This is a genomic window from Paenibacillus tengchongensis (assembly GCF_008973665.1).
Taxonomy (GTDB): Bacteria; Bacillota; Bacilli; order Paenibacillales; family Paenibacillaceae; genus Paenibacillus_AQ; species Paenibacillus_AQ tengchongensis.
Genome location: NZ_WACP01000001.1, coordinates 115,344 through 346,029 on the forward strand (window position 1 = coordinate 115,344; position 230,686 = coordinate 346,029).

A 230,686-nucleotide genomic window follows, 5' to 3' on the forward strand; every position below is an offset into this window, starting at 1 on the left:
AACCAGCGGCAACAGGCCATATACGCCGAGGCGGCTGCTCTCGGTGAGCCCCATACGCCCGGAAGCTGCCGGCTCATAACCTGCCAGATATACGATGTGGCTGGCTCTCCAGCCGATTCCGGCCAGATGGGCAAACAGCTCGCCGCAGCCCCCGCCATTCGAATAGTCGCATACGATATGACCCGGGCCGGCCACTGTAAAGCTGTCGCCGCGGCTTACCGTAACCAGCCGGCCTGCCGCATCCGGTCCGAGCAGACCGGCGAACGCAGCCGCCAGCCCCGCATCGTCGGCGAACACCAGGAACGCAGCCGCAGACAAGTCCTGCGGTTCCTGCCGGAAGCCGAGCGGCTGCCAGACCCGGCCGAAGGTCCAGGGCTTCACGGTGTTGATATCTCTCAGCAGTTCAACCTGGCGCAATACGGCGTCATATTTGCCGTCCAGCAGCGAATCGCGGAGCAGGATGCGCTGGATTTTGCCGATGGCGGTTTTGGGAATATCCTTTTTGGGGAGCGGCACCAGGTATTCAATGACTACGCCGATCTTGGCCGTAATGCTCCGCTGCATCTCCTTCATCACGTTCCGCAGCTGCGGGCCATCCATCGAGGACGGGTGAAAGAAGACGGCCAGCTGTTCCGCCCCCGCTCCCGCCGGCTTCACGGTCACTGCGGCCGTATAGGAAACCTCCACGCCGTCGATTTCCTCCAGCACCGCTTCAATATCGGAGTTGTTGTAATTGACCCCGTTGATGATGATGATATCCTTGGCTCTGCCGGTGATCGTTAGGCCACGGTCCGAGATCATTCCAAGATCCCCCGTGTCGAACCAGCCGTCACGCGTAAATGCCTCGGCATTGGCTTTCGGATTATTATAATAGCCCGGAGTTACGGCCAGCCCCTTAATCTGGAAGCGCCCTTCCGTATATAGCGGCAGCAGCTCGTCCTGTGCGTCCACGACCCGGACCATATGTCCGCCCAGCGGATATCCGACGGACACCCGGGTGTCCTCCGGCTGTACTATTCCATCTGCAAAATCGCGCGAATAAATGATGCCCGAGCAGGTCTCCGACATCCCGAAGCAGGGCTTCATCGCCGCTTTGTCCAGGCCGTAAGGCTGCATTAAATCGATGAATTTCAGCGCGGTTCTGGCCACAACCACTTCACCGCCGTTGGTGATGACGCGCAGCCGGGAGAGGTCGAGCTCCAGCGTCTTCAGTTCGTGTTCGTGGCTGTTGATCAGGTTATAAGCGAAGTTCGGCGCCCAGGTGTTGGTCACCTTGTAATCGCTCATGATGCTCAGCCAGCGCAGCGGCGCTTCGAGAATGTAATTGACCGGCGCAAGAATCTCATTGCAGTGCAGATAAACGTCCCGGACATTGCACATGACCGTGCCGCCCACATGATCCATCGGCATCCAGTTGAAGGTGACTTCTTCCGGGCCGAAGCCGTTGCCGCTGACCCCGGCGATCGTCCGGCAGATCAGGTTGCGGTGCGACTGCATCACCGCCTTGGGCATGCCTGTGCTGCCAGAAGTCAGCAGCAGCAGCGCCAGGTCGTCCGGCTTCACTTCATAGGCTGCAGTTCCCGGCTCCCATGCCGGACTGCTGCGCAGCGCTTCTGCAGTATACACGTCCAGTTCATCGCCTTCGCCCAGTACGGCGGGTACGCCGCGTACGCCGGATGCCAGCACGGCATCGGTTACGATAACAGGTCGGTCAAGCATCTTCCAGGCATTGTACAGCTTGCGGACAGCCGCATTGTCCTCGCGGTAGGAAGACGCTACGGTGACGGGAACACCGATAAGTCCGCCCAGCATACAGGCCCAGAAGACGGTGACATAGTTCCGGTTGTCATCCATCTGATAGATGACCTTGTCGCCGGGCTTCAGCCCGTGCAAGGCCAGCCCGGCAAGGATCGCCCGGGCCTCTTCGTAAATCTGGCGGTAACCCGCGAACGTAATGCTCCCGTCATACCCGATAAAGCGGATGCCTTGTTCCTCCGGTGCGCGCTCCGCTGCCCGCTTAATGTAGTAGCCCAGATCAAAGACGGTATCTTCAGGGATTGACAGCTCTTCGCCCGAAATGAGCGACAGCGCCGCCGTACCGCCCCTCTCCGGCTGGGCATCCACAGCGTTCCCCAGCCCGTCCTTGGCCTGGCCGCTGCCCTTGCCGATAAAGGAGTACTGTTCTACAAGCTCCGAGATATGCACTTTGTCCCGGTGCGGCTTAACGGCCCGACGGAAGAACGGGCCCGTTGAAGTCCCTGCCGCTGCAGCCGCTGTGCCGCCCCCCGTCTCTCCGCTCAGCATGCTGCTCCACCGCCCGAGCAGATTGCCGTTGATCACCTCCAGCTTCAGCAGCTCACCGAGCTTGACCTCACCGCTGGCGTAGTAGGGGATGGCCGACACATGGACGAAATCGGTCAGCGCAGCACAGGTGTCTGCGCTGATACCCAGCTGCACCGCAAGCAGGTTCAGCAGAGCCTGTCTCACCGCACCGGTACGCGCCTCGTAATCGGACTGCACATCTCCCAGCCCCTCAGCCACCGGCTCTGCATAATACACCACCAGCTTGGATTCACCCTCCAGATTGCAGCGGTGGACCAGCTTCACATCGTCCGCCAGTCCTTCCGCCAGCAGCTTCCGCTCCAGCGTGGCAAGGTCACGGCGGACGCCGCCAATCTTCATGACTGTGCTCAGCGTCTCATTGATTTGCAGCGTGCCGTCCGGGCAGAAGCGTCCGGTATAACCAGTGTCCTGCGGTCCGTCCGCGCCCGCTTGCATAACCCGGCCGTAAAAACCGTCCGGAAGGGCATGCCCCTCCTTGTCGGCAATCCGGACGCCGGCGAAATCCGCCGGATCTAAGCCAGAGCACGGCTCCTGGCGGAGATTGACCACTACGGCAGACGTCCTGTAAGCAGCCGCCTCCTCTCCGGTCAGCGTTACGGCATGGACGGGCTCCTGCATCTTATGAATCATATCCTGCAGCACCTGCACATAGCTCTGCTGGAACTGCCCGATGAGCTCGTCGCTGAAGCAGGCCGAGTCATACACGGTCTCTACGCATATGCCGTCGTCCGGCTTAACGACCCAGGCGAGCGGGTAATTGATCTCTTCCCGCAGCTCCAGATCCGTGATGCTGAACTCTGCGATTGTTTTATAGGCTTCCGCATTGGCATAGTTCTCGTATACAAAAATACTCTGGAACAACTGCGGGAGATTGACCGCGCTGCCGATCTCGGCCAGCGAGATATATTCATGGCGGCTGCGGGCGGCCTGGGCTTGACTCAGTTGTTCCAGGACGTCCAGTACCGTAAGCCCGCGCTCCAGCCGGACGCGCACAGGGACGGTATTGATGAACAACCCCACCGCCTGCTCAATTCCCGGAAGGTCCATGGGTCTGCCCGATACCGTGGTACCGTAGACCACATCATCGGTTCCGCTATATTTGCCAAGCAGCAGCGCATAGGCTGCATTGTAAATCTGGTAGGAGGTCAGGCCATGCCGCTTGGCTGCCGCTTCGATATCGGTATACAGTGCGGTACTAAGCCGCAGCGATTGCTTCCGGTTCTCTCCGCGCAGCTCGCCGTTGGGCTCCCCGGTCAGCTGGAGCATCTCTTCGAAGCCCTCCAGCTGCTGCCTCCAATACGCAAGCGTAGCTTGGGCATCCTGCTTCTGCACCCATTGAATATAGGCTTTGAAGGAGTTGCGATGGTCAAGAGCCGGGGTCCGGCCCTCCCGCAGGCTCTTGTAATGCTCCAGCATTTGGCCCAGCACGAGCGGCAGCGACCAGCCGTCCATCACCAGATGGTGAAAGCTCCAGACGAAATAACTGCTGCTGTCTGTAAGCTGAATCAGGGCAAACCGCATGAGCGGCGCTTCCCCGAGCTCAAAGCCCAGCTCCCGGTCATTCTCCAGAAAGCTCCGGTAGGACCGCTCCCGTTCCTCCGGCGGCAGATGCCGCCAGTCATACTGGATGTACCGGCAGCCGCACTCCTTCAGCACCACCTGCACCGGCTTCTTCAGTCCTTCCCACATAAAGGCGGTACGCAGTGCCGGGTTGCCGTCAATCACGCTTTGCCAGGCCTGCCAGAAGTACCCGGGCTGCAGCCGCCCGTTCAGCAGGCAGGAAAACTGCTCTAGATACATGCTGGTGCTGGCGCTTTTCAGGCTGTGGTAGAGCATCCCTTCCTGCATCGTCGTTAATCCGTATATATCTGAAACATTCCCCTTATTCATCCCGTTCCCTCCGGCCCTCAGTTGAACTTCGCCAAAATCAAATCCAGGTCTTCCATATCGACATCGACGGCGGAGAAATCGGCGGCGGAAAGGCCGTCGTCCCCTGATTTCAGGCAATAATCAATGGCTTCAAGCAATATCCGCCCATAATCGCCGGTCTCCCGGACAGCTTCAGCTGCGGATTGCAGCTCCCGGTTATACGCCCATTCCAGGGTCAGCTTGTTCTCCAGCACATAAGCATTGATCTCCAGAAGACCGACTCTTGCATTGCCCGCTCCCCGGGGCTGCAGCTCTTCCCCGCTGAGCATCCGGAAGCCGGCGCCGCTCATCCGGTCATTGTCAAGCACGCCCATATAATTGAAGATTACCGGAACCGTACCTGCGGGATAATCGCCGAGCAAATATTCGAACTTGCGCTTCCGGGCGTCCGCCAGAGCATCCTTGACCCGTTTGAGCGCTGACCCCAAATCCGGCGGCAACCTCTCCGGTACAACAGCCGGGTACCATTCAGTGAACCATCCGACAGTCCGCGACAGATCGACCTGTTCACTTAGCAGATCCCGTCCATGGCTTTCCGTAAAAATAACCTCTCCCCCGCCGCTCCGCCTGCGGAGATGCACAGCCAGTACGGCGGTCATCAGCTCATCGGGCTTAATGCTAAAGGCCTTCGGCACCTCCTGAAGCAGCCTGGAGGTATCTTCAGCGGACAGACTGAATACCGCTGCCGCCGCCTGCGCCTCGAAGTTAGACTGTCCGGAGGCACTCAGCACCGCCCGGGCCACAGCCGGGTAGTCCCGGCCCCATTCCTTCGTCTTCGCCGCCGCTGCATAGCTTCCGCCATAGGCTGCGGCTGCGGTGCTCCAGGCGGCGAAGGAAGTGGTTTTGCGCGGCGGCTTCACCGCTTCCCCCGCCAGCAGCGCCCGGTAAAAGTTAAATACATCCTCAATGATTAGGCGGAAGGATACCGCATCGCACACGAGATGATGTGCGCTCAGCACCAGCCGTCCGTCCCGTCCCGGGGCCTGCACAAGCAGGCCCTTGAATACCTCCCCCGTTTCGAGGCTCAGCGACTGCTGCAGGCTGGTAACCGCCTGCCGGAACCGCTCCCCTGCCGGGTCTTCCGGCAACACCGCTGTCATAAGCCGCCGCGTGGCGGCAAACGGCAGCATTTCGGCTTCCGGTTCGCCGTTCCCGCCGGTATGCACCCGGGTCCGCAGCACATCATGCTGCCGGCAGACTTCGTTTAACGCGGCGTCCAATACCGCCGGATCGCAAGGCTCCTGAAGCTCCAGACAGACGGACTGGTTCCAGTGGTTCTGCTCCGCGAAGCCGTTGCCGAAGAACCACCGCTGAATCGGCGTAAGTGCATATACGCCCGTAATCTCTCCCTGCTCGGATTCCTGAACCCCGGTTTCGGTGGCATGCAAGGCCATCCGCGCAATGCTTTTATCCTCATAGAAGGATTTAAGCTCAATCTTGAGCCCTTCCTCTGCGGCTCTGGCTATAACCTGCATACTGATGATCGAGTCCCCGCCAATTTCGAAAAAGGGTGCCGTCACGCTGACCTTCTCCACTCCCAGCAGTTCGCTCCAGATCCGCGCCAGCTTGATTTCCTTGCCGGTCGACGGCGCAACATACCCGCTGCCCGGCGCAAGCTTCCGGGCACAGGCCGTCAGCCTGGCAGCATCGGTCTTCCCGCTCAGATTAAGCGGAATGGCATCAACGGAATAATAGCTTGCCGGAATCATATAGGCCGGCAGCGTTTCGCTTAGATAAGCCCTGAGCTCCTGGAGGGTCACTTCTCCGTCCGTCACCAGGTAGGCCGCCAGCGCTGCATTGCCGCTGGAGTCCGTATGTGCCAGAACAACCGCCTGATTTACTTTGTTATAGGAAACCAGCATACTTTCAATCTCACCAAGCTCAATCCGATGTCCCCGGATTTTGACCTGGCTGTCGATTCTGCCGATATAAGCAATGCTTCCATCCTCCTGCCAGCAGGCATAATCGCCTGTGCGATACAGCTTGCCCGGTCCGAACGGGTTCGCGGTAAATTTCTCTGCCGACAGCTCCGGCCGGTTCCTGTATCCCCGCGCCAGGCCTACGCCGGCCACACACAATTCGCCGATCATTCCTTTGCCGCATAAGGTGCCGTCATGCATAATGTAAATCTGTGTGCCCGGAATCGGTCTGCCGATCGGAATTTTGTCCGGAATGGCTGCACTCCGGTCATAGAACCAGTCGGTTGCACAGACCGTAGTCTCCGATGGACCGTAGGCATTATAGTAAGTCAGGGATTCCTCCAGTCGCTCCACCATAGCGGTGCCTGCTTCCGATCCCGCCGTAATCAGCAGCCTGAGCCCCAGCTTCCGGCCCGCAACCTCATTCCAGTACGGCGGAGGCAGTGTGGCCACTGTTACCCCATGCTTCCGCAATTCGCGCTCGAACAGGTCCGGATCAAGCACCGTCTCCTTGGTTACGATACAGAGCCGGGCTCCTGTCAGCAGTCCCATGACCAGTTCCCATACCGAGGCGTCAAATACCAGATTGGCGAACTGGAGCACCACATCCCCGGTTGTAATCCCATATTGCTGTACAAAATAATCCCGCAGATTCACGATGCCGGTATGCTCTACCATGACCCCCTTCGGCTGACCCGTCGTCCCCGATGTATAGATCAGGTAGGCCAGGTTGTCCGGCATGGCGCTGTCCTCCGGATCGGCGTCTGACTCCGCCGAGAGTGCCGGGTCGTTAATGTCCACGGACCGGACCGGGTCCAGCGCCGGGTTTTGCCCCGACGTTACCGCAAGCACAGCGCCGCTGTCGGAGAACATGTACTGGATGCGTTCCCGCGGATAGCTTGTATCCACCGGCATAAATGCGCCCCCCGCTTTGCTGACGCCGAGTATCGCGATCAGTGCCTCGATGGATTTATCCAGTACAACGCCGACCACGGTCTCGGGTCCGACCCCGAGCCTGCTTAAATGGTGGGCCAGCCGGTTGCTTCTGCGGTTTAGCTCCCCATAGGTAATACCCTCTTCCCCGCATACAGCAGCAAGCTCTTCGCTGCGGCTTGACGCCTGGGCTTCGAACAGGCGCTTGATCGTCTCCGGCCGGTAATTCTGCACAGGAGAGTTGAACCGGTGCAGAATTTGCTCCTTCTCGGCGGGCGTAATCATTTCCACCGCCCCGACCGGCAGATCAGCATCCTCTGCGATCACCCCAAGAATCTGCAGATAGTAGTCCCTGAGTGCTTCGATCCGGCTGCGCGAGTACTTGCCGGATTTATATTCCAGCCAAGCGCTCAGCCCTGCAGCCGTATCGTTGACCTCCAGCGCCAGATCCACCTTGGCGGTCTTCAGGTCCAGCTCAGCAAACTCAATCGCAAAGCCCGGCAGCGCAATATCCTTCAGCGCATCGTTCTCATAGCTGAACACCACCTGGTAGACCGGCGTCGAATGAAGATCCCGTTCTACCGCCAGCTCCTCGACGATCCGGTCGAACGGAATATTCTGGTGTTCCAGCGCCGCCAGTACATGGGACTGCTCCGATTGTATGTACTGAAACAAAGTGTCTTCACCGCCCAAGCGGCTGCGCACCGGCAGCATATTCAAAAAGCAGCCTACAATCCGCTCCCACTGCGCTTCGTTTCTTCCGGCTACAGGCACCCCGACGATGATATCGTCCTGGCGTACATATTTGTGCAGCATGATTTTGAGCGCGCTCAGGTACAGAACGAAGGGTGTAACACCGCGCTTCTTCGCCACGTCCTCCAGCCTGCGCTTCATCTTCCGGTCCACGCCGAACTCCACACGGTCGCCGCGGTACTCCGTCCCTGTTCCTGAAGGGTGATCGGCAGGAATCGTACAGTTCAATGTGCTGCCTTCCAGATGCTTAGTCCAGAATTGCAGCTCATGGTCGAAGCCGCCGCCCGCAATCCGCTGCTCCATATGCACCGCATAATCGTAATACTGCAATTCCGGTTCCGCCGCCGTCCCGGTACGCCCTGCCGCCAGATTGCCATAGGCCTCCAGCAGCTCCTTGATCAGAATGCCGCTGGAATACCCGTCCGACACCATATGATGCCAGACGATCTGTCCGATCCACTCGCCGTCTCCGAGTCTGTACACAATCAGCCGGATCAGCCGTCCCTCGGAGAGCCGGAACGGGCGAAGCCCTTCTTCGGCCATGAACGCTTTGAGACCTCCTGCGGACCGGGGCAAGCCGGCAGTCTCACAATCATAGAGAGTGAAGGTATCCTCGCCAAAGCCGCCGGTCAATTCCGCCTGCAGCGCTCCCTGTACCTCCGTGAATCTGGATTGGAGTGCTTCATGGCGGAGAATCAGCTCCTTAAAGGCGGTCTTCAGCAGCTCCGGTTGCAGCCTGCCGTGAAAATGCACATAACCTGAAAGGTTGTAGGCGGTAGACTGGTCGTAGAGCTGCTCCACGTACCAGAATTTCTTCTGCATGAACGTGCAGGGCAGGGCAGTTAATTCTGCAGCTCTTTTCCGGACACCGGCCAGCCCCTTTTCCTGCATAATCACCGTTCTTTTCTGCTCCTGCCGCGCCTTCAGCAGATTGTCCAGCAGCAGCCTCTTGGATTCCGACAGGGCATTGACCCGGGTGGTCAGCTCCTTCTCTTGGTCACGCATGACAGCACACCTCGATATGCATACATTTTGGTAATCCTTCCATAAATCATTCCGCAATCATGCTCAGGTCCAGACTGGCCGACAACGCTTCGAGCACGAGCTCGGACACATCCTTCACGGTCGGCGCTTCCATAAACTGCTGCAGCTGCAGTTCCGTGCCGTACAGCTCCTTGATTCTAAGAATGACCTGGGTAATCAGCAGCGAATGCCCGCCGAGCTCGAAGAAATTGTCGTTGATGCCGATCGGCGCAATCCCCATTATTTCCTGCAGCAGCTCCGCAATGCTCTCTTCAATGGCATGGGTAGGCGGTGCGTAGCTTACCGATAATTCCGGGCGGTTGTTAAGCGGCTCCATTACATCCCCGTCCTCTGTCACGAAGCCGCTGTCCAGCCGGATCTCCTCTTCCACCGCCCGCTTCTTGCCCGGCATAATCCAGTGGCGCTGCTTCTCAAAGGGATACGTCGGCAGCGGCACTCTGAACAGAACCTCATCGCCGTAATAATTCGGCCAGTTGACCGTAAGCCCGTTCACCCAGGCTTTCTGTACGAACTCCAGCAGAAACCTGTTGTCGTCGGCCGGATGATTCACATCGCGCAGGACCTGATACAGAGCGTAATCCCCGAAGCCCTGCAGGTTATCCTGCATAAATACCGATAGGGTCTTGCCGGGGCCTACCTCGATATAGTGCTTGTACTCCTGCCGGGCCAACTGGACGGCGGCATCCTTGAACCGGACCGTACCGGTCATATGGCGTATCCAGTAATTCACATCGGTCGCTTCCTCCGGCCGGAGCCAGTCTCCGGTCACATTCGACATGACCGGCAGCGCAGCCGGCTGGAGGCGTACCGTCCGCAGCACGGCAGCCAACGCTTCTACGGCATCCCGCATCATATAGGAATGAAAAGCGTGCGAGGTATGCAGAATCCGGCAATCCGTGTGCTCCTGCATCTGCTCCATCACGCTCTGCAGCGCTTCACGCTCCCCGGCCAGAACGACCCGCCGCTCCGCATTGACCAGGGCAAGCGAAACCTTACCGCTGACATAGGCCATTGCCTCTTGCTCCGTCATATTCACATAGAGCATATCGCCCTTTGGCAAGGACTGGATGATCCGGCCGCGCTGCAGCACAACCTTGAGCGCATCCTCCAGCGTGAAGACGCCGGCCAGACAAGCTGCCGTATATTCCCCTATGCTGTGTCCAAGCATAGCCTTGGGGGTAATCCCCCAGTGCATGAGCTGTTTCCCCAGGCAATATTCCACTACAAACACAGCAATTTGGGTATGCTGCGTCTCCTCCAGACGCTCTCTGCTGGCGGCAATTTCCGGATCGGCGAACAGAATCTCCCGCAAGTCATAACCGAACCGCTGCTTGAGTATAGCGAAGCAGGCGTCCATCTCCCGGCGGAACACGGATTTTGTCCGGTAAAGCTGCTTGGCCATGCCCGGATATTGACTCCCTTGGCCGGGGAACAGGAAGACCGTGTCCTTCACATTCTCTTTATCGCACCGGATGCCGGCCAGTCCCTGCTCCAGCTTTGCAATCAGCTCTTCCCTGCTGGCGCAGATCAGCCCTCCGCGGTAAGAGAAGCGTTTGCGGCCGCTGTTCAGCGTGTACAGCACATTGCGGAAATCCTCTGCTTCATGGTTGCGCAGATGCTGCAGCAACTCGCTTGCCTTCTGTCCGTAAGCCGCCCGGCTCCGGGCCGACAGCACCAGCAGATGGTAATCCTCCCCGCTTTCCGGCTCCCGGGTTTCAATCGCTTCCTCCAGAACCGCATGCACATTGGTACCGCCGATGCCGAAGGAGCTGACGCCCGCCCGTCTTACCCCGCAGTCCGGCTCCCAGTCGGCCAGTTCGGTATTCATATAAAAGGGCGAGGTTCCAAGCTCAATATTGGGATTGATCTCATTGAAATTAACCGATGGCACAAGCTTCTTGTGCTTCAGCATCAGCGCCGTCTTAATCAGGCCGGCGGCTCCGGCGGCGGCGTCAAGATGCCCGATGTTGGCTTTCACTGCGCCCAGTGCGCAGAATCCGGTCTTATCGGTTGCTTCGCGGAATGCTTCACTGAGCGCCTGCACCTCTATCGGGTCGCCCATCGGCGTCGCTGTTCCATGAGCCTCGATATAGGTGATCGTCTCTTCATCGATTTCGCTGAGCACCTGTGCGCTTTTGATTGCGTTGCGCTCACCCTTTACGCTCGGTGCAGAATAGCCGACCTTATCCGCCCCGTCGTTATTAAAGGCCGTGCCCTTGATTACGGCGACAATGTGGTCTCTGTCGGCCACGGCATCCTCCAGCCTTTTCAGCAGAACCAGGCCTGCTCCGCTACCTGCAAGCGTGCCGGTGCCGTTCTTGTCGAACGGGCGGCAATGCCCGTCCTGCGACAGCACCTCGCCCGGCAGATATAAATATCCGGCTTCCTGCGGGACTTCCAGCGTGCAGCCGCCGGCAATTGCCATATCGCACTGGTAATTCAGCAGCGCCTGACAGGCCAGGGTCACCGCCGTCAGCGAGGTCGAGCAGGCCGTCTGGACGTTCATGCTCGGCCCCTTCAGATTCAGCTTGTAGGAAATAAGCGTTGAAGCGAAATTGACGTCGTTGCCCATCCAGATCTGCCGGATCTCCGGCGTCATATCCAGATCGATGGCCGCCATAATATTCTTCAGCAGATACTTGCTGGTGCCTGAGCCCACGTAAGTACCTATGCTGCCGCCGTAGCTCTCGGGGTTGTAGCCCGCACTTTCCAGCAGCCGCCAGGCACTCTCCAGCAGCAGCCGCTGCTGCGGGTCCATCAGCGCCGCTTCGCGAGGCGTCATTCCGAAGAATCCTGCATCAAACTGCTCAATATCCTTAAGGACAAAGCTCTGTTTGACATAATCGGGATGCATAATCAAGGATTCCGGCACACCGGCGGCCAGCAGCTCTTCGTCCGTGAAATAGGTCAGCGCCTCCACTCCGCCGCACAGATTGTTCCAGAATTCTGTTACATTATCCGCTCCGGGAAACCGGCAATCCATGCCGATGATCGCAATATCCAGGTCCCGCAGCTCACTGTCCGCTGAAATTCTCATCGCTTTGTTCCTTCCCCTCTATTCGGCGAGCAGCAGGGCCGCCTCTTCCTCCGACATATTCTCCAGCCGGAGCAGCAGCTCTTCCAGCTCTTCTGCGGAGTCTTCGACGATCAGCGCGGCGATGTCGCCCCAATACTTCCGGGCCAGGCCGGCAATGCTGGTACCGCCCAGAATATCCACGATCGATAGGTTGATGCCGGCGTTCTTGTTGATCAGGTTGCGGATTTCCGTCGCAATGATCGAATCGACGCCGATCGCGCTGACCGGATCGTTCAGGTCCAGGCTCTCCTTCTGTGCGTGCACCGTCTCGGCAATAATGCCGGCAAAGAAATCCTCGACGATGCTAATCTGCTCTTCCTCGCCCGCAGCTCCCGCCAGCATGGCGAACAGATCTGCGCCCTGGGCTTCGCTGGCGGTGTCCTTGCTCTCCAGCGCCAAATGGTTATACAGCGCCGGCTTGCCCGGATAATTCTGCAGCGCCAGCGGCCAGTCCGCCTCCCCGATGACCACATGGCACTGCTTCTGGCCGAATACCCGCTCCAGCGCCTGCATGCCGCCGATGGCATAAATCGGGTTCATGCCCCGTTGATACTTGTAATGGTCGATCAGATTATGCTCCTTCACCATACCGACGCCCCACGGTCCCCAGCCCAGGCTTATCGCGGGCATCCCCTTGCTGCGTCGGTAATAAGCAAGGGTATCCAGGAACGAATTGCCCGCCGCATAATTCACCTGCCCGACCGCAGTGACTACAGAGCCTGTAGAAGAATACATCAGGAAGAAATCCAGATTGGCTTCTTCGAATACCTTGCTGAGCGTCCATGCCCCTTTGGCCTTCGTATCGAAGACTTCATGGAACTCAGACTCCTCCATCTGCATCATCAGCCGGTCCCTGACAACGCCGGCGATATGGACGATCCCGCCAACCGGCATTGCCTCTTCCGCCTGCAGGTCTGCCGCCAACTGCCGGACGGCCGCTTCATCGGCCACATCAAGTGCGGCCATTCTCACTGTGCAGCCTTCCCGCTCCAGTTCTCGGACAAATTGCACACTGTCATACAGCCGGTGGCCCGGTTCAATCCGCCCCCTTCCGGCCTTATCCGGATACGGTGTGCGTCCGATCAGCACGAAATGCCGTGCGCCCTTCCCGGCCATCCATCTGACGGTAATCTGTCCCAGCGAGCCCATGGCCCCGGTCACGAGATAGATTTTGTTCCCGTGCAGCTGCACCGGAACACCGCCGTCCAGACCGTAGATATGCTCCAGCCTTGCCACATAACGGATGCCGCTGCGGTATGCGATCTGGTCCTCACGGCTGTAGTTCGACAGGTCCTGCACCAGTAAATCAAGTGTCTCCGGATAGTCATCCATGTCGATGCTTGCTCCCCAGCTTCCGACGCATTCGCTGTGGCTAATCACTCTGCACATCCCGATGGCCGCTCCCTGCAGCACATCCGCAGGCTCGTCCGCAAGGACGCTGACCGCTCCCCGGGTCACCATCCAGGCCCGGTATTTGCAGCCCTGCTCATTCAGCGCATTGAGCAGATAACGGATGCTGTTCACGGCCTTAGGCTTGGCGGCTTCAATATCTTCGCCTCCCATATCATCCGTGCTGCGGATATCGAGGCTCCATAAATGCAGCACTCCGTACTCCACGTTCTTGTCCATCCGGCTGATGATTTTCTGGTAATCCGCCTCGTTGTTGCTTTGAATCACACGGTCTGCATCGCGGCCTTCCGCAAGCTGGTAATCTCCGTAGAACAGCGTGCAGTTATGTCCCTCCGCCGTCAGCCTGGCGGCAATTTCCCTGCCTGTGCCGGCCTCATCGCACAGAATAATCCAATCCCGGTAATCGCTGCGGGCGGTAAGCAGTGGCTCGTCCTCCGCCGGCTCCTGCGCTTTCCAGCCGATGCCGTAGAACCATTCGTTCAAGGCACTCTCGCCGGGAACCGCCTGCTCCTCACTCCGTTCCATCGCCCTGGCTACAAAGTTGTCCACCTCAGCAACGGTATAACCCGACTCATCCAAGATCCGGATATCTCCGGCAATCAGTTCCCCGCTGAGCTGCTTGACCGACGAATGCACATACAGTCTGCCTTCAGCTCTGCCGAATACACGGACTGCATCAATCGTATCGGGCAGCTTGATATCCACCTTCCCGTGCTGTCTCAGCTCGTCGAACTGGTTGACGAGGAAGGACTGGAACGCTGCGTCCAGCAGCACCGGATGCAGAATGCAGTCCTCGTCCCGAACGCCCAGCTCTTCGGGCAGGCACAGCTCGGCCAGCACTTCCCCGTCGCCCAGCCATACTTCCTTTAACCCCTGGAACATCGGCCCGTAATTGAAATTCATCCGTGTGAGCAGTGAATAGCACTCCTCCTTCGGCAGATGCTCTCTGGCGCCAGCCTTTATTGCTTCGAGATCGGCCCGTCCGCTTATTCTCCGGCTTTGTCCGCGGACAAACCGGGCGCGGAAATTCTCCGCACCGCCGCCGTCGCCCTCGGCATTGCCGATCTTAACGGTCCCGTGCTCGGGATCGTAGCTGATCAGGACGCGGGCTGTCTGGTTCTCGTCCAGAAACAGGGCCTTCTTGAACTGGATATGATTTACTGCGTAAATATCGTTAATCGCTAATTTTGAAAAATGGCGTATCATTTGGAAAGAAGCCTCAATATAATGCGCTCCGGCCAGCAGCGCCTTGCCGTTGACGCAATGATCCTTGACGAACGGAAGAATATAATCGTTAATCTCCGCTTCCCATAAAGGGGCAAAGCTGTTCTTGCGGTACCCGAGGAAACGGTGCTCCTTCTGCCCGAGACGCCGCTGCCGATGCTCCGCCGACTCTTTCCAGAACCGTTCATGCTCCCAGGAATAGTGCGGCAGCTTAACATACTTGAAGCTTCCCCGGTAGACCTGCTGCCAGCCGATGTCCACTCCTGCACAGAGCAATTCGCTGAATGTCCGGCACATTCTTGCCGCTTCCGGCTCACTGCGGCGCAGCGACGGCGAGATCAAGATCTCCTTATCCAGCTCAAAGGCCAGCTCCTTCACGGAGTTTGCCAGTACAGGATGCGGCCCGACCTCCACGAAGTTGACGTATCCCGCAGCCAGAATCTGCTCCATCGCTTTGGCGAAATACACGGAGCCTGATACATTCTGCCACCAATATTCATTGTCCAGCTCCGGGCCTTCCGCAAGCTGTCCGTTCGCTGTTGTATAGAGCGTAATTGTACTTGCCTTCGGCTGAATATCGGCCAGAGCGGCCAGCAGCTCGTCCTTGATTTCGTTCATGAATACGCTGTGATACGGCACAGTGACCCGCAGGAATTTATTGAATATACCTTCCCGGTCAAGCTGCTCGTGAATGGCGTTCAAACAAGCCATATCGCCCGACAGCGTCACGCTTGTATTGCTGTTGATGGCGGCGATGGACACGCGGTCTTCATCTCCGGCAATCAGCTCCTCCGCTTCCCGCCGGGTCAACGATACCGCCAGCATTCCGCCCTTGCCGGTCAGCCTTTGCTGCAGCATACTGCGGTAGTACGAGATTCTTACAGCTTCCTCGAAGCTGTACACGTCCGCCGCATACAAAGCGGCCACTTCGCCGACACTGTGCCCGATAATAAGATCAGGGGTAATTCCCATGCTGCGCCACATCTCGAACAATGCAACCTGAACCGTAAAGTTCATCGGCTGGGAGACTTCGGTATACTGCATTCTGGAATTGTCCTCATCGATCAGAAACTCTTTAAGCAGCGACCAATCCAGATATTTGGCGAATTCAGCATGACAGCGCTCCACCGTGCTGCGGAACACGCTGTTGTCATGGTACAGCTCACGGCCCATGGCATACCATTGCGGCCCCATGCCGGTGAATATGAATGCGAGGCGCTTGTCCTTGCTCTCCTGGCCGCTGACCACATGATCTGAGGCAATGCCCTGATTATAGGCAGCCAGACCCTGCCGCAATTCTTCAATACTCCGGCCGGACACGGCAAGTGATTTCGCCAGCTTTTCCCGCCGGAACAATGCCGAATAACAAATATCAGAGAGCCGTTCACCGGTAGACGCCAAATAATCTTCATACCGCCGGGCCAATGCACCGAGCGATTGCTCCGACTTGGCCGATAAGGTCAGGATCTGCGGCAGCTCCCCGTTAACCTTGCCGTCGTACATTTTATCGTTCTTAGCGCCCTGCAGAATGACATGGGCATTCGTCCCGCCGAATCCGAAAGAATTGACCCCGATCAGCGCAGGCTTGTGCTCTTCCGGCCACGGCTCGCTTGCCAGCGGAATTCTCAGGTTCATTCTTGCCAGATCAATGGCCGGGTTCAGCGTCTTCATTCCGATATGCGGCACGATCTCCCGCCGGTCCAGCGTACAGGCTGCCTTGATTATCGAGGCCACCCCGGAAGCAGCCTCCAGATGTCCGATGTTCGGTTTCACCGAGGCGATAATGCAGCGGTTGTCCTCTGTCCGGCCTTCGCCGAAGAATCCCCCCACCGCTTCGACTTCGATCGGATCGCCAAGCGCCGTCCCTGTTCCGTGCAGTTCAACATATTGAACATCTTCAGCCGCTATCCCCGCTCTGGCATAGACCTCCTCCAGCAGCAAGCGCTGTGAATCGCCGTTCGGCACCGTAATTCCGTTCGTTTTGCCATCCTGGTTAACCAGGCTGTCCCGGATTACTGCGTAGATGTAATCCCCGTCCTCCAGTGCCTGCTCCAGCGGCTTAAGAACAAGAATTCCGCCGCCCTCTCCGCGTACGTACCCGTTAGCATCAGCATCAAAAGTTTTGCATTTCCCGTCAACTGACAGAAATCCGCCTTTGGATTCCGCAACGAAATACTCGGGAGCATAAATCAGCTCTATACCACCGGCCAGCGCCAGGCCGCATTCACCGCTCCGCAGGCTCTGGCAGGCTTCGTGAACCGATACGAGCGAAGACGAGCAGGCGGTGTCGATGGACATCGACGGTCCGGTGAAATTATATATGTATGAGATCCGGTTCGAGAGCATGGTCATCATACTGCCCACGGCGGCATGGGTGCCGATCTGATTGCTGTCGGCAAACTGCAGTATTTTGTAATCCAGTGTAAAACCGCCGATAAACACTCCCGTCTTCGAGCCGTTCAGACTGGCGGGCTTGATCCCCGCATCCTCCAGCGCCTCCCATACAATCTCCAGCATCTGCCGCTGCTGCGGGTCCATCTGGTCCGCTTCCCGGGCGTTGATTCCGAAGAATTTGGCGTCAAATTCGTCAAAACAGTCAATGAAGCCTCCAGCCTTGGAATGGCTCTTTCCCTTGACCTGCTTATTGGGGTGATAGTGTTCCTCTAGGCTCCACCGGTCAGCCGGCACTTCCGTCACGGCATCCTTCCCGGCCCTCAGGAGCTCCCAGAATTGATCGATGCTGTTCGAGCCGCCGGGAAACCTGCACCCCATCCCTATAATCGCCACATGCTTGTCTGAAGTATTATTCATTACACATACCTCTCCCTTATAGGACTATTATGGTTGTTATAAGAAATTAATTGAATCTTAACAAGGAAACCTCCACTGCAATTCCTGATTGTGTTAATTAAGCATTAAATATTCATCCAAGATGTGCAAATGGCAATTCATTTTGCACAAAAAGACATAGATTTACATAGGACTGAACATAGGACTGTTATAATGAGTTCCTTACTGAAAAAGGAGGCTGCTTCACCTGTGAACAGGCAAATAGGTGGTGGATTGAATGGGATTGTACGAGAAACGGAGATTATTCCAAAATATGACATATTACAGCTCCTGAAATAGGTTTATGGAAACAGAAAGCATGGTAAATATGAAGCATATTCTAGGTAAGCAGGTTAAAAATACCATAGGGTTCGAAAAAATCATGTACCAATTATCACAGAAAAATCTAGTTATATATGTTTTGTAACATACTTAACAATTCATGGGATATACATTAATTATGTAAAGAAAATGAGCTATTTGTAAATTTACTCTGAACCATGTCGAAAAGAACGGCCTCGAACTGTAAATTATGCAAAAAAGCACCAAAAAGAGACTCTGCAAAGAGTCTCTTTTCCGTGATATCCGGGATCAAATTAATTTCCGTGTCTACCAATTCATTTTTTAATAATCTCCACCAAATTGCCTCTACAGTTCAGTAATAGCCGCCAGAACCATATTATTGAAATAATCGGCATACATATTTTTGAAAGGCTTCTGATGATCGAGCTCCACGGACAGGTGAACGGTCACCGTCTCATACGCCGGATCCACACATAGGAACGGCCCCGCCGCTCCCCAATGGGAGTATGCCTCCGCCGAGAACAGATCTCCGCCGTCGCGTTTCGTGCCGTTTATAGCCCAGCCGTATCCCCAGTAAGCCTCCGGAAACACCTCATCCCGGTAGGAGGAAGATACCCCCGGAATCTGGTTGCGGGTCATTTCCTTTACGGACACTGGTGAAAGAATGCGTGTCCCGTTATGTATGCCGCCATTCAGGAACATCTGGCCGAACACGGCCAAGTCCTGCGCAGTGGAATAGGCGCCTCCGCCCGCCGATACCGAATTCAACTGATGCTCGCTTTCCACCCACTCTGCACAGGCCGCATCCGGGGAACGTCTGACCACACGGTGCCGCATCTCCGGGGGAACCCGGTAGCAGGTATCCTTCATATCAAGCGGTTTGAATAGGACTTCGTCTACAAACTGCTCATAGGCCTGTCCGCTGACCCGCCGGATGATCTCGCCGAGCAGCTCATAGCCGTATCCGCAATAAGACATTACCGTGCCCGGCGGAGAAGCCAGCGGCGCGTCGTACCCTCCCCAGAGATAATCGTGATTGCCAGGGTCCTGGTCCGGCGCACACGGCGGCCATTCCACACCGTTCTGCTGCTTCATTTGGCGGTGCTTATAGAGGACTTCCTGATCCAGTCCTGAAGTATGGGTAAGCAGATGATGGACGCGGACAGCCGTTTTGCCCTCTCCGGTAAATTCGGGAATATAATCGCAAACCGGCCGGTTCAGTCCCACCTTACCCGCCTCTACCAGCATCATCAATGCCGTAGCCGTAAACAGCTTTGTTATGGAGCAGAGCGGAAACAGCGCGTCCACGGTCAATGCAGCAGCATCCGGTTCTGGCCCCATCGTTCCGTCGGCCTGGTGGACCAGCACCGTTTCCCTTCTCGCTGCAAAAACTACCTGCGCAGGGGTTATTCCGTCACGGACCATTTGCGCCGCCGCATCTCCGATGCGCCGGACTCTTTCCGGCGAGACGCCTGCCTGTTCCAAATCAGTCAATAACAGTGTTTTCAAGAGTGATCACCTCTTCTTATTTTATTTATATCAGTATTAAATATTTCACACATATATGTAACATTCCTGCTTTTCACGCAAAAAAAAGAGAGCGTGCAACGCGCACCTCTCCTGGCAAATCTCTCATCTTATGCTTTACCGCTCAGCCGCCGGCTGCACTGGCCCAACTGACGGTCAAATGACCGACGGCGAATGCTGCCGCAACAAGTGCAAGCGGAAGCGAATGCCCCCAGGCCGCGGCACACAGCAAAGCGCAAACGGGGAAAACAGCAAGCGGAATCGGAATAAACAGGAACGGTCTTGTCAAATCCGCTGCATGCTGGCCGCCCGCGATATAGCGGACCCAGATGATGTAATACAGAAGCAGACAAGCCGCCATCAGCACCGCCCAGACATTGAACGGCCTGCCGGAGAAATGCTGCTTCGTGAAGAAAATCAGCACCAGCAGAATCGCCATTTGTCCGATCCGTTCAAGATAGATAAACACTGCGTGCACGGACGGCTCTGCCCCCAGGCCGCCTTTTGGCGGAAAAAGAGTAAAGAATACCATGCTGGGCAGCAAAATCAGAATGGAAATCATCAGTCCTATCGCGGAAAATTCCGGCTTCATCTTCATCCCTGCCTTATGGATATGTAATGTAGCTTTTTCTCAGATTCCATTATTTAACTGTAAGCCCGAAGCCATTATAGCACATGCTTTACTTCTCGGTTATGCGAAATAAATCACTGTGCATTACGCCGTGCCAACCGCGATCATGCAAAAAGCCCCTGAAAAGGGGCCTTTTGTTGTCCGCCACGTATAACATTCTCCAGTAAATCATGTTACTCCCGGAACTGCGCCGCCGAATCAAAGGTCGCCCCGCAGTTTGGACAGAAGCGGGCATCCGAATCGACGGTTGTGCCGCAGTTTCTGCATTGCTTGGCATCGCCCAGTTCGGCGATCTGCTGCAGATTGGCATCAATTTCGGATTGCAGCACCAGCACACGCTCCATGTGGACGGCATAATCCGCTTTTTCCAGCGGCACGCCCTGCAGTGTCGTCTCGAACAGCAGCCTGCCCATCGCCTGGTACTGCTTGTCGATTTCATTCTGCTTGCCGTTATTCTGCAATTTGAGACGGTTGATTTCGACGACGGATTTCGCTTTGTTCCCGGCCTCGGATACACCGGCTTTAAACTTGTCAAAAAAGCTCACGGGCAGCCCTCCATTTGTTGAGTGATCCTAACGTCTCTGCCTACCTGAGGTATATTCGACAATAATTGCTCTTTTCCTGCCAAACCTGCGCTGCGCTAAAGCATCGCTTGTTATATGTATATTATTCGGCGGACTTTATATAGACCACCTTATTGACAGGAATGCGGTAACTGGCCACCCGGCGCCCGTCTTCATCCCTGGTTTCTGCTGCCAGAACCCTGCTGCCGATTCGTTTAAGCCGCAGTCCTTCCAGCGTTTCACCGTTCATCAGATGAATATTTACGGCAGCATCAGCTTGCCCTTTGTCCCCGTGTAATTTCCATACCAGAGAGGCATACAGCCCGCCAAACACAAAGAACAGCACAGCCATTAGTCCCAGCAGGGTATAGGCGACACCCCGCTCCTGCTCAAAAACATAGAAAATAACGTCGTAGTTATCCGTCATATTCAGGTTGAAAGCAGTCAGCAGATGATTCATCAGCATCATTCCGAACATGAGGAAAAAGCCGGCCCCCAGCACAAAGTGAATGATCATCCAGCCAGGTCGGAAAGAGCTTCCCAGCCCCGGCACCCATACTCCGGCGGCAAAAGCAGCGAGGATCAGCACGAGATTTAGAGACAGCAACAGCGGGCTGTCCCAAGGCCGCAGGCCGTGCAGCAGGAGCAAGGTAAGCAGCAGAAACATCAGCAAGGATGCCAGAATCCCCTGTACCGTCATTCTCCAGGAAAGGACGGACAATCGTCTCCCGGCAGCGTGCTGAAGCTGGCCTGCAGCAATAAGCGCCAGCAGCAGCAGGCTGAGCCAGCTCACAATACTGGTGACGGGAAGCAGATGAAGAAAACGCATAAGCACCAATCCTTCAATTTTTTACCTCTAGTGTATCATGGCTTTACCGCTCCTGAATGTAACATTTCAGGCTTGCCCGTCTCCCGGTAACATACGAAGAGGCCCCAAGCTCTTACAGAGCCAGCGCCTCTTCGGTAATCATCCGGATATCCACCGGAGACAAGGTCTCCTCATTTACCATATCCGGCAAAATCTCGTTCAGGAAATATTCCACGCATTTCAAATCGATATGTTTAATCTTAACCAGCGCATTCCGGTACATCACCACGAATTCCCTCTCTGTGTTCCCTCTCTGCAGTTCGGCGAATGCTTCATATACCTGATCCAGCTTGTCGGCCACCTCAAGAATACGCCCTTCCACCGAATCATCCTTGCCTTCCCTCAGTTGGTGGTAAAAAATCTCCTTCATCTCATCCGGAATGTGGTCCTTGATGAAATTGTCGATCATGCCTTCCTCCACCTGCTGGATCAGCGAACGCAGCTGCAGCGAAGAATGCTTCACCGGGGTTTTGATATCGCCGATAAAAATCTCTCCATAGTCATGGCTGCTTGTAATCTCATAGAGCTTCTTCCAGTCGATGACGGCGCCGTGCCGCTCCTCGATATCGGCCAGTGTCTTGGCATATTGCACGACTTTCCAGGAATGCGCTGCAACGCTGTGCTCTTCAAATTTGAACCGCCCAGGACAACGGATAATGCGTTCCAGATCGCTGAGCGAGCGGAAATACTTATGGATCCCCATCTAATCATTCCCCCTTCATAGAATATTTTGCTCACAGTTGTCTTCGTAAGACAGGTCTGGCGGAAAGAGAGAGATGCTTTCAGTATAAATATCTTTTGTAAAATCCGAATGACCCCGGATAACATCCTGTGTAAAATCACCCCCGTGACCTCCCTGGTTAGCCGCTGCAGCCGCCATCCCCGTCTTTCTACGGAAGTCATCCCCGTCTCAGGTCGGGATGCAAGAACCGTCCGCAGGCCGTTTTGCCGCGCAGCTCACGGGGATACAATGTAACCATGAGATACGGAAACAACAAGGACACCTGAAGAAAGGATGCGAAATGCAAATGAAAAAATTGTACCGTTCGGAAAGAGACAAGAAGATTACAGGGTTATGCGGAGGACTGGCCCGCTGGCTGAACATCGACGCTTCGATCATCCGGCTTGTCGCCGTCGCCGCTGTACTCTTCAGCTTCGGCTCGGTGCTGCTGTTCTACATTATCGGCAGCCTCATTGTACCGAAAGAAACGTATGACGGCTTTAACGACCCTTACGGCATCTATTAATCCATCTAACTGAGTGATAAAGGAGAGAACTGACTATGAGTAATACAAGTATTTTTCAAAGAATTGCTACGCTGACCAAAGCGGCTATCCATGAAGGACTGAATAAGCTGGAGGATCCGGTTCTGCTGACCGGGCAATATTTGCGGGATTTGGAAGAGAAGATCGAGAACGCCGAGAATAAGCAGCGTCAGCTGCAGGCTTCCGCCAATGTGCTGGAGCGGCGCATCGCCGAATATCATGTGCAGGCACAGCACAGCGAGTCCGGCGCGGTCAAGGCGATGTCGGAAGGCAACGAAGCGGCGGCCAGAACGGCCGTGCTGGCTAAGCTGCAGTATACGGAGAGCGCCGAGGAGGCTGCAGCGAATCTGGAGCGCACCCGGCAGACACTCGCCGCTCTGGAAGTGGATCTTGCGGCCGCGAAAGAAGAGCATGTGCGCCTGAAGGCCAAACGGGCCGAGCTGGCGGAACGCGCCCGCAAAGCGGAGGAAGCCGTCAAGGCATCGTCCCGCAACGCTTCCGGCGCCGCATATCCGGGAACAAACACCCCGGTCATTCACGCAGGAGCAGCTTCGCGCGGCTTTGAGCGGATGGAGGATAAAATCAGTGAATGGGAGGCGCAGGCCGAACGTTCCGGCGCGGCCGTCTCCCCTGGTCTTGACCCGGCACTGCACAGCGCCGTCGACGCTGAACTGGAGCGGCTCCGCAAGAAAGCCGGCAACTAGGAATTCACAGCAAATAGTAGGCTATATATGAAAAAAGGATACTATCCCTTGAAAAAGGGTGGTATCCTTTTCTTATCCTAGCCTATTTTATTTTAGATCAAAAGGAGCTTTACGCCCGATGGATTTTACCGCTATTGACTTTGAAACCGCCAACGCCAGCCGCTCAAGCGCCTGCTCCCTGGGTCTTGTCCAGGTCAGAGACGGCATCATCACCCGGGAGCAGGTCTGGCTGATCGACCCGCGGCAGCATTTCTCCGGGATGAATATCGCCATTCACGGCATCACCCCGGCGATGGTTGAGGGCCAGCCCACCTTCCGGGAGCTGTGGCCTACACTGGAGCCGCTGCTTGCCGGCGAGGTCGTCATCGCCCATAATGCCGCCTTCGATATGAGCGTGCTGCGCTATTGTCTGGATGAAGCCGCCATCGGCTACCCTTCCTTTCAATATATGTGCACTTATCTGCTCGGCAAGAAAATGCTGGGCGAGCTGCCCTCCCATAAATTGAACGTGCTATCCGGGCATTTCGGCATTTCGCTCCGGCATCACGACGCTCTGGAGGATGCCCGCGCCGCCGCCTCTATTCTGCTGAAGCTGATCGAGAAGGAAGCACACGAAGGGCCGCTGCAGCTCGCCCAGAGCCAGGGATATCTTCCGGGAACGATATACTCCGGCGGCTACACACCCTTTAAAGCGGCTCCAAAGCCGAAGAAGCCCAAGGAGCCTAAGGCGAAACGTCCACCGGCTAAAGCTTCGTCCGGTAAACCGCCTTATTCTCAAGTCCGCGGATAAACGGCGTCCATTCCTCGGTTTCGGGCGTCGTATCGAGTGCGTCTTCGACCATCTGCAGCTTCGCGTCCATCGCATCGATATGATGCAGCGCTACGGCCTCGGCCGTCTGCGGCTGGACCGGGCTGCCCCATTCTCCCAAATTATGATGCGACAACACCAGGTGCTGCAGGTTCAGCACCTTTTCTGATTCCAGCGGAATGCCGCAGCGGATCGCCGCTTCCGTAATCCAATTCGCGGCCAGCGAGATATGGCCAATCAGCTTGCCCTGCACGCTGTAATCGGAGACCACGCCGAACTCGGAGATCATTTCTTCGGGTTTGGCAATGTCATGCAGAATAATGCCTGCCTTGATCAGGTCGGGATTCAGGAACGGGCGCTGCCGGCAGAGGAACTCACCGATCTCCAGCATCCGTACCATGTGGTATGCGAGGCCGGCAAAATAGGCATGATGGTGGGTCTTGGCCGCCGGATAATGCATCAGCTTATCCTCCACCTTGCCGATACAAAAGGCGACAATGGCGGAAACCTCGCTGTCAACGATGTCGGCAGCCGCTGCCTTTATGGTATGGACAAGGTCTACCGGACGGATCGGCGCCGAACGGATATAATCGGTCAGGGAGACGCCGTCCGAGTCGTTCACGAGCCGGATCTTGGTAATCTTAATCTGCAGCTTTTCACGATATAAATGGGCTATGCCCCGTACCTTGACCAGTGCCATCGGAAAGAAAGTCTCTTTGTCCGTCGTGCTGACATCCCAGAATTTCGCGCTAAGCTGTCCGCTGGAGTCACCCAGCACGATATCGAAATAATCCTTTGGAGGATTGCCGTTGGTCTGTTTGATTGCCAGCTCCCGCAATAGATAGTAGCCGGTAAATTCATCCTGCGGAGAAAGCTGTTTGATTAATGTCATGTAGGAGCCTCCTATTTACGGTCAGGTCTGTTGCCTGCGCTGTATATATTAAACTTTAGACATTCACCTCCGAAAACCCTTCTAATTAACTATACGATAGCTGTCGCAAGTTATGTCTGCGGACCGAACCGATATAATCCCCTTGTGTGGAGCAAATCCCGCAGATTCCGCCAGTAGATAAAAAAGGGATATCTTCCGGCAGAATAATCTGCCGGAGATACCCCTGCAAGAGGAGGAAACTTTATTTGCCTGCGGACTCCAGTGCAGCCTTAATGGCTTCCACTGCTTTGGCGGAAATAGCTTTCTCGTCCGCGTTGTTGCCGAATGCCGCCGGTTTGTAGCCGTACTTATGCAAACCGTAGCCGCTGGAAGTCGTTTCGAGTTCCGTCTTGACCGCCTTCTCGGCAGCCGTCAGCTGCGAGTAGGTCTTCACTTTGCCTTCTCTGTCCAGATAGTAAACGACCATGTTCACCGGCTCGCCGTATTTCACGTTAACCATCACGTTAACCGATTTATCGGTGCTGACGCCGATGAAAATCCCGTCGAAATAAGCATTCTTGTCGGTTTCAGTGATTTCGGCCTTACCGTAGGCTCTGTCCACTGCCGCCTTCAAGGCTTCGCTGCTGCTGGTAGCTCCGGACACGGCATCCACCTGCTGTACGCCTTCTCTGGTGCCTGCAGCCATAAAGCTTGCTGTCAGCTGCGGGATGGCTTTAACCACTTCGGCGTAGGCCAATTTGCCTCTGTCAACCATATCCATGCCGACGCGGAACAGCTCAACCTTAACAATCTTGCCATTGCGCAGTGTAACGTCTGCTCTGTTAGTGCCTTTGTCGTAGGCGTCGCCAAATGCGGTGAAGGTGCCGTCTTTATAGGCGCCCTGCACTTTGGAAGCATTGGTGAGCGCATCGGCCAGCGCGGCTTTGGCTGCGGCGGATACCGCTTCCTGGCCGGCAACGTCCGCTGCCTGCACCCCTTGAGCCAGCAGACCCTGGGTCAACTGCTCAACCAGTGTCTTCTGCTCTGCCGTCAGCTTGTCGTCGGCGATCAGCTTGCCGTCTTCCCCGAACAGGCTCAGCTTGATGCCGGTTACCTGATCGGCAGCGATATCCACGAGCAGCATAACTTTGGACTGATTATCCACGCCCATGAATTTGCCGTCAAAATACAGTCCGGCCGGTTTAACTTTCAGCGCCTTCTCATAAGCTCTCTCCACGGCCTGATTCCAGCCGTGGCTGCTTTCAGTCGCACCGGAAATACCGTCGACCTTCTCTTCATAATTTGCAATATAAGAACCGTTCGCCAGCAGCTTCGCCGTCATCGGCGCATTCGCCTTAACGACTTCGGCATACGCGGTGGCACCGCGGTCGAGCAGGTTGTTGCCCAGTCTGTACAGCTTCACATCCACCAGCTTGCCGTTGCGGATAATGATGTCTGCTCTCTCTACGCCAACGCTTCTGGCAGTGCCGTAGGAGGAATAGAAGCCGTCAATATAAGCGGAAGTATTGTTGATGCTGGCGTTCTGTTCAGCATCCCAGAATGCGTTGATCGCAGCTTTGGTTTCCAGCTCATAGCCTGTTACAGGCAGAGCTTCTGTACCATGGGCCAGCAGAGCCGGTGTAATGGCGGCGATAAATGCAGTTTGTTCGGCAGTATAAGTCTTCTCGTCGACGAAGTCCCCGTTTGCAGTTAAAGGATACACCTTCACAGCAGTCAGGCTGGTACCGTCGTAGCTGTTAAATACGGCGTACTTGCCTTGAGGGTCAACCCCCATATGATCGCCGGCAAAATAAACGGCGTCCGCCGGTTTCTCGGCCTGTGCTCTCTGGAACGCCCGGTCTACCGACAGCTTCCAGCCGTCGCTGGTGCGGGTTGCGCCCGAAACGGCATCCACGGCTGCGGCGCCTTCTCTGGTCTTGCCAAGCAGACGGTCCTTCATCAGCCCGTAGGCCTTCCATACGCCGCTGTAATTGTCGCGGGCATTTCTGTCGATCAGCTTCGGACTGGTTCTCATCAGCTCGATATCGGCGATCTTGCCGTCTTTAATCGTTACCTTGGCGCCTTCAGTGCCCTTGGAGTAGGCATTGCCGTAAGCCACATAAACACCGTCTTTATATACGCTCTCTTTAACGGTTACAGGCTTGGCGGTTGGCTTGGCCGTTGCTGCAGGCTTTGCAGTGGCAGCAGGCTTCGCAGTGGCAGCAGGCTTCGCAGTGGCGGATGGCTTCGCGGTCGCTTTCGGCGTGGCAGCTGGTTTTGCGGTTGCGGCCGGTTTTGCGGTTGCGGCCGGTTTGGCCGTAGGCTTCGGCGTGGCGGCCGGTTTGGCGGTCGCCTTCGGCGTCGGCTTCGCAGTCGGCTTGGCGGTTGCCTTCGGCGTCGCTGCCGGTTTGGCTGTCGCTGCCGGAGCTTCCTCCGAAGCAGCCGACACTGCATCAACCTTCAGGTGAAGCGACGGTGCGTTAATCGTGTACGCAAATGGCGCAAGCAGCAAGGCCGCGCTGACAGTCAAAGTGATTAATTTTTTCAATGCGTATTCTCCTTTACCATATCCCCAGTAATATGTAGCTCTTTAAACTGATCTTGCATGCAGTCGCTGCTAATTCTTATGAGGCTACCCCAGTTTCCTCACGAAGAAGTATTCATTCCCCCTTTCCGTTCCTGCGCGACCCTTTCCGTTCCCCAGCAGAGCTAATTCAAACTTATTTTGGATATTAGGTGAAAGAATTCACATAAAAAGGTGAATAAATTCACAAAAGAGGACGTTAGTCTATTCGCGGCAATTTCTGGATTGATGGTAACAAATTCGCAACAATTTAATCTGTGTATAAAATCACATGCCCTATAAAAAACATCACTTTCAGCCGGTTTACAGCAAAAAAACAGTCGGACATGCTTCTCTATCCGCCAGTTCCCGCCCGTAATCACTCCGTTTGTGATTCCAAACACTGTGAGGACAGGAAGAATCATGATAGTCTACAAAGATGTCATGTTAAGCAAAGGAGCCATTTTGCAGATGAAGCAACCGTCTGTCGGAGTCATACTTGCCCAAATCGGAACCCCTGCTGCCCCTGACGCCAAAGCTGTCCGTCCTTATCTGCGGAGATTCCTCTCGGACCGGCGGATCATCGATTATCCGCCTCTCTTATGGCAGCCGCTGCTGCGGGGCGTCATTCTGCGCGTCCGTCCCCGCCGCTCCGCCAGGCTGTATGAGCAAATCTGGCTCCCGGAAGGCTCTCCGCTGCTGCATCACTCCCGTGCCCAACAAGCGGGCCTGCAGAAGCTGCTCGGCGGTCAATTTCAGGTTGAGCTGGGCCTGGCCTACAGTGAACCCGATATGTCAGCGGCCATGAACCGGCTGGAAGCCGCAGGTGTCACCCGGATTGTTGTAGTTCCGCTGTTCCCGCAATATTCCTCCACTACGACAGCGTCGGTTTATGACGCCGCCAGCTTCGCGGCGCTGGGGCGCCGTTCGGCAAGGGGACCCGTCAGCAAGCGCTTTGTGCCGGCGCTGCGCTTCGTGGATGCTTATCACCGGGAGCAAGGCTATATTGCCGCCATGAAAGCCCATCTGCTCCGCTGTTTGGACGGACTGGACGCAGAGCCCGATCATATTGTGCTGAGCTACCACGGCATTCCGCGCCGTTATGCCGAGACGGGAGACCCTTATCCGGTCCAGTGCGAAGAGACCTCCCGCCTGCTGGCGGAGGCGATGGGCTGGGAGGAAGGCCGGTGGAGCATGGCTTATCAATCCAGGTTCGGACGTGAAGAATGGATCGGGCCCTCCACCGAGAACGTGCTGAAGGAGCTTGCCGGACGTGGTATCCGGCGGCCGCTGATCTTCTCGCCGGGCCTGGTGACCGACTGCCTGGAGACCCTTCATGAGCTTGCCGTCGAGGGTGGCGAGCATTTCGCCGCCGGCGGAGGCACGGCCGCAGCGCTGCATGCCGCCCCCTGCCTCAATGCGTGCGCCGAGTGGCTGGCATTTCTGGCCGGGCTTGTAAGGACGAACGCTCAAGGCTGGCTGGAGGAATAGACGGCCGCAGCGCCAGGCAAAGCGTCCCAGAGCATAAAAAACCGCCTGTCCCCGATAATCGGCGGACAGGCGGTTTTATGGCGTCAAGCCGGCTTGAATAGCCGATCTTACGCAGTCAATTGCTTGTATTTGGCAGTCAGTTCCTCAAACCACTGACGGTCCTGGATCGACAAAGCCAGGTCGATCAGCTCGGCAATTTCACCCGGCTGCAGATCCGGCGTATCGTTGAAATGCACCTCGGCCGTTGCGCTTGCTGCCCCGTTCGCACCTTCTGCGAAATCATAAGAGAAGGTCAGCTTGATATCACTTTCCAGAAATTCATTGCGGAGAAAATACAGCACCTCGCACATCAGCACCGGTCTGACATGGGTGTCGAACACGCAATCCATGACTTTGGCCCAGTATTGCTGGTTATTGAGATGCAGCTTGTCATTGGTCAGCAGATATTGCTCGCCCTGAAAATCGTTGACGAATCTCAGCTCCAGGGGCTCCATTTTGAAAATCCCTGCAATCTGCTTCATGGTAATGTCGACGATGGTCTGTGTGTCCAGTCTTATCATCTCACCCACCCCGTTCCTTATATTTGGTCTTTCTTTTATTTGTTGTAATTGACTTGATAGACGAGCACTAATGAATTTAACAGTATTATCGTCTATTTCTGAGCGTTTGTTAATGTTTTTTATTAAAATTTTATAAAATTACGATTCAAATTGTGATGAATTGGTTAATATTATGCCCCTTATGTCAAAACTGTAACCATTTAAACAAAATTCGGTAGGAAAATCGGCTGTTTTGTGTGGAAGGAGGATGAGATAAGCAGGCTTTATAAGGGGGATTCACGGAACATATGACGAAGGATCTGCGGTTGAAAGACTTTTTTTCCAATGTTCAATGAACTTACTCCGGGCATTGGCGTCCTAGCCAATCATAAAGGAAAAGTGGTTTACCAGGACATGCTTGGCCTTGCCAACTGTGAGCATGAAATACCGATCGGACCAGACACCGTCTTCAAACTAACTTCCGTCTCGAAACAGTTTACCGGTATGGCCATACTCCAGCTGATGGAACGGGGCGAGCTCCGTGCCGACGACCGGCTGACCAAATTTGTGCCGGAGCTGCGTCATTACGCGGATGAGGTGACCGTGTACCAGCTGGCGCATCATTCGGCAGGACTGACCGATTACAACGATCTGCTATGGCAAAAAGCGCGTCAGCATGCGCTTCATTCCGACAACGCCGAGGTGCTCGGCTTGTTAAGTAAGCAGGACCGGCTTCGTTTTACTCCCGGCAGCAGATTTGAATATTCCAATTCCAATTATGTCATGCTCGCCATCATTATTGAGAGAATCACATGGCTATCGCTGAGAGAGTATTTGAAGCAGCATATTTTTGGAGTAACCGGTATGGACGATTCTACGGTCTTCAATGAAGAGCAGCCTGTCGTGCCCCGCAGGGCCTACGGCTATGAACTGAGCGGCGGGCTATGGAAGTGCCATTATGCCGATACTTTGGCGACAGGAACAACGAATGTGCTGTCCTCCCTGCGGGATATGCAGAAATGGGACGATGCCTTGTACGGGGAACAACTGCTCGGACGTAAGACCAGCAGCACGCTGTTTGCACCCGGACTGGATTCAAGCGGCCATCCGCTCTCCGAGTTCTGGGGCGGCTACAGCTACGGCTGGATGCTTCAGGAGCGCTGCGATGCCCAAACCTTATGGCATACCGGCGGTGATGCAGGCTTCAGGAGCATTATCGTAAGGTTCTACGAACAGGAATTCAGCGTGATTCTGCTGTGCAACGCTTCCTGTCTGGAATGGCCACAGACCTATGCGTACATCGAGCAGTTGTACAAGGAGTTTCATTAGAATTACTGGCAGGCAGCAGGGCAAGCTGAGGAAAGGCGGCATGATTGCGAGTAGCGGATGGCGGACCTGCGGGGGCGGTAGCGGATGGTGGATGGCGGGCCTGCGGTGGCAGTAGCGGATGGTGGGTTGGCGGTGACAGTAGCGGGGCTCCCTTACGGACCGGAAAGACGTTACTTGGACTAAAATCGCGGTTTTGCCGGCTTAATGGACACAGCAGACGATATTCTCTTCGCAGAAGCAAATGTATGCGCTACCGTTTAAAAATAGCGTCCCTGATGTGCGTACCACTGCCCAAAGCAGAAGTAAATCGGAAATAGGCGCATCTGTGTCCTTAACGGCGGTGACGCAGCGGAGTACCGGTCCGGTGTCCTCAGCGGATCAATTTACTAAAAAAGTGCCCCAAACCCAAACGGTTCGAGGCACTTTTAAGTATAACGCTCACGCTTCTTAAACTAACCAGACTGCTCATCAGCCCCGTCAGCTACACAAACAAAGGCACAAGTTCAATGCCCCCGGCGGATATCCGCACCAGGCCCTTATCGGAGATGCGCAGGGCAGGAATGACCGCCAGCGCAAGCAGCGACAACGTCATAAATGCATAGTTAAGCGTACAGCCGGCGTCGTAGAGCGCCTTGCTGACCGCGGCGGACTGGGCGGCTGCTACCTCAAACGGCTCGGCGGACATCAGCCCGGCGATGGCAAGCGGGAACAGCACCGTGCCGGAGCCTGTTATAACAGCGACGCCGCCCTGAGCCTCCGCGACGGCACCGGCGGCCTGAGCCATCAGCTCGTCGTCGTTGCCGATGACCAGTACGTTGTGGCTGTCATGGGCCACCGTCATTGCAATCGCCGCCGGCTCACGGAACCCGATGCCATCCACTACGCCGACCGATTTGTTTCCGGTGGCCTTGTGGCGCTCAAAGACGGCGATTTTGCTCAGTGAGCCTTCCACCGCCAGCTTGCCCTCCCGGACAGGCAGCTGCAGGATGAGTTCCTCGGTATCCACATGATTCTCAATGACCTTGATCACCCGGGTGGCTACCGTACCGGAGTCCACCGGTGCCGGAATCACGAAATCTACAGCGGTCGGCAGCTCCCGCAGGTGGACAGAGGCCCGCACTTCCTGCGGATAGATATAGGCCGGAAGCTCCGCCGTCATCCTGCCGTTCTCGGCTACGACTACACCGGCGGCGATCGTAACAGCCACCCGCACATCGGCCAAGTTGCCGTCCAGCAGGATGATGTCAGCGCAGGAGCCCGGCGTGATGGAGCCGATGTCGCGGGCGACGCCAAAGCGCTCCGCCGTGTTGATCGTCGCCATCTGGAACGCCGTTACCGGCTTCACGCCCTGAGCGATGGCATGGCGCACCACAAAGTCCATGTGGCCTTCGTCGCGCAGCGATTCCGAGCTGCGGTCGTCGGTGACCAGCAGCATCCGGCGCGTATCCAGACCATGCTCGGTGTGGGCCGTAATCGTCTTGGCCACATCATGCCAGGCGGAGCCGCGGCGCATCTTGGCATACATGCCGAGCCGGACGCGCTCAATGACATCCTCCGCCGTCACACATTCGTGGTCGCCGGTAACACCGGCGGCGGCATAGACCGGCAGCCGCCAGTCGTCAGAAGGCCAGGTGAAATGGCCGTCGACATAACGTCCGGCCCGCAGTGTGGCCTGGATTTCGCCAATCATCTTTTCATCGCCGTACACGACGCCCGGGAAGTTCATCACCTCGCCCAACGCGATGACATCTCCGCCCCAGGTATAGGCTTCCGCCACTTCCTCCGGGCCGATCGAAGCGCCGGTCGTCTCGATATCCGGGCCGGCGGAAGGCACACAGGAGGCTACCTGCATGTAAGCCGCGAGCGGTGTGCCGCGCATCTCCTCCAGCATCAGCCGGATGCCCTCGAGGCCGAACACATTGGCAATCTCATGCGCATCGAAGAACCCGCCGGTCGTACCAAGCGGCAGTACGGCGCGTGCAAACTCACTGACCGTCAGCTGTGTACTTTCGATATGGCAGTGTCCGTCAAGCAAGCCCGGAGCGATATAACGCCCCGCCGCATCGATGACACGGGTGCCTTCTCCGATTGTGTGGGACACGTCCTTTCCGACATAGGCGATGCGTTCGCCTTGAACCGCAACCGACATTCCCTCCAGAATCTCGCCGGACACCACATTAACCAGTTTCCCCCCGGTGATGACCAGCGTGGCCGGCAGATCGCCGCGCGCGGTGGCGACCAGCGCCGGCACGCAGTCGGCCAGCGGTTTTCTTGCAAACTTCATGAATCCCACTCCCCTCGTAGTGTCGTGCATAGCTATTGCGGCAATATCGCCCGGAAGGCTCTCTACAGGGAGGCCCGTCGAGCGGTCCTGATCCGTCATACTGCTCCCGGATTCCATCCGGTCTCTAAATTCAAGAAAAACGGCTCCGCCCCGCAAGGCGCCAGCCGTCTCCTGATGAACACCACCGGATTCAGCTTCCGCCGTCCGGGCACACCGTTAATCCAGCCGCTTCCGCCGGCTGCCGCATTAACAGCGATTATCTTACGTTTTGCTCATATACGTCAAGTGCCGCCTGAACGCCGAGCCCGCAGGAGAGCTTAAAGCCCTGGCGCAGCAGCACTGCTTCCAGGGCGCCGAGCAGCCGCAGCACATTGTTCTCCCGGCAGCTGAAGCCCATCGTGCCGATGCGCCAGATCATCCCTTTGAGCGGACCGAAGGAGCTGGCGATTTCGATGCCGAAGTGCTGCAGCAGCATCGTCCGCACCGCTTCCCCGTCAATTCCCTCCGGAATCAGCACGCAGGTGACCACCGTCAGCTTGCTGTCCGGATCACCGTAAAGCTCAAGCCCCATAGCCGCAAGTCCGGCCGTCAGCGCCCGTTCGTGCAGCGCATGCCTGGCGTGGCGCTCCTCCAGCCCTTCCTCCAGCACGAGCCGCAGACCCTCACGCAGCGCATACAGCATGGAGGTCATCTCGGTATGGTGGTTAAGCCGCTGCGGACTCCAGTAGTCCTGGAGCATCCCGAGATCGAAATAGTTGCTGCGCACCGCAGGCAGCTCAAGCTCTGCGCCCGCCGCGGTCCGCAGCCCGCGCTCCACCTGCTTGCGCTTCAGCAGCTTGGCTTCAGCGCGGTCATTGTAAGTGACCGGTGCCATTCCGGACGGAATGGAGAGGCATTTCTGGGTGCCGCCAACCACCGCATCCAGCATCCAGGCATCCGTCTCTACCGGCACGCCGCCGATGGTCGCCACGGCATCGACAATCAGCAGGGCGCCTGCGTCGCGGCAAGCCGGGCCAATCTCCGCGAGCGGCTGAACCCGGCCTGTGGAGGTCTCGCCATGGACAATGGCCACCACATCGGGCTGTATGCTCCGGATTGCCGCAATCACCTCGGCAGGGTCAAAGACGCTGCCCCACGCCGTCTCGATAGTGAACACCTCTGCCCCGCAGCGTTCGGCAATCTCATGCAATAAATGGCCGAAGCGGCCAAAGACCGGAATCAGCACCCTGTCTCCGGGGGCGATCAGGCTGACCATCACCGCTTCGATGCCCGAGCGCGAGGTTCCATCAACCGGATACGCCCACTCATTGTCCGTCACGAACAGCTTGCGCAGCATCCCCATGGTTTCGTTCATAATATCGGTGAATTCGGGGTCAAACTGGCCCAGCACCGGAAACGACATCGCCCGCAGCACACGCGGATCAACCTCCACCGGCCCCGGGGTCATAATACACCGCAGTGACGGCGCCAAATCTTCGTACCGCTTCATGGAATCATCTCTCCCTACAGATTCAGTTCTACAGATAAGCCAGTTCGTATAATAGCGCAGTCAAAAGATTCAGCCCGGCCGCCAGCTCTTCGGGTGAGCTGTACTCCTCCGGAGCATGGCTGATGCCGCCCCGGCTCGGCACGAAGATCATCGCCGCCGGGCAGCGCGGCGCGAAGAGCTGGGCATCATGGCCCGCACCGCTGACCATGCGCCTGTGCGTAAGGCCCTGCTCCACGCAGAGCCGCTCCAGGCGGCCCGCAAGCTCAGGGTCCATCGGCGCCGGAGCCGTGGCCAGCGTCTCCTCCAGCGCAAGCGTCAGCCCTCGCCGCCGGGCTACAGCAGCGAAGGCGTCCGCCGCCGCGCGGCAGAACCCTTCCAGGATACCGGCCTCGCTGTGCCGGATATCCAGGGTGAAGTGCACTTCGCCCGGGATGACATTCGGCGTCCCCGGATAAGCCTCCAGCCGGCCGGCCGTGGCGACCAGCGGATCACCCGCATCCTGCGCGGCGCGCTCCAGCCACAGCAGCATTTCCGCCGCGCCGGCAAGCGCATCGCGCCGCAGGCCCATCGGCGTTGTACCGGCATGGCCCGCCGCCCCGCCGATGCGGGCGGTATACCGCCGCTGCCCGGCGATGGCCTGCACGACGCCGATCTGCAGTGCTGCCTGCTCCAGCACAAGGCCCTGCTCGATGTGCAGCTCCACATAGGCACCGATATCCCCGCGCAGGGCAGCGGCTCCGGATGCGGGATACCCGCAGGCGGCCATGGCCTCCCGCAGCGTAATCCCTTCAAGGTCGGTGCAGTCTGCCGCGCCGCCGCCGCTGTAAAGGCCGGTGACATGCCCCGAGCCCCAGAAGGTCACCGGGAAGCGGCTGCCCTCCTCCTCGCAGAAGGAGACGGCTTCAAGGGTACGACGCGGCGGGCCGAAGGTGTCCCGCAGATACCCCAGCGCAGTGACCGCAGCAGCCACCCCGTAGGCGCCGTCATATTTGCCGCCATGCACGACCGTATCGATATGCGAGCCGGTCAGGATTACTTTATCATGTCCGCCTGTGCCGGATAACCTGCCGAATACATTTCCGACTGCGTCCGTTCTCGTCTCGAGCCCGGCCCCCAGCATTTTCTCCTGCAGAAAATGCTGGGCCCCGCTCCACTCCGGCGTATACAGCAGCCGGGTAACCCCCGGCCCTGGGGCGCTGAAGGCCGCCAGTTCCTCCAGCAGCCGGAGCATTTCTCCCGCCGGGGCCTGCAGCTTCACCTGGCTCATAATGCCGGCTGCCCTTCCCGCAGCTTCAGCCATTGGCCGCCGCCGCCGTCGAGAATGCCGTCGTCTGCGGTATAGACCATTCTGCCGCGGCTGATTGTAGCCGTTACCTTGCAGGATAAGGTAAGGCCGGTATAAGGGCTATGCTTGTGGCGGTACAGCAGGTCCTCTGCCTGCAAGGTATAGGACAAATCCGGATGAAGCAGCACCAGATCGGCATCCAGTCCCGGTGCAATCGCGCCCTTGCGCTGATCCAGCCCGAAGCGCCGCGCAGGCTGCTCCGCGAGCAGCGCCGCGATCCGGGTAACCGGAAGCCCCCGCTTATGGACCCCCTCGTGGAACATCAGCTCCAGGCTGCTCTGCGCACCGGAGATACCTCCCCAGGCCTCCATGAAGCTGAGGCCGTCCGCCAGCTTCAGCTCGCCCGGGCACGGGGAGTGGTCGGAAGCGACGAAGTCGATTTTCCCTTCCGCCAGAACCTCCCACAGCTTCTCCTGCTCCTCCTGGCTGCGCAGCGGAGGGGCGCACTTGGCCACCGGCCCCAGCTCGGCCATGCTGTCCTCGGTCAGCAGCAGGTAATGCGGGCAGGTCTCGGCCGTCACATCCAGTCCGCGCTGCTTGGCGGCATGAATCCGCTCAATCGCCGCCGCCGTGCTGATATGCACGAAATGCAGCCGGCAGCCGGTCCGCTCGGCATAAAGCAGCGCCCGGTCTACCGCCTCAAGCTCAGCCTCCGGCGGACGGGCAGCGGCGAAATCCCGTGCAGCGTTCTTCCCGCTGCGCACCGCTTCAGCCGAAAGCGCGGCTGTCATCTCCTCGCTCTCCGCATGCAATGCAAGAATCCCGCCGAAGGAGGCAATCTTTTTCATCCCCTGATACAGGGTATCGTCATCCACTTCCCGGAAGCGCCCCTCTCCTTCCCCGCCCGGATTGGAGATGAAGGCTTTGAAGCCGATGACGCCGGAGGCCGCCAGGGCTTCCAGTTCGTCCAGATTGCCGGGGACAAGACCGCCCCACAGCGTATAATCCACGGCGGATTGGCCGGAGGCCGCAGCGAGCTTGCGTTCCAGCGCCGTACGGTTGACTGTCGGCGGATTCCCGTTCAGCGGCATATCCGCATAACAGGTGCACCCTCCGGCCGCAAGCGCGGCCGAGCCGCTGCGGAAGCCTTCCCAATGGCCGAATGCCGGTTCATTGAAGTGCACATGCATATCGATCATGCCCGGCAGCACATAATGTCCGGCCGCATCAATCACGCGGTCTGCCCCTTCTTCCGGAAGCGATGGCGCTAGTGCGGTAATAACGCCGTTGCGCACGCCGATGTCGAGTCTCCGCACCTCTCCGGGCAGGACGACGTCCCCATTTTTGACAATAAGCTCGAAGGATTCCTTCATGATCCGCCACCCCCGCTTTCCGAATAGGTTAAGTTCTCATTCCGTCATACAGCTCTTGATTTGCCGCCATGCACTAACTGCCGCGGTACGTGCTGTACCCTCCCGGAGCTACCAGCAGCGGCACATGATAATGGGCTCCGGGGTCTGTAATCCGGAAACGGATCGGAATGTCTTCGAGAAACGCCTCTCCGTCTGCTCCTGCTGCACCGCCGCCGCTTGTGCGGAAATAATTCCCCGCGTGAAACAGCAGCTCATATTTTCCGGTTGCGAACTCCGCACCCTCCAGCAGCGGGCGGTCCAGCCTGCCGTCACTGTTGGTGACAGCCTCACGGAGCAGCAGGCTTGCCGAGCCGCTCATTTTCCATAATTGAACCCTCATTCCCGCTGCGGGTACGCCCCGCGACAGGTCCAGCACATGGGTAGTCAGCTGTCCGCTCATAGCCGGCCCCCTCCTGTATGCCGTACATGAGTAACTCCGGTTCTCCGCACTGTCATCACCGGCACCTCCGTTCTTTTTAACAAGTTATAATGAAGTCAGCAGTGTTAAATGAAAATGCGCCGCTAGTGTTCTGTTATCAGGTCGAGCAACCGGAACCGGGTGATTCGGCCGATTTCGGCCAGCGCCTGCTCCCGCTCTTCTGCGTAAGAGTGTTTCACCCTGTCCCCGATGGCAGCGATAATATCGTCCTTGTTCTTGCCGCGGACGGCCAGGATGAAGGGAAAGCCGAATTTCTGCATATACTGCGCATTCATCTCCGTCAGATGGGCGAATTCCTCAGGAGTCAGCCGGTTCAGTCCGGCCCCCGTCTGCTCCGCCGCCGACAGCGGCGTTACCTGCATCCGTGTGGCCAGATCGGGATGCGCCCGCAGCAGCTCTGTGATCTTGCTCTCCTCCGCGCCGCGCGCCGTATCCAGCATCAGGCGGTGCAGTTCCTCCACCGAGCCTGCAGGCAGCAGTGCGTATGCGCCTCTGGCCACCCATGGCGAATGTTCAAAAATTCCGCCGAGCGCCTCCGTGAACTCTTCCTCGTCCATCGCGTTAATTTCGTTTAGCGCAATGGTGTGTGTCTGTGCCGTCATGGCGACACCCCGCTTTCAATGGCTTTGTGTACGGCACGCAGGATCCCTCCGTATCCGGTGCAGCGGCAGATATTTCCTGACATCGCTTCTTCAATGTCTGACTGGCTCGGCTGCGGATTCGACTGCAGCATGCCTACCACCGAGATGACCATCCCCGGTGTGCAGTAACCGCACTGGAAGCCGCCCTCCTCCAGAAAAGCGCGCTGGACCGGATGCAGCTCCGCTGCGCTTAGCCCTTCAATGGTTGTAATCTCTGCATCTTCACATTGGTAAGCCATGGTGAGGCAGGAGTTAACGGGCCGGCCGTCCAGCAGCACCATGCAGGCGCCGCAGCGGCCGATTTCGCAGGAGCGTTTGGTCCCCGTCAGCTCCAGATCGTCGCGCAGTATGCTGAGCAGGCGGCGTCCCGGAGGAATCTCCAGCGACAGCTCTTCGCCGTTTACGGTGCAGTTCAAGATATAAGCGGCCTCCGGATTGCCGGTGCCTGCCGTTTCGTCCGTTTCTTGCAGCCAGTAGTTATCCGGCATAGCTATTCACCGCCTTCTGTGTAGTAAAAAGCGTCTCCTGCAGCAGTTCCGGTTCGACCGGCAGCTTGTTGACCCGTTTACGCACCGCCTGGAAAATCGCGGCGGCCACGGCCGGCGCCAGGTGAACCGAGCCGATCTCCCCGATGCCGCGGGGGCCGTACGTATCATGCTCCGGCAGATCCTCAATCGCCTCCACCTGGATGCGGCCGTTCATATCAATGATCGTGGGCACCAGATAGGTGTCCATGTTCTTGGTAACATAGGCGCCCCCCGCCATTACGGCATCCTCTGACAGCGTAAATCCTACAGCCATGCTGCTGCCGCCTTCAATCTGCCCTAGGTAGCCTTGGGGATTGGCGACCGGTCCGGCGGCAACAACATGGTACTGGTCGGTGATGCGGACCCGCCCGGTAAGCAGATTCAGCTCCACCCGGACAGCGATGGCGGAATAGGTGTAGAGGAAATGCGCGCCCACTCTCGGCTGCGGCGTCGTCGGGTAATGAAACACCGTCTGGCACACCAGCGGCTCTTTCAGTCCGCGCGCCAGCTCCGTATAGGAAATGAGCAGGCCGCCTTCACGCCGCCATACGCCGCCGGGTCCGAGCTGCAAATTCCCGGCCGGCTCCCCTGCAGAAGAGGCAGCTTTCTCCAGCAGCTCCGCCGTGAACTCCGGCCGCAGCCGCTGCAGCGCCATCCACATCATGCTGGTCGAGCGCGATGCGGTGCTTGAGCCGCTGTCCGGCACGACATCGGTGTCGCCGATGATGATGCGCAGATCGTCTGCGGCGAAGCCGAACTGCTCGACCAGCATCTGCTCCATCGTGGCGATCAGCCCCTGGCCGAACTCTTCGTACCCGAAGACCGCTTCAATCTTGCCGTCCAGCGCCAGCACGAGCCGCCCGCCGGCCGGATCGGGAATGCCGTAGCCGAGCCCCGCGCCATGCATGGCCAATGCCGCGCCGGTGCCGGTGACAATCCACGGGGGCCGCTTCTCCTCCGCCCGTTTGCCGTTATCCTCTGCCGCTGTCTCAGGCACTTCGGCAGTCTCCGGCGCCCGCAGCAGCGCAGATGCTTTCAGCGCCTCCCAGACCTGGACCGCGCCATGAGTCTGGGCAATGGGCTGGCCCAGCGGACCGGGGTCGCCGTACTGCCGCAGATTGCGGCGGCGCAGCTCCCACGGGTCCAGGCCCAGCCGTTCGGCCAGGCGGTCGACCTGCCCTTCCAGGGCGAAGATCGCCTGGTTGCCGCCGAAGCCGCGGAACTCGCCGGATACGCCGTTGTTGGTGTAAACGGCGAAGCCCTCCACCTCCACATGGGGAATGCGGTAAGGGCCGACGACATGCTCGGTGGCGAAATTCAGCACCTCGGCCCCCAGTGTGGCGTAGGCGCCGGTATCGGAAATAATCCGCACCTTGTGGGCCACTAGATTCCCCTCACGATCGCAGCCCGTCTTCATCGTGATCTTCATCGGATGACGCTTCAGCCCGGCGCGCACCGATTCATAGCGGGAGTTGTGCAGCCGCACCGGCTTGCGCGTCCGCAGGGCCAGCAGCGCCCCGTAGGGCTGCACATTCAGCTCATCCTTGCCGCCGAAGGAACCGCCGATAGGACTGGAGACGACACGGATATCCTCCTCGGGCAGCGCCAGAATGCGCGAGAGCTGCCGGCGGTCCATCAGCCCGTGCTGGGTAGCCGAATAAACAGTGAGCCGGCCGTTGTCTTCCGGGATGAAGAGACCGCCTTCCGTTTCCATATAGGTATGCATCTGGCGGGGGGTGAAGTAAGTCTCCTCCACCACATGGGCGCATTCCCGGAAAGCCGGTTCCGGCTCCCCGCGCCGGTATTCGGTATGATGCAGCACGTTACCTTCCTCATGCAGCAGCACCGCTTCCGGCTTCATAGCCTCCTCCGCATCCTCCAGCAGCGGCAGTGTTTCATATTCCACCCTGATCAGCGACAAAGCATATTCGGCTTCGGCATCGCTCTCCGCAGCGATGGCGGCGATGGCATCCCCGGTATAACGCACACGGTCGCTGCAGAACACCGGCTGATGCGGCAGGGCGATGCCGAAGCCGTTCAGGCCCGGCACATCCTTATGGGTGATCACGGCATGCACGCCCGGCGCCGCCAGCGCCGCCGTGGTATCGATGGACAGAATGCGGGCATGGGCCTGCTGAGCGCGCAGCACCCGTCCGGTCAGCATTCCTTCGGCGGACATGTCGGTTAAATACTGCAGCCTGCCGGATACTTTATCCTGCCCGTCGGGCCGTACCCGCCAGCGGCTGCCGCTCGATTCCTTGTTCAGCAGCATGAACCCCCACCCCTATTCCGCTAAATTTTTTGATAATAAGAATTGAAGTAATTCCGGATAAAAAAATCCACTCCTTGTATTCACCCATCTCCTTCTCTCTGCGCTCCCCTGAATGCCTCTGCCGGTTGGATGTTCGAACTACTTGGAATGGACATTTGTACATCATGAACTTGGATGCGTAACCTAAATCTATGAATTACTCTGACTCCAGAAGCCTCCACAGCTCGGCAGCTATCAGGTTGCCTGCGGTTTTCTGCTTATATGCTTCCGAGGCGAACGGATCATCATAGCTGGCAAAACCGCTCTCCACCGCCTCATAGACGGCACCCAGCAGGCCGTGCGTCAGCTCCGCGTCCTCGAGGAGCGCTTCGGCGGCCGCAAGACGCTGCGGCCGGCCCGAGCCGCCGCCGGCGGCAAGCCGTACACCGCGCAGTGTCCGCGACCCGGCGTCCCAATCGGCCGCGAGCGCTGCAGTGACCAGCGATGCGGTGAAAGCTTCCCGCCGGCCCACCTTGCGGCAGATCGCCAGACGGGCGCCGCCCGTCTCACGCCGGGGCAGCCGGATGCCGGCTACAAGCTCCCCCGGCGGCACGGACCCGCTCCAGCGCCGCTCCAGCCACGCTTCCACAGGCTGCACGCTTAAGAACTCACCGTCATAGACGGCAATCTCGGCATCGTGCACCAGCAGCGCCGGCAGCATATCGCCGTACCCGGAGGCGATGTTCCCGCCGAGCGTAGCCAGATTGCGCACCGCCGGCGCGGCAATCTGGCGGGCAGCTTCTGCGGCCGCCGGGCCGGCGGAGGCGAGAGCGCTGCTGCTCCGGCATGCGGCAAGTGTAACAAGCGAGCCTGCGGTGAGATAACCCTCCGCCTCTATCATGTCACCCATACCGGCAATCTTCCGCAGGTCAATCAGCACCTGCGGCACGGCGGCCGTTCCGGCCTCCCACTGCGTCCGCAGCAGCGTTCCCCCCGAGACATAAACCGCCCGGTCTCCGAGTCCGGACTTCAGCTCCCAGGCTTCGCGGAGACTGCGGGGCTGGCGCAGCGCCGGCGTGAATAACGGCCCATCCTGTATAGCTCCCATCGTCTCCATCCCCTTTCCCGTCTTCGTGCGTTAGAACCGCTGCTCGCGGATATACGGCGTTCCCAGCGACTCCGGCGTGCCCGAAGGCTTGTTGCGGTTGCGGTATCCCAGATACATCAGGACCAGAATCGTTACAATATAAGGAATCATTTTGAGAAAATACGACGGAATGGCGCTGCCCAGCAGCTGAATCCGGAACCCGAGGGAATCCAGAGCGCCGAAGAAGTAAGCGCAGAACAAGGCGCGCAGCGGATTCCATCTGGCGAAGATCACCAGACCGACAGCAATCCAGCCGCGGCCAGCGGTCAGACCCTCGTTCCACGTTGGCGCATACGCAAGCACCATATCGGCGCCGGCCAGGCCGATCAGGGCGGCCCCCACCGTAACGTAGCTGTAGCGGATCGCCTGGACACGGATGCCCATAACGTCGGCGGTGGCGGGATTGTCGCCGACCGCCCGCAGGTGCAGCCCCCATGAAGTGTGGTGAATCAGCAGATGCAGTACCGCCACAAGCAGCAGGCTGAACCAGGTTAGATAATCCAGCCGTCCGAATATATCCCCGATCACCGGAATCGACTTCACCCAGCCGAGATCCAGCTTCGGAGAGGCGCCCGGGAGCGGCAAGCCGCTGATCGATTTGCCCAGATAAGCGCTCAGCCCGCTGCCGAACAGCGTCATCGCCAGTCCCGACATCGTCTGGTTGGCGCGCAGCGTAACGGTAAGAAAGGAGTGCACGATGCCGAGCAGCGCCGTAACGCCTATCGTCGCCAGCAGGGCCAGCACCAGGCTGCCGCTGCGGATGTATACGAGGCATGTAGTAACTGCGCCCATCAGCATGAGCCCTTCCGCTCCAAGCTGGATAATGCCTGCACGCTCATTCAGAATGCCGCCCAGCGTAGCAAGCAGGAGCGGTGTTCCGGCGGAGATGGCGGCAATCAGTAACTGTGTAGTGAAATCCATTAGTCATAAACCCCCTTCTGCAAGACGAGCTTGCTATGCGCTCCGCCGGATGCGGAAGCGGTGAATCATCTCGCCGGCAATCAGGAAGAACAGGATCGCCCCCTGCAGCAGCTCCGAGATGGACGAGGGCAGGCCGATCGTCTGCACGCTGTAGCCGCCGACAATGAGTCCGCCGAACAGCACGGAGGTAATAATCAGACCGAGCGGATTCAGCTTGGCAAGCCAGGCGACGATAATTGCGGTGTAGCCGTAGCCCGGAGAAATCCCTTGCATCAGCTTGTGCGTCACACCGGACACTTCTGCCATGCCGGCGATTCCGGCCAGTCCGCCGCTGATCAGCATGACGATGATGATATGCCGTTTGATATGGATGCCCGCGTATTGAGCAGCGTTCGGATTCGCGCCGATCAGGCGCAGCTCATAGCCCCAGCGGGTGAATTTGATCAGCAGGAAATAGATCAGTACGGCAACCAGGCCAAAGACAAGCCCCAGGTGCAGTCTTGTGGTGCCAAGCACCGGCAGTGACTGCGCCGCCGTAAACATCGGTGAGCCGGGGAAGTTGAAGCCCTGCGGGTCTTTCCATGGCCCGAATACGACGTAATCCAGCGCCAGCAGCCCCACGTAATTCAGCATCAGGGAGGTAATCAGCTCGTTCACCCCAAAATGGGTGCGCGGGATAGCCGTCATAAGTCCCCATAGCCCGCCGGCGGCGGCACCGAAGATCAGCATGAGTGTAATGGCCCAGAACGAAGGCAAGCCGGGAAAATAAATCGTCACCGCCGTAGCGGCCATGGCGCCTACCGTCAGCTGGCCTTCCGCGCCGATATTCCAGACGGAAATCCGGTACGCCACGGCGATGCCGAGTCCGCACAGGAGCAGCGGAATGGCCTTGACGAGCGTTTCCGTGAAGCCGTAGGAGCTGCCGAACGCGCCGCTGAACATTTTCTCGTAGACCGTCCACGGGTTCATGCCGTTGGCGGCGATAAAGATAGCGCACAGCAGCAGCGCCAGAATTACCGACAGAATCGGCGACCACCAAGGCGATCTGGTCCGGCTGGAATCATACTCCAGGCGGAGGGAGAACCGCTTGCCGGATTTCTCCGGCATTGCCTTAGGCTCCAGCACAGCAGTGGTGCTCATATTTTTCGGGCTCATACTGCACTTTCCTCCCTTTGCCGGATTCCGGCCATCATCAGCCCGATCTCTTCTCTGTCCGCCGCTTCATGATCGGTCTCTCCGATAATGGAGCCGCCGTAGATGACCAGAATCCGGTCAGACAGCTGCAGCAGCTCATCGAGATCCTCGGAGATCAGCAGCACCCCGCTGCCCGATGACCGCAGCTCCATCAGCAGCTCGTGAACCCCTGCGGTAGCTCCGACATCAAGCCCCTGCGTCGGATGCACGGCCACCATCAGCTTCGGCTTATGGCTGACCTCGCGGGCGAACAGCAGCTTCTGCTGATTGCCGCCGGACAACTGCTGCACCGGTGTATCCAGCTCCGGTGTCTTGACGTTGAAGCGCTGGACCAGCTCCTGCGACCATGCCCGGTTCCTGGCGGCTTTCAGAATGCCGAATTGGGAATGCTCGCTGCTGCGGTAGGACTTGAACAGCAGATTGTCTACCGAGCCGAGGCGTCCGGCCAGGCCGCTCTTCATGCGGTTCTCCGGCACATGGGAGATGCCGGCGTCAATTGCGCCGCGGACGGAAGCGGTCTTGACCGGCTTGCCGTCAAACACAATCTCGCCGCTCTTCCAGGCTCTCAGCCCGGTCAGCACCTCGGCCAGTTCCTTCTGCCCGTTGCCGGCCACGCCGGCAATGCCAACGATTTCGCCGGAGCGCACCGTCAGCGACAGCCCTTCCAGCGCCTTGCGGCCATGGTCCGCGGTCACCTCCAGCCGGTTGACCGTGAGCAGCGGCTTTCCCTGGACAGCCTCCCGTTCCTGCCGGGTGATGCTTACCTCCCGTCCGACCATCAGGCGGGCCAGCTCCAGCTCACTCGTCTGGGCCGTATGCAGCGTAGCGATCATTTTCCCTTTGCGCATGACGGAAATACGGTCGGAGGAAGCCATCACTTCCTTCATTTTGTGCGTGGTCATAATGACCGTCTTGCCCGCCTTCTTCATCACCCGCAGCGTTTCGAACAGCTGCTCCACCTCGCCCGGTGTCAGGACGGAGGTCGGCTCGTCGAGAATGATGATATCCGCGCCGCGGTACAGTGTCTTGACAATCTCTACGCGCTGCTGCTCGCCGACGGACAGCTGCCAGATCGGCCGGTCCACCGGGAACCGGAGCCCGAACCGCTCGCCGAGCGCCTCGATTTCGGCGTGTTTGTTTCTAATCCATTTGCTGCCCCGCCAGAAAGACGACTTTTCGCCAAGCACGATGTTCTCCGCCGCTGTGAGGGTCTGCACCAGCCGGAAGTTCTGAAAGACCATTCCGACGCCGAGCATGGCCGCATCCTTCGGGGAGCGGATTTTGGCCGTCTGGCCGTGAATGAGAATCTCCCCCTCATCCGCCCGGTATACCCCCGACAGCATGCTCATGACTGTGCTCTTCCCTGCTCCGTTCTCCCCAAGCAGCGCGTGAATCTCACCCGCATTTGCCGAAAAATCGACTTGATCGCTGGCCGTTACCGGACCGAATCTCTTCACAATCCCGCGCATTTCAACTGAATGGTTCTGCATGGTGGGACGCTCCTTTCCTTATACTTGTAGTACGGGTGGGGAAGGTTCCTTAGAACCCGCCCCACCCATAGACATCAGCTGTATGATTTGCCCGGTAACCGGTTAATTGGGAATGTTGCCTTCCACGCCCTCAGCCAGCCAGTTCATCGATAATACCTCTTCATGCGTCAGCGTCTGGCCTTCCGGCACCACGACATTGCCCTGGTTATCGGAGATCGGCCCAGTGAACACATTCAGCTCTCCGCTGATGATCTTCGCTTTGGCATCCTCCACGAGCTGCTTCACATCATCGGGAACCTTGTTGCCGAACGGCGCCAGCTCAACCATACCGTCCGCCATATCGCCGGAATACTGCTCGTTCGTCCACGTTCCGTCCATTACCGACTGCACAGCCTTCACGTAATACGGTCCCCAGTTCCAGACCGGGTTGGTCAAATAATTGTCCGGTGCGTATTTGCTCATATCGGAGTCATTGCCGCCCGCGAAAGCGCCGCGTTCCTTGGCCGCTTCCAGGGTAGCCGGAGAATCCTGGTAGGCCAGCAGCACGTCTGCGCCTTTGTCCAGCAGGCTGATTGCCGCCTGGCGTTCGGTCGCCGGATCATACCAGGTGTTCGTCCAGACGACATCGACCTTGATGTCCGGGTTGACGCTTTGCGCTCCCAGTGTAAATGCGTTCAGGTTATAAATGACTTCGCTGATCGGGAAGGCGCCGACATAACCCAGATGGTTCTTTGTGGTCATCTTGCCTGCCGCAATCCCGCTAAGATAGCTGGCCTGATAGTTCTTGCCGAAGTAGGTGCCCATATTATCGGCTGTTTTGTAGCCGGAAGCATGCATAAATTTCACATTCGGAAACTTTTCTGCCACACTGAGGGTGAAATCCATGTATCCGAAGCTGGTCGCAAACACGATATCATGCGACTGGGCAAGCTGGGTGATGACGCGTTCGGCATCGGCGCTTTCCGGTACGTTCTCCACGAAATCCGCTTTAATGCCCAGTTCTTTCTCCATGTACAGACGGCCCTGATCGTGCTGGTAGGTGTAACCGCCGTCGCCCGGAGGCCCGATGTACACAAAAGCAACCTTAGGCGCTTCCGCCGCCGGCTCGGCCGAAGCCGCCGGTTCCGTTCCAGCCGCTGCATTGCTGGCTGCGGGAGCTTCCGTTGCCGCATTGCCAGCGGAATTGTTAGCTACGTTGTTACCCCCGCAGCCTGTCATAACAACCGCCAGCAGGAACATCAGCACAAAGCTGGAAGTAAATACCTGACCCCTTTTTTTCATAATTTCTCCTCCTCCAGGAACTCTCTTATCATGGCTGAACCATGATTATCTATTACTATACTGAGACACAGCGCTGACGTAAATTTATATAACATAGCTTTGTGCCGGATGATAAGAAGGTTCGGCCTTTTTGTGCTTCATGCACTAGGACGCCTAAAATTAAGCCTAAAATAAGTGATAATTCCTAACATTGAAATGGAAATCAAGGCATTTCGGTGTCAATTTCCATTCTGTTGCAGGCTCCATTGCCGGCTGATTTCCCCGAAATCGGCGGGCGTATCGGCATCCAGAAAGCTGCGGCCCGACTCGGCTTCCAGGATCATCCCCCGGTAGTCTTCATTGCGTAGCAGCGCAGCCGCGCCTTTATCCCCGTCCAGGCCCTGCAGCGCCGTAAACATGGAGCGGGAAAAGAGCGCCGGCGGCATCGCCAGGCCATCGTTCGCGCTGGATACATAATCCAGCTCCGGATTGCGCTTATAGGTATCCGTCAGACGGTTCACCATAGACGCAGTAATAAACGGCTGATCGGCGAGCGCCACGACTACGGCATCCGGCTGCAGCGGCATGACGGCGTTGAGCCCGCAGCGCAGCGAAAAGGAGAGCCCGAGGTGGGCGGTCAGACAGGTCTCCGTGCGTCTAACGCTCCCTTCGGCCGCAGGCGGCAGCCAGGCCAGGTTATCGTCCGCACGGACTACAACGATCAGCGGGGCCAGGCCGCAGCCTTCCAGTTCACTGAGCGCGGCGCTCCCGAGTGAGACCTTCCCGGGCAGCTTCAGCGACACCTTGGGGACGCCCATGCGGCTGCTCTGTCCGGCGGCCAGATAAATACCGGCTATTCTCATCCGGTTCCACTCCTTTCGATAGTTCGGGCGCATTCGCCCGTTTGATCTGGATTAATTCAGCCACAATGCTGACGGCGATTTCCTCAGGACCTTCCGCCCGGATCGGCAGGCCAACGGGTGCATGCAGCGAAGCCGGAGGCTCCACGCCTTCGAGCACCTGTGCAATGCGCGCCTGCGAGCCGATAATCCCGATATACTGCGGCGATGATGGCAGCACGCCCAGCAGAAACTGGCGGTCCCGCTGCGACTGATGGCTGAGAATCAGCACATAATCTGCAGAGGTAACCCGCAGTTTCGCGGCCGCCTCCTGCGGCGGGCAGACGGCCCGCTCGGCATCCGGCAGATACGAAAGCAGCGGACTCCCCTCGCGCCAGTCGGCGACCGCGAGGCGGAAGCCGCTGCTTGCTGCCAGCTCTGCCACAGGCAGCGCGTCAAGCCCGCCGCCGAACAGAATCAGCCGCGGCTTCGGCACGAAGTGCGTACGGAATGCGGCAAGCGGCGCAGACGCAGCAGGCAGTCCGGGAGCCGCCGCTTCCACCGGCACGGGGCGGCACCCGGTTCTCCCGCCCGCTCCGCGCGGCAGCATCTCTTCCGCGTACGGTTCAAGCGTGTAGCGGTAACCTGATCGGGCTGCCGCTTCCCGCCGCAGCGTCAGGCTGCCCCCCTGCTCCAGCTCCCCGTGGATTTCCCGCAGCAACCGCCGCAGTTCGCCTTGCACCGGCTCAAGCACCACCGTAATGGTTCCTCCGCAGCCGACAGCCTCGCCCCAGGAGAAATCATCGGGCGAAGTCATGTCATACACCACCAGCTCCGGCAGGCCGCGCTCCCAGATCTCCTCCGTGCGCAGCTCCAGATCGCCCTCCAGACAACCCGGGCTGAGGCTCCCCAGTCTCCCTCCCGGATAGAAGAGCATCGCCGCCCCCGGCTTGCGGTATGAATGCCCTTCAGCAGCAATCAGCGTAGCCAGTACAGCGGGAGCCTCGTTCTCATAAACATGCCGTACGATATCCTGTGCGCTCATGAAGCTCCCTCCTTTATCATCGCGTTCCCCGTCCCGCAGCAGGCGCTGTTTACTCTCGCTCCAGCATGCCGCGGAAAATAAACAGCAGCTTCAGCCGCAGCAGATCGTCGATTTTTTTGAAATCGACCTCCAGCAGCTCACTGAGCTTCTCAATCCGGTATGTGGCCGTATTGCGGTGGATAAACAACCGTTTGGCCGTCTCGTTGACATGGCCGTCATTCTGCAGATACACCTCAAGCGTGTGCAGCATCTCCCGGACGTACTCCGGCTCCCGGCTCAGCAGTCCTCGCAGCATGCCGTTGCAGTATTTCTCCATCGTCTCCGGCAGAATCTGCTCCAGCATCAGAGTGAGCTCTAGCTGCCGGTAGTGCACCACCTGCCCGCAGCCCTTACGGCGCTGGGCCAACGCCATGCATTCCTTGACCTCGGCAAAAGCCTCCCTGAGCCCTTCCGGCTTGACCTTGACGGCACTGACTGCCGCTCTCGGGTAGCAGCCTTTGTCCGTCTGCAGCTGCTCGAAGCATTGACTGACGGATTCGCCGAGCCCCTCCGTGCCCTGTTTCCCCGACGGGTATAGCGACAGCAGCCCTTCGTCCATCAGAACATGTACAGCCTGCGTATCCTGCAAATCCGGATGTTCCAGCAGCGCCTCCTTGATCCACAGCAGCTCGGCCTGCCGCGCCTCTCCGCTTCCCGCCGTGTCGGTCAGCATCATCTGGAACGGATGGCGCAGCAGCGGAATCTCCAGCCGCTGCGCTGCCTGGGCCAGCTCACTGCAGGAGAACCCTCCCGCGAGACAGCGCCGCAGCAAGGTGCTGAATTCACGTTGGCCGGCATGCTCGAAATAATCTTCAAAGCCGGCATGAATATGATAAGAAATCAGTTCGGCTCCCTGGACGAACAGACTTTCCTCGACAGGGAGCAGTATTGGATCAATACAGCAATATAGCAGATAGCCTGAACACTTCCCGCCTTGAAGCAAGGGGAGGCGGTAGCCCGTCTTGCCGCCGGTGCGGAAGCGCTGGTTCCGGTTCTGCCAGGGCCAACCCTCCAGCAGCTCGCTGCCGGCATGCTCAGTATTGTTATAAATGACATCGCCGCGGGCGCTGATAACCGCCATCCTGCAGCCGATCACCTCGGAGACGGACTCAAACAGCGGGCGGCTGTGTCCGGAGCGGAGCGCAAACCGCATCAGCTTGCGCTGTTTCTCCATGATGCTCTGAAGCATGCTGGTGCTGCGCGTCAGCTCTGCGCGGAACAGGCCGTTCATCTGGTCGGAGAACGTAAACTCAAAGGGCAGCTCGATCAGCGGAAAATTCAGCAACTCCGCCTCGGCTACCAGCTGCTCCGGCACCGCATTCCAGAAGCGGCCCAGCTTGATGCCGAGCGCAGCGGACCCGCGACGCTCCAGCTTCCGGAGCAGGGCGGAGGCATCCTCCAGATTATCCTTGATCAGGTAAGCGGTCGTCAGCAGCATTTCCCCTTCTTTGATCCAATCCGAAATATCCGGCGCGTCCATCACATTGATCGACTTGATAATCCGGTGCTTCCCCTTGGAGCCGGCAATCAGCCTGGCTTCGGACAGCGGATAAATCGACAACGCTTCTTCCACGGTAAGATGCATGCGCCGCCCCCCCTTTTATATACATATTTATATAATCAGTTCGTTTCTTGTGTTACTTTATGTAACATTATAGTTAAAATGAACAGGATTGAGAAGGATAAAGTATTAAAAAATCGCCTTTGTGTAATAAAACTTTACACTAGTCACAAAATATTAATTTTATCGGCAGCCGCTGCAATCTGCGCAATCTTAACGGAGTCTGTCCCCAAGCAGCTTATCCACTGCTCAATCCAATGCACCGGGAAATCGCCTATGAAAATAAGCAGGGCAGCCCTTCTCCGGTTATCGGAGAATCGCCGCTCTGCTCTTTTATTCTGCAGCAGTGCAGTTTGACAGATGGCTGAAGAAGAAGGCCAAGCACCGCACCGCGTACTGAATTAGTAAAGTTTGAACATATGTACGGACCGTACAGTCTTTATTTCAGCGGAAGTAGCGCTGATGCGGACCTTACGGACTGAGATGAAGTTATTGGAGTTGCCGGGACATTTGGATGCGCTATCATTCTTAAATAAGGACACTGGAGTCCGTTAACGCCAGATAACCTATGCAAAAATAATAAATAGAGGCGCCTGAGTCCGTTCAAGTGGGAACGCTCCGCAGGTTGTCCCGCAGGACGCCGAAGGAACTGTGCCCCGCAGCCATTTCATGGCATAAGGGACAGTTCCTTCGAGTCCTGTGTCTATTTCCAGATGCGGCTGATCCAGGAGAGCAGCCGCAAGTCTTCACCGGGGCCGGCGATGACGGACAGGCCCAGCGGATAACCGGCGGGGCCTGTGACGGGCAGGGTAACCTGCGGCAGACCGGCCAGTCCGGCAATGCAGCTGAGCATCATGGCGCCGCTGCGGTTGCGTTCCAGCTGCTCCAGGTCCCCGCCCCGCCGCGGCGCGCACCCGGGGACGGTCGGAACGGCGAGACAGCCGCCTCCGTCCAGCAGCTCTGCCAGCCTCTTGGCAATATCCGACTGCAGCGCCTGCGCAGCGCTGTGATCCTGCCCGTCCAGCCCTTCCGCCCAGGCAAAGCGCGCGGCGATATCCGGAGCGAAGACCGGATTCCGCTCTTTAATCCATGCGCCATGAGTAGCCCAGATCTCCGCCCCCTGCAATTCGCGGAAGGTATCCATCCAAGCCCGCAGCCCTTCCGGAGCGATGGCCGTTCCCTCTGAGCGGTCCGCCCCGGCCATCAGCTTCCGCAGGCCGGACTCCAGGCAGCCGGCATTTTCCGGTTCAAGCAGTTGCCAGGCTTCCTCGGCAATATACAGCCTGTTGATTCCCGGAGGCCGGTCCTTGCCGGCCGTCTCAAGGGGCCGGCTGCGCTCAAGCAGCACACGCCCCACACGCAGCAGCAGCTCCGCGCTGCCGGCCATCCACCCCACCGTATCGAAACCCGGAGCAAGGGGAATCACGCCTTCCATGTCAACAACGCCGTGCGTCGGACGGAAGCCGTAGACACCGCAATAGGCCGACGGGACACGGACCGAGCCGCCCGTATCCGTGCCAAGCGCAAAGTCAGCGCTGCCGGCAGCCACAGCCACTGCCGAACCGCTGGAAGAGCCGCCCGGAATGTGGCCCTCTGCCCGTGGATTGACGGGGGTGCCGTAATGGATATTCTCCCCGCCCAGGCTGTACATCAGCTCGTCGGTATGGGTCGCCCCCGATAGAGCCGCCCCCGCCAGCAGCAGACGGCGTACCGCCGCCGCATGCTCGGGTGCCGGTTCATGGCTGCTGAGCCAATCGGGATTGCCGGCGGACGATCTGTGCCCGGCAACGGCGAACACATCCTTGACCGCAAAGGCCAGACCAGCCAGGTCGCCGCCCCCTTCAGGAGCGACATGCAGATCCGGTGCAATATACGCGCCGTATTTATTGTCTTCACTCATCTTGTTCTCCTCCGCTCCCGGACTTCCGTATTCGCACAGACTTTTCGCGTCTCCTGCGCAGTCTACCATCCGATTGCCGCTCCATCGCAGCGCGGATCGGTTCCGCCGCTGATGGTGCCATCCTCTCCGGCGGCAATGGCGTGGGCATGCCCCATAACGCCGTCGTATGCGCGGACCGGGCGGACCAGATGCCCCGCTTCCGCCAGCGCCGCCAGCACCCGCCGGCCGGCTCTGCGCTCCACCTTCAGTTCCTGCGTCGGCTCGCCCCAGGTCCTGCCCCACACAAAGCGCGGTTCACTAACCGCCGCCTGCGGGTCCATCCCGTAATGCAGCATCCGGGTCAGCAGCAGTGTCTGTGTCTGCGGCTGGCCTTCCCCTCCCTGGGTGCCGTACAGATAGACAGGCTTGCCGTCCCGGCAGGCCATCGCCGGCATTAAGGTATGGAACGAACGCTTATGGGGCTCCAGCGTATTGACATGTGCCGGGTCGAGCGAAAAGAACGAGCCCCTGTTCTGCAGCAGAATCCCCGTATCGCCCGCCACAATGCCCGAACCGAATTCAAAATACAGGCTCTGGATGAAGGAGACCGCATTGCCGTCCCTGTCGACCACTGCGGCGTAAGCCGTGTCCCGGCCGACCGGTTCACTTTCCAGCGCCGCTGCACGCTCCGGTGAAATATGCGCTGCGAGCGCAGCCGCGTAAGCTTTATCCAGCAGCTGCTGAACCGGAACCGGTGTGAAGGCGGGATCGCTCAGCACGCGGTCCCGGTCGCGGAAGCTCAGCTTCAGCGCCTCGGTGAGCAGGTGATAATATTCATAGGAGCCGTGCTTGATTGCGGCGAAATCAAAGCGCTCCAGTATATTCAGCGCCATCAGCGCCGTAAAGCCCTGCGAATTGGGCGGCGCCTGATAAACCCGCAGCCCGTGGTAATCGGTGCTCACCGGCTCTGTCCACTCGCCGCAGTGGTCCGCGAAATCCTCGCGGGCCAGATAGCCGCCCTCCGCCAGCATGAAGCGGCTGATCTCCGCCGCGACCGCCCCCTTGTAGAAGGCGTCGCGTCCGCCTTCCGCAAGCAGCCGCAGCGTCCCGGCCAGCTGCGGCTGCCGGAACTGCCGCCCGGCCGGCGGAACCGCGCCGCCGGGCAAATAAATCGCCGCCGCCGCAGGCGCCAGCGCCGCGCCGGCCAGCCGGCTGCCGGCGTGCTGGTCGGGCGACAGCGGGAACCCCCCGGAGGCGTAGCCGATCGCCGGCTCCAGCACCTCCGCGAGCGGCATGCGGCCGTACTCCGCCAGCACGGCCGCCCAGCTGTCCGCCATTCCCGGCACGGTAATGGCGCTGCGGACGCCCCGGTGGGGGATACGCCCCTCACCGGCGTAGCTGTCCCGGCGGACGGCGTAGGCCGAACGTCCGCTGCCGTTGTAGACCCGCACGCGCGCTTCGCCCGCGCTGTACGTCAGCCAGAACGCATCGCCGCCCAGTCCGGTCATATGCGGATATACCACTGCCAGCGTAGCGCTGACGGCTACGGCCGCATCGAAGGCGTTCCCGCCCCTGGCCAGAATCCGGGCCCCGGCTGCCGAGGCCAGGTAATGCGGGCTTACTACCATTGTCTGTGTGCCGATTACCGGTCCGTTTGTCATGACGCTGATGGCTCCCTTCGATTCAATCAGATTAACGCCATTTAACTGCACCGGGAAATCCGCTGTCAATTACGGGAAGAGGATTGAGCAAAATCAGGCCGTATTTTTGTGAACCATGCACAAAATTTGGCCGGCCCGCTTCCGCCCGTATAGTACCCCGGAATGGAAATGCATAAAATGGACTCAAAAACCGGGAACTGATTCATCCTATGGGGTAAAGAGAACTGTGCACAGCTGAAGGAGGTCCGTCTTGAAAAACAAAAATAATCCCTATGCAGAGCTTGCGGTGTCCATGATCCGTACCGGAATCCTCGGCTACGGCGGAGGTCCGTCCGTAATCCCCCTGATCCGGCACGATGCCGTCGCCCGTTACGGCTGGCTGACCGACGAAGAATTCGGGGAGACGCTGGCCATTGCCAACGCACTGCCCGGACCGATCGCCACCAAGATGGCAGCTTATTTAGGATACCGGCTCAAGGGCGTCAAAGGCGCGGTGTTGTCCGTGCTTGCGCACATCCTGCCCAGCTCTCTGGCCATGCTCCTGCTGCTCTCGGCCGTCCACTATCTGGCCGGCTCGAAAGCCGTCGCCGGCATGATCGCCGCCGTCTCGCCCGTCATCGCCGTAATGCTCGGCATAATGGCCTATGAATTTGCCCAGAAGGCCTTCAAGGGCCTCGGCGCCATTGCCGGAATCGTCAGCCTCGCATTGGCGCTGCTGCTGCTGGAAGTGCTGCATATCCATCCCGCCATTGTAATCGTGCTGTTTCTCGGTTACGGTACAGTGCATTACCGCATCCTGGCAAAACGGAACAAAGGAGGAACCGCCTGATGGAATGGCTCGAACTGCTTTACGGTTTCTTCATGGCGAATGTCCTGGGCTACGGAGGCGGCCCTTCCTCTATTCCGCTGATGTATGAAGAAATTGTGCCTCACTACGGCTGGCTGACAGATGAGGAGTTCTCCAATATGCTGGCGCTGGGCAACGCCCTGCCCGGACCGATCGCCACCAAAATCGCCGCCTATGTCGGCTATGATGTGCTCGGCTGGCTCGGGCTCACCCTGGCGCTGCTGGCGACCGTGCTCCCTTCCGCGGCTGCGCTGATCGTTCTGCTGAATGTGCTGCAGAAATACAAGCAATCCAAGGTAGTCAAAGGCATGACGCTGCTGGTGCAGCCGGTCATTGCTGTCATGATGGCCGTTCTTACCTTTCAAATGGCCGAGAGCCCGGCCGATTCCATCGGGCTATGGCAGACGCTGATCATCGCCGCAATCGCATTCGTGGCCATGCAGAAGTTCAAGCTTCATCCCGCCCTGGTGATTGTCGCTGCTTTCGTTTACGGCGGGCTGGTGCTGCGTTATACCGTGTAACGGTCCGGTCTGCTGCGGGTTCGCGTTTAAAGCCGGCCTTCCTCCAGCCGGCCGGGGCCTGCATTTTGAGTGTTGCTAAAATCCGGAATATTGGTTACACTAGCAATAACTTTGTACAGAGGAGGTGTGGGAGAAATGGATCGCAATGTGACCAACAGTATTGGAAGCCGGCTGGTAAATATCATGTCCGGCATCGTTCATGCAAATGCCAACAACGGGAGAAGTCTGTCCATTTACATGAACCCAATACGAACACAACATTGTGAAATGCCTTTTCTGCCTGCACCCGAACGGATGTAACTGACCGATCGAAGTGCATCAAGGCCGCGGGGAATTTCCCCCGCGGCCTTTTTGTATCCAATTCACGGTGCAGTAGGCGGAAAAGGGCATTCTTAAAGGAGAATCCCTATGATTATTTCATGCCAGCATATCCAGAAATACCACGGCGCCCAGCTGGTTCTGAGCGACGTTACCTTTGAAATCCGCCAGGGCGAAACCATCGGCCTGATCGGCCGCAACGGCTGCGGCAAGACCACGCTCCTGCGCCTGCTGAGCGGCGAAGAGCAGCCCGACCAGGGCCAAATCGCCATCCGCAGAGGCAGCACCCTCGGACTGCTGGCGCAGATCCAGGATGCGGACGCCGGCGAAAGCGTGTATGCCGTGCTGCAGCGCAGCTTCGCGGAGCCGCTGGAATGCCAGCGGCGGCTGCGGGAACTGGAGGCGGAGATGGCTGCGCTCGGCGCGGATCAGGACGAAGCGGCCTGGAACCGGCTGCTGCGTGAATACGGCATCCTGCAGGAGCAATTCGAACGGGCCGGCGGCTATGAGATCGAAGCCTCCATGGAGCGGGTCGCCATGGGTCTGGGCATTGCTGCAGCACAGTTCGGGCGTGAATTCGCTTCGCTCTCCGGCGGCGAGAAGACCAAGGTCGCCCTTGCCGCGCTGCTGCTGCGGGCCCCCGACATTCTCCTGCTCGACGAGCCGACCAATCATCTAGATATGGAAGCTATCGAGTGGCTGGAATCGTTCCTGCAGACCTATACCGGCACGGTGCTGGTGATTTCGCATGACCGTTATTTCCTCGACGCGGTAGTGAACAAGGTCATCGAAATCGAAGACGGCGAAGCCATCACCTACCACACCAATTACAGCGGCTACCAGACGGAGAAGGAAGCCCGGCTGCTGCGGCAGTACGCGGATTATCAGGAGCAGCAGAAGAAGATCAAGCAGATGCAGGAAAGCATCAAGCGCCTGATTGAATGGGGCAACCGTTCCAACCCGCCGAACCCGTCCTTCCACCGCCGTGCCGCCTCCATGCAGAAGGCGCTGGACCGGATGGTGAAGGTCAAACGGCCGGTGCTGGAGCGCAAAGCGATGGACCTGCAGTTGAAGCAGGACGACCGGTCCGGCAATCAGGCGCTCATCCTCGATGCCGTCGGCAAAGCCTACGGCGGGCGAGCACTCTTCTCCGGGGCCAGCGAGGTGCTGCGCTACGGGGAGACCGCCGCGCTGATCGGCGGCAACGGCGCCGGCAAGAGCACGCTGCTGCGGATCATCCTCGGCCTGGAGGAGCCGGACAGCGGCAGCTGCGCGCTCGGCTCACGCACCGTTCCCGGCTACCTCGGGCAGGAGGCCGTGCCGGAGGACGGCAGCCTTACGGTGCTGCGCTACTTCCGCGAGCAGGCCGGCCTGGAGGAAGGCGAGGCCCGCGGCCGGCTGGCCCGCTTCCTGTTCTACGGCGGCGATGTGTTCAAGAGCATCGCTGCGCTCTCCGGCGGCGAATGGACCCGGCTGCGGTTCGCGGTGCTGATGCACCGCCGGCCGAACCTGCTGATCCTCGATGAGCCGACCAATCACCTCGATATCGAATCCCGCGAGGCACTGGAAGAGGCGCTCGAGGAATATCCGGGTACGGTTCTGGCCGTATCCCATGACCGCTATTTCATCAACCGCTGCTTCGGCAAGCTGTGGACGATCGGAAACGGCCGCTTCACGGTATTCAGCGGCAACTATGAATACTACAAGGAGAAGCAGCGCGAGCTGGCTGCCCTCGCGGATACCGCTGCCGAAAGCACGGCCGGCTCTGCCCGGCCTGCAGGGGCGGCCGCTTCACGGCAAGCCCCTGCCACTGACGGCGGAGCAGCTCCGGGACGCGCAGGCACCGCTGCCCGCAAGGGAAGCTCGGCTGCCGGGTGGGAACAGCGTATCGCTGCGGCAGAAGCGGCACTGGCCGGCATCGACGATGCGATGCTGGACCCGGCCCTGGCCAGCGATGCGCCCCGCCTGGCCGGGCTGCAGCTGGAACGGGAGGCCGCCCAGGCGGAGCTGGACCGGCTGTACGCCGGCTGGCTGGAAGCAGCGGAAGCACTATAATTATTTTGCATGAGACTGGGAGAGATTAAGATGAACACACAAGCGGAGGTTACCGCTTATTGGAACAGCTATGTAAAGGCACACCCTGAAGCGGCGGACAAATACGACAGTGCCTGGGCCTTCGGGGACAGTCCCCGGCTGGCCGATGAACTGCTGGCACTCGTGCTTGCCGGCGTCAAGACGGGAACGGCATCGAACTATGAACTGTATGCTGTACGGGGGCTGGCTGTCCCCTTTGCGGGAGGCCATTCGGTCCTGCTCGACGGGGAAGGCGTTCCCCGGGCGATTATTGAGACGGTCCGGGTCGAGATTATTCCTTTTGACGAAGTGGGCGCCGAGTTCGCTTACAGCGAGGGCGAGGATGACCGTTCTCTCGAATCGTGGCGCTACAACCATGAGCTCTATTTTACAAGGGAAAATCAAGCTTATGGCCGGCCCTTCGATCCGCAAATGCCTGTCGTCTGCGAGAACTTCCGGGTGGTCCATGTACGCGGCAAATGAATGCAAGCCCGGCTAATGTGAGCGGTAAACATCAAAAAGGCTGCTTCTTCATCACGAAGAGGCAGCCTTTATTCATATTCCATATATTCCTCGGGTGCAGCAGTTCTGCTTACCGCCAAATGCCCATAATCCAGCCGATGAGCGAAATCCAAAGCGGGATGCTGATCAGGATACCCCAGACCAATCCGGCGGCAATGTTGCCTTCTGCGGGACGTTCGGCTTTCTCCTGCTGCAACGGAAGTCTCAATTCTTCTTGTTCCATGCGATCCCCTCCTAAATTTCTTATCGTCAGCGTAGAGGAAAAAATGTAGACCGCCTGACCCAAAAAAGTTGCGCGCTCCACTGTTTCTGGAAACAGAGGATCAGCGGCCAAGATTTGCAAATGCTTTCATAAATATTATTAACCAATTTTTGTCTAAAATAAAACGAAAGTGCCCGGTTCATATATATTATGCCGCAAGCTAGTCCAGAATTACCGGTTTTTCGGAATTCCGCAGAAATTCAAACATCGTCTGCAGCTGCTGCGGCGTGTTGCGCTCCAGGGACAGCTCAGGCAGCTCATTTTCGGCAAAAAAGGCTACTTCGCTCGTCTCCACGCCTTCCGCTGCGCTGCCGCCGACAATGCGGCACTCGATGAACATTTTGTAGACATGATACGGCTCAGGCGGATGCTGGTGGAATTTCTTGTCCAGTACAGCCAGCAGGCGCACGGCCTCCGCTTGAAAGCCCGATTCCTCGGCAATTTCCTTGACCGCCACCTCGCTCGGGGACAGGCCGATATCGGCCCAGCCGCCGGGCAGCGCCCATTTGCCGTCAAGCTTCTCGCGCACCAGCAGAATTTTCCCCTCCTGAAAGATCACGCCGCGGATATCCGTCTTGGGCGTGCAGTAGCCATCGTCGTCCGCAAACGCCAGCCGGATCTTCTCTTTGCCCTCAAAGGTGTAATTGGCCAGAATATCCACGCTCAGCTCACGCAGCGCCTCATAACGTTCAATATCGTAGACATCCTTGCCGTAAGCAAGCCCTGTCTGGGCGATCGCCTGAATCTGCTTGGCCCAGGTTAACCATTTCTCTTCCATCTGCCGGTCCTCCTCCTTGACTTCCGGGTTATATGCACAGCATCAGATGACGCGAGAAGGAGCCCTTCTTGGCCACACAGCGGTCCACGATTTCAAATCCCGCCCTGTGGATCATCTCATCCACCGCTTCAATCGCCACGATCAGCACCCGGTCGGCAATCCGGCGGGTATGATCGAGTATCGCAAACTGCTCCTCCGGCGTAATGCTGGAATACAAATTATAGGGCATGTCCACAATGGCCGCATCGTAGTGCTCCTCGATATCGGCGATATCGCCCAGCGTCACCTCGGCTGTAAAACCGAAATGCGCGATATTGGCCCGTGCTCCTGCTACAATTAACGGATTAATGTCCCGGCCGACCATATCGATGCCCATGGACAGTGCTTCGACCATCACGGTTCCGATGCCGCAGCACGGATCGATGGCCTTGACGCCGAGCGGGTCGGGTACGGCCATATTGACCGCCGCCCGGGCGACGCGCGTGCTGAGGGCGATCGAGTAACTGCGGGGCTTCTGCATCTGGCGCAGCCAGGTCGCATCATTCTTGTGGTATATGCCGAAGTACCATCGTCCGCCCAGTGCGGCTAAGCCGTACACGATGTCCGGACGCTTCACATCGGCCTCCCCATGGATGCGCAGTCCAATCTCGCGTTCAATGGCTCTGCGTCCATCATAATCGATTCTGGCTCCGGGCGGCAGATCGCTTATTTTGACACAAATTACCTTAAAGGTACTGTCGCCCACATCGATCTGTTCAGTCTGGGTGTAAATCTCCTCCAGCGTATTTCCGGTGTAGATTACATCAACCCGCTCCTTGAGAAACGGACTGCGGCTGACCTCCACACAGGTCGTGCTGGCAAAAATATCATCCGTTACCCGCTGCCCGAACAGGCAGCGCAACTCCATCGCACAAAGCGACGCTTCGTCTTCTGTATTCGCATAGGTGTATATGTATGCCGGCGGATTCTGCGGCTGCGGGCTTTGCGCCTGCGCCGATTCTTTATAGGGATCTGTTGACACGGTATAATCGCTCCAATTCATCCGCGTGCTTTAAGCGGTGTTTTCCTCTGTTAAGCATCAAGTCTATCATGACGCTCCATCCTCAATCAATAAGCGCATTATTTTGAACCCTGGGCCGTTCTCCAGTATAATGAAGAGCAGCAACACTCCAAGGAGGTACATATCAGATGTCTTACGAAACTTATTTCCAGTCTGAGCGCGAAGCTCAGCTTGCCGAATTGAAGGAATGGCTGTCCATTCCAAGCATTTCCGCTATTTCCGCACACAAGGAGGATGTCCGAAAGGCCGCAGGTTGGCTGATGGATGCACTGCAGCGCGCCGGCCTTGAGAATATCGAGCTCTTCCCCACTGCCGGCCATCCTGTTGTTTATGCCGATTACCTGCATGCTCCCGGCAAGCCGACTGTCCTTGTCTACGGTCACTATGATGTGCAGCCAGTGGACCCGCTGAACCTGTGGACGACACCTCCCTTCGAGCCGGAGATTCGTGACGAGAAGCTGTACGCGCGCGGCGCCACGGATGACAAAGGTCAGGTCTTCATGCATATCAAGGCGCTGGAAGCCATCCTGAAGCAGGAAGGCTCACTGCCGGTGAACGTCAAGCTCTGCATTGAAGGCGAAGAAGAGATCGGCAGTGTCCATCTGCCGGCATTCCTTGAGCAGTACAAGGACAAGCTGGCGGCAGATGCGGTGCTTGTCTCCGACACGGCTCTCCTTGAGCGCGGACGTCCGGCGCTCTGCACCGGACTGCGCGGACTGTGCTCGCTGGAGGTCAGCGTAACCGCCGCTTCCACCGACCTGCATTCCGGCTCCTACGGCGGAGCGGTGCCGAACGCACTGCACGCCTTGGTCTCCCTGCTCAGCTCTCTGCATGATGACAAGGGCCGCGTGTCCGTCGAAGGCTTCTACGAAGGCGTGCCGGAGCTGTCGCCGCTGCTGCGCGAGGAATTCGCGAAGCAGGGCATCGACGAAGAGAAGATCAAAGCGAAGCTAGGTCTTGATTCGCTGTACGGCGAAGAAGGCTACAGCTTTGTGGAACGTGTGGGCGCCCGTCCGACGCTGGAGCTGAACGGCGTCTACGGCGGCTTCCAGGGGGAAGGCAGCAAGACTGTCATTCCGAAGGAAGCCCATGCCAAGATTACCTGCCGCCTCGTCGGCGATCAGGATCCGCAGCATGTGCTGGATGCGATTGAGGCTCATCTCAAAGCCCACATTCAGACGGGGGCAAGAGTGCATGTGAAGCAGATGGAGAAGGCCCGCGCCTTCAATTGCGATCCAACCGATCCGATGCTGCAGAAGGCCGCCGATGCTTTCGGCAAGGTCTATGGTACCCGAGCCCTCTTCACGAAGGACGGCGGCTCCATTCCGATCATGGAAAGCTTCTCGCGCATTCTGCAGGCTCCGGTTGTGCTGATGGGCTTTGGCCTCGACGACGAGAACCTGCATGCGCCCGATGAGCATTTCAACCTGGAGAATTTCGACAAGGGCCTGCTGACGATCGTCGAGTTCCTGAAGACGGTATAAGTAATACACAGCGCACAATAACCAGGCGGAGCCCCCGTATCACCGGGAGCCCCGCCTCTTCCGCGTACTGAGCCTGCGCAGGGCCGGCGGAATGGGCATACACACTGACCATCCGCGAATTTACACATACATTAGTGTAGAAGCTTGCAAAGGAGGAATTGAAATGAGTGAATGTTACCCTTCGTTCGCTTTCACTTCTACTACCGTCATTCTCGTGCTCTACATTCTCCTGGTCATCGTCTTAAAAACATTCTAGAACAGGTGAATAACAAGCCGGAACAGCCTGCCGATTACGGCAGGCTGTTTTCCTGTCAGGTGTAGAGCAGCGTAATGACCAGCAGCTCATACAACACCAGGGTAAGGATTATCTCGTCCTGCCCCCAGGACGGGCTGCCGAACAATCTGCCGTCTCCGCCATGCGGCGGCCGTACGGCCAGCTTCAATAATCCTTTTTCACAGCCGACAATTCTTCCGAACACCACCTGGCTGTCCACCGTCTCGATTTTGACATATTGATTCTTGTACTTGCGGCAAATTTCCTGTACCTGATGCCGGATATTCCTGATATAATTCGCTGACTGCGCATCCGCCTGATACAGAACCTGCTCATGGTAGGTTGTCGGGTAGTAGCTCATCCTTGGCTCGCCTCCGTTTATTTGGTTCTGTTCAGCGTATGCACAAACGGCGGCCTGTGTGTTTGCCTAAGTCAAGAGATTAATAAAGACACAAAAAAAACCCTTGGAAACCAAGGATTTCATCGTCGAAGTATGGAGCGGGTGATGGGAATCGAACCCACGCTATCAGCTTGGAAGGCTGAAGTTCTACCATTGAACTACACCCGCAATGACATATAATAACTGAATGCAAGAGTTATCTTAACACTATCACCGTCAAAAATCAACCCTCTGCCGGCTGCGAGCCATCCTTCACAGCGGCAGTCCGAGCGCAGGCCTCAGGAAGGAATCCTCAAATTCCGCAGCCTGGAGCGGCTTCCCGAACAGATACCCTTGCGCTTCATGACACTGCTGCTCCCGCAGAAATTGCAGCTGATCCTTGTTCTCCACACCCTCGGCTGTAACCTTGAGCTTCAAGTGATGCGCCATGGAGGTGATAGTAGACACTATCGCCGCATTGTTGCTGTCCTCCATTACCTCGGATACAAAGGAGCGGTCTATCTTCAGCCGGTCGATCGGCATATTCTTGAGATAATGCAGCGAGCTGTAGCCTGTCCCGAAATCATCAATGCTGATAAATACCCCCAGACCCTTCAAGCGGTTCAGCTGCTCGAATGCGGTCTCTTTGTCCAGAGTCATGCTCTCGGTGATCTCCAGGTCGACATAGCCAGGGTCCAGTCCGATATCATGCAGCATCGCGGCAATCTTCCCGGCCAGGTTCGGCTGCAGGAACTGGCGCATCGACAGGTTGATCGAGACACAGATCGGCCGGTAGCCTGCCAGCTGCCACTGCTTGTTCTGCCGGCAGGCCGTCCGCAGCACCCATTCACCAATCGGCACGATCAGCCCGCTCTCCTCGGCCACCGGAATGAATTCCACTGGCGATACCATTCCCCGCTTGGGGTGGTTCCACCGGAGGAGCGCCTCCATCCCGACAATCTCTTCCGTTTCCAGCTGTACCTGCGGCTGATAGACGAGATAGAATTCGTCCCGTTCCAGTGCCCGGCGCAAGTCGTTCTCCAGCTTGAGCCGCTCCTTCGCTTTCATCTGCATGGCCGGAATATAGCGCCGGATTTCGACCCCCTGCTCTTTGGCGTTATGTACAGCCGCGTCCGCATTCTGAATGAGCTGCTCCGCGGTCTCTCCATCCCCCGGAAAGATGCTCACTCCCAGACTAAGCGAGATATGATATTCCCCGGATTCCAGACTGACCGGAGATTCGAACAGGCGCTGCAGCTCCGCAGCCCGGAGCAGACAGCTCTCCGTCCCGCTGCGGCCGGTCATCAGGAATGCGAATTCGTCCGCCCCCATGCTGAACAATTGCTCGCCGGCCTGCACTTCTTCAAGAATCCGCAGCGCTACCAGCTGCAGCAATTGGTCGCCGGCAAAGTGGCCCAGCGAATCATTGATATTCTTAAAATGGTTAATATTCATAATCGCCAGCGCCGAGAATCCGCCAGTCTTGTCTTTTCCGTCTTGCCGCAGAAGTTCCTCTACACGCTGCATCAGCCGGCGCCGGTTCGGCAGACCGGTCAAATCATCATGATAAGCCAAATAATTGATCCGTGCCTCGGCCTGACGGCTCTCATGAAAAGGCTCCTCAATCGTCAGGCGGTATACGCCGGTAAGCATCAGATAATAGGCAACCCCGCTGCAAAGCATTCCCAGGAGATAGTCCGTTTCGCCGACACTGAAGAGATTCATAAAGAAAACCTGGCCGAGCGCAAAAAAGATAAGGGCGCGGATAATGATCAGGAGGGAAGCCGATTTCTCAACCCGGCCGGGGTAGACGATCATGCCTACGCCAAGCAGGTAAATGAATAACACTGCCATGTCAGCGACATGCTTCAGGTTATCTGTCCATATGTAGTCCTTACCACCGGGTATCAGGGATTCGCCAAGGAAAAGCACGGTCAGAGTCAAGGCAATCACCAGCAGAGAGACGCCGAATACCCGCTTTTTACTTTTGACCGATACCGGTTCATCTTCTTTGCTGAAAATAATTAATATACCCAAGCTGCTGGCCAGGCGCGAGGCAGTCAGCACCCACAACGATTGCTCCGGAGTAATGAAGGATGCGACATACGAAATTCCGACAAAGCTTAACGTATGCAAAAAATCGAATATACATACTACCAGGAACAGCGCGGAGGTAAACAATCTGGCCTTTGATAATTTATCGGAGAAGAACAGCCAGCCCTGGGCAAAAATCGCAAAACTGAACGCTATGTTGCAGCAGCCGGCAATCAGATATAACGCAAGCAACAGATCCTCGTTCTGGATATTGCCCAGCGGCGTGCGGAAAATCTGAATCAGCAGGAACAGCGCCGCACCGATGATTGCCGCATGAATGGTCTTTCTCTCTTCTTGTCTCATAAGTCCCTCTCACACGAAAATGATATCTATATCAGTGATTGTATATATTTATGTCCTATGTATAAATATCGGCTTCCCCGCCCCTTAAAGTTACATTCATTTCATTATAAAAGAAAAGCACCTTACCCTGATGCGGGAAAGGTGCCTAATTGCGGTATATTACGCCTGTTATTGCTCTCCGAAGTTCACTTCGGGAGTGGTCAGCTTGTCGTAAAAGGCCACCGCCTCATCCTTATTGGCGGATGCGCGCAGCGCCATTGCCGACCGCGGATGCTCGTCCAGCGTTCCGGTGATCATGTAGGGGATGATGTAGCCCCATTCCTCTTTCTCCCGCAGCGGAATCATCAGCTGCTCCAGGATTTCAATTACCGGGCGCAGCGAATACTGTGTATTCTTCAGATGGGTGACCAGCAGCTCGGTCGGGCAGTTGCCGGCGGCACGCCCCATTCCGTAGCAGGAGGCATCCAGCAGCTCCACGCCCAGTTCCGAAGCGATCAAGGTATTGGAGAAGGCAAGCTGCAGATTGTTGTGCGTGTGCACACCAAGTCTTTTATTCGGCAAATGGGTTTTGAACTTGTCTACGAGATACTTGATATCATTATGGTCAAGGCTTCCGTAGGAATCGACGATATAGACCACATCCACTACGCTCTCGCGGATCAGATCGAACGCCTCCAGCAGTTCATTCTCCATTACATTGGAGAGGGCCATAATGTTGATGGTTGTCTCATACCCGCGGTCATGAAAAATCTGAACAAGCTGCAGCGCCTTGTCCACATCCTTACTGTAGCAGGCGACGCGAATCAGATCGAGCATGCTCTCGCTGCGGGGCAGAATGTCATTCTCATCGACGCGTCCGATGTCCACCAGCGCTGACAGCTTCGTATGGCCTTTCTCCGGAATGACCTTCCGCAGGAAATCATCATTCAGAAAACGCCATGGACCGGCCCCTTCCGCGCCCTTCAGCAGCTTAGGAGAATTTTTGTAGCCGATTTCCATATAATCAATACCGGCCTCATTCAGTCCGGCATACAGCTTCTGCACAAATTCAATACTGAAATCCCAGTTGTTGACGAGTCCCCCGTCACGAATGGTGCAGTCCACAATTTTGCTCTGGTTGCTCTTCACGTTACGTCTCCCTTCAGCGTTCTTGCTTGGTTCTTTGCCCGCATAGATTTACTATGCAGACATTATCGTACAATCATACTTTAGAGGCGAATATATTGTAAAGAAATCATCGCCAAAATCCTCACAAGCCCCTAATTCACTTGAAATCATTGGGACATTTGTATATTCACTATAATATTTGCGAAGTTCGGCCAAGTCATGACAAAGATCACGGAATTACCTTGTGAAAAATGATACATTACAAGAAATTAATCATTGAGATTGATTCTCAATCTCTTTCGGAGGGATATTAATATGGCTTCCACATCCTGCTCCTTGCTGCGTTTACAACCGGGCTCTACTTGCTCCATTCTCAAAATAGAAGGCATGAACCCTATCCTGCGGCGCCGTCTTGCCGATCTTGGGGTATCCGAAGGCGTGGTTGTCCGTTTGAAAGGGAGAGGCCCCTTCCTCGGTCCCGTAACCCTGGAATGTAACGGCCAGTTGTTCGCCATCCGCCGGAAGGAAGCTTCGCGGATTGAGGTGAATGTGTCATGAGCTCGGTCGCACTTGTCGGGAATCCCAATACCGGAAAGACCTCGCTGTTCAATACCTTGACCTCCTCCTACGAATATGTCGGCAACTGGGCGGGCGTAACGGTTGAGAAAAAGGTCGGCAGCCTGAAGAACGGCGCCGGCAAGCTGATTGACCTGCCAGGTATCTATTCGCTGCACCCCCTCTCCCGCGATGAAGGGGTTGCAGCCCAATACCTGGTTGAGGAGACGCCTGAGGCGCTGATCAATATCGTTGATGCTTCCCAGCTCGAACGGAATCTGCTGCTGACGCTGCAGCTCCTTGAATACGGCAAACCGACGCTGCTGGGCCTCAATATGATTGACGTGGCGAATGCCCGTGGCATTCATGTGAACCCGGAGGTGCTGGAGGCCCGGCTCGGCATTACGGTCTTGCCCCTGGTGGCCAGAACCGGCAAGGGAAGCGCCCAAGTGCTGAGTGTGCTGCAGCACACCTCGGCGATCCCGGCAGTAAATTTCAGGCTGGATTACGGGGAACTGGCCGAGGAAGCGATTGCCTCCATTGAGCAAGAACTAAGCGAGATCCAAGGCCTGCCCAATCACCGCTGGGTTGCGCTGCAGCTCATGGAGCAGAATCCGATTATACTAGAGCTGCTAAGCAAGCGGATGGACACCGGGCGCATGCTCGCTATCTGTGACAGCTGCCAGAGCAATCTGCAGAGCCGCAAGCTTGCCCTGACACTGCCGCAATGGATCCGGTCTGTCCGCATGGATTATATCCGCTCCCTGTGCCGGGAAGCCATGGATACGAGTTCAATTAAACCGCATAATTTGACGGAAAGACTGGACGCTGTCCTGACGCACCGGTATCTCGGGCTGCCGCTGTTCATCTTCTTTATGTACGTGATGTTTAAGGCCACCTTTGAATGGATTGGTGCACCTTTATCTGATTTGCTCGACGGTTTTATTGCCGGACCGCTCAGCGACGGTGCAGGAACGCTTCTTGAGAGCATTGGCGCCTCCGGCTTCACGCACGCCCTCATTGTCGACGGAATCATCGGTGGTGTCGGCGGTGTGCTGGTCTTTGTTCCGCAAATCTTTATTCTGTTCCTGATGATCTCCTTCCTGGAGGATTCCGGATATATGGCCCGCGTCTGTCTGCTGATGGACAGCACCATGGAACGGATGGGACTGAACGGCAAGGCATTTATTCCGTTTATCATCGGTTTCGGCTGCAATGTTCCGGCGATTATGGCCGCGCGCAGCATCGAGCAGCCCAAGGACCGGATGCTCACTACATTGCTGATGCCGCTCATGTCCTGCTCGGCCCGCTTGCCGGTGTATCTGCTGTTCGCCGCCGTATTCTTCCCGCAGCGTCAGGCTGCTGCCGTACTGTCCATGTATGTGCTTGGCGTTGTGTTCGCGCTGGTTTTGTGTAAGTTGTTCTCCAAGCATTTGTTCAAGAACGATTCTTCTGTCTTTATTGTAGAGCTGCCTCCGTACCGGATGCCGCAATTCAAGACGCTCGGCCGCAGTACCTGGGAGAAAGGCAAAGGCTTCCTGCGCAAAGCGGGAACTATTATCCTCGCCGGCTCAGTCATTATCTGGCTGATGACTTATGCCGGTCCCGGCGGTCTGGATGTGGCGATGGACGACAGCTTCCTGGCCAAGTTCGGCGGATTGATTGCACCACTGCTGGAACCGCTAGGCTTCGGCACCTGGCAAGCCGGCTCTACGCTGGTTCCCGGCTTCCTGGCTAAAGAGGTCGTTGTATCGACGATGAATATCATTTACCATGTACCGGATGCTCCCGGGCTTGAGAATCAGATTGCCCAAGTGTTTACTCCTTTAAGCTCAATCAGCTTTATGGCCTTTATCCTCCTCTATATTCCTTGTCTGGCCACAGTGGGAGTCATCAAGAAAGAGACGGCTTCCTGGAAATGGACACTCTTCTCCATGGGGTATTCCCTCGTGCTTGCCTACATCGTTTCACTGGTTATTTTCCAGGTCGGACGCTTGCTCGGCTGGTCGTAGAACCTCTGTTGCAGGACTTATATTAGGAAAGCGGTGATAAACAATGCTCGTGAATATTATTATTGCAGGCGCCGTGTTCGGGTATTCGGGCTGGATGATTTACCGCCATGTGCAGAAAGGTAAAGAAGGGGCCTGCGCCGGCTGCGATAAGGCCAAAAGCTGTGCTGCCGCAACGCTTGATTCGCCGCTTTCCTGCTGCGGCCCCGCGGCCTCCGACAAGAAGCTGCAGGCATAAAGAATAATTGGTAAATATTCACAAGATTTGAATCCCTCCGGAGCGGGTATGTTTGTTGTAAGCAACTACAGCAAGCAACTTTATCTGGGAGGGATTCGCATGAATACCAAGAAGACATTGTTTACCACTGTAGCGCTGGGAGCTGCCTATCTATTAAAGAATAAACAGACTCGCGATAAGATTATTGGCGGTGTACAGTCTTTCACCAATCAGGTCAAAGCCAAGAAATCCGGCGGTACCCTATAACACACCGTCCGCCGGTTAGTTTAGCGGCAGCCAAAAAAGCCTGAGGTTTCTGCAATTGCAGAAGCCTCAGGCTTTTGCCTGTAGTTCATCTATTGAATCAGCGGGAGCGTAATGGTAAACCGCGTCCCTTCGTTCAACCGGCTGCTCACCGAGATGCAGCCGCCGTGATTCTTAACAATCCGGTCGCTGACCGACAGCCCCAGTCCGGTCCCGTTCTCCTTCGTTGTAAAGAAGGGCTTAAACAACCTGTCCAAAGTGCAGATGTCCATTCCCTTGCCATTGTCCGAAATGAAGATGCGGACTTCCCCACCTTCGCGGCGTGCGCCAATTTCAATGCGGCCGGAGAAATCGTCCACACGCTCCGTGATCGCTTCCATAGCATTGCGGATCATATTTAGAACCACTTGCTTCATCTGTTTAATATCACCGGAGATAACCATATCTTCATGCAGCGGGTGAAGATTGATCTGAGTACCTTTCATCAGGGCTTCACTTTCCGCGAGCAATACAACCTCTTTAAGCAGAGCAGATACCGGAATCATAGTCACTTGGGGAACCGAGGGCTTGGAGGAAGACAAAAATTCATGAATAATATCGTTGGCCCGGTCAATTTCGGCAAGGATAATCTTGGCATACTCCTCCTTGCCAAGCTGGTGGAGGTAAGGGTGCAGTAATTGGATGAAGCCGCGGATCGCTGTAAGCGGATTCCGAATCTCGTGGGCAATGGAGGCGGACAGCTTGCCCAGCATGGCCAGACTATCGTTCTGGTATGCGGTCTGTTCAATCAGCTTGAAATCAGATATTTCTTTTACCGTAAACAAATAATAGCCCCGCATCTGTTCTCCGCAGAACAAGGATATGCGCCAGTAGCGGCCGTATTCGTCCATAAACTCATAGCACTGCTTCCCTTTGAGCACCATTTCACGATAACTCCGCAGCAGATGCTTCTTCTTGAAACGGCCCAGTTGAACGTTCGATAACAGATCGGACATAGTGCAGCCCACTAAGGAATGACGCGTTAATTCAAGCATTCCATACATCTGTCTGTTGACGAACGTAAGCATGCCCTCCTCATCAAAAAGCATAATTCCGCTGTCAATGTGCTCCAGTACATCTTCATATGTAGTGTCCATGGAACCAGATTGAAACATTCTTTCCGGCAGAAGCAGGCTTTCCTGATATTGGCTGATCACGATACGATGTTCCCCCTTTACCGCTTTTGGACGCAGATGCTAAAGCGACATCAAATTACTATGTATTTGATTATATGACGAAGCCGCCAGAACATTCGGAAATCGTAATATTAAATCCAACCGTTTCATCTATATTCCAATCATATCCAAGAGCAGAAGACAACGCAATCGGAGAAACTGTCGAATGGCAGATTTATTGATAAAAATGATTCTTAAGACACATTAAATCTCATGTCATGCACACGCCCTTGAAACAACTGCAAATATTGACTATCCAGTCACAAAAATACGGATAAAAACCCCGCCGTTTTGGGATTTGTTTCAAACCGCTGCACAGCAAAAAAATGCGCAACAAAAAAAGCCTCCGCAGCTGCGAGGGCTTCTTTTATGAGCATCTATCCACTTTTGGCGTCATTTATGCCTGTACCAACCGCTATGCTTTCTGTTGGAGACGAAGACGGCGCTGGCTCATTACGGCAAGCCGTTTCTTCAGTTCCCGTTCCCATTTGGTGTCGCCGATTCGCTTGGCTACAGCCAGCAAGTCCAGGGCCATGTCGATCTGGCTGCGCACAATCGCCAGCGGATCCTCGCTTTCCAGATTTACGACGTTCTCGAAGATGGCTTCGTCATCCTCCATGACGTAGTCCTGAAAATCCACATCCGTTACACCGTCGCCATGGGCGTATTCCGCGAGAATCTCATACTCGTTTTCGACCTTGTAATGTACCTCCACCCGGTGGCATACCGGACAAAACAGCAGGGGAACATTATGGACTTGCGTGCGATAATGCTTTAGGGTTCCCTTAGTTCCAACCATACTCGCTCCACAGCAAAAGCTCATTATTGTTCACCCTCCCCTGAGTATAGACACTTGTATTCTTATTATTGTATTACAATTACGCCGCAGAGATTCCATGTTCCGCAGGTTCAAAGCAGACCTTCTGCACCCAAATTCAGCCTGATTACTACTTCCGGCAGTCTGGTGCAAAAAACCCCCTCGCCTGGAATCTACCCGGAAGGAGGTTTCATTAGTCTATCAAAGAACAGGGACGAAGACAAATGGGGATTACAGGTTCTTATCACCCGGCTGCCAGTTCATGGCGCATAGTCCGCCGGACTGCAAAGCTTGCAGCACACGCAGTGTTTCGTCGACGCTTCGTCCGATATCATTATGGTTGACCACTTCATACTTCAGTTCACCGTCGGGATCAATAATGAACAGACCGCGCAGTGCCACACCTTCCTCTTCGATCAACACCCCGTAATCAGCCGCTACCTTCTTGGTAATGTCTGAGGCTAGCGGGTAATTTACAGGTCCGAGGCCGTTCTTATCCTTCGGCAGGCTGATCCAGGCTTTATGGCTGTGCACCGAATCGACGCTAACACCCAGTATTTCGGTATCCAAATCCGCAAAGTCAGCAGCAAACTCGCTTAGAGCGGTAATCTCCGTAGGACAAACATAGGTGAAATCGAGCGGATAAAAGAATAAGACCAGCCATTTGCCCCGATAGTCGGACAAGCTTCTGACGCCGAATTCCTGGCCGTCGCCGGTTACAACCTCCATGGTGAAATCAGGGGCTTGCCTGCCCACCAAACGTTCCGCCATCCAAACAATCCTCCTTATGAATATGTAAAGCAAAAAAACAATAACATGCACGTCAAGCAAGATAAATGCTATCCTTGTAACAAGGATTCTATCTAGCTTGTCTACCAGCTGTTGACCAAATGGTAGCACTGCAGAAATCCAAAGTCAATATTGCATTTATTACTTAATTATAATGATTATAAATTAAGTACCTTTTGTGAAGTTTTTTGATTTTCCGCTTCATTAAAGGAGAATCCGGTTTAATTTATGCCTTACGAATAGCGGCTACAATCAGGTCGCCCATAGCGGAAGTGCTGATCGCTTTGCTCTTATCGACGGCAATGTCCCCTGTGCGGTGTCCGGCATCCAGAACCTCGGCTACAGCAGCCTCAATGGCAGCCGCAGCATCTTCGTAGCCGAAGGTCAGGCGGAACATCAGCGCAAGCGACAGAATAGTAGCGATCGGGTTGGCCAACCCTTGACCGGCAATGTCGGGAGCGGAGCCGTGTACCGGTTCATACAGGCCGTAGCTGCCCTCACCCAGCGACGCGGAGGCCAGCATGCCGATGGATCCGGTCAGCATAGCTGCTTCATCGCTCAGAATGTCGCCGAACATATTCTCAGTTACAATGACGTCGAAGCTGGACGGACGGCGCAGCAGCTGCATGGCGCAGTTGTCGACCAGCACATGCTCCAGCTCCACCTGCGGATATTCCGGAGCGATCCGGTTAACGACCTCTCTCCAAAGACGGGAGGTTTCCAGCACGTTGGCTTTATCTACGCTGGCCAGCTTATTGCGGCGCTTGCCGGCAATCTCAAAAGCCTGGCGCACGATGCGCTCCACTTCCGTTACGTTGTATACGCAGGTATCCACTGCTTCTTCTCCGTGCTCACCCTGCCGGCGCAGCTTGTCGCCGAAGTAGATTCCGCCGGTCAGCTCCCGCACGACCATCAGATCCGTGCCTTCCAGCACTTCAGGCTTCAGCGTGGATGCATCCTTCAAACAGTCAAAGACAACGGCGGGACGCAGGTTGGAGAACAATCCCAGCGCTTTGCGGATACCGAGCAGTCCAGTCTCCGGGCGCAGTTCTTTCGGATTGTTGTCCCATTTCGGTCCGCCTACGGCACCCAGCAGCACCGCATCGGCATTGCGGCAAATGTCCAGAGTATCCTCCGGCAGCGGCGTTCCCCGTTCATCGATGGCGATACCGCCGAAGAGGGCATGCTCCGTTTCAAATTTGTAGCCGAACACTTCCTCTGCCTTTTTAAGCACTTTTTCCGCTTCGGCCACCACTTCAGGTCCGATTCCGTCTCCGGCAATAACGGCGATCTTTTTCACTTCGCTCATGTTTGTCACTCCCCAATGGATTTGCTGGCATAACCACCAGCTTAATTAGCAGGCATAGTTCTTCTGTATACTGTTGTAACATAAGCCCGGCCAAAGGACAAAGATATAGATTCTATGAACGTGATAGGTATTGCCTATAGGATAAATTTGCTCTTGATTTGCAGGTTGTTTACAATAAATAAGTAATGAGCTTGCTTAATTGTCATCATCCATCTGAAGCGAGGAGTGATTGCAGAGTGCAGTTTACGAAGCTTGGCAAATCCGGCATGAAGGTCAGCCGCCTGTGTTTGGGAACGATGAATTTCGGTCCGATTACCGATGAGAAGGAAGCTTTCCGCATTATGGACGCCGCGCTTGACGCGGGCATCAATTTTTTTGACACCGCAAACATTTACGGCTGGGGTGAGAATTCCGGTCTTACAGAGACGATCATCGGCCGTTGGTTCAAGCAGGGCGGCGGACGGCGCGAGAAGACCGTGCTTGCCACCAAGGTGTACGGCGCAATGAGCGATAAGCTGGACGGTCCCAACGATGAACGCGGTCTGTCCTCTTATATTATCCGCCGTCATCTGGAAGGTTCACTGCAGCGGTTGCAGACCGATCATATCGAGCTGTACCAGATGCATCACGTCGACCGCAATGTCACATGGGACGAGCTTTGGGGTGCCTTCGAACTGGCCGTCAGCCAAGGCAAGATCGGCTACGTCGGCTCCAGTAATTTCGCGGGCTGGGATATCGCTGTTGCCCAGATGGAAGCGAAGAACCGCGGCTTCCTGGGCCTGGTGTCGGAGCAGCACAAGTACAGCCTGACCTGCCGCCTGCCGGAGCTTGAGGTCCTTCCCGCCGCACAGAGCCTCGGCCTGGGCGTCATCCCGTGGAGCCCGCTGGACGGCGGATTGCTCGGCCGCAATGCCCTCAAGAAGATTGAAGGCTCGCGCAGCGGCGGCAACGCCGAGCGCATCGAGCAGCACAAGGCCCAGCTTGAAGCCTTCGCCGAGCTCAGCCGCGAGCTGGGCGAGCCGCAGGACAACATCGCGCTTGCCTGGCTGCTCGCCAATCCCGCAGTCACCGCGCCGATTATCGGACCACGCACCTTGGAGCAGTTCGAAAGCGCCCTGCGCAGTCTCGAAATCGTACTGGACGAGTCCGTACTGAAGCGCCTGGACGAGATCTTCCCCGGACCCGGCGGTGCCGCTCCGAACGCGTATGCCTGGTAATCGGTATTTACCATCCTGCAATATCGAAAGAGAGCCGCCTCACGCATTTTCTTCTGCGCAAGGCGGCTCTCTTTCTCTTATTCGGCGGTATCCACCGTTATAGAACCATTGCTGGTCGAAAGCTTCACCTCATGGGTGCCGCTGCCCAGCGTGGCCTTCCCGTTATCCTTGCCGTCACCGTCGTAATCCCAGCCGATATTCCCCTTCAGCGAGCCATTGCTGGTGTCCGCTTCAATTTGTGCATCAGCAACCGCCGGAAGGTTAACGGTAATTTTGCCGTTGCTTGACGAAAGCTTCCAGTTTCCGGTCACCGCTGAGTTGGCGGTGATCCGCCCGTTGCTGCTCTTGGCTTCAAGCGGGCCGTCGATGTTATCGAGCTCAATGGCACCGTTGGAGCTTTTGAGTTCAACCTCTCCCTGTACATTTTGCACTGTCATCGTTCCGTTGCTGGTATGCGCCTCTACACCGCCGGCAATGTCATGGATATCCAGCTTTCCATTGCTGGTGTCCGCCTTAAGACCGGCATCCAGATTCCATGCTTCAATGGTGCCGTCGCTGGTTTCGACTTCAACGGCCAGACTGCTCGGCAGCGTGATTTCCAGATACGGCGATTTCGTGTAAATCCCGAAGTGAATGTCCGACAACCAGCTATCGTCATGCTTCTGCTCCAGCGTCAGCGTGTCTCCTTCGGCAGTAACCTTCCACTCTTCAGCCAGCCTGCCGGCGGCCTCTACCTCTGAGTCACCGTCTATCTCTAGCTCACCCTTATAATCTAAAGTGTTGCTATCCACCCCGGTAACCTTAACCTTGCCGTTTGGCAAATCTACCTTTACAGTGGTAATGCCATTCAGATTATCCACCATTCCCTGCACAGGGACGAGATGCGACCTGCCGAGGATGCCTGCCAGCGAGCCTCCCGCAAGCATGGACTGGCCTCCGCTGGCCAGCACCAGCACAATGATCAGAATGATTGCCCATGCACTGACGCGAGTCTTCGTCTCCGATTTCAGCAGCAGCCGCAGCAGCATTTCAACTCCGAACAGGATCAGCAGCGCAGGCCAGAGATAGCCCAGCAGATCATAAGATACAATATCAAGCTGGGCCAGCACCACCAGCGCGCCCAGCGCAATACAGCCAAGCGCAGCGGTGAAGCTGCCAACCTTCCATCTTCCCATCCGTCCATACCCCATTTCCTAAACTTTTGTGTTCTTTCGCAGCAGTCTGAACCCGTATCCGATCAGTGCCAGCGCCAGCAGAATCGTTCCGATATTCATATCGACGAGGATCCGCCACAGCCACGGAAAAACATTGATGACCATCAGCAGGAAGCCGGCGATTACGCAGCCGATGCCGACCCATACAGGGCTGACTTCCTCCTGGGGATAGCTGGGCATCGGTGGTACTCCCATGCTCCAAGGTGCACTATAGGCGTCGGGATGAAACATCATCCGTTCATGCTCTTCCACAGACAGCTTCATCCAGGCAGCCTTCTGCAGCGCGTCGAACAGCTGATAGAACCAGAGCGCGGCCAGGGCAAACGGGAAAATCGACGGCATGGAAGGGATGAAAATAATGCATAGTATCGCACCAATCATGTACTCCAGGCCCAGCTTCTTGAAGCCCAGATACATGTGGCCCAAGCCTGGAATCCAGGCCAGGAAAAAAGTCAGCCAGCGTTTTTTCTTGATCATGTTTATCCTCCTAAAAGTTTTGCGAAAAATTCGCATCTTGTATTTACATTGCAGCAATTAAATTTATTTGTCAGCTGGTGTGTTGGACAGCCAAGCACCGACCGAGCTGGACATATGGCCATTGATTTCACTGATTCCATAGGCCAGATTCTCAAATATTCCGAGCTGCACCAGCACCAGGGTCAAACCGACCGCCAGGCAGTAATGCATCCAGGATGTGCGCGGAGCGGTACGCCGTCTGGCTGCAGTCGGCTGTATGCTGCGTTCTTTACGGCCATTCTCAAGCCGTTCAATCTCCGACATCACCGAATCCGTCAAATCCGGAAAGTCCGGCAGACCCGGCGCTGCCCAAGCACTGTCTTCTTCGTTCCAAATTGCCGCCAGCTCTCTGGCTTCTTCCAGCCACTGTGCGCATTCCGGGCAGGAGTCCGTGTGCAGCCGGAGCTGCAGCTCCATATCCGGAGATAACTGGCCGTCTATATAATGAGGCATCCACTCTTGTACTGTTGCACACTTCATCGCCATTCCTCCCCGAGTTTACGCATCATTTGTCTGGCCCTGTAGAGCTGGGATTCGACCGTTTTGACCGAAACCCCTTTCTGCTCGGCAATTTCCTGATAGGAATGGCGCTGGAAATAATACAACTGCACAACCGACCGGTACGGCTCTGCGAGATTGTTCAAATTCCGGTCCAATTCCTGTGTGGCCTCCTTGCGGAGCGCCTCCTGCTCTGGCGTCTGTGAAGAGATATAATCGTTCTCCGTGTAATCCGCCGCTGTCCGGTGCTGCCATTCCCGGTCATTCGCTCTTTTCCAGTCGAGACAGGTCCGATAGGCGATCCGGTACAGCCAGGTGGAGAACGATGACTGCCCTCTGAAGGAAGGGAGCGCCTTGTACGCTTTAATGAATACCTCCTGGGCCATATCCTTGGCCGACTCGGCTTCTCCCGTAATTTTGAAACATACTCTATAGACCATGCCCTGGTAACGGTTGACCAGATGTCCAAACGCCTGACGCTGGCCTTCCAGCACGGCAGCAATCCATTCTGCCTCTTCCAGTGTGCTCCCCTCCTTCAGTTACATAACGTTAGACGCCGAACCGCTCTGCACCCCTGCAGCTTTTTCAAAAAAATATTCATCCGGTTTAAACTCTACGTTTATGGTACTACAAGATTGCCGCCAAGTGCGGAAAACCGCCGGATTTGACAACATTTTACCTGGCGGGACCCAATGAACTTTATGAATGAGAATATACGGTTGTTGCTGGAGAAAGGAATAGCCGAAGAAATGAGGAATAGGTTTATTGCCGTAAAAAGGAGGAATTATTTTGACCCATCTGCAGAGAACCATTGAAGATCTTGTTAACAAGTATCAAGGAGAAAAGCCGTTAAGCGGAACCCTATTAATCGCAAGAAATTACGATGTAATATTTGAAAAAGCCTATGGGGAGGCGAGCATTCAACTGCGTGTGCCCAATACCCCTGAAACGAAGTTTCATATCGCTTCTTTGACCAAAATGTTTACCGCCGCCGCAGCCCTGAAGCTGCACGGGGAAGGCAGAGTCAGCCTGAATCACCATCCCGGCCTCTATTTACCGGAACTGGAGCGGCTGCACCCGGAAACAACCATCCATCACTTGCTTTCCAATACCTCCGGGCTGTCCGACATTTATGCCGTTCCTCATCTGCGGCATGAAATCAGCAAGCTGGCCTATGACAACAGGGATTTCTTGAGTTATTTAGGAGAGCAGAAGCAGCCTTATCCTCCGGGGAAACGCTGGAAATACAGCAGTACCGGTTTTTTAATGGTCGCCTACATCCTGGAGAAGGTGACGGGACAAACATTTGAGAGATTGCTGAAAGAGATGTTTCTGGAGCCGCTGGGCATGAAGGACACCGGACAGGATAATCCGCGGGTGATCAACAAAAATCGCGCCTATGGACACACCATTGTGGACGGAGAATACAGAAATGCCGACAACGACAAATTATCAGACCTTGATCAGATCCCGGGCGAACTGTATTCAACGGCAAGAGATCTGAATCAATGGTGCAATGCCATGCTTAAAGGAGATGTGCTGGCAGAGCATTTATCGGACAAAATGTTTACTCCATACGGCTTGGTGGATTTCGATCCCGCACTGACCTACGGATACGGCTGGTTTTTGGATATGGGAAGGAACCGCCGCTTAATCGGCGGAGGCACCCCCGGATTCAGATCGGAAATCTTTCAGTATCCGGAGCACAAGCTCCATATCATCATGCTGTGGAACAATGAAACGATAAATTTCCATGAATTATTCTGGCGAATTAACGAGGCCTTGTTACACTAGCGGAATAAGCAGCAAAAAGCTGCCGGAGCAGCGGTTCTTCCCGCAGTCCGGCAGCTTGCATCGGTTCAATTCAGGTTACATCTGGGCGTGTGCCCGCCGTGTAAAAGTCTTGCGCTTCTCCAGCAGCTTGTTGAGCGCATCCAGGTAAGCTCTGGCACTGGCCTCCAGAATGTCGGTGCTCAGACCCCGGCCCTGTGCGGCCACTTCGCCCTGGGTGAGGACGACGTGAACTTCGCCCTGGGCGTCTTTTCCGCGGCTGACCGCTTTGATAGAGTAATCGCCCAGCGTGACTTCCTCACCGGTAGCCCTGTCGATCGCATTGTAAATCGCGTCTACAGAGCCGTTCCCTTCGGCTTCCGCAACAATCGGCTCCGGCTGCGGTCCATTAAGGACCACCTTGGCCGTCGGCGTCGCCTCATTGCCGTAGGTTACATAAATCGTCTTCAGGCTGAAAATCTCCGGCGTATCGATCAGCTTAGCTTCGAGCAGCGCCAGAATATCCTCATCCGATACTTCCTTCTTCTTGTCCGCCAGCTCCTTGAAGCGGCTGAACGCTTCGTTCAGCTCCTCTTCGCTGAGCTCATAGCCGAGATCGCTGAGCTTGTCGCGGAAGGCATGACGGCCGGAATGCTTGCCGAGCACCAGCTTGCTTTCCTTAAGACCGATTGTCTCGGGAGTCATGATCTCATAGGTCGTCTTCTCTTTCAGCATGCCGTCCTGGTGGATACCCGACTCATGGGCAAAAGCGTTGGCTCCGACAATGGCCTTATTGCCCGGAACAACCATCCCGGTCAGCTTGCTGACCAGACGGCTGGTGCGGGAAATTTCGGAGAGCACCAGCGAGGTCTTCGCTCCGAAGAATTCATTGCGTGTCTCCAGCGCCATCGCCACCTCTTCAATCGCCGTGTTCCCGGCGCGTTCACCGATGCCGTTGATGGTGCCTTCAATCTGATCGGCGCCGTTCTGGATCGCGGCCAGCGTATTGGCGGTAGCCATCCCTAAGTCGTTGTGACAATGTGCGCTGAGCTGGACTCGTTCAATTCCCGGCACCGTATCTTTGAGGAATTTGAAGATCGCACCGTATTCCGCCGGATTCAGGTAGCCGACCGTATCGGGAATATTCACCACATTCGCGCCTTCGCGGATCGCCATCGCTACCATCTCGGCCATGAAATCGCGCTCTGTACGGCCCGCATCTTCCAGCGAGAATTCCAGTTTGGAGAAGTATTTCTTGGCGTAACGGATTGCCGCCTGGGCAGTTTCCAGCACCTGCTCCTTCTCCATCCGCAGCTTATGCTGGCGGTGAATCGGCGATGTTGCCAGAAACAAGTGAATACATGGATCTGCAGCTCCCTGCAGGGCTTCACGGACCGCATCAATATCACTTTCCCTGGAGCGGGACAAGCCGATTACCGTTACATCCTTAACCGCCCGCGCCACCGCATTGACTGCAGCCAGGTCGCCGGGCGAAGCCGCCGGAAAGCCGGCTTCCATCCGGTCAATCCCGAGCTTCTCCAGCTGATAGGCAATTTCCACTTTCTCGCGGGTGTTCAGATTAACGCCCGGCGATTGCTCCCCGTCACGCAGCGTCGTATCGAACACATAAATCTTCCGCATTCCCGAGCACCTCCTGAAGTTGTGCTTAAACCCCAAATGCGGCCCGCGTTGCCGCGGCCGCATCCAGGGTCTTCGATATTACAGATGTATAAGTTAAGTATATGACCTTACTTCTTGATCCAGTGCATCATTTCGCGCAGCTGTCCGCCGACCACTTCAATCGGATGAGCAGCTTCATTACGGCGCGTTGCTGTCAGGAAGGCGCGTCCGGACTGGTTCTCCAGGATGAAGTCACGGGCAAACTTACCCTGCTGGATATCGCTCAGTACAGCCTTCATCGCTTTCTTCGTTTCATCGGTTACTACACGCGGGCCGGTAACGTAGTCGCCGTATTCCGCAGTGTTACTGATGGAATCGCGCATGGTTGCCAGACCTCCTTCATAGATCAGGTCCACAATCAGCTTCAATTCATGCAGACATTCGAAGTAGGCCATCTCCGGAGCGTAGCCCGCTTCGGTCAGCGTTTCGAAGCCGGCTTTGATCAGTGCCGATACACCGCCGCACAATACAGCCTGCTCACCGAACAGGTCGGTTTCCGTTTCTTCACGGAAGGAAGTTTCGATAACCCCTGCACGGGTACAGCCGATTCCCTTCGCATAAGCGAGTCCAATGGCTTTGGCATTGCCGGTTGCGTCCTGCTCGATGGCGATCAGGCCGGGAACGCCGAATCCTTCCACATACGTGCGCCGTACCATGTGACCCGGAGATTTCGGTGCAACCAGCAGCACGTCAGCATCCTTAGGAGCGACGATTTGTCCGAAATGAACGTTGAAGCCGTGGGAGAACATCAGAGCGGCACCGCTCTTCAGGTTTGGTTCGATTTCATTCTTATATACGGAAGCCTGTGTTTCGTCCGGCATCAGAATTTGCACTACATCCGCCCGGGATACTGCTTCAGCGACAGGCAACACTTCAAAGCCGTCGTTCTTGGCAGTTTCAAAGGATTTGCCTTCACGCAGGCCGATAATGACCTGGAGACCGCTGTCGCGCAGGTTCTGCGCCTGGGCATGTCCCTGGCTGCCGTACCCGATTACCGCAATTGTCTTTCCTTTTAATACGCTGAGCTCTGCATCCTGTTCATAGTACGTTGTAACTGCCATTGTCAATATCCTCCTTTAAATTGGACCCATCGTAAAGAGCGGGTGCTTCAGGAGCGGATTGTCCGGTTCTGGCGGCTCCGCTGCTCAAGCCCCCGCCCTTTAGCGGGGTATTCAATGATCTTATATAGATTAAAGCAACCAAGCAGCAATCCGTTAAAGCTGTAAATTATAACAATCAGGCATTGCCGCGGATCATCGCGGTTACCCCGGTACGCGACAGCTCTTTGATGCCATAAGGCTTCAGCAGCTCAATCATTGCATCGATTTTGGTGGTATCGCCTACCACCTGCACCAGCAGGCTGGTCGATCCGATATCGACGACCGAAGCGCGGAAGGTCTCTACGACCCCCATAATTTCGGGGCGCTCGGCTGGCTCCGCTTTGACCTTGATCAAAGCCAGCTCCCGGGCTACCATCGGCTTGGCGCCAAGATCAACGACCTTGATTACATCGATCAGTTTATAAAGCTGTTTCTCAATCTGTTCGAGCGTGTGCTGGTCGCCCAGTGTCACGATAACCATCCGCGACAGTCCGGTTTCCTCGGACTGTCCGACAGTGATGCTCTCGATATTAAAGCCGCGGCGGCCGAACAGGCCGGCTACCCGCTGCAGCACGCCGGGTTGGTCATTTACTAGCACGGAAATCGTATGTCTCATCACGGTCATTCATCTCCCATAAGCATTTGATCAATGGTAGAGCCCTGAGTTACCATCGGGTAGACATTCTCATCCTTGGAGACGACGAATTCCACCAGAACAGGACCAGGAGTTTCCAGCGCTTCCTTCCACACGGCACCTGCCTCTTCCTTGCTGGTTGCCCGCAGTCCCTTGACGCCGTAGGCTTCAGCCAGCTTGACGAAATCAGGGCTGCCGGCCAGATCCGTGTAGCTGTAACGCTTTTCATAGATCAAATTCTGCCATTGCCGGACCATTCCGAGCACCTGGTTGTTAATGACCACGATCTTTACCGGAATATTGTTGATGGCGCAAATAGCCAGCTCCTGGGAGCACATCTGCATGCCGCCGTCACCGTTAATGGATACAACCAGCCGTTCAGGCTCAGCCATCTGCGCACCGATTGCCGACGGGAATCCAAAGCCCATGGTGCCAAGGCCGCCGGATGTAATCCAGGAACGCGGATGATTGAATTTGTAATACTGGGCCGCCCACATCTGATGCTGCCCGACATCCGTCGTCACAATAGCGTTGCCTTCGGTGGTATCGTTGATCATTTCGATAACCCATTGCGGCTTGAGCTCTTCCGTGGAGTCGTTGTACTTCAGCGGATAATCAAGCTTCCACTGGGCGATTTGTGTTCTCCAGGCATCGGCATTCGCTGCCCGGGTCAGATCCGGGAGAAGCATTTCCAGCACGGTCTTTACGTCTCCGACAATCGGAATATCCGGTGCAACATTCTTGCCGATCTCGGCAGGATCAATGTCGATATGCACGATCTTGGCATGCGGTGCAAAGCCGTCCAGCTTGCCCGTCACCCGGTCGTCGAAGCGTGCACCGATGTTGATGAGCAGGTCGCATTGCTGTATCGCGTTGTTGGCAGTGTAAGTACCGTGCATCCCAGGCATGCCCATCCACAGCTCATGGCCGCTAGGGAAACAACCAAGCCCCAGCAAAGTCGTCGTAATCGGGATTTCGGTACGTTTCACGAATTCAAACATTTCTTCATGAGCCCCGGAGTAAATAACGCCGCCGCCGGCGATGATGATCGGCCGCTCTGCAGCGCTGATGGCACGGACCAGCTTGTCGAGCTGCAGCTTGTTCGGAACGGTACGCGGGTTATAACCACGCAGATTCACTCCCTGATGCTGCGGCGGGGTGAACAGCGTTTTCGCTGCCGATACATCCTTCGGAATGTCAATCAGGACCGGTCCCTTACGGCCGGTATTGGCGATATGGAACGCCTCGTGAATAACCCGCGGCAGATCCTCCACATCGCGCACCAGATAGCTGTGTTTCGTAATCGGCATTGTAATACCGGTAATGTCCGCTTCCTGGAAAGCATCGGTGCCGATGAGACTGGAGAAGACATTGCCGGTGATGACTACGAGAGGCACGGAATCCATGAATGCAGTAGCGATTCCGGTGACCAGATTCGTAGCCCCCGGGCCGGAGGTGGCGATGCAGACACCCGGCTTGCCGCTTGCACGGGCGTAACCGTCGGCGGCATGAATCGCTCCTTGCTCGTGTCTTGTGAGAATATGCTGGAAATCGGTAAAGCCGTGGAGCGCGTCGTAAATATAAAGCACCGCTCCGCCCGGATAACCGAATACGGTGTCCACACCTTCCAGGACCAGACTGCGCAGCAGAATCTCCGAACCGGTAATCACCTCGGGATTCTTCCATTTCTCACGTAATTCTTCTGTAGACCGCACTTCTGAATTTGGCGCGCTCATCAGTATTCCTCCCTTCGATGGTTAACATCCATACAGATGACGGACCGTCTTTTCATTCAAAATTTCTATTCAAAGCACTCGGCGACATAACAACAAAAAAACCTTCCGCCTCCCACGCGCAGAAAAATGATAGCGCGTGAGGGACGAAAGGTTGATCTTCCGTGGTACCACCCATGTTTGCATTGTATCTCGCGATACAACGCCTTATCAGGTACAAAAATCCATCGATGTAGGCAGGGCCCAAATCTTCATACCTGAAGTCCGTAACGCGGACTATACGATTCCCCCTAATAATTCCGCCGTTCTTGCCGGTGGACCTTTCAGGGAAACAGCTCCGAGGTGAGCTCGTATATAAGGGATTATGGTGGAGGTTTCAGCATGCCCTCACACTCTCTGGTCAAAAGAGCCCTTAAAACTTCGTCCTCTTCATTGCCGTTGCATGTATGTTCGTTAAAATGTTTAGACACATTATATGATTCCTCACACGGTTAGTCAATACCCATATTTTCAGAAACGACACATATTGTTCTCAAGCAGTTGCCGGAACGCCCACACCAGCCCGGGCATATGATGTACGACAATGTGTGGAAAGGGGGCGCTCCATGATCCGCTACCGCAGACCCAAACAGGATGACAACGTCATTCTTGACCTGATCGAGAAGCAGCTCGTCCCGCTGTCTCATCTTCCCCAGACCGTGATCAATCAGGTCCGCAAAGATCTCCCCCGCCGCCTGGGGCATGGGGTCACTTTGGTAGCTTGCCCGGATTACGAAAGCGATCCACTCGGCTTTGTTCACTTTATGCTTCACGGCGATTTGCTCTACATCGACATGCTGGCCATCTCTCCTGCGGCAAGGCGCAAGCGCTGGGGAAACATGCTCATGGACCGGGCCGAGCGGTTTGCACTATCACGCGGCTGCCGGAGGGCCAAGGTTGCCGTGGACGTCGGCAATACGGCCGGCATTGCCTTTTATCAAAAATTGGGCTACAGCGTAGCCCGTTATCAGCCGCAAAATTATTGTTATGAGTACGAGAAGCAATTCGACCGTTAAGCAGTTTCTCTTTGTTTAGAAAAATCCGGGCGGCGGATATGGAGGAACGCCGGGGCCGTAGCCGCCGGGGCCATAAGGACCGTAAGGTACTGGACCTGGACCGGGGCCGTAGCCTCCGTAAGGGCCGTAAGCATAAGGAGCCGTGCCGACGGCCAGCAAGTCGAACAATACCAGGGGAATTAAGGCTTTGGTTTGCACTTTTTTACCGGATGTCTTCTGCAGAATCAGACGGTTGCCTGAGACACGGACCAGCTTGCCCGTCACTCTGGAGCCGTCTTTTTTCACGGCAACAATTTGTTTGCCTACCAGCTTCAGTACCTGTTTCTTTGTGACTTGGGTTGCCATGTTATCCCTCCTAATCAATGAAATATGTCTTGAATGCTGCATGCTTGCTCAGATTCCAGATCAGTCTATGCGCTAGAGCCACTGTCGGCCTGTTTACCCGCCCGGATACGCTGATATACAAAAAAACCGCTTCTCCGGAACTTGCCGGAAAAGCGGTTGAGAAGATGTAAACTCTGTATGTCAGTTGCCTGATTTAACGTTTGCCAGGATCGTACGGTTCCCCGAGCGCTTTTGGAGCCGAAGAGCGGCCGACTGCACTGACCAGCACAATAATGGTCAACACATAAGGAATCATGAAGATAAATTCCTGCGGAATACTGCTGGACCAGTCAAACAATTGCACATAATTCCGGATCGCCTGGGAGAAGCCGAAGAATACGGCTGCCCCAAACGCACCCAGCGGATTCCATTTTCCGAAGATCATCGCTGCAATTGCGATAAAGCCCTGACCGGAAATGGTGTTGTGCGCAAACGTACCAGTAGTGGTGAGAGTGATGGTTGCCCCACCTAGACCGGCAAGAAGACCGCTCAGCATAACGCCGATATATCTCATCCGTTTGACGTTGACACCGAGTGTATCGGCAGCGCTCGGATGCTCACCGACCGCGCGCAGACGCAGACCGAATGGTGTCTTAAACAGAATGAAATAGATAACAATAACCAGCACAATGACCAGGTAGGTTGTTGGATATGAATTGAAAATCCCTTCGCCGATGACCGGAATTTCCGACAGGCCGGGGATTTTAATCTTTTTGAAACCATCGATCAACGGAGTCTCGCCGGCTCCCTCGAACAGCAGCTTAACCATATAAAGCGTACTGCCTGCGGCCAGGAAGTTGATCACCGTACCACTGATCGTCTGGTCCGCCTTGAAGGTAATGGAAGCCACGGCATGAATCAGCGAGCCCAGCACACCCACCGCCATAGCGCAGAGCATACCTACCCAAGGCGCCCAAGCTCCCATACCGGCATCCTGGGCATAATAACCGCCAACAGCGGCTGCAAAAGCACCGAACATCATCAGACCTTCGAGTCCGATATTAACCACACCGGAACGTTCAGAGAAGATGCCGCCAAGTGCAGCGAATATAAGCGCTGTGGAAAAAACAAGCGTTGTGTTCAGCAACTGTCCTAACGTCTGCAGATCCATCTAAGACACCTTCTCTTTCTTGCGCTTGAAGTAAAACGGCTTCAGCACCCAGCGCACAATTCCTTGGGCAGCGATAAAGAATATGATCGAACCGATAACGATACGGATCAGTTCCGGCGGAACATCCGCACCAAAGCTCATACCTGCCGAACCGTAGGTCAGCATGCCGTACAGAATCGCGGCCAGGATGACGCCGAACGGATGGGTCAGGCCCAGCAGTGCGACGGCAATTCCGTCAAACCCGTAACCCGGGGAAGCAGCGAAGATTGATTGATAGTGGAACACGCCCAGAACCTCACCCGCCCCGGCCAGTCCGGCAAACACACCGCTGATGAACATTGCTTTGACCACGTTGCGGCCTACGTTCATACCGGCATACTCGGCCGCATGCGGGTTAAAGCCGACGGCCCGCATCTCATAGCCCTGTTTGGTCTTCCACAGATACAGATAGAAGAAAGTTGCAGCCGCAAGCGCAAGCACTGTCCCCCAATGGATACGGGCATTGTCAAAGGCCGAGGCCAGAAAGGTCATCGACATCGAAGCCGGGTTATCCACGGAACGGTTCTGCCCCTCAAGCAGCAGAAAATTCTTGACGATGTAATTGGATAAATAAAGCGCAATCCAGTTCAGCATAATGGTCGTGATAACTTCATTTATGCCGCGCTTGGCTTTCAGATATCCGGCAAAACCGGCCCATAGACCACCAGCCAGTCCGGCTGCAATAACCGCGAGCGGAACCAGCAGGTACGTCGGCATTCCCGACAGCTTAATGCCTACCAGAGAAGCGGCTGTCATACCGATCAGCACCTGGCCGTCCGCACCGATGTTGAACATCCCCGAGCGGAAGGCAAAGGCAACTGCCAGGCCCGTAAACATCAATGGTGTCATTTCCCGGATGGCTTCCCCGAAGTCGTAAGAGCTGCCGAAGACGCGCTGGAACAGCGAGGAATAGGCTGCAATCGGGTCGTAACCGCCAATCAGCATAACAATAGCCCCGACTATAAAGCCCATGATGACCGCCACAATCGGTACAATGTAGCTGTCCGTCGCAAAGATTTTTTTCAGTCTATGCACCCGCATTTCCTCCCCGTTTCAAGCTTCCCGCCATCATCAGCCCCAGCTCCTGGTCATTGGTATCCTGCGGGTATACTTCACCGACAATTTGCCCTTCGTAAATTACGGCAATTCTGTCGGAGACATTCATAATTTCATCCAGTTCAAAGGAAATCAGCAATACTGCTTTTCCCTGGTCACGCTGGGCAATCAGTTGCTTCTGCACAAATTCGATCGCGCCGACGTCCAGACCGCGGGTAGGCTGGGCAGCGATCAGCAGAACAGGATCTTTGTCTATTTCCCGCGCAATAATCGCTTTTTGCTGATTACCGCCGGATAATGAACGTGCTTTATTCTCAATAGACGGCGTGCGGACGTCGAATGCTGCAACCATTTTTTCGGCATAACGGTCTATAACCTCACGCTGCAAAAATCCGTTCTTCGTGTAAGGCTTCTTATAATACGTTTCAAGCACCATATTCTCGCTGACGCTGAAATCAAGCACCAGCCCATGTTTATGCCGGTCTTCAGGAATATGCGAGACATTCAGTTCGGAAATCTTACGTGGCGGCAAATTGGCGATTTCATGGCCGGAGACGGTGATGGAACCAGAGTCAATCTTGCGCAGCCCGGTGATGGCCTGAATCAGTTCACTTTGTCCATTGCCGTCGACTCCCGCGATGCCGAGAATTTCGCCGGCCTTCACTTCAAAGCTGAGACCGTTAAGCAGATTGACGCCTTCCTTGCTCTTACTGTTGACATTATTCAGCTTCAGTACGGTTTCACGCACCTGAGGCGCTTGCTTGTCCACCTTAAACGTAACACCGCGGCCAACCATTTTCTCCGCCAGCTCGTTTGGATTGGTTCCGGCTGTCTGTACCGTATCAATGACTTTACCGCGCCGGATAATTGTTACCCGGTCGGAAATTTCCATAATTTCCTTAAGCTTATGGGTAATCAGAATAATGGATTTGCCTTCAGCGACAAGCCGCTTCATGATCGCCATCAGTTCCGTAATCTCCTGCGGAGTCAGTACGGCGGTTGGCTCGTCAAATATAAGGATATCCGCACCGCGGTACAGCGTCTTCATAATTTCCACGCGTTGCTGCATGCCTACCGAAATATCATGAATGCGCGCATTCGGATTGACCTGCAGGCCATACTGCTCGGAAAGCTTACGGACCTGTTCCGCCGCGGATTTATAGTCGATTTTAACTCCTTTTTTCGGTTCCATGCCAAGAACAATATTTTCGGTAACCGTAAAAGGCTCCACAAGTTTAAAATGCTGGTGAACCATCCCGATACCCAGTTCAATAGCTTTGTTGGGGCTATCGATAATAACCGGTTTTCCGTTAATTTCGATGCTTCCTTCGTCAGGCTGGTACAGCCCGAACACAATATTCATCAAGGTTGATTTGCCCGCTCCGTTCTCGCCGAGCAGTGCCAGAATCTCCCCTTTGTTCAGCGTCAGACTGATGGAGTCGTTCGCAACAATACCGGGAAAGCGTTTTGTGATTTGCTTCAACTCTACGACAGGAGCCGCAGCACTCATGGAATCACCCTCATCACAGAATATAGATTATTGCCTAAAATAACCGCTGGGCCGTCCCGTATATCACGGCAGCGTTCAAATTCTTCATATATGCTTATAGACACGGATGTACCGCCCCAAACAGGGCGGCACCGCCGGCATTACCTTACAGATGTTGACAAGGAACAAGGCCGGCTCAGTAACCGGCCTTGTCTTTGCTGAGAGAAAGAACAAGCTATGTTGCGATATTATTCGGATGGAACAGTGATTTCACCGGAAATAATCTTTTGCTTGTATTCTTCGACCTTAGCCAGGATGTCTTCAGTAACATTGGCTTTGGATGTTTCAGGCAGGCCTACACCGTTGTCTTTCAGGCTCAGGACAGTAGTCTTGCCGCCTTCAAACGTTCCGTCCACCACTTGCTGGGATACCTTCTTCACCGCTTCATCAACACGCTTAATCATGGAAGTCAGTGTTACATCGTCGCCAAATTCCAGGGATTGGTCTTTGTCAACGCCGATTACCCAAACTTTAGTGCCGCCTGCATCATTGCGGGATTTAGCTTCATTGAATACGCCGTTGCCTGTAGCGCCTGCAGCAGGGAAGATGATATCGTTGCCTGCGTTATACAGAGTAGCTGCCATGGATTTACCAGTGTCAGGCTTATCGTAAGCGCCTGCGTACATGATTGTAACTTCAGCATTAGGGTTAACCGCTTCTACGCCGGCTTTGAAGCCAACTTCGAATCGCTTGATTACCGGGCTGTCCATACCGCCGATGAAGCCGACTTTGTTGGTCTTCGTAGTCAGACCTGCAACCACGCCCACCAGAAAGGAGCCTTCATTCTCGGCAAAAGTAACAGATTCTACGTTAGGAGCGTCAACAACGCTGTCGATGATGGCCAGTTTCGCATCCGGATTGGCCAGTGCAACTTCCTTCAGAGCGTCGCCAAGGTCAAAGCCGATACCCCAAGTCAGATCGTAGCCGCCTTTAACGAATTGGTTCAGGTTCGGCACATAGTCTGCATTGGATTTACTTTGCAGATATTTGATTTCCACTCCGGATTCAGTGTTCAGAGCTTCCAGAGCTTCCCAAGCGGATTGGTTAAACGATTTGTCGTTTACGCCGCCCACGTCGGTAACCAGGCCGACTTTGACATCGGATTTAGGAGCTTCCGCAGGAGTTTCAGTAGCTGGTGCATTGGTTGCCGTTCCGGCGTTGGAGCCCTCAGTGGCGTTGTTGCCGGAATTTGCCGTGTTATTGTTGTTTCCGCAGCCTGCCAGAATGACAGTGAAAACAAGCATCATCACGAGCGACAGCTTGTAAACTTTCTTCATCGATAGTGATCCCCCTTCAAAAATTGGTTGTCTTTGTTATCTTCTTGGACATACCATTAGTTCAGATTATAACTGTTCAAATCCTTAAAATCCAGACAGAAATAACCCTCGGTCAATAATTCTTTGCACTTTTTCGCAAGCAAACGCTTTCTCTGCCATAATGACGTTACTTACATGTTAAGTGCACGTTACAATTGTTCAAAAAAGCTGCTTTCAGCACTAGCTCCTGCCAATTAGTATTGCACCGGCGACGCATTTCTATTATCATGATTGTTTACATAATGTATGAAAGGTGAGTACCGAACCATGGATGAACTCAATCCCCCGCAACTAAAGCCCGACTCCAAATACTGCCGCGAATCGCGTGTATTTAAGACCGGCCGCGTGTTCCCCAACGATGTGAACAATCACAAAACGCTGTTTGGCGGCAAGCTGATGAGCATTATTGACGAGGTCGCTTCCATCTCAGCTATGCGCCATTGCCGTACGAATGTCGTTACCGCCTCGACCGATTCTGTTGATTTCCTGCTGCCGATCCGGCCGACGGACTCCGTCTGCTTCGAATCCTTCGTCTCCTGGACCGGGCGGACAAGTATTGAGGTCTTCGTTAAGGTTATCGCCGAGAATCTGTATACGGGAGTCCGCTCCGTCGCGGCCACTTCCTTCCTGACCTTCGTCGCCGTCCTCGAGGACGGAACACCGGCCCCGGTGCCTGCGGTCATCCCTGAAACCGAAGAAGAGAAGCTGATCAGCGAGCTGGCTGCCGAGCGCTCCGAGCTGCGCAAGGTCAGACGGGCAAGCAGCAAAAAACTGGCTGCGCAGCTCAGCACCACAAAATACTGGGAAGGTCTGTGACGCTTTAGCGGAGCAGAATCACCGCACAAAAAAGCACCGTCGCACGAATTTCCGTGGATGCGGTGCTTTTCGATTTAAACGGACGCTTAAGCGTTGATTTTTTCTTTGGCTACTCCAGCCAGAGAGTTGAACGCATTCAGGTCGTTAACGGCCAGATCGGCCAGCATTTTACGGTTCACTTCTACACCGGCCAGCTTCAGGCCGTGTACCAGTTTGCTGTAGGAAAGACCGTTTTGACGGGCAGCGGCGTTGATGCGCACGATCCACAGCTTGCGGAAGTTACGTTTGGTTTGACGACGGTCGCGGTATGCGTATACCATCGACTTCATAACTTGTTCGTTAGCAGTTTTGAAAATGCGGTGTTTCGAACCGAAATAACCTTTAGCCAGCTTCAATACTTTTTTATGTCTACGACGAACTACAAATCCGCCTTTAACTCTTGCCATATTAATAAACCTCCCAAAAATGTGTAATCAAACTATTTCAAGTTAGCAAGTCCTTGTTTCAAACGTCTTACGTCACCGGCAGCCATAACCGGGTTGCCGTTCAGTACACGCTTAGCGCGTTTGGACTTGTGGGACAGCAAGTGGTTTTTGTGGGCTTTGTAACGCAGAACTTTACCGGATCCGGTAATCTTGAAGCGGCCTTTCAGGCTGCTGTGGGTTTTCATTTTAGGCATGGTGTTTCCTCCTTGATTATTATGCGGCGTCCGTTCACCAAGAGGCGAGCGGCTCCGGAACTTATTGCGGCTTAGGAGCCAGGATCATAATCATGCTGCGGCCTTCCAGCTTAGGCTGGCGCTCGACGATCGAGATGTCGGCCACTTCATTCTTGACGCGTTCCAGAATCTTCTGGCCGATATTGGCGTGGGTAATTTCACGGCCGCGGAAACGCACGGAGCATTTCACCTTATCGCCTTCGTTCAGGAACTTGATGACATTGCGGAACTTGGTCTGATAGTCATGTTCCTCAATGTTGGCGCGGAACCAGACTTCCTTGATGTCAACGATCTTCTGATTCTTGCGCGCTTCCTTTTCTTTCTTCTGCATTTCGTAGCGGAACTTGCCGTAATCCATGATGCGGCACACTGGCGGTTTCGCCTGCGGCGCTACATTGACTAAATCCAGATTAAGATCGATCGCCATCTGCAACGCCTCGCGGATCGGCTTGATTCCGATTTGCTCGCCTTCCGCTCCAACCAACCGAACCTCTTTGGCACGAATTTCATCATTGATCATATGTTCCTTACTAATAACTCTCCACCTCCGGATCTTCTAGGGAAATAATGCGGTTCTCCATAAAAAAGGGGTGCCGGTACACACCCGACACCCCGTTTGATCAACGTTCATGAACTTTAAAGTCTCATAAAGCATTGAGATCAAAACCAGCCGGCGAAAATGCCGATCAGGTGAGAAGCCGGTGCTTCTGCTTGCAATCCCTATGTTTTGCATACTTGAATAATATACAACACACTGCAGGATGTGTCAACACCCAGGCTGTTATTTCTGTCAGAAGCTAAACCTGCTTACTCTGCACCTCTTCAAGCCGGACTACGCGCGTATGCTTGGTATGGCTCCATTGCTTGTTGTTTTGCGTGAAGAATGCATAGAACGTAATGGGATACCAGGAAAGCAGGTAGACCGGGAAGGCCAGCAGGTACAGATAAACCTTCTTGAATCTGACCTTCTCCAGCGCCATGGCGAGCAGGAAGGTCAGCACATTCGCCCCGATGGCAAAAAAACTGAGCCAGACCGGCAGGTGTCCATAAATGTTGGCGATGTTCGGTCCGTCGAAAAAGGCGCTGTCCACCCACATCACTGCAGTCATCAGGAAGGTCAGGAGCACAATGTACACATTGGCTCCGTACAGCGCCAAATCGAATTTGGTCAGGCTGCGCTCTTTGATACTCTGCCAGATCAGCGGAAAGAAATAACGGCGGGCTACTGTAAAATGGCCCTGCATCCAGCGCAGGCGCTGTCTCGAAGAAGCCTTGAAGGTCAGCGGCTTCTCGTCAAACACCTTCGCGTCATAGTTAAACCGCGGGTATACACCCTTGGAGGCGCTGCGCATCGTGAACTCCAGGTCCTCTACAAGGCTTGTGGCGCCCCAGCCCATTTCTTTGAGAAGCCGGGTTTCAAAGCACATCCCCGTTCCTCCGAGGAAATTGGCCATATTCAAGTTGTAGCGCGACAGCTGCCAGAGCCGGTTAATGTACCAATAGGACACCCCGTATGCAGCGGTAATCCAGGAATCTTCCGGGTTCTTGGTGTCGATATAGCCCTGGATGACACGGGCACCCGAACAAAGGTCGTTATTCATCTCCCGCAAAAATTCCGTATGCGCCAGATTGTCGGCATCGAACATGACAACCGCGTCATACTGCCGCGGCATGGCCCACAGCTCCTTCAGCATCCATTCAATGGCGTAACCTTTGCCGCGGAGATTCTTGTTCGTGCGCACACAGGCGTTCATACCGTGCTCGCGGACGATGTTTGCGGTATTGTCGGTACAATTGTCGCAGATCACAAATACATCATAAAGCTCTTTCGGATAGTTGAGCTGCTTTAAATTCTCCATCAGCGCGCCGACAACCTCTTCCTCATTGTGGGCGGCGACAAGCACGGCAAAAGATTTTTGCGGCGCAAAGTGCTCCTTACGCTTTTTCCTGTGCAGTCCAAACAACGAGAAGCAGAACTGATAGACCGCAATAGCAGCCAATATCACTTGCAGTGTTACGAATAAAGTGTCCGTCATGTTGTTTCCATGCCCCCTTTTTCACTCCTGGATGTGATTCATTTTTCTCTCTCTGGTTAAAAAACGTTCTCTGACCCTTTGCACTTCGTTCCTTACCATAGACCAAGAGTTCCCCTTTTATTGCAGACGAACAGTTTTTTATTTATGCCGCTCAAAAAGAAAGTATTCCGTTTTTTTGCAGATACCAGTATACTCTTTATCCTTTTTAAACGGGTTCCGTCTGCTTGAATCATTGTACGGCGAAGGGGCATCTTAAGTCAAAAAAGGCATTTCGGGGCTCAGCCTAGCTTTTCCTTGAAATGGACTGCCCTAAAAAAGTATGATAAAGACAGCTTTACGGTGCAGAATTACGGCCGCCACACGACTTTACACCAATAGCCGGACCAGCGGAGGGACAAGATATGATACGGATTTTCAGAAAACTGCATGCTTGGGAGCAGCATCTGTTCAAATGGATCAACGGACGGCTGCATAACCCTTTTTTGAACTTCTGGCTTTTCTATCTTACCCATTTGGGCGGTGCTACAAGCACCATCGCCATCAACGGCCTGATTTGGGCATTTTCGCCGCAGCCGCTTAAGACAGCGGGACTGCAGGCCCTTGTTGCCCTGGCGGTAAGCCACCTTCCGGTTGCCGTAGCCAAGAAGCTGTATCCGCGGATGCGGCCCTATCTGGCCCTGCCCGGAACCAATACCTTTCATAACCCGCTTAAGGATCATTCGTTTCCTTCAGGCCATACTACTGCCATCTTCGCCTCAACCGTTCCTTATATGGCGGCGTTTCCCGGCTTGACCGCTATTCTGCTGCCGCTGGCGGCCACCGTCGGCTTTTCGCGGATTTACCTCGGCCTGCATTACCCTTCCGACGTGCTTGCGGGGGCGGTTATCGGCACTGGTGTGGCAGCGGGCACAATCGCGTTTTGGAGTTAGACGGGCCCGGCGCAAGCTTTTTCCGGCGAATACCACTTTGGGAACAGGTGAATCATACATTGCGCAAAAAAAGAGTATTGTTGCTGTCCGAAGGATTCGGCGCAGGGCATACGCAGGCGGCATACGCCCTGTCGAGCAGCCTGCGCAAGCTGTCGCCTCATATTCAGACCAGGGTGCTTGAGCTCGGGAGCTTTCTGAATCCCAAGATGGCTCCCTTAATTGTGTCTGCTTACCGCAAGACTGTTACATCCCAGCCAAGGCTAATGGGATATGTGTACCGGCATCAGAAATCATTTAACCGTCTTACCACGCTTGCCTTGCATCGCATATTTTATACGCATACTCAAAACATTGTGAAGCAGCTAAAGCCCGATGTTATCGTCTGCACCCACTTCATTCCAAGCGCCGTGGTCTCCCGCCTGAAACGGCTGGACCCCGGGCTTAAAGTCCCGCTCGTTACGGTGATTACCGACTATGACGCCCATGCCAGCTGGATCAGCCCCCAAGTGGACCGCTATCTGGTCTCCACGCAGGAGGTCAAGACAAAGCTGCGCCAGCGCAGCGTTCCCGGCGGCAAAATCCAGGTCACCGGCATGCCCGTACACCCCAGCTTCTGGGAACATCCCGGCAGGGAGGAGATTCTGGAGCAATTCGCGCTCCGCGAACTGCCGACCGTCCTCGTTATGGGCGGGGGCTGGGGTCTCATGAATGACGAAGTCGTCAACGAGGCGCTGCTCAGCTGGCGCGACCGGGTGCAGCTGGTCTTTTGCCTCGGCCGCAACGACGAGCTGCTGGCCGAATTGCGCAGCGACGCCCGTTACGATCATCCGAATATCTCGCTGATCGGCTTTACCCGGGAGATCGACCGGCTCATGGAGATCTCCGATCTTCTGGTCACCAAGCCCGGAGGCATGACCTGCAGCGAAGGCCTGGCCAAGGGCGTCCCTATGCTGTTCTATCATCCGCTGCCGGGGCAGGAAGAAGAGAACTGCCGGTATTTCACGGCGGCGGGCTTCGGAGAGCCAATTACCTCGCTTGAGGTCGTCAACAGCTGGATGAAGCGCCTGCTGTACAACTACGACGATATCCGTGCCAAGCGCAAGAGCCATCTGGAAGCGATCGGCCGGTACCATCCGCTGCAGAGCGCCCAGAGCATTATAGATATGCTGGAGTAAGGCCGGATTATGTAAAGAAAAAGAAAAAGCCCCGGTTCCGGATGTCTGCACTATCAGGCAAACATCCGGAACCGGGGTTATTTTAAAATAAGCCGTACTCTAAGTGGTATTTCCTCTTTCGGTTCACATTCTACAGCCGGTATTTATCCAGGCGTACGGCCTGATAGTTCCGCAGCGCTTCCTCGCCGACAATCGCCTCGCAGCGGTGAATATTGACGCCCTGGTTAAAGAACTTCGTCTCGTATTCAGTCATTACATGATCCTCGTTCATCACCCCGTCCGGATGCAGGTCCAGGGAAATATTCTTCATCTGCAGCCCGAAGTCAGCGAACGAATTCAACGAAAATTCGAACAGGCTGCGCGAATCGGTCTTCAGATGAATTTCTCCCAGCGGACTGAGCAGGCCCCGGTACTTATCAAGAAAGCGCGGGTGGGTCAGTCGACGGCGCGCATGCTTGGCTTTGGGCCACGGATCGCTGAAGTTCAAATAGATGCGCTCCAGCTCCCCCGGCGCGAACACTTCCTCCGCATAATCGATATTGGCCAGCGCCACCTTAAGGTTGGGCGGAGTCAATTGGCCGGACGGCTCCCAGACCGTGCGCGCTTTCTCGGCCGCACGGCGGATCAGCTCGTCATACATATCGACGCCGATAAAATTAATCTCAGGATATTTATGGCTCATCCGGCTGATAAACTGTCCTTTGCCCATGCCGAACTCGACATGGATCGGATGGTCGTTGCCGAAGATCTCCGACCACCGGCCCTTCAGGCTGCGCGGGTCCAGCACAACCAGATCCGGTTGTTCTTCCAGGCTTTCACGTATTCCTTTTCTTCCGCGTAAACGCATAGGTATTCCTCCGCTTGTCTCTTTGTCCAAATCACACATTCACTTGCAATATTGTGCCGAACTTATCCCGAAAAGTAAAGCGGTTTACGGCAAAAAAACAAATTAAACCCGCTTAAACCGGCTGCAAATGATCCTAGGTACAAAAAAGGAATTCCCCGGCACAGCTGTGCCGGAGAATTCCTGATGTTGTATTTGGAATTGGGGTCCATAAATTCAACGTCTATAGTCTACCTTGCCGGGGTGTTAAAATCAAATTTCTTCTCGAAGGCATTTCTGATCTTGCGCTGTGCTTCGGTCTTGATCTTATGGTTGCCGTTAAACTCAACGCCCGTCAGTGCAAGCGCCTCATCTGGGGTAAGCTGGACATCGATAGAGCCTTTTTCCGGATATACGGTCTGAGAATTCATCGTGATCACCTCTTGGAAATTAGTATGGACGGGACGACACGAAAATATGAATTCAATATAGTTGGAGAATATCGGTTGCTGCAGTTGTTTTTTACAATTAAAATATAACACAACGTGTAAACAATTTCAAGTGAAAACGGCTAAATTTCCGCCTGTTTTTTTCCAGTTTTCTGCCCCTGCGGTTACGCTGTACGCCGTTTTTTGATACAATGGGTAAGTTAAAGGGAACAGGCGGACCGCCTTAGGGACGCAGCCGCCGTTTCATGCCAGAATATAAGGAATTATGCCGGGTGAAATTCAGCGACAGCCCCATAAAATATACGTTCTTATATCAGGAAAGGAGCTTGCAACCATGACTTTGCTTCAGAACTCCTCTCCGCTCTTGTGGGGGGATAAACGGTTTCATACCTGGAACTACGAAATGCGCGGGCAGATGGACACCAAGGTGTTCAAGGTGATGCTCGATGCCGGCTTTACCTGCCCGAACCGCGACGGCTCCATTGCAAAAGGGGGCTGCACGTTCTGCAGCGCCCGGGGCTCCGGCGATTTCGCGGGCAGCCGCCGCGACGACCTGGTCACCCAGTTCAACAAGGTCCGCGACCGCCAGCATCTGAAATGGCCGAACGCCAAGTATATCGGCTATTTCCAGGCGTACACCAATACTTATGCGCCGGTCGAAGAGCTGCGGGAATATTATGAAGTGATTTTGGAGCAGCCGGGTGTTGTAGGCCTGTCCATCGCTACCCGTCCCGACTGCCTGCCGGACGATGTGGTCGAGTATCTGGCCGAGCTGAACCAGCGCACCTACCTGTGGGTGGAAATGGGCCTGCAGACCATTCATGAATCCACCTCGCAGCTGATCAACCGGGCTCATGATACGCAGTGCTACCTCGATGCGGTTGCGAAGCTGCGCCGCCACGGGATCCGCGTCTGTACCCACATTATCCATGGCTTGCCGCAGGAGACGCATGAGATGATGCTGGAAACCGTGGCCGCCGTTGCCAACATGGATGTGCAGGGCATCAAAATCCATCTGCTGCATCTGATGCGCAAGACCCCGATGGTCAAGCAGTACGAAGCCGGGCTGCTGCGCTTCCTGGAGCAGGAGGAATATGTGAAGCTGATTGCCGATTCACTGGAAATTCTGCCGCCGGAGATGATCGTGCACCGCCTGACCGGTGATGCGCCGCGTGATCTGCTCATCGGGCCGATGTGGAGCCTGAAGAAATGGGAGGTGCTCAACGCCATCGACGACGAGCTCGTTGCGCGGGACACCTGGCAGGGTAAATATTGGAGGAAAGGCTGATGGGCTTCATCTCGGTCCTGAGCTTTGCCCATAAATTAACCGCCGAGCGCCTGAGCGCCGGCGGCCGCGCCATCGACGCCACCGTCGGCACCGGGGCTGATACGCTGGCGCTGGCCAGGGCGGCCGGACCGCGCGGCGCGGTCTGCGGCTTCGACATCCAGGCGGCTGCGCTCCGCCTGGCCGAAGAGCGCCTGCGCCTCGCACGCGATGAGGCGGGCGCGGCGCTCGCGCCGGTGACGCTGCTGCTGCGCAGCCACGCGGCGCTGCTGGAATCCGTTCCGGAGGATTGGCCCGGAACGGTGTCGGCGGTGATGTTCAACCTCGGCTATCTGCCCAGCGCAGAAGCCGACAAGAGCATCATCACCGAAACAGCAAGCACGCTGGCCGCGCTGGACGGCGCGCTGGCCGTGCTCCGCCCCGGCGGCATCATCACCGCGGTGCTGTATCCGGGCCACGGCGGCGGCGCGGATGAAGCCGCCGCCGTGGAAGCCTGGGCGGCAGCGCTGCCGCTGCACGCGGCCCAGAGCGTGATCTACCGCCAGTTGCAGCGGGCGGACGCTCCGTATGTAGTTGCAGTTGAGAAGAAAAAATAGACGTTTGGAGAGGAAGATGCTGTAATGACAAAACCGTATCCTTTAAAGTTTCAACCCGAATTTAAAGAGCGGGTCTGGGGCGGCCGGGCATTGGAGAAATTCGGCCTGGAGCTGCCCGAAGGCCACATCGGCGAGGGCTGGATGATCGCCGATCATCCAAACGGCACCTCCACCGTGGTCAACGGAGAGCTGGCGGGACAAGGCCTCGATCAGATCCGCGGGCAATTCGGGCGCGAATGGTTCGGCAGCAAAGGCATTTCCGAAGCCGGCAGCCGTTTTCCGCTCCTGATCAAGCTGCTGGACTGCAATGACAATCTCTCGGTGCAAGTGCATCCGACCGATGATTACGCCGGCCTGCCCCAGGGCGAGCTGGGCAAAACCGAGATGTGGTATGTGCTCGATGCCAAGCCGGGCGCCAAAATCATCTACGGTCTCAAGGAAGGCGTTACGCGCGAGACGCTGCGGGAAGCGCTGGAGAACGGCACGGTGATGGATTCCCTGCAGGAAGTAACCGTGCAAGCCGGAGATACGTTCTATATCCCGGCCGGTACCGTGCATGCGCTGTGTGCAGGCGTCGTCGTGGCGGAAATCCAGCAGAACTCGGATACTACATACCGGATTTACGACTATAACCGTCCGGGTCTTGACGGCAAGCCGCGCGAGCTGCATATCGAGGATTCGCTGAATGTTACAGCTTATGAAGGAGCCGGTGCCACTTCCATGAAGACGGACGGCGCGGTTCCCGGAGAATGGCTGCAAATCGCCTCCTCGCCTTATTTTATTGTGGAAAAAGGGCTCATAAACGGCGAATGGCAGCTCTCCACCACCCCGGACAGCTTTACCATTCTGGTCATCTGCGAGGGCAGCGGCCATCTGACCTGGGAAGGCGGCTCGCAGCCTTACGCGGCAGGCGAATGCTATCTGCTTCCGGCAACGCTCGGCGGTTATGCCATTGAAGGGCACTCCACCGTGCTCCGTTCTTATTTGCCGTAAGGCTTATTCCTTTTCGGCCCTGCGGGGTATGCGGGTAATTACGATTCCATATGCTGCTTTTGGCGGTAATATACTACAGCTTCAGGAGGACGGGCGATGCAGGAGACCAGCTTTGTGATGACCGATCCCGCTGGCGTGCGGATTCATGTCTATGAATGGCTTCCGGAGCCGGACGCGCCGGTGCGCGGCATTGTGCAAATCGCGCACGGCATGTGCGAGACGGCGGCGAGGTACGCCCGCTTTGCGGGCGCGCTCACTGCGGCCGGCTACGCCGTTTATGCCAACGACCACCGCGGCCACGGCAAGACGGCAGGTCAAGTCAGTCTGCTCGGCGACGCCGGAGAAGACGGCTTCTACTGGATGCGGCGGGACCTGCTGCAGCTCGCCGAGATTGCGCGTGCCCGGCATGAGGGGCTGCCGATCTTTCTGTTCGGTCACAGCATGAGCTCCTTCCTGGCTCAGAAGCTGCTGTGCGAGGAAGACGGCCGCGTGTACGCCGGCTACATTCTCAGCGGTACCAACGGTCCGCGCGGCATGCTGAAGACAGGCGAAGCCCTGGCTTCCCTGCAGCTGCGGCTGCGCGGCGAGCTGCACCGCAGCGTGTTATTAAATGCGCTTGTGTTCGGTGCATATAACCGCTCCGTCTCTCCAGTCCGCACCGCCTTCGATTGGCTCAGCAATGATCCCGTGGAGGTCGACCGTTTCATTGCCGATCCCTTCTGCGGCGCAATCTGCACTACCCGTTTCTTCCGGGATTTCTTCCGGCTGCTGCAGGATATCCACAGCGCGCAAACACTGCATGCGCTGTGCAAGGATAAGCCGGTGTACCTGTTCTCCGGCGCCAAAGATCCCGTAGGCATGAACGGCCAGGGCGTATTGCGACTGGCCGAAATCTACAGAAAGCACGGCGCAGGCGATGTCGAATACAGGCTGTACCCCGAAGGCAGGCACGAGATGCTCAACGAGGTCAACCGCGATGAGGTGACCGCCGATGTGCTTGACTGGCTCGTACGCCACCTGCCGGCCGAGTCACTGTTGTCCGGCGCGAATGAGAGCGGCCGGACCCATTAACCGGCCGGCTTGCACGTAGAGCAAAGGACCGGGTAAATGAAAGCCACAGCCGGCATCGTCCCTTAAGGGGCAATGCCGGCTGTGGCTTTTTTCGCGGTCTGCCTTGCCGGCAGGACGTCCTGCCGGGCAGCCGCATGGCAGGAGCCGGGTCACCGGGCGCAGTGCGCCAAAGGTCCCGGCCCAGTTGCGCCGGCGTCGCTGCGCATGGCGGTGCGAGCGGTGTGGCGGCACGGCCGCATGGAGGCATGGAGGCATGGAGGCTGGCGGTGTGGCTGCAACAGCGGCGTAAAGGCAAGGCCGCATGAATGCACGGCAGCATGGCCATGCGGCTTATCTTTGAGTGCGGCCGGGTTCCCCTTGCCACCCGCACAAGAGCCCGTAGCGGTCACTCTACGCCCACAACTCGCCTGCAAACTCGGTTTGCTCCGCCTATTCCGCTTCCGCCAGGCCTAACGGACCCCAGCGGCGTTATTTCGCGCCAGACACGCTTTTTCTCTCCGTTGCGGACCGGAGAGCCGCTATTTCCGGGAAAACCAGCCGAAATCCAGCGATTCTATGGCAATAGCGTCTCCTGAGTCTGTGACGGAGCGGATGATAGATTTATGCGGCAAATAAGGCCTCCTGGGTCCGCAAGGTTAACCCGTAACGATCATTAACCTGTTCGGACCCCTGGCTCCATTCTCAGCTTCGGCTAAGCCCAAGGCTCAACGTTCAGCTCCGGCCACAGCCGCTGCCATTTGCCGGCTTTGTTCCGGTATACCTCTTCGGTAACCAGCGCTTTGTTCGCCCGCAGCGTCAGAGCAAAGAGATCGCCCAACCCAAATGGTGCATAAATATGCCACTCATCCTCTCCCGACAACCGTGCCCCCAGCGAGGTGACCGTTGTCGGCCAGCTGTCGATGGCGGCTTCGAGGGACGTGTACGGCGCCAGATGGACCCCGAATTTTTGCTCGTACCAGAGATGGACCCGGGCCTGGTTCTTCAAATCGACCGGAAAGGGAATTCCGGCGAAAAGCTCGCGGCCCCTGGCGATCATCTTGTCCTCTGCTTCATAGCCTAAGTCTTCCCCATCATAGTAAATGATGTCGACGTCACCGATTCCGTAATCCAGCTCCCGCCCGGTCAGCCCGTTCCACACTGTCTGCACGAGGCAGCCCGCCCCGATGTAGTAAGGATAAGGCCCCAGCTTACGGGCTAGGCGGAACACCTCCATCAGCAGCGGACTCTGTGTGAAGCATCCAATCAGACGGCGGCGCAGGGCTTCTTCCCCGTCCATAGGTCCGGGGAGTCCCGGAAGCGGCTCTTCCCTAAGCGGATACTGCAAAATCCGCTGCTGTCCCTTCAGCGCGCTGCGCCGCAAGCCGTAATCCCGGAAGCCTGCGCGGATATACAGCGCAAGCGCAGCCTCATTCCGCTCGTTAACCGCCAGCACGATCTCGCGCACGGCCGGCAGCCGGTTGCGGATAAAGCCGGGGAGCAGCGCCAGCCCCGCCTTGGCGTACCCCTGGCCCTGGCTGTCCTGATCCACCAGGAAGGCCCGCAGCAGCGCCGCTTCCGGCCACTCAGCGTAGAAGGGTCCAATCCCCGCCCCCGTGTGCAGCACAAAAAAGCCCACCGGACGTTCTCCGCCCAGAATAACCACCGGAAGCTTATCCCTGTTCTCCAAAGCCTCGTCCAACGTCTCCTCCGGCATTCCCGTAAACTCTGCCTGCTCCGCAGGCAAGCGGAAGGCCAGCAGGCCTTCCCTGTATTTCTCCTCAAATGCTGCCAATCTAACCGGAAGCTTGCCGCCCATGCCCCTGTGACTCCCCTCTACTCTCTAAATCGGCAATGCAATATATTGTGCCTGCTGATTCTCCTCTTGCTGGTACAGCACGACGAGCAGTGTCCGTCCCTCTACGGAAGCCGGATTAAGCGTCGCATGCGCGGTGTCCATCTGAACAGCACCCGCCGCAGTCTGCAGAACGGCTGCACCGGTCTGTATGCCGGACGAAGCCCCGGCGCCAGCCGTTTGCGGCTCAAGCGCTTGATCACCTGCCGCTGCTGCTCCGGCTATGGCACCGCCAGCTTCAGCCCGCGCTTCTGCCTCGAACCCGGCAGCTCCAGCACCGGCGGTCAGCCCGCTGATGGACGCCAGCACCGGCTCCAGCCGGAAGGGCAGCACCTCCAGCATGACGAACTTCTGCAGCTCGCGTTCGCTGTAACCGGCTTCGGCCAGCTTGGCCGAGATCAGCTCCGGCCGGTCGGCAATGTGCTTCATATACTTGGACCAGTCACTCTTGTCCAGCACGTAGTCCCACCAGATTTTGCGCGGCTTGAATTTATGCTGCAGGAAATAATCCAGCTTCATCAGTCCGGTAACAACGTCCATGGATGGCGTCCCCCGGTCCGTGAGAAAAGCCAGCAGCCGCGTAAACAGGTCCTCCAGCTGGTGGCCGATCTTCTGCCAGCCCTGGGCTTCCCAATAATCGCCGAACTCCTGGAAGAAGTCGAACGGTGAAGTGAACACATGCCGGATCAAGTATTTGACGGTATGGTCCAGCCGGTGGCTGTTCCAGTATTTCTCCAGCACATCCTCCAGCCGCTTCAGCCGGATAATATCGGAGAACGGCATCACATGGCTGCTGAGAATTTCATAGGGCGCGTGCTCCATGTAGGTGTAATCGTATTTGGCCGCCTGGGCACGGAGGCCCGTGCCGCGCAGCATTTTTAGGAAGCCCAGCTGCAGCTCCTCCGGCTCCATCACGAACACATCGTTAAACGTCTTGCGGAAGGTGGCGTAATCCTCCATTGGTAGCCCGGCGATCAGATCGAGATGCTGGTCAATGTTGCCGCTCGCCTTGATCTTCATCACGGTGCGGGACAGCTTGGCGAAATTCTGGCGGCGTTTGACGAGCTCATTCGTCACATCGTTGGTCGACTGCACGCCGATCTCGAAGCGGAAGATACCGGGAGGGGCATTCTCCGCCAGGAAATCCAGCACCTCGGGACGCATGATATCCGCCGTAATCTCAAACTGAAAAATACAGCCCTGATGGTTGTCGATCAGGAACTGAAACATCTCCATCGCGTAATTACGGTTGATATTAAAGGTGCGGTCGAGAAATTTAATGACCTTTGCGCCGCCCTCAATCAGGTAGAGCAAGTCGGATTTCACCCGCTCAATATCGTAGTAGCGCACCCCTACTTCTATGCTGGAGAGGCAGAACTGGCAGTTGAACGGACAGCCCCGGCTGGTCTCGAAGTAGACGATCCGTTTGCCGAGATCGGGCAGGTCCTCGGGAAAACGGTGCGGTGTCGGCAGCGTGTTGAGATCGCTTTTGGGACGGGGCGGGTTGACGATCACTTCGCCGTCCTTACGGTAAGCGGCACCAAACACATAATGGAACCTGCGCTCATCCCGCAGCTCCTGGAGGAGATGATGAAACGTCTCCTCCCCGTCGCCGCAGACGATGAAATCAACGCCGGGCTCACGCTTCATGAAGGCCTGCGGCTCATACGAAACCTCAGGTCCGCCAAGCACGATTGTCACCTCCGGCAGCACCAGCTTCAGAATGCCGACCAGCTTGAGCGTCTCTTCAATATTCCATATATAACAGGAGAAACCGATGACATCCGGCCGCTTCTGGAACAGGTCCGACACGATATTCATCACGGGATCTTTGATGGTGTACTCCGCCAGCACGATGTCCGGAAATTCCTTCTCGCTGTAGGCTCTAAGCAGACGGATCGCCAGCGAGGTGTGGATGTACTTGGCGTTTAAGGTGGCCAGGATGATTTTCATGTATGGATTAACCCTCTTTACATTTCATTTTGAAATCTTCACAGTTCATTTTGAAAAAAATCGAGAAACGGCTTGCCGTATTTCCGGTATTTGACTTCCCCGACGCCCTTCACCCTCAGCATCTCCGCTTCGGTCTGCGGGCAAACCACGCTCATCTCGCGCAGCGTCGCATCGTTGAAAATAATATACGACGGCACATGCTCGCGTCCCGCCAGCTCGCGGCGGATCAGCCGCAGCTGCTCGAAGACCGTCTCGTTGACCGCCGACGGCGAATAATCGCGGCTGCGGCTGCGGTCCCGCCCGCCGGAAGCCCCGCCGCTGCGGGAAGGCCGCACGACGCGCTGATGCACCTCGCGCTGGCCGCGCAGAACCTCGGCGGCGAGCGGCTGCAGCCGCACGACCGGATACTGGCCTTCGGAGAGGGCCAGGTAGCCTTCCGAGATCAGCACGTTGATGACCTCGGTAATCTCCTTCTCGGTGCGGCCGGACATCGCGCCGTGCGTCGGCAGCGACTCAAAGCCGTACTGCAGCACCTTCTGGTTGCGCGAGCCCTTCAGCACCGAGGCCACCAGCGCGATGCCGAAGCGCTCGCGCATGCGGTGGATGCAGGAGAAGATCTTCTGCGCGTCCACCGTGATGTCGATCAGCTCCCGCTCATCGGTGCAGGAGCTGCAAATGCCGCAGGTCTCGTCCCCGTGCGCCTCGCCGAAATACTCCAGCTGCGCAATGCGCAGGCAGCGGGTCGTATAGCAGTAGTCGATCATCTGCTGCAGCTTGCGGTACTCATTCGCCTTGCGCTCCGTATCCTGCGGATTCTGCTCGATCAGGAACTTCTGGGTCATTATATCCTGCGCGCTGAACAGCAGGATGCATTCGCTCGGCTCGCCGTCGCGGCCGGCGCGGCCAGCCTCCTGGACATATGCCTCCATATTCTTTGGCATATTGTAATGGATGACATACCGGACGTTCGATTTGTCGATCCCCATGCCGAAGGCGTTGGTGGCGACCATAACGCGGATGTCGTCATACAGGAAGCCTTCCTGGCTGTCGGCCCGCTCCTGGTCGCTCATCCCGGCGTGGTAGCGCCCGGCGGCAACGCCGCTGGCCTGCAGCCGCTGGTACAGGTCGTCGACTTCCTTGCGGGTCGCCGCATAGATGATGCCCGGCTGGTGGGCATGCGAGGCCGTGTATTCGAGCACGTACTCGCGCTTGTTCTCGCCGCGCAGCACCGACATCGCCAGGTTGTCCCGGCCGAGTCCGGTCATGAAGACGCCCGGCTGCCGTAGGCGCAGCAGCCGGATCATGTCGTCCATGACCTCCGGCGTCGCCGTGGCGGTAAAGGCGGCGAGGATCGGCCGCTGCGGCAGCTCCTCGACGAACGGAGCCACCGCCAGATAGCTGGTGCGGAAGTCATGGCCCCACTGCGACACGCAGTGCGCCTCGTCCACCGCCACGCAGGAGATGGACAATCCGGCCATTTCCAGCCGGAACCAGTCCAGCTCCAGCCGCTCCGGCGCGACATAGAGCAGCTTCAGCTCCCCGCGGCGGGCCGCGCGGATCCGATCATTCACTTCTTTGCCGCTAAGTGTACTGTTTATATAGGCCGCGGGAATGCCGGCTGTTGTGAGCGCATCCACCTGATCCTTCATCAGGGAAATCAGCGGCGAGACGACCAGTGTCAGCCCCGGCAGCAGCAACGCCGGAACCTGGTAGCAGATCGACTTGCCGCCGCCGGTCGGCATAATGCCCAGCGTATCTTGGCCTTCCAGCAGGCTTTGCACGATCTTCTTCTGGCCTTCGCGGAAGTCCGGATAACCGTAATACCGCTGCAGCTCAGCCTGCGCCTGTTCCATGGTAGGTACTTGCATATTCATATCGATCATTACTCCTTAAGACTGTCTATCTTTAGTTTACCGGGCATCGGGAAGCTCGGCAACCGCCGGAGGATAAAATCCCCGCACAAATGTTTGCCATCGGCCATATGGGCTTCCGATAGTTTTTTTCGCGTGTGCATGGTATATTGAAGAGTACAATTCCACAGGACGGAGAATGCCTGCATGAATACGAACCGCAATTCGGGACAAGGCGCCAAACGGGGCGGAAAGCCCGGACAAGCCAGACCGAAGAAATTACCGAATAAACCGCCTTACAAAAGAACCGGAAAGCCGCAGGCCGGCTCCGGCCGCAAACCTGCCCCTGCTCCGGTCAGAACCTATCCGGTTACCGAACCAGCTGAACTGCTTCCTTTTCTGCTGAGTGTCCTGGGCAGCCGCGGACGCAACTCGGTTAAAGCCATCCTCGCCCGCGGCCAGGTCTCGGTGAACGGCCAAGCCGTGACCCGGCACAACTATCCGCTGCAGCCCGGCCAGACGGTTGCCATTAACCAGGAAAAGGCGGGACCGGTCAAAGAGCTGCATGGCTTGAGCATCATTCATGAAGATGATGATCTGATTGTCATTCAGAAGGAAGCCGGACTGCTCTCCATCTCCGCCGGAGATGACAGCGAGCCGACGGCGTACCGCCAGCTGATGGAGCATGTGCGTATCGGCAACCCGAAAGCCCGCATATTTGTCGTACACCGGCTGGACCGCGACACCTCAGGACTGATGATGTTTGCGAAGAGCGAACGGATTCAGCAGGCGCTGCAGACCACCTGGAAGGACAGCGTCAAGGAGCGCGTCTATGTCGCTCTCGTTGAAGGCGCAGTGAAGAAGCCTGAAGGGACGGTCAGCTCCTGGCTGAAGGAGACCTCCACCCTAAAGATGTACTCCAGCCCTCATGAAGGCGATGGACAGCATGCCATTACCCATTACAAGCTTTTGCAGGGCAACCGCCATTTCTCGCTGCTCGAAGTGCAGCTTGAGACCGGCCGCAAGAACCAGATCCGCGTTCACATGGCGGATATCGGCCATCCGATTGCCGGGGATAAGAAATACGGCGCAGAGACCAAGAGCGTTGGCCGCCTTGGGCTGCATGCACGCGTGTTGTCTTTTGTCCATCCGGTCAGCGGAGAGCTGCTGACGTTCACCAGTGAAATCCCCCGCACCTTCCTGAAATACACCGCACCCGCCAACGTTTAGGCGAAAGCGATTTTTCATCGCGGGCAAAGACCGTCACCAGCTCAGGTGACGGTCTTTTTTTATAAATAAACGGAGGTAAAACCGTTTCGCCTGATGCATATATAATAGAAGGAAAACGCTATCAATTTTGAATGCCTTTATTTTGAATTATCTTAAATTAGGTGAAACCAAGCCGCTGGTCCCGGCGTATCAGGATTATTATCCATAAGGAGGAGTTCACAGCAATGTCCATGTTCAAAAGAATGCTCGCGAGCGCCGGCATCGGCGCCGCAGAAGTCAATCTCATGCTTCACCAGGATACGGTGCAGGCGGGAGATACACTCAGCGGAATCGTCCGCATTCAAGGCGGCCGTGTTGACCAGAAGGTCGACGATGTCTATGCCTTCGTCAAGACCCGGTATGTCAGAGAACATAATGATTCCAAGTCTCATGTGGAAGCGACCATTGCCAAATTTCTGCTTGCTTCCGGATTTATCGTAGAAGCGGAGAAAGTGTACGAATTCCCTGTTTCCTTCCGTCTTCCGGAAGTTACGCCGGTGACCATGGGCCGCACCCCTGTATGGATTCATACCGGGCTTGACATCAAGGAAGCCGTTGATCCGAAGGATCAGGATTACCTTCAGGTACTGCCGCACCCGCACGCAGCGGTGGTGCTGGACGCAGCCACCCAGCTCGGCTTCCGGCTTCGCGAGGTTAGCTGTGAATATGCTCCCCACTATGGCCAGAGAAACGGACTCCAGTTCGTGCAGGAATTTGAATTCACCCCTTCCGGTGAGTTCCGCGGCCGCCTGGATGAACTGGAAATCATGTTTTACCCGGATGAGCAGGGCGTGGAGATCCTGCTGCAAATTGACCGCAGAGCACGCGGATTATCCGGCCTCTTCGCTGAAGCGCTGGATACCGACGAGAGCTTCGTGAGAATGCGCTTCGACCACAGCCAGCTTGCCAGCGGCACCGGATATATCGCCGACCAGCTCCTGGCTACCATCCGCAAATACGCATAACCGGGAGGCGGCTGTCTGTGCCCAGTCGTGATCTGCGCTCACAGCACACCGCTCTGCAGCAGCCACCAGATGCTATAATCCCTCCTCCTGAACTCATTACTGCTGCAGGTCCAAGAAGCCCCTTCGCAAGATTGCGAGGGGCTTCTGGCATTCTTTTCCGGAGCAGCCTGTGGGTCCTTAAAGATATAAGATACAGCATATTGCAGAAGTCCTGGCTTCTGTGGCAAGCGGTAAGTAAAGGTACATTTTCCCTCCTGCTTGGCGGCATGTTACAATAATGCTGAAGCTATTATAGACAAGAAGGTGCCGCTGTTGTTTCATCCGACTGTGTTTGAGAATCTGAAGGTTGCTCTGGAGAATCAGATCTACGATTACGACAATATCGACGGGATTCTGGAGGTTACCGGCCGGACCGATGTGCTGGATCTGGCGGTCCTCGCCCGCGAATTCACGCTGTCTTTTAAGCTGAAGGGACCGGGTAAAGTGACCAGTGAAATTGTGCTGCGCTCTTCGGTAAAGGACCTTGGCGATGAGATTCTGGAGGTGGATGGCAGCACTCCCGGCTGCACCCTGCTGCTGCGTTTCCATATGAGCATCAGCGACGCGCCGGCGCAGTGTCCGGCCATTGAGAGTATCCTGGCCGGCTACTGGGGGCCGGAGCTGAAGCCGGAGCAGACGTTAAGCTTCCGCTTCGGCAGTGAAGCAACCTACGACAATTGCGTTACGCTTCCTTTCGGAAGACAAATCAACGAGGCGCAGATGGAAGACCTGCCGGAGCTACTGGAGACTCTGCTGCAATGCGCCGGAGAACTGGAGAATGTATAACGATGAAAGCCACTGAATCCATATTAAGCTTCATGCCCCCCGCCAAGGATAACCGCTGGTTCCGCTGGTACCTGATTTATGCGCTGGTCATTACGGCTCTGCTGTCGGTGTACCGGTTTGCCGTGCTGGGGGCGGAGTTCGACGTTGCCCTGCTGGGACGCTTTGCGCTGCTTGCGCTGGCCTTCTCGGGAATCGTCCACATCTGCGGCTGGTTCGGCGGCAAATGGGTCTGGCTGATTACGACGGCCGGGCTGATTGTCGGCTTCTACACCATGTTCCGTTATTCAGGCCGCGATATGTCCGGCTGGGAAGACCTGGCCAGCTTTGTGGCGTTTATGATGTTTGCCGCCGGCAGCTTCGTTCTGGGCCTGATCATTGAAGGCATACGCTGGCTGATAAACCGTTCACGCGGAGTCTAAACCGGCAACAGTCGTTCTGCCGGATTCTTTCGCATACCACAAGCGAGGTGTTGACCCGTGTCCACGTCCCTCCTGACCAAAAAAGCGCTCGCCCACTCCCTGAAGCAGCTGATGGAGCATACTCCGCTGAACAAAATTACGGTTAGGCATCTGGTCGATCATTGCGGGCTGAACCGGCAGACGTTTTACTATCATTTTCAGGATATTTTTGAGCTGCTGGGATGGATTTACAAGACAGAGGCGGTGGAAAGCATCGCCGGGTACCGCAGCTACAGTACATGGCAGAGCGGCTTTTACCGGATTTTCCGGTATATCGAGGATAACAAAGCGTTCTGTTACAATACGCTGGATTCCCTTGGCCGCAACCATCTGGATACCTACCTGTATGAAGTCACCCATGAACTGATTATGGGCGTCATTCAGGAGCTGGCGGGAGACATGCAGGTCAGTATGGAGGATAAGCGGTTTATTGCCAATTTTTATACGCTGGCCTTCACCGGCCTCATTATTCAATGGATGCGGGACGGCATGAAGGCCGAGCCGGATCATATGATCGGTCAGCTCAGTGCGCTGATTGAGGGGAATTTCCTGAAGGCGCTGCATAAATACGAGAACAAGCTGCCGTCGACCTCATAAGATGCCGGCTTGTTCTATTTTATCGAGGAGGATGGTTATGAGCGAGGATTTCTATTGCGACGAAGTGCTGAACGGCAAGACCCAGGTGAACAAGGTGCTGGAAACAGACAATGTGCTGGCCTACCATCATACCCGCCCCTTTTACCCCGTACATATTGTAGCCATTCCCAAACGGCATATCTCCTCACTGCTCACGCTTGATGAAAGCGACAATGAGCTGCTGCTGGAGCTGCTCGGCGTCATCACTCAGGTGGCCGCACAGGTCACGGAGCAATACGGCGCCTGTCGTGTGCTGACGAATCTGGGGCAATATCAGGACTCCAAGCATCTGCACTGGCATATTGCTTATGGCGAGCCGCTCAGATAACCACGGATTGGATAGCTTTCTGTCGGAATGCTAGACATTCAGACCGGTCTGACCAAAATCCGGACACTTGCCCTTTATTGCTTATACCTTCCATGGCAGCCTTGGATTACATTAGGGACGAGAAGTGCATTAGAAACCCTAGGGAGGCGACCTTTGTGAACAAAGAGTACGGTAACCGGCAGGTTTATTTCGTCGGCGGAGGCATTGCAGCACTCGCAGGAGCAGCTTATCTCGTCCGGGATTGCGGTTTTCCGGGACAGCACATTCATATTATTGAAGAAATGAAGGTTCTCGGCGGCAGCAATGACGGTGCAGGCAGCGCCGAACACGGCTATGTAATCCGCGGCGGGCGGATGCTGAACGATGAAACCTATGAGAATCTGTGGGAGCTGCTCCGTACGATTCCTTCCCTTGACCAGCCGGGGAAATCGGTCCGCGAAGAGATCACCGGGTTCGACAACGCCAACCCAACCCATTCGAACGCCCGGCTTGTGGACAAGAACGGCGAAGTGGTGGATGTGCTGTCGATGGGCTTTGATATGGCCGACCGGCTGGCCTTGGGCAAGCTGATAATTACGCCGGAGGCTGCTATGGGCAAGGCGCGGATCAACGACTGGTTCGGGCCGCATTTTTTCACGACAAATTTCTGGTATATGTGGGCGACGACCTTCGCCTTCCAGCCTTGGCACAGCGCGGCCGAGCTCAAAAGATATATGCTCCGCTTCATGCACGAATTCCCGCGCATCCAGACGCTTGAAGGCGTCACGCGCACACCGTATAACCAATACGATTCCATCATTCTGCCGCTGCAGTCTTATTTAGAGCCGTTCGGGGTGGATTTCAGCCTGAAGTGTACGGTGACCGATCTGGAATTCAAGGAAGGCGACAGCATCACGGTAACCAAGCTGAAGGTGGTGCGGCAAGGTGTGGAAGGGATGATCGAACTGGGCGGGGACGATCTGGTGATCGTGACCAACGGTTCGATGACCGAAAGCTCCAGCCTGGGCTCCATGACAGCGGCGCCGCGCCTGAACGGCAAGGGCAGCTCCTGGAAGCTGTGGGAGAACATCGCCGCCAAGAAGCCGGGGCTGGGCAATCCGGAGCCTTTTGCCGATCACATCGACGGATCAAAGTGGGAATCATTCACGGTCACGTTCCAGGATTCCAGGTTCTTCGACCTAATGGAAAAGTTCACGCGCAACCGTGCCGGCACCGGAGCACTGGTCACCTTCAAGGATTCGGGCTGGCTGATGTCCGTCGTGCTGGCCTTCCAGCCGCATTTCCGCAATCAGCCGGAGCATGTGCGGGTGTTCTGGGGGTACGGCCTCTATCCGGACAACGTCGGGGATTATGTGCCTAAGAAGATGAGCGAGTGCACCGGAGCGGAGATTATGGAGGAATTGATCGGGCATCTGCATTTCGGAGAGCACCGCGATGAAATTATGGCCACAGCCAACTGTATTCCCTGCATGATGCCGTTCATCACCTCCCAGTTCATGCCGCGCCTAGCCAGCGACCGTCCGAAGGTCGTGCCGGACGGCTCGACCAATCTGGCGTTCATCAGCCAGTTCTGCGAGATTCCGGACGATGTCGTATTCACCGAGGAATACTCCGTCCGGGCGGCCCGGCTCGCTGTGTACACCCTGCTGGGAGTGAACCGGCCGGTCGAGCCGATTAGGCAGTACCAGTACGATGTGCGGACGCTGCTGTCCGGGCTGGTAACCTCGTTCCGCTGAGCTAGCGCGGGCAGTGAGAAGACAAAAGCCTCTCCATCCGGCCTGGGGCCGGGCGGAGAGGCTTTCTTTTGTATATGACGCTGCGCGCATAATAACTGCTTATTGCATCAGATGCTGCAAGATCCGTCATCGCAGCCCTCGGCTGCATCGGCACCGGCCTTCGGCTGGCCGACGACCTGCAGCGCCGGGGCCTTCTGTTCCTCCGCCCAGACGGTATCCAGCACCTCGGAGAAGACCGGGCCGGGCTGGGCGCCGGAGATCGCATATTTGTTGTTGAAGACGAAGAACGGCACACCTGTAACATTCAGGCTCTGCGCAGCGGCGATATCGCCGTTCACTTCGTCCGCATACGCGCCGCTGTCCAGCGCAGCCTTGGCTTCAGCCGTGTCCAGACCAACCTCTGCCGCCAGCGAGATAAGCACTTCGCGGTCTCCGATATTCACACCGTCAGTGAAATAGGCACGCAGCAGCCGTTCCGAAATTTCCGGCGCTTTGCCCACTGTCTTGGCATAGTGGCTCAGCCGGTGCGCATCGAAGGTGTTGGTAGGCACCACCTGGTCAAAGTTAAATTCCAGCCCCACGCTCTGGGCCTGCTCCGCAAGCTGGGCGTTCATCGCCTTCGCTTTGTCGCGGGTCATTCCGTATTTGCCGGCCAGCATTTCGTGGATATCGCGCGTCTCATCGGTGCGCGCCGACGGATCAAGCTGGAAGCTGCGGAATACGACCTCCACCTGCTCCCGTCCGGCAAACTGGCTCAGCGCGTGCTCCAGCCGTCTTTTGCCGATATAACAGAACGGACAGGCATAATCGGACCATACATCTATACGCATGAATTGTTCCTCCTCAATAGTAAATGAATTTCAGTCACTTACTATTATATAGTTATATACCGAAAATTACAATGATCTGCAGCAACTATCCCCGCAACTTGTGTCTCAGCGTAAACATCAGCTGACGGCGTCCAGTAAATCTATGGACAACAGTGCGCCGTCCGCCTTGGATTCTTTCACTATCATCGTCAGCGGGCCATTTGGGAAAGGTACCGCCATGCGGTAAACTCCGGTGTGCTCATCGCTCTGTTCCGGTACTTCCTCCGGTTGATAAGCCCCTTGAATGCCTGCCTTGCTCAGCAGCTCAAGGAAGCTTCCAAAGTCTGCGCCTTCATACCGGCGCTGCAGGTTCTCCGTCCACGCCTCTGCATCCCAACCGGGTGCGGCCACCTTTACTCCGCCTCCCTTAATGTTCTCCAAGAGCAGGGCCACCATCCGCCCGTCACCTTCCTGCAGCGCACAGGCAAGCGCCACATACGCCCGGTTAAGCGTGGCGATACTGTTAATCCTGTTCTTAGCTGCAAGCAATCCGAACATGTTCTCCCTGGTATGCTCTGCAGTGAACCAATACGCCCGGACATCAGCGGGATTTACCTGGCTGGTCTGCGGGATGAGATACTCGCCATTCTCCGAAGCATGGAATACCGGAGCCATTCCAAAGCGCGAAGGGTATTGCAGCACATAGATTTGGCTGCCGTCGCCGCTGACCGTCAACTCGGCGGACAGCGGCTCGTACGGCTCCACATTTCCCGGCAGGATCGAAACAGAGCCGCCCAGGCTGGAATAATAGAAGCTGCCGTCAGCACCTGTCTCCCGGACCAGCCGGTACATGACCCGGCTCTTATGCAGCGCTGTGGCTGCGTTTGGATCCTCAGCGCGGTAATCCTCTTTCCACTGCCACGTAATATCCGCGACCCCCCGCAATTCACGGGGCTTCCGCTCTCCGCTCAAATCCGGCAGCGAAAGGGCGATGCTGTACCCTTCATCCTTCCACTCATAAGCGGTATACCTCTGATCCGAGGAATAGAAGACATCCGAGAAATCCGCATGGTAGGAGATGCCGGGAAGCGGCTCCATCTCTCCGGATGTAAATATGCTTAAATGCCTGCCGGTAGCTCCCATAATCCCCGCCGCAATGAGCACCGGCACCAGCAGCAATATTATCGCATGCTCTATTTTGCGGGGACGGAATTCGGCAACCGGCAGCTTCGGCACCTTTTCGCCGTCCTGCCGCAGCTTGTGCGCCAGCTGCTTCAGCAGCTCACCGATCAGCCAGGTCCCGGAGCAGGAGTAAACCAGCAGCGGCACTGCATAGCCCCACGGCGCCGGCAGGGAGAGCAGGGAACTGGCCAGCAGCGTACAGAGCAGCGCCAGAATGGTCAGCGGCAGAATAGCGTTGAAGTAGCGTCTGAGCAGGCGGGAGGCTTTGGCGAACGCCTCGTTTAGCGAAATATTTTGCAGAACAACAAGATAAGGGGCCAGTGAATAGAACATAAGGACAATAACCAGAAGAAGACCCAGCGGAAAGAAAAAGGACGACAGGAGTACAATGATTAGGCCGAATACGTTCAGCAGGAACGTCCAGGCGATCATATCGGCGAAATACTTCCTGCCGCAAGCGATCAGCGGAACAGCCCTACGGTTCAGAACCCATTCTTTCAGGCCGCCGAGATACATCCCCCGCACAAAGCTTTGCAGCACGGCAACCGCAATGGAAACTGCAAGGGTTACAAGCATAGACTCTTCGCCGGGCTGGAGATAGGTATAGGGAATTTTCAAATCGGCCAGTGAAGGCATATACAGCGGAACGGTGAGATTAAAGAAGATTTGCTCCTCCCCCGCTCCTGCCACTGCCTGGGAATACGGGTAGATGGAGAAGCCGTAATAACCCCCCAGTCCGAGGATTACGGTAATCAACACTTCAAACACCAATAACAGAACGATTATCCGGCTATAACCCATTTGTACCTCCTGGCCCTTATATCCATCTCATAAAAGGCTTATATTGGTCTACCTTAATAGAAAGTTTAACGGTGTTCAATCTTACGCCCCCTTTCCTCCACCTTACCATATCCAACCAAACTATTCAGTCTTTAGGTTGTGAAAAAAGTAAACCAAAGTGGTATATACGCTTCAAGCCGGTAGCAGGTACACTTAGAATAATGAAGGAACTCCGGAATCATCAGGAACATGCGGCCTCTCGCGCCGCGTTTTAGAAAGGAGCCGAAATGGCATGCATGATGTGTCGATTGTGATCCCCACCCGCAACCGTGTACAAGACCTCACCCTGTGCATTGAATCCATCGCCCGCCAGACCGAGCTGGAGGATGTCTCCATCGAGCTGCTCATTGTGGATGACGGCGACATTGAAGCAAGTACACTGGACTATTTCCGTAAGGTGCTGGGAGAGATGCCCGATGCCGAGCTGAAGTATTACCGCAAAACAAGACCGGGCGTCTGGCTGTCGCGCTATGAGGCGCTGGGGCTAATCGACGGCGAAATTCTGCTCAGCTTCGACGACGACGCCGAGCTGGACGACCCGCTCTATATCCGGCGGATGCTGGACACGTATGCCTCCGATCCGCAGATCGTCGGCGTAGGCGGCATCGCCAAGGGGCTCTCCAGCAGCAGCTCCGGCAAGCTGCTCGGACGGCTGACCTGCCAGATGTCAGCCTCTCCCGGACGGCTGTCGGCCAGCACGCTGGCCGGATCGCTGCTGCTGTGGGGCGAGACGGAGGAACCGTTCGAGACGGATTTCTTCCACGGCTGCAACATGTCGTTCCGCGCTGCGGCGCTGCGGGATATGAAGCCTTATCCGTGGATGACCAGCTACGCGGTGGCCGACGACATTTATATGTGCCATCTGGCCGGCAGGTACGGCAAGCTGGTAATCAACCCCGGGATGAAGATCACCCATCACGAATCGCCGAGCTCGCGCGACAAGGCCGGCCGGGTCGCCCGGGCGACGGCGGTCAACCACTACTACCTGCTGAATCTGCGCAAGGCTTCCCTGAAGAACTATGCCGCGCTGCTGTGGACGCTCAGCTATCTGACCGTCAAGTCAACACTGAAGCGCAACTTCAACGCTGTCAGCGGCTATGTCGGCGGCATCGCGTTCGTGCTCAATCCCCGCAAAAACAAATACCGGGAATACATGCTGGATTAACCTCCGCCTGCCTGCGACTACATTGAACACTTTCCAGCCACTTCCCCGAAAACTGTCTCTTTCCCCGCAAATCAAATAAAGACGTCCGCTGCCTGCGGCCGTCTTCATTTATTTAAAATCCTGTATGCCCACCCATTCATATTCAGGACATTTTATGGATGATCCGGAACAAATCATCCAGCGCACGCTGCAGATTTGCAACCTCTTCCCTGTCCAGTCCCGCCAATTTGGATTTCATCGACTCAAACAGCGTCCCCTGCAGCTCCTGAAGCCTCGACACGCCAGTCTCTGTAATCCGGATATGGATGATTCTGCGGTCCCCGGCATCAACTTCCCGCTCTACATCACCGGCGTTACACAGTTTATCGATAATCGGCGTCAGCTGCGGTTTGGCAATTTGAATCTCCCGCGCCAGCTCAGTCATCGTCGCAGAGCCTTGTTCCTTCAATAGGGTCAGCACGTGGATGACCAGCGGACTTACAATATGCCTGGTCTTCTGCTCATGCGGCCGGATCAGCTTGCGGTCCATAACCGTCAGCAGGGTAGACAGCCCTTTTGCCGCCTCGTTTATTTCCTGATCGCCCATTGCTCCCCCACCTTTTTTCCTTAAAATAAGATCGTTGACAATCTGCTACCTGTTCATTATGCTATTATAGTTAATAAAAGTGAACTATTAAATAATTAAACAAAAAGGTTGGAGGCACGAAAGCTTTGAAAGAACAGGTAGCAGTTGAAACACAGCCGGCATCCAGGCAGAAATATCTCGGCTCGACAGGAACTATCGCCTTTATCGCGCTGATGAACATGTTCATCCCGCTCTCGACAGACTTATACCTGCCGGCACTGCCGAAGATGAGCCAGTATTTCCAGAGCAACCCGGCGGTTACGAATCTTACGCTTAGCGTATTCTTTATCTTCTACGCGGCCGGGATCCTGCTGTGGGGTCCGCTCAGCGACAAGTACGGCCGTAAGCCCATCCTGATGGCGGGAAATGTAATTTATATTCTCAGCACCATCGCTTGCGCACTGTCCGGCAACGTATATATGCTGATCATTACGCGGGCGGTTCAGGGAATCGGGGCAGGCGCGGTTACAACGGTATCGGTAGCCATGGTTAAGGACTGTTTTACAGGGAAAAAGCGCGAGAGCATCCTGGCCGTCATCCAGTCCATTTCCGGCATCGCCCCGATGATCGCTCCGATTATCGGCGCATTCATCCTGTCCTTCTCCTCCTGGAGAGGCTCGTTCTGGACGCTGGCGGCGATCGGCGTTATTAATCTGGTATTGACGCTCTTTTACCAGGAATCACTTACGGAGAATGAGCGTTACAAGGGAACGCTGCTCGGCTCTATGGGCCGGCTGCTCGTGGTAGCCCGCAACCGCAGCTTCATGTATCCGGCAATTATTTTTTCCCTGCTGGCCCTGCCGTTCATGGGCTACATCGCAGTCTCTTCGTACATTTATGTAGATTATTTCGGCCTCAGTGAGCAGGTGTACAGCTATTTCTTCGCCGCCAACGCCCTGGTCTCCATTCTGGGTCCGTTCCTGTATGTCCGCTTCTTCAGTAAGATGAACAAGAAGATTCTGGCCACCGCCTGCTTCGCCGTAGCCGCGATCAGCGGCCTAATGGTAATGACGATCGGCACGCACTCGCCGGCGCTCTTCCTGCTGTCGTTCGTCTGGATGTCCCTGGCCTTCACCGCGACACGCCCGTTCAGCATGAGCCTCCTGTTCCGCCAGCAAAAAGGCGACACCGGTTCGGTCTCTTCGATCATCAATACGATGACCACGGTTCTCGGCAGCGTCGGGATGGCGGTGGCTTCGGTAGCCTGGGGAAATATTGTTACCGGACTGGGCATCCTGATCGTTGCCATGGGGCTGATCTCGGTAATCGGCTGGCTGGCATTCCTCCGGTCGCGCATTCCATGCGAAGGCGTCAAGGACGCGGCATAACCTTCTATTCGTCGTTGTTAGAGCATGCACAGAAACCTGTTTACCCATCCTGTTGCTTTGGGGGATCATCCAGCCTCCCGAGACGGGATGATGCTAAACAGGTTTTTTGCTGCTGTCTTCACCGCATTGTTACTTCAGCAGTCCTCCGGAAATGAACAGCACCATATGCTCCTTAATCACCGCTTTGTCCAGCGGCTCATGAGTCCGGTTCCATTCCGTAGTGAGCGCCAGATACATCCGCAGCATCATAAACGCCGCCACGCTGGAATCGCAAGGCTTGACTTCCCCTCCGGCAATGGCCCGGTCGATCTGCTGCTGCAGATAATCGAGGGCATAGCTTTCAATCCGCTTCACCCCTTCCAGCGCTTGGGCGGTTCCGATATCCCGGACCTCCTGCGCCAGCTTGACGAACAGCTCGTGGTCGGAGCGGAAATCGAGAATGGAATCCAGCAGATTCAGCAGCTTCTCGGTGAAGGTATGCTCCTCCTGCCCCACCCGGTTCATAATGGCGAACTGCTCCCGTGAAGCCTGGTCGAGAATCTCGGCGAAGAGCTCTTCTTTGGTTTTGAAAAACGTATAAATCGTCCCTTTGCCCACATTGGCGATCTTGGACACCTGATCCATCGTTGTCGCCTTGTAGCCAAACTGGACAAAAGACTGTGTAGCCGCCTGTAAAATTAGCGACCTGCGGTCGATAGACATTGACGATTCTCCTTTCCTGGCTGACGTTTAAGGATGAATTGACTGATTTCTTAGTCCGGTCAGCCGGGTCTTCCCCAATTTATCATGTCCGCATAGGAAAGACAACTTTGCACAATGGAAGGAGCCTGTCGCTAAAAAGCGCCGTCAGATGCGCTTCTCGGGAAAAAGTCACCAAACCGGTATCCACCGCAGCTTCATCTGGGGTATTATAGTAAAGATGTGATCACGAAACTACTTTATGGATGGTGGAACATGTTTAAAAACAAAAAAATGGCGCTCATCCTGACGGCAGCGGTTGTTATCGTTGTGGCTGCCGTCATTGTTATTTGGCAGCTTACCGGCAATGACGACAGCAGCGGCAGCGGCACCGCACCAACGGAGGAGACCGCCGGCGGCGCTGAAGTTGGCGAAGAAAGCGGCGTCAAGACCCTGACGCAGACCTTCTATATTTATGATACCGTCGTTAACATCAAGATCATCGGCGACAGCGCCGAGCAGCGGAATATGGACGATATCGCAGCCATGCTGGAGCGGATGGACACCGAGTTCAGCCGTACGAAGCAAGACGGCGAAGTCTATGCCGTCAACCAGGCTGCAGGCAAAGAGGCCGTAGCCGTCTCGGACGAGACGCTGGATCTGATCAAGCAATCGATCAAATACGGCGAAGAGATGGACGGGCTGTTCGATGTGACGATCGGACCGCTGGTCGATCTGTGGAATATCGGCAGCGACGGGGCAAGTGTTCCCGCCCAGGCGGACATCGATCAAGCTGTAAGCTTGACCAACTACAAGGATATTATCATCGATGAAGCCGCGAAGACCGTAAAGCTGGCCAAGGAAGGCATGGTCATGGACCTCGGCGGGATCGGCAAAGGCTACGCCGCCGACCGGATCGCCGATTATCTGAAGGAAGAAGGTCTGAACAGCGCCATGATCAACCTTGGCGGCAGCAGCATCATTGCGCTGGGCACCAAGCCGGGCGAGGTGCCATGGAACATCGGCCTGCAGGACCCCGACAAGAGCCGCGGCACCCAGATGGGCACGATCAAAATCGCCGATGAAGTCATCGACGCTTCCGGCGTATACGAGCGCTACTTCATTCAGGATGGCGTGCGCTATCATCACATCCTGGACCCGCGCACAGGCTTCCCGGCCCAGAACGGCCTGAAGAGCATCACCATCATGAGCCCGAACGCTACGGACGCGGATGCCCTCTCCACCGGCGTGTTCCTGATGGGCCTGGAGGACGGCATCAAATACCTGGAGTCTCTGCCGGAGAAGGTCGACGCCTTCTTTATCACCGGCGACAACAAGATTTACGCCACCTCGGGCATCAAGGACCGCCTGGTGCTGACCGATCCGACGTACAGCTTTGCCGAGCTGCCTTAAGGCGCCCGGCCGATTCCAAAAAGACCTTACTTCCACGGCATGTGGAGGTAAGGTCTTTTTATGTTGAAGTGGGCTTGCCCTGGCGCCTGGCCCTGGCAAAAACTTTACTGCGATGTGCTGAATCGCCGCCTATGGAGCTTCATTGTATTTTGTACAACTAAATCCACCGTATCGCTTCCACCTTGAGCTTTAACTGTATTTCATACAACTAAAACTACGGATATCCGCTCTATTTGCTCAGAACCGAAAAAATAACTGCACAAAATACACTTATGATGAGTTTGCTGCAAATACGTGCGATTTAGTTGTACAAATTACATCTATTAGTATGCTTGGTCAAAGAATTGCAACCGATGAAACAGCCCGCTGAACTCGCGGTAATTCCCGAACACATGGCTTGGCGTATGGCCCGTGTTCCCCGGCTTGCGGCCGCGCGGATTATACCAGCATACCCGCCAGCCGGCTGAAAGCGCACCGACGACATCATTGGCCCAGGTATCGCCCACGTAAAGCGAATGCTCCGGCAGCGTGTCCGTCTCCCGGTTGACATGGGCGAAGATCGCCGGGTCCGGCTTTGCCAGTCCGACGGCATCGGAGATAAAGATCAGCTCCGGCGGAATCAGCTTGTCGACGCCCAGCCCGCGCAGCTTGTTCATCTGGTGATCCTTGGGGCCGTTCGTAATGATGCCGACCTTATGCCCACGGGAGATCAGATCCCTAATCAGTTCTTCCACCCCGTCGATAAACCTGATGTCATATTGCCGGCCGATGTACGCAGCCTGAATACGCTCGGCCTCGCTGCGGGTAAGCCCGATGCCGAATTCGGCAAAAGCCAGCTCCAGCCGCCGCACCCGCGTCTCCTCCAGCTCCAACTCCCCGCTTAGATATTTCGGCCAGAGCACATCGCTGTGATGTCTTACCCGGTAGAACAGCTCCGCGTCATCCAGATGCCCGGCCCTCCCGCCAAGCACCTCGGATACCGCCTCCCGGAACGGTACCAGATGGTCGTAGAGCGTATCATCCAAATCAAAAAACACCGCCAGCTTGCCGTCCTTGTTACCGATGTTGCTGATATTGCCTATGTCACCGATGTTGCCGATATTGCTCTTATCGCTACCCGTCACAGCCATGCTCCTTACTTGTTCTTTTCTAACCGAATCAATAAAACCGGTTGTACGTCCAAAACTCCTCGTCGCGGATATATCCGTGCGCTTCGTAGAGCCGCTGGGCACTGTGATTGTCCGTCATCGTCGTCAAGGTGAGTCCCTTCGAGCCTGTCTCTCTGGCGAATTCCTCCACCCGCCGCAGCAGCAGCGAGCCGATTCCCTGACCGCGCAGCTCCGCTGCCACGAACAGGTCATTGAGAATCCACAGCTTCTGCAGGGTTACAGAGGAGAATGAAGGATACAAGTGGGCGAGCCCCACCGCACGCTTGTCCGGCCCTTCACCGGTGACGGCCGCGAACAGGACCGATTCCTCCGCTTCCAGCCGCTGCCTTAGAAACCGCTCTGCACCCTGCAAATCCGCTTCCTGTTGATAATACCTGCGGTAAGCATCAAATAACGGAGCAGCCAGCTCCACCGCCTCCGTGCTTATTTCTTCTACCCGATAGGTCTGCATAACTCTTTCCCACACTTTCCGGCAACCGCCTTTTTACCCCTATTCTAGCGGCGTATCCGGTTCAGGGACATGGAGAATATGCCGTTTCTTTTACACCTATATGCTTGAATCTACTCCCTGGAGTCATAGAAGACATGGCGGGCGCTGATCTTGCCGTCCTCAATGTCCAGCAGCCCGATGGAGTAGCGTTTCTCGCGGCGCTTGTCTGTGGCCGAGCCCGGGTTAAACAGCAGGATGCCGTTCTCCTTGCGCATCAGCGGCTGGTGCGAATGGCCGAACAGAATGCAGTCCACCGCTTCCCCCTCAAAAGCCAGCAGCGCATTGCCGTCCGTACCTTTGCGCGAATACGGCGCATGGCCGTGAATCATTCCGATGCGGGCACCCTCCAGCGTCAGCAGCTTGCGCTCACCGAACCTGCGGATGATCTCCGCCCCGTCGTTATTGCCGGCAATCCCTTCAACCGGTGCCAGCTGTGCCAGCAGGTCGTACACCTCCAGCGATACCCAGTCTCCCAGGTGGAGAATCAGGTCCACACCGCTGAATTCGTCAAGCAGCACCTGTGGCAATCCTCTGGCGGCGCTTGACATATGCGTATCTGAGACTACTCCTATTTTCATTCTGCTTCAGCTCCTGTTCTGCGCACATGCGTATTATCAGATTATTGTACGATTGGCAGCAGGCCGAAGCAAGTAAATGCGCTGTCCCTCCATGTTGTAGACCGGCTTAGTCCCGCCAGTTCCACAGCCGTACCTCACCGATCCGGATATTCTTCACCCAGGGACTTGCCTGCAGCTTCAGCAGCTCCTTGACCGGGCCCGTAATGACTGCGCCGTACAAATGAACCCCGTGCTTCTCCAGGTAGCTTAACGATTCGTCTACCTTCAGGAAAGGCGCAGCATTCCGGGAAAGGGTTTTATATTCTTGCAGCAGCCGCAGCGTCTTGAGAAAATTCTCCTCACGAAGTTCACCACTGCCGTATGCCTCAACGGAGGGGGATGTGGAAGAACTTGAGGTTACTCTGGTGAACCAGCCGCTTTTTTCGGTCGTTCTCGCCTGGACCGTCATATCATCAGCGTGCCAGATCGGATGGTAAGGAAACCCCAGTGGAGTGGTTACTACACCATTTTGAGCGCTGGTACCATCATCCGCGGCAAACCATACGGGCAGCACATTCAGCGGCTCCAGCTTTTTCAGCAGCTCATCCGTGCCGTATAACTGGTCAAAGGACAGATAGGCTTCTGCTACTGTACCTTCCGGAAGCTTCTCCAGCCGCTCCCACTCCCCGCTGTCTTCCATACCCTGTGACTGATTGTTCTGAGGAAAGATAAACATATGGTTCTGTGAGGTTTGTTCATCCGTCCAGTTATAAGTGCCCACACCTCCAAGCCCAAACAGAAGCCGGGTGGAATAGCTGCCTGCATCTACCTGATCACTCCCGACCTGCTTCAGCAGTCTCCCTGAGTATTCCATTCGGAAATAAACCTTGGAATTTGCATTTAAATGCACTGTTGTATTCGGGTGAGAGACAGCTATCGCCGAAGACAATACATCCCGGTACTGCGCCATCCGTTCTCCCGTACTATAGTAAACGGCTGTTATGATCGAGCTTAGAACTGTAAAAGCCAGAAAGACGGATAGCACAGTCATCGTATTTGAAAAACGCGCCTTCCACTTCCCCCGGCGGACAATCCGCTTTTCCCTGGAATGGCTTTTCTTCTTTGTCAAAGTATAATCGCCGCCTTGGGGTGCCACTTGGCCCCGATTCCATTCCGCCTTACGTGCAGATTGCTCATCCTCCTGCTCCATCAGCTCATCCAGATAACCTTGATAAACCTCCAGCTTCTCCAGCTCCTGCTCCACTTCAGCCCGTTCTTCCTCCGGCAGGCTGCCCTCACTGTATTTGCGAAGCTTTTCCTTGAATGCATCACTCATGTCCGCTACTCCTCCGTTCTCCTTCCCTCAGCTGCTGCCTTGCCCGGAAGATCAGTATTTTATATTGCGGCAGGCTTACCTCCATAATGGCAGCAGCATCTTTATACGCTATCCCGTGAAAATCATGCAACAGCAATGCGTGACGCTGGGCTTCCGGAAGACCACCGACAGCGGCAGCCAGCTCCTCCATCCTGCTCCGTCTCATAAATACCTCCTCCGTTGTCTCAGGATGGGGGAGGGCGTTGAAGTAACCGGCTTCTGCCGGAATACTTCGGCGCGCTTTGCGCATGTAATCAATAAATGCGTTGTAGGCTACCCGGAACAGCCAAGGTTTAATTTTATCCTCCCGGCAATCCTCCAGATATAAGTAGGCGCGGTAAAAGGTCTCCTGTGTCAAATCCTCGGCAAGGTGGTACTGGCGGCAGAGGGCGTACAAATAACGGTAAATGTCGTTGACATAGCTCTGGTAGTAAACATCCAGCGATTCCGAATTCATGCCCTCCCCCCTCACCCAAACCACGTTTCAGCCGCTCAAAAGTTACAGCCATCTCAAATCTTTTGGAGCCCAATGCATTTGCCCTATATTCGGTTAGAAAGAGCGGAACTTCCTGCACACTCGCCATCGCCCTATTTGGTCCCTTTGATGGCTGCAAGCGCTGCAGATTATTCATATGGGTAATTCATTTCCTTTCGAATGTTAAATTCCGGGTACGCCAAAAAGAGCCGCGGATCATCCTCTGATCCACGGCTCCCTTAAGAGTTCCCTGATAGCCGGCCTCACGGCCAAGATAAAATACATGCTGCGCACCTATACCGCAGGTGCATTCAAATATACGCTCACGGTATAGCCGGTGGCATCATGTCTCCCGGACGGGGCCGGCAGGATCAGATGTTCCGTATGCGGTTGTAAGCTGTTTACGTTCAGTCATGACCTTCCAGCCTCCCTTCATCTTTTCTAGAACTCATCATAAACGGGGGGGTTCCAATTTTGGCAACCCTTTTTCTTCCATGCTTCCGTTATTTGAATTTATGCCAATTCGGGTCGCTGTTCGCCAGCAGATGGGCAAAATCATTGTCCAGCCGCTTCTGCTCCGCTTTGCGCTGCTCTTCGGCGGCTTGCCGCGCAGCCTCCTTCTTGGCGTTCTCCTCTGCTTTGAGCGCATCCGCCTGCGCTTTCAGCTTGCTTAGCACATCGCTGCTCAGCATGTCCTTAAGCGTGGCCGGAGCATCCGCAGCCGCCGGGCGCGGAGCGCTTGCGGTCTTCTTTTTCTTGGCCATGTCGATCTTCCTTTCGGGCCCCCGGCTCAGCGCAGGCTGTTTTAGGGGCAGGTCATTTCGTTTATAATGTACAATAAGAGGTGAGCCTGATGAAATCAATAGATTTGTGTCCAAGGTTACAAAAAAGCATGGATATCATCGGCAGACGTTGGACGGGCTTAATCATCTATCAGCTGCTTCAAGGACCGCAGCGTTTCAGCGAGATTGAGGCCGCCCTCCCCATCAGCGGCAGGCTCCTGTCCGAGCGTCTTAAGGAGCTGGAGCAGGAGGGGATTGTTCTGCGCGAAGTATTTCCCGAAACCCCTGTAAGAATCCAATATTCCTTGACGGATAAGGGCCGCGCGCTGGAAACGGTCATCCGTGACCTGCAGGCATGGTCCGATGAGTGGATCAAACCGGGCGAGTGCCAGCCGGAGGCGGGCAGCCAGAGACCACCGGAATGACAGCCCGGCAACGGCAGTGTCCGGCAGCTACAGCTTGCGGCCGATAATGATCAGATCGCGCTTCACGCCGTCCAGTTCGGCGACGCCGGGCAGCAGCCCCCACTGCGTGAATCCGTATTTCCGCAGCAGGCCGAGGCTCGGCTCGTTATGGCCGAAGACAAAGCCGACGAGATTCTCCAGGCCCAGGCGCGGTGCTTCCTCCAGCGCCCGGGTCATCAATATTCTTCCGGCGCCGGTGCCGCGGTACGCCTCACCCACATAGATACTGATCTCGGCGGTCGCATTGTACGCCGGCCTTCCGTAAAAGGACTGAAAGCTGAACCAGGCCGCGATTTCTCCGTCCTGTCTCAGCACCCACAGCGGCCGGTGATGGCTGTTATGCTCATGAAACCACGCCAGCCGTTCCTCCACCGTCACCGGTTCCAAATCTGCCGTAACCATTCTTCCGGCCACCGTCGAATTGTAAATCGCCACAATAGCCGGCAAATCAGCAAGCGTTGCATCTTCAATACGGTAATCTTCCCAAGCCATTTATTGTTCCCCCTAGTACATATACATCTCATGCTGTGCTTTATTATTATACGCCTGCATGACCTTCTTCCGTAAGCCGGTGTTCCGGCAGTCCGGTCTGTTCCAGGCTCCACGACCAGAGCTGGTTAGCCGCATTCCTGTCCTTTGCCCGGGGTGTCAGCTCCTTCACTTGGCGGCGGTAGAAATACTCCCCCGTCACTTGCCGTAATTCAGGCGCGGTAGCCAGATAGATAGCGGTATCCGCCCCTTGCTCCGGCGTAAGAAAGACATACGACAGCAGCTTCAGCAGCGACCGCCCAAAGCCGGTCTCGCGATTGACGCCGATGCTGGTGCCTACCGCACCGGGATGCAGGCAATTAACGGTGACCGGCGTGCCGCGCAGGCGGGAGGCCAGCTCCCGGGTGAACAGGATATTGGCCAGCTTGGATCTGGCATACGCCTTAGCCGGATTGAATCCGCGGGCCAGCGTATGGTCATCCAGATGCAGCTTACCGATCTTGTAGGCCCCCGAGGCCACCACGACAATTCTTCCCTGCTCCGCCGCCTCCAGCCGCTCAAGCAGCAGATGAGTCAGCAAAAAATGCCCCAGATGATTGACTCCGAGATCGAGCTCATAGCCGTCCCGGGTCAGCTCCCGCTTGAGTGTAACTACGCCGGCGTTATTGACCAGCACATCCAGCACAGGATAAGCGGCGCCAAACTTCTCAGCAAATGTGCGGATGCTGGCGAACGAAGCAAGGTCAAGCTGCATCAGCGCAATGCGGTCCGAGCCGCTGCGCTGCCGCGCTTCGGCCAGCGCAGCTTCACCGCGTTCCCGGCTGCGGCAGGCCATGATTACATTTGCTCCCCTGCGGGCCATTTCAATCGTCGTTGCCAGCCCCATCCCGGAATTCCCCCCGGTGACCAGCACAGTCTTTCCTCTCATGGGCAGTCCTCCCAGCACCCGCGCACTCCAGCCGCCAGACAAGCTGCAGCCACTTCCGGGCAGATGTTTTAAGCTTATGTTACATCATTTGCGGCCCGCTAGAAAGCTCTGATATACACGCAGCGGCGGCTGCAGGCAGTAATTCGCCTATGCAGCCGCCGCTGTTTCTAATCCCGATTATTCCCAGTCCGGCTTCAGCGCAATGAGCCGGTCGTCCTCCGGCCCGGCCTCACCCCGGCCATCACCGTTGTTCGTAAGGAGATAGAGCGTGCCGTCCGGGCCTTCGGCCACATTCCGGATCCGGCCCCATTCGCCGCGGAACAGCTCCTGCACCTCAGGCTCTGCGCCCTCTTCCTCCGGCGAAATCCGCAGAACCTGCTCTCCCGCCAGATTAGCCACGAGCAGTTCGCCTGCCCATGGTCCCTGAGTGATGAAGGCCATGCCCGAAGGCGCCCATGTGTCCTCCCCGCTGTGCAGCAGAGGCGGCTGCATCCCGTCACCGCTCTCGCTGCCCTGGATCAAGGGCCAGCCGTAATTGGCCCCCGGTTCAATGATATTGATCTCGTCATGGGCGGATTGGCCATGCTCCGAGCTGAAGAGCACGCCCGTTCCGGGCTGCCAGGCCAGACCCTGCGGATTGCGGTGGCCCCAGCTGTATACCGGCGATCCCGGCAACGGATTATCCTGCGGAATAGAGCCGTCTCTGGTGATACGCAGTATTTTGCCGCCCAGGCTATCCTGCTGCTGGGCCAGCTCCGGCTCGTAACGCTCTCCGGTAGTGATATATAAGTATCCGTCGGGACCGAATCGGATCCGTCCGCCGTTGTGGTTACGGTCGCCGGGGATGCCGTCCAGCAGCACCTTATCAATCTCGGCCTGACTGCTGCCGATCTTCAGCCGCAGCACCCGGTTCTGCACGGCTTCCCCTTCGCTGCGGTAGGAATGATACACATAGGCATATTTGTTGTCCGCAAAATCAGGATCAAGCGCCAGCCCGAGCAGTCCGCCTTCGCCTTCGCTTGCAAACGGCTCCATCAGCGTAAGCAGCGGAGTCTGCCGCAACCGGCCGTTCTCAATGACCCGCAGGCTGCCGGAGCGTTCCGTCAGCAGGATGCGCCCGTCAGGCGTAACCGCCGTCTCCCAGGGCACATCCAGACCCGTAACCAGCACCTCGGCGGTATAAGGGAGCTCCGATGAACCGGAGACTTCCGCCGGGGGTTGCGGAGCGGCGGTCTGCGCCGCTTCCGAAGGCAGCGCAGAAGGCGAAGCAGCGCCGGGCTGTCCCTCCAGCCGCGGGCCGTTTGTCTCCAGGCGTTCCTCTACGCCTGCCTGATCCGGTGAAGCCGAGCAAGCCGTCAGCCCTCCCAAGAACAGGAGCAAAGCGCCGCGCAGCACATGAAGCCGTGCACCTTTGCCGGTTCTGCTCATAGCTTCCACCTCCCATCAGCTATTTTGCCCCTATTTACCCGGACTACCGTTTCGCTAAACCTCTATGGCAAACAAACCGGTTCACATATTTATGCATTACGTGCAGCCCGCAGAGGAATGGTCTATAATGAGAGCATTGCAGTTTTTGCCGTGGTAATGAAAGGGGATTATGGACAATGAATGAAGCATTGATCGTTCTGGAACGCAACATGGCGGACGGTAAGCTGGATGCGCTGCTTGTAACCGATCCGAAGCATGTCTACTATTTGACGGGGTTTGCCAGCAACCCGCATGAGCGGTTTCTGGGGCTGCTGCTGATCCGGGGAGAGGAGCCTGTCCTGATCGTGCCGGCGCTGGATGCGGAAGCCGCCCAGGCCGCTTCTTCCGTGAAGAGAATCGTAACCCACAGCGATACCGATAACCCTTATGAGTTGCTGAAGGCCCAGTTTGGCGGTACAAGCCCGCAGGCGCTCGGCATCGAGAAGGAACACTTCTCGGTAAGCCGCTTTGAACAGCTCGCTGCGTCTGTACCCGCAGGCAGCTTCAGTGACATCGGGCCTTGGCTGCGTTCCTTGCGTGCCAAGAAGACCCCCGAGGAAGTCCGCCGGATGAAGCATGCCGCCGAACTGGTGGAGGAAGTGCTCCGCCAGGGCCTTGCCCATGTCAAAGCAGGGGTAAGTGAAATCGAACTGGTCGCCGAGCTGGAATACCTGATGAAGAAAGCAGGCGCCGCCGGGCCTTCCTTCGATACGATGGTGCTCTCCGGCCCCAACACCGCCCTGCCGCACGGGGTGCCGGGAAGCCGCCGCATCCAGCCGGGCGACTTCCTGATGTTCGATATGGGCGTATACGCAGGCGGGTACGCTTCTGACATCACGCGTACCTTCGCAGTGGAGCATGTGGACGCCAAGCTTGAGGAAATCTACAATACGGTGCTGGCGGCCAATGAGGCGGGCCTTGCAGCCAGCCGGGCCGGAGCCACCTTCGGCTCGGTGGACAAGGCTGCGCGCGCGGTGATCGAGGCGGCGGGCTACGGGGAGTACTTCATGCACCGCGTCGGCCACGGCCTCGGCATGGATACCCACGAGTATCCTTCGCTGCACGGACTGAACGGGGATTTCATCGAAGCCGGCAACGTCTTCACCGTAGAGCCGGGCATCTATGTGCCGGGCCTCGGCGGTGTGCGCATCGAAGACGATGTGTTTATCACTCCCGAAGGACCGCAGACGCTAACCAGCTTTCCGAAAGCACTGACTGTGCTTCATTTGTAAAAGCGGCGTTCCGAAAATCAAAAAAAAACGCACAGGTGACAGCCCGGCGGGGCAGAACCTGTGCGTTTTTTTATAGGTGCGAAGACGCTTTACCGGCTGTCTGCTTCCCGTCCTCGGCAAAGCTGAAGGAGCGGGCGATGTACAGGATCGGTGTCCCGGCACCGGTCAGCACGAATTTGATCAGATAGGTGGTCAGCAGAATCTCAGTCCAGACCTTCCAGTCATAAATCCCGGCAAAAGCAATGGTGCAGAAGATCAGCGTGTCAACGAACGAGCTGACCATTGTACTGCCGTTGGAACGGATCCACATCTGGCGCGGGGTACCGTAATAGCCGCGGATCCAGGAGTACAGGCGCACATCGAGCAGTTGGCTGACGAAGTAAGCCGACAGGCTGGCCAGCGCCAGGCGCGGCATCAGGCCGAAGATCTTTTCCAGCGGCTCCTGGGCGAAATCCGAGGACGCAGGCTCAAAGAATAATACCATCTGCATGAGCGCCGTCGTCATCAGCAGCGTGAAGAACCCGAACCACACCGCTCTGCGCGCTTCGGCGCGCCCATATTTCTCGTTCAGCAGATCACTGGTCATATAGAGGGTGACATACATCGTATTGCCCAGCGTCATGACAATATCAAAAGGCATGACGATCGTTTTGGCCACCTGGATATTGGCGATTACGGTCGCAATACCGACCCAGGCGTAAAGCCCTTTTTTGCCAAACAAACGATAGCACACCAGAAAAAAGGCAAAATTGACGACAACAAACAAAATTCCCCACAGCAAATTAAACATGAAACCTGTATTCCTCCTAGTTTTGGTTACGCGGGATGGTTACGAACCGCGGTATTGGCCACTCTATCACATTTTAGTGATAATATGGGGCATGTCAAATCTAATTTTTGTCACACTTATTACAGAATAAGTATTATTTCAGTAAAAGGAATTAATAATTCGATAATTATTCGCAATTTTCAGAAAAAATTAGCTGACATCACCCTTTTTTCACTATTCAACCGGAGGTTAATTTTATAAAATAGTTATCACTAGTTTGCGTTAACAGAATTTTTACATAGTTTTCTGAAAAGGAGAGAAGCATTATGCTAGGCTTTAAAAACTCAATCGGCCGTAAATTTACAATACTATTATTTGTTGTTCTGCTGTTTACCTCACTCGCGCTGGGCATCAGCTTCTATTACAGTTCGATGAGCACGATCAACCAGTATGTGATGCCTCAGATTGACAAGCTCCTGACTTCTTCGGCCCAGGATATTTACAAGAATATGAATGTTACCCATGCCCGGCAGGCGCAGAGCAAGGGGGAGCAGGCGATTACCAACCTCAAGTTTTATTTTAAAGACAAGCTGACCCAGCATAAGGCCGAGACGATCTTCCTTGCTGATTTGAAGGAAGGCCAGGCCACCGTTGTTGCAGCGGATCAGACCTCCGAACTGGCCCAGGGGGAAGTTATCGCCGTGAATTCCGCCATGGAGCAGGCCTCCAAGGGAAAGCCGGGCATCAGTGATATCTACAGTGACAGCCACGGTGTACATAAGACGGCGTATGTCGGAGTTTCCGGCAGCACGCTGGTGATCGGAGTCAGCTCCGACGTCGGTTTCGTGAAGGATAAAATCAGCAGCATTCTCTGGAACACCGCAGGCATTACCCTGCTGGCGCTGGTGATCGGGCTTGGCGCCTCCATCCTGATGAGCCGCAGAATCACCCGTCCGCTCTCCCAGCTTATCAGCTACAGCAACAAGCTCGCAGCCGGGGATTTCACGCAGACGCTGACGATTCGCAGCAAGGATGAGGTCGGCCAGCTCTCTGCAAGCTTCGGCAGGATGGCCGAGCAGCTCAAGCAAATGATCGGGCAGGTGCTGGGTACCTCCCATAGTGTCATCTCCGACGCCAATGATTTGAAGACGCGCGTAGATGTGCTGCGTGAGATGGCCGCTCAGTCCTCCCGGTCTGTGAAGGAGATCAGCAAGGGCAGCACGACAATTGCCAGCAGCGCGCTGGAAAATTCGCGGGCGATGGAAGAGATCAACATCGGCATCCAGCACATTGCTTCCGCTGCCGGTGAAGTTACTGAGCAGATCAGCGAAGCTTCGGCCGAAGCGGGCAGCGGCAATGAAATTGCCCAAACCGCCGCCCGGCAGATGCAGCAGGTCGCGCTGGCTTCCGGCAAATCGCTGGAGCAATTCCGCTTGATGAATGAACGTTCTCTGATGATCGGCGAAGTGGTTCAAGGGATCACTGAAATTACGAAGCAGATCCAGATGCTCTCGCTGAACGCTTCGATTGAAGCGGCCCGCGCAGGCGAGCACGGCCGCGGCTTCGCCGTCGTCGCAGGCGAGGTCCGCAAGCTCTCCGAACAGTCCAAGGAATCCAACGAGCAGATCCGCGAGTTTCTGCTTGGATTGCAGGAGGATATGAACCGTTCCGTCTCCGAAATGAACCATGTCAACCAGGAGATCGTCTCGGGCGCCGGCAAGGTCAGCGAAGCGGGCGATGCCTTCAGCCACCTGCTGATCCTGATTCAGAGCATTAATCACAGCGTGCAGTCCGTGTCGGCCGCCACGCAGGAAATCTCCGCCGGTACCGAGGAGGTCAGCGCCTCTGTCGAGGAGACGGCCCAGATTACCGAGAAGTCGCAGACCAGCGCCGATACGCTGGCCCGCAATTCGGCCCGGCAGGATGAGGAGCTGGAAGGACATACGCAGACGGTGGAGCATCTGCATGAGCAGGCCATCCGGCTGCAGGAAGCCATGAACCAGTTTAAGATTTAAGTCCGGGTGAGCTGGGCTGATCGGGCTTTACATACGCTGAATCTGCAGTGAATCTGCATGGTTCCTGCAACTCGTTCAGGCTTAACTGCATTCTGTACACTTATTTCTATCGCAACACACTGATAATCCGGTATAGCTGCATTCTCTGCAGCTATACTCCAGGCCAACCGCCGAAATGACTGAAGTAGCGGATTATAGTTGTATGAAACGCAGCTATTTCATGCATAGCCACTTTCAAAGGCAGATTTAGCTGTACATAATGCAACTAAGCGCAGTACCATTTGTTGCTGGGACTAGCACACAACAACGGCGCCGGGGAAATACAAATCCCGGCGCCGTTTTGTTGTGTTGTCAGATATTCCTCACCAATAATCAGATGCTGGCCCCTAATGCCGCGGCGCCCATAATATTACGGAAACGCCGACTACGCAAATCGCCGCGCCGATCCAGTCGTACAGATCCGGCGTCTTCTTGTCCACCAGCCAGCCCCACAGTACGGCCAGCACGATGAAGACCCCGCCGTAGGCGGCGTACACCCGGCCGAAAGAAGGGAACTTCTGCAGGGTCGGGATCACGCCGTAGGCGATGAGAACGACTGCACCGGCGAGCCCGTACCAGAGCGGGCGGCCTTCCCGCAGCCAGAGCCAGACCAGATAGCCGCCGCCAATCTCGGCGAGCCCGGCCACAATAAACAGCAGCACCGCAGCAGCCATGCTCAGCTTTCCTTCCGGGGCAAGCCCATGATTTCATAAACGGCACCCATATTCAAATTGGCGCTTACTGCATCGGCCAGCCGGTCAAATTCCCGCTCGCGCAGCGCAGCGGCTGAGAAGCTCGCCGATAACGGCGCCAGGCCCTTGCCCTGGCGTAATCCGTCCAGCCACGCCCGGCGCAGGCTATCATTATGAAACACGCCGTGCAGGTAGGTGCCCCATACGCTGCCGTCCGGCGTACCCCAGCCTTCGGGCCGGCTGCCGCCCTCCGGCTCCTCCAGCAGGAAGAGGCTGCGCAGAGCAGCGGGCTCCCGGTTCACCGTGGCTCCCATATGAATCTCATAGCCGCCGACCTGCCGCTGCCCCGCCTGCCCGCCGGCAACGCCGGTGCCGCTGGTGCCGCCTAGCCGCAGCGGATGCCCGTCCGCCAGTACGCCTTGGGCACGGACGGTGGTCTTCTGCGGCAGGAAGGTGGTCGACAGCGGCAGGTAGCCGAGTCCGGCGCTCTCCGCCGGACCGGAGCTTTCCACGCCGTCCGGGTCCAGCAGCTCTGTACCCAGCATCTGATAACCGCCGCAGATGCCAACCAGCTGCTGCGTTCCGCGGGCCAGCGCCTGCGCAATCGCTTCAGGGAAGCCCTGTTCGCGCAGAAACGCCAGGTCAGCGGCCGTATTCTTCGTTCCCGGCAGGATGACGGCATCCGGCGTTCCCAGCTCAGCAGCCGTCGACACGTAGCGCACCGCGGTATCCGGCTCCGCCTCCAGCGGATCGAAGTCGGTGAAATTGGAAATCCGGGGATAGCGGATGACGGCGATGTCCAGGTCCTTATCCTCATCCTGATCCCGCTTGCCGCTCAGGCTGTCGAGCACGACGGAATCCTCCGCCTCGATCCGCAGCTGCGGCAGATAAGGCAGCACGCCCAGTACCGGGATGCCCGTGCGTTCCTCCAGCCAATCAAGCCCCGGCTGCAGCAGCGATAGATCGCCGCGGAACTTATTGATAATGAATCCCTTGACGCGGGCCCGCTCATGCGGTTCCAGCAGCTCCAGGGTGCCGACCAGAAACGCGAACACGCCGCCCCGGTCGATGTCCGCAACCAGCAGCACCGGCGCATCGGCCCAGCCCGCCAGGTTCATATTTACGATATCCCGCGACTTCAGGTTAATCTCCGCCGGGCTTCCTGCGCCTTCGATCAGCACGGTGTCGTATTCCGCGCGCAGCCGGTCCAGGGCGGCCAGCACCGTCTCCTTGGCCTCCGGCAGAAACTCCTCGCGGTATTCCCGCGCGCTGAGCGCCGTGTGCGGCACACCGTGGACAACGATCTGCGCACTCATATCGCCGGATGGCTTCAGCAGAATCGGGTTCATATCGGTGGTCGCCGTAATTCCGAAGGCATCGGCCTGCATGCCCTGGGCACGGCCGATCTCCTTGCCGTCTGCGGTGACATAGGAATTGAGCGCCATATTCTGCGACTTGAACGGCGCCGCCCGGTAGCCGTCCCGCGTCATGATCCGCCCGATGGCAGCGGTGACGAGGCTCTTGCCGACATCGGAGGCCGTTCCCTGCAGCATCAGCACCGCCGCCGGTCTGCGGGGCGGCGCTTCCTTCATGCCTTGCTCCTTCAACATTTCCTTCTCCCCGCTCTCTTCCTGCTGCCGTTCTGATGGCCAAGCAGGGATATGTTATTCTCTGCGGCGGCTACAGCAGATTGTGCTGCAGCAGCACAAGCAGCAGCAGCAGCGCCGCTTCCAGCCCTTCGTTCAGCGCGCCGTATATGTCGCCGGTGAGCCCGCCTAGCCGCGCGCTTACCCGGCGCGCCGCTGCGGTGCCGCAGGCCCATGCAGCCAGCGGCGCCAGGCAGGCGGCCGCGAGAAGCAGCGGCCACCTGCCGTTGTTTGCGCCAAACGCGAGCGGCGCGGCGGCGGCGGCCAGCGAGAGCAGCGCGGCGCAAACCAGGGTGCGCCGCTCCTGGCGGGGCGGCAGCCCGGCGAAGCCGGCCGCCAGCCCTTCATTGCCGCGGGCATGTGGATAGCGGGCCATCGCCCGCACCATGAACCAGCGGCTCCACACCGGCGGCAGCAAGAGCAGCGGCAGCTCGGCTAGGCGGCCGCCGCCGATAATCGCTGACAGCAGCGACGCCTTGAGCAGCAGCAGCAGCACGCAGGCCAGCACGCCCATTGCCCCGACGCGGCTGTCCTTCATGATCTCCAGCATCCGCTCCCGCGTGCGGTAACTGAACAGGGCGTCGGCACTGTCCATCCAGCCGTCGAGGTGCAGCCCGCCGGTCAGGTACACCCAGACGATGAGCGTAATCACCGCAGCGGGCCAGTCCGGCAGCAGCCAGCCGCCCGCTGCTGCGCACAGCGCCGCGCTTGCCCCGATGGCTGCTCCAACCAGCGGGTAATAGGACACACTGCGCTGCAGCAGCTCCCGGGAGAAGTCGCCGCCCCCCTTCACCGGGAAGCGGGACAGGAACTGAAACGCGGCGGCGGCATCCCTTCGCGCGCTCACAGCTTGTACTCCCTGCTCTTCAGCTCAACCGGAATACCGGCGGTTACCAGAAAGACCTGCCCGCATACAGCCGCGAGCCGTGTATTCATCCGCCCGGCCAAATCGCGGTATAAGCGGCCCAGGGCATATTCCGGAACGATGCCGTCGCCTACTTCATTCGTAACCAGCACCAGCGTGCCCCGGAAGGCAGCGACGCTGCGCTCCAGCCTGGCGATCTCCGCTTCGGCATGCGCTGCGCCATCACGGCCTTCAGCAGCCAGCAGCACATTGGACAGCCAGAGGGTCAGGCAGTCTACCAGCACCGCCTTGCCTCCGGAGAGCCTGTCCAGCAGCTCCGGCAGGTTAAACGGCTCCTCCAGCGTCTGCCACCGCCCGCCGTCCGCGTCACGCCGCTCCCGGTGCAGGGCAATCCGCGCCGCCATTTCTTCATCAAAGGCCTGTCCTGTCGCCACATAAACGGCCTCAGCAGCCTGCGACAGCGTCAGCCGCTCGGCAAAGCCGCTCTTGCCGCTGCGCGCTCCCCCGGTAACCAGAATGCTCATAGGCTGTCCGCTCCGGATACGCCGGCGCTTTCAAATGTCGCCATCTCCCGCATAATCCGGCCGGCCGCTTCCACCAGGTGCAGGCACAGCGCCCCGCCGGTGCCTTCGCCGAGCCGCAGGCCCAGATCGAGCAGCGCCTCCAGGCCCAGATGCTCCAGCATGAGCTTATGGCCCTGCTCGCCGGAAACATGGGAAGCGATCATGTAGCCGCTGGCCTGCGGCGCGAGCGCTTTGGCAACCAGCGCCGCCGCGCCGGATATGAAGCCGTCCAGAATGACGGGGACGCGCGCTGCCGCCGCGCCGAGAATCAGGCCGGCCAGGCCGGCGATTTCGAGGCCGCCCACCTTGGACAGCACATCCAGCGGGTCAGCCGGGTCCGGGGCGTTGACGTCCAGCGCCCGCTGCACCACCCCGGTCTTATGGCGCAGCCTCTCGTCGCCGATGCCGGTTCCCCGGCCGACGGCCGCCTGCGGCGGAACGCCTTCCAGCGCGCAGAACACGGCAGCGCTGGCGGTTGTATTGCCGATGCCCATCTCGCCGGTGATAAAGATCTCTGTTCCGCCAGCTGCCGCTTCACGGGCAATCCGCGCCCCGGTCAGCACGGCCTCCAGCGCTTCCTCCCGGCTCATCGCCGGTCCTTCCGCCATGTTGGCTGTGCCGTAGCGCACTTTGGCCGCGATCAGGCCGGGATGGCTCAGATCGCCGGCGATGCCGATATCGACCAGCTTCACCTCCGCCTGTGCCTGCCGTGCCAGCACATTGACGGCGGCGCCGCCGTCCAGGAAGTTATAGGCCATCTGCAGCGTCACCTCCTGCGGAAAGGCACTGACGCCTTCGCTGCATACCCCATGGTCGGCGGCCATGACTACAACCGTCCGCTTGCCGTACAGAGGCTGCTCCGTTGACGATATGCCCGCCAGCCGGACGGCCAGCGCTTCCAGCCGCCCGAGGCTCCCCGGCGGCTTCGTCAGTATATTCAGGCGCTGCTCCGCACGCCGCATTGCCGTTTCATCCGGGGGAACAATGCTCCCGGTCAATTCTTTCAGTAACGCTTCCATAGTTTCTCCTCCCGGGCCCAGCCCATTAGCTCTATGTATTCCCCAAGCAAATAAGCCCCTTCACAGAAGGGGCACGACTAAGACCATCCACATGTTCGCCATTCCCCTGTTTCTTCCATAAGGATTATAGGGGATACGCCTGGATCTTACAATTACATTTTTCTTAGCACAAAACGTTCCATGCGCTCCAGCGCCTCGCTCAGCTTCGCCGGGGAGGCGGCGTAAGAGCAGCGGATATGGCCTTCCCCGCCGGGTCCGAACACATGGCCGGGAACTGCGGCCACTCCGGCCTCGCGCAGCAGCCGCAGGGCGAACTGCTCCGAGCCGAGCCCCGTATGCGCGATGGAAGGAAAGGCATAGAAGGCGCCTTCGGGCTGATGGCAGGACAGGCCGATCGCCTGCAGGCCGGTCACGAACATGGCCCGGCGCTGCCGGAAGTTCTCCTTCATCCAGTCCTTGTCAGGCAGGGCGGTGCGCAGCGATTCGATAGCGGCAATCTGCCCGAGTACCGGAGCGCACATCGCCGTGTACTGGTGAATCTTCAGCATGGCGGCTAGCAGCTCATAATTGCCGCAGGCGTACCCGACCCGCCACCCGGTCATGGCGAACGCCTTGGAGAAGCCGCTGATGACTACCGTCCGCTCCTTCATCCCCGGCAGTGAGGCGATACTGACATGCTTGCGGTCATAAGTCAGCTCGGCGTAGATCTCATCCGACAGCACAATAAGGTTATGCTCCCGGACGAGCTCCGCAATCGGCTCCCAATCCTCGTAGGTCATTACCGCTCCCGTCGGATTGTTCGGGAAATTAACCATCAGCAGCTTGGAGCGCGGCGTAATGGCCTGCTTCAGCGCCCCGGCGGTCAGCTTGAAGCCCTGCTCCGCCCCGGAGGGGACCTCCACCAGCGTACCGCCGTTCAGGTGGGCAATCGGCGAGTAGGCAATATAGCTCGGCGAAGGGATAATAATCTCATCCCCCGGTGCCGTAAAGGCACGGAGCGCCAGATCGACGGCTTCGCTGCTGCCGACCGTGACGATTACCTCATCGGCGGGATGATAGGCAAGACCGAAGCTCTCCTGCAGATACCGGGCAATCTCCTCGCGCAGCTCCGGCAGCCCGGCATTCGGAGTGTACATCGTTTCCCCGCGCTCCAGTGCACGGATGCAGGCAGCCCGTACCTGCTCCGGTGTGCTGAAGTCGGGCTCGCCCACACCGAGTGAAATAATTTCGTTGTTACCCGCAGCAAGATCGAAGAAGGCCCGGATGCCCGAGGGCTGAATCTCCCGGACACGGGGCGCAATCCTCTCCCGGACGGCAGCATCGGCGCGCCTAGACATGGCTGCTCACCTGCCGTTCGCGGTACGGTCCGCCAGGTACCGTCTCCAAAGCCGCAGCTCCTGCACCCTTCAAGCCGCCCGCTTCCGCCTCCAGAGCCGCTTTTCCCGCACCCTCTAAGCCGTCCGCTTCCGCCTCCAGAGCCGCATCTCCCGCTCCCTTCAAGCCACCCGCTTCCGCCTCCAGAGCCGCATTTCCCGCACTCATCAAGCCGCCCGTTCTCGCTTCCAGATTCCCCGTCCCCTCCAAGCCGCCCCGTTCCTTGAGCGATTCGGCGATGATACGGTCCAGCAATCCGCTGAAGGTATAACCGGCGGCGAGCGCGCTCTGCGGCAGCAGGCTGGTCTCCGTCATTCCCGGCAGCGTGTTGACCTCCAGCACATAAGGGACCCCGTCCTGAATCAGCATATCGATCCGCGCGTAAACGGAGCATTTCAGCAACTTATAACAAGCCATGGCCGCCGTCTCCACCTTATGCCTGAGCTCGCCCTCCAACTGTACGATACGTTCATCCGCGCCGCCCCGCTCATATTTGGCCCCATAATCGAACCAGCCTTCCGTGACCGGTGTAATCGCGATGACCGGCAGCAGCTCCCCGCCCACAATGGAGCAGGTGATTTCTTCCCCCGCAGTGAAGCGTTCGATCAGCACCGAAGCATCCTCGGCAAAAGCCTTCTCCACCGCGCTCCGCAGCTCCCCGTCCGCATAAACCTTCGTCATGCCGATACTTGAGCCGCCGGAATTCGGCTTCACCATCACCGGGTATCCCAGATGCCGGACGGCTTCGGGATGATATTCGTCCATGCTGTCCCAGCAGATCCAGTCTGGGGTCGGCACGCCGCCGGCGCGCAGAATGGTCTTGGAGAGATGCTTATTCATGCACAGGCTGCTCGCCAGCACGCCGCTGCCGGAGTAGGGGACGCCCAGTGTCTCAAGGGTTCCCTGCACCGTACCGTCCTCGCCATAGGCTCCGTGCAGCGCCAGCAGTGCGAAGTCCAGGCCCTGAACCCCTGCTGCCAGGTCCTGCCGCTCCTTGATGACCACCGGAACCGCCTCGTATTTGCTGCGGTCCAAATGCTTCAGCATCTCCTGTCCGGTATGCAGCGAAACCTCCGCTTCCGATGACACTCCGCCCATAATTACGCCTATTTTCATGATGTCCATCCTCCTCTTATTCTCCCATTAGCTGCCGCGCAGCTGCGCCGATTACGGCGATTCCTGTGCGGATATCTTCGTCGCTGACCCGGGAGAAGCCCAGGCGCAGCGTATTTTGACCTCTTCCGTCCGTAAAAAAGCGCTCCCCCGCCGTAAAAATAACGCCCCGCTCCCGGCACACCTCCAGCAGCTTCCCGGTATCAAAGCCCCCGGCAAAGGTAACGAACAAGTGCAGACCGCCGTCTCCCGACAAGGCCTTGTAAGGCAATTCGGCCTGGCAGCAGGCCAGCGTCAGCTCATATTTGCGTTTATATTCCGCCCGTGCCCGCTTGAGATATTTCTCCAGATTGCCGCCCAGCAGGTACTGGTACAGAATAGATTGGTCCAGCGTCGAAGTATGGATGCTGCGCGCCCGCTTCACGCTCTCAAGATAATAGATCAGCTCGCTATCGGCCAGCACCCAGCCTACACGCAGGCCGGGGAACAGCACCTTGGAGAAGCTGCCGAGATAGACGACGCCGTTTCCGCTTCCGGCTGCGGCAATCAGCGGGGCAACATGACCGCCGGAATACCGCAGCTCCTCGCTGAAGCCGTCCTCGATTACCGGCACCTGATAGGCCGACATGAGCTTCATCAGCTGCAGTCTTTTTTCAGGCGACATGACGATCCCGGTGGGATTATGGTAGGAAGGTACAAAGTACGCGCAGTCATATTGCCCGTCTTCCAGTGCGCTCTGCAGCTCCGCCAAATGAATGCCGTCCCGCTCCATCGGCACGCCGCGGATCTCAAAGCCATGCAGCCGCAGGTTCTTGAGCGCCGTATGGTGGGTCGGATTCTCACAGAGCACCGCGCCGTGCCGCTTGCCGAGCGCCGAGAGGACCAGGTCGAAGCCTTCCGTGAATCCGTTCGTGATCAGCATATCTTTGCCGCGCAGATCCACGCCTTTATGCTCCATATATTGCTTTAAATAGTCGATCAGGGGTTTATAGCCCTTGGCGTATCCATAGTTCAGCAGCACGTTGCCTTCGACGGCCATCCGCTCGAGAAAAGCTTTGCGGACCGCTCCGAGATCGAACAGGCTCTCATCCGGGGCAATGCTCGTAAACGAAATCGTCCCCTTACCGGCGCGGATACCGTGCTTCATTATGTCCAGCTCTTCCGCCAGCAGCGCCTGATCGTTCAGACGCTCCTTCCAGTCCAGGGTCCAGCGGAGGGAAGCCGCATGATCCTGAAAAGCGGCTTGTGACACATAGTTCCCCTGCCCCTGAACCGCGTAGATAAACCCTTCATCCTCAAGGCCCTCATAGGCCGAGATGACCGAATTGCGGCTGACCTGCAGCAGTGCGCTGAGCTCACGGGTGGAGGGAAGCTTCTGGTCGCTCTGCAGCGCGCCCCGCGCAATCAGCTGCTTCATATAATCTTTGACCTGAATATATACCGGTCTTCCGGCAATCCGCTGGAAATCGTTGTACATCCGTTTCACCGCCCCCACAGCTATCATGGCATAGTCACCGCACGAAAAAAAGAACCACAGCCCCGGGATTTTCTTCCGGGTGTGGTTCCTTGTGCGGGCAAGCCCGCTTGTATCGCCTGAAAAGCTGTTATTTCATCACCCTGCCCACTCTCCGGCACCGCTAACTCCGGGAACGTCCCCGGAACAGGTTGACTACGAAGAGGACTGCGGCCACTAACAGCAGAAGATGGATCAAGTTGCCGACAACGTTAAAGATAAAGCCGAACAGCCAGATGATAACAATGAGTCCGATTAATCCCCACAGCATAAATGTACCGCCTTTCTCCCTAGGGCTATTTGTCTCTATTTTACCCTTTAGGAGGAGGTTTCAAACGATGCGCTGCAGAGGGCGGCGTTTCATGCCGCACCGGATTCCCCCCTGATACGTCAGCGGACGGTCAAAGAGTCAAACCGGGCATAGCCGGCGTCCACTGCTGCCTCTCCGGAGCCGATAGACGCCGCGAACAGGCCGAACTTGGCCCCAACCCAGGCGCTTTGGGGCTCCTTCAGCCGGAAAGAGGAACCCAGCCCGGTATAGGCCTCGCCGTCAACACTGTATGCCAGCCTGCATTCCGCCTCTTCGCCGACTGTAAGCCGCAGGCGGACAGATTCAGCAGCCAGTTCCACAACGCTGTCCGTAAGCGTATCCTCCGTCTCTCCGGAGCTGGCCGGCCGGCTTTCGAACCGGCCCAGGCACAGGCCGCCCTCCCTGCCCGGGAACAGGCTTAAATAGACAGCCTTATGTCCCAGCACCACCAATCCGGCGCGTTCGGACTGAAAGCGGAACTGCGGCGTCACCTCCACCTCTGCAGTGAACGCCGGTGCGGCGAATTTCTGCATCAGCAGCTGCGGCGCATCATACAGCCGCTGATCCCTGGTTCCCGCCGGCACACAGTTGAGCCGCAGCCCATGACCGTGGTCGCCTTCGGCAAGCCAGGCATCCTGCGGATTGGCCTGCCACTGCCACTGCAACCCCGGCCGGCCGTTCCTGAAATCGTCCGAGGTTTGCGGAACAGCGGGCTCCGCCGCTTCCGCTGATTGCGGCTTATCCCACTTCGCCACCGGTTCTCCGGTCAGGCTTCCTGCCGCCGCCCGGCCCATCACCGGCCAGCCGTCCCGCCATTCTACCGGCTGCAAATGGACGATTCGGCCATAAGGACCCTTGTCCTGGAAATGCAGGAACCAGTGCTCCCCGCCCGGCGTGTCCACCCAGCCGCCCTGATGGGGACCGTTCACCGGGGTGCCGCCCTGCACCAGTACAATCTGGTCCTCATAGGGACCGTAAATATTGCGGGAGCGGAAGGCGGCCTGCCAGCCGGTCGGTACGCCGCCCGCCGGGGCAAGAATATAGTACCAGCCGTCCCTCTTATACATCTTCGGGCCTTCGAGGGTCGGATGATCGGTTGTTCCGTCAATAATCAGCCGTCCCTCATCCAGAAGCTCCCGGCCGTCGGCACTCATCTCGTTCACATGCAGAATATGCTTGATGCCGCTGCGGCTCTGCGCAAAGGCGTGAACCAGATACGCCCGCCCGTCCTCATCCCAGAATGGGCAAGGGTCGATCCAGCCTTTGGCCGCTTTGACCAGATGGGGGGCAGACCACTTGCCGAGCGGATCTTCCGCCGTGACCATGAAGATGCCTTCGTCCGGGGTGCCGAAATAAATCCAGAACTTGCCGTCATGATGGCGCAGACTGGGCGCCCAGACGCCCCGGCCGAACTGGACCTCATCATATCCGGGCAGATCGAGCCGTTCAACGGCATGATTGACAATCGTCCAGTTCACCAGATCGCGGGAATGCAGGATCGGCAGGCCCGGCATGTGATTGAAGCTCGACGCCGTCATGTAGTAGTCCTCCCCGACCCGGATCACATCCGGGTCGGAATAATCCGCGTACAGCACCGGGTTGCGGTACTTTCCATTCCCCAGGTCGGACACCCAGGGCGCATTCGTTGTCTTCATTAATTAGCTCCTTTCAGGCCGGGCGGCCTTCCGCCCGCCGGGTTATTGCGCCGCTTTCTCCTGCTCGAGCAGCGATGCCCATTTGTCCAGCCTTTCCTGCGCAGTCATCTGTTTGGCCATGACCTTCTGGATCAGCGGCTCCACCGATTTCTGCACATTGGCATAGCCGGGCAGATAATACGGCACATCGGAGAACTTCGTTTCCCCGCTGTTCAGCAGATCGGAGGCCGATTTCATATAAGGTACGCTCTGCACCCATTCATCGTCCGCCGCGTCCTTGTTCGCCGGAATTTCCCCGGCAGATTCAGCCCGGCTTCCTTGAACCAGTCCGGACGGACCCACAGTTTCACGTCTGAGAGCTGTATGGCAACGCATACAACTTTCCTTCTTTGGCATCCAGCTTGCGGTTACTGGCAATCAGCTCCGGGTTGATCAGATCTTTGTCCGCCCACTGCTCATAATAGGTGTCGAGCGGCTCCAGCACGCCTCGGGCCAGCAGATCGGATTTGAAGTCGTGCGTGATGTCCGGCGCCTGGTCGGCGGGGATGGCTACGTTGACCTTCTGTTCATAGGCTGCGAGGTCCCCGGGAACGCCGAGATAATCCACGTCGATATCCGGATTCTCCTGCTCGAACTGCTTGACAATTCCCTCGAAAAAGGCGTTGCGCTCCGTCGTCACGGCCGCCGCCCAGAAGCTGATTTTGGCCTTCTCACCGCTTGCGGCTTTAGCCGTGCCGCTGTTCGCCGCCGCATCGTTCCCCCGCCATCCGCACTGTTGTTCGCGCCGTTATTTCCGCCGCAGCCGGCTAATGGATTTTTGCACACTAATTTTGCTGTTGGTACGGTTTTCGGCAGTCTAATTCGATAATCGCTACTTAATTCGGCGGATATCAGTATAAACATCCATTTTCGCCCATATTAAGTGGCGGTTATCTAACTAATTCACTAACAATCTTCCCACAGGTAAAATTAGGTGGCGATTTTCCAATTATTTAAAGCTGGCTGTCACCGGATTCCTGCCACATAGCGGTAATGCTCACTCATGGACGGGTAGCAGACGCCGACGGATAACGTTATCCGGATTCTTCGCACTAGGCGGTAGCCGGCTTCTCCGCACGGGGCGGCATTGCCCTGCCCGGCATCCGGCTTATTTCGCGCCGGGCAGCCCCCATGCCCAGCTTCCCCTTTGGCGGGTCAGGGTAACGGTCACCGGAGTTCCCGGCGGAGGCGCAGGGACGGCTCGGAAGTCTCCCGCCTTCGCAGCAGCTGACAGGATGTGGCGGATCACTCCGCCGTGCGTCACCGCAAGCACCCTCAGGCGCAGCGGCTCGGGCGACAGCGCCTCGGGCGACAGCGCCTCGGACGGCTGCCCCTCGGACGGCTGCCCCTCGGGCGGCAGCGCCTCGGGCGGCAGCGCCTCGGACGGCTGCCCCTCGGACGGCAGCGCCTCGGGCGACTGCGCCTCGGGCGGCAGCGCCTCGGACGACAGCGCCTCGGGCGACAGCGCCCCGGGCGACAGCGCCCCGGGCGGCAGCGCCTCGGGCGGCAGCGGCGGGATGGCGTCCTCCCGCCACTGTGCCGCCCGACCACCTGCCGGCAACTCGGCTGCTTCCCGCCCGTCTGCTTCGGCTGCTGCCTCCCGCTTCAGCTCTTCCAGCAACTCCTCCACCCTTCCTGTAAAGCTTGTCCAGGACTCGCCGCCTGGCGGTGTGACTGCCTGCGGATCGTCGATCCATGCCCGGTACTGCATGCTATTCTGGAGCTGCTCATAGGTGCAGCCTTCCCATTTCCCAAAATCCATTTCGCGCAGCCGCTTGTCGTAACGGGCAGCCGCAGCAAAATCAGCGCCAAGAATACCAAGCGTCTCCCTGCAGCGGCGCAAATCACTGCAATATACCCGCCAGAAATCCCCTTGCAGGGCGCTGTACTCCCGCAAAGCAGCCAGCGCCGCAGCCGCTTCGGGCAGCAGCGGCAGATCAGTGCTGCCTAAATAGCGGTGCTCCGTATTCCAGAGGGTATGCCCATGACGGACGAGCCTAAGCTCTATTTGGATAGCAGAAGCTGCCTTTATCTCAAGCCTGTCCCCTGAGACAAATTTATCCGGCATTTCATTGATTTCGAACCGGTGCAGCTTTTCATTCATAGTCCCCACCACAGCCAGGCCGCCGCAGCACACAGGCAGGCAAAAATCGCTGACGAGAGCAGCATCAGCCGGGAGGTGATAATGATATCCTCCGGCTCGTGCATGCGCAGCGGGTCGCCCATGTAAGCCCGGAACGAAGCCACGCCGTGGTAAACGTTGTATCCGCCGAGACGGATACCGAGCGCCCCGGCCACAGCGGATTCCGGGTAGCCGCTGTTGGGGCTGGGGTGAAGCCTGCCGTCCCGGCGCACGGTGCGCCAGCATCTCCGCCAATCCAGCCGCAGCAGCTTGGCGCATACCGTCAGCAGCAGCGCGGTTATGCGCGCTGGGATGTAGTTGGCGACATCGTCAAGCCGGGCGGAAGCCCAGCCGAGGTCGCAGTATTTGTCGTTCTTGTAGCCGACCATGGAATCCAGCGTATTGACCGCGCGGTAAGCCATCGCCAGCGGCGCTCCGCCCAGCAGCGCGAAGAACAGCGGCGAGATAATGGCATCGACGATGTTCTCTGCCACTGTCTCTACGGTGCCCCGCACAATCTCCGGGGCATCCAGCCCAGCCGTGTCGCGGCCGACGATCATGCCGAGCGCCTGGCGGGCAGCCGGCAGATCACCCCGCCTCAGCTCGGCGTAGACGGCTAGCCCGGCCTCCTTGAGGCCTTTGGCGGCGATCGTCGTAGAGATCATCCATGCTGCGGCGGCCCAAGCCAGCCAGGGTGCAATAAGCGCAAGCAGCCACAGCAGCAGCGCCGTCAGCGCCCAGGAGCCGCCGGCGACCAGCAGCGGCAGCAGCAGCCCGGCCCGCTTAAGGGCTCGCGGGCCGGAACAGAAGCGGCGGATCAGCCGCTCCAGGGCGGAGATCGCCTTCCCCATGTAAACGACGGGATGGGGCAGGCTGCGGGGATCGCCGAAGATCAGGTCCAGGATATAGGCGCTTATCAGGATTACAGCTGCCATCGTCCGGCCTCCCCCCCTTCCCGCCGCCGTTGAGTATCGGTCAGACTGTGCATTAGGCAAGTATCGCTCATTGGCCCCGCGGCCCCCGCACCGGTCTGGCAACCTCGGATAAATGTTGTCCATCTTCAGCAGCTTCTGCGAATTCTGCAGATTCTACAGCTACTGTCTCCTCTGCCGCTTCTGCGGTTTCTGCCACTTCTACGGCTCCTGCCGTTTTATTGAATTCTGCGAATTCTGCAGATTCTACAACTACTGTCTCCTCTGCCGCTTCTGCGGTTTCTTTAGCTGTTAAAGCTTCTCCGAAATCCACGGTTTCTTCACTTTCTGTCCGCTTCTTCGGCTTCTGTCGCTCATTTCCCGTCTCCCCACGGCTAATGTATTGTAAACTTCCCGTCACTGCGCCATATACCAGACGGCCAATGGCTCCGCCCAGATCGGTGGCGGTGCCGGCGTAAGCATGCTCCGCATGATAGCGCCGGCTCTGGCTCACCGCCAGCACAAAGGCATCCGTCGTCGTGCCTGTAGCGGTTAGGCCGGTTTCGCTGTCACGGATACCGAGATCGGCCAGGGCTGCCGCCTTCGCCTCCGTCGCAGTCATCACGGCGTTCACCATGGCTGCCGGGGTGAGCCAACCGTCAATGCCGAGCATAATATTGATCGTGCCCGGCCGGTAAGCCGCCAGCACCGGCCGCTCCACGCCCGCGCGGGCGGCGTTCCCCGCTGCTGCGGTGACGCAGCAGAAAATCCCCGCTGATCCGGTGTCCTCCTCTGCGACCGCTGCATGAGATGGCGGAACCGCCGTCATCAATCCGGCGCAGCCTTCCGCTTCATAACCCCATTGATGCAGCTTATCCTCCAGATCGCGGACAGGATCGCTGCAGTCATAATCCTTATGAACAAACAGGTTCACCGCCCGTTTGAGCGGTCCCATTCCGCCGCCGTACACGGCACTGGAGATTCCGGCAGCCTCTGCCGGCATCTCGAGCAGCAGATGATCTTCTCTATATACCAACGTCAGTCCGGACCATACCGAGGAGCAGTATACGTCACCGCCCTTTGCACCGGTAAAAGGAAGCCTCACGTCTTCCATATGTTCTTCCCACCTTGAAATGTATAATTTTATGTAACTATGCCGTTCACGCTTATTGCCAAAATAACGGCTGTACGGTCCGTAAGCACTGGGCTATGTATCAAAAGTTAGCACAACGGACATGGACTAACAGACTCCTCAACCCGAGTTATTAGGTTTAAGCCATTCAGGATATTTCCCTGGCGGGAGCGGCTCCGCCCCCAACCAAAGTACCCGCCAGCCTGCCACTCTACAAGTCCGCCACTCTATCAGTCCCGCCATCCTACTATTTTCCAGTCACGTCAGACCCGTCACTCCACCAATCCGCACTCCCTCTGCCCAGCCAACCTGCCACTCCAGCAATCCGCTCCTCCGTCAGTCCCGCCAGCCTACTACTTGCCTGCCACTCTACTAGTCCTCTACTCTATTAGCCTGCCTGCTACTCCGCCGCAGCGCCCAGAACCTCACCCAGCTCCCGCAGCAGGCGCTCGTTGTCCTCGCGGCCTTTCACCGCGACGCGGATATGCCCCGGCGTAAGGCCGGGATACATCGCGCAGCTGCGCACCAGGATGCCGCGGGCGCCGAGCTGCGCCTGCACTCCGGCCGCGCTCCCCGGCGCCGGCAGCGCGGCCAGCAGGAAGTTGGCCTCCGCCGGCGGCACACTGCAGCCGAGCGCTGTCAGCCCCCGACGCAGCCGCTCGCGCTCCGCCGCAATCAGCGCCCGCGTGCGCTCCTCATAGCCGCGCCCGCTGCGCAGGCAGGCTTCCCCGGCCAGCAGCGCCAGGCCGTTGACGCTCCAGGTCACCTGCTTGCCGCTCATCGCTGCGGCCAGCTCCGGGTGCGCCAGCGTGAAGCCCAGGCGCAGCCCGGGAATCGCATAGAACTTCGTCATCGAGCGCACCAGCACCGTATGACGATACGCCGCAAGCGAAGGCAGCAGCGATATTCGCTCTGTCTCCGGGATGAAGTCGATGAACGCTTCATCGACCGCCAGCACCGTACCGCAGCGCTCCGCCTCGCGCGCCAGGAATAGCAGCTCGTCCAGCGGATACTGGACGCCGTTCGGGTTGTTCGGCTGTCCGAGGAACAGCAGCTCCACTTGCGGCAGCAGTCCGGCTATCGCCTCTACCGGCGCGCGGTAATGCCGCTCGCGGTCCCCCTGCACGGCGAGCACCTCTGCGCCGAACTGCCCGGACAGCGCACGGTATTCGGAGAAGCAGGGCTCGACAATGCCGACCTTGCGCGGCGACAGCGCCAGCAGCAGCAGCGCCATGGACTCCGCCGCCCCGTTCGCAGCCGTAATCCGGGCGGCGCCCAGGTCCAGGCTCTCCGCCAGCAGTGCCTTGAACCGGCGGTGGCCGGGATCGGGGTAGGCCGTAATGGTCGGCAGTGCCTCCGCCAGCAGCTCCAGCATTCCCGGCGGCGGCCCGAGCGGGTTAATGTTCGCGCTGAAGTCCAGGAACGCGCCGCCGCGGCCCCCGTATAGTTCCGCAGCCGTCAGCAAATCGCCGCCGTGGCCGTATTTTTCCAGCATAAAGACACACTCCTCTGAGACATTCGCAGCATCACTGCATTCCTCCAATTATTGCCTTTATGCCCGAAGCCCGTCAATGCCTGTCCTCATAAGCCCCCGCAAGAATCCGGTACGGCTCTGCCCGGGAAGCGCACCCTTCTGCTTAAAGACCCTGCTTCTGCCAGCCACCGCCTCTTATTCTTCTGTGCCTTCTGTCACTTTGCTCCTGCTCTCTTAAGGACCTTTAATTCGATTACCTGATGAAGCAGTCCGGCAGCTTTGTGCGATTTACGCTTTTCGTTTACAATAAATGCAGCAGTTTATCATGTTTAGGCGGAGGAATTCAATATGCTGTTCATTGATAACACCGGAATCACAGACGCATCCATCAATCTGGCCATCGAAGAATTTGCTCTTAAAAATCTGCCCATGGACGAGAGCTACCTGCTCTTTTATATCAACAGCCCGTCCATCATCATCGGCAAGCATCAGAACACCATTGAAGAAATCAACCAGGAATACGTCAAAGAGCACAACATCCAGGTCGTGCGCCGTCTCTCGGGAGGCGGGGCTGTCTACCATGATCTCGGCAATCTTAATTTCAGCTTCATTACCAGGGATGACGGACAGTCGTTTCATAATTTCCTGAAGTTCACCCAGCCGGTCATCGACTATCTGCGTTCCATGGGTGTAGAAGCCGAGCTGAGCGGACGCAACGACCTGCAGGTAGGCGAGAAAAAAATCTCAGGCAACGCCCAGTTCTCCACGCGCGGACGCATGTTCAGCCACGGCACCCTGATGTTTGACCTGAACCTGGACGATGTCAGCGCATCGCTGAACGTTAACCCGGAAAAGTTTAAATCCAAGAGCACCAAATCCGTGCGCAGCCGTGTCGCCAACATCAAGGAGCTGCTGGGTAATGACATGACGATCGAGGAATTCCGCGATGGCCTGCTGCGTTCGATCTTCGGCATGGAGCCGTCTGAGGTGCCGCAGTACAAGCTTACGATGGACGACTGGGTCCGCATCAATGAGATTTCCAAGGAGCACTACCAGAACTGGGACTGGAACTACGGCCTGTCGCCGAAAAGCAATGTGAAGCATTCGCGCAAATTCCCGGCGGGACTGGTCGACATCCGCATGGACATCGAGGATTCCCTGATCAAGGATATCAAAATCTACGGCGACTTCTTCGGCGTCGGCGATGTGGCCGATGTGGAGAACGCGCTGCGCGGCAAGCGTTACGAACAGACGGAGATCCGGCTGGCGCTGGCAGATCTTGACCTGCACCATTATTTCGGCCGGATCGAGCCGGAAGACTTCATCGGCCTGGTGTTCCTGGAGGAATAGCGGACAAGCTCCATCCGCGCCCTGCATTCTGTTCTCCGGCAATCCATGAAGGAGAGCCATTCTTGTCAGGCAAAAGAGCCTCATCCCGCTCCGGCGCATTCTTCGCGCCAAGCGGAGTGAGGCTCTTTCAGATGCCGTGCTTATCCCTGAAATGGGACAAGCACAAAGGTGTACACGACCAGGGCCAGCGCCAGGACGACGAATACCCTTTCCACCTTGTCGCCATGCTTCGTGCCGGTGCTCATCAGCTTCAGCCGCAGCTTCAGCGGCAGCGGCGGCAGCGGCGTAATCCCGCGGCGGGTCAGGGCGTCCGCCGCCAGATGCAGCGCATACGCCATTCCGCCGGCAATCCACAGGCTGCCGCCATTCTTCATGCCTTCTGCTGCGAAATAGAGCAGAGCGGTCCAGCCGCCGAGGGCATACAGGGTGTGCGTCAGTCCGCGGTGAGGCACCACGACGGCGATAATCAGGATGCAGGCGGCGATCGCATTCCACGGGTCGTATACTTGCGCGAACGCAAACAGCCCCACGGCGATCAGCACCATGACCAGATGGCGCAGCTTCCTGCCGGGCAGGAAGGAGACGCTGCCGACCAGCAGCGCCAGCACCAGGTTCCAGGGAGGAGCTGCAATCTGCGCCAGGTACAGATAGATCGCCCCGGCAATCAGGGCCACCTGCAGCAGACGGAGCAGCGGCTCGGGAAGCGCTTTGCGCACCAGCAGCGAATTCGGCTCGTCGATGTCGGGCAGCAGCGAGCTCAGCGCAGCTACCGCCGCCGCCGGGATTGTAATCGGGTAGCCCAGGAGGCTCATTGCGGACAGAGTAACCCCTGTGCCGATAATTAAATGGGATTTGCCCATCATGGCAGTATCGCCCCTTTCTGGCTGTAAACAGGTGCTTGCGGTTCGGCAATACTATAGAATAAGAGCAAATGTTCGGTTTTCGAAGTATACCAAGGCCTGGCGATTTTGTCCAGCCCTGGATGCGAAAGGGGCGGCATCGCCTTTGCCGCCGGGCTTTTTTACCGGTTTACGGCTTGTCGTCCCCCCTGTTTTAGGATACAATTTGGACAACCTAAGGCTGCACTTACAGCAAGAAAGGAGAGCCGCATTGAACCGCTCCCGAATCGCCGATCTCAGTCTGCTGCTGGTGGCGATGATGTGGGGCTGCACGTTTCTGATCGTCCAGAATGCCGTCCGCGTCCTGCCGCCGCTTGCCTTTAACAGCATCCGCTTCACCGGGGCTGCTCTGCTGCTGGCGCTGATTACCGCCGTATTTTACCGCCGCGAATGGCGGCAGCTCACCTGGCGCATGGCGGGCCACGCGCTGCTGCTGGGCCTCTTTCTGTTTATGGGCTACGGTCTGCAGACGATGGGACTGCTCTATACCACCACATCCAATACCGGCTTTATTACCGGCCTGTCGGTTGTGCTCGTCCCGTTCCTCTCGCTCGCGCTGCTGAAATTGCCCATCTCCCGCTACACCTGGTTCAGCGCCGGCCTCGCTGTGGCAGGGCTTTACCTGCTGACGTTCACCGGCTCCTCGCTGTCGCTGAACCTGGGCGACGGCCTGGTTCTGCTCTGTGCCGTCGCTTTTGCGCTGCAGGTTGCATATACCGGCGTGTATGCGCCGCGCTACCCGGCGCTGCCGCTGGCTACGCTGCAGCTTGCTTGTGTCGGGCTGCTGAGCACCGCCGCTTCGCTCGCGGTGGACGGCCCGGCGGTGCTGGCGGGCAGCGGAGAGCTGATGGCTAAGCCGGAGGTGCTCCTCGCGCTGCTGGTATCCATCGGGCCGACAAGCGCGCTGGCCTTCTGGATTCAGACCGCCTGCCAGAAATATACGACCCCTTCCCGGGTCGCCATTATTTATTCCATGGAGCCAGTATTCGCCGCCGTGACCGGTCTGCTCTTCGGCGGAGAGTCACTGGGCCTCTCGGCCGTCCTGGGCTGTCTATGTATACTGACCGCGATGCTCCTGGCAGAGCTTAGTCCCGAACCGGTACGGGACCGTCCCGGACGTGAAGCCACATGATTCCCACAGCTAATTATAGAGACAAAGAAGGAGAGAACACCCTATGTACAAATTGATTGCCATTGATATCGACGACACTCTTATTAACGACGAGAAAGAAGTCACCCCTGCCACCCAAGCCGCCTTGGAGCAGGCTGTGGCTGCAGGCGTGGTCGTTACGCTCGCCACCGGACGCGCCTATGCCTCCGCCCAGGCGATTGCCCGCCAGACCGGCCTCAACGTGCCAATCATTACGTACCAGGGCGCCCTGGTCAAGAACCTGATGGACGAGAAGGTGCTCTATGAGCGCTATGTTCCGCAGGATGCGGTGCGCAAGCTGTTCCAGTATTGCGTAGAGCATAACCTGCACCTGCAGACGTACATCGACGACAAGCTGTATGCCCGCGAAGAGAACCAGAAGCTGGTCGAATACTCCCAGCTCAACAAGACCCGTTACTACATTGAGCCTGTCTGGGAGAAGCTTGTGGAGCAGCCTACACCAAAAATGCTCATTATCGACGATCCTGCCTACCTCGATAAGCTGGCGCCAATTCTGCGCGAGCTGCTGGGCGATTCCGTACACATCACCAAATCGAAGCCGCACTTTCTGGAGATCATGCACCATGAAGGCACAAAGGGGCTCGCACTGGAATTCCTCGCCGGTCACTTCGGCTGCGACCTGTCCGAGACGATCGCTGTCGGCGACTCGTGGAACGACCATGAAATGCTGGAAGCCGCCGGTCTGGGCGTAGCCATGGCCAATGCCATTCCTGCACTCAAGGAAATTGCCGACTTCGTTACGCTCAGCAACAACGAAGATGGCGTAAAGTACGCCATCGACAAGTTCATCCTGAACACAGCGACACAATAAAATAGCCCCACAAAGTGAGGTTGTTACGTAGATGCTGATTCAGGTACTTTGCGGGGACCCCGTATATAGCCCCACAAAGTGAGGTTGTTACGTAGATGCTGATTCAGGTACTTTGCGGGGACCCCGTATATACCCCCACATAAGCTCATCATTTAATAAGGTGCCCCGCGAGGTTGCGGGGCACCTTTTGCCGGTTATATGCCAAACCAAGCCTGCCTGCAAAGAATCAGGCTCTGAACAGCTCTGTGCGCAGCGGAGCGGCAGACGGCACGGTTTCTGCTTCTTCCACGGCAGCATGACCTCCGCCATCCTGGTCCAGCTCCAGCTGCGAATAATACAGCTCGTAGTAGCGTCCCTCAAGGGCAAGCAGCTCCTCATGGCTGCCGCGTTCCGCGATTTCCCCGTCTTCCATGACCAGTATGAGGTCAGCGTTCTGGACAGTGGACAGCCGGTGGGCGATGACCAGTGTCGTTTTGTCCTTCATCAGCTTGCGGATAGCCTGCTGGACCATTTTCTCCGATTCATTGTCCAGCGCCGCCGTCGCTTCGTCCAGCAGCAGAATCGGCGCGTCCTTCAGCATCGCCCGGGCAATGGCCAGGCGCTGGCGCTGGCCGCCGGACAGCCGGGAGCCGTGTTCGCCGATCTCCGTATCGATCCCCTGCGGCAGCTCCATCACGAAATCATACGCATTCGCACCGCGCAGCGCCCCGATGATTTCCTCCTCCGTAGCGTCCGGCTTGCCGTTGCTGATATTGTCGCGGATGCTTCCCGTGTACAGCCCCGCTTCCTGAGGCACATAAGCGAAATAGCTGCGAAGCTGTTCCAGGCTCATGGCTCCGCTGTCCTGCCCGTTGATGGCAATCCTACCTGCATCCGGGCGGTAAAAGCCCAGCAGCAGCTTGAACAGCGTCGATTTCCCGCCCCCGCTTGGGCCGACCACCGCCAGCTGCATGCCTTTACCCAGCTCCGCGCTGACTCCGTTCAGGCTGGACTTCTCGGCACCGGGATAACGGAAGCCCAGCTCAGACAGGGACAGATGCCGAAACTCCGGCGTGCTGCTGCACGGCTCCGGCAATTGCTCCGTTTCCACCGGCGCGTCCATCACCTCAAAGATCCGTTCCGCAGCGCCCAGCGACTGCTGCATCGAAGCCACCAGCGAAGGCAGGACGGAAAAGGGACCGACCAGGAAATTCATCAGCTGGATGAAAGCCATCATGGCACCGACCTCCAGCTCTCCCCTGGCGACGAACAGCCCGGCTACAAGCAGCGCAATCAGGAAGGTACCATTGCCTAGTACCGAGGAAAGAGAGGCTGTCGCCCCTGCGATACTGCCCATCCGCTGTTCTACCGCATTGACCTGAGCGCTTTCGCTCTTATAGCGCTTCATGAGTCTGCCTTCAATGGAGAACGCTTTGAACACCGGGCTGCTGCCCAGGATATCGTTCAGAAAAGCGGTGGTACGGCTCATCTGCTCCTGCAGCCGGACGCTGTTCACACGCATCGCTTTGCCGAAGATTTTTCCGGTCAGGAACAGCAGCGGTCCCATGGCAAAACAAATTAACGCCAGCAGCCAGTTGATGTAAAGCAAGTAAGCGAATGAAGCCAGGGCCAGCAGCGGATTGCGGATCAGGTCGATGATGACCGCACCGCAGGCGTTTCCGACAGCCTGATTGTCGCTCGTAAAGCGTGAGAGCAAATCTCCGGAATGCTTGCGGTCAAAGTAGGACTGCGGCAGTCTCAGCGTATGCTGCATCATATCTTGGCGCAGCTCGGCGCGGATATTGGCGGAGACTTTACTTTTCAGCCAGGTGTCGATGAAGCCGTTTAATCCGACGAGTACCAGGTACACCACGCCAATAACGAGCAGCCCCTGAAACGCTTTCACATTCAGAGACACAGCCGCATCGGTAATTTCGGCCAGCATCCAGGCGATCCCCAGATTCAGCATAATGTCTACCAGCATGGTGATGCACAATACCGCATAAGTCAATTTGTGCCCCAGCATATACTTTCCCAGCCGGAGCATTGTGCTTTTGGATTGCACGAGGCAGTCCACCCCTTTCCATCCTCCTGTAGTCCGGGCTATCCGATCTCGCACTTCATGACCCGGGTTCTTCCATAATTTAAGTGTATAAAAAAGCGGCCCCAGCCCAGAAGCGCCTCAGGAAGTAATTTCCGCTCAGCCTTCAGACTGACTTCGGAGGGCGGAGCAGGCATATGCTTTATTTTCCACTATAAATGACTGCTATATCTGTAATAATTATGATTTACATTTCAGGAAGAGTATGATAGCTTCATAGGCAAAAGCTTGCCCGAAAAGGAGCACGATCTCAATGGCTAAAGTTGAAAGTTTTCAGCTTGATCACACGAAGGTAAAAGCGCCGTATGTCCGGATTGCCGGGACGGAGCGGGATGGCAAAGGCAGCACGATTCAGAAATACGACCTGCGGCTGCTGCAGCCCAATCAGGACGCGCTGCCGACGGCTGCCGTGCACACACTGGAGCACCTGCTGGCCACTTATCTCCGCGATGAGCTCCCGGGCGTTATTGATGTCTCCCCGATGGGCTGCCGCACAGGCTTTTACCTGATTCTCTGGGATGAGCACCGGCCGGCCGATGTGGCAACAGCGTTCACACGCGTGCTGCAGCAGGTGCTGGAGACGGAAGAGGTTCCGGCCGTTTCCGCACTGGAATGCGGCAATTACCGGGACCACTCCCTGTTCAGCGCCAAGGAATACGCCCGCCAGGCACTGGCAGCGGGCATCAGCGACGACCCGTTCCGCCGTTAGGAACGGAGGGTTACAGACGGCAAAAGGCTGCATACGGTAATCCGCCGTATGCAGCCTTTTGCAGTTTATATAACCCTATCTCCGCTACACTCAGTTCCCGCTCTTGGCAAGCGGAAGCCGCAGCCCCGCCGTTCCCAGCGTCACTTGTTCCGGCAGAATATAAGCCTTGCGGAGGTCGATGTCATGGGACATATGCGTATAGACCGCCCGTTTCGGCTGCACGCGCGCCAGCAGCTCCGCGGCTTCCGTCATATCATACACGGAACGGGTAGACAACTCGGCGGACTCATAATAGAAGCTTGTCCCCAGCACCAGCAGATCGGCGCCATGCATCAGCCTCGTCTCTTCCTCGGTCAGCGAAATCGAATCGGGGCAGTACACCCAGGTATACCCGTTCTTCTCCAGCCGGAAGGCGTAGGAGTAGCCGTTCTTGCCGTGATTCACGCGCCAGGTGGCAATCTGCCAGCCATCCAGCGTAACTCCCCCGTCGCAGGGAATCATGTCTATATGCCCGCCAAGCCACGGGTATTGCCGCTGAATTACCGGAATGACCTCGGCCGGTGCATATAATTCACCCCGGTATCCCATCCACCGGCAGGCATCTGCCCATTCCGGCAGCCCGCCGATATGATCGAAATGCGGATGCGTCACGAGCAGCCTGCGCATACCGTGCCGCCCCTCTGCCTCCATCTGCCGCCGCCAGTCCGGACCGCAGTCAATCACCAGGAAATCTTCAACGCCTTCAATCAGCACCGACGAACGCAGCCGCTCGTTCAGCCCGCCTGCTCTGGCTTCTTCGCAGGTCTCGCATCCGCAATAGATCCGGGGCACGCCCATGGCATCCCCTGTTCCCAGAAATACTAGTGTATCCATAAGCCGATCCTCCCCGCTTTATAGGTAAAAGCTGTAGCCTCTCTTAAACTCCCCTCCAATTATAAAACAACCTCAGGCGCAATTCTAACCCCACCGCCAAAAGTGGTGGAGTGTTACCCTTATAGGCTCTTATACGAATACGCAGCACAACAAAGAAGCCGGGCTTGCGGGTTCTCCGCAAAACCGGCTGTACAATGCTGCTCTAGATCCCGGCCAGCACCTGATACCAGACTCCCCGCTTGGAATACAGCGTGGCACGCACTTCATCCCAGCCGCCGAGATAAGCGATGTCGAACAGCCCTGCCGGCACAGGATACCGGCTTGCCTTCGCGGCGTATACCTGTTCGTCTACCGGACGGAAACCATGCTCGGCGAAGACTTCCTGCGCCTGCGGCGTAGTGAGGAAATCGATCAGCGCTTCAGCCGCCGCGCGTGTGCCGCGCTCATCGACATATTTATCCACTACGGCTGCGGGATTTTCAATAAGTATTGTATTATCCGGAATGATGACTTCATACTTTACGCCTTGGGCGATCCGCGCCAGCAGCTCGTTCTCATAGGTAACGATGACATCGCCGACGCCATATTCGAACGCCGCCATGGAGGCCCGCCCGCTCTTGTCCAGCGACTCCACATTGGCATGTATGCTTTCCAGAAAAGCCTTGGCGGCCTCCGGGTCCTTCGCCCCCGTCTCCGTCTCAGACTTCTTCAGGCCCGCTCCATAGATAGCATTGATATCCCACTGTGCTCCGCCTGAGGTCTTCGGATTCGGATACAGCACCTTTACGCCCGGCTTCGCCAGATCGGCGAAGTCCTTGATCCCCTTCGGGTTGCCCTCGCGGGTGCCTAAGGCCACCACCGAACGGGTGATCATGCCGTCTGCACCCCTCTCCTTCCAGTCCTCCTGCACCAGTCCGGCCTTGACCAGCTTGTCGACGTCCCCTTCCAGCGCCAGCAGCGTTACATCCGCTTCAAAGCCGCCGGCGATGGCTCTGGCCTGGGTGCCCGACGCTTCATAAGACTCCTGGAAGGCAAGCGTCTGCCCGGTCTTGGCTTTCCACTCTGCCGCGAATAAAGGCAGAATCTCGCCCATCGCATCCTTTACGACACTGTAAGCACCGATGACCAGCGTCAGATCGCCGTCCTGGGCGGGTTCCTGCGCTTCCGTCCCGCTGCCTTTTGTTCCGCACCCGGAAGCAAACACAGTCAGCAGGACCAGCAGCAGCCCAGCCAGCCATCCGTGCAGTGGTCTGCTCCTTCTTAGTGGCTTCATTCCGGCGACCCTCCTCTACTTATCCCCACAAAGTGATGTTAATCTTAGAAGCTTATCAGGTACTTCCATTTATTAAATAAATACAGGCATCGGATCTTCCTTCAGTCCGTTCTCCTGAATCCAGCTCTTCTCGTCGTTGAATAGGTACGCCCGGTGCACCAGCACCGCGATCTCCTGGCCCGGCTGCAGCGTCTCCTTCTCCAGCGAGCGGTAGGTCGTCAGCTTATGGCCGTTCACTTCCACCTCGACCAGCCATTCGCTGCCGCGGAAATGCAGGTGCCTGACGATGCCCTGCTCTGTGGCGGAAGCCATTTTGAACTCGTGCAACTGGCCCACTTCAATATACTCGGGACGGATCAGCGCTTTGGTCGGCTTGCCGCCGCCGGCGTTCTTGAAGCCCTTCAGCTCGTCGGCACTCCCGATCAGCGTAGATTCGCCGATGAAGGTAGCCACGAACGGTGTCTTCGGCTCTTTGTAAATATCCCACGGGGTGCCTTTCTGCTCCAGCCGCCCCTGGTTGATGATCATAATCTCGTCGGCCACTTCAATGGCTTCATCCTGGTCATGCGTGACGAAGATCGAGGTAATGCCTACCCGTTCAATCAGCTCGCGCAGCCAGGAACGCAGCTCCTGGCGGATCTTGGCATCAATGGCGGCGAACGGTTCATCCAGCAGCAGAAGCTGCGGTTCAGGAGCCAGGGCCCGGGCAAAAGCCACCCGCTGACGCTGCCCGCCCGATAGCTGATGCGGATAGCGCTTCTCGAAGCCCTTTAGACCTGTCAGCTCCACCAGCTCATGCACCCGGTCGCGGATTGCTTGTTTATTCGCCTTCTTGACCTTAAGGCCGAAGGCAATATTATCGTATACGGTCATGTGCTTGAACAGCGCGTAGTTCTGGAACACGAACCCGATTTCGCGCTCCTGCGGAGGCAGGTTGTTGACCGTTTTGCCGTGAAACACAATCTCGCCGCTGTCCGGCGTCTCCAGTCCCGCGAGCATGCGCAGAATCGACGTCTTGCCGCCGCCGCTCGGACCGAGCAGGCCAATCAGGTGGCCTTTGGCAATGCCAAAGTTAACGTCCTTGACGGCATGAAAATCTCCAAAATGCTTATTCAGTCCCCGAACCTCCACATGCATGTCAATGCACTTCCTTTCTTCTCTTGCTCCATTCCATGAGCAGCAACAATCCGGCGGAGAAGGCCGCCAGTACCAGCGCAATTCCGCCCGCAGCCGTGACGTTGAAATTCTCGACATCCTGGTAGACCAGCGTGGTTGCCGTCTGAGTCTTGTTCATGATGTTGCCCGAAACGACCAGCACTGCGCCGAACTCGCCCAGGGAGCGGGCCACCGTCAGGATGACACCGTACGCCACCGCCCAGCGGATCGAAGGCCAGGTCACCTTCCAGAAGGTCGTCCAGCCGTACGCGCCGAGGGTCGAGGCCGCCTCTTCCTGCTGGGAACCGATTTCCTGCAGCACCGGCATAATCTCTCTGACCATCAGCGGGAACGTCACAAACAGCGTGGCAATGACCATTCCCGGAAAAGCATATACAATTTTCAGCCCGATCTGCTCAAATACTCCGCCAAGAGCGCTGTCAGGTCCCAGAAGCAGGACAATCATCAGCCCGCCGATTACCGGCGATACGGCATAGGGCAAATCCACGATGCTGTTCAGAAAGCCCTTTAAGCGCCGGCTCAACCAGTGGGCCCGCACCAGGTACAGTGCCAGCATAATGCCGAACAGCGTGTTCAGCAGTGTAACCACTACTACAACCAGACCGGTCATCATCAGCGCATGCAGCGCTTCCGGACGGGATAACGCTTCACGGAAGCCGGCAAAACCGCCGCTGAAGGCATTAGCCGCCATTTTTCCCAGCGGAGCGGCAATCAGGATGAAAAAAACGAGATAAGTGAGCGTAATCCACAATTTCCTCATGCTCTTCTCCCCCTCATCTGTGCCAGGTTAATCAGCCAGAGAATAAGGAAGGACAAGGTCAGCAGAATTATGGAGACCGCCGCCGCACCTGCGGGGTTATCGCTTTCTACTTCGCCGTAGATGAAAACCGAGGATACAAGCGTACGCCCCGGAATATTGCCTGCTACAAGCACAACGGCTCCGAACTCGGCCAGCGCCCGCGAGAAGGCCAGCATGCCTCCGCTGATCATCCCGGGCGCCATCGACGGCAGGATCACCTCCCGGAAGACCCTGGGGCTGGAAGCCCCCATCGTATAGGCCGCTTCCTCTTCCGAAGGATCGAGCTCTTCCAGCAGCGGCTGTACTGCGCGGATCACAAACGGAAAGGTGACAAATACCATCGCGATCACTATCGCCGGCTGGTGAAAGACAATCTCGAAGCCCAGCGATTCGGCGATGCCGCCAATCAGACTTCCCGGACCCAGCAACAGGAGGATCATCAGCCCCCCGACCGCCGTCGGCAGCGCAAAGGGCAGATCCACAAGGCTGTTCAGCAGCGCTTTGCCGGGGAATTGATACCTTATCAGCACCCAGGCAATCATCGTGCCCAGGAGCACATTGATCAGTGTGGCTATGACAGCCAGCTTCAGAGTAAGCAGCACCGACTTCCAGGCAATCGGGTCACTAATGCTCTCCACAAACCCGCTGAAGCCCTGCGAGAAGGAATTGTAGTAGACGCCCAATATCGGCAACACAATCAGAATGACAAAATAAAGCAGAATGGTTGTGCGGAATCCCCAGGTCCAGCCCTTGTGTCTAAGCAGTGAATTCAAGTATAAAGCCCTCCCACCTCCGGCTTACCGGTCGGTTTACTGTACATTACAGTCGACACTAATCCTATTAATATACTTGGTTTAATATTATCACTACTTTACCAAAGCACCTTAGTGACGTCAATTACTTTCATCCACTTTTGGGGTAAAATAAATTATCGGCTTCAGCCACAGAAAGGGGAACGTAAATCATGCTGCATACACTGGATATTTCCACCAAAGGACGGGACGAACTCCGTGACATTACCCGTGAAGTAATATCCCTCGTCCACAAAAGCGGGGTAAGCAATGGTATCGCCGTCGTATATTGTCCGCATACTACAGCCGGGATTGCGATTAACGAGAATGCCGATCCCGACGTCAAGCACGATGTGCTGATGCGGCTCGATGAAGTTTATCCGTGGGAGCACCCGAAGTACCGGCACAGCGAAGGCAATACCGCTTCCCACCTCAAATCGATTACGGCAGGCCCGTCGCAAAGCATCATTATCCATGAAGGGGAGCTGCTGCTTGGACGCTGGCAGGGTATCTACTTCTGCGAATTTGACGGCCCCCGTAACCGGAAATGCTATCTGAAGATTATCGAAGGCTGATGAGAGACACGAAGGCGGCTGCGCCGGAACGATTCCGGGCGGCCGCCTTCTGCAAAAAATATATTTTCGCGCACTTTCGCAAATCAAAGTTATACCATTGCAACGCTCTAAAGTAGTAAGGCGAAAGAGTGGACGTTTTGCTTATAAACTGCGGCTGAGCACTTTAACATGAGATAACGCGATCGGTCTGATATCGTCAAAACTGACTTTATCCTGAATGTAATAAGAAATGAATCCGTGCGCGGATAAGAATAAGGTCAGAGGTACACTCTGCCAATCTTCAGTCACATACCCCTCATCCTTCATATGACGGCGTACGATGCCGGCAAAGAGCTCAAAACATCGTCCCTGTTCCGCCCGGCAGTACGTCAAGAGCTCTTCATCGCGGATCATGAACATAATTTCATACTGATGCGGATGGTCCAGCCCAAAGCGGATAAACTCCATAATCAGCTGCTCTACCCGGGTCATTCCGGGTTCAAGCGGCTTGTACATGACTTGATTGAGCAGTGCGGCGACATAATTGAAATCCTCGACAACAATGGCGTAGAATAGCTCCGCCTTTTCCTTGAAATGATAATAGAGGGAGCCATGACTGTACCCCAGATGCTGGCCGATGCTGCGCATGGATATCGCCCGGTAGCCCTTGGTAATAAACAGATGCCTGGCTGCCTCGAGTATTCGTTCCCTCGACAATTCCTGCTCCACTGCTCTTCTTGCCATATTCTATTCCCCTTCGCTGTAGTAAAGCCGCCGCCCTTCCGTAACCAAGGCTTGCCCTTGGGTCAGATCCGTTATCCATGCCATAAAATTGTCGGCTTCATCATTCCGCGGAAGACATAGCAGCTTCACCCTGTCGGTAAAAGAGGTTTCACCGGTCTTGAAGTTCCGGTTCCGGAGCTCATTCTCCACCTTGCCCAGCCAGGTGTAGTCGATATCCACGAACACTTCCCGCCTCAATACACGGGTAATGACCTCTCCGGCCTCCAGTGCAGCCACTGCACCGTCAGTATAGGCCCGGATCAGTCCCCCGGCCCCGAGCATAATCCCTCCGAAATAACGGGTGACGACAATGGCGACATTTTTAACATTCTGGTTGCGGATTACTTCCAAAATCGGTTTACCGGCCGTTCCACTCGGTTCCCCGTCATCCGACTGTCTCTGAATTTCGTCTCTCTCGCCGATCATATAAGCGGAGCAGTTATGCGTGGCGTTCCAGTGCTGCTTCTTGATGTCTTCGATAAACTGCAGCGCTTCTTCTTCGGTCTCCACCGGCATACAGTGTCCGATAAAGCGTGATTTACGGATTACGATTTCCCGGGAACCGGGAGAACGCACCGTCCGGTATTGTTCCAGCATTTGAATTCCAGTCCTTATGTGTGAATGATGACTTAAGTATATAGGTCAGGAGCAGCCCTGCGGTATGTATGTACCTTTGGACTGCTCCCTGTTTGCTTAAGATGCTATGAATGATCTGCGTTTAATTGTTCTTGCCTACTCGGTAAGTCTGGCTTCGAGTTCTGCCTTCTCTTTCTCGTAGCCGGGTTTGCCCAGCAGTGCGAACATATTCTTCTTGTAAGCTTCAACGCCCGGTTGGTCAAACGGATTCACGCCCAGCAGGTATCCGCTGATCCCGCAGGCTATTTCAAAGAAGTACACCAGATAACCGAAGGTATAAGGCGTCTGATCCGGAATCGTAACCACCAGGTTCGGCACCTGTCCGTCAGTGTGGGCCAGCAGGGTACCCTGGAAGGCTTTCTTGTTGACGAAATCAACCGTCTGTCCGGCGAGGAAGTTCAGGCCGTCCAGATCGTCCGGATCGGTCTCCAGCGTAATGTGATGACGGACTTCTTCCACCTGGATTACCGTTTCAAAAATATTACGGTTGCCTTCCTGGATGAATTGACCCATGGAGTGCAGGTCGGTCGAGAAGTCTACCGAAGAAGGATAGATCCCTTTGAAGTCCTTCCCTTCGCTTTCGCCGTACAGCTGCTTCCACCATTCGGATACAAAGTGCAGGGAAGGCTCGTAGTTAACGAGAATTTCAGTGGTCTTGCCTTTGCGGTACAGGGCGTTTCGCACTGCCGCATATTGATAGGCCTGGTTGGTAGCTACATCGGGATTGTTAAACTCATCCGCTGCAGCAGCCGCACCCTGCATCATTTCTTCAATGTTGATTCCGGCAACTGCGATCGGCAGCAAGCCTACAGGTGTAAGTACGGAGTAACGTCCGCCTACATCATCAGGGATAATGAACGACTCGTAGCCTTCTTCGGTGGCCAGCTTCTTGAGTGCGCCCTTCTCTTTGTCGGTTGTGGCATAGATCCGCTTGCGGGCTTCTTCCTTGCCGTATTTCTTCTCCAACGCCGCACGAAAGATACGGAAAGCAATCGCCGGTTCAGTTGTCGTACCCGATTTGGAGATGACATTGACGGAGAAATCTTTGCCTTCTACAAGCTCAAGCAGGTGGGTGATATATGTAGAGCTGATATTGTTGCCGGCGAAGTAAACTTCCGGAGTCTTGCGTGCGTCTTTGGTCAGGTTATTGTAGAAGGAATGCGAAAGAGCCTCGATGGCTGCGCGCGCTCCCAGATATGAACCGCCGATACCAATGACGATCAGCACGTCAGAATCGCTCTGGATCTTCTTCGCGGCCTGCTGAATACGGGCGAACTCTTCCTTGTCGTAAGCGTTAGGCAGATCAATCCAGCCCAGGAAGTCGGAGCCTGCACCGGTCTTGTTGTGGAGCTGTTCATGGGCGAGCTTCACCGGAGCGGCAAAGTAGTCGATTTCCTGCTGGTTGAAGAAGGAAAGCGCCTTGCTGTAGTCAAATTTAATCTTTTTGGACATCGGTAATGGTTACCTCCTGTATGGTCTCTTTAATTTGACACCGTTTGTTACAACTTTATAATAGGATACTTTAATTTGCTTTGACTGGCAAGGTCATAAGGCACACCCGGATGAATTGCCGCAGGTTAGGCTGCTGCATGGAAGCGTTCCCCGGGGATATGGGCCATTCCGCAGTATGGTACATGCCCCTGCAGCGTGATAGAATGAACATTATTTGCAGAAATCACACGACAAAGGTGGAGAGCTTCATGAAAAAGATCGGCTTTATCGGACTCGGAACGATGGGAGCGCCTATGGCCTCCAATCTGCTGCGCGGCGGCTATCAGGTCACCGTGTATAACCGCACGGCAGCGAAATGCCAGCCGCTGGTTGACGAAGGTGCATTGGCAGCCGCCACACCCGCGGAAGCGGCGGCAGACAAGGATGTTATTATTACCATGATCAGCAACGACGATTCGATCCGGGAGGTATTCTACGGCAAGGACGGCATTCTGGAGACACTGCAGCCCGGCGTTGCCGTGATCGATTCCAGCACCATTTCGCCCGGACTCGTCCGCGAAATTGCCGCAGTCGTAGAGGAGCGCGGCGCAAGCTTCCTCGACGCGCCGGTTACCGGCAGTAAGCCGGCTGCCATCGACGGCACGCTGGTGTTTATGGTTGGCGGGAGTGCCGGGGTTATTGAGACGCACCGCGATGTCTTTGATACGATGGGCCGGCTGCTGCTGCACATGGGCGGTAACGGCAGCGGAGCCGCCGCGAAGCTGGCGCACAATACGATGGTCGGCATTCATAATGTCGCGCTGGCCGAAGGCTTCTCCATCGCCGTGAAGTCCGGCGTCCCGGCCGACAAATTCCTGGAGCTTGTCCAGAACGGCTCGGCCGGCAGCAAGCAGGCGGAATTGAAGGGCCGCAAAATTATCGGCGATGATTTCAGCAACCAGTTCTCGCTCGGCCTTATGCTGAAGGACCTGAAGCTGGCATCCGCGCTGAGCGATTCCACCGGAGTCCCGGCGCCGATGCTGGGTCTGGCCAAGAGCCTCTTCCAGGCCGGCTACACTAAGGGCTTCGGGGATGAAGACCTTTCTGCTGTGGTCAAGACCTATGAAGAGTGGATCGGCCAGAAGATCGGCGCCGGCGTCGATAAAGAGTAGATTTGGTATAAGGCGCAGCCTGATAAAGGGCTTCGCCTTTTTTTATGGGGCGGATAACAAAGGTAATTGACTCCCGTATCACTTCGCAAATAAGATACAGTCATTGCAATTACATATTATGCCAAGGAAGTGGATCAGTAATGCTGAAGGTTGAAATCGCCGGGGCGCAGGATGCTGCAGTCCTAACCGAGATTCAAAAACGCGCCTTCGATGCGGATGCGCAGCGATATCAAAGGCCCGACAACAGCGGCCCGCCCGGATACGACTCTATCGGCTGGCAAGCCGAAATGATCGACAAGGGGTATTACTACAAGCTGCTTGACCATAGCCGGATTATCGGCGGGATGCTTGTTTATGCTGCCGGCAAAGAAGAATACAATCTGGTTCGTATTTATATTGATCCCGGCTTCCAGAACCGCGGCTATGGCCGGGAGGCTATCCGCCGTTTATTCAGCCTTTACCCGGATGCCAGTAAATGGTCACTCGACACCCCGTCATGGGCTGTTAGAAACCAGCACCTGTATACACAGCTTGGATTTGTCCAGACCAAGATCAACCGTATTCCGGACAGTGAAGATATGTTCTATGAGTATGAGCGGCTGTGTGAAGGCGTTTAACATCTCGTTTCCACTCGCCCGGTATGAGCTCCGTTGCCGTTAAGCCGGCCTTGATGACCATGCCGTATTCAGACTGCTGCTCCGCCGCTCTGAAGATTAGCCGCTTCAGCAACTCTGCTCAGCCATTCTCTAACCGCCGCTCCAAAAATGGCCTCCTGCTCCAGATGGAGATTATGACCGGCCCGGTCCAATACTGCGAAGGTGGAATGGGGATACAGATCGAGCAGCTTTAGCATATCTTTATACCCCGTAAGCGAATCTTGCTTACCGGTAAGGATCAGAGCCGGCTTCTCGAAGACGGGCACATCGTTCACGTCGAAGCTGAACGGATATCCGCCGCTTGCTTTGATCCGCTGCATAAAGGATTCATCCGCAAGCTTCAGGCCGCACTCTACTTCCCGCTCATACCGCTCCCAGACACTGCGGCTCTGCACCACCGTGATCGATGCGAAATCCTCCCAGTCCGCTCCGCTCATCTCGGCAAGCAATGCACTATCCCTATGCATCACCTGGAGGGCCGGCAGCTCTCTGTCCTGCATTTCCGCGATCACACACGGGCAGAGCAGGAACAACCCGTCAATGATGTCAGCATATTTACGCAGTAAACCCCGGGCCAGATAACCGCCGTACGATTGTCCGACAAGGATGAACCGTTCGCCGGGAATCAGCGCTGCGATCATGCGCTCTACTGCCTTCAGCATATCGTCGGAAGAGACCATCCAGTCAGCGGCAGGTGTTCGGCCCATACCCGGCAGATCCACATAAATCCGCTTGATTTTATCTTCCTCCGTAAAGAGCGGCTCCAGGCAGCCTGCCATCATCCGGTGATCCGGGCCATTGCCATGAAGAATAAGCATCGGCGTGCCCTCTCCAAATTGTTCGTAATTAAAGGTTATGTATCGGTCAGAATGCAGCATGATATTTCCTTCCTCCTCCTTCGAGGCCGGCTAACCGATTCTTACCGTATGAGCTTATTCAGAGGTGCATGGCAAGGTAAGTTCGCTTAGCTCCTCTTGTATTTTTTCCCATAAAACAAACATATGTTCCTAAACTAATATAACACAGAGTATTACAGCGAGCAATATAAAATTCCCCACTGGATTTGCGGCTTCCAACAACCACGAAAAAAAGAAGCCCCGCTTTCACGCGGAGCTTCCCACTGTTAAACACGAACCAAATTACAAAACCGGGTAAGAACAGCAATAATCAGTTAAAGCGAACACTTCGAGCGCAAATTTGGAGTTGCCGGGAACATGGAAGGTATCCTTTCCCTTAATCTCCTTCCACACATCTGCGCCGGGAAGCAGCACTTTCAAATCGCCGGAGAGTATTTCCATCGTTTCGGGACCGTCAGTACCGAATTCATACACACCGGGCAGCATGATGCCCAGTGTCACCTTGGTTCCGTCCTGCAGTAATACAGTGCGGCTCGTTACTTTGCCATCGTAATAGATATTGGCTGCTTTCTGAATGGTTGCGTTGGTAAACTGACTCATATGCTTGCTCTCCCCCTTGTCTTAACTTGCGTTCTATTATAACAGGGCTTTTACGCGGCTCACAACATTTTCTACTGTAAAGCCGTATTCCTTCATTACCTTGTCCCCAGGTGCGGAAGCGCCGAAGGTCGTGATGCCGAGAATGTCGCCTTGATCGCCGACATAACGCTCCCAGCCGAAGGTCTGCGCCATTTCCACAGCCAGACGAGCCTTAACGTCAGGCAGGATGACGGAATCGCGGTAAGCCTTGTCCTGCTTCTCGAACAGATCCCAGCTCGGCAAGCTGATGACACGAACCTCGATGCCTTCTTCAGCCAGAGCGGCCTGTGCCTTCACTGCGAGCTGCACTTCCGAGCCGGTCGCAATGATCTGTGCCTGCGGCTTGCCGTTCTTGGCGTCGGAGACTACGTATCCGCCGCGCTTGATGTTCTCGCGGACGCCTTCTACCGTGCCTTCGAGGATCGGCAGATTTTGACGGGTTAATACCAGCGCTACCGGATTGGATTTGTTCTCAACAGCATAAGCCCACGCAGCCGAAGTTTCGTTGGCATCGGCCGGACGGATCACAGTCAAGCCCGGAATGATGCGCAGGGAAGCCAGCTGTTCGATCGGTTCATGCGTTGGGCCGTCTTCGCCGACAGCGATACTGTCGTGAGTAAGCACGTAAGTCACCGGCAGCTTCATGATTGAAGCCAGACGAACCGCCGGACGCAGGTAATCGGTGAATACGAAGAACGTTCCGCCGAATACTTTCAGGCCGCTGTGCAGTGCAATACCGTTCATGGCAGCTGCCATACCGAATTCACGTACGCCGAAGTAGATGTTACGGCCGTCGTAAGATTCGGAAGTGAACTGGGTCAGGCCCTTCAAGTGAGTCATGGTCGAGCTTTCCAGGTCGGCCGAACCGCCTACGAGCTGCGGAATGCCGGCAGCCAGTCCGTTCAGGGCATTACCGGAAGCGACACGGGTGGATACTGCTTTATCTTCAGCTGTGAAGAACGGCAATTGGGCATCCCAGCCTTCAGGCAGATCGCCGTTTACCGCAGTTTCGAACTGGGCGGCAAGCTCCGGATAGGCCGCTTTATAGGCAGCGAATTTCTCATCCCATGCTTTGTTGGCGGCAATGCCGTTTTCTTTCACTTCGGCAAAACGGGCGCGCACTTCATCAGGTACATAGAAATCTTCCTCGTATACCCATTTGTAGAATTCTTTGGTCAGTTTGGCTTCGTCGGCACCCAGAGGAGAACCGTGCGTACCGCCGTGGCCGCCTTTACCCTGTTTGTTCGGGCTGCCGTAGCCGATAACAGTCTTCACTTCAATCAGCGTCGGCTTGCCGCTCTCCGCTTGTCCATCGGCAATAGCTTGAGCGAGCGCCGGGAGATCATTACCGTCTTCTACGCGCAGCACTTGCCAGCCGTAGGCTTCGAAACGCTTCGCGACATTCTCGGAGAAGGCCAGGTTCAGCTTACCGTCGAGAGAGATGTCATTGGAATCATACAATACAATCAGTTTGCCCAGCTTCAGGTGTCCGGCCAGGGAAGCGGATTCCGAAGAAATGCCTTCCATCAAGTCACCGTCGCCGCAAATAGCATACGTATAGTGGTCTACTACATTATATTCATCCTTGTTGTAGGTCGCTGCGAGCTGCGCTTCAGCCATCGCCATCCCTACAGCCATGCCGATCCCTTGGCCCAGCGGACCAGTCGTAGCGTCAACGCCGGCGGTGTGGCCGAATTCCGGATGGCCCGGAGTCAAGCTGCCCCATTGGCGGAACTGCTTCAATTCTTCCATCGGCAGATCGTAGCCGCTGAGGTGCAGCAAGCTGTACAGCAGCATGGAACCGTGTCCTGCGGACAGCACAAAACGGTCGCGGTTGACCCAAGTCGGGTGGTCCGGGTTATGATTCATGGTTTTCGCAAACAGCTGGTAACCCATCGGGGCGGAGCCCATCGGCATCCCCGGATGGCCGGAGTTGGCTTTTTCAATGGCATCAATGGCTAAAGTACGGATGGTGGTAATGGCCAAGTTATCCACTACAGAATTCTCATCTTTATGGATCGCTTGTTCTTTTGCCTTCTGTTCTGTCATGCAATAGATCCTCCTCTAAAATCAAGAATGTCATTTTGACTATTATTGTATCACTAATGTGGAAGCATTACCAATATTGTTTTTGAGATCAGCAACGAAACAGCTTATGTTGCGTAAATAATGGTGTTCTATACAGCCCCCGGTTCTTTCATGTGACTTAGCCTTTGGTCTAGTTTCTATCTAAGACTAAAGTTTGTTTCCCAAAGCTGGATTATACAGTAAGATGTAGATACTTCAACGGGCATTAAAGAGCATGTTTCAATGAGGGGGATTTACATATGGGCCATCCTAAAAATATATACATAGTGCTTACCGCAACCGGAACTTTATTCAGCAAAATGATTCAATGCTTTACCAGAGCCGAGCTTAATCACGCCTCCATCGCTTTTGACAGCGGACTGCAGGAAGTGTACAGCTTTGGACGCAAAACCTGTCATAACCCTTTTACAGCCGGACTGATCCGCGAGAACTTCAGCCACCCTTTTTACAGAAAGACGGGCTGTGCGATTTACAAGGTTACAGTCAGCAGCGAAGAATACGAGGCGATGCATCACCGCGTGCAAACCATGATGCAGCAGCAGGAGGTGTACAGATATCATCTCATGGGCCTGCTGGGTGTCCTGCTGAATATTGAATTTGAAAAAGAAAACGCCTATTTTTGCTCTCATTTTGTGGCTTCCATTCTGGAGGAAAGCGCGTTTCAGCCGGTAGCCAAGCCGCCCTGCTTCGTAACGCCTGAGGATTTCGCAGCTTCCCTGCGTGCCCACAAAATTTATAAGGGCAATCTTACATACTATCTGCGCAGCAAATCCGGAAGCGCCGTTCTGCCGGGCAGACAAGCCAAACGTACATACAGCAGTTATACTTATCCCGGCGGCATGGTGGAACGAGTGTAATAAAGTCTGGGATAAAGAATAAAAACCGGGAGGGCTCTTGTCCGAGCACCCCGGCCTGATTGAACGCTTATTTAATTCTGTGACTGCGGTAATACTGGCTCCAGTCTCCGAGTATAGTCACAGTGACTGTATCTGTTTTTGTGTTATATGAATTACTCGCCGTAAATGTAAAGCTGAGCGGCCCGTCAGGCAGCTGATCAAAGGCCGGATCGGACAATTCGCCGGTCCACACGGTTCGTTCGCCGTTTGCCGCTGATAGTGGTACGGTATAGCCGCCGCTCATCGTCACCACTACCGTATCCGGCATCCCGGTCGCATTCGCCTGCAGCACGAACTTTTCCCCCGCCCAAAACACGTGATATCCCCGCGGACTCTCCGGAGTTCCGCTTGTCTTCACATTATAGGCCTGCCGGTTCTCATTCCAATCCGCTGTATGCTGCACCGCCCCCCGCACAGTCAGCAGATTCACCATGAAATATTTGCGCGGTGAGACGTCGCTCCACCCGTAGCCGTCATAGACTTCCGCTTCCACGGCGTATATTTCGTTCTCTTGCAGCGCCCCTGCCGGGATCGTCCATTGCTTGGCACCGGAGGTCTGTTCACCGGACTGCGCCTGAATGCTTCCGCCAGCGACGCGGATAACCCGCACCCTAAACCGCTGCTGCTCATCTCCGTCTGCATCCTGGTAAGCCCACTTGATGATTGGAGTCAGCGTATTAACAATGGACGGATTGGCTTGACTGTCGCTTGCCGGATACATAAGATTGACGCTTGGCAGCCGGTTGACCACCGTAATATTCTGTGCAATTTCCCGTGACAACCCCAGGGAGTCGGTAACCACTTGCCGTAACGTGAAGGCTCCGTTCGAAGTAAACTGCTTGCTGAAGCTTGCCAGCGAGCTGGCAAGCCCCTCGCTTGCGCCGGCCGGCTTCAGATAATAGTTGTACCTGATGCTGTCGCCCTTCGGGATATCTACATCCGTTGCCGTTCCGGTGATATTCAGCACATCTGTCCGGTAAATCGGCCCGGCCGCTGCATTGCGCCCGGTGTCGGTGAGCAGTGTGAAGCCCGCCTGGGGAGGGCTGTCGATGATGAAAGCCCGTTCATTGGAGATATCCGACCAGGAATTCAACGAATATACTCTTCCGAGAACAGTAAACAATTGAAACCTCTCAAAAGTACCATTGGGAACTTGATACTGCCGGATCGTTCCGCTGCCATCCGGATTCTCAATCGCCCTGGCCAAAATACTGTCCTTTGTGTAGAACTCCAGCGTGTACTTTTCCTGCGGGTCCCCCTCAGGATCGGCGTAGGTCCAGGCGATCAGCGGATCGCCTGCAAGCCCGGCGTCAATAATAGCCGGATTAGCCGCTGTACCCACCGGAGACGTTAGTGTCATCGAAGGCTTCAGATTTTCACGAACGGTCACCTTCAGGCTGGCCACATTGGATTTGGCACCAATCTGGTCAATGACCCAATGATCGATCGTGTAGATTCCTGTACGGTAAAAGGTTATGTCAATCGACTTATGATTACGCAGAATGGTAGCTTGGCCCTCGCTGTCGATGACCCGCCAGTAATACTGCAGGCTGTTTACATCCGAGCTGTCCAGGTCGGACGCTCCGGATGTGTACGTCCGGGAAGTGTACTGTGTAGCTTCTGCCTGCCCGGATACCTCCGCTGTCGGAACGTGGTTCAATACTTCGAACACTCGTGTTGCATACGCCTCTTGGCTGCCGTCGGACACATTCAGGCGCATTTCCCAGTCCGGAGAAATGGCCTTTTGCTCCGATACGCCTAAGCCGCGAATCAGCTCCCGTATGCTGATACTTTGATTCTGGTTCCTTCCGGAATAACTATAACTGCTGGTCCCTTTACGTCCATACCAGGTGTACGTCAGCGAATCACCATCCGCATCCGGATCTGGCGTTGTATTTTCCATCACCACAATATCATCACGGTACACTTGAGCAGGCATGCTGAACTGTGCCAATGGCTTGAAATTTAACACGCTGGCCCGCCCGGCGTAACCCTTGGACCAAGCTCCCTGGCTGTCCCGTACCCTCAGGACTACCTCATAGCTGCCAACCCCGTAATTTGTAAGACTCGGCGGAACGACAAAAGCCCCGTTGGAGTAGTAAACCTGAGCTCCATCTTTGCGGATTATCCATTCATACCTGTCCAGTACATCATTATCCGGGTCGTATGATTTATCTGTTATAGTGGTGCTCTTACGGTAACTCACATTTAGCGGATCAATTATAAATTTAGCTTCCGGGGGAAGATTAGAGCCTGTGCCAAGCTGTTGTGAAGTCCAATCAGACCAGACGCCTACGCTCTTCGGTCCATCCATATCCCTGACCCGAAGGCGTAATTCGTAGGCTTCATTAGTTGGCCTGCTGCTCAGTTGGCCGTCGTTCCAGGCTTCATCTCCCACCTTCCGCCATTGCCACTGGCGGTCTATCAGCCCCTTGTTGTATGCGGTCATATGGTCAATATCATAGGAATGATCGGTTATTTGAATCTTGTTTCCGTTAAGTTTAGCCGCAAACAAGGATGTCGGCTGCCGATGGACAAGAAACACGAGCGAGGATTCGTTGTCCCTGCTCCATTTTCTAAATTCATCGAAGCGATCTCCTTGCGGATTATCCCGTACTTGAACAGTTGCGTTATAAGCACCTGGATATGCAAATGAAGTGTACATGGTTGAACGCCATAACCCTGAATCGCCAAGCGTTCCCATCGGGTTATCAAAGAAAGCAGGCTCATGATCGTATTTAAACCTGGTTGAGAGTTGCGGGTCGCCCTCGTAATCCCTATAGGAGGTACCTATCTCCACTGGTGAATTAATGAGGTAATAGTTCTTATTCAACAGTTTATTTTTCACACTGAAGGTGAATTGCCCGACCGCTTTATAGCCCCGCTTATCGATTACCGTCACAATCCCCGAATAACTGCCGGGTGGAATGGAATCGCTAATTGCATCGATAGGAACCGAGAAATACTGTGCGGTATACGTATTGTAGACTTTGACTTTGCGGTAATACATATTCGGCACTTCAACAATGACAACCAGCTCCTCATTGTCCGGGTCCTGTGCGTATCCGGTCACGTCAAGTAGGTTCTGGCCCTCCACATTATAGAGGGTGGCACCCTTTTGTGTTGTCAGAGAGAGCGACGGCGGAGAATTCACCTCCAGTTTTGCTACAGTTGTATCCATTAGCGGATAGAATGCGTCAAACCCACTGTATAGCCAATCCTGAAATTTAAACACAGTCCGGATCGCCTTGGGGTCATTAATCAGGATGCGGTGATTCAGCCAATCCGCTTTAGAGTAATCCGCCAGGTAACTGCCAGCAGGAATGATTTTTTCCGTATATACATTTGGTGTGATCACGTCCTGATAACTTGTGTTGGGATATCTATGATCAACCTCGTAAAATAGATTACCCTCTGAACCCGGAATAGCCGGAAAATCCCTCCATATATTCCCGGCATCATCCTGCATATCGCCAATGGTGAGTTGGGTAACGCCTATATTTGCACGGCCATACAGATGCTTAAAATAATACTCATCTCCGCTATGGCGCGGGACACGGTCGATATTAAGCGTCAGCTTGATTTCAGACATATCATACGACAGTTGTCTCGTGACGCGGTTAAACCTGATATTCGAGATTTTGAAGCTGCTGCGGTGGGCAGTAATTGTCGATTTAATATAATACAAATAGTAGTCATTAATCCCATCTGCACTCTGAGGTGTAACCAGGGACCCGCTAAATGCCGGAACCTCAACATCCATGAAATTTACAATTGTGGTATCCAAAGCTTTCACCTGGTGGTTTGGCAGAACCGGAATCATTACTGCAACCATCGCTATACACATGATAATCTTGCTAAATACCCTCCAAACAGAATGCCGCGCGCTCTGTCTTCTCACCCTCATCTATCCTTTCTCACCATGCCCAGTCTGCAATTGGCGGACGGTTGTCGACGGTAACCACTCGTTCAGCAACAGGTTGAGCATCCGTATTGGCAGATCTGCGGTCGCCAAGAGTTACGAAAGCATCCATTGTCGGTTGGCCGAATTCTTCCGTTACTGTTAGCCGCACCTCATACCTTCCCACTTTTGCCGGGTAAAAAATCAACCGGTCAAGGTTCGCATTGCTAAGCTGCACCCAGCCTTCTTCTGTAAAATTACCATTGTTATCAGAATCATAACGGTATTCCCAAACGCGTTTAGCCAGGTGGTCATTATCCGGGGAAACCGAAAGATCCTCCAGCGTGATGCTTGCCTTATTTCCATTGTCCGGATCACGGTAAACAGTGAGGGGCATGGAAATATAGGGTACAGGGGCTTCATCAGGTGCAACGGTGAATGTCCGGGATACTGTCCCGGAATATCCGGCTGTATTCTGGACATATAGAGTCGCCTTGTATTGACCTGGTGTTTTCATTAAGATATCAATTTCTTTCCGGCCAACCAGGCTTCCGCTGTACTTGATATCCGCATCCGTACCGCCTGAAACTGCAGTAATGGTGAACTGTGTACTACTTTCGATAAGCGGAAAATCATCAGATTCATTTTTGCTTGCATTTCGCAGCGTAATTTTCCGGTTTTGTTTCAAGGTACCGAGTAGTTCAATTTTCGCATTAGGTGCAGGAGCAACAACCTTAATGTTCCGGGATGTAGTAGACGTAAGGCCATCGTTATCAGTAACTGTAAGCGTGATGGTCTGCGTAGTATCAATAGAGTCCAGACCATATGAGGTATCACTTGACTTGCCGTACAGTGCAATATGGATATTCGGGTGCTGCCAGGTGTACTTGACGATGGTTCCGTCCGGATCGTAGGAATCTGCCCCGGATACGACAAAGCTCTCGCCAGCCTCCACTTGGTCCGGCATGGATATCTTAGCTACAGGCGCTTTCCCGCTGGCTGGTGTTGGAGTGGGCTCAGGTATATTGCTCGGTTTTGGCCTGTTATAGGTTCCGGCATCGATCGTGAACGTCTCACTAAGTGACGTTATCGTCCCGGATGACGTAACCACCGGTTTGGCAAAACGAACGGTTACAGTTAAAGTATAATTTTGTGTGAACTCCGGTTGTGTCGCCGCTTCCTGCTGTGAAATCACAAAATCGAACTCTTTTTCACCAGCAAGAACCTTGGCCGTTTCCTTCTTTGTCACCAAGGAACCATCGTTACCGGTTTTCTTTGCATAAAACACCCACTCAAGAATATTGGATGCATCCGTATATGCAGCCAAGGATCCTTTCAGGGAAAGCTTTACCGCTACAGCCTTATCCGAATATTTTTCCGGATTGGGGTTCGGTGCAAGCAATCCCACCTCCCCGGTTAAGGTTGGTTCGGTGGGCAGCTTATAATCAAAGGTGACCGTGCCTGCGTAGCTGTAAGAAGTGACTTTTGCGGTTGCTTCATAATAATAAGAGACGCTGGCAAAATACTTTCTGCCTTCCGCTACGCCGGAAAGGCCTTCAACGGATTCAGGTTTATATGGAAGATCGTTAGGAATATAGTAGTTCAAGATCACTCTATTATTCTTAAATTTTGGAGGCTCCTTCACATATGAACTATACTCAGCCAAAATGGGCTTAATAGTTGACTGAATAATATCGGTGGAATCGATAACCTCAGTCTCTGAATTATGATACCATTTTAGAAATTGGCTATCCTGAAGTGGGCCCGCACTAACTACTGTTGAAGGGGGATTTTTGGATGGTACCCCATCAGCAGCCGGAACATCACGATGAACATTGTCTACATTGTTTTTTTCATCATACTCATTGATTTGCCAACGTCTACCATCTGAATATAACCAAATAGAATTATAAATATTAGTAACATACACCTTTTCGTGAGAGGCTCGATATCCCTGTACTTCAATAGTCTTAGAAGATTGGTTGCCTCTTAAAGTTAGTGTAATTTTCCCATCAACAACAGAAGGATTTTTCAATGCGCCATTATTACCAGTATATTTTAAGGTTTCTGTAACAATAGAAGCAGGCGTAATACCATTAAGTAATTCTAAAGAAAATGATTTTGTGCTATTATCGGATCCAGTTAGCCCCATCGAAACCGGGATAGATATAGAGGTAGATCTTGTGTTTTCAGCATATGTACGAGCTTGGGATAAGATTGAGGTGACAATGAGCAGCACTAATATATAGTTGATCAAGTTGTTTTTTTTCATATTAAGTATTATTCACCCTCAACAACACTTATTTCTGAATATTCGCCATTAAAATCCAAAGAAATCTGAAAATAATTAAAATTACCTGCATACATATAAGCTTGGTAACTTGATAACTGTTCTGCCGGTTTAAGCTTCATCCAGCTCACAGCTGACTTATCATTTAGCTTGACGGGTTGAAATCTGTAGACTGGATCAAGTGACTTTAAACCTTGAAAATGTAACCGCCACTTTTCACCAGTATCAGTCTCCAAAACCTTCTTACTATTATTTTTCACAGTAAACTTTGTCCAGACAAAATACTTAGGATGAGCAACCAGTCCAGATTCTTCACCGTAATTATAGGTTTTGCGTAAAGCGACTGCTTCTTTTGAAGCAAAGTCAAAAATCATGATTTTCTCCAATGTGTAGCTCAGTCCACCAGCCGTAACCGTCACGGGCAGCTCAACGTCCTTCTTCAATCCATACTTGGAAAGGTTGTCTCTCATAATAGGCGCAGCGGTAGGTTTAGGTGCTGTCGTTGCCACTGCCGAAATTGCTGTACCCGCAGCCGATGCTGTACCTTGCGCCGCAATACCTTGTTGTAAAGGTAGAACCGCCAACACTATCGAAGATACCAGAACCGATTTAATCATTGCATTCTTCATTATTCTTCTCATTATTATCTATCCCCTTATTATGTATTTAAGTGATATACGCAAGTGTGTTTAAACCCTCAAGTAAACCTCACTACTGCGTCCCTCCAGCGGTTCATAATACATTACCGAAGGAATGGCCGGCCGGTTGTCGTCAGCATCGTCGATCGCATCGCGGACAACCGGGATGAGGATGGCGATGACAATGGCGACACAGAGAAAACCGATTGCGATGAACAATCCTGTTGAGATGGCATCATTTTTCATAGGTAGCTCCTCCTCTATCAAGAAAAATTACTGATTTAGCTTATATTCCTGAACAGCCGGAACCGCAATCGGCTCTTGGATCTTAGCACGAGGAATAACAACAGGGTGCTCCGTCTCAATGACGGCAATGACCGCAGGGCCCTGAAGATATTTGGTGATGCCGTAGTCCCGGTCTTCATAAAGAAACGGAAAGTTCACCCCCGATGACTCATCGACAATCTCGAACTTGATGACCTTCACCTGCTCCCGAACTCTGCTGCCTGACAGGGGGGTCAGACTCTCATCTAATCCCAGGTTGAGCCGGAGCGACTTACAAAATGTTGCATAGGCCTCTGCATAATCTAACTGGAGCCGTCCTTGTGACAAGGCGCGTTCATCCAGCTCCTGCGAAGCATCGTGCACCGCAATATTGCCTGCATCCTTGAGCATGCTGCGCAGCACGTCCCACTCCTGATTTTGAATCTGAAAGAACCAGGAAAACAGAAAGACAAGCAGTACAAAAGCGAGCTTAATGATATAATCCATCGTGCAAACCATCCCTGCTCAGTCGAGATATTCACTCATAATCGAACCGTGGCCGTAGTAGCGGGCTGGCTGTGTTGTCCCCGAAAAATTATAGGGAAACAGGTTGACCCGCGGCGCTGTCACGTATACATCTATACGCTGTTTTCTTTGCTGCACGGCGGCAGTACTGCTGGTGATTGCAATCTTCTCCGCCGGTAACCCGACAGCCGTCAGGTTAGCAATCACTTCTCTGCGCATCGAATCGGTCACTCTTCCCTCCGTAGCCGCTTTCTGTGTGATATAGGAGGTATTGGCTTTAACCTGCAGGTCGAGCAAATAATCAATATACGTAAACATCGGCTGCAAAATGATGAATAACACCAGCCACATGAACAATGCGCGGAGAACGGTCTCCTTCACAGGCCCGCCTCCTAATACTGCTCAACTTGTTTGGTATGCGTAATGATGTCATCCTGGCTTCCGCCGATCATATCAGTAGCCGCTGCAATGAATAATCCAGCAATGACAAAGCCGATGGCCAGAAACAACGCGATAGAGATCGTATCCTTGATCATAACCGGCTAAGCCTCAAGCGTCAGATATTCGTATAGCTGCGATCGCAAATTGCCTTCCTCGTGCAGTGAGGTCGATACCCCCGGAATGGTCGGGCGGTTATCATCTGCGGCATTGATCACACTGCGAACGACAGGAATCAGCACGGCAATGACGATAGCCACACACAGAAAACCGATGGCGATAAAAAGACCGGTAGAGATCGCATCTTTTTTCATTGTTAATATCTCCCTTTTCATTGTATATTTTTAAATCATGCTTGAAAATAACAAAAACATTCGCCTCTCCGCTACTTTCCACTGCTCCCTCACAAAAATCACTGAAACAGTCCTACGCCGTCGAAATTGCCTTTAATCAGCAGGATGTACTGCATCGCCAGCGAGACAATCATCAGAAAGGTGGCGATCGATGGAATTACATTAATAATCGTTGAAAGATCACCGATGGAAGACCACTTCTTGAGGTACTGGTCACTGGAAATTTTGGTGATGATTTGTCCCTGCTCCCGCAGATAGTTCGCGGCTTCTGTATCATCGTCCATCCCTTCGGTAGCGAGCAGAATCGAGCGGAGATCGTTAATGAACGGATGGCCGGCCGGAAATTCACCGCAGAACCATTCAATGGCCTTCTCTGTCCCTTCATCCACCGCCCGTTCGGACAGCTCGTAAAGATCCTGGCGGATATGCTGAAAATGCCCGGCTACCCCTGCGCAGAAAGCGCCGAATTGTACATACCCCCGCTTGCGCAGCCGGTTATTCTCATAAAGACGGATGAAGGAGATCAACTCGCCATCTTTTTGGATCAATGTCCGTCTTTGCAGCCAAGCAAGCAGCCAGCCAAACGGCAGGAAGCGGTTAGGACTGCTTACGAGCAGAATCAGTATGGCAACGAGCAGATCAGACAAGGACAGCGGAAGCTGCCGGATAAAGCCGCTGATGATTTGGATGCCCAAATAAATCAGGGCCGCCGAGTAACGGAACACGATCAGCTTACCGGCGGAGAGGGCCAGGCCGCTCTGATTGAGGATTAGTTGAAGCCGCTCATTGTGAACTTTTTCCCCCAGTTCCTTCCACTTCACACCGAGGCTGAGTAAATACCGCTCCTGTCTGCTGCTGCTGCTCACAAACACGAGCAATGCCAGGTAAACAATGCCCGACACGGCAATTAGTAATAGTAATCTCTCCATGTTTTATCACCTTAGTGGTAGTCCAGTTTAGTACTTGCCAGCATTGTACTGATCAGGAAAGAAACAAACAGGCCGGTTACTATGACCATCAGAAACGTTAAGCCGACAGTCGTCTGAAACTGCAGCTTGAAATAAACGCTTGGCCGCAGCATGTACATAAAGGTTCCAACCGAGGCCACCAGAACCACGAGATTTCCGTACAGTCCCAGGCTAATGGCATCTCTGCTGCCCGCTTTGACCGTCAGAATCGTCTCCCGCTGCTGCTCCATGGAGCGGTTCAGCAGCAGCAGCGAGCTTTTGAGATGGCGGGTGCCCTCTTTCTCGCAATACAATAGGTCCGAAACGAACTCTACGGCAAAAGTGGTGCCAATCGCTGCCGAGAACCGGCTTGCTTCCGCAGAAAGCTCATACCCGTTGCTGTAATTGGCAAAAGCCGCACCGAGCAGCCTCAGCGGAGTTCTCAGTACATTATCCGGACTCAGCAGTTCCCCGGTCTTCGACAAAATGGAATCGACCGAAAGGTGCGTGAATTTTGCGGCGATTGTGATCACTTCGAGCAGATCGTAGCTGCCGCGCACCTGCCGCTGAGCGTAGTTGTACCGCATCCGCAGATAAGGAATACTTGCCGCAAGCAGCGCCAGAAACAGCGGCAGCCGCCATGCTCCCTTTACCGGTCCACCCCCGTCAAAGGCCATCCCTTCCAGAAAAGGATTATGGAAGCTCAAATGGCCGGGAAGCTCTTTCAGCGTCAGCAGTGCGGACAGGAAGACCGCCGCAAACACAAATCCGGTACGCATGACAAACCGCAACATACTGATGCCGGGCTCATATTTACGGTCCGCGAAGTAAAGCAAGTCATCCAGGTGTCGGCTTAGCCCTTTTGCTTGAAGACGGCTGACCCTTTGACCCATCCGGTTCTTCCTGAGTCTCATCCGAAAATCCATTTTCCGGCCGAACTGCTGCAGATGCCCTTCAATCAGCGGTTTAACGAGCAGCCAAAGCCCCAGCCCAACGAGTAAGTGAAAGAGAAAACGCACCAGGGAGAGAATTATTTCCACATCTTCTGCCTCCTCACTCGTTCAGGACAATTTTGGACTTCAGACTCTCTTTAAGCGGTGCCGACATCGGCCTGCGGGCCGCCAGCCGGTCAAGCTCCTCCTGCAATTTCCTTGCTGACTGCGCGTCTCTCCTGGCCATTTTTGCCTTCAATGAACTTGTCAGCTGGTTGTTATAACTCCAGTTCCGGCTCTCTTCCTCCCAGCGCATAAGGTCGCTTGCAAATACCGAATTGTGGTCTGCATCATAGTAGACCTCGGAAATCCGCGCCAGCCGTTTCCTGCCGTCCTCCACGCTCTCCAGAATAAACACCAGCTCGCACGACTTCAGCGCGGAGACCAGATGCCCTTTCAAGCTACCGCCAATCCGCGTAGACACGGCAAAAGCTCCCTGGTACGGAATATCCTCGGAATCCACGGTATGAAAGGTGCCGGTAATGCCGTCATAGCCCTTTTCGCCGCTCCACAAATAAAACTCCCATTCGTTGTAACGCATTTCTGTCATGTAGAGAATGTTCGGATCGTGGCGCAGGGACTCCACCCCTACCTCCATTAATTCTTCATTAGCGGCTTGAATGGGGATGATCCGGTGCCCTTTAATCTGGTACGGTAAAATCGACTCCGGATGCTTCTCAATCATCACCACTCCCATACAGGAGGAGGACCCCAGCAGCTGCTCACCGACAATAGTATTGGCAAACGTAGTCTTGCCCGAGCCTACGGCTCCTGCAATGATCGTGTTGCGGAAGGTGCCCGCAAGCGCGCGGATCATCTCAATCGACTCGGCGGGAATACACTCCGTTCCGGCCTGATCCTCCAAATTCAGAAACTCTACCACCTGGCGGCGCAATGAGATCGTGGTAAAGCCTTCCCAGACCCGCGGTGATACCCAGATGGCAAGACGGATAAAACGCCCCGGCCACAGAGGATCATCCATTTTAAATTCAACCGAGGGGTTGTCCTTGTTCAGCTTTTTGTCAGGGTCACTTTTGAGCAGGGAGCGTTTCAATTGTTCCACCCGGTCGAGTGAAGGCATTTCATACGGATAGGCCACAAATTTCCCCCGGTGATTATAAAAGATCTGCGTGCCGATCATCTGCAGACCCGTCGATTCACTGTAGGCTTTGTCGGTGAACCAGCGGTAGGCCGGGCCGAAGCCTTTCCATTCGTGAAAAAGTGCTTCCGCCGCATTTCGGTACGCCTCCGGCACTTTGCCGGTGAACGGGGTTTTGCGCAAATATTTTTCAATCTCATTCATGAAAAAACTGACTGCCTGCGGATCTCCGACCAGCGCTTTGCCATTGAGCTCGAAATAGCTATCCTGCTCCCGTTCGAGACCGGCGTTCATGTCATTCTTCATCCGCTGCAAAAAAGCATAAAAATCCTCCTGGCCCGGCGTGCTGGACCGCAATACCCTTTGCTTTAGTGAAAACGGCTGCAGCCCCGGCTGCTGTTCTTGATCCGGACCATGCCACTCTTGCCCCATCCAGGGCTCTTCCATATAGTATTCGATCATTGAAAAATCCCCTTCTTCCTGGCTTCCTGTGCCAGGCCAAGCGACACCAGCAGTGCATGCACCTTGTCGTCAAGCTGCTGCAGCTCCTTTTTACCTAGCGGCATTTGCTCTATAAACGGCTGGTAATACGGCAATTCAAGCAGCAGCTCGCTGCCGAACCGCTGGGCCATGTTTTTGGGCGAGCTCATTTCATCTACATTGCTGCGGTTGATGATCAGCTGAAAATCTCCGGGTGTAAGATCCAGATGTCCGGCAAGCTCAAGCAGCGCCTGCAGCCTGTATTCATGCTTCGGATGGGTTACCAGCATATGCAGGGCCGACTGCTGCATCCCGACGTACCAGGCCGCGCTTTCCGGAATAGCACCGAAATCGGCGACTACCACATCCGCATGTTCCCCGGCCACTGTGAGCAGATATTCAATTTCCTCCTCCTGATAATCCTGGGTGCTTAAATAATCGCAATTGCCAGGCAGATAAAGGTAACCGTCAAGCCTGATAAAGCCCTCCAAATCTTCGGCGTGAAGCATCTTGCCGGTCAGACGAGGCCGGAGCTTGTCCAGGCTAACAGAGGTCTTGCGGTCATAGCCGGGATCATAGACATTAAGCCCCAGTACAATGACGCGAAGTCCGGCAGATGCGATCCGCCGCGCGAACAGTCGGGACAAACTGGTGCATCCGATCCCGGGGCCCGAACCGAAGAAGCCGACGATATTGCGGCGCAGGGAATATTCGTCCTCCAAGATAAACCGCAGCTTATCCATCATGGCCGACGAGGTGGTGCGCGGTGGAATAAACCATATCCCCAGACTTTCACAGAGCATATGTACAGCCTGATATCCCCTGACTCCCTTCTGGAGATAGACGAACAACAGAGAAGTCCCCGGATAACTGCGGCGAAGTTCGGGCAGCGCCGGGACGGGCATACGGTCGCTGGTCACGATAAGCAGATGTCCTTCGGTCTGCTGCGGATCAGGCAGCACATTTTGCGTGATCACCGTATATCCGGCAAGCTTGATTTCATTGACCGTCAGCTGGTCGAGGCCGAGACTGAACAGTTTCATATATCATCTTCCTCCTTTCAAAATCTCTTGCTATTGCACACGTACAATCCATAGCTTCATGCCCTGTTCCAAATACTGCCCCAGACGCTCGCCGTCACTTTTTTTAAGCTTCAGTTCTGGAGCGGCTACCTTGCCGGTTGAGGTAATCCGGTTGTTGTTGTTCCCATTCTCGCTGTCGAGCACATCGTTGTTGTCTTCTGAACGCACATAATTTACCGTAACGTCACTTAAGAACAGGTTGGACCGGGAAACTTCCGGTGATGATTGCTCCGGGCTAGCCTCAACAGGGTTTGACACGGCTGGGCTAGCTGCAGCAGAGCCTGCCGGGGAAGGGCTGGCTAAAGCCGAGCCAGGCGCTGCCGGACTGTATCCGTCCGAAGGTCTGTCGCGCGAAGCACCTTCCACCAGGTAAATATCCACCCTGTCTTTACTGCGGAGCGAACCATTGATGGCATAAATCGCGTCCTGGGGAATTGGAAAAATTCCTTCATCCTGCCGCGGCGCCAAGTCGCTGACATCAACCAGCGCTCCTGTCAAAATGCTGCCATCCGTCAGATCGGTATTGGTCATTTTATACTCAGCCCGGGAAAGCTCCGTGACGGCATCTGCAGGAATATCCTTTGTCTGCACGGTATCAAGGTAGAGATCACCCGGCTGCAGCACATAATTCCGTGGCAGATAGCCGCTCCCGGCTTTTACCTTGACCACAGTCTGCGATAAGACGTACGGTTTAAAATAAAGGTCATAGCCCAGGAGGCCGCCAAAGCCGATCAGCAGAATAAGAAAAGCAAAGAAATAATTGCGTTTCAGCATAGTTCCACGCTGCGAAGCCAAGTTTATTCCTCCTTTCATTGATTTCTGCGCATGACAAAACGCACTTCGGCCTATGTCGCCAAAATGCTGGTAAAATGCTTTTTTACCGTATGGATGAAATTTAGAGTTGTAAAAGAGGTGGATTTAAACAGATACCTGAGGATACTGCGGAAACTAGAGCGTCTCCGGCTGAAGAAGAGTCCGGCGAAAGCTGCCGCATAAAGCCCGGCAAGGGCTGCAATGAGGAGCTTCCACCGGCGAAGGACTAATTAAACACTACTGTCTTGTTGTGATGAACGAGAATACGGTCCTCAATATGCCATTTGACCGCACGGGCAAGGACAACCCGCTCAATGGTGCGCCCGATGCGCTTAAGCTCGTTCACATCATCGCTGTGGCTGACCCGCTGAACATCCTGTTCAATGATCGGCCCGCCGTCGAGTTCTTCCGTCACATAGTGAGCTGTAGCCCCTATGATCTTCACTCCGCGTTGATATGCCTGGGCATAAGGCTTGCCGCCGACGAACGCCGGAAGGAACGAATGATGGATGTTGATGATCCGGTGCCGGTAATATTCAATGAACGAAGGTGAGATAATCTGCATATACCGGGCAAGAATGATCACATCGATTTCCTCTCCGATCACTTCAAGCTGCCGTTTCTCCGCCTCCGCCTTAGTCTCCGGCGTAACCGGAATGTGATGGAACGGAATGCCGAAGGACTCTACATAGCTCTGCATATCCGTATGGTTGCTTACAACCAGGGCAATATCGGCATCCAGATCGCCAGCCTGCCACTGCCACAGCAGCTCGACAAGGCAATGGTCTTCCTTCGATACGAAGATCGCCAGCCGCTTCTTGTAGCTGACATTAATAATCCGCCAATCCATTGTGAAACGCCCAGCTACCCCATTGAAGCCATCGCGCAGTTCATCAAGACGCTGCTCGAGTTCCGGCAAATCAAACTCAATTCTCATAAAGAACATCCCGCCGTCCGGGTCGAGGGTATATTGGTCGGAATGAACAATATTGGCTCCATTCTGGAATAAAAAGTCTGATACCGCCGCCACAATTCCCGGTCCATCGGGACAAGATATAAGCATCCGCGCCCGGTTAGGGTACTGGCCGCTTGAAGAATGATCTCTTTTCACATGCAATTCCATAGTTGCTGCCCATCCTCTCATCTGCTAGCGCATTTCTTGAAGTTCCTTAAGCGTTATCCAGGACCTGCTTGCCGGCCAGCCAGGCGATCAGCCGCTGATTCAGCGCTTCCTCGCTCAATTCCGGGAATAAGCCTGCAGCCGCCACATTGTCATACAGCCGTTCCAGCGGCTCGCGCGGATCCGCTTTCTTGGCCTTGGCATCGTTCTTTAGCAGCTGCCATACATCAAGCACATACTGGCGGCCTGCAATATCCTGCTTGGCAAAAAAGTCATGCAGACGCGCAACATCCTCAAGGAACTGCGGACCGAAGCGTTCGCTCACATTCCCGCGCAGCAGGGCAATTTCCACTTCGTACATCGGCCGCACCGTCTTGGCATCCTTGCCGATCCAAGGCGTCTCCAGAATAAAAGGCAGGTCCTGCAGCAATTCATGGTGAACTACCTTGTTGATGGTCTCAAAACCGATCCAGCCGCTGCCGATTGGCGTATGCCGGTCTTTGCCCGCTCCGCACGGATTCTTGCTGTCATTGATGTGCACAACACCCAGCCGCTTAAGCCCGATAACCTCATCAAATTTACGGAGCACCCCGTCCAGATCCCCGACAATATCATATCCGGCGTCGTGGATGTGGCAGGTGTCCAGGCAAATCGACAGTCGCTCGTTATGTACGACCTTGTCAATGATGGAGGCAATCTCTTCAAAGCTGCGGCCGATTTCGGTCCCTTTACCGGCCATGGTCTCCAGCGCAATGTGCACTTCTGTCTCATGAGTTCCCCCGAGCACTTCATTCAGCCCCTCGGCAATCCGCTGAACGCCATATTCCGCATCCTTATCTGTGTAAGCCCCCGGATGGAGCACAATATGCTTAACATTCAGCGCGTGGGTGCGGCGGATTTCTTCCTGGAGGAAATCAACTGCCAGCTGATAGGTGTTGCTCTTATAGGAGCCCAGATTGATGATGTAGGGGGCGTGGACTACAATCTCATCTACACCGTTCGCCTTCATCGCCGCTTTGCCTTCTTCAACGAACATGGCTTCGATCGGCTTGCGCCGTGTATTCTGCGGCGCACCGGTATATATCATAAACGAACTTGAGCCATATTCACTCGCTTCATTGGCTGCGCTAAGCAGACCCTTGTCCGCGCAGGACACATGTGAACCTATTTTCAGCATGCCTTCTTTCCCTCTTTCCTTCACGAATTAACCCTTATTCTACCGTGATCGGAAGCAGAAATCTAGGCAAGCCCTGGGCATGGTCCTCTACTTCGCAAAATTAAGAAAATTACGCTATACTTTAAAGATTATCAAAGGGCTGGCAGGACAAGAGTCAGGAAAGGAGCAGGCCTTTATGAGATACGTAATCTTCGGCGGCAGCGGTTTTATCGGACGTGAGCTGACTGAGTATTGGCTGAGCGAAGGCCATCAGGTAATTGTGGTCGGACGCAGCAAACCAAATAGTCAGCCAAAGCGTATGGGACTAACTTATTGTTCATGGGATGACCTCGCTGCGGATCCCGGACTTATTGAAGGAGCGGATGCTTTGGTTAATCTGGCCGGCGCCGCTCTCAGCCAGCGCTGGAGTACAGACGGCAAGCAGGCGATCCTCTCCTCCCGTCTGGAAACCGTTTCCCGGGTCGCCAAGGTGCTCAGTGTAATGGACCCTAAACCGGAGGTAATCGTACAAGCCTCCGCTGTCGCCATTTACGGCACCTCACTCGATAAGGTCTTTGATGAAGCTTCTCCGGCAGATGTGAGCGATTTTCCGTCGGAAGTGGTTCAGGCATGGGAAGCCTGCGCCGGCGAAGCTTACTACGATATCCGGGTCGTCAAACTGCGGACCGGAATCGTACTGGGCAACGGCAGCGGTGCCTTTCCCAAGCTGAAACTGCCATATATGCTCGGGGTCGGCGGCAGGGTCGGCAGCGGCAAACAATGGCTGTCCTGGATTCATATCCGCGACATGGTCAGGCTGATCGATTATTGTGTCCGGAACAAGGCGATAGAAGGAGCAGTCAATGCCACCGCTCCCCATCCTGTGCGGAATGAAGATTTCGGCAAAATGATCAGCAAAGTCTATCACCGGCCCCATTGGTTCCCGCTTCCGGCAGCAATACTAAAATTAATCCTTGGTGAAATGTCGGAAATTCTGCTGGCGGGACAAAGGGTGATTCCCGCCAAAGTGCTGAACCACGGCTTCACCTTCAATTATGAAACATTGCACTCCGCATTGAAGCAGCTTAAAACGGAATAAATCCGGCAGACCCGGGGTCATTCAAGCCGAGCGAAAGGTATAACGGCCCTTCACAATGCTGAAGACTGTCCCATCGTGTAGCAGGTACTCTTTATATGGAACCATAGCCTCGCCCTGGAATAGAGTGCCGTTCCGCGAATCCAGATCCTTCAGCACGTATCCCTCCGGGCCGCGGGAAATCTCGGCATGCACTCTGGAGGCTCCCTCAGATTTCTCAACATACTGGGCAACCTCCGGGGATCTCCCGATAATAAAGCTGCTGTGGTTCAGTTCAATCATCTCCCCAGGGCCTTCCTCGCCATCTTGAACCCGCTCAAGATACGGCGCCGCCCGTGAGCGTTGCCCCGCCTTATGTTCTCCCTCAACCGGGCCCTGCCGGGATAACAAAACAGTTGCTCCGGCATGGGCGGGTGTGGAGAGGGGACCGGGAGGTGCAATGCTGTCCTTTCGAATAGATTCATTTTGCCTGTTATCCTTAAAAAGCTGCCGTGGCACCTCCTGTTCCGGCTTTTGGGGAGCCTGTGCAGGTCCGGTGGCTACCGGATGACGGCCAAAATCCCACGCCAGTTCCCGGCCGCCCTGCAGTCCCCGCTCTCTCCCGGCAGCTGCTTCTTCCGGCACTTCTGCGCTCCCGGCAGGCTTCCCTCCGATCACAATCTTTCCGGTCCATACCACAAAGGTTATTGTAGCCAGCAGCAAAGTCAGTAGTGCGCAAATGCCCATCCGGGCATTGGAAGGATCACTGAGATAGAGCAGTTTCCAGGCCAATGCGCCAAGCACAATACTTCCGAGAAGAACATAGACCCGGTAAGCAGCTAACTGAACAGGCTCAGCAGCCTGGAGCACCATTTCGTCACCCAGAGGCGTTTCTGCCCTAAGCCGCAGTTTAGGATAATCCTCTTCCCAAGGAACAGAACCCGATAACGGCAACTCAGGGGATGCATGTTCCCGCCGCGTTTGCCCTTTGACAAGGGTTTCCACGTCAAGATACATATCCTTGCTTAGCTGCGGAGCTCCATTTGCCGGTTTATCTTCATAATTCACACTGTAAGGCCAAGCCATCTCTGTATCCCCAGATGAGGCATCACGGCTTGGATCCGGCAGAACCTCAACGGTCAGCAGTTCAGAGAGCATCCTCTTTAGTCCTGACGGAGTAAAATCTTCAGCCGAGCAGTATCGCAGCAGCTTCTGTACTCCGCTGCCGGCAAGCTCCGTTACAGCAGGCATCAGCACCATGATTAGCGACTTGAGACGTCCCCCTGCACTTGGAGCGCTGCTATCGGGCTCCATCGGGATGCAGGTGAGATAGATTTCACCGCCTTTCAATGGCCCTTCGACGAAAATGTAATCCTCATGCAGCGCGTATTGCTCCGTACGCAGCATGTACAGCCGTCCTTCCTCCATTGCTACAGCGATCTGCAGCAGCAAACCGAAAAAATCCATCATCGTAAATTTCTCGCCTACAAGCAGATGGCTGAGCATTCTGCGGCGGCCTACAGTGTACTCAAGCGTAATTTGCAGATCTATCTCACGCAGCTGCAGCCGCAGATGATTCGGGATATCGCTGTTCATCAGCATACTTGCCTGAACCGGATGAATCTCTCCGCGGGATAATCCGCCTTGCCGGCCCAGCAGCATCGTGATACCGTCCTGCTGAATAAAATCACTGCTAAGTCCAAACATCCCTCGACCTCCCTTCTATACATAAATGTAAGTACAGATGTACGCAGGAACGACCGCCAGCATAAAGGGAAAGCGCAGCAAGTCACCGCCGGCTGCCGGAAGCTGCACTTGCCCGCCATGCAGCAGCATTCCAGCACTTCTGCTCAGCAAGCTGCGGAGCCGCTTTCCCGTCTCCCGCCTGGATAGCACAATAATCCAGCCAATGATTGCGCCTATAAAGACCGAATACACCAGCAGCTGCAGAGTGGGAAGAGCGCCTATCCAAGCTCCGATGGCCGCAAACAGCTTGACATCTCCTCCGCCTACAGCCCGTATCAAATATAAAATTAGCAGTACCAGAAAACCCGTTCCCGCTCCGCAGGCGGCAATGAATAGCCCTTTCCAGCCGCAGAACAACATTTGGAATAACAGACCCGTCCCCAGCATGGCCAAAGACAAGGCGTTCGGTATCCGCATATGCCTTATATCCGTAATGAATGCTGCCGCCAGAAAAGGTACAGCCCCCCAAAACAACCACTCTGACATCGCTATTTCTCCTTCTCCCCGCTCCGCTTCACAACTGTAAAAGTCGCCTCCAACGCCGTTCCATCCTCAAGCTGAATGACAAACGGCCAGGAGCCGGGCGTCGTGTTTACGCCTATCTTCCATTCCCATTCGATGTAGCCCTGATCGTCAGCTTCCTTCCAGCCGAGGTATTTGGCCGTACTTTGGCCGCTTTTGTAAAAGATGGACAGGTTCGCCCGCGCATGCGGCGGGACTTTCACTCTGATCTTCCCTTGACGGTTAGCCACGCCAGGATCAGGCTTCTCCAGTACAACAATGGAATTTTCGTTTCCTGTATTCCCTTCAGCGTCACTGTTCTTGGTGTTCCCGGTAGCGCCGATCCATACACGCTCGGCGGCGCTTGCTTCCAGAACGATCTTCTGATTCAGGAACGGCACCTTCATCGGCAGCGTATAGCTGACCACCAATCCGAAATAGGGTGCAGCTTCCCCGTTTCCCTTCAGGTTAGGGACTGTCACATTAGAAACGTGGATCCGTTCATAATCCAGCCAATCAGAGGTAATATACGGCTTCAGCAGCGGCTTAACCGCCAAATCAAGTACAGCCTCCGAGGTCTCGGCCTGGAGCTGCTGCAGCGGGGCTTCACCGCGCCGGATAGCTGCCTCAACCCACTGGTCCAGCGGCTCAGGCAAAGCCCCGGCAAAATCTGCGCTCCACTGCTCCAAGGAGAGGCGGGGGATGGTGTAACTGCCGGAAGCTAGACTGCCGCTGCTTCCGGATGCACCGCTGGAGAGACTGCCGCTGCTTCCGGATGCTCCGGTGGAACCGGGCTCCGCCTCACCCTGAGTACCGCCGTTCTTGTCCTCCAGGCTTTCCATGGCCAATGCTGCCGGATACATGTGGGCGGAGATCATCTTTACCGTATCGGAGGCTGTGCTTTGCAGCGCCGTAGAGTACAGGGTCATCTGGATGATAAAAATCAGGAACAGCACAAACAGCAGGAAGACAGGGAGAATCATTGCCGCCTCAACTACCATACTGCCCTCATCCTTGCCACCACGTTCTTCCTGCCGCTGCCTCATCATCCCCACCCCATTAATAGGCATAATCCGCCCGTACTTGCTTGTAGTAAACCTTGTCCCGTACATTCCCGGGAAGCCCTGCACCAGCGTTCACCATCTGCACCACACCCGGCAGGAACCACAGCCGCAGTCCCATAACAATCTCCGCCGAAGCGTAAGTACACTTGCCGGCGGGGTCGATGCCTGTATTCAGCCGGATAAGTGCAAGCATCCGGGCCAGTTCGGCTTCTCCCCCGCCATGCAGAACCATAAAGAGCCGCAAGTAATCACGGTAACTCAGTTCGGTCTGCATATATTTGCTGAGCGGAATTGCACCATTCTTACAGAGCAGCGCCATGTCCTGCAGCGCCTGTCCTGCTCCGTACAACAGCGCAGCGGCCAGAATGGCCAGCGGATGGCCCAGCTTGGCATTGTCAATAAGCCCTTCCATAGTCCGGATAGCCAGCCGCAAGGCAAAGATCTCGCCGAAGGCAGCCGCCACATTGCCTGCCGGGTTATGAAACCCGTACAGAATGTATTCCAGTTCCTGAGCATGGGGATCGAGCTGCAGTACACTCCCTTCTTCCAAGGAGCCGGCAGAAACACCGGATGTAAACAGGCCCAGTTGCGAAAGATCCATATGCGGAAAATACAAAGCAGCATACTCACTCTGAAACACCCTGTCCCTGGCCCCCTCCATGATACCGCTGATGGCGCTGTACACTCCGTCCGCCTTAACCATAGAAGCATTTCCGGCTGTATAGGGATCTGCCGCAATCTCCTCTGCCGCTTCTGCGGCTCTATCGGTCCCCTCGTTAAACGCCACAATCTCCTGATAATATTGGCGAAGAGTGCTGAAGCGTTTCATGGCTTGTTCCGCACTGTCTCCCAAGGCCTGCATCCTGTTCAGCACATTCGCTGCATCCCCCAGCTTGACCTTCGCCTGCTGCTCCAGTTGTTTGCGTTGTCCATCCGAGGTGCGCCGGGAAGTAACCCGCTCCGCTTGCAGCGTAATAACGGTTCCGCCATCGCCGTATTCCAGGATATACCCACTAAGAGAGTTTGAGGCTTGCAGGACAGCATGGTACATCAAGGATATATCGGCATCGGCACCCGCTGCACCGGCAAGAGCTTCCGGCAATGCTGCTATCACTGGCTGTATGGCCTGCGCTTCGGCAGACTGTGCAGATAAATCTTTGCTCATAGATTCAAGCTCAGACCTACTGAGAATCAGCTGCTCCTCCTGCTCACGGATTTGCCGCAGCGGTTCGCTGCCCATCTCGCCTGTGCTTCCGGGAATGTCCCAATCCCGGCTGCCACCAGCCGGACCGGAAGTTGTGTTGTTTCTCGATTGCTCGAGAAGCACGGCCATTTGTCCGTTAAGCTTAACCGTCTGGTCATATGCTGCTTCCGCCTCGGATAACAGACGCTCATGACCAGTCGCAAAAGCGGACAATGCTCCGGGAAGACGACCCAATAATCCGGCCGTTTGATTCATATAGCTATTGACCACTTCCCCATACCGGTTCGGAGTATCCTTTTCCCGATATAAATCGGAATAATATTTGCCTGCATAATCGCTATGCATAGCGACAATATCTGCAGTGCTTGAAATGGCTCCTATACCCCTGCTGGCAATGGCATCGGCGGGAGGATTCATGATCAGCGCCTGCAGCTGCCTGCCGCTCTCTGCCGCCTGCTTTCGGCGCTCAAGCATAACATCGAGCGCTGCTTCCCGCTCATCATATAAGGGCTGAAGTTTGGCCAGCACTTTGGCGGTGCGTGACGCTTCCCCCATCGCTACCGACAAAGGCTTGAATTTGCGGGCCAGCTCAAGTGCAAAATCCACGGGGGCCTTATACTTCATCTCTTCCATAATTTCTTTGCGGAAAATATCGTAAGTGCCTATAGGCCGGCTAAAAGCGAGAGCGGAGGAGTCCAGCTTGACCGGAAGCAGATTAAAAGCATCTCCGCGTCCGCTTTCATACAGATTTCCGTTCAATGCTTCTGCCAAAAGCTCATCGCCGTTCTCTCCCCCAAAGGCAAACAAGCCATAGCGGTTAAACAGCTCATTATCAAAGGATGACATCACCGAGCGCACAGCGGCTCTGGCCAGACGTTCCTCTTGGACGTTTGCGGCGGCAATCCGCGCATAATCAATCAGCACGGCAGTAAACAGGAATACAAAGGCCAAAGCCGAGATCAGAAAAACAGACACAGAGCCTTCTGCCCGCTTAATTATATTCCGCCGTCCGGCTGCGCCTCGCTTCATCAATTCCGGTATGCCTCCTTATGACTACGGAAGCCCGTACGGCAGCCGCGGCCTTAACTTGTCGTGCATGGTCAATGCAGCTTGGATAACATCTGGCCCGCTTCCCGCTGATCCATACCGGCATCAGGCGAATTGGATTGCGGGTTCCTCTGGAATTTGGCTCCAAAATAACGCATCAGTTCCACGGTCCGGATAAACTCGGCCGGCTCGGCCACCGCTGACCGCGCAGCAACCCCGGGGTCAGCTCCGTCTGATAACAGCCCGTCCAGAACAGGCAAATTCAGCATACGCCGCAGACTCACCCCGACCGAACGTCCGGTTAGCCCGTATTGGTACTGAACCTCTCCGGGCATATTTGCCGGTACAGCCGCCGTCCCCTTACGTAGCTTCATCTTTACCAGGTTTCCCGTTTCATTCTGAACGGGCAGTGTTGCCTTAGCTTCGCTTGCCCCGCTGCTGGTGCCGAATAAAGAAGCGACCAGTCGATCATCCGCGAGGCGCCAGTATAACGAATCGGACTCTCCCGGAGCGAAAGAACCGTCCGGCGCTTTGTTGCTGTTATCCCAGTTGTATGAGGTGCGTTCGGAGGCCAGGGAGGCTACCTGCAGCAGCATCGACCGCTGGTAGGTGTACAGACCGAAGAAGAGCAGCAGCAGGGTAATGCCCATCAGAATCGGCAGCAGCATTGAGGCTTCCACCGTAAAGCTTCCTTCGTCATCTCCTGCCTTCATGTTCATTACTCAAAGACTTCCTGGCTCTTGCTGCCGGCAGTCGAAATCAGCGATTTGACCACTTTAACGATTTCTTCCCTGAAGACCAGCACAACGGCAATGAGCACCGCGATGATCATGATCATTTCGAGTGTGCCGAGGCCCTCCTCTTCCTTCCACAACCGTACTGCACTTTCCTTAATCAGTGTCATCATCAGCTTCATCCTCCTACATTTTGAGCATCATGATCGCCGGTGTCCCCACCAGCACAATTACAATCAGAAAAATAACCACCATCGGAAACACAAGCTTGGCGGAGGCCTGCTCTCCGCGCGTGCGGCTGATCGCTTTGCGTTTCTCCCAGAGCATCCGGGATAAGTCGCGGAGCGCCAGCACAAAGTCGCTTCCTCCCCTGCGGTAATTCAGCAGCACCGCCGTCGTAAACAGCGAAACCTCCTGCACGGCACAGCGTTTGCTAAAGTTCTCGAAAGCCTGCTGAAACGAATATCCCCCTTCCCACTCAGCGGTCATTGTGAACAGCTCCTTATAGAGCGGATGGGTAAAATCACCCTTGCGGCTCTCGATACAGCGGACAATGGCCCGCTGCACATTCTCGCCGGCACCGACCAGCAGCACGATGCTGTTCAGCAGCTCGGGCAGCTCCATCAGAATCCGCTGCTCCCGCAGCCGCACCTTCTTGTGCAGATCGCGGGCCAGTGCTGCCGGCAGGAGCAGGGCCAGCATCGCGCCCAGCAGAATACCGGAGATTTCCCCGCTGAACAGTGTCAGGGCGCTTCCGGCGATGAGCAGCAGCCAGCTGTAGCCCAGCATCTCCCCCATAAACAGCAGCGTCCGCTCACCACTGTGCCGCACACCGTAAAGCTGCTGCAAAGAACGCTGAATTCTTAGCCGAACAGATGGGAGATAGCTGCTTATTCTCCCCTTCTCCAGCAGCAACAGGAACGGCTCGGTCAGCCTGCGCAAGCGCAGACCTTCCACCCTGATACTCCGCAGACCGGCATACCGGGCTCCGCATCGCAGCCGCAGCAGCAGCCAGCCGAATGCACAGCAGCAGATCAGAATGCCGCATAACCATTGCACTTCCCCACCCCCTTTACAGCGGAATATCCATAATTCTTGTAGTCCAAACGTAGCAGAGGGCCAGACCAAGCAGCGCCAGCGTGGATATGGCTATCCCCGCCCCAGTATACATTGGCTGCATATAGTCTCCGGCGGCTAGACTCATGAACAGCACCATGGCAAGCGGGGCGATGAGCAGCGCCTTGGCCTCGAACTTCTTCTGGGCGATGCTGACGGCAATGTCCTGCTGCATGTCCAGCTTCTCTCCGATCACCGTAGAGGTCCGCCGCACCACTTCGACCAGATCGCCGCCGGTTCGTTTGCAGACGGAGAACACATCGGCAAACCGCTCCACATCCTCCAGTCCGGACCGCCTGCTGAAATCCTGCAGCGCCTCCTCCACCGGCTGGCCGATTTCCATGCGTGCGCAGATGATGTTCAGCTCAAAGATCATGTCGCTGCTCCCTTCCGGGTCCAGCATCCGCAAATCTTCGGCAGCCTCGCGGAAAGCATTCTCTACCGACCGGCCGGCCGAGAGCGACGAGGCGAGCGAGAACAGCGTCTGCTTGAATTGCAGATTCAGCGCCGATCGTCTGCGGCTACGCAGATAATCCCGCAGCAGCCGCGGGCCGTACAATCCGCCGGGAGCAAGCAGCAAGGGCAGGTACAGATTGTGATAAAAAAGGTAACCGACACCGTAAAGCAGCAACGCCCCGGCAGCAATCGCCGTCCCTTTGATTAAAGGAGTCAGGTGGTACACTGTGTAATCAGGCAGCCGCGTTCCGCCGCTTCCGGTATCTCCCGGCTGTCCCGTCTGCGGACGCCCGGCAAGCTGCGCTGGCGCTCCCGGCGTCTTCTTCTGCCATTGAATCATTTCGCATCCCCCTTTTCGCTTGAACCCGCATGAAAACGGGCAAGCGGGTAGCTCTGAATGCCTGCCAACTGCAGTTTGGCTGTATGGATTAGCGGATTGCCGCATGGAGTAAGCCCACCCCGAATTCTGCCTCCCTGCTCCCAGGTCTCCCTGAACTCATATAGCGGATTAAGCAGCACCTCCCCGTCCTCCATGCCGGAAACCTCGCAAATTTCCACCACCCGCCGCGAGCGATCCCTCATCCTGGATAAGTGCACAAAGATGTCGATGGCTGAAGCAATCTGCTGCCGGACAACCGGGACCGGCAGGTCGGCGGCCGACAGCGCCATTGTCTCCAGGCGGCTCAGCATATCCCGGGCACTGTTGGAATGTCCTGTACTGAGAGATCCGTCATGCCCCGTATTCATCGCCTGTAGCATATCCAGACATTCCGCTCCGCGGACTTCCCCGACCACAATCCGGTTAGGCCGCATCCGCAGTGACGAGCGGATCAGATCGCGGATCGTAATCTCACCTCTTCCTTCCGTGTTGGCATTCCGCGTCTCCAGCGAGACCAGATTAGGTACGGTAACAATCTGCAGCTCGGCCGAATCCTCAACGGTAATCACCCGTTCCTGTGGAGGGATATACTGCGAAAGGGCGTTCAGAAAGGTCGTCTTCCCCGAGCCGGTTCCCCCGCTGATAAAAATGTTATACTTGGCCGCCACCAGGATTTGCAGCAGCTCTGCCGCTTCACCGCTGATTGCCTCCCGCCTGACCAGCTCATCCATGGTCATCGGGGTCTCCGGGAACTTGCGGATGGTCATGGCCGGACCCTTCAGCGCCACCGGCGGCAGCACGATATTGACCCGCGAGCCGTCCTTCAGGCGCGCATCGACAATCGGAGAAGCATCATTGACAACCCGGTTCACACCCGAAACCACGGTCTGAATGATATCCTCCAGCCGGGTTCTGGATTCAAAGGCCAGCGGCAGCCGGCGGATCTCCCCCTCCTCTTCCACAAAAATCTCCTCATGGCAGTTGATCATGATTTCCGTGATCTTCGGGTTGTCCACCAGCGGCTGCAGCACATCCAGGCCTCGAAAGGAATCAAACAGCTTCTTCACCAGCTCATGTTTCTCCTGGGCGGTCAGATAGCGCAGGTCGCCGCGCTCAAGAATTGTCCGCCTGATGTAGGCAGTCAGCTCCGCGTTCCCCACCGCAGAGGTCACGTCCAGGCCGCTGCGGATATCGCTGCGCAGCCGCCGGAATAGCGCTTCGTTCATCGTGCGCTCCCTGTAAACACCCGCGGCAGAGCAGGCTCGACCAGATCCATGCACAGCTGCTTCACTCCGGCCAGAAACTGCGGTGCATTCAGGCGCAGCTCGCCCGGATGAGGCATTCCCCAAGAAGGAATCCGGGGAAGAATACCGTCCAGGCTGACGACGGCCGAAACAGCATCCGCCGCAGCGGGATCTGCGGCATCGTTCAGGACGAACCTGCTCTTCTCCAGAATGCCTTGAGGCAGCCCGGAATGCGGCTGGCCGCAGTGGGCAAGCCAGCGGGAGGTCTTATACAGGCTCCCTTCATTCCCGTTCAGCACCCATAGCAGCAGACCGCAGCGTTCAAGCACGGCCCGGGTCCGTTCTTCCTCGATACCGCCGGTATCCACAATGACAACATCATACCCTCCCTCTCCGGTGAAGCATCCCAGCAAATCAAGCGTATCCCGCCATGTCATCTGGAGTATTTCGTTCAGATTCTCCACCGGCCGGAAGGCATCTGCGCGCAGCGTCTCATGCCTGATGGCATAGGCACCCGGCTCCGGCTTCCTGCCCTGCTGCTTCTCCGCAGCTTCCCCGCCGGCCTTAAGCTCATACAGCAGCCGCTCCAGACCGGATGCGCCTCCGCCGGGCATCCGTAGTACCAGACTGCTGCTGTCCACACTCTCCAGGTTCAGATAAAAGACGGACAGGCCCGTCTCTCCCAGCAGCTTGGCCATATTCAAGGCCACGGTGGTCTTGCCGCTGCCCCCTCCTGCCGAAACGATTCCGAGCAGCATCGGCTCGTCTCTGGCTGCAGCCTGCAGTCTGGACCGTTTCACCTGGCAGAGCTGCAGCATGGCTTCCAGCAGCGCAGGCAGCGACTGATACTTGGCAATCGTCTTCCCGCCGCCCAAAGTCACCGTAGTCCGGGAGAGCCCGTTCCCCGGTTCGCTAAGTACCGCCCAAGGTACATTTCCTCTCCCTTCCACCATCCAGGTTTCAATAAAAGTCGGATCACCGACAACGGCATCCGGCTGCTGTTCTCCGTTCATAAATTCCATAAATGTGTCCACCCGGCTGAACGCCGCGATCCGCAGAACATCGCTGTATTCACTGGTATGGATATAATGCAGCAGCGGTTCGATATATGCGCTCTCGCGCACGGCCAGCACAACCATCGCCCCCAAAGCTCTTCACTCCCATCATTCTAAATTTAGACAACAAAAAAGCACCGCCAATAACCGGTTTTACGGCTATCGGACGGTGCTTCCGTCGTTGTTCCTATAATTTACAGCAATAGTAGCATATATATAAGCTCTCAGCAATAGTTTTTTTCTCACAGAAACCTCTGCCTGATCTCCGCTGTCGGCACCAGGCACTGCTCATCCCGGCCAAACCAGCGGTATCTGTTCTTGGCGACAAGTCTGTACACGGCATCACGCAGCGGTGCGGGCACCGCTGCCAGCAGATAAGCCAGCGGCCAGGGCGGCCGGAGCCTGCGGGCAATCCGCAGCGCTGCAGCCGACTCCGTATAGTATCGGCCATTTTCCACCACAACCACCGTGCTGAGCTCACTTTCGGATAATCCGCCCGCTTTCAGGAAGCTACGCCCGGATTCACTCTGCAAGGAGGCAAAGCGGATATGCCCGTGCGGATCGCGGGGAATAATGAACCGGACAATGGCCTGGCACAGATGGCACACACCATCGATCAGCACAATCATATGGTCTACATCGCGGATGTTTTTTTTCATGCCGATCCCTCCTTCCATACCCTCCGGTACAGTATGTCCCAAAGCCCGTTAAAAAACAAAAACGCGGGATGGCTCCCGCGCATTTATCCTCTATCGTCCGAATTATTCGGCAATTGCCTTATCAATCCATTGTTCTCCGATCATTTGTCCTTCGAATTCAGGCGTGAAGGCTTCCATGCATCTGCAGATGAAATCCTTGCGGCATACAGGGCACGGAGTCTTAAGCAGTCGGCTGATGTTGGTCATCTTCCATTCCGGAAAACGGTTGTAGAACGCGCGGCACTGCGTTCCATCCGCAAGCTTGATAATGAATTCGTACAACCCTTCCTTATCATTGCTGCTGGCTTTGGTCACATTCGTAATTTGCGGTCTGTAAGACATCTTCATCACCCATTTATTTAAATTTTTATAATTAAAAGCATTCACGGCACAAGAGACACTTAGACATATTAAAGAATTTCGGGGGTGATGTCAACCAAAGCCGCCGTATTCCAGCCGTTTCATGCTTTTCCTCCGGATTCTGCCTTAAATTCGCCATCTTTCTCAGGATTTCATCAGCTTGGCTGTCCTTTAGAGAACATTAAGCTCCACTTCAATATTCCCACGGGTAGCTTTGGAATACGGGCAGAAAGCATGGGCTTTCTCCGCCAGCTCCTGCGCCTGCGCCTTGTCTATTCCCGGCAGCTTGATATCCAGCCGCACAGCCAGCTTAAATCCCCCGTCGCTCTCATCCTTACCAATCATCACATTGGTGACCACTTCCACGTCCTGCAGTGTTACCTTTTCTTTACGGGCGATGTTCGCCAGCGCACTTTCATAGCAAGCTCCATAACCGGCTGCAAACAGCTGCTCGGGATTTGTGCCAGCGCCACCCGGGCCGCCCAGCTCTTTAGGCATCTTCAAATCATGCTTAAGCACGCCATCCGAGGATTCCACTCGGCCTTCCCGTCCACCGTGTACTGTAGCCGAAGCTGTATATAATGCATTCATCGTCGATCTCTCCTTTATTAGCTGAGTTTTAGACATACACCCTTGTTTTAAACCAACCGCAGCATTTGAAACGGATTGCACCAAGTTTTACCTTTTGACAAGGTTGTGGCTTGCATCCCGATATTAATAGTGTAAAATTAAATTGTGTTAAATCTAAGATCGGGAGGTATTATTCTTATGAGCGTATATGATTTTGAGGCTACAACATTGCGCGGCGAGCAAGAATCCCTGTCCAAGTACAAAGGCAAGGTGCTGCTCGTTGTCAATACAGCCAGCAAGTGCGGTTTTACGCCACAATACAAGGGTCTCCAGGAAGTCTACAATAAATTCAAGGACCGCGGATTCGAAGTGCTGGGCTTTCCCAGCAACCAGTTCGCCGGACAAGAGCCCGGTGACAGCGAAGAGATTGCCGAATTCTGTGAGCTTAATTACGGGGTAAGCTTTCCCATGTACGACAAGGTGGATGTCAAAGGGGATAACGCCCACCCGCTGTTCAAGTACCTGACCCGTGAAGCGCCGGGCGTACTGGGCTCGAAGAGCGTAAAGTGGAATTTCACCAAGTTTCTGGTCGACCAGAACGGCCGCGTCCTGAAACGTTTTGCTCCGCAAACAACCCCTGAGCAGATTGAGTCCGAGATTGACAAGCTGCTGGACTAAAAATGAAGACTTTCACCTGAGCTCCCCATTCGGCGTAAGCACCGGACCAGGGGAGTTTTTTTGGCTTGTTACAAGGAATTGAGCAGTCTGCGTAGAATAGCATTAGTCACGCAAGGAAATTTCTGGAGGGGATACAGCTATGGAGGAGGATTACCTCCGTCGGGCTTTTGATTACATCGAGGAGCATTTATATGAGACGATCCGGCTGGACGAGCTTGCCGGCAGCGGGCACATCTCCCTGATGCAGCTGTACCGGGAGGTTTACCGGGTATCGGGACACAGCGTCAAAGATTACATCCGCAAAAGGCGGGTCAGCAGCGCCTGCACCCAAATCAAGAACAGCGGGCTGAGCATGACTGAAATTGCCTTGAGGAGCGGCTTTGACTCCTTACCCTCCTTCTCCAAGGTGTTTAAAAAAATTGTCGGCCTCCCCCCCATGGAGTACAGACGCCATCCGGTATTCTTCACGTTTCCGCCGCTCACGCTAACCGTGCCGACGGCATCAAGCCGGGTTAAGGTCCTGGCTCAGCGGACGCTCAGCGGTGTAAGCGGCATTTATTTTCCGGCCGTTTCAGCCGATATGGAGCAGCAGGCGATTCACGCGCTGCTGCCGGCGATCCTGCATGCCCAGAGTTCTGGCTACCGTTACCGGATCTTCGGTATTACCAGCCTGCAAGATACTCTACCCCATCCTGCTTCCTACACCCTGTTTATTCACAGTGAAAATCACGAATATTGGCGCAGCTCTATGGCAGAAGCCCATTTCCATTCCATCGTCTCCGGAGAGCTTACCGGCGGCGAGTTTGCTATGCTCAGCGTTCCTTGGAACAGCGATACCAACGGGGCCTGGGATGAGCTTTGCAGCGGCTGGCTGGCTGCCAGCATGTTCTCCCTGTCAGGTACGCACTGCCGTGAGGAATTTCTGCTGAATGCAGCGGGGAAGGTAAAGGGGCTTCGTCTCTGTCTGCCCATTGTCAAGAAACAAAGCCCGGCCCTGATTACCATTTCAACATTGGCGGAACAGCGCTACATCATCTCCTGCGCAGCCGGTGCGGGCGCCGAGGAAAGAGCCGCCGAGCGGCTGCTGAAATGGATCGGGAAAGCCGGCGCAGGTGCACCTCAGCTTTTTTATATCCAGACCGGTGAAGATACTTACCGCTGCGGCGCCGCCCTTCCGCCTAATGGTGATTGCCCGGCTCTTGATAACGGCCTGTCTATTGAACATCTGCCTGAAGGTCTTTATGCTGTAATGCCGGCTGAAAGCTACGGTGACTTCTCAAGGCTGGCGGAGACCATGCTGCGCTGGCTGCGGCAGGAGAGTCCTTATACTCAGACCGGCCTGCCCTTTGCCCTTTATACCCTCAATTCAAGCTGTGAAGAGACCGGAATGTTAATCTGTATTCCCGTCGCCGAGGCAAATGGTTAAGAACGGACAAACATTTTTCATTGATCCTCACTATAATGAAGCTGACAGTTATTCCAATTAAGGAGGACACTACTAATGACTGAGCCTTTGCGGAAAATAGACCCCGTACATATTCCTGGAAGCTTCTCGCCCAAACTGCGACCGCGGGTGATTGAACTGATTCGTCAGCAGCTGCAGGGCAAAGATACCCCCCGGACTGATTCCATCAGCGGTGAATCGCCTTATATCCTTCATCTCCCGGAGCTGCATACCATAGGATGGCTAAATGCCGACGCTGCCGGAGAGCCCTACCCCGATCTGTGGAGCCATGTCTTCGGGGACTTCGATATCGACGGCAAATTTGACTCCATCCCCGGCAAGGTCCAGGCCAGCGGCTGTTATTTGGGCATCTTTCAGGGATGCCGCGAGGTTCCCCGTCTCTGGGAGGCAATCGCCTGGAACTGCAATTTCTTCCTGGCTGTAGAAGTCGACGACTTCTCTACCGTTCCGGAAGCCTTGATGAGCCGGATTTTCCCCTCCTCCCAATACGCTGTCTTCATTGCTAAGGGCACGCCCGGCGAGGCCTACTTTAACACCTGGAACTATATCCAGCAGGAATGGTTCCCGGCTTCCGAGTATCGCTTCAATGAGGCCGGGGTGTTCTTCATCAACTTCACCGAGGAATCCGGTCCGGATGACGAACGATTCCGAGCGCATCTATGCGTACCGGTTGTGAAAAAATAATAAATATGCAATAAAGCCGCTCTCCATGATGAGGGCGGCTTTACTATATCCAAAAAAGTAAAAGACCCCTGCTATGCAAGGGTCTCTTTCAAAATCTACAGTTATGCGGTAGAGAGGACTCGAACCTCCACGAGCATACGCCCACTCCCCCCTCAAAGTAGTGGGCCTGTTTTGATCTATTCCGATTAATTATGAAAAAGAGGCTGTCCCAAAAGTAGTTTTCATTCTACCTAAGACAGTTCATTGAGAAAAAATGGGTCGCAAAAAATAGCCGAGCAGTCATTCTCCTGTCATTGGAGAATGACTGCTCGGCGTTTTTGCTCTACTGCAGCTTGTTTTGTAAGATTGTGGGCAAGGGAAAGCCATCCGACCTCTAAGGTGACTTTCTCCATCCCTCGAAGCAGAAACCGCCGGAAGCCCCGGTTGTTCTTCACTTGCCCAAATACACTTTCCGACTCCGTCATCCGTCGCACCGCCAAGGCGTACCCTTCCTCGCTTCGAAGGAGTTCCTTGGCTTGCTTTTGGTACCGTAAACGTTCCAGGCTCACGACGATTTCCCGGTCTCCCACTGCCTTCGTGCACCGTTCCTTGAATGGGCAGCCTACGCAGCTTGGACTTCGGTAATGACGCTTGTGAATGAAATATCCGCTTTCCATCGTTTCCTTGCTTTCTTTGCGGAAATACAGGGTTCTGAAGTTAGACTGAATAGTAGACACAGAATATACTGAAAGGAGCAGTCATATAAAAGGAGTGTGTGTCAAATGAAAAAACCTGTGTCTGACGAAGCCTTCAAGCGTCAGACGGTACAACATATTAAGGAAAGTGGTCAAACGGTGGCGGAGTTCGCTCGAGAGTTGAAGATCAACGACAATATTGTGTATGGTTGGGTCAAGAAGTATGGAACAAATCCAGAAGTCATTGCGGCTCAGGTGTTTAAGTCCGACGAGCATCAGGTGCGGGAAATGCAGAAGCGGATCCGTGAACTACAAGAGGAGAATGAAATCTTAAAAAAAGCGATGCATTACTTCGCGAAAGACCATCGGTAAAGTATTCGTTCATCCATGAACACCGCTTCGAGTACCGATTGGAGAAGTTGTGCAGTGTCCTGAGCGTTTCTCGTAGCGGATACTATAAATGGCGGTGCAGACCAGAAAGTGAACGAGCAAAGCATCACCGAGAGATGACAGAGCACGTTCGGAAGGCCTATGAGGAGTCCAGGCAACTTTACGGGAGTCCTAAGCTTACAAAGCAGTTGAACCGTCAAGGGGTCCAGATCTCTGAACGCACGGTCGGCCGGATCATGAAGAAACAAGGCTTACGTTCACGTACCGTAAAGAAGTATAAGGCGACCACCAACTCTAAGCATGCGCTTCCTGTTCAAGACAATGTGCTTAACCGCGAGTTTCAAGCCACAAAGCCAGGCGAGAAATGGGTAACCGACATTACCTATATCTGGACTGCAGAAGGATGGTTGTATCTGGCGAGCGTTATGGATCTGTACTCTCGCAGAATTGTCGGTTGGCAGATGGGTGAGCGGATGACCAAGGAACTTGTGATTGGGGCCTTGCAGCAAGCCTATGGCCGGCAGTGTCCAGATCCTGGATTACTGCATCATTCGGATCGCGGAAGCCAGTATGCCTCTCGCGATTACCAGAAACAGTTGTTAACCTATGAGATGATTGGAAGCATGAGCCGAAAGGGGAATTGCTACGATAATGCCTGCATCGAGTCGTTCCATAGTGTTCTCAAGAAGGAACTGATTTACCTGAACCGCTATGATACGAGAGAACAGACGACGCAGAGTATTTTCGAGTACATTGAATTCTTTTACAACACTCGGCGTATCCATTCCTCCATTCATTACCATACCCCCATGGAGTATGAACTGATTTATCTAAACCAGACTGCTTAAAAATCTGTGTCTACTATCTTGACAGAGGTCCATCAAGTAAATATGTCCAATAGGAAGACAAGTCTTCTTCATGTTTCTTGCTTGGAACGAATTTTCTCATAATGGCTCTCTATCCTTTCAACTATTTATTCTTCTGCTTTGTAACTTGTATTCTGCCGATGATTATCATTAAACCCCCTATTCCTGCTAGAATAATCCGAACTAATAATGGGCTTAATGTAAACACAGTTTCACCTTGCCAATACAATCCGAACAGCTTTTCATCCAACCCCACAATGATCAATACTGGCATAAGAAACAAACTCAGCGCTAGTAATACTATCCCCCAAATAATATTGCTATTCATTGTTTCAAAACCTCTTTTCCGATTAAGATATTTGATGATTAATTAACAAGATAACAATCTATCATTGTCTTTCTAAAATTTTTTCCGATTTAATCAACGCTTGATTGATAATATCCACAACAGGTCCATAATTCTCTGTAATAAAAAAGTGTCCACCATCTATTGTATGAAAACTCACCTCCCTTCCTGCGATATTTCCATTCGGACATGTCATACATTATAGCACTATGGTCGTTGTGATCATTAATAACTGCAATCTTATCTTTTTTCTCTTGATGACAATAAGTTTCTGATATCTTAAAATCAGCGCGTAATATTGGTAAGAATAATTTAAGCAACTCTTAATTTTCAGCTATTTCATGCGTATTGCCACCATAACTCATAACCGCATGTAAAAATTGTTCGTCTGGTAATCTATGAATTGAAGTTTTATTATGCATATTTTGCGGTGCGTTACGACCGCTAAAAAAAATATGCTGTGGTGTATGAACACCGTTGTCGATTAACTTGTAATATGTTTCAAACGTTAGTAATGAAGCTAAACTATGTCCATATATCGCATAATCATCGTTCGGAGCAACATTGCTTGCTATCGTTGCAGCGATATCCTCAACAATAGTATCTATGTGGTCCTTAAGGGGCTCAAATATCCTCTTACCACGGCCAGGCAATTCAACAGGGAATAGTTGTATATCACTATATAAAGATTTGCTCCATTTACGATATACTTCGGCGGACCCCCCTGAATAAGGTATGCAAAATAGTTTAATGCTTTTGCCCATCTATCAATAACCCCTTTCTTCACTTCGACAATGCTAGATATGATGATATAAACATGTATCATTTGTTATTTTTAACTACTTTTATCGCTTCATCGAAAGAAGATGCATTCCCTTTTTCCACATTGTCTAACATTGACATAATATCGTCATCTGGACCTCTGTCAAGATAGTAGACACAGATTTTAAGCAGCCTGATTTAGGTAAAGCAGTTCATACTCCATGGGGGTATGGTAATCAATGGAGGAATAGATACGCCGAACGTTGTAGAAGAACTCAATGTACTCGAAAATACTCTGCTTCGCTTGTTCCCTCGTTTCATAGTGGTTCAGGTAAATCAGTTCCTTCTTGAGGACACTATGGAACGACTCGATGCAGGCATTATCGTAGCAATTCCCCTTTCGGCTCATGCTTCCGATCATCTCATATGTTAACAGCTGTTTCTGGTAATCGTGAGAGGCGTATTGGCTTCCCCGATCGGAATGGTGAAGTAATCCAGGGTCTGGACGCCCTTGGCCATAGGCCTGCTGAAGGGCCCCAATCACGAGTTCCTTGGTCATCCGCTCACCCATTTGCCAACCGACAATTCTACGAGAGTATAGGTCCATGACACTCGCCAGATACAACCATCCTTCCACAGTCCAGACATAGGTGATGTCCGTTACCCATTCCCCCCCGGCTTCGTGGCTTGAAACTCGCGGTTGAGCACATTGTCTTGAACCGGAAGCGCATGCTTGGAGTTGGTAGTCGCCTTGTACTTCTTTACGGTACGTGAGCGTAAGCCTTCTTTTTTCATGATTCGACCGACCGTGCGTTCGGAGATCTGAATCCCTTGACGATTCAACTGCCTTGTGAGTTTCGGGCTCCCGTAAAGCCTTCTGGGCTCCCGTAAAGCCTTCTGGACTCTTCGTAGGCCTTACGGACGTGCTCCGTCATCTCCCGGTGATGTTTTTCTCGTTCACTTTCCGGTCTGCACCGCCATTTGTAGTACCCGCTACGAGAGACTTTCAGGATAGTGCACAACTTCTCCAATCGGTACTCGAAGCGGTGTTCATGAATGAACGAACACTTTACCGACGGTCTTTCGCGAAGTAGTGCATCGCTTTTTTTAAGATTTCATTCTCCTCTTGTAGTTCACGAATCCGCTTCTGCAATTCTCGTACCTGATGCTCGTCGGACTTAAACACCTGGGCCGCAATGACTTCCGAATCTGTCCCAAACTTCTTGACCCAACCATACACGGTATTGTCGTTGATCTTCAGCTCTCGGGCGACTTCCGCCACCGTTTGGCCGCTTTTCTTAATATGTTGCACCGTCTGACGTTGAAACAATCCTTTAAACGCCCGGTTTAACAACCCGATCGCTTCAGCGTGTCGTCCCTTTAACTCAGCATTATCTGCGGCCTCTAACATGGAATACCATTGTCTTCCCCAACCAATTCCGCTTTGCTCCGCAAGGATGAAATCAGCCTGATCCACGGATTCTCCAATATGATGAAATGATATATAATCGTGCCGAAGAGCCTTAAGTAGGCACTCTACATCGTAGTTGCATTCCAGCCATTCGAGATAAACCAGCGCAGCCTTTCCGACCTTTGTATAAGTGATGGGCAGACTTTGGGAAAATGTACAAGGAATATCGAGCGCTTGGCTGAGCGTATATATAGTTGAACAATAAGCCTCATAATTAGAAACAACGATTTCTGCTTGATCGAAAGAATCAACTTGATTGCAGATACGTCGGAATGCTTCACGAACCTCAGCTAAGATTCCTGTGGCATGGTACAACTAAATAGCAACATGATCACCATTCTGCAGGGATGAAGGGAAAGCTTCAGTTTGCGGAAGAATGAACAGTCTATCTCCAGCGATGCGTTTCAGCATTTCTTTCTCCACAGAAGAGAACTTTAGCCACTGCTCACCCTGATTATAATGATCCACAAGGAGGATCTTTCTACGAAAGGGATCGTTATTGCATATTTCATACAAATCCGCAAACCAATTATGGTTCAAGAGACCACATCCTTCCTGCCTTGTATATTTCGAGTAATTATGATCAGTTCCTGCTTAGTTTATTTATACATTTCGGTCCACTGAGCTAATTGACTCTTAAATGTTTCACGCACAGAAGCTGGCTCTAATATTTCAGCGGCTGGCCCGTACTGCAGAATCCAGCGGATAAACTCTTTTTCGTTATTTACAGTCACCTCAAAAATCATACTGCCGTCTTTGTTGTCTGTCATACGCGGATGAACGAACAATTCTTCCTCCCTAATGTACCTGGCAACCTCAGCATATTTGGAGAATGTCCTCCATCCTGAGAATGTCCTTTATAAATTGACCAATACAAAAGAGGCATTTGTAATTGTGCAGCTCAAACAAGCTGATGATCTCGGGTTCGACTATTCAAATGACTCGGAGATGCAGCCCATCGCCTTATTCAAAGGATTACTATCAGCCCGCAAAGACATGTATCCTTTGGAATACTTGATTAAGCCGGATTTTTTCTTGTGCCAAAATTAAAAAAAACCTGAATCCTCCAGGTTATGTAAAGTTTAATTGATTATGCACTGTTATGACCTATCTATTCGGTATTATCCGTCAACAATTCGTCAACAAAGGTAAACCAGAATGCAGATGTCGATTCATTGGTGTAAATAATAAAAGAAAAAAAACCTTGAATCATCAAGGTTTTTTCCTTTTTACATGTTATGCGGTAGAGAGGACTCGAACCTCCACGAGCGTACGCCCACTACCCCCTCAAGATAGCGTGTCTGCCATTCCACCACTACCGCACATTTAAAATTGATAACATTCATCATTTGAGGGCAACATTCAATATTATAACCCTGTCATATTGAAAAGTAAAGTCCTTTATTCAGAACTTGTATCCTTATCCTTCATTCTGCGGTAGCGGGCAAATTCAATGTATTCCTCGATATATTTCACTTCCTCCGGCAGCAACTCTTCCGTGTGGCCATTCAGTTGCCGCATTGGCGCAGAAAAATACTCCCCGCCGTTCTCACGGACCACTTCAGCCGGGCTTTTGCCTAGTATCAGCCAATCGAGACTGACATGAAAAAAGGCGCCGATCTCAATCAGCTTATGCGTACCTGGCGTTGATTTGCCGCGTTTCCAGTCGCCCATATTTCCTGTGCTGATGTTAAGCTGCTCGCAAAACGCCTTTTTGGTCAGCCCTTTCTGTTTAATAAGATACTCTATCCGATCATAAATCGACGACATCGGCCAACCGCCTTCCGATAAGAAGAATAAAATGACTAATTTAAGTAATTTTTATTGTAAAATGACGTAAAAAAGTATATAATTAGCGATTATTAACAGATTTCATTATACCACACGACAGGATTGTCGATAAGAGGTGAAAGCTTTGAACAGTAAACGTCCTGTAACCCCTTACGGTTGGGCGATTAAACAGCGGCTTACCGAAATGCAGCTGGATCAGAAGAAATTCTGCGAAATGTATGGAATCCCGCCTTACCGGCTCTCCAACCTGATTCACGGTACCCGCAAGGCTGAACGCTACCGGCGGCAAGTTTCAGATCTGCTCAACCTTCCGCCATCTTAGCTTTTATATTCTGCAAGATCCAAGGAGCGATAACCATTGCCAATTCCGATCTCTGCATCCCTTATCCGTTCTCTCAACACGCTGCCGCATCACGCACTGGTTATCGGCAGTTCAGGATCTATCCTGTTCGCCAGCGATAGCCTGCAGAATTGCAGCCGCGACTATGGACTGCCCTCCAAGCTATGGATTGGACTCCATTATTCGGAGTTTTTCCATGCCTGGACCACCTGCCCGGAGGAGCTTGACGGCCTTGCCAATGTGCTGCGGCCTCTTTTGCAGGGCGAGCACCTGATTACCACCGCCCAGCTTATTCTAAAGCGCAAAATCCATAACGACCGGCTCTTCCGTCTGGAGGCATTTCCGCTGCTTGATGGAACCAGCGGCTCACGCCAGGAGCGGAATTACGTGCTGTCGCTGGAGGATTTAGGACCGGCCTCCGACGTCAGACTTCCGAAGGCTGCGCATAATGTTTTCTCTTACCGCAGTACGGGAAATACTCTTGTACCGATCTGTGCCTCCTGTAAATCCATCCGGAACCGCAGGGAGGAATGGTTGAGCATGGAGCGTTTCCTGCAGCAGGAGCTCTCCCTGCAATTCACCCATGACATCTGCCCGGACTGTATCCGCCAGCTATACCCCCGGTATGCCGGAGCATTTGCGAAGCAGGACGCCGCAACACGGTAAATGACAGCATAACAAAAAGGACCCTTATCGCTAAAGGTCCTTCTTCATTGGAATGCGGTAGAGAGGACTCGAACCTCCACGAGCGTACGCCCACTACCCCCTCAAGATAGCGTGTCTGCCATTCCACCACTACCGCATATGGTGACCCGTATGGGATTCGAACCCATGTTACCTCCGTGAAAGGGAGGTGTCTTAACCCCTTGACCAACGGGCCATACTTCTTATTTATTTCTTCGTCACAACAAAAATGAGTATAACAAATTATCATAGGATTGGCAAGAGTCAATTTAAAAAAAATTTGGGAAGCCCATCTGCACATGCGATGCCGCTTCCCCGGGCAGCTTCCGAGCTCTTCTAAAATCAGCTTTATTCCGCCATTCTCTTGGCTCCAAGGATCTGCAGGGCATCGGCTGCCTTATATCCCAAGCTGCGCGCCACCGCTTCATTGGTCACTTGACCGGCAACCACATTCAGACCGCTTGCAATCGCCGGATTGCTTATCGCCGCCTCCTTAATACCCACGCTGGCAATCTGCAGCGCATATGGCAAGGTCGCATTGGTCAGCGCCATCGTGGATGTGCGGGCCACCGCTCCCGGCATATTCGCTACGGCATAATGAATGACGCCGTGCTTCACATAGGTCGGGTTCTCATGGGTCGTGATCCGGTCGATCGTCTCCACGGAACCGCCCTGGTCAATGGCGACATCGACGATAACAGAACCTTCGCTCATCTGCTGCACCATATATTCCTTTACCAGCTTCGGTGCGCGGGCCCCCGGAATAAGTACAGCGCCAATCAACAGATCCGCCTTGCGGACCGCCTGCTCCAGATGATAAGAATCGGACATAACCGTGCTGATCCGCCCGCCAAAAATATCATCCAGCGCACGCAGCCGGTTCGCGTTCAGGTCGAGCACCGTCACCCTGGCACCCAGTCCCAGCGCCATCTTCGCTGCATTGGTGCCGACGACGCCCCCGCCTACAATTACTACTTCTCCCGCCTGCACACCGGGCACGCCGCTAAGCAGGATCCCTTTGCCGCCGTTATGCTTCTCCAGCAGCTGCGCTCCGATCTGCACCGCCATCCGGCCGGCCACCTCGCTCATCGGGGTAAGCAGCGGCAGCGAACCGTCCTCCAGTTGGATGGTCTCATAACCGGCCGCGGTCACACCGCTGTCCACCAGCGCTTTCGTAAGCGTCGCTTCCGGCGCCAGGTGCAGATAGGTGAACAGAATCAGCTCCTTCCGGAAATACACATATTCCTCTGGAAGGGGCTCTTTTACCTTAATGATCATTTCCGCTTTGTTCCACACTTCTGCCGCCGAACCGAGGATGACAGCCCCCTTCTCTGCATATTCCCGGTCCGCGAAGCCGCTCCCGCTTCCCGCTGCCGCCTGGACATAAACCTCATGCCCGGCTTTGCACAGCGCTTCAACCCCGGCCGGAGTTATCGCTACGCGATTCTCGTTGTTCTTGATCTCTTTGGGCACGCCGACAATCATAGGACAGTCCCTCCTTGTTTATCATTCCGGGATGCGAAAAGAAAGGCCCGCAGAGAGCCTTTCTTCTCGTGAAGATAAATGCAAAGGAGACTTGGGTCTCCCCGATTTAATAAACACAGTCCGGTGATGCCTAACCATCGATCACATTATTCTATGCGGCCAAATGCCTGATGGCTTTATGGATTAACCTTGGTTTCAAAAGTTTGTTTACCGTCCACAAATTTCAGCACGACAGCCGCTTTTACCGGGTCATGGGTTTCGTTCATGGAAATCTTGCCGGTAGCGAGCTGCAGGTCCTTGGTTGCGGCCAGAGCGTCTCTCAGCTTCTCCGGTTCAGTGGAATCGGCGCGGGTGATCGCATCGGCAATCAGCTTCACAGCATCGTACCCGAGTGCAGCCATACCGTCCGGCACCAGATCACTGTTGGCCGCCTTGAATGCATCGACAAAGCTCTTCACTTCAGGCGCTGTATCTTCCGGCGAGTAGTGGTTGGACATAAAGGTATTCTCCAGTGCTTCGGCGCCGGCGATTTCTGCCAGCTGCGGGGAATCCCAGCCGTCGCCGCCCATGAACGGAACGGTGATGCCCATTTCGCGGGCCTGCTTGATGATCTTGCCCACTTCTTCATAATAACCCGGCAGATAGATGACATCCGGATTGGCTTCTTTAATGCGGGTCAGCACGGCTTTGAAGTCGGAGTCTTTCTGCTGGTAGGATTCCTGGCTGACGATCGTGCCGCCGTTCTTGGTGAAGGTTTCTTCAAAGAACGTCTGCAGACCTTTGGAATAGTCACTTGAAGTATCGGTATAAATCACTGCTGTCTTGGCACCCAGCGTATCGGTAGCAAAGTTAGCCATAACTTCCCCTTGAAAAGGGTCGATGAAGGAAGCGCGGAACACCCATTCATTCAGTTCACCGGAACGTTCGTCAACCGTAACCTTCGGGTTGGTGGCCGAAGAGCTGACCAGCGGAATACCCTTTTCCTGGGCTACCGGCACGATGCCGAGTGTGTTCGTGGACGTGGTGGAACCGATGATCGCTACCACTTTGTTCGTAGTAATCAGCTTTTGCGCTGCGCGGGTAGCTTCCTCCGACTTCGAGGCGTTGTCCGCTTCAATCAATTCCAGCTTCTTGCCGAGTACGCCGCCGGCATCGTTGATTTCCTTGACCGCCAGCTGTGCGCCTTTGAGCGCGGAGTCGCCGAAGGAGGCCTGACCGCCCGTAAGCTCCAGGTCCGCCCCGATCTTGATCGTGTCACCGCCTGAATTGCCGCTGCCCCCCGATGCATTGTTCTCAGCGTTGTTGCCGCAGCCTGCCAGCAAAGACCCCGCAAGCAGTGTTGTCATAATAATGGCCCCGATTTTCTTCATCCTCTTCCAGCCTCCCACAAAATATATTTATGTCGTATTTCTTTGATGCTGCAGCAATAGATCAAGCATTAATGCCCGCCGAGATAAGCGGATTTGATATCTTCGGAATCGGCCAATTCTTTGGCATCCCCTTCCAGCACTACTCTGCCGGTTTCCAGCACATACGCCCGGTGGGCGATTTTGAGCGCCTGGTGGGCGTTCTGCTCAACCAGCAGCACGGTAGTCCCCGCGGCATTGACCTCCTGGATGATTCGGAAAATATCCTGCACCAGAAGCGGAGCCAGTCCCATGGAAGGCTCATCCAGCAGCAGCAGCTTGGGATGACCCATCAGGGCCCGGCCCATGGCCAGCATCTGCTGCTCGCCGCCGGACAATGTTCCGGCCAGCTGTTTCTTGCGCTCAAGCAGCCGCGGGAAGGTCTTGTAGACCATTTCGAAATCAGCTGCCAGGCTGCCTGAATTCTGCAGGTAGGCACCAAGTTCAAGATTCTCCTCCACCGACATGTTGGCGAAGACGCGACGGCCCTCGGGGCAGTGAATCAGCCCCTGCTTTACAATGGCCTGCACGCTTTGACCTGCGATCGGCTTACCTAGGAAATCAACACTTCCCGTCTTCGGCTTCAGCAGCCCCGACAGCGTCTTAAGCAGTGTAGATTTGCCGGCACCGTTGGCCCCGATTAAAGTGACGATTTCGCCTTCGTTTACGGTGATGCTCAAGTCCTTCAAGGCGTGGATCGCTCCGTAAAAAACATTGATTCCCTGTACTGACAGCATAGTTCCTACGCCTCCTGTCCGAGATATGCTTCGATGACCTTCGGGTTGTTCCTGATTTCCACAGGCGTGCCGTTAGCGATAAGCATGCCGCGGTCCAGAACATAAATCCGGTCGCATACCCCCATGACCAGCGACATATCATGCTCGATAAGCAGAATCGTCAGATCGAATTCCTTGCGGATCCAGGCGATCAGATTCATCAGATCGCGGGTTTCATTCGGGTTCATCCCCGCCGCCGGCTCATCCAGCAGCAGCAGCTTGGGTCCGGCCGCCAGTGCGCGGGCAATTTCCAGACGGCGCTGGTTGCCGTAGCTCATGTTGCCGGCGTATTCATGGGCCTGATCAGCCAGATTGAAAATCTTCAGCATTTCCATCGCTTGACGCGTAATTTCGTCTTCGCCTTTAAAGTGCTTGGGCAGACGAAGCATCGAGGTAAACATGGAATGCTTGGCATGCTGGTGATAGGCAATCTTAACGTTGTCGAGTACCGTCATGGCTGTAAACAGCCGGATATTCTGGAAGGTGCGCGCTGCGCCCATCCGGTTGATTTTGTAAGGCTTCATACCGCCTACGGACTGGTCATTGAGAATGATCGTTCCACTGGAGGGAGGGTATACGCCCGTGAGCAGGTTGAACAACGTCGTCTTGCCGGCACCGTTCGGACCGATCAGGCCGATGAGCTCGCCCTTATTAATATGAAGGGAAACTTCGCTGAGCGCCTTCAGTCCCCCAAAGGAACGGCTGGCCTCCTTGACGTCAAGAAGCACTTTCGCTGGAGATGCTGTCACGCTTCGTCGCCTCCTTCTTGGCAAATTTCTTGAGCGAGATTCCGGTTGAACCAAGAAGTCCCTTAGGACGGAAGATCATCATCAGAATCAGGATGGCCGAGTACAAAATCATACGGACTTCCGGGAAGTCCTGCAGCGCGGTAAACAGCACGGTCAATACGATTGCGCCGACTACCGAGCCTGCGGTGCTTCCCAGACCGCCGAGAACCACCATAACAAGAATCTCGAAGGATTTCAGGAAGTTGAAGCTGCCCGGATTAATGACATAGAAGGTATGCGCAGACAGACCTCCGGCCATCCCGGCAAAGAGGGCGCCCAGCGAGAAGGCAATTACCTTGTAAAGCGTTGTGTTAATGCCCATGGCTTCAGCAGCGATTTCGTTCTCGCGGATGGCAATGCAAGCCCGGCCATGGCTGGAACGGATGAAGTTCGTAATAATCACAATCGTAATCAGAGTGAACACAAACATGATCGTCCAGGTGGATTTGCTGGGAATGCCACTCAGACCCGAAGCGCCGCCTACATACTCTGTATTCAGCATGACGATGCGGATAATCTCACCGAAGCCCAGTGTGGCAATCGCCAGATAATCCCCGTTGAGCCGCAGCGTCGGAATACCGATCAGAATTCCGCACAGCGCGGCAACAATGCCGGCGATGATAAGGGCAGGAATAAACGGAACATCGAAATTCAGCGTCAGAATCGCCGACACGTAAGCCCCCACCGACATAAACCCCGCATGACCGATAGAGAACTGCCCGGTTATGCCATTAATCAGATTCAGCGAGACGGCCAGCATGATATTAATACAGATCAGAAACAGCGTAGACCGTGTTACATCATCAAATATTCCCGTTGTTAGGAGAATTTGAATTACTGCATATACGATCAAAGCAAGGACAATTCCGCCCCAAAACCGTTTGTTTAACTGGTTCAGCCTCTTCATCCGCCCCACCTACACTTTCTCGCGGACATTCTTGCCGAACAGTCCGGATGGTTTGAAGATCAGGATGAGGATCAGCACGGCAAACGCCACGCCGTCACGCCAGGAAGAGTAACCGAGCGAGGAGACTTCGGTCTCCACGGTACCCAGCAGCAAGCCGCCCACCAAGGCGCCAGGTATACTGCCGATGCCCCCAAGCACCGCCGCAACGAATGCCTTCAGTCCCGGGAGGACGCCCATCATCGGGTCGACCGAGTTATACGTCATTCCAAAAATAACGCCTGCAGCCGCAGCCAGTGCGGAACCGATGGCAAAGGTAGCCGAGATGGTACGGTCCACGTTAATCCCCATTAGACGCGCCGCTTCCATATCATAGGACACCGCCCGCATCGCTTTGCCAATCTTGGTGCGGTGAACGATAAACTGCAGAATGATCATCAATACGATCGTTGTGCCCAGTATCATGATCTGATTGGAATCCACTTGGATGGAACCGAACAAGGTATACTGCTTCTTGTTCAGAATCTCGGGGAACCCCTGGGCCTGCGGGCCGACAATGGCTACTCCCGTATATTCCAGCAGAAAAGAAACGCCGATTGCTGTAATCAGAACAGCGATACGCGATGCCTTGCGCAGCGGCTTATAAGCCAGGCGCTCAATCGAAATGCCCAGCAGCGCACTGACCGTCATCGAAATCACCAGTGACAGAAGCAATACCAGCACCGGCGGCAGCCCAGCATTGGCCAAATTTCTGGCACTGTACAATCCGATAAACGAGCCGACCATGAACACATCCCCATGTGCGAAATTGATCAGCTTGATAATACCGTAAACCATGGTGTACCCCAGGGCGATCAGAGCGTAAATGCTGCCCACGGAAATCCCGTTGATTAATTGCTGAATGAAGTACTCCATCGCCATCCCCTTTTCCCCATAATAGTTATAATTCCCCTTTCTCTGTCTTACTTTCTCTTTTTTCCTGTAAGATGTTATTTATATTAACACAGGGCTTACCCCTCGTCACTAAGTTTTGGGCTGTTTTAAAATAAATTTCGATTTTTGGAGTCAGATAACATTACGTGTTAAGTTGTGTTTATGTGATATATTGCTGCAATGGCTGAAAAAAAGGAGAAATGCGGAGAGAATTAGAGGAATTAAGGGAATGAGCAATTTTAAAGATATTTCCTTTTCTAATACAATACTTGATTTTTCCGTAATTAATATAACATTTGTCTCTTTACAGCAGCATCCCTTCAATTTATTAAAGGATTAATGGAGCAGAATATGCGGTTTTTTGTCGGATCGTCTGTCTTCCAAATGGTTTGCGATTCCCGGTGATCAAAAAACAACAAAAAAAGAGCCCCCACACGGGAGCTCTTTCTGTACATTAATGTTTGTTTAAAATCAACGGAGAGAGAGGGATTCGAACCCTCGCACCGCTTACGCAGTCTAACCCCTTAGCAGAGGGTCCCCTTATAGCCACTTGGGTATCTCTCCAAGAAATGGCTCCCCGAACAGGACTCGAACCTGTGACAACTCGATTAACAGTCGAGTGCTCTACCAACTGAGCTATCAGGGAACATTAACATGAACAAGAAATAATTTATCATGAATTTTGGAGCTAGTCAAGCTGAATGTTTTGTTTTTGACATCGTTTACAGGAATGTCAGATTTATTGCCGGACACCCTGCAAACCTTAAGCTATCAGGCAATATTTGATGTATCTGTACGGATAACCGAGGATTCGGGGCATTGTTCCCAATATATCAGAATGAAGGGCTCAGTCTGATACATTTTCGCAAAAGATCGTTCCCGGCATTCATGCTATAATCACTTTAGTTTTTTGTTGGATGGATAAGGGGAAGGTTTGTTCAACAGGAATTTGACAAAAAAAAGAAACAGGTGATTACATGTTCCAACTGAAATGGCTGTGGCACAATCTGGAGGGAGACAGGACGAGGTATATCACAGCGTTGTTCCTCTCCGTCATCGGGTGTACGATGACCATCATCAATCCGTACATCAGCCAACAGATCGTCGACAGGTTCATTGCCGGCGATGACGCGGTACAGAATTTGACGAACCAGCGGGGACTGCTGATCGGTCTCGCACTGGCCATGGTCGGCTTCTCGCTGCTGCGCACAGGTCTGGCTTACCTGACAACAATGCAGTATGAAATTTCTTCGCAAAACATGCTCTACCGGGTCCGTATTTTCCTGTACAACAAGATTCAGAATCAGGATATGAGTTACTATGACCGCAACCGTACCGGCGACCTGATGACCAAAATGACGGGCGACCTTGATATGGTGCGGCATTCCATGGCGTGGATTATCAAGACGATCATCGAATCGCTGACGATTTTCCTGGCCGCGGTCATTTACTTCTTTACTATTGATGTAGAATTGACGCTCTGGCTGCTGATTCTTTCGCCTCCTATATTTATAGTAGCGTATTTGTTCGCCAAACGTGTGCGTCCGATGTATGTGGATCTGCGCGAACGCCTGTCCCAGCTTAACACCATCACCCAGGAGAACATCTCCGGCAACCGGGTGGTCAAGGCTTTCGCCCGTGAAGATTACGAGATCGAGAAATTCACCGATAAGAATGTGGAATATTCCAAAGCCAATAAGACCGCTGCGCTGGTCTGGCTTGATTATTTTCCGTACCTTGAGACCTTTGCAAACGGCTTCAGCGTGATTCTGATGATTGCGGGCGGATTCTTCGTCATGAACGGCCGTATCACCTTCGGGGAGTTCGCCGCTTTCTCTTCCCTGATCTGGGGTCTGGCGAACCCGATGCGCAATATCGGGATTATTATAAATGATATTCAGCGGTTTTTTGCCAGCTTGGCCAAAATCGTCGAGGTGTACTATTCCCGGCCCGGCATCCTTAACAATCATAGCTCGGTCGACAAGCGCCGCTATGACGGACATATTGAATTCGATCATGTCAGCTTCAAATATGACAACAAACTGGTCCTGGACGATGTAAGCTTCACGATTGAACCAGGTGAAACCGTTGCCATCATGGGCTCTACCGGCTCCGGCAAAACCTCGCTCATCAACCTGATTCCGCGTTTCTATGATGTCGCCAAGGGTCGGGTGCTCGTGGACGGCCATGATGTCCGCAAGCTGGAGCTGGATGAGCTGCGCAGCAATATCGGCATCGCCACCCAGGATGTGCTGCTCTTCTCCGACACCATCGACGGCAACATCGCCTACGGTGATCCGGAGCTGCCGGAAGCGGATACGGTTCATTACGCCGAGCTCGCTGCAGCCCACAGCTTCATTACCAAGATGCCGGAAAGCTACGATACGATCGTCGGCGAACGCGGCGTCGGTCTGTCCGGCGGGCAGAAGCAGCGGATCGCCCTGGCCCGGGCGCTGGCGGTGCGCCGGCCGATCCTGATTCTGGATGATACCACGTCTGCCGTCGACCTGGAGACCGAGGAGCATATCCAGAAGAGTCTGCGCGAGCTGGAATTCCCGTGCACCAAGATCATTATCGCCCAGCGGGTATCCACCACAGCCGAAGCCGACCGCATCCTGATTCTGGACAACGGACGGCTGATTGAAGAAGGCACGCATACCGAGCTGCTGGCTAAACGCGGCTATTATTATGATGTATTTATGCTGCAGAACGAAGGGATTGGAAGAGGGGTGAACACCCGTGGCTAGAAATAGATTCGACATTGACGAGAATCTGGAATCACCGTTTGACATCAAGCATTTCCGCCGCGCGATGGTTTATATAAGGCGTCAGAAGAAGCCGATGATTGTCGCCTTTGTGCTGAGCGCCCTGTCAGCCGCGATAGCGCTGTCGGCGCCGCTGATCATGCAGCATGTCGTCGACGTAACCATTCCGGCCAAGGCCGGGGGAGCACTGGTCGGCTGGTCGCTGCTGATGCTGGCCACCATTGTGGTCAGCGTCATTCTGGCAACAATCCGCTCGCGGATTATGACGCGGGTCGGGCAGGATATTATTTTTGACATCCGTACCGACTTGTTCACGCATCTGCAGCGTCTGCCGTTCAAGTATTACGATGACCGCCCGCAGGGCAAGATCCTGATCCGTGTCGTCAACTACGTCAACTCGGTATCGGATGTGCTCTCGAACGGTATCATTAACTTTATTCTGGAAATCGTGAACCTGATCTTCATTGCCGCCTTCATGTTCGCTGTCGATGTGAAGCTCTCGCTGGTCACGCTGGCCGGACTGCCGGTCTTCCTCGGCGTTATGCTGCTGATCAAGACCAGACAGCGCCGGGCCTGGCAGGCGGTATCCAACAAGAGCTCCAACCTGAACGCTTATATGCAGGAGAGCATCAGCGGGATCCGCGTTACGCAGATTTTTACGCGTGAGACGCGCAATGAAGGCATCTTCACCCGCCTGGCCGGCAACTTCCGCAAGGAATGGATGCGGGCGCTGCGCTACAATGCGCTGATACCGTTCACCGTCGACAACCTGGCGACGATGGTTACGACAGCGATTTATCTGGTCGGCCTGCTGACGCTGAGTCCGGCAGATGTGACCTTCGGGGTCATTCTGGCCATGAGCAGCTACGCAGCCCGCTTCTGGCAGCCGATTCTCAACCTGTCGAACCTCTACAACAGCTTCATCAACGCCGTGGCTTATCTGGAGCGTATCTTTGAAACGCTGGATGAACCGGTGACCGTCAGCGATGTTCCGGGGGCCAAAGCGCTGCCGCAGGTAGCCGGACGGGTGACGTTTGACAATGTAACCTTCGCCTATGATCCGGGCCTTAACATTCTGGAGAACCTCTCCTTCGATGTAAAACCGGGTGAGAGTATCGCCTTGGTCGGTCCGACAGGTGCAGGGAAGACGACGGTGGTCAACCTGATCTCCCGCTTCTATAATCTGACCGGCGGAAAGATTGAAGTCGACGGGCATGACATCTCCCAGGTGACGCTCGATTCGCTGCGCAGCCAGATGGGGATTATGCTGCAGGACAGCTTTATTTTCTCCGGGACGATCCTCGACAATATCCGGTACGGGCGGCTTGACGCCACCGAGGAAGAGATTATCGCCGCCGCCAAGACGGTCTGCGCCGATGAGTTCATCCGCGAGTTCCCTGAAGGATACTTGACGGAAGTCAATGAACGCGGCTCGAAGCTGTCCCAGGGACAGCGGCAGCTGATCTCGTTCGCCCGCACGCTGCTCGCCGATCCGCGGATCCTGATTCTCGACGAGGCCACCTCCTCGATCGACGCCAAGACCGAGCGGCTGCTGCAGCAGGGCCTGAACGAGCTGCTGAAAGGCCGCACCTCGTTCATCATTGCCCACCGCCTCTCGACGGTGAAGAACTGCGACCGCATCATGTACATCGCGGACAAAGGCGTGGCCGAATCCGGCTCGCATGATGAGCTGATCGCCCGCCGCGGCCTGTACTACCGCCTGCACTCCGCGCAGAAGATGGAGGCGTAAGCCCTTCTGCCGGTGCCGGGCAAGAAAAGAGCATCGGCCATCCGGCCGGGCTGGCGGGTGATGGCGTAGCCATCTGGCGGGGCGGGGCAAGTGATGGGCGTAGCCATCTGGCGGGGCTGGGCAGAGGATCGGGCAAGCGGGTGATGGAGGCGTCGGCCGCCATCACCCTTGCCAGGCAGAAGGTGCAGCGCAGCCCCTTCTCCCGCGCCCGGCATGCCGTTTGTGAAACCGGCAGCCTCATATGGAATTAGCCCCCGGTCTTGGGCCGGGGGCTTTTTGTGTGCGCCGAGGGAGCGCCAGGTTGGCAACCTCTAAGCTAAGTGGAAAATCGCCATCTAATACAGCGCAATTGAGAACTTTTACATATCTAAGTGGATATCCGCAACTTAATTTAGGTGAACGTAAGCTATTCTCCTGACGTTGACCAAATTAAGTGGCGATTATCAAACTAGAAAGGTGGAAATCATTATTACGGCAGAAATAGTTGGCGAAAATCGAATTAGTTGGGCGGTGGTCAGCGCAGCGGCCAGCGGCCAGCGGCCAGCGGCCAGCGGCCAGCGGCCAGCGATCAGCGGCCTGCGGCCAGCGGCCTGCGATCAGCGGCCTGCGATCAGCGGCCTGCGGCCTGCGGCACCGGCCTGCGGCGACGGTCAAGCCTTACACCCACTCTCCGTCCTGCGGCACCTTCACCCGCTCCAGCAGCCCCTGCTGTGCCAGATGCTCCTGCAGTAGCTTACGCGTCACCAGACAGTGGTTGATCGCGTCCATGTGTACGGCAGTTACCGCTGCCTCCGGCGCATAGCGGCACACCTCGGCCACATCGGCGGCATCCATCGTAATATGCCCGCCTTCGAGGAAGCGCGCCCCTCCGGCATTCAGCACGACGGCCTCCGGCCGGTACGCCTCCAGCGCTTCCCGCACCTCTTCGCACCAAATCGTATCTCCTGCTATATACAGCACCGGTTCACCTTCCGCCTGGAATATGAAGCCGGATACCTTGCCCATCCGCTCGCCGATCTCGCCTGTGCCGTGCCGGCCGCTGGTCCGCCGCAGCGTTACCCCGCGATAAACCGTTCCCGCCGCTTCATCCACAGCCGTGACCTCGGCAAAGCCCTGCGCGGCAAGCTTCTCCTGATCCCCTTCCTGACACAGCACCGGCAGATCAGGCGGCAAAAGCGCCGCAGCCGCAGCATCCCAGTGATCCTGATGCAGGTGCGTCACCAGCACGGCATCCGGCGCCAGCCAGTCCTCTACCGGTCCAGGCAGCGGAACCAGCGGATTGTTCAGCGGATTGGCCGTATTCACAATGGGCGGGTTAACCCCCTGCCCGCTGAGCATCGGATCGATCAAAAAGGTAACGCCTCCATACTCCACCCAGAGCGTAGCGTGGCGGATCAGTCTGATTTTCATCGTTAACACCTCTTCCTTCGGATTCATCTCTGCTACAATTACAAGTATAGCGGCAATCGGATTAGCCCGGACATAACGCGCTGAAAGAGATGCTCCGGTTCTATTTTCACCGTGAAAGGAAAATGTATATATGACCACCCCGCCCATTGACGAAACCGATTTCCGCATCCTGCAGCTGCTGATCGAGGACTCTACCCGCAGCCACAAAGAGCTTGGCGAGTTGGTCCATCTGACCGGACAGGCCGTAGGAGCCCGCATCCGCCGGATGCGGGAGCTGGACATTATCGAAGGCTACACTGTGCGCTGGAATCCCGGCAAAATCGGCCAGCACATTCACGCCTTCATCACTGTATTTCTCAGCTCCAACACAGCTCACGCCGCCTTCCAGCGCTTTGCCCGCGATCACGCCAGCGTCGCCGAGCTGCACCGGGTCAGCGGTGAAGGCTGCTACTGGATGCGCGTCCGTACCGGCGATCAGGAGGATCTGAACGCTTTTCTCGACGAGCTGCTGCAATTCGGCAATTACCGGGTGAATCTCGGAATGGCCCAACTCAAATAAGCTCGTGAACCGGCACACTGAGCCAACAAAAATACCGCCGTCCAGGGTGCAGACAGCACCATGGCCGGCGGTATTCCGCACAGGCAATAATCAGTTATCCCGGATGACCAATAGCACGCCGGAGAAAATCAGCACCGTACCGGCCCAGAAGGCCAGTCCGATGGCCTCTCCCAGCAGCAGCCAGCCGAGTAAGGCGCCGACCACCGGCTGCACGAAGAAGAACAGTCCTCCGCTCCCCGCGTTCAGCAGCCGGAGTCCGCGGTTCCACAGCAGGAAGCCGCAGGCGGTGGAGATCACCCCCAGGTAGAGCAATCCGCCCCAGATGGAGGGCCGGGTCATCGCCGTCAGATCCAGCTCCGGCAGCCGGCTGAACATCAGCGGCGTCAACAGAACCAGCGCCACCAGTACCGCGTAGGTGGTAACGGTGACCTGTGAATAGCGGGCCGGCACCTTCTTGACCAGCACGGACATCAGCGCCCAGGTCAGCGCCGCAGCCAGCAGCGAGAGGCCGCCCAGCCGGTACGAGGTGTCGAAGCCCCCTTTGCCGACGATCAGCAGGACCCCCGCTGTCGCCAGAATAATCGACAGGGCTTTGCGCAGCGTAATCCGCTCTTTGAGGATCAGCCGCGCGAACACCACCATAAAGGCCGGCGTAGTGGCCGTTATGATCGCCCCCGTCTGCGCGTTCGACAGCATGGTGCCGACCTCCTGGGTGATGATCGATACCGTATTGCCGATCAGCCCGATGAGCAGAATCAGCGGCCAATCTTCCCGCGCCACACGCCAGGATTGCTTCGTTACCACACCCACGGTCAAGAGAGCGGCCAGTGCAATCAGGTAACGCAGCCATACCAGCTCCAGCGGCGGCACCACACCCACAACGACTTTAACTACAACAAACATTCCGCCCCAAATAGCGGCGGCCAATGATAAATATAAGGAACCGAGCAGCCTGCTTCTCATTATTAGTACCCTCCGTTTATTAAGAACATGTTATTCCTGTCCTTAACGGAGCTTGCAGAAATTCCTCCGTTAAGGGAGAATTACTGCAGGTACATCGCTCTCAAAACGCGGTGCAGCCATCATCTGTTACCAGCTCGCTTTCCGTAAAATTTGTTCCATCATACTACAGTAAGAAGACGCCGCAAAGGATTTTTTCCGGTAACAGCGCCTATCCCCATCCGGAGGTAATTATTTATGAATTTTAAAATCGATCCGCCCAAAATCAATGAACGTACCCTGTCCCAGCCCCGGACTCTTCACTCCCTGGCCGACAGAGAGGAAGTAACAAACTGCATCGTCAGCGACTGCCTGATTGAATACCAGGAGGCGACCAGAGTCGCTTGCGACAAGGTGATCTTCCGCAATGTGACTATTGCCGAGTCTGCACTCCCTTCCATTGAACTCACTGATGTCATCTTTGAGAATTGCGACTTGTCCAATGTTAATTTCAGCGAAGCTTTCATCCACCGGACCGAGTTCAGACGCTGCAAAATGCTCGGAACGGACTTCAGCGACGCGCGGCTGCAAAATGTGCGGCTGATTGACTGCCTTGCCGACTTCGCCAATTTCCGGATGGGCAGCTTCAAGCAGGTGGCCTTTGAATCCAGCTCGCTGATCAGCTCGGACTTCTACCGCTGCGGTCTGAACTCGGTGGCCTACAGCAAATGCAACATCGACCAGACGAATCTCGCAGGCTGCAAGCTTAAGGACATTGATCTCAGCGATTGCGATTTCACCGGCTTCCTGGTAGATATCCCGGATCTGCAGGGATGTGTGATCTCTGCGGGGCAGGCGGCCGCTTTTGCCGGATTGCTGGGTCTCGTCATTAAATAGGTCTTGATCGCCGCAGCCGTTAGCCCTTCACGTCACTGATCGCGAACAGCTTCAGCTTGCCTGCGCATTTGCCGCAGCGGTAGCGCTTCGGGTCAGGTTTACGTTTGCGCGGATACTCCATTCCGCAGGCAGTACATACCAGCTTATAGCGATACGGCAGTGTCCGCCGGGCCTTGTTCCCCGGGAGTGTCTGGCAGTAGCGGCTGCCGCCCACCTGGGCGAGCAGCGCTTTAAAGTCAGCGTCGCGGTGCATATACCCCCGTTTGGCTAAATGCAGATGGTAATGGCACAGCTCGTGCTTGATGATTTTCTCCGTCTCCTCACGCCCGAAGATCTCGAGCTGACGCGGGTTGATCTCTATATTATGGCTTTTGACAAAATAGCGTCCGCCCGTTGTACTGAGCCTGCCGTTAAAGCTGGCCTTGTGCCGGAACGGCACGCCGAAGCTGCTGAGCGAGATCTGCTCGATCCACTGCTGCAGCTCATCGTTGCTCATGTTGGTCATGGCGTTCTCTCACAGATCCTCTCCGCAGGAATGGTTACTCTTAGAAGCTTACAAACTCTCTACTTGAATTGTAACTTGCCCATAGGCTAAACTGTCAAGAAGGAAGACAAGTACGGAGGGAGAATGAAAGATGCCGAACATGCGTTACGTAATTCTGCAGCAGGGCCGGGAGCTGCAATTCGTGGAGATGCCGGAGGACTATGCCTATCAGCTTAGTGCGCTGAATCTGCGGCTGAATAAGGAAATCGACAAGCTGACTGCTGCGAATGTGCCGGAGCTGCCGCTGGCCGTGGCCGAATGCGACCGGCTCGAGCTGCTGCGTGAAGGGGATTCGCTCGAATCCGGGCTCGCCTACATTAACCGGCTGGAGCAGGCATTCGCTGCCATTCAGGAAAACCATTATCCGCTGATCGCCTTGTTAACGGAAATCCGTGCGTTGCAGGCACAGCTGGAACAGTGGTACGAAGAGGAAGAAGAGAACGGGCATTAAGCGGATTGTGCAGCTGCCGCTGCACCTTTGGGCGCTCAGCTCCATATGATATGGGTACACAGCAAGCATGCCAGAGGAGGGGTTCCCTTGCCGCAGTGGCTCTGCAGTCAGCTCATGAGAGCGTACTACAATAAAGACCGCCGCCAGATTAAGATGCTCAACGAGTGCTGGTTCTTTTACCGCAATTCCGCCGAAAGCCGCAGTGTTGTCCACCAAAAGGACGGTTAGCACCTACCCACTAAAAAAGCCACAGCTCCCGTTACAGGGGGCCGTGGCTTTGTTGTGATGCCGGACCTTAATCCCGGCACGGTAGCATTAGAACATCGGAAACACATATCTAACCAGGAAGAACAAGATCCCGAAGATAATAACGATATACGCCGCGTACTTGATAAAGGTTGATGCGACAAGGCTGGAATCAGACTTCCGGTGTACCTCCGTCCGTTCCACTTCCACACTTCTGTCCTTTGTGCTCGGTTCCATTGTCAATCTCTCCTCTCAGGCGCTAGGTTGGTATAGCATCCATTAACCCGGGACTTTTGGCGTGAAACAAATGCCGCTTCCTCCTGCTCTCTTAGTCTACAATCACGTTAGTTAAATCCACGGTTCGACGGCCAGGAGCCCTGCAGCTTGCGGACAAGCACAATCTGCCCGGTATGGTAAGCGTCGTGCAGAATCAGGCTCATTACCTCTTCACCGGGCGCATGCCCTGAGCCGCCCCAGTCATAGGCGCCTTCCTCCAGCGCTTCAATCACTTCCCGCAGATCGGCATGTACGGTCTTCAGCTTGGCCACCGCCTGCTCCCATGCCGACTCCCCGCTCTCGGTTACTGTAAATGTAGCATCGTTGTTCTCCAGATCCGGCAGCTTGGGAAGACCCTTCAGCTTGCGCAGCAGCCGCTCCTTGTAATATGTGAGGTGGTTGACGGTCTCCCATATAGAGTTCCCGGCTGCCCCCTGCGGCTTCCAGCCGGCCTGCTCGCTGTTCACCCCGTTCAAAGCATCGCTCAGCGGCGGTGACCAATCCTCGATATCCATCGCATAATCCCAATTTTGCAGCAGCACTTCACTGATCTTGTTTTCCACGTTGCACCTCCGGTTTAGGTAACGGTTTAAACCCCATAATAATGGTTACACTTGCAACTGTAACATAGGCAAAGGCTGGAATCAAGTAACTAGCAAATTAGTTTTTTAACTGTTACAATTAAGCGCAGGATTAACCTGATTATAGTGTTTTGCAATGCTTTGGTAAGGAAAGGAAGGATATAGCGGTGCTCTGGGATGATTTCATCAACACGTACTGGCGGGATTGGCGGACCGGTGACCGCAGCAAGGATAGAGACCGGCTGGAGGATCAGGAGTGGCTGGCGCAATGGCTACAAGACCGCTCCCTGCAGGCGGAAATGCCGCTCAGCGCGTCTGCGCTGGCGCAGCTTAAGACGCTGCGCGGACTGCTGTGGGAGTCCGTGCAGCAGCTGGTGCAAGGGCAGCCGCCGGAAGAGGCGCTGCTGGAGAAGCTGAACAAATACATGCTGGAAGGCCCGGTCATCCGGCAGATCATACGGACGCCCGGGGGCGAAGCGAGCATCGCCCTGCAGCCGCAGCGGTCCGGCTGGGCGCAGGTGATGGCGGAGATTGCGGCCTCTTTTGCCGGAGTATTGGCTGAGAAAGAACCGGCGCGCATCCGCATCTGCGGGAACCCCGACTGCCTGTGGGTCTACTACGACGACACCCGCAACCGCTCCAAGCGGTATTGCGACGACAAGCTGTGCGGCAACCTGATGAAGGTGCGGCGGTTCCGGGCACGGAAGAAGGCCGGGGAGACTGGGGCGGACGAGGAATAATGGAGCTCCGTTAAGCTCTCCATTCTCTCGTTACCTGTATCATCTCCTGGCCCGAAAAATCGGCCTTATAGATGTCCGGCATGGAGGTGGACTCCCAGAAGTCAAAGTCATACCGGGGATTAAAAGCGTTCAGCAGCAGCGTCATCAGGTCGCCATGCGTTCCAATCACCAGGGTTTGCCCGGAATGCCGGTTCAGCAGCTCCCTGATCACTGCAGCGCCTCTCCTCTGCGCTTCCCTGCTGGACTCCCCTCCGGGATAGGAGCAGGAGAAGTCGCGGTACACCGCCTGCTTCGCTCCATAGAAGCTGCTGCCGGTGATGTCCCCGATCATCCGCTCTTTGAGCTCATCGATGAGATGTATCTCCTGTCCCCTCTCCTCCGCCAGCGGCTTGATCGTACGGATTGCACGCTCGTAGGGGCTGGAATAGAAACGGTCAATCGCCCGGTTACGCAAAGTCAGCCGCACCTGCTCCGCATCCTGCTGTCCCTTAGCGGATAACCCCCGTGTGAGTTCCCTCCCCGCAACATAGGGAGATTCGGCATGGCGGATGAAATAGATGATTGTGTTCAAGTGTGGGCTCTCCTTATGTACTCGTTTAAAAATTATCAGCATAACTTTCGAAGCGAAGCATTCCACTCCACTTTTCAAACTTGTCAAACTCAGCTGCAGAGTTTGACTTCGGACATAGTAGTACATTGAATAACCCGTTTGGCATTCCAGCGGGTCACCTTACTTCAAACCACTGTTGGTTTATTGAACTAAAGTTTCCGTTAATTCATCCTTTGTATGCTATTCCGTCAATCATCAAAAGACAATCAGGGTCAAAAAAATCTGTCGTAGAAGTCATCCTAGCAGGGAATTTATCCTTTTCAAAATATTCGCAAAAAACCTGTTCCATTTCAGGTAAGTCCTTAATGTACTTTAGGTATACATTCACCTTAACAACATTATCCAGTGGTATATCAAGTTGATTCAGAGTCTCTTTTAAGTGCGAGAAAGTATTGTGAAGCTGTTCTGTAAAGTTCTGTCCAAACCCCCGATGTAATCCGAGAAACACATAGTCACCAGCTGCAACAGCAGATGAATAACTAAATGGTGTTGAAATTCGATTTATCATATACATGAGCCTCCTATGTATTAAGTTTAAACATATTTTAGAACATACGTTCCCTGATGTAAATATTTTCTTTTATTGGATCTCCACGCTATCCTGCCTGTTAGCTTGATGAATCTCTTTTATCGAGAGTTATATTGATTGATGCACAGTACGAAGAAAAGGCGTCCAGGACTTTAATGCCTAAGTCTTGAGTGCCACTCTTTCCGTTGAACTAATGTTCTCGTTAGATTAACCCGCAATTTTCCCATTCTTAATCATGAGCTTCAAATGGGGAGGCAACTCCTAATCCTTAAGATGCTCATACTTAATTACTTCTACCGTACCCATACGTTTAACGGTTCAAGAAATGGAGCGAACGTAGGCTTTTCATTCAGTTTGTCCTTGTAATAGATGTCTAATTGTTCTTGTATTTCGGACGTTAACAAGGTAAGTATGACCCTATATGGGTCTGCATCCGTTTTAGGGTAAGCTGTTTGAATTGAGGTTAAAAAACAAATTGTGATCAGAGCACATGTCATTACACTGCGTCGCATGGAGATCACCCTTCAGTTTTTATAGTAACTAAATTAGTCTGCCAGTTAGCCGAATAGGCAGCCAATGATCATAACCACAGATGCCAAACTACAAAGTGTAATGTAATGGGTGTCCCTGTAGACATATGGATAGGGGATCATCTGTGTGGGAAAAATCAAATGATAAGCAGCTAAAGCTCATCGGCGATTCAACCTGAAATACATGATAAAATTGTAACAGATTCATTCTTATCATCAACATCATAGATAATATGAGCTTCCGCCAGGAAGCCTAAGGTAATATAGTCCAAAAAGCAGAGTCATTGAGCGTTATGATAGTACCTTTTGTATGCGGATCATATGACAAGGTTTGCTTGGAATATCGATACAATTCTTGGGGTCTTTTAATTAAAAACTTCCTCATGTTACGAAGATTGCTTCTTGCTTCCTCGTCTCAAACTACTTTATATTTAGACATCCGTCACCCCGTTACCAAAAAACGATCACACTCAGTTCTTCTTCAAGGGATGCATAAAGTTCACTGACATTAACCAACTCTAATGATGACTGCCGCTATAAGGTTGGACCATCGCCTCCAGTTAGCTTTAATAAGCTCTCATCGATTTTTATAGGGTTTGATGCATAGACG

At 55.4% G+C, this 230,686-nt stretch carries 209 protein-coding genes, 6 tRNA genes and 6 pseudogenes (1 of these 221 running past the window's edge); 60 read left to right on the forward strand and 161 right to left on the reverse strand.

What is annotated here, in order from left to right:
• From F1381_RS00295 to F1381_RS00335, 9 genes are all read right to left on the reverse strand, one after another.
• On the reverse strand, window positions 1-4,233 hold the 5' end (the start) of the coding sequence (locus F1381_RS00295) for a non-ribosomal peptide synthetase (protein WP_151732838.1). 6,054 nt of this gene lie to the left of the window's left edge; only the first 4,233 of its 10,287 coding nucleotides appear in the window; its start codon is at window positions 4,231-4,233; its stop codon lies beyond the left edge, outside the window.
• A 17-nt stretch (window positions 4,234-4,250) separates the two neighbouring features.
• Window positions 4,251-8,882, reverse strand: coding sequence for a non-ribosomal peptide synthetase (locus tag F1381_RS00300; protein WP_151732839.1), 4,632 nt, complete (start codon window positions 8,880-8,882; stop codon window positions 4,251-4,253).
• A 46-nt stretch (window positions 8,883-8,928) separates the two neighbouring features.
• Entirely contained in the window at window positions 8,929-11,958 is a 3,030-nt protein-coding gene (locus tag F1381_RS00305) for a type I polyketide synthase (protein ID WP_151732840.1), read from the reverse strand.
• A gap of 18 nt (window positions 11,959-11,976) precedes the next feature.
• Window positions 11,977-17,442: a type I polyketide synthase gene (locus F1381_RS00310; RefSeq protein WP_151732841.1), complete on the reverse strand. Its 5,466-nt coding sequence runs from the start codon at window positions 17,440-17,442 to the stop codon at window positions 11,977-11,979.
• 666 nt (window positions 17,443-18,108) lie between these two features.
• Window positions 18,109-19,272, reverse strand: a complete 1,164-nt coding sequence (locus tag F1381_RS00315) for a serine hydrolase domain-containing protein (protein ID WP_151732842.1) — start codon at window positions 19,270-19,272, stop codon at window positions 18,109-18,111.
• A 142-nt stretch (window positions 19,273-19,414) separates the two neighbouring features.
• Window positions 19,415-19,882: a hypothetical protein gene (locus tag F1381_RS00320; protein ID WP_151732843.1), complete on the reverse strand. Its 468-nt coding sequence runs from the start codon at window positions 19,880-19,882 to the stop codon at window positions 19,415-19,417.
• A 212-nt stretch (window positions 19,883-20,094) separates the two neighbouring features.
• Window positions 20,095-20,466 (reverse strand): zinc ribbon domain-containing protein, encoded by a 372-nt coding sequence (locus F1381_RS00325; RefSeq protein WP_151732844.1) that lies wholly within the window; start codon window positions 20,464-20,466, stop codon window positions 20,095-20,097.
• 121 nt (window positions 20,467-20,587) lie between these two features.
• Window positions 20,588-21,313, reverse strand: coding sequence for a hypothetical protein (locus F1381_RS00330; protein ID WP_151732845.1), 726 nt, complete (start codon window positions 21,311-21,313; stop codon window positions 20,588-20,590).
• Between the two features lie 112 nt (window positions 21,314-21,425).
• Entirely contained in the window at window positions 21,426-22,055 is a 630-nt protein-coding gene (locus F1381_RS00335; RefSeq protein ID WP_151732846.1) for a YfbR-like 5'-deoxynucleotidase, read from the reverse strand.
• 325 nt (window positions 22,056-22,380) lie between these two features.
• Between F1381_RS00335 and F1381_RS00340 the strand changes: the two genes are divergently transcribed.
• From F1381_RS00340 to F1381_RS00350, 3 genes are all read left to right on the forward strand, one after another.
• Window positions 22,381-22,599 (forward strand): PspC domain-containing protein, encoded by a 219-nt coding sequence (locus tag F1381_RS00340; protein WP_151732847.1) that lies wholly within the window; start codon window positions 22,381-22,383, stop codon window positions 22,597-22,599.
• Between the two features lie 35 nt (window positions 22,600-22,634).
• A complete protein-coding gene (locus F1381_RS00345; protein WP_151732848.1) occupies window positions 22,635-23,321 on the forward strand; it encodes a PspA/IM30 family protein in 687 nt (228 codons plus the stop codon).
• Between the two features lie 118 nt (window positions 23,322-23,439).
• Complete coding sequence (locus F1381_RS00350) at window positions 23,440-24,111, forward strand: 3'-5' exonuclease (RefSeq protein WP_151732849.1); 672 nt, start codon at window positions 23,440-23,442, stop codon at window positions 24,109-24,111.
• Here F1381_RS00350 and F1381_RS00355 read toward each other — a convergent pair.
• Window positions 24,065-25,021, reverse strand: coding sequence for a 3'-5' exoribonuclease YhaM family protein (locus F1381_RS00355; RefSeq protein ID WP_151732850.1), 957 nt, complete (start codon window positions 25,019-25,021; stop codon window positions 24,065-24,067). The two genes, F1381_RS00350 and F1381_RS00355, sit on opposite strands and share 47 nt — an antisense overlap.
• Window positions 25,022-25,262: 241 nt before the next feature.
• Window positions 25,263-27,548: an FMN-binding protein gene (locus tag F1381_RS00360; RefSeq protein WP_151732851.1), complete on the reverse strand. Its 2,286-nt coding sequence runs from the start codon at window positions 27,546-27,548 to the stop codon at window positions 25,263-25,265.
• 486 nt (window positions 27,549-28,034) lie between these two features.
• Between F1381_RS00360 and hemH the strand changes: the two genes are divergently transcribed.
• Window positions 28,035-29,054, forward strand: a complete 1,020-nt coding sequence (gene hemH, locus F1381_RS00365) for a ferrochelatase (RefSeq protein ID WP_187355119.1) — start codon at window positions 28,035-28,037, stop codon at window positions 29,052-29,054.
• 107 nt (window positions 29,055-29,161) lie between these two features.
• On the opposite strand, the gene F1381_RS00370 is transcribed toward hemH, so the two are convergent.
• Window positions 29,162-29,614 carry an IDEAL domain-containing protein gene (locus F1381_RS00370; protein ID WP_151732853.1) on the reverse strand — a complete coding sequence of 151 codons (453 nt, stop codon included), beginning with the start codon at window positions 29,612-29,614 and terminating at the stop codon, window positions 29,162-29,164.
• A 324-nt stretch (window positions 29,615-29,938) separates the two neighbouring features.
• On the opposite strand from F1381_RS00370, the gene F1381_RS00375 reads away from it, so the two are divergent.
• Complete coding sequence (locus F1381_RS00375) at window positions 29,939-30,922, forward strand: serine hydrolase domain-containing protein (RefSeq protein WP_151732854.1); 984 nt, start codon at window positions 29,939-29,941, stop codon at window positions 30,920-30,922.
• Window positions 30,923-31,403: 481 nt separating this feature from the next.
• Here the strand turns inward: F1381_RS00375 and F1381_RS00380 are convergent, their stop codons facing one another.
• From F1381_RS00380 to ggt, 18 genes are all read right to left on the reverse strand, one after another.
• Window positions 31,404-33,206, reverse strand: a complete 1,803-nt coding sequence (locus F1381_RS00380) for an adenine deaminase (RefSeq protein ID WP_151732855.1) — start codon at window positions 33,204-33,206, stop codon at window positions 31,404-31,406.
• A 256-nt stretch (window positions 33,207-33,462) separates the two neighbouring features.
• Window positions 33,463-34,695: a pyridoxal-phosphate-dependent aminotransferase family protein gene (locus tag F1381_RS00385; protein ID WP_151732856.1), complete on the reverse strand. Its 1,233-nt coding sequence runs from the start codon at window positions 34,693-34,695 to the stop codon at window positions 33,463-33,465.
• 28 nt (window positions 34,696-34,723) lie between these two features.
• The gene (locus F1381_RS00390; RefSeq protein ID WP_246187851.1) at window positions 34,724-35,995 is read right to left on the reverse strand and encodes a Zn-dependent hydrolase; all 1,272 of its coding nucleotides are present in this window, start codon (window positions 35,993-35,995) and stop codon (window positions 34,724-34,726) included.
• Complete coding sequence (locus F1381_RS00395) at window positions 35,959-37,353, reverse strand: allantoinase (protein ID WP_151732857.1); 1,395 nt, start codon at window positions 37,351-37,353, stop codon at window positions 35,959-35,961. The genes F1381_RS00390 and F1381_RS00395 overlap by 37 nt, the downstream gene beginning before the upstream one ends.
• A gap of 73 nt (window positions 37,354-37,426) precedes the next feature.
• Window positions 37,427-37,792: a hydroxyisourate hydrolase gene (gene uraH / locus F1381_RS00400; protein WP_151732858.1), complete on the reverse strand. Its 366-nt coding sequence runs from the start codon at window positions 37,790-37,792 to the stop codon at window positions 37,427-37,429.
• 122 nt (window positions 37,793-37,914) lie between these two features.
• Window positions 37,915-38,433 (reverse strand): 2-oxo-4-hydroxy-4-carboxy-5-ureidoimidazoline decarboxylase, encoded by a 519-nt coding sequence (gene uraD, locus F1381_RS00405; protein ID WP_151732859.1) that lies wholly within the window; start codon window positions 38,431-38,433, stop codon window positions 37,915-37,917.
• Window positions 38,430-38,960 carry a (2Fe-2S)-binding protein gene (locus F1381_RS00410; protein ID WP_151732860.1) on the reverse strand — a complete coding sequence of 177 codons (531 nt, stop codon included), beginning with the start codon at window positions 38,958-38,960 and terminating at the stop codon, window positions 38,430-38,432. The genes uraD and F1381_RS00410 overlap by 4 nt, the downstream gene beginning before the upstream one ends.
• Window positions 38,950-41,271 carry a xanthine dehydrogenase subunit D gene (gene pucD, locus F1381_RS00415; RefSeq protein ID WP_151732861.1) on the reverse strand — a complete coding sequence of 774 codons (2,322 nt, stop codon included), beginning with the start codon at window positions 41,269-41,271 and terminating at the stop codon, window positions 38,950-38,952. Before pucD ends, F1381_RS00410 begins: the two co-directional genes overlap by 11 nt.
• A 196-nt stretch (window positions 41,272-41,467) precedes the next feature.
• The gene (locus F1381_RS00420) at window positions 41,468-42,358 is read right to left on the reverse strand and encodes an FAD binding domain-containing protein (protein WP_187355120.1); all 891 of its coding nucleotides are present in this window, start codon (window positions 42,356-42,358) and stop codon (window positions 41,468-41,470) included.
• A 30-nt stretch (window positions 42,359-42,388) separates the two neighbouring features.
• Window positions 42,389-43,318, reverse strand: a complete 930-nt coding sequence (locus F1381_RS00425) for an ABC transporter permease (RefSeq protein ID WP_151732863.1) — start codon at window positions 43,316-43,318, stop codon at window positions 42,389-42,391.
• A gap of 33 nt (window positions 43,319-43,351) precedes the next feature.
• Window positions 43,352-44,473, reverse strand: coding sequence for an ABC transporter permease (locus F1381_RS00430; RefSeq protein ID WP_151732864.1), 1,122 nt, complete (start codon window positions 44,471-44,473; stop codon window positions 43,352-43,354).
• Window positions 44,470-46,002, reverse strand: a complete 1,533-nt coding sequence (locus tag F1381_RS00435; RefSeq protein ID WP_151732865.1) for an ABC transporter ATP-binding protein — start codon at window positions 46,000-46,002, stop codon at window positions 44,470-44,472. Before F1381_RS00435 ends, F1381_RS00430 begins: the two co-directional genes overlap by 4 nt.
• 102 nt (window positions 46,003-46,104) lie before the next feature.
• Window positions 46,105-47,283: a BMP family ABC transporter substrate-binding protein gene (locus tag F1381_RS00440; RefSeq protein ID WP_151732866.1), complete on the reverse strand. Its 1,179-nt coding sequence runs from the start codon at window positions 47,281-47,283 to the stop codon at window positions 46,105-46,107.
• A gap of 218 nt (window positions 47,284-47,501) precedes the next feature.
• Window positions 47,502-48,125, reverse strand: a complete 624-nt coding sequence (locus F1381_RS00445; RefSeq protein WP_187355121.1) for an NTP transferase domain-containing protein — start codon at window positions 48,123-48,125, stop codon at window positions 47,502-47,504.
• Window positions 48,013-49,146, reverse strand: coding sequence for an XdhC family protein (locus F1381_RS00450; RefSeq protein WP_151732868.1), 1,134 nt, complete (start codon window positions 49,144-49,146; stop codon window positions 48,013-48,015). Before F1381_RS00450 ends, F1381_RS00445 begins: the two co-directional genes overlap by 113 nt.
• A 49-nt stretch (window positions 49,147-49,195) precedes the next feature.
• Entirely contained in the window at window positions 49,196-50,770 is a 1,575-nt protein-coding gene (locus F1381_RS00455) for a PucR family transcriptional regulator (protein WP_151732869.1), read from the reverse strand.
• A 679-nt stretch (window positions 50,771-51,449) separates the two neighbouring features.
• Window positions 51,450-52,646 (reverse strand): amidase, encoded by a 1,197-nt coding sequence (locus F1381_RS00460; protein WP_151732870.1) that lies wholly within the window; start codon window positions 52,644-52,646, stop codon window positions 51,450-51,452.
• 62 nt (window positions 52,647-52,708) lie between these two features.
• Window positions 52,709-54,286 carry a gamma-glutamyltransferase gene (gene ggt / locus F1381_RS00465; protein ID WP_151732871.1) on the reverse strand — a complete coding sequence of 526 codons (1,578 nt, stop codon included), beginning with the start codon at window positions 54,284-54,286 and terminating at the stop codon, window positions 52,709-52,711.
• Between the two features lie 250 nt (window positions 54,287-54,536).
• Between ggt and chrB the strand changes: the two genes are divergently transcribed.
• The 4 genes from chrB (at window position 54,537) to F1381_RS00485 (ending at window position 58,528) form a co-directional block, all read left to right on the forward strand.
• A complete protein-coding gene (gene chrB, locus F1381_RS00470) occupies window positions 54,537-55,115 on the forward strand; it encodes a chromate efflux transporter ChrB (protein ID WP_281349861.1) in 579 nt (192 codons plus the stop codon).
• Window positions 55,115-55,654, forward strand: a complete 540-nt coding sequence (gene chrA, locus F1381_RS00475; protein ID WP_151732872.1) for a chromate efflux transporter ChrA — start codon at window positions 55,115-55,117, stop codon at window positions 55,652-55,654. Before chrB ends, chrA begins: the two co-directional genes overlap by 1 nt.
• 408 nt (window positions 55,655-56,062) lie before the next feature.
• The gene (abc-f, locus tag F1381_RS00480; protein WP_151732873.1) at window positions 56,063-58,027 is read left to right on the forward strand and encodes a ribosomal protection-like ABC-F family protein; all 1,965 of its coding nucleotides are present in this window, start codon (window positions 56,063-56,065) and stop codon (window positions 58,025-58,027) included.
• A gap of 30 nt (window positions 58,028-58,057) precedes the next feature.
• Window positions 58,058-58,528, forward strand: a complete 471-nt coding sequence (locus tag F1381_RS00485; protein WP_151732874.1) for an ASCH domain-containing protein — start codon at window positions 58,058-58,060, stop codon at window positions 58,526-58,528.
• 109 nt (window positions 58,529-58,637) lie between these two features.
• Here the strand turns inward: F1381_RS00485 and F1381_RS28025 are convergent, their stop codons facing one another.
• The 3 genes from F1381_RS28025 to F1381_RS00495 form a co-directional block, all read right to left on the reverse strand.
• Window positions 58,638-58,790, reverse strand: coding sequence for a hypothetical protein (locus F1381_RS28025; RefSeq protein ID WP_187355122.1), 153 nt, complete (start codon window positions 58,788-58,790; stop codon window positions 58,638-58,640).
• A 199-nt stretch (window positions 58,791-58,989) separates the two neighbouring features.
• Window positions 58,990-59,607, reverse strand: coding sequence for an NUDIX hydrolase (locus F1381_RS00490; protein WP_151732875.1), 618 nt, complete (start codon window positions 59,605-59,607; stop codon window positions 58,990-58,992).
• A 28-nt stretch (window positions 59,608-59,635) separates the two neighbouring features.
• A complete protein-coding gene (locus F1381_RS00495) occupies window positions 59,636-60,628 on the reverse strand; it encodes a TRM11 family SAM-dependent methyltransferase (protein ID WP_246187852.1) in 993 nt (330 codons plus the stop codon).
• A gap of 167 nt (window positions 60,629-60,795) precedes the next feature.
• Here F1381_RS00495 and F1381_RS00500 point away from each other — a divergent pair, with 167 nt between their 5' ends.
• The gene (locus tag F1381_RS00500) at window positions 60,796-62,151 is read left to right on the forward strand and encodes a dipeptidase (RefSeq protein ID WP_151732876.1); all 1,356 of its coding nucleotides are present in this window, start codon (window positions 60,796-60,798) and stop codon (window positions 62,149-62,151) included.
• Window positions 62,152-62,314: 163 nt separating this feature from the next.
• Window positions 62,315-62,407: a YjcZ family sporulation protein gene (locus F1381_RS28555; protein ID WP_222850410.1), complete on the forward strand. Its 93-nt coding sequence runs from the start codon at window positions 62,315-62,317 to the stop codon at window positions 62,405-62,407.
• Window positions 62,408-62,462: 55 nt separating this feature from the next.
• Here F1381_RS28555 and F1381_RS00505 read toward each other — a convergent pair whose 3' ends face one another.
• From F1381_RS00505 to F1381_RS00520, 4 genes are all read right to left on the reverse strand, one after another.
• Window positions 62,463-62,786: a hypothetical protein gene (locus F1381_RS00505; RefSeq protein WP_151732877.1), complete on the reverse strand. Its 324-nt coding sequence runs from the start codon at window positions 62,784-62,786 to the stop codon at window positions 62,463-62,465.
• A 133-nt stretch (window positions 62,787-62,919) separates the two neighbouring features.
• Window positions 62,920-62,993, reverse strand: a tRNA-Gly gene (locus F1381_RS00510).
• 84 nt (window positions 62,994-63,077) lie between these two features.
• Window positions 63,078-65,201 carry a putative bifunctional diguanylate cyclase/phosphodiesterase gene (locus F1381_RS00515; protein WP_151732878.1) on the reverse strand — a complete coding sequence of 708 codons (2,124 nt, stop codon included), beginning with the start codon at window positions 65,199-65,201 and terminating at the stop codon, window positions 63,078-63,080.
• 168 nt (window positions 65,202-65,369) lie between these two features.
• Complete coding sequence (locus F1381_RS00520; protein ID WP_151732879.1) at window positions 65,370-66,329, reverse strand: aldolase catalytic domain-containing protein; 960 nt, start codon at window positions 66,327-66,329, stop codon at window positions 65,370-65,372.
• Window positions 66,330-66,695: 366 nt separating this feature from the next.
• On the opposite strand from F1381_RS00520, the gene F1381_RS00525 reads away from it, so the two are divergent.
• The 4 genes from F1381_RS00525 (at window position 66,696) to F1381_RS28030 (ending at window position 69,356) form a co-directional block, all read left to right on the forward strand.
• A complete protein-coding gene (locus F1381_RS00525) occupies window positions 66,696-66,866 on the forward strand; it encodes a FeoA family protein (RefSeq protein ID WP_246187853.1) in 171 nt (56 codons plus the stop codon).
• On the forward strand, window positions 66,863-68,875 hold the full coding sequence (gene feoB / locus F1381_RS00530) for a ferrous iron transport protein B (RefSeq protein WP_151732880.1): 2,013 nt from the start codon (window positions 66,863-66,865) through the stop codon (window positions 68,873-68,875). The genes F1381_RS00525 and feoB overlap by 4 nt, the downstream gene beginning before the upstream one ends.
• A 43-nt stretch (window positions 68,876-68,918) precedes the next feature.
• Window positions 68,919-69,110, forward strand: coding sequence for a FeoB-associated Cys-rich membrane protein (locus F1381_RS00535; RefSeq protein ID WP_151732881.1), 192 nt, complete (start codon window positions 68,919-68,921; stop codon window positions 69,108-69,110).
• A gap of 99 nt (window positions 69,111-69,209) precedes the next feature.
• Complete coding sequence (locus F1381_RS28030) at window positions 69,210-69,356, forward strand: hypothetical protein (RefSeq protein ID WP_187355123.1); 147 nt, start codon at window positions 69,210-69,212, stop codon at window positions 69,354-69,356.
• 89 nt (window positions 69,357-69,445) lie between these two features.
• Here F1381_RS28030 and F1381_RS00540 read toward each other — a convergent pair whose 3' ends face one another.
• The 4 genes from F1381_RS00540 to leuB all read right to left on the reverse strand — a co-directional run bounded on the left by F1381_RS00540 (window position 69,446) and on the right by leuB (window position 73,482).
• Window positions 69,446-70,549: an ATP-binding protein gene (locus F1381_RS00540; RefSeq protein ID WP_151732882.1), complete on the reverse strand. Its 1,104-nt coding sequence runs from the start codon at window positions 70,547-70,549 to the stop codon at window positions 69,446-69,448.
• 433 nt (window positions 70,550-70,982) lie between these two features.
• Window positions 70,983-71,390 (reverse strand): hypothetical protein, encoded by a 408-nt coding sequence (locus F1381_RS00545; RefSeq protein WP_151732883.1) that lies wholly within the window; start codon window positions 71,388-71,390, stop codon window positions 70,983-70,985.
• Window positions 71,391-71,615: 225 nt separating this feature from the next.
• A complete protein-coding gene (locus F1381_RS00550; RefSeq protein WP_151732884.1) occupies window positions 71,616-72,155 on the reverse strand; it encodes a peroxiredoxin in 540 nt (179 codons plus the stop codon).
• A 244-nt stretch (window positions 72,156-72,399) separates the two neighbouring features.
• Window positions 72,400-73,482, reverse strand: coding sequence for a 3-isopropylmalate dehydrogenase (gene leuB, locus F1381_RS00555; RefSeq protein ID WP_151732885.1), 1,083 nt, complete (start codon window positions 73,480-73,482; stop codon window positions 72,400-72,402).
• Between the two features lie 236 nt (window positions 73,483-73,718).
• On the opposite strand from leuB, the gene F1381_RS00560 reads away from it, so the two are divergent.
• Window positions 73,719-74,699: an aldo/keto reductase gene (locus F1381_RS00560; protein WP_151732886.1), complete on the forward strand. Its 981-nt coding sequence runs from the start codon at window positions 73,719-73,721 to the stop codon at window positions 74,697-74,699.
• A gap of 77 nt (window positions 74,700-74,776) precedes the next feature.
• Here the strand turns inward: F1381_RS00560 and F1381_RS00565 are convergent, their stop codons facing one another.
• The 4 genes from F1381_RS00565 to F1381_RS00580 all read right to left on the reverse strand — a co-directional run bounded on the left by F1381_RS00565 (window position 74,777) and on the right by F1381_RS00580 (window position 77,466).
• On the reverse strand, window positions 74,777-75,874 hold the full coding sequence (locus F1381_RS00565; protein WP_187355124.1) for a DUF4097 family beta strand repeat-containing protein: 1,098 nt from the start codon (window positions 75,872-75,874) through the stop codon (window positions 74,777-74,779).
• Between the two features lie 18 nt (window positions 75,875-75,892).
• On the reverse strand, window positions 75,893-76,390 hold the full coding sequence (locus F1381_RS00570) for a hypothetical protein (RefSeq protein WP_151732888.1): 498 nt from the start codon (window positions 76,388-76,390) through the stop codon (window positions 75,893-75,895).
• 63 nt (window positions 76,391-76,453) lie between these two features.
• Window positions 76,454-76,909: an anti-sigma factor gene (locus F1381_RS00575; protein WP_187355125.1), complete on the reverse strand. Its 456-nt coding sequence runs from the start codon at window positions 76,907-76,909 to the stop codon at window positions 76,454-76,456.
• A complete protein-coding gene (locus F1381_RS00580) occupies window positions 76,906-77,466 on the reverse strand; it encodes a sigma-70 family RNA polymerase sigma factor (protein ID WP_151732890.1) in 561 nt (186 codons plus the stop codon). The genes F1381_RS00575 and F1381_RS00580 overlap by 4 nt, the downstream gene beginning before the upstream one ends.
• A gap of 250 nt (window positions 77,467-77,716) precedes the next feature.
• Here F1381_RS00580 and F1381_RS00585 point away from each other — a divergent pair, with 250 nt between their 5' ends.
• Complete coding sequence (locus F1381_RS00585) at window positions 77,717-78,721, forward strand: serine hydrolase domain-containing protein (protein WP_246187854.1); 1,005 nt, start codon at window positions 77,717-77,719, stop codon at window positions 78,719-78,721.
• Between the two features lie 75 nt (window positions 78,722-78,796).
• Here F1381_RS00585 and F1381_RS00590 read toward each other — a convergent pair whose 3' ends face one another.
• The 4 genes from F1381_RS00590 to ilvB all read right to left on the reverse strand — a co-directional run bounded on the left by F1381_RS00590 (window position 78,797) and on the right by ilvB (window position 83,847).
• Window positions 78,797-80,338, reverse strand: a complete 1,542-nt coding sequence (locus F1381_RS00590) for a 2-isopropylmalate synthase (RefSeq protein WP_151732891.1) — start codon at window positions 80,336-80,338, stop codon at window positions 78,797-78,799.
• A 107-nt stretch (window positions 80,339-80,445) separates the two neighbouring features.
• Window positions 80,446-81,438: a ketol-acid reductoisomerase gene (gene ilvC, locus F1381_RS00595; protein WP_151732892.1), complete on the reverse strand. Its 993-nt coding sequence runs from the start codon at window positions 81,436-81,438 to the stop codon at window positions 80,446-80,448.
• Between the two features lie 175 nt (window positions 81,439-81,613).
• Window positions 81,614-82,102: an acetolactate synthase small subunit gene (ilvN, locus tag F1381_RS00600; protein WP_151732893.1), complete on the reverse strand. Its 489-nt coding sequence runs from the start codon at window positions 82,100-82,102 to the stop codon at window positions 81,614-81,616.
• A complete protein-coding gene (gene ilvB / locus F1381_RS00605) occupies window positions 82,099-83,847 on the reverse strand; it encodes a biosynthetic-type acetolactate synthase large subunit (protein WP_151732894.1) in 1,749 nt (582 codons plus the stop codon). Before ilvB ends, ilvN begins: the two co-directional genes overlap by 4 nt.
• Window positions 83,848-84,449: 602 nt before the next feature.
• On the opposite strand from ilvB, the gene F1381_RS00610 reads away from it, so the two are divergent.
• Window positions 84,450-84,899, forward strand: a complete 450-nt coding sequence (locus F1381_RS00610; protein ID WP_151732895.1) for a GNAT family N-acetyltransferase — start codon at window positions 84,450-84,452, stop codon at window positions 84,897-84,899.
• Window positions 84,900-84,914: 15 nt separating this feature from the next.
• Here F1381_RS00610 and F1381_RS00615 read toward each other — a convergent pair whose 3' ends face one another.
• From F1381_RS00615 to F1381_RS00635, 5 genes are all read right to left on the reverse strand, one after another.
• Window positions 84,915-85,244: a hypothetical protein gene (locus F1381_RS00615; protein WP_151732896.1), complete on the reverse strand. Its 330-nt coding sequence runs from the start codon at window positions 85,242-85,244 to the stop codon at window positions 84,915-84,917.
• Window positions 85,245-85,437: 193 nt separating this feature from the next.
• Window positions 85,438-86,394, reverse strand: coding sequence for an ABC transporter permease (locus F1381_RS00620; protein ID WP_151732897.1), 957 nt, complete (start codon window positions 86,392-86,394; stop codon window positions 85,438-85,440).
• A complete protein-coding gene (locus F1381_RS00625; protein ID WP_151732898.1) occupies window positions 86,395-87,468 on the reverse strand; it encodes an ABC transporter permease in 1,074 nt (357 codons plus the stop codon).
• The gene (locus F1381_RS00630; protein WP_151732899.1) at window positions 87,461-88,999 is read right to left on the reverse strand and encodes an ABC transporter ATP-binding protein; all 1,539 of its coding nucleotides are present in this window, start codon (window positions 88,997-88,999) and stop codon (window positions 87,461-87,463) included. The genes F1381_RS00625 and F1381_RS00630 overlap by 8 nt, the downstream gene beginning before the upstream one ends.
• A gap of 227 nt (window positions 89,000-89,226) precedes the next feature.
• The gene (locus tag F1381_RS00635) at window positions 89,227-90,315 is read right to left on the reverse strand and encodes a BMP family lipoprotein (protein ID WP_151732900.1); all 1,089 of its coding nucleotides are present in this window, start codon (window positions 90,313-90,315) and stop codon (window positions 89,227-89,229) included.
• A gap of 306 nt (window positions 90,316-90,621) precedes the next feature.
• On the opposite strand from F1381_RS00635, the gene F1381_RS00640 reads away from it, so the two are divergent.
• On the forward strand, window positions 90,622-91,170 hold the full coding sequence (locus tag F1381_RS00640; RefSeq protein WP_151732901.1) for an acyl-CoA thioesterase: 549 nt from the start codon (window positions 90,622-90,624) through the stop codon (window positions 91,168-91,170).
• 86 nt (window positions 91,171-91,256) lie between these two features.
• On the opposite strand, the gene rplT is transcribed toward F1381_RS00640, so the two are convergent.
• From rplT to F1381_RS00660, 4 genes are all read right to left on the reverse strand, one after another.
• Window positions 91,257-91,616, reverse strand: coding sequence for a 50S ribosomal protein L20 (rplT, locus tag F1381_RS00645; RefSeq protein WP_151732902.1), 360 nt, complete (start codon window positions 91,614-91,616; stop codon window positions 91,257-91,259).
• A gap of 32 nt (window positions 91,617-91,648) precedes the next feature.
• Window positions 91,649-91,849, reverse strand: coding sequence for a 50S ribosomal protein L35 (rpmI, locus tag F1381_RS00650; RefSeq protein ID WP_062320217.1), 201 nt, complete (start codon window positions 91,847-91,849; stop codon window positions 91,649-91,651).
• Between the two features lie 61 nt (window positions 91,850-91,910).
• Entirely contained in the window at window positions 91,911-92,408 is a 498-nt protein-coding gene (gene infC / locus F1381_RS00655; protein ID WP_151732903.1) for a translation initiation factor IF-3, read from the reverse strand.
• Between the two features lie 277 nt (window positions 92,409-92,685).
• A complete protein-coding gene (locus F1381_RS00660; RefSeq protein ID WP_151732904.1) occupies window positions 92,686-93,924 on the reverse strand; it encodes a glycosyltransferase family 2 protein in 1,239 nt (412 codons plus the stop codon).
• 401 nt (window positions 93,925-94,325) lie between these two features.
• Here F1381_RS00660 and F1381_RS00665 point away from each other — a divergent pair, with 401 nt between their 5' ends.
• Together F1381_RS00665 and F1381_RS00670 are read left to right on the forward strand one after the other, a co-directional pair.
• On the forward strand, window positions 94,326-94,853 hold the full coding sequence (locus F1381_RS00665) for a phosphatase PAP2 family protein (protein ID WP_151732905.1): 528 nt from the start codon (window positions 94,326-94,328) through the stop codon (window positions 94,851-94,853).
• A gap of 59 nt (window positions 94,854-94,912) precedes the next feature.
• The gene (locus F1381_RS00670; protein WP_151732906.1) at window positions 94,913-96,028 is read left to right on the forward strand and encodes an MGDG synthase family glycosyltransferase; all 1,116 of its coding nucleotides are present in this window, start codon (window positions 94,913-94,915) and stop codon (window positions 96,026-96,028) included.
• A 130-nt stretch (window positions 96,029-96,158) separates the two neighbouring features.
• Here F1381_RS00670 and trmB read toward each other — a convergent pair whose 3' ends face one another.
• Both trmB and F1381_RS00680 read right to left on the reverse strand, forming a co-directional pair.
• A complete protein-coding gene (gene trmB / locus F1381_RS00675) occupies window positions 96,159-96,875 on the reverse strand; it encodes a tRNA (guanosine(46)-N7)-methyltransferase TrmB (protein ID WP_151732907.1) in 717 nt (238 codons plus the stop codon).
• A 227-nt stretch (window positions 96,876-97,102) separates the two neighbouring features.
• Window positions 97,103-97,282, reverse strand: coding sequence for a hypothetical protein (locus F1381_RS00680; RefSeq protein WP_151732908.1), 180 nt, complete (start codon window positions 97,280-97,282; stop codon window positions 97,103-97,105).
• Window positions 97,283-97,634: 352 nt separating this feature from the next.
• On the opposite strand from F1381_RS00680, the gene mnmL reads away from it, so the two are divergent.
• The 4 genes from mnmL to F1381_RS00700 all read left to right on the forward strand — a co-directional run bounded on the left by mnmL (window position 97,635) and on the right by F1381_RS00700 (window position 101,245).
• Window positions 97,635-98,588 (forward strand): tRNA modification radical SAM protein MnmL/YtqA, encoded by a 954-nt coding sequence (mnmL, locus tag F1381_RS00685; protein ID WP_151732909.1) that lies wholly within the window; start codon window positions 97,635-97,637, stop codon window positions 98,586-98,588.
• Window positions 98,588-99,181, forward strand: a complete 594-nt coding sequence (gene mnmM / locus F1381_RS00690) for a tRNA 5-(aminomethyl)-2-thiouridylate-methyltransferase MnmM (protein WP_151732910.1) — start codon at window positions 98,588-98,590, stop codon at window positions 99,179-99,181. The genes mnmL and mnmM overlap by 1 nt, the downstream gene beginning before the upstream one ends.
• Window positions 99,182-99,205: 24 nt before the next feature.
• Complete coding sequence (locus tag F1381_RS00695) at window positions 99,206-100,174, forward strand: type I phosphomannose isomerase catalytic subunit (RefSeq protein WP_151732911.1); 969 nt, start codon at window positions 99,206-99,208, stop codon at window positions 100,172-100,174.
• A gap of 96 nt (window positions 100,175-100,270) precedes the next feature.
• Window positions 100,271-101,245 (forward strand): alpha/beta fold hydrolase, encoded by a 975-nt coding sequence (locus F1381_RS00700; protein WP_151732912.1) that lies wholly within the window; start codon window positions 100,271-100,273, stop codon window positions 101,243-101,245.
• Window positions 101,246-101,936: 691 nt separating this feature from the next.
• Here the strand turns inward: F1381_RS00700 and F1381_RS28705 are convergent.
• From F1381_RS28705 to recQ, 3 genes are read right to left on the reverse strand one after another with little or no spacing between them, the layout of a single operon-like run.
• A complete protein-coding gene (locus F1381_RS28705) occupies window positions 101,937-103,040 on the reverse strand; it encodes a nucleotidyltransferase family protein (RefSeq protein WP_246187855.1) in 1,104 nt (367 codons plus the stop codon).
• 24 nt (window positions 103,041-103,064) lie between these two features.
• Window positions 103,065-105,029: a B12-binding domain-containing radical SAM protein gene (locus F1381_RS00715; protein WP_151732913.1), complete on the reverse strand. Its 1,965-nt coding sequence runs from the start codon at window positions 105,027-105,029 to the stop codon at window positions 103,065-103,067.
• 38 nt (window positions 105,030-105,067) lie between these two features.
• The gene (gene recQ, locus F1381_RS00720) at window positions 105,068-106,903 is read right to left on the reverse strand and encodes a DNA helicase RecQ (RefSeq protein WP_151732914.1); all 1,836 of its coding nucleotides are present in this window, start codon (window positions 106,901-106,903) and stop codon (window positions 105,068-105,070) included.
• A 183-nt stretch (window positions 106,904-107,086) separates the two neighbouring features.
• On the opposite strand from recQ, the gene F1381_RS00725 reads away from it, so the two are divergent.
• From F1381_RS00725 to F1381_RS00755, 7 genes are all read left to right on the forward strand, one after another.
• The gene (locus tag F1381_RS00725; protein ID WP_151732915.1) at window positions 107,087-108,109 is read left to right on the forward strand and encodes an RluA family pseudouridine synthase; all 1,023 of its coding nucleotides are present in this window, start codon (window positions 107,087-107,089) and stop codon (window positions 108,107-108,109) included.
• 224 nt (window positions 108,110-108,333) lie between these two features.
• Window positions 108,334-109,113: a sporulation protein gene (locus F1381_RS00730; RefSeq protein ID WP_151732916.1), complete on the forward strand. Its 780-nt coding sequence runs from the start codon at window positions 108,334-108,336 to the stop codon at window positions 109,111-109,113.
• 303 nt (window positions 109,114-109,416) lie between these two features.
• A complete protein-coding gene (locus F1381_RS00735; protein ID WP_343043364.1) occupies window positions 109,417-109,938 on the forward strand; it encodes a hypothetical protein in 522 nt (173 codons plus the stop codon).
• Window positions 109,939-109,940: 2 nt separating this feature from the next.
• Window positions 109,941-110,357, forward strand: coding sequence for a hypothetical protein (locus F1381_RS00740; RefSeq protein ID WP_151732918.1), 417 nt, complete (start codon window positions 109,941-109,943; stop codon window positions 110,355-110,357).
• Window positions 110,358-110,414: 57 nt separating this feature from the next.
• Complete coding sequence (gene dhaS, locus F1381_RS00745; protein ID WP_151732919.1) at window positions 110,415-110,993, forward strand: dihydroxyacetone kinase transcriptional activator DhaS; 579 nt, start codon at window positions 110,415-110,417, stop codon at window positions 110,991-110,993.
• Between the two features lie 37 nt (window positions 110,994-111,030).
• Complete coding sequence (locus F1381_RS00750; protein ID WP_151732920.1) at window positions 111,031-111,360, forward strand: HIT domain-containing protein; 330 nt, start codon at window positions 111,031-111,033, stop codon at window positions 111,358-111,360.
• A 155-nt stretch (window positions 111,361-111,515) separates the two neighbouring features.
• Window positions 111,516-113,096 (forward strand): oleate hydratase, encoded by a 1,581-nt coding sequence (locus F1381_RS00755; protein WP_151732921.1) that lies wholly within the window; start codon window positions 111,516-111,518, stop codon window positions 113,094-113,096.
• Window positions 113,097-113,203: 107 nt separating this feature from the next.
• Here F1381_RS00755 and F1381_RS00760 read toward each other — a convergent pair whose 3' ends face one another.
• Window positions 113,204-113,926, reverse strand: coding sequence for a DsbA family oxidoreductase (locus F1381_RS00760; protein WP_151732922.1), 723 nt, complete (start codon window positions 113,924-113,926; stop codon window positions 113,204-113,206).
• Between the two features lie 117 nt (window positions 113,927-114,043).
• Window positions 114,044-115,888 carry a hypothetical protein gene (locus F1381_RS00765; protein ID WP_151732923.1) on the reverse strand — a complete coding sequence of 615 codons (1,845 nt, stop codon included), beginning with the start codon at window positions 115,886-115,888 and terminating at the stop codon, window positions 114,044-114,046.
• Window positions 115,889-116,159: 271 nt separating this feature from the next.
• Between F1381_RS00765 and F1381_RS00770 the strand changes: the two genes are divergently transcribed.
• Window positions 116,160-117,092, forward strand: a complete 933-nt coding sequence (locus tag F1381_RS00770) for a glycosyltransferase family 2 protein (RefSeq protein ID WP_151732924.1) — start codon at window positions 116,160-116,162, stop codon at window positions 117,090-117,092.
• A gap of 142 nt (window positions 117,093-117,234) precedes the next feature.
• Here the strand turns inward: F1381_RS00770 and F1381_RS00775 are convergent, their stop codons facing one another.
• Window positions 117,235-117,678: a MarR family winged helix-turn-helix transcriptional regulator gene (locus F1381_RS00775; protein WP_151732925.1), complete on the reverse strand. Its 444-nt coding sequence runs from the start codon at window positions 117,676-117,678 to the stop codon at window positions 117,235-117,237.
• A gap of 125 nt (window positions 117,679-117,803) precedes the next feature.
• Here F1381_RS00775 and F1381_RS00780 point away from each other — a divergent pair, with 125 nt between their 5' ends.
• On the forward strand, window positions 117,804-119,045 hold the full coding sequence (locus F1381_RS00780; protein WP_222850411.1) for a multidrug effflux MFS transporter: 1,242 nt from the start codon (window positions 117,804-117,806) through the stop codon (window positions 119,043-119,045).
• 129 nt (window positions 119,046-119,174) lie between these two features.
• Here F1381_RS00780 and F1381_RS00785 read toward each other — a convergent pair whose 3' ends face one another.
• On the reverse strand, window positions 119,175-119,747 hold the full coding sequence (locus tag F1381_RS00785) for a TetR/AcrR family transcriptional regulator (protein WP_151732926.1): 573 nt from the start codon (window positions 119,745-119,747) through the stop codon (window positions 119,175-119,177).
• A gap of 252 nt (window positions 119,748-119,999) precedes the next feature.
• Between F1381_RS00785 and F1381_RS00790 the strand changes: the two genes are divergently transcribed.
• Window positions 120,000-121,136 carry an FAD:protein FMN transferase gene (locus F1381_RS00790; RefSeq protein WP_151732927.1) on the forward strand — a complete coding sequence of 379 codons (1,137 nt, stop codon included), beginning with the start codon at window positions 120,000-120,002 and terminating at the stop codon, window positions 121,134-121,136.
• Between the two features lie 323 nt (window positions 121,137-121,459).
• Here the strand turns inward: F1381_RS00790 and F1381_RS00795 are convergent, their stop codons facing one another.
• From F1381_RS00795 to F1381_RS00825, 6 genes are all read right to left on the reverse strand, one after another.
• Window positions 121,460-122,260, reverse strand: coding sequence for an HAD family hydrolase (locus F1381_RS00795; protein WP_246187856.1), 801 nt, complete (start codon window positions 122,258-122,260; stop codon window positions 121,460-121,462).
• Window positions 122,261-122,294: 34 nt separating this feature from the next.
• Window positions 122,295-122,771, reverse strand: coding sequence for a GNAT family N-acetyltransferase (locus tag F1381_RS00800; protein WP_246187857.1), 477 nt, complete (start codon window positions 122,769-122,771; stop codon window positions 122,295-122,297).
• 95 nt (window positions 122,772-122,866) lie between these two features.
• Entirely contained in the window at window positions 122,867-123,373 is a 507-nt protein-coding gene (locus tag F1381_RS00805; RefSeq protein WP_151732930.1) for a metallophosphoesterase family protein, read from the reverse strand.
• 106 nt (window positions 123,374-123,479) lie between these two features.
• A complete protein-coding gene (locus F1381_RS00810; RefSeq protein WP_151732931.1) occupies window positions 123,480-124,688 on the reverse strand; it encodes an anti-sigma factor in 1,209 nt (402 codons plus the stop codon).
• Window positions 124,681-125,184, reverse strand: coding sequence for a sigma-70 family RNA polymerase sigma factor (locus tag F1381_RS00815; protein WP_151732932.1), 504 nt, complete (start codon window positions 125,182-125,184; stop codon window positions 124,681-124,683). Before F1381_RS00815 ends, F1381_RS00810 begins: the two co-directional genes overlap by 8 nt.
• Before the next feature lie 521 nt (window positions 125,185-125,705).
• The gene (locus F1381_RS00825; protein ID WP_151732934.1) at window positions 125,706-125,966 is read right to left on the reverse strand and encodes a YqkE family protein; all 261 of its coding nucleotides are present in this window, start codon (window positions 125,964-125,966) and stop codon (window positions 125,706-125,708) included.
• An 89-nt stretch (window positions 125,967-126,055) separates the two neighbouring features.
• On the opposite strand from F1381_RS00825, the gene F1381_RS00830 reads away from it, so the two are divergent.
• On the forward strand, window positions 126,056-126,409 hold the full coding sequence (locus F1381_RS00830) for a winged helix-turn-helix transcriptional regulator (RefSeq protein ID WP_151732935.1): 354 nt from the start codon (window positions 126,056-126,058) through the stop codon (window positions 126,407-126,409).
• Between the two features lie 27 nt (window positions 126,410-126,436).
• On the opposite strand, the gene F1381_RS00835 is transcribed toward F1381_RS00830, so the two are convergent.
• From F1381_RS00835 to F1381_RS00845, 3 genes are all read right to left on the reverse strand, one after another.
• The gene (locus tag F1381_RS00835; RefSeq protein ID WP_151732936.1) at window positions 126,437-126,940 is read right to left on the reverse strand and encodes a GNAT family N-acetyltransferase; all 504 of its coding nucleotides are present in this window, start codon (window positions 126,938-126,940) and stop codon (window positions 126,437-126,439) included.
• A gap of 46 nt (window positions 126,941-126,986) precedes the next feature.
• Window positions 126,987-127,865, reverse strand: a complete 879-nt coding sequence (locus tag F1381_RS00840; protein ID WP_151732937.1) for an SDR family oxidoreductase — start codon at window positions 127,863-127,865, stop codon at window positions 126,987-126,989.
• Between the two features lie 177 nt (window positions 127,866-128,042).
• The gene (locus F1381_RS00845) at window positions 128,043-129,293 is read right to left on the reverse strand and encodes a PQQ-dependent sugar dehydrogenase (RefSeq protein WP_151732938.1); all 1,251 of its coding nucleotides are present in this window, start codon (window positions 129,291-129,293) and stop codon (window positions 128,043-128,045) included.
• Between the two features lie 176 nt (window positions 129,294-129,469).
• Between F1381_RS00845 and F1381_RS00850 the strand changes: the two genes are divergently transcribed.
• The gene (locus F1381_RS00850) at window positions 129,470-130,564 is read left to right on the forward strand and encodes a M24 family metallopeptidase (protein ID WP_151732939.1); all 1,095 of its coding nucleotides are present in this window, start codon (window positions 129,470-129,472) and stop codon (window positions 130,562-130,564) included.
• A gap of 70 nt (window positions 130,565-130,634) precedes the next feature.
• Here F1381_RS00850 and F1381_RS00855 read toward each other — a convergent pair whose 3' ends face one another.
• A complete protein-coding gene (locus tag F1381_RS00855; RefSeq protein ID WP_151732940.1) occupies window positions 130,635-131,354 on the reverse strand; it encodes a queuosine precursor transporter in 720 nt (239 codons plus the stop codon).
• A gap of 305 nt (window positions 131,355-131,659) precedes the next feature.
• On the opposite strand from F1381_RS00855, the gene F1381_RS00860 reads away from it, so the two are divergent.
• Complete coding sequence (locus F1381_RS00860; protein WP_151732941.1) at window positions 131,660-133,348, forward strand: methyl-accepting chemotaxis protein; 1,689 nt, start codon at window positions 131,660-131,662, stop codon at window positions 133,346-133,348.
• 386 nt (window positions 133,349-133,734) lie between these two features.
• Here F1381_RS00860 and F1381_RS00865 read toward each other — a convergent pair whose 3' ends face one another.
• From F1381_RS00865 to cobD, 16 genes and pseudogenes are all read right to left on the reverse strand, one after another.
• The gene (locus tag F1381_RS00865; protein WP_151732942.1) at window positions 133,735-134,061 is read right to left on the reverse strand and encodes a YnfA family protein; all 327 of its coding nucleotides are present in this window, start codon (window positions 134,059-134,061) and stop codon (window positions 133,735-133,737) included.
• 2 nt (window positions 134,062-134,063) lie between these two features.
• A complete protein-coding gene (locus F1381_RS00870) occupies window positions 134,064-135,689 on the reverse strand; it encodes a cobyric acid synthase (protein WP_246187858.1) in 1,626 nt (541 codons plus the stop codon).
• 70 nt (window positions 135,690-135,759) lie between these two features.
• Entirely contained in the window at window positions 135,760-136,572 is an 813-nt protein-coding gene (gene cobS, locus F1381_RS00875; RefSeq protein ID WP_151732943.1) for an adenosylcobinamide-GDP ribazoletransferase, read from the reverse strand.
• Entirely contained in the window at window positions 136,569-137,114 is a 546-nt protein-coding gene (gene cobU / locus F1381_RS00880; protein WP_151732944.1) for a bifunctional adenosylcobinamide kinase/adenosylcobinamide-phosphate guanylyltransferase, read from the reverse strand. The genes cobS and cobU overlap by 4 nt, the downstream gene beginning before the upstream one ends.
• A complete protein-coding gene (gene cobT, locus F1381_RS00885) occupies window positions 137,111-138,172 on the reverse strand; it encodes a nicotinate-nucleotide--dimethylbenzimidazole phosphoribosyltransferase (RefSeq protein ID WP_151732945.1) in 1,062 nt (353 codons plus the stop codon). The genes cobU and cobT overlap by 4 nt, the downstream gene beginning before the upstream one ends.
• Before the next feature lie 152 nt (window positions 138,173-138,324).
• Window positions 138,325-139,509 (reverse strand): aminotransferase class I/II-fold pyridoxal phosphate-dependent enzyme, encoded by a 1,185-nt coding sequence (locus F1381_RS00890; protein WP_151732946.1) that lies wholly within the window; start codon window positions 139,507-139,509, stop codon window positions 138,325-138,327.
• A gap of 253 nt (window positions 139,510-139,762) precedes the next feature.
• A pseudogene (locus F1381_RS00895) lies at window positions 139,763-140,662 on the reverse strand (D-alanine--D-alanine ligase); the annotation flags it as partial.
• A gap of 16 nt (window positions 140,663-140,678) precedes the next feature.
• A complete protein-coding gene (locus F1381_RS00900; RefSeq protein ID WP_151733305.1) occupies window positions 140,679-142,136 on the reverse strand; it encodes an aminotransferase-like domain-containing protein in 1,458 nt (485 codons plus the stop codon).
• A gap of 160 nt (window positions 142,137-142,296) precedes the next feature.
• Window positions 142,297-142,443: a lmo0937 family membrane protein gene (locus tag F1381_RS00905; RefSeq protein WP_151732947.1), complete on the reverse strand. Its 147-nt coding sequence runs from the start codon at window positions 142,441-142,443 to the stop codon at window positions 142,297-142,299.
• A gap of 119 nt (window positions 142,444-142,562) precedes the next feature.
• Entirely contained in the window at window positions 142,563-144,137 is a 1,575-nt protein-coding gene (locus F1381_RS00910; RefSeq protein ID WP_151732948.1) for a glycoside hydrolase family 43 protein, read from the reverse strand.
• A 42-nt stretch (window positions 144,138-144,179) separates the two neighbouring features.
• On the reverse strand, window positions 144,180-144,479 hold the full coding sequence (locus F1381_RS00915) for a type 2 periplasmic-binding domain-containing protein (RefSeq protein WP_151732949.1): 300 nt from the start codon (window positions 144,477-144,479) through the stop codon (window positions 144,180-144,182).
• 4 nt (window positions 144,480-144,483) lie between these two features.
• Complete coding sequence (locus tag F1381_RS00920) at window positions 144,484-144,816, reverse strand: extracellular solute-binding protein (RefSeq protein ID WP_187355128.1); 333 nt, start codon at window positions 144,814-144,816, stop codon at window positions 144,484-144,486.
• A gap of 468 nt (window positions 144,817-145,284) precedes the next feature.
• Window positions 145,285-146,280, reverse strand: a complete 996-nt coding sequence (locus tag F1381_RS00925; RefSeq protein WP_151732951.1) for a histidine phosphatase family protein — start codon at window positions 146,278-146,280, stop codon at window positions 145,285-145,287.
• On the reverse strand, window positions 146,277-147,233 hold the full coding sequence (gene cbiB / locus F1381_RS00930; RefSeq protein ID WP_151732952.1) for an adenosylcobinamide-phosphate synthase CbiB: 957 nt from the start codon (window positions 147,231-147,233) through the stop codon (window positions 146,277-146,279). The genes F1381_RS00925 and cbiB overlap by 4 nt, the downstream gene beginning before the upstream one ends.
• Window positions 147,234-147,300: 67 nt before the next feature.
• Window positions 147,301-148,323 carry an adenosylcobinamide amidohydrolase gene (locus F1381_RS00935; protein ID WP_151732953.1) on the reverse strand — a complete coding sequence of 341 codons (1,023 nt, stop codon included), beginning with the start codon at window positions 148,321-148,323 and terminating at the stop codon, window positions 147,301-147,303.
• Window positions 148,324-148,741: 418 nt separating this feature from the next.
• Window positions 148,742-149,836 (reverse strand): threonine-phosphate decarboxylase CobD, encoded by a 1,095-nt coding sequence (gene cobD, locus F1381_RS00940; protein ID WP_151732954.1) that lies wholly within the window; start codon window positions 149,834-149,836, stop codon window positions 148,742-148,744.
• Between the two features lie 327 nt (window positions 149,837-150,163).
• Here cobD and lplA point away from each other — a divergent pair, with 327 nt between their 5' ends.
• Window positions 150,164-151,165: a lipoate--protein ligase gene (gene lplA, locus F1381_RS00945; RefSeq protein ID WP_151732955.1), complete on the forward strand. Its 1,002-nt coding sequence runs from the start codon at window positions 150,164-150,166 to the stop codon at window positions 151,163-151,165.
• Between the two features lie 140 nt (window positions 151,166-151,305).
• Here the strand turns inward: lplA and F1381_RS00950 are convergent, their stop codons facing one another.
• Window positions 151,306-152,028, reverse strand: a complete 723-nt coding sequence (locus F1381_RS00950; RefSeq protein ID WP_151732956.1) for a metal-dependent hydrolase — start codon at window positions 152,026-152,028, stop codon at window positions 151,306-151,308.
• A 247-nt stretch (window positions 152,029-152,275) separates the two neighbouring features.
• Between F1381_RS00950 and F1381_RS00955 the strand changes: the two genes are divergently transcribed.
• Window positions 152,276-153,196, forward strand: a complete 921-nt coding sequence (locus tag F1381_RS00955) for a DMT family transporter (protein WP_151732957.1) — start codon at window positions 152,276-152,278, stop codon at window positions 153,194-153,196.
• A 43-nt stretch (window positions 153,197-153,239) separates the two neighbouring features.
• Complete coding sequence (locus tag F1381_RS00960) at window positions 153,240-154,046, forward strand: Cof-type HAD-IIB family hydrolase (protein WP_151732958.1); 807 nt, start codon at window positions 153,240-153,242, stop codon at window positions 154,044-154,046.
• A 226-nt stretch (window positions 154,047-154,272) separates the two neighbouring features.
• On the opposite strand, the gene F1381_RS00965 is transcribed toward F1381_RS00960, so the two are convergent.
• Entirely contained in the window at window positions 154,273-156,090 is a 1,818-nt protein-coding gene (locus tag F1381_RS00965) for an ABC transporter ATP-binding protein (RefSeq protein WP_151732959.1), read from the reverse strand.
• A gap of 289 nt (window positions 156,091-156,379) precedes the next feature.
• Here F1381_RS00965 and F1381_RS00970 point away from each other — a divergent pair, with 289 nt between their 5' ends.
• Window positions 156,380-156,835 carry an S-ribosylhomocysteine lyase gene (locus tag F1381_RS00970; protein ID WP_151732960.1) on the forward strand — a complete coding sequence of 152 codons (456 nt, stop codon included), beginning with the start codon at window positions 156,380-156,382 and terminating at the stop codon, window positions 156,833-156,835.
• A 90-nt stretch (window positions 156,836-156,925) separates the two neighbouring features.
• On the opposite strand, the gene F1381_RS00975 is transcribed toward F1381_RS00970, so the two are convergent.
• The 5 genes from F1381_RS00975 to cysT form a co-directional block, all read right to left on the reverse strand.
• Window positions 156,926-157,708, reverse strand: a complete 783-nt coding sequence (locus F1381_RS00975) for an MBL fold metallo-hydrolase (RefSeq protein ID WP_151732961.1) — start codon at window positions 157,706-157,708, stop codon at window positions 156,926-156,928.
• A 202-nt stretch (window positions 157,709-157,910) separates the two neighbouring features.
• The gene (locus F1381_RS00980) at window positions 157,911-158,981 is read right to left on the reverse strand and encodes a sulfate ABC transporter substrate-binding protein (RefSeq protein WP_151732962.1); all 1,071 of its coding nucleotides are present in this window, start codon (window positions 158,979-158,981) and stop codon (window positions 157,911-157,913) included.
• A gap of 72 nt (window positions 158,982-159,053) precedes the next feature.
• Window positions 159,054-160,118 carry a sulfate/molybdate ABC transporter ATP-binding protein gene (locus tag F1381_RS00985; RefSeq protein ID WP_151732963.1) on the reverse strand — a complete coding sequence of 355 codons (1,065 nt, stop codon included), beginning with the start codon at window positions 160,116-160,118 and terminating at the stop codon, window positions 159,054-159,056.
• 1 nt (window position 160,119) lies between these two features.
• Window positions 160,120-160,917: a sulfate ABC transporter permease subunit gene (locus tag F1381_RS00990; protein ID WP_151732964.1), complete on the reverse strand. Its 798-nt coding sequence runs from the start codon at window positions 160,915-160,917 to the stop codon at window positions 160,120-160,122.
• The gene (cysT, locus tag F1381_RS00995; protein ID WP_151732965.1) at window positions 160,914-161,729 is read right to left on the reverse strand and encodes a sulfate ABC transporter permease subunit CysT; all 816 of its coding nucleotides are present in this window, start codon (window positions 161,727-161,729) and stop codon (window positions 160,914-160,916) included. Before cysT ends, F1381_RS00990 begins: the two co-directional genes overlap by 4 nt.
• A gap of 191 nt (window positions 161,730-161,920) precedes the next feature.
• Between cysT and F1381_RS01000 the strand changes: the two genes are divergently transcribed.
• Window positions 161,921-162,322, forward strand: coding sequence for a secondary thiamine-phosphate synthase enzyme YjbQ (locus tag F1381_RS01000; RefSeq protein WP_151732966.1), 402 nt, complete (start codon window positions 161,921-161,923; stop codon window positions 162,320-162,322).
• A gap of 141 nt (window positions 162,323-162,463) precedes the next feature.
• Here F1381_RS01000 and F1381_RS01005 read toward each other — a convergent pair whose 3' ends face one another.
• The 3 genes from F1381_RS01005 to F1381_RS01015 form a co-directional block, all read right to left on the reverse strand.
• Window positions 162,464-163,045: a TetR/AcrR family transcriptional regulator gene (locus F1381_RS01005; RefSeq protein WP_151732967.1), complete on the reverse strand. Its 582-nt coding sequence runs from the start codon at window positions 163,043-163,045 to the stop codon at window positions 162,464-162,466.
• 3 nt (window positions 163,046-163,048) lie between these two features.
• Window positions 163,049-163,681 (reverse strand): YigZ family protein, encoded by a 633-nt coding sequence (locus tag F1381_RS01010; protein WP_151732968.1) that lies wholly within the window; start codon window positions 163,679-163,681, stop codon window positions 163,049-163,051.
• A gap of 135 nt (window positions 163,682-163,816) precedes the next feature.
• A complete protein-coding gene (locus F1381_RS01015; RefSeq protein ID WP_151732969.1) occupies window positions 163,817-165,172 on the reverse strand; it encodes a glucose-6-phosphate isomerase in 1,356 nt (451 codons plus the stop codon).
• 203 nt (window positions 165,173-165,375) lie between these two features.
• Here F1381_RS01015 and F1381_RS01020 point away from each other — a divergent pair, with 203 nt between their 5' ends.
• Window positions 165,376-166,323, forward strand: coding sequence for an NAD(P)-dependent oxidoreductase (locus F1381_RS01020; RefSeq protein WP_343043365.1), 948 nt, complete (start codon window positions 165,376-165,378; stop codon window positions 166,321-166,323).
• A 140-nt stretch (window positions 166,324-166,463) separates the two neighbouring features.
• Window positions 166,464-166,940, forward strand: a complete 477-nt coding sequence (locus F1381_RS01025; RefSeq protein ID WP_187355129.1) for a GNAT family N-acetyltransferase — start codon at window positions 166,464-166,466, stop codon at window positions 166,938-166,940.
• Between the two features lie 68 nt (window positions 166,941-167,008).
• Here F1381_RS01025 and F1381_RS01030 read toward each other — a convergent pair whose 3' ends face one another.
• The 3 genes from F1381_RS01030 to tkt form a co-directional block, all read right to left on the reverse strand.
• The gene (locus F1381_RS01030) at window positions 167,009-167,857 is read right to left on the reverse strand and encodes an alpha/beta fold hydrolase (protein WP_151732972.1); all 849 of its coding nucleotides are present in this window, start codon (window positions 167,855-167,857) and stop codon (window positions 167,009-167,011) included.
• 261 nt (window positions 167,858-168,118) lie between these two features.
• Window positions 168,119-168,436 carry a pyrimidine/purine nucleoside phosphorylase gene (ppnP, locus tag F1381_RS01035; protein WP_151732973.1) on the reverse strand — a complete coding sequence of 106 codons (318 nt, stop codon included), beginning with the start codon at window positions 168,434-168,436 and terminating at the stop codon, window positions 168,119-168,121.
• Between the two features lie 36 nt (window positions 168,437-168,472).
• Window positions 168,473-170,524: a transketolase gene (gene tkt / locus F1381_RS01040; protein ID WP_151732974.1), complete on the reverse strand. Its 2,052-nt coding sequence runs from the start codon at window positions 170,522-170,524 to the stop codon at window positions 168,473-168,475.
• 278 nt (window positions 170,525-170,802) lie between these two features.
• Between tkt and F1381_RS01045 the strand changes: the two genes are divergently transcribed.
• Window positions 170,803-171,420 (forward strand): hypothetical protein, encoded by a 618-nt coding sequence (locus tag F1381_RS01045; protein WP_187355130.1) that lies wholly within the window; start codon window positions 170,803-170,805, stop codon window positions 171,418-171,420.
• Between the two features lie 67 nt (window positions 171,421-171,487).
• Here the strand turns inward: F1381_RS01045 and F1381_RS01050 are convergent, their stop codons facing one another.
• From F1381_RS01050 to F1381_RS01115, 15 genes are all read right to left on the reverse strand, one after another.
• Entirely contained in the window at window positions 171,488-175,051 is a 3,564-nt protein-coding gene (locus tag F1381_RS01050) for a glycoside hydrolase family 78 protein (protein WP_187355131.1), read from the reverse strand.
• Window positions 175,052-175,376: 325 nt separating this feature from the next.
• On the reverse strand, window positions 175,377-177,632 hold the full coding sequence (locus tag F1381_RS01055) for a hypothetical protein (protein ID WP_151732976.1): 2,256 nt from the start codon (window positions 177,630-177,632) through the stop codon (window positions 175,377-175,379).
• An 8-nt stretch (window positions 177,633-177,640) separates the two neighbouring features.
• Complete coding sequence (locus tag F1381_RS01060) at window positions 177,641-178,291, reverse strand: hypothetical protein (protein ID WP_151732977.1); 651 nt, start codon at window positions 178,289-178,291, stop codon at window positions 177,641-177,643.
• Between the two features lie 48 nt (window positions 178,292-178,339).
• A complete protein-coding gene (locus F1381_RS01065) occupies window positions 178,340-178,534 on the reverse strand; it encodes a hypothetical protein (protein ID WP_151732978.1) in 195 nt (64 codons plus the stop codon).
• Between the two features lie 27 nt (window positions 178,535-178,561).
• Entirely contained in the window at window positions 178,562-179,059 is a 498-nt protein-coding gene (locus tag F1381_RS01070) for a hypothetical protein (RefSeq protein ID WP_151732979.1), read from the reverse strand.
• Between the two features lie 18 nt (window positions 179,060-179,077).
• The gene (locus F1381_RS01075) at window positions 179,078-179,458 is read right to left on the reverse strand and encodes a hypothetical protein (protein WP_151732980.1); all 381 of its coding nucleotides are present in this window, start codon (window positions 179,456-179,458) and stop codon (window positions 179,078-179,080) included.
• Between the two features lie 11 nt (window positions 179,459-179,469).
• Complete coding sequence (locus F1381_RS28035) at window positions 179,470-179,613, reverse strand: hypothetical protein (protein WP_187355132.1); 144 nt, start codon at window positions 179,611-179,613, stop codon at window positions 179,470-179,472.
• Window positions 179,614-179,619: 6 nt separating this feature from the next.
• Complete coding sequence (locus F1381_RS01080) at window positions 179,620-179,829, reverse strand: hypothetical protein (RefSeq protein WP_151732981.1); 210 nt, start codon at window positions 179,827-179,829, stop codon at window positions 179,620-179,622.
• Window positions 179,830-179,927: 98 nt separating this feature from the next.
• The gene (locus F1381_RS01085) at window positions 179,928-180,797 is read right to left on the reverse strand and encodes a hypothetical protein (protein ID WP_151732982.1); all 870 of its coding nucleotides are present in this window, start codon (window positions 180,795-180,797) and stop codon (window positions 179,928-179,930) included.
• Between the two features lie 11 nt (window positions 180,798-180,808).
• Complete coding sequence (locus F1381_RS01090; protein ID WP_151732983.1) at window positions 180,809-181,855, reverse strand: hypothetical protein; 1,047 nt, start codon at window positions 181,853-181,855, stop codon at window positions 180,809-180,811.
• A 13-nt stretch (window positions 181,856-181,868) separates the two neighbouring features.
• On the reverse strand, window positions 181,869-183,368 hold the full coding sequence (locus tag F1381_RS01095; RefSeq protein WP_151732984.1) for a P-loop NTPase family protein: 1,500 nt from the start codon (window positions 183,366-183,368) through the stop codon (window positions 181,869-181,871).
• Window positions 183,365-184,429, reverse strand: coding sequence for a P-loop NTPase family protein (locus F1381_RS01100; RefSeq protein WP_151732985.1), 1,065 nt, complete (start codon window positions 184,427-184,429; stop codon window positions 183,365-183,367). The genes F1381_RS01095 and F1381_RS01100 overlap by 4 nt, the downstream gene beginning before the upstream one ends.
• A 30-nt stretch (window positions 184,430-184,459) precedes the next feature.
• Window positions 184,460-185,263, reverse strand: coding sequence for a hypothetical protein (locus tag F1381_RS01105; RefSeq protein ID WP_151732986.1), 804 nt, complete (start codon window positions 185,261-185,263; stop codon window positions 184,460-184,462).
• Window positions 185,264-185,507: 244 nt separating this feature from the next.
• The gene (gene purU / locus F1381_RS01110; RefSeq protein WP_151732987.1) at window positions 185,508-186,404 is read right to left on the reverse strand and encodes a formyltetrahydrofolate deformylase; all 897 of its coding nucleotides are present in this window, start codon (window positions 186,402-186,404) and stop codon (window positions 185,508-185,510) included.
• Between the two features lie 46 nt (window positions 186,405-186,450).
• Window positions 186,451-187,578 (reverse strand): deoxyribonuclease IV, encoded by a 1,128-nt coding sequence (locus F1381_RS01115; protein WP_151732988.1) that lies wholly within the window; start codon window positions 187,576-187,578, stop codon window positions 186,451-186,453.
• Between the two features lie 175 nt (window positions 187,579-187,753).
• Here F1381_RS01115 and F1381_RS01120 point away from each other — a divergent pair, with 175 nt between their 5' ends.
• The gene (locus tag F1381_RS01120; RefSeq protein WP_151732989.1) at window positions 187,754-188,656 is read left to right on the forward strand and encodes a TIGR01777 family oxidoreductase; all 903 of its coding nucleotides are present in this window, start codon (window positions 187,754-187,756) and stop codon (window positions 188,654-188,656) included.
• A gap of 21 nt (window positions 188,657-188,677) precedes the next feature.
• Here the strand turns inward: F1381_RS01120 and F1381_RS01125 are convergent, their stop codons facing one another.
• From F1381_RS01125 to F1381_RS01185, 13 genes are all read right to left on the reverse strand, one after another.
• The gene (locus F1381_RS01125; RefSeq protein WP_151732990.1) at window positions 188,678-190,339 is read right to left on the reverse strand and encodes a DUF6382 and FHA domain-containing protein; all 1,662 of its coding nucleotides are present in this window, start codon (window positions 190,337-190,339) and stop codon (window positions 188,678-188,680) included.
• Window positions 190,340-190,354: 15 nt separating this feature from the next.
• On the reverse strand, window positions 190,355-190,864 hold the full coding sequence (locus F1381_RS01130) for an A24 family peptidase (protein WP_151732991.1): 510 nt from the start codon (window positions 190,862-190,864) through the stop codon (window positions 190,355-190,357).
• A 2-nt stretch (window positions 190,865-190,866) separates the two neighbouring features.
• Window positions 190,867-191,928: a TadE/TadG family type IV pilus assembly protein gene (locus tag F1381_RS01135; protein ID WP_246187882.1), complete on the reverse strand. Its 1,062-nt coding sequence runs from the start codon at window positions 191,926-191,928 to the stop codon at window positions 190,867-190,869.
• A 10-nt stretch (window positions 191,929-191,938) separates the two neighbouring features.
• Entirely contained in the window at window positions 191,939-194,176 is a 2,238-nt protein-coding gene (locus tag F1381_RS01140) for a hypothetical protein (RefSeq protein ID WP_151732992.1), read from the reverse strand.
• Between the two features lie 71 nt (window positions 194,177-194,247).
• Window positions 194,248-194,913, reverse strand: a complete 666-nt coding sequence (locus F1381_RS01145; protein WP_246187859.1) for a TadE family protein — start codon at window positions 194,911-194,913, stop codon at window positions 194,248-194,250.
• Complete coding sequence (locus F1381_RS01150; RefSeq protein ID WP_151732993.1) at window positions 194,913-195,101, reverse strand: Flp1 family type IVb pilin; 189 nt, start codon at window positions 195,099-195,101, stop codon at window positions 194,913-194,915. Before F1381_RS01150 ends, F1381_RS01145 begins: the two co-directional genes overlap by 1 nt.
• Window positions 195,102-195,114: 13 nt before the next feature.
• Window positions 195,115-195,987, reverse strand: a complete 873-nt coding sequence (locus tag F1381_RS01155) for a type II secretion system F family protein (protein ID WP_151732994.1) — start codon at window positions 195,985-195,987, stop codon at window positions 195,115-195,117.
• Window positions 195,988-196,000: 13 nt separating this feature from the next.
• On the reverse strand, window positions 196,001-196,840 hold the full coding sequence (locus F1381_RS01160; RefSeq protein WP_151732995.1) for a type II secretion system F family protein: 840 nt from the start codon (window positions 196,838-196,840) through the stop codon (window positions 196,001-196,003).
• Entirely contained in the window at window positions 196,837-198,105 is a 1,269-nt protein-coding gene (locus tag F1381_RS01165) for a TadA family conjugal transfer-associated ATPase (protein ID WP_151732996.1), read from the reverse strand. Before F1381_RS01165 ends, F1381_RS01160 begins: the two co-directional genes overlap by 4 nt.
• Window positions 198,102-199,271, reverse strand: coding sequence for a P-loop NTPase family protein (locus F1381_RS01170; RefSeq protein ID WP_151732997.1), 1,170 nt, complete (start codon window positions 199,269-199,271; stop codon window positions 198,102-198,104). Before F1381_RS01170 ends, F1381_RS01165 begins: the two co-directional genes overlap by 4 nt.
• A gap of 149 nt (window positions 199,272-199,420) precedes the next feature.
• Window positions 199,421-199,837 (reverse strand): thiol-disulfide oxidoreductase DCC family protein, encoded by a 417-nt coding sequence (locus tag F1381_RS01175; RefSeq protein WP_151732998.1) that lies wholly within the window; start codon window positions 199,835-199,837, stop codon window positions 199,421-199,423.
• 102 nt (window positions 199,838-199,939) lie between these two features.
• Window positions 199,940-200,218, reverse strand: a complete 279-nt coding sequence (locus tag F1381_RS01180) for a hypothetical protein (RefSeq protein WP_151732999.1) — start codon at window positions 200,216-200,218, stop codon at window positions 199,940-199,942.
• A 189-nt stretch (window positions 200,219-200,407) separates the two neighbouring features.
• Window positions 200,408-200,827 (reverse strand): organic hydroperoxide resistance protein, encoded by a 420-nt coding sequence (locus F1381_RS01185; protein ID WP_151733000.1) that lies wholly within the window; start codon window positions 200,825-200,827, stop codon window positions 200,408-200,410.
• 177 nt (window positions 200,828-201,004) lie between these two features.
• On the opposite strand from F1381_RS01185, the gene F1381_RS01190 reads away from it, so the two are divergent.
• From F1381_RS01190 to F1381_RS01200, 3 genes are all read left to right on the forward strand, one after another.
• Window positions 201,005-201,484 (forward strand): glutathione peroxidase, encoded by a 480-nt coding sequence (locus F1381_RS01190; RefSeq protein ID WP_151733001.1) that lies wholly within the window; start codon window positions 201,005-201,007, stop codon window positions 201,482-201,484.
• A gap of 139 nt (window positions 201,485-201,623) precedes the next feature.
• Complete coding sequence (locus F1381_RS01195; RefSeq protein ID WP_151733002.1) at window positions 201,624-202,910, forward strand: helix-turn-helix domain-containing protein; 1,287 nt, start codon at window positions 201,624-201,626, stop codon at window positions 202,908-202,910.
• A 75-nt stretch (window positions 202,911-202,985) separates the two neighbouring features.
• Window positions 202,986-203,633, forward strand: a complete 648-nt coding sequence (locus tag F1381_RS01200; RefSeq protein WP_151733003.1) for a GyrI-like domain-containing protein — start codon at window positions 202,986-202,988, stop codon at window positions 203,631-203,633.
• Window positions 203,634-203,923: 290 nt separating this feature from the next.
• Here the strand turns inward: F1381_RS01200 and F1381_RS01205 are convergent.
• Window positions 203,924-204,325 (reverse strand): annotated as a pseudogene (locus F1381_RS01205) (transposase); the annotation flags it as partial.
• Between the two features lie 69 nt (window positions 204,326-204,394).
• On the opposite strand from F1381_RS01205, the pseudogene F1381_RS01215 reads away from it, so the two are divergent.
• Window positions 204,395-205,545, forward strand: a pseudogene (locus tag F1381_RS01215) (IS3 family transposase).
• Between the two features lie 121 nt (window positions 205,546-205,666).
• On the opposite strand, the gene F1381_RS01220 reads toward F1381_RS01215, so the two are convergent.
• From F1381_RS01220 to F1381_RS01260, 9 genes and pseudogenes are all read right to left on the reverse strand, one after another.
• Window positions 205,667-205,891 (reverse strand): hypothetical protein, encoded by a 225-nt coding sequence (locus F1381_RS01220; RefSeq protein WP_151733006.1) that lies wholly within the window; start codon window positions 205,889-205,891, stop codon window positions 205,667-205,669.
• 341 nt (window positions 205,892-206,232) lie between these two features.
• Entirely contained in the window at window positions 206,233-206,673 is a 441-nt protein-coding gene (locus F1381_RS01225; RefSeq protein WP_151733007.1) for a thioesterase II family protein, read from the reverse strand.
• 182 nt (window positions 206,674-206,855) lie between these two features.
• Window positions 206,856-207,356: pseudogene (locus tag F1381_RS01230) on the reverse strand (IS3 family transposase); the annotation flags it as partial.
• Window positions 207,332-207,520 (reverse strand): annotated as a pseudogene (locus F1381_RS29195) (IS3 family transposase); the annotation flags it as partial. The pseudogenes F1381_RS29195 and F1381_RS01230, both read right to left, overlap by 25 nt.
• A gap of 220 nt (window positions 207,521-207,740) precedes the next feature.
• Window positions 207,741-208,457 carry a transposase gene (locus F1381_RS01240; protein WP_151733009.1) on the reverse strand — a complete coding sequence of 239 codons (717 nt, stop codon included), beginning with the start codon at window positions 208,455-208,457 and terminating at the stop codon, window positions 207,741-207,743.
• The gene (locus tag F1381_RS01245) at window positions 208,458-208,682 is read right to left on the reverse strand and encodes a hypothetical protein (RefSeq protein ID WP_151733010.1); all 225 of its coding nucleotides are present in this window, start codon (window positions 208,680-208,682) and stop codon (window positions 208,458-208,460) included. It abuts the gene before it with no gap.
• Between the two features lie 59 nt (window positions 208,683-208,741).
• Window positions 208,742-208,951: pseudogene (locus F1381_RS01250) on the reverse strand (WCX domain-containing protein); the annotation flags it as partial.
• Between the two features lie 430 nt (window positions 208,952-209,381).
• Window positions 209,382-209,464, reverse strand: a tRNA-Leu gene (locus F1381_RS01255).
• Between the two features lie 79 nt (window positions 209,465-209,543).
• Window positions 209,544-209,912, reverse strand: coding sequence for a helix-turn-helix domain-containing protein (locus F1381_RS01260; RefSeq protein ID WP_151733012.1), 369 nt, complete (start codon window positions 209,910-209,912; stop codon window positions 209,544-209,546).
• A 145-nt stretch (window positions 209,913-210,057) separates the two neighbouring features.
• Between F1381_RS01260 and F1381_RS01265 the strand changes: the two genes are divergently transcribed.
• On the forward strand, window positions 210,058-210,255 hold the full coding sequence (locus F1381_RS01265) for an XRE family transcriptional regulator (protein WP_151733013.1): 198 nt from the start codon (window positions 210,058-210,060) through the stop codon (window positions 210,253-210,255).
• A 36-nt stretch (window positions 210,256-210,291) separates the two neighbouring features.
• Window positions 210,292-210,939 (forward strand): hypothetical protein, encoded by a 648-nt coding sequence (locus F1381_RS01270; RefSeq protein WP_151733014.1) that lies wholly within the window; start codon window positions 210,292-210,294, stop codon window positions 210,937-210,939.
• Window positions 210,940-210,992: 53 nt separating this feature from the next.
• On the opposite strand, the gene F1381_RS01275 is transcribed toward F1381_RS01270, so the two are convergent.
• From F1381_RS01275 to F1381_RS01320, 10 genes are all read right to left on the reverse strand, one after another.
• Window positions 210,993-211,075, reverse strand: a tRNA-Leu gene (locus F1381_RS01275).
• Window positions 211,076-211,078: 3 nt separating this feature from the next.
• A tRNA-Glu gene (locus F1381_RS01280) sits at window positions 211,079-211,153 on the reverse strand.
• A 152-nt stretch (window positions 211,154-211,305) separates the two neighbouring features.
• Window positions 211,306-212,442 (reverse strand): alanine dehydrogenase, encoded by a 1,137-nt coding sequence (gene ald, locus F1381_RS01285; protein ID WP_151733015.1) that lies wholly within the window; start codon window positions 212,440-212,442, stop codon window positions 211,306-211,308.
• A gap of 176 nt (window positions 212,443-212,618) precedes the next feature.
• Window positions 212,619-213,812, reverse strand: a complete 1,194-nt coding sequence (locus F1381_RS01290) for an ABC transporter substrate-binding protein (protein ID WP_151733016.1) — start codon at window positions 213,810-213,812, stop codon at window positions 212,619-212,621.
• A 68-nt stretch (window positions 213,813-213,880) separates the two neighbouring features.
• The gene (locus tag F1381_RS01295; protein ID WP_151733017.1) at window positions 213,881-214,585 is read right to left on the reverse strand and encodes an ABC transporter ATP-binding protein; all 705 of its coding nucleotides are present in this window, start codon (window positions 214,583-214,585) and stop codon (window positions 213,881-213,883) included.
• A gap of 5 nt (window positions 214,586-214,590) precedes the next feature.
• On the reverse strand, window positions 214,591-215,373 hold the full coding sequence (locus F1381_RS01300) for an ABC transporter ATP-binding protein (protein WP_151733018.1): 783 nt from the start codon (window positions 215,371-215,373) through the stop codon (window positions 214,591-214,593).
• On the reverse strand, window positions 215,342-216,319 hold the full coding sequence (locus F1381_RS01305; RefSeq protein WP_151733019.1) for a branched-chain amino acid ABC transporter permease: 978 nt from the start codon (window positions 216,317-216,319) through the stop codon (window positions 215,342-215,344). The genes F1381_RS01300 and F1381_RS01305 overlap by 32 nt, the downstream gene beginning before the upstream one ends.
• Window positions 216,320-216,328: 9 nt before the next feature.
• Window positions 216,329-217,231, reverse strand: a complete 903-nt coding sequence (locus F1381_RS01310; protein ID WP_151733308.1) for a branched-chain amino acid ABC transporter permease — start codon at window positions 217,229-217,231, stop codon at window positions 216,329-216,331.
• Between the two features lie 493 nt (window positions 217,232-217,724).
• Window positions 217,725-217,813, reverse strand: a tRNA-Ser gene (locus tag F1381_RS01315).
• Window positions 217,814-217,819: 6 nt separating this feature from the next.
• Window positions 217,820-217,895 (reverse strand) — tRNA-Asn (locus F1381_RS01320).
• Between the two features lie 331 nt (window positions 217,896-218,226).
• Between F1381_RS01320 and F1381_RS01325 the strand changes: the two genes are divergently transcribed.
• Window positions 218,227-219,996 carry an ABC transporter ATP-binding protein gene (locus tag F1381_RS01325; protein ID WP_151733020.1) on the forward strand — a complete coding sequence of 590 codons (1,770 nt, stop codon included), beginning with the start codon at window positions 218,227-218,229 and terminating at the stop codon, window positions 219,994-219,996.
• Window positions 219,989-221,764, forward strand: coding sequence for an ABC transporter ATP-binding protein (locus tag F1381_RS01330; protein WP_151733021.1), 1,776 nt, complete (start codon window positions 219,989-219,991; stop codon window positions 221,762-221,764). Before F1381_RS01325 ends, F1381_RS01330 begins: the two co-directional genes overlap by 8 nt.
• A gap of 657 nt (window positions 221,765-222,421) precedes the next feature.
• Here F1381_RS01330 and F1381_RS01335 read toward each other — a convergent pair.
• The gene (locus F1381_RS01335; RefSeq protein ID WP_151733022.1) at window positions 222,422-223,174 is read right to left on the reverse strand and encodes an MBL fold metallo-hydrolase; all 753 of its coding nucleotides are present in this window, start codon (window positions 223,172-223,174) and stop codon (window positions 222,422-222,424) included.
• Window positions 223,175-223,304: 130 nt separating this feature from the next.
• Here F1381_RS01335 and F1381_RS01340 point away from each other — a divergent pair, with 130 nt between their 5' ends.
• Complete coding sequence (locus F1381_RS01340) at window positions 223,305-223,733, forward strand: Lrp/AsnC family transcriptional regulator (protein ID WP_151733023.1); 429 nt, start codon at window positions 223,305-223,307, stop codon at window positions 223,731-223,733.
• A 90-nt stretch (window positions 223,734-223,823) separates the two neighbouring features.
• Here F1381_RS01340 and F1381_RS01345 read toward each other — a convergent pair whose 3' ends face one another.
• Entirely contained in the window at window positions 223,824-224,696 is an 873-nt protein-coding gene (locus tag F1381_RS01345; RefSeq protein ID WP_151733024.1) for a DMT family transporter, read from the reverse strand.
• Between the two features lie 234 nt (window positions 224,697-224,930).
• On the opposite strand from F1381_RS01345, the gene F1381_RS01350 reads away from it, so the two are divergent.
• Window positions 224,931-225,569, forward strand: coding sequence for a pentapeptide repeat-containing protein (locus F1381_RS01350; RefSeq protein ID WP_151733025.1), 639 nt, complete (start codon window positions 224,931-224,933; stop codon window positions 225,567-225,569).
• 19 nt (window positions 225,570-225,588) lie between these two features.
• On the opposite strand, the gene F1381_RS01355 is transcribed toward F1381_RS01350, so the two are convergent.
• Complete coding sequence (locus F1381_RS01355) at window positions 225,589-226,065, reverse strand: SprT family protein (protein ID WP_151733309.1); 477 nt, start codon at window positions 226,063-226,065, stop codon at window positions 225,589-225,591.
• Window positions 226,066-226,204: 139 nt separating this feature from the next.
• Between F1381_RS01355 and F1381_RS01360 the strand changes: the two genes are divergently transcribed.
• Both F1381_RS01360 and cmpA read left to right on the forward strand, forming a co-directional pair.
• Window positions 226,205-226,564, forward strand: coding sequence for a hydrolase/acyltransferase (locus F1381_RS01360; RefSeq protein WP_151733026.1), 360 nt, complete (start codon window positions 226,205-226,207; stop codon window positions 226,562-226,564).
• Window positions 226,565-226,651: 87 nt separating this feature from the next.
• Window positions 226,652-226,792, forward strand: coding sequence for a cortex morphogenetic protein CmpA (gene cmpA / locus F1381_RS01365; protein ID WP_151733027.1), 141 nt, complete (start codon window positions 226,652-226,654; stop codon window positions 226,790-226,792).
• An 87-nt stretch (window positions 226,793-226,879) separates the two neighbouring features.
• On the opposite strand, the gene F1381_RS28040 is transcribed toward cmpA, so the two are convergent.
• Together F1381_RS28040 and F1381_RS01370 are read right to left on the reverse strand one after the other, a co-directional pair.
• Window positions 226,880-227,047, reverse strand: coding sequence for a hypothetical protein (locus tag F1381_RS28040; protein ID WP_187355133.1), 168 nt, complete (start codon window positions 227,045-227,047; stop codon window positions 226,880-226,882).
• A 107-nt stretch (window positions 227,048-227,154) separates the two neighbouring features.
• Window positions 227,155-227,649 carry a DinB family protein gene (locus F1381_RS01370; RefSeq protein ID WP_246187863.1) on the reverse strand — a complete coding sequence of 165 codons (495 nt, stop codon included), beginning with the start codon at window positions 227,647-227,649 and terminating at the stop codon, window positions 227,155-227,157.
• A 185-nt stretch (window positions 227,650-227,834) separates the two neighbouring features.
• On the opposite strand from F1381_RS01370, the gene F1381_RS01375 reads away from it, so the two are divergent.
• Entirely contained in the window at window positions 227,835-228,407 is a 573-nt protein-coding gene (locus F1381_RS01375) for a CGNR zinc finger domain-containing protein (RefSeq protein WP_151733028.1), read from the forward strand.
• Between the two features lie 10 nt (window positions 228,408-228,417).
• Here F1381_RS01375 and F1381_RS01380 read toward each other — a convergent pair whose 3' ends face one another.
• Both F1381_RS01380 and F1381_RS01385 read right to left on the reverse strand, forming a co-directional pair.
• Entirely contained in the window at window positions 228,418-228,978 is a 561-nt protein-coding gene (locus F1381_RS01380; protein ID WP_151733029.1) for a histidine phosphatase family protein, read from the reverse strand.
• 205 nt (window positions 228,979-229,183) lie between these two features.
• Window positions 229,184-229,525 carry a RidA family protein gene (locus F1381_RS01385; RefSeq protein WP_151733030.1) on the reverse strand — a complete coding sequence of 114 codons (342 nt, stop codon included), beginning with the start codon at window positions 229,523-229,525 and terminating at the stop codon, window positions 229,184-229,186.
• Window positions 229,526-230,686 lie beyond the last annotated feature (1,161 nt).

Bases quoted from the DNA above. Each gene is read 5' to 3' on its own strand.
- F1381_RS28555 (WP_222850410.1), top strand. From the start codon at position 62,315: ATGAGTGAATGTTACCCTTCGTTCGCTTTCACTTCTACTACCGTCATT.
- F1381_RS01010 (WP_151732968.1), bottom strand. From the start codon at position 163,681: ATGCTGGAACAATACCGGACGGTGCGTTCTCCCGGTTCCCGGGAAATC.
- lplA (WP_151732955.1), top strand. From the start codon at position 150,164: ATGCTGTTCATTGATAACACCGGAATCACAGACGCATCCATCAATCTG.
- F1381_RS28705 (WP_246187855.1), bottom strand. From the start codon at position 103,040: ATGGGCGGCAAGCTTCCGGTTAGATTGGCAGCATTTGAGGAGAAATAC.
- F1381_RS00545 (WP_151732883.1), bottom strand. From the start codon at position 71,390: ATGAGCTTTTGCTGTGGAGCGAGTATGGTTGGAACTAAGGGAACCCTA.
- F1381_RS00330 (WP_151732845.1), bottom strand. From the start codon at position 21,313: ATGCGTTTTCTTCATCTGCTTCCCGTCACCAGTATTGTGAGCTGGCTC.
- F1381_RS00505 (WP_151732877.1), bottom strand. From the start codon at position 62,786: ATGAGCTACTACCCGACAACCTACCATGAGCAGGTTCTGTATCAGGCG.
- F1381_RS00750 (WP_151732920.1), top strand. From the start codon at position 111,031: ATGAGCGAGGATTTCTATTGCGACGAAGTGCTGAACGGCAAGACCCAG.
- F1381_RS28035 (WP_187355132.1), bottom strand. From the start codon at position 179,613: ATGATCAAGGATACGATCTCTATCGCGTTGTTTCTGGCCATCGGCTTT.
- F1381_RS00300 (WP_151732839.1), bottom strand. From the start codon at position 8,882: ATGCGTGACCAAGAGAAGGAGCTGACCACCCGGGTCAATGCCCTGTCG.
- F1381_RS01130 (WP_151732991.1), bottom strand. From the start codon at position 190,864: ATGTCAGAGTGGTTGTTTTGGGGGGCTGTACCTTTTCTGGCGGCAGCA.
- F1381_RS00575 (WP_187355125.1), bottom strand. From the start codon at position 76,909: ATGAAGTGTGCAACAGTACAAGAGTGGATGCCTCATTATATAGACGGC.
- feoB (WP_151732880.1), top strand. From the start codon at position 66,863: ATGAGCTCGGTCGCACTTGTCGGGAATCCCAATACCGGAAAGACCTCG.
- recQ (WP_151732914.1), bottom strand. From the start codon at position 106,903: ATGAATATGCAAGTACCTACCATGGAACAGGCGCAGGCTGAGCTGCAG.
- F1381_RS00715 (WP_151732913.1), bottom strand. From the start codon at position 105,029: ATGAAAATCATCCTGGCCACCTTAAACGCCAAGTACATCCACACCTCG.
- F1381_RS00810 (WP_151732931.1), bottom strand. From the start codon at position 124,688: ATGAGTGATGCATTCAAGGAAAAGCTTCGCAAATACAGTGAGGGCAGC.
- F1381_RS01200 (WP_151733003.1), top strand. From the start codon at position 202,986: ATGACTGAGCCTTTGCGGAAAATAGACCCCGTACATATTCCTGGAAGC.
- F1381_RS00570 (WP_151732888.1), bottom strand. From the start codon at position 76,390: ATGATCAAGAAAAAACGCTGGCTGACTTTTTTCCTGGCCTGGATTCCA.
- F1381_RS01050 (WP_187355131.1), bottom strand. From the start codon at position 175,051: ATGTCTGAAATCAAGCTGACGCTTAATATCGACCGTGTCCCGCGCCAT.
- F1381_RS00395 (WP_151732857.1), bottom strand. From the start codon at position 37,353: ATGAAGGAATCCTTCGAGCTTATTGTCAAAAATGGGGACGTCGTCCTG.
- F1381_RS00840 (WP_151732937.1), bottom strand. From the start codon at position 127,865: ATGAGAGGAAAGACTGTGCTGGTCACCGGGGGGAATTCCGGGATGGGG.
- F1381_RS00630 (WP_151732899.1), bottom strand. From the start codon at position 88,999: ATGAGTGCTGCGGCTCCTGTCGTAGAGTTGAAGCAAATCACAAAACGC.
- F1381_RS01355 (WP_151733309.1), bottom strand. From the start codon at position 226,065: ATGAGCAACGATGAGCTGCAGCAGTGGATCGAGCAGATCTCGCTCAGC.
- F1381_RS00935 (WP_151732953.1), bottom strand. From the start codon at position 148,323: ATGGAAGACGTGAGGCTTCCTTTTACCGGTGCAAAGGGCGGTGACGTA.
- F1381_RS00905 (WP_151732947.1), bottom strand. From the start codon at position 142,443: ATGCTGTGGGGATTAATCGGACTCATTGTTATCATCTGGCTGTTCGGC.
- F1381_RS01175 (WP_151732998.1), bottom strand. From the start codon at position 199,837: ATGAAAAAAAACATCCGCGATGTAGACCATATGATTGTGCTGATCGAT.
- F1381_RS00790 (WP_151732927.1), top strand. From the start codon at position 120,000: ATGTTTAAAAACAAAAAAATGGCGCTCATCCTGACGGCAGCGGTTGTT.
- F1381_RS00525 (WP_246187853.1), top strand. From the start codon at position 66,696: ATGAACCCTATCCTGCGGCGCCGTCTTGCCGATCTTGGGGTATCCGAA.
- F1381_RS01055 (WP_151732976.1), bottom strand. From the start codon at position 177,632: ATGAAAAAAAACAACTTGATCAACTATATATTAGTGCTGCTCATTGTC.
- F1381_RS00640 (WP_151732901.1), top strand. From the start codon at position 90,622: ATGGATGAACTCAATCCCCCGCAACTAAAGCCCGACTCCAAATACTGC.
- F1381_RS00785 (WP_151732926.1), bottom strand. From the start codon at position 119,747: ATGTCTATCGACCGCAGGTCGCTAATTTTACAGGCGGCTACACAGTCT.
- rplT (WP_151732902.1), bottom strand. From the start codon at position 91,616: ATGGCAAGAGTTAAAGGCGGATTTGTAGTTCGTCGTAGACATAAAAAA.
- F1381_RS00975 (WP_151732961.1), bottom strand. From the start codon at position 157,708: ATGGATACACTAGTATTTCTGGGAACAGGGGATGCCATGGGCGTGCCC.
- F1381_RS00370 (WP_151732853.1), bottom strand. From the start codon at position 29,614: ATGATAAGACTGGACACACAGACCATCGTCGACATTACCATGAAGCAG.
- F1381_RS01310 (WP_151733308.1), bottom strand. From the start codon at position 217,231: ATGGAGTACTTCATTCAGCAATTAATCAACGGGATTTCCGTGGGCAGC.
- F1381_RS00960 (WP_151732958.1), top strand. From the start codon at position 153,240: ATGTACAAATTGATTGCCATTGATATCGACGACACTCTTATTAACGAC.
- F1381_RS00455 (WP_151732869.1), bottom strand. From the start codon at position 50,770: ATGCATCTTACCGTGGAAGAAGCGTTGTCGATTTATCCGCTGTCCGAA.
- trmB (WP_151732907.1), bottom strand. From the start codon at position 96,875: ATGCGTTTACGCGGAAGAAAAGGAATACGTGAAAGCCTGGAAGAACAA.
- F1381_RS00450 (WP_151732868.1), bottom strand. From the start codon at position 49,146: ATGAGCGCACAGGATATCGTACGGCATGTTTATGAGAACGAGGCTCCC.
- F1381_RS01025 (WP_187355129.1), top strand. From the start codon at position 166,464: ATGCTGAAGGTTGAAATCGCCGGGGCGCAGGATGCTGCAGTCCTAACC.
- F1381_RS00335 (WP_151732846.1), bottom strand. From the start codon at position 22,055: ATGGGGATCCATAAGTATTTCCGCTCGCTCAGCGATCTGGAACGCATT.
- F1381_RS01100 (WP_151732985.1), bottom strand. From the start codon at position 184,429: ATGAAACTGTTCAGTCTCGGCCTCGACCAGCTGACGGTCAATGAAATC.
- F1381_RS01360 (WP_151733026.1), top strand. From the start codon at position 226,205: ATGCCGAACATGCGTTACGTAATTCTGCAGCAGGGCCGGGAGCTGCAA.
- F1381_RS01260 (WP_151733012.1), bottom strand. From the start codon at position 209,912: ATGTCGTCGATTTATGATCGGATAGAGTATCTTATTAAACAGAAAGGG.
- F1381_RS00460 (WP_151732870.1), bottom strand. From the start codon at position 52,646: ATGAGTGAAGACAATAAATACGGCGCGTATATTGCACCGGATCTGCAT.
- F1381_RS01160 (WP_151732995.1), bottom strand. From the start codon at position 196,840: ATGATTCAATGGCAGAAGAAGACGCCGGGAGCGCCAGCGCAGCTTGCC.
- F1381_RS01070 (WP_151732979.1), bottom strand. From the start codon at position 179,059: ATGGATTATATCATTAAGCTCGCTTTTGTACTGCTTGTCTTTCTGTTT.
- ilvB (WP_151732894.1), bottom strand. From the start codon at position 83,847: ATGAGCGCGCCAAATTCAGAAGTGCGGTCTACAGAAGAATTACGTGAG.
- F1381_RS00950 (WP_151732956.1), bottom strand. From the start codon at position 152,028: ATGATGGGCAAATCCCATTTAATTATCGGCACAGGGGTTACTCTGTCC.
- tkt (WP_151732974.1), bottom strand. From the start codon at position 170,524: ATGACAGAACAGAAGGCAAAAGAACAAGCGATCCATAAAGATGAGAAT.
- F1381_RS00805 (WP_151732930.1), bottom strand. From the start codon at position 123,373: ATGAAAATAGGAGTAGTCTCAGATACGCATATGTCAAGCGCCGCCAGA.
- F1381_RS00695 (WP_151732911.1), top strand. From the start codon at position 99,206: ATGACAAAACCGTATCCTTTAAAGTTTCAACCCGAATTTAAAGAGCGG.
- F1381_RS00970 (WP_151732960.1), top strand. From the start codon at position 156,380: ATGGCTAAAGTTGAAAGTTTTCAGCTTGATCACACGAAGGTAAAAGCG.
- F1381_RS00375 (WP_151732854.1), top strand. From the start codon at position 29,939: ATGTTCAATGAACTTACTCCGGGCATTGGCGTCCTAGCCAATCATAAA.
- F1381_RS00830 (WP_151732935.1), top strand. From the start codon at position 126,056: ATGAAATCAATAGATTTGTGTCCAAGGTTACAAAAAAGCATGGATATC.
- pucD (WP_151732861.1), bottom strand. From the start codon at position 41,271: ATGCTGCTGAACAAGGAATCGAGCGGCAGCCGCTGGCGGGTACGGCCC.
- F1381_RS00390 (WP_246187851.1), bottom strand. From the start codon at position 35,995: ATGGCTGAAGCTGCGGGAAGGGCAGCCGGCATTATGAGCCAGGTGAAG.
- abc-f (WP_151732873.1), top strand. From the start codon at position 56,063: ATGATTATTTCATGCCAGCATATCCAGAAATACCACGGCGCCCAGCTG.
- F1381_RS00430 (WP_151732864.1), bottom strand. From the start codon at position 44,473: ATGAGCCCGAAAAATATGAGCACCACTGCTGTGCTGGAGCCTAAGGCA.
- ggt (WP_151732871.1), bottom strand. From the start codon at position 54,286: ATGACAAACGGACCGGTAATCGGCACACAGACAATGGTAGTAAGCCCG.
- F1381_RS00980 (WP_151732962.1), bottom strand. From the start codon at position 158,981: ATGAAGCCACTAAGAAGGAGCAGACCACTGCACGGATGGCTGGCTGGG.
- F1381_RS00590 (WP_151732891.1), bottom strand. From the start codon at position 80,338: ATGCGGAAGATTTATGTGTTCGATACGACGCTGCGTGACGGGGAGCAA.
- F1381_RS01290 (WP_151733016.1), bottom strand. From the start codon at position 213,812: ATGAAGAAAATCGGGGCCATTATTATGACAACACTGCTTGCGGGGTCT.
- F1381_RS00550 (WP_151732884.1), bottom strand. From the start codon at position 72,155: ATGGCGGAACGTTTGGTGGGCAGGCAAGCCCCTGATTTCACCATGGAG.
- F1381_RS01095 (WP_151732984.1), bottom strand. From the start codon at position 183,368: ATGATCGAATACTATATGGAAGAGCCCTGGATGGGGCAAGAGTGGCAT.
- F1381_RS01150 (WP_151732993.1), bottom strand. From the start codon at position 195,101: ATGATGACACTGATTAAGGAAAGTGCAGTACGGTTGTGGAAGGAAGAG.
- F1381_RS01005 (WP_151732967.1), bottom strand. From the start codon at position 163,045: ATGGCAAGAAGAGCAGTGGAGCAGGAATTGTCGAGGGAACGAATACTC.
- F1381_RS00635 (WP_151732900.1), bottom strand. From the start codon at position 90,315: ATGAAGAAAGTTTACAAGCTGTCGCTCGTGATGATGCTTGTTTTCACT.
- F1381_RS01140 (WP_151732992.1), bottom strand. From the start codon at position 194,176: ATGAAGCGAGGCGCAGCCGGACGGCGGAATATAATTAAGCGGGCAGAA.
- F1381_RS00870 (WP_246187858.1), bottom strand. From the start codon at position 135,689: ATGTTGAAGGAGCAAGGCATGAAGGAAGCGCCGCCCCGCAGACCGGCG.
- F1381_RS01185 (WP_151733000.1), bottom strand. From the start codon at position 200,827: ATGAATGCATTATATACAGCTTCGGCTACAGTACACGGTGGACGGGAA.
- F1381_RS01045 (WP_187355130.1), top strand. From the start codon at position 170,803: ATGGGCCATCCTAAAAATATATACATAGTGCTTACCGCAACCGGAACT.
- cobD (WP_151732954.1), bottom strand. From the start codon at position 149,836: ATGCTGGAAAAATACGGCCACGGCGGCGATTTGCTGACGGCTGCGGAA.
- F1381_RS01340 (WP_151733023.1), top strand. From the start codon at position 223,305: ATGACCACCCCGCCCATTGACGAAACCGATTTCCGCATCCTGCAGCTG.
- purU (WP_151732987.1), bottom strand. From the start codon at position 186,404: ATGGAATTGCATGTGAAAAGAGATCATTCTTCAAGCGGCCAGTACCCT.
- F1381_RS00345 (WP_151732848.1), top strand. From the start codon at position 22,635: ATGAGTAATACAAGTATTTTTCAAAGAATTGCTACGCTGACCAAAGCG.
- cobT (WP_151732945.1), bottom strand. From the start codon at position 138,172: ATGGAAGCGTTACTGAAAGAATTGACCGGGAGCATTGTTCCCCCGGAT.
- F1381_RS01000 (WP_151732966.1), top strand. From the start codon at position 161,921: ATGCTGCATACACTGGATATTTCCACCAAAGGACGGGACGAACTCCGT.
- F1381_RS00445 (WP_187355121.1), bottom strand. From the start codon at position 48,125: ATGAGAATAGCCGGTATTTATCTGGCCGCCGGACAGAGCAGCCGCATG.
- F1381_RS01135 (WP_246187882.1), bottom strand. From the start codon at position 191,928: ATGATGAGGCAGCGGCAGGAAGAACGTGGTGGCAAGGATGAGGGCAGT.
- infC (WP_151732903.1), bottom strand. From the start codon at position 92,408: ATGATCAATGATGAAATTCGTGCCAAAGAGGTTCGGTTGGTTGGAGCG.
- F1381_RS01085 (WP_151732982.1), bottom strand. From the start codon at position 180,797: ATGGAGAGATTACTATTACTAATTGCCGTGTCGGGCATTGTTTACCTG.
- uraH (WP_151732858.1), bottom strand. From the start codon at position 37,792: ATGAGCGGACAGCTGACTACCCATGTGCTGGACCTGTCGCGGGGCGTA.
- F1381_RS01195 (WP_151733002.1), top strand. From the start codon at position 201,624: ATGGAGGAGGATTACCTCCGTCGGGCTTTTGATTACATCGAGGAGCAT.
- F1381_RS00900 (WP_151733305.1), bottom strand. From the start codon at position 142,136: ATGTACAACGATTTCCAGCGGATTGCCGGAAGACCGGTATATATTCAG.
- hemH (WP_187355119.1), top strand. From the start codon at position 28,035: ATGAAGCAACCGTCTGTCGGAGTCATACTTGCCCAAATCGGAACCCCT.
- chrA (WP_151732872.1), top strand. From the start codon at position 55,115: ATGGAATGGCTCGAACTGCTTTACGGTTTCTTCATGGCGAATGTCCTG.
- F1381_RS00500 (WP_151732876.1), top strand. From the start codon at position 60,796: ATGTCTTACGAAACTTATTTCCAGTCTGAGCGCGAAGCTCAGCTTGCC.
- mnmL (WP_151732909.1), top strand. From the start codon at position 97,635: ATGACTTTGCTTCAGAACTCCTCTCCGCTCTTGTGGGGGGATAAACGG.
- F1381_RS00775 (WP_151732925.1), bottom strand. From the start codon at position 117,678: ATGGGCGATCAGGAAATAAACGAGGCGGCAAAAGGGCTGTCTACCCTG.
- F1381_RS00310 (WP_151732841.1), bottom strand. From the start codon at position 17,442: ATGAATAATACTTCAGACAAGCATGTGGCGATTATAGGGATGGGGTGC.
- F1381_RS00815 (WP_151732932.1), bottom strand. From the start codon at position 125,184: ATGAATTCGGAATCGCTGGATGTTTACTACCAGAGCTATGTCAACGAC.
- F1381_RS00845 (WP_151732938.1), bottom strand. From the start codon at position 129,293: ATGAGCAGAACCGGCAAAGGTGCACGGCTTCATGTGCTGCGCGGCGCT.
- F1381_RS00835 (WP_151732936.1), bottom strand. From the start codon at position 126,940: ATGGCTTGGGAAGATTACCGTATTGAAGATGCAACGCTTGCTGATTTG.
- F1381_RS01190 (WP_151733001.1), top strand. From the start codon at position 201,005: ATGAGCGTATATGATTTTGAGGCTACAACATTGCGCGGCGAGCAAGAA.
- F1381_RS00435 (WP_151732865.1), bottom strand. From the start codon at position 46,002: ATGCAGAACCATTCAGTTGAAATGCGCGGGATTGTGAAGAGATTCGGT.
- F1381_RS00350 (WP_151732849.1), top strand. From the start codon at position 23,440: ATGGATTTTACCGCTATTGACTTTGAAACCGCCAACGCCAGCCGCTCA.
- F1381_RS00305 (WP_151732840.1), bottom strand. From the start codon at position 11,958: ATGAGAATTTCAGCGGACAGTGAGCTGCGGGACCTGGATATTGCGATC.
- F1381_RS00925 (WP_151732951.1), bottom strand. From the start codon at position 146,280: ATGAATGAAAAGCTGCACCGGTTCGAAATCAATGAAATGCCGGATAAA.
- F1381_RS00620 (WP_151732897.1), bottom strand. From the start codon at position 86,394: ATGGATCTGCAGACGTTAGGACAGTTGCTGAACACAACGCTTGTTTTT.
- F1381_RS00910 (WP_151732948.1), bottom strand. From the start codon at position 144,137: ATGAAGACAACGAATGCGCCCTGGGTGTCCGACCTGGGGAATGGAAAG.
- F1381_RS01065 (WP_151732978.1), bottom strand. From the start codon at position 178,534: ATGAAAAATGATGCCATCTCAACAGGATTGTTCATCGCAATCGGTTTT.
- F1381_RS00385 (WP_151732856.1), bottom strand. From the start codon at position 34,695: ATGAAGCGGTACGAAGATTTGGCGCCGTCACTGCGGTGTATTATGACC.
- F1381_RS00515 (WP_151732878.1), bottom strand. From the start codon at position 65,201: ATGAGACAAGAAGAGAGAAAGACCATTCATGCGGCAATCATCGGTGCG.
- F1381_RS01120 (WP_151732989.1), top strand. From the start codon at position 187,754: ATGAGATACGTAATCTTCGGCGGCAGCGGTTTTATCGGACGTGAGCTG.
- F1381_RS00420 (WP_187355120.1), bottom strand. From the start codon at position 42,358: ATGGGAGCTATACAGGATGGGCCGTTATTCACGCCGGCGCTGCGCCAG.
- F1381_RS28025 (WP_187355122.1), bottom strand. From the start codon at position 58,790: ATGGAACAAGAAGAATTGAGACTTCCGTTGCAGCAGGAGAAAGCCGAA.
- F1381_RS00730 (WP_151732916.1), top strand. From the start codon at position 108,334: ATGTCCATGTTCAAAAGAATGCTCGCGAGCGCCGGCATCGGCGCCGCA.
- F1381_RS00740 (WP_151732918.1), top strand. From the start codon at position 109,941: ATGAAAGCCACTGAATCCATATTAAGCTTCATGCCCCCCGCCAAGGAT.
- F1381_RS28030 (WP_187355123.1), top strand. From the start codon at position 69,210: ATGAATACCAAGAAGACATTGTTTACCACTGTAGCGCTGGGAGCTGCC.
- F1381_RS01020 (WP_343043365.1), top strand. From the start codon at position 165,376: ATGAACATTATTTGCAGAAATCACACGACAAAGGTGGAGAGCTTCATG.
- ilvN (WP_151732893.1), bottom strand. From the start codon at position 82,102: ATGACCGTGATGAGACATACGATTTCCGTGCTAGTAAATGACCAACCC.
- F1381_RS01165 (WP_151732996.1), bottom strand. From the start codon at position 198,105: ATGAACGAAGCGCTATTCCGGCGGCTGCGCAGCGATATCCGCAGCGGC.
- F1381_RS00355 (WP_151732850.1), bottom strand. From the start codon at position 25,021: ATGACATTAATCAAACAGCTTTCTCCGCAGGATGAATTTACCGGCTAC.
- F1381_RS01145 (WP_246187859.1), bottom strand. From the start codon at position 194,913: ATGAACATGAAGGCAGGAGATGACGAAGGAAGCTTTACGGTGGAAGCC.
- F1381_RS00765 (WP_151732923.1), bottom strand. From the start codon at position 115,888: ATGGGTTATAGCCGGATAATCGTTCTGTTATTGGTGTTTGAAGTGTTG.
- F1381_RS00990 (WP_151732964.1), bottom strand. From the start codon at position 160,917: ATGAGGAAATTGTGGATTACGCTCACTTATCTCGTTTTTTTCATCCTG.
- cbiB (WP_151732952.1), bottom strand. From the start codon at position 147,233: ATGGCAGCTGTAATCCTGATAAGCGCCTATATCCTGGACCTGATCTTC.
- F1381_RS00610 (WP_151732895.1), top strand. From the start codon at position 84,450: ATGATCCGCTACCGCAGACCCAAACAGGATGACAACGTCATTCTTGAC.
- F1381_RS00660 (WP_151732904.1), bottom strand. From the start codon at position 93,924: ATGACGGACACTTTATTCGTAACACTGCAAGTGATATTGGCTGCTATT.
- ppnP (WP_151732973.1), bottom strand. From the start codon at position 168,436: ATGAGTCAGTTTACCAACGCAACCATTCAGAAAGCAGCCAATATCTAT.
- F1381_RS00440 (WP_151732866.1), bottom strand. From the start codon at position 47,283: ATGAAAAAAAGGGGTCAGGTATTTACTTCCAGCTTTGTGCTGATGTTC.
- F1381_RS00850 (WP_151732939.1), top strand. From the start codon at position 129,470: ATGAATGAAGCATTGATCGTTCTGGAACGCAACATGGCGGACGGTAAG.
- F1381_RS01305 (WP_151733019.1), bottom strand. From the start codon at position 216,319: ATGAAGAGGCTGAACCAGTTAAACAAACGGTTTTGGGGCGGAATTGTC.
- F1381_RS00380 (WP_151732855.1), bottom strand. From the start codon at position 33,206: ATGAAGTTTGCAAGAAAACCGCTGGCCGACTGCGTGCCGGCGCTGGTC.
- rpmI (WP_062320217.1), bottom strand. From the start codon at position 91,849: ATGCCTAAAATGAAAACCCACAGCAGCCTGAAAGGCCGCTTCAAGATT.
- F1381_RS00665 (WP_151732905.1), top strand. From the start codon at position 94,326: ATGATACGGATTTTCAGAAAACTGCATGCTTGGGAGCAGCATCTGTTC.
- F1381_RS01345 (WP_151733024.1), bottom strand. From the start codon at position 224,696: ATGAGAAGCAGGCTGCTCGGTTCCTTATATTTATCATTGGCCGCCGCT.
- ilvC (WP_151732892.1), bottom strand. From the start codon at position 81,438: ATGGCAGTTACAACGTACTATGAACAGGATGCAGAGCTCAGCGTATTA.
- F1381_RS01030 (WP_151732972.1), bottom strand. From the start codon at position 167,857: ATGCTGCATTCTGACCGATACATAACCTTTAATTACGAACAATTTGGA.
- F1381_RS00340 (WP_151732847.1), top strand. From the start codon at position 22,381: ATGAAAAAATTGTACCGTTCGGAAAGAGACAAGAAGATTACAGGGTTA.
- F1381_RS00825 (WP_151732934.1), bottom strand. From the start codon at position 125,966: ATGGCCAAGAAAAAGAAGACCGCAAGCGCTCCGCGCCCGGCGGCTGCG.
- F1381_RS01180 (WP_151732999.1), bottom strand. From the start codon at position 200,218: ATGTCTTACAGACCGCAAATTACGAATGTGACCAAAGCCAGCAGCAAT.
- F1381_RS01295 (WP_151733017.1), bottom strand. From the start codon at position 214,585: ATGCTGTCAGTACAGGGAATCAATGTTTTTTACGGAGCGATCCACGCC.
- ald (WP_151733015.1), bottom strand. From the start codon at position 212,442: ATGATTGTCGGCGTGCCCAAAGAGATCAAGAACAACGAGAATCGCGTA.
- F1381_RS01385 (WP_151733030.1), bottom strand. From the start codon at position 229,525: ATGATAAATCGAATTTCAACACCATTTAGTTATTCATCTGCTGTTGCA.
- F1381_RS00535 (WP_151732881.1), top strand. From the start codon at position 68,919: ATGCTCGTGAATATTATTATTGCAGGCGCCGTGTTCGGGTATTCGGGC.
- F1381_RS01115 (WP_151732988.1), bottom strand. From the start codon at position 187,578: ATGCTGAAAATAGGTTCACATGTGTCCTGCGCGGACAAGGGTCTGCTT.
- F1381_RS00855 (WP_151732940.1), bottom strand. From the start codon at position 131,354: ATGTTTAATTTGCTGTGGGGAATTTTGTTTGTTGTCGTCAATTTTGCC.
- F1381_RS01335 (WP_151733022.1), bottom strand. From the start codon at position 223,174: ATGAAAATCAGACTGATCCGCCACGCTACGCTCTGGGTGGAGTATGGA.
- F1381_RS01220 (WP_151733006.1), bottom strand. From the start codon at position 205,891: ATGAATAGCAATATTATTTGGGGGATAGTATTACTAGCGCTGAGTTTG.
- cobU (WP_151732944.1), bottom strand. From the start codon at position 137,114: ATGAGCATTCTGGTTACCGGGGGAGCGCGCAGCGGCAAGAGCGGCTTT.
- F1381_RS01350 (WP_151733025.1), top strand. From the start codon at position 224,931: ATGAATTTTAAAATCGATCCGCCCAAAATCAATGAACGTACCCTGTCC.
- F1381_RS00615 (WP_151732896.1), bottom strand. From the start codon at position 85,244: ATGGCAACCCAAGTCACAAAGAAACAGGTACTGAAGCTGGTAGGCAAA.
- F1381_RS00490 (WP_151732875.1), bottom strand. From the start codon at position 59,607: ATGGAAGAGAAATGGTTAACCTGGGCCAAGCAGATTCAGGCGATCGCC.
- F1381_RS00680 (WP_151732908.1), bottom strand. From the start codon at position 97,282: ATGAATTCTCAGACCGTATATCCGGAAAAAGGCTCTATCGATGTCCAG.
- F1381_RS01325 (WP_151733020.1), top strand. From the start codon at position 218,227: ATGTTCCAACTGAAATGGCTGTGGCACAATCTGGAGGGAGACAGGACG.
- F1381_RS00985 (WP_151732963.1), bottom strand. From the start codon at position 160,118: ATGCATGTGGAGGTTCGGGGACTGAATAAGCATTTTGGAGATTTTCAT.
- F1381_RS00320 (WP_151732843.1), bottom strand. From the start codon at position 19,882: ATGAAGCCGGAATTTTCCGCGATAGGACTGATGATTTCCATTCTGATT.
- F1381_RS00770 (WP_151732924.1), top strand. From the start codon at position 116,160: ATGCATGATGTGTCGATTGTGATCCCCACCCGCAACCGTGTACAAGAC.
- F1381_RS01015 (WP_151732969.1), bottom strand. From the start codon at position 165,172: ATGTCCAAAAAGATTAAATTTGACTACAGCAAGGCGCTTTCCTTCTTC.
- F1381_RS00760 (WP_151732922.1), bottom strand. From the start codon at position 113,926: ATGCGTATAGATGTATGGTCCGATTATGCCTGTCCGTTCTGTTATATC.
- F1381_RS00725 (WP_151732915.1), top strand. From the start codon at position 107,087: ATGAATACGAACCGCAATTCGGGACAAGGCGCCAAACGGGGCGGAAAG.
- leuB (WP_151732885.1), bottom strand. From the start codon at position 73,482: ATGAGCGAAGTGAAAAAGATCGCCGTTATTGCCGGAGACGGAATCGGA.
- F1381_RS00565 (WP_187355124.1), bottom strand. From the start codon at position 75,874: ATGGGAAGATGGAAGGTTGGCAGCTTCACCGCTGCGCTTGGCTGTATT.
- F1381_RS01125 (WP_151732990.1), bottom strand. From the start codon at position 190,339: ATGTTTGGACTTAGCAGTGATTTTATTCAGCAGGACGGTATCACGATG.
- F1381_RS00410 (WP_151732860.1), bottom strand. From the start codon at position 38,960: ATGCCGGATAACTACTGGCTGCAAGAAACGGACGAAACGGCAGGCACC.
- F1381_RS28040 (WP_187355133.1), bottom strand. From the start codon at position 227,047: ATGGAACCGAGCACAAAGGACAGAAGTGTGGAAGTGGAACGGACGGAG.
- F1381_RS00425 (WP_151732863.1), bottom strand. From the start codon at position 43,318: ATGGATTTCACTACACAGTTACTGATTGCCGCCATCTCCGCCGGAACA.
- F1381_RS00700 (WP_151732912.1), top strand. From the start codon at position 100,271: ATGCAGGAGACCAGCTTTGTGATGACCGATCCCGCTGGCGTGCGGATT.
- F1381_RS00485 (WP_151732874.1), top strand. From the start codon at position 58,058: ATGAACACACAAGCGGAGGTTACCGCTTATTGGAACAGCTATGTAAAG.
- F1381_RS00865 (WP_151732942.1), bottom strand. From the start codon at position 134,061: ATGGCTGCTGCGGTGCTGCTGTTTATTGTGGCCGGGCTCGCCGAGATT.
- F1381_RS01080 (WP_151732981.1), bottom strand. From the start codon at position 179,829: ATGAAAAAAGATGCGATCTCTACCGGTCTTTTTATCGCCATCGGTTTT.
- F1381_RS00890 (WP_151732946.1), bottom strand. From the start codon at position 139,509: ATGTCTAGGCGCGCCGATGCTGCCGTCCGGGAGAGGATTGCGCCCCGT.
- F1381_RS01225 (WP_151733007.1), bottom strand. From the start codon at position 206,673: ATGGGCAAAAGCATTAAACTATTTTGCATACCTTATTCAGGGGGGTCC.
- F1381_RS00860 (WP_151732941.1), top strand. From the start codon at position 131,660: ATGCTAGGCTTTAAAAACTCAATCGGCCGTAAATTTACAATACTATTA.
- mnmM (WP_151732910.1), top strand. From the start codon at position 98,588: ATGGGCTTCATCTCGGTCCTGAGCTTTGCCCATAAATTAACCGCCGAG.
- uraD (WP_151732859.1), bottom strand. From the start codon at position 38,433: ATGACGGCACAGACACACACCATTGCGCTAAACGAAATTAACGCGATG.
- F1381_RS01060 (WP_151732977.1), bottom strand. From the start codon at position 178,291: ATGAGAAGAATAATGAAGAATGCAATGATTAAATCGGTTCTGGTATCT.